This window comes from Virgibacillus sp. Bac330 (assembly GCF_003667845.1).
In the GTDB taxonomy this organism is placed as follows: domain Bacteria; phylum Bacillota; class Bacilli; order Bacillales; family Amphibacillaceae; genus Virgibacillus; species Virgibacillus chiguensis.
Genome location: NZ_CP033048.1, coordinates 865,071 through 1,095,756, shown reverse-complemented (window position 1 = coordinate 1,095,756; position 230,686 = coordinate 865,071). Strand labels below are relative to the sequence as shown.

Sequence of the window (230,686 nt, the reverse complement as noted above, 5' to 3'; positions counted from 1 at the left end):
AAAGGGAGAAAACCAGCAGTCGATCCAGTCATTCTATTTAAGGTCATTACCTACGCATCCTCGCAAAAAATCTACTCTTCCCGAGGGATAGAAAAAGCATGTCGTCGGGATATCAATTTCCGTTGGCTTCTTCAAGGGTATGCAGCTCCTGATCATTCTACTATCAGTCGTTTTAAGCAAAAATATCTGACCGATACGGTGATGGAACAGCTCTTCTTTCAACAAGTCGCGTGGCTTTATCAACAAGAAGCAATTACCGGTGAAACCATCTATATCGATGGCACCAAAATCGAAGCGTATGCCAACCGGTATTCTTTCGTATGGAAAAAGGCAATCACCAAACATGAAGCCAAGATGTATACCAAATGGCAAGCCCTGTTGGAACAGATTAATACAACATACTGTCAGATTTTCACCAGTCCTTACGAGACTTTTTTAGAAGATTTGAAAAAAGTGCTTGTTTTCCTGGAGAAAGTAAACGCGAAAGAAAACATTACGTTCGTTTATGGAAAAGGGAAAAGAAAAACGGTCCTTCAACGTTATCATGAACAAGTAAAGGAAATGCTTCAACGTAAAGAACACTACGATACTTCCAATCAGATTATGGGAGAGAAACGAAACAGTTATTCTAAAACAGACCATAATGCCACGTTTATGCGAATGAAAGATGATCATATGAGGAATGGTCAACTCAAACCAGCTTATAATGTCCAAGCTGCCGTGGATGCGGAATTTAAGAACGGAAACTCCTCGAACTTTGTACGATGTTTGACTGTCGTAGCTTTCCTTGTCCTGTAGGGAAAGCACAGTGGAAAGACCTCACAAAAAATATTCGAGAATAATGCGCCGCGCCATCCTAAGGATAGCGCAGCGCTCTAAACACATTGAGGTTATAACTATGTCGACAAGAACTTGGCACATACCATTACTGGTTCTCAATAGCTTACTATGAAAAAATGTGATATCTTATTAGCATGTTTCCTTTATTTGCATACATATAATTTTCTCAAAGGTAAATTTCACGACTCATTTATCAACTAACAGATATTGAGTTAATCGATGTATAGGAGGTATAAAAATGAAGCGTACAGTTGAAATGATTTTCACTAGTATTGGATTAGTGATTTTCTTGTTAATGACAGTTAGTGTTGGGGTCGTTGCGTTTACGGATAATGATACGATGAAATCAATGGTTGAAGAGTTTATGCAACTCCAAGAAGAAACTTCGCAACCTGGAGTTGAAGAATTAAATGAACAAGAGTTTAAAACCGTGCTTGAAACAGGAACAAACTATCTATTCTTTGTGTTTTTAGTTCAAGTAGCGTTGGGTGCCCTTGCATTTTTCTTCTTAATAGGAGACAAAAAACCGAAAGCTGCAGGAATATTACTCATTGTTACCGCTATTGTAGGTACCGTTGCCAGCCTTTTCTTTGGTATTTTCGGAGGCGCCGCTTACCTAATCGCAGGTATTATTGCCCTCGTTCGTAGACCTAAAAAAATGATCGAATAAATGTTATATGGTCGGTACCCACTTGAAATGGGTACTGGCTATTATTTTTGCAAAAACCCCTATGTCTACAACTTTACATCACTTGTTTAACATATAATTAAAATACTACTCGCTCGCTTTTCAAATTCCCTTAAATTTGTCCTCAACTCGATATCTGCTTGTAGAACATAACGCGTAACCTACGTCTTTAATCCTCTTTTTCATTTAAAAGTCCCCCAAGCATACCTGCCCCTAAAAAAGGGCAATTCATTTACGACCTACTTAACAAAATCTTTTCAACGTAGATATTATATAATGCCTTCTGTACAATCGACATTGCAATACAGTGTTACTTCATTTTTCTGCAAGATGTTTATCTTTCTGCCCTCTGTCGTCAATTTGGCATTTGTATATGTATCTTAATTACAAAGCCATTGAATATGCAATAGCAGGAAAAATTTTGTTATTGCCTTTGATAGGATTGTGCTATAATAAGAAAGGATTTAGGAGGGTAGTACATGAATTTTAAAGAAAAATGTCAAGCTTTATTCGATAAATGGAAATCTAAATTAAGCCAAACAAGTACATCTTCCCGACCATTACTTCAAGAATGGAAGGAATTATGGAGAACAGGCAAAATCCAGCGAACCTCACGCATTTCCTATCATGTTGTTTGGAATGTTATTCTATTTTTTCTTATCATAGGTTTAATTGGTGTGTTTTTTGCTGGTGGCGTAGGTGCTGGGTATTTCGCTTCGCTGGTCAAGGACGAACCTGTCCTACCTTATCAGGTGATGAAGCAAGACATATACAATTACGATGAAACGTCTAAATTGTATTTTGCGAATGAAACTTACTTGGGTGAATTGCAATCGGATCTTTACAGGGAAGAAACAACTCTGAAAAACATATCCCCGCATTTAATTGATGCGGTTATCGCAACAGAAGATGAGTATTTTCAAGAGCATAAAGGTATTGTCCCAAAGGCGATTGTTCGGGCTATTTTTCAAGAAGTAACCAACGCCGAGACAAAAACAGGTGGAAGCACACTAACACAACAGCTTATTAAAAACCAAATTTTAACCAATGAAGTTTCTTTTGAGCGGAAAGCAAAAGAGATGTTACTCGCTTTACGTCTAGAACGGTTCTTTGAGAAAGAAGAAATATTAGAAGCGTATCTCAACGTCGTGCCGTACGGGAGAAACGCGTCAGGCGATAATATTGCAGGAATAGAAACCGCTGCTCAAGGAGTTTTTGGTGTTTCAGCAAAAGAATTAAACCTTGCTCAATCAGCTTATTTAGCTGGGTTACCGCAAAGCCCGTCCATGTATACACCGTTTCAAAATGATGGTACTCTAAAAGACAAAGACATGCTACAATATGGCATTGACCGCATGAAATCTGTCCTAAAAAGGATGTATGAATCTGAGTATATTACGGAGAAAGAATATAAAGAAGCCTCAGCTTATGATGTTGCGAAAGATTTTACAGAAGGTTCGCCTTCTTCAATTGATAAATATCCCTATTTAACTTTTACCATAGAAGATAGAGCGGAAAAAATCTTAGCAAAGCAGTTGGCCAAAAAAGATGGGCATAGCGAGAAAGACTTGGAAACGGACAAAGATTTGCAAGCTGATTATTTAGAGCGTGCTAAACGCGATTTACGGGTTAATGGTTATGAAATCCATACTACAATTGACAAAAAAATGTATGATGCTATGCAAAAAACTGCCAAAGAATTTGCTTACTATGGACCAGACCGTACTTACACGAAAAAAAATCCAAATACTGGTGAAGTAGAAAAAATTACAGAAAAAGTGCAAACAGCTAGTGTTTTAATTGAAAATAGTTCTGGAAAGATTCTCAGCTTCGTTGGTGGTCGTGGCTATGAAGACGATAATTGGAACCATGCATTTCAAGGCAAAAGATCTAATGGAAGTACAATGAAACCCTTATTAGCATACGCTCCCGCTATGGAAGAAGGGGTTATTCAACCAGGTAGCGTTATTGCTGACTACCCAAAACAGATACCAGGTTGGGAGTTTGGTAAGCCAGGAAACTACAGTGGAGGACATTACGGACTTATTTCAGCCAGAGAAGCCTTAGCAAAATCGCATAACTTTCCTGTAGCTGAAATTTACTCAAAAATAATTAACAACGACCCTGCTTCCAAATATTTGGAAAAAATGGGTTTCACATCACTAACCAAAGGAGATCATGTGCATCCTTCCTTATCCATCGGAGGTATGGAGCATGGTGTATCTGTGGAGGAAAATGTGAACGCCTTTACAACGTTTGGTAATAACGGAAAATTTGTTGATGCCTATATGATTGAGAAAATAACGACAAAAAGTGGAGATGTAGTTTATGAGCATAAAGCAGATGCTGTTGATGTTTTCTCTCCACAAACAACTTATTTAACTGTAGATATGATGCGAGATGTACTCACAAATGGTACCGGAGTATACGCTAATTCACAATTGAAACATCGCGGTGTTGACTGGGCAGGTAAAACTGGGACATCTCAAGAGTATAAGGATTCTTGGTTCGTAGCAACAAACCCTAATGTTACATTTGGAACATGGATTGGATATAAAACCGCGTATTCCTTAAATGATGCAGGAATGGGCCTAAGCTATGGACAGCGAAATATTAAGTTATGGGCGGAATTAATTAACAGCGCAACAGATGTAGACCCAAAGTTGTTGGCACCATCTAAAAACTTTCAACGACCTAATGGGATTGTTTCAAGAAGTTATTGTGCTATATCAGGTTTACTACCTTCAGAGCTTTGTGAACAAGCTGGTTTAGTGAAAAGCGATATTTATAACAGTAAATACGTTCCAACTAAAGTAGATGATAGCCTCGTATCTGGTGGAAGTATGGTTGTAGTCAATGGAAAAACAATTGCGGCAGGTCCAAATACGCCTAGTGAATTTACCATTGGAGATGGTTTAGCATTTAACTCGGCATTTTTAAAACGAAAAGGCTACGATAAATTAAGTGACCTCAGTATCTTGTTCCCACGAACAGAGCGGGAAAAATGGGAGAAGATTAGTGGTGTTGGAAGCAGTTCTGGAGGTGCGATTAAAAATGATGGCAAAGCACCAAATACGCCGAGTTCATTAAGAAAAAGCGGCGGAAAACTTACTTGGGGCAAGTCATCAAGCAAAGACGTGGTCGGGTACCGCATTTACCAAGCTACTGGGCCAGGTAACAGCTTCTCCCAAATTGGTCATACAACTTCTACTTCTTACAATATTAACAGCGGGAACGCGCGCTATTATGTGAAGGCAGTCGACTATTTCGGGAAGGAATCTACACCTTCTGCAGAGTTAATCGTTGGCGATACAAAAAAAGAAGAACCAGAAAAACCAGATAAAGGAAACAATAAAGAAAGCCATAAAGAAGCTGAAAAACCATCCAATGCTGTCCAAGAAGAACAGCAAGCTGAAACAACAACGGATGAGACAGATAAGCAACCCGAAAATACAGAAGATGATGATAAAGACAGTACAGAAGAAAATCAAGACGCAGAAGGAGACGATACACCAGAAGCAACAACCGAAGAATAACTTTTCTTGCAGCTGAAAAGATATGATTCTCTATAAAAACCAAAAATCTCGTACCTACGGGATTTTTGGTTTTCTATGTATTATAAGGAAAGGCCAGCATTAATCTAACAGACGTGCCTCTCTCCTCTTCTCAATACATTTATTATAGATTTCACTAAAAATTCTGATCGTACTGTTGTATAATGGTATGTAAGCGGATTATATAATTAGGTGGTGGGCCAATGAAACATGAAAAAAAGCACTATAAGCTAACAAGAGAAACACAAACAGAAACAATCACCATTGAAGGACCATTAGAGAAAGAAGAATTACAGCAATATAAATTCCATGAAGATTTAATTGCATTTCGACCGCCTTCAAAACAATTTGAAGCTATTTTGAATATCTCTACTTTTCCTGAAGGGCGCATTATCGTAGCAAGGACAAATGACACAATTATTGGATATGTTACTTATTTACATCCAGACCCTTTAGAACGTTGGTCAGAATTTAAGATGGATGAATTAATTGAGCTAGGCGCTATTGAAGTTATTCCTGCTTTTCGTGGTGCAAGAATTGCATCTGGGTTACTTGAAGTATCTATGATGGATGCATTCATGGAAAACTATATTATTATTTCGACAGAATACTATTGGCATTGGGACTTAAATGGTACAAAGCTTAGTATCTGGGATTATCGAAAAGTAATGGAGAAAATGATGGCTGCTGGTGGTTTAGTCCCTGCTTCAACAGATGACCCAGAAATCATCTCCCACCCAGCCAATTGTTTGATGGTTCGAATTGGTAAAAATGTTTCCGAGGACTCCATCAAGCGTTTCAATACGTTACGTTTTCTACAAAGGCATAAATACCGAAATATGCAGGGGGGATTATAATGCTAGTCGAAGAAATTATGAAAACAGAGGTTATCACACTGACTCCTACAGCGACTATACAAGAAGCACTGGATCTATTAAATCAACATAAGATACGTCACATTCCAATTATTGGAAATGATAATCACGTCATAGGCATCGTTTCTGACCGAGATGTTCGGGATGCCAGTCCTTCCATTTTTGAATCCGCTACAGATAAACATAATTTACAACACGAAATACAATCCATTATGAGTCAACCAGTAATTACGATCCATCCATTAGATTTCGTGGAGGAAATAGCAAAAATATTTTACGATAAAGAAATAGCATGCTTGCCAGTTGTTAGAGAAGGAAATAGGCTAGTTGGCATTGTTACAGAAAAAGACATGCTATACACGATGATTCAATTAACTGGCACTCATGTACAAAGCTCTCATATTGAAATAAAAGTACCTCATCGGCCTGGTATCTTACCTGAAGTGACGGCTATCCTAGGTAAACGCAAAACAAATATTGTCTCTGTACTCGTTTATCCTTCTAAAGATGATCCAAATTATAAAATTTTGGTCTTTCGTATACAAACTATGAATCCACTCCCTGTTATTGAAGATCTTCGTGAAGCTGGTTACGAACTACTTGCTCCAAACCATATCGCGGGGCCAAACCGATGACGTGTACGGCTAAATTTGTGTTCTCTGATAACTTATTGCAATACCACTTTCACGAAGACCACCCTTTCAACCAAAAACGAGTACTGTTGGCAACGGAATTGCTAAAAGCAGCAGGCACTTTACCGGAAGACCGAATCATCTCACCCAGAATGGCAACGGAAGAAGAATTAAAATTATTTCACGATCATGCATACGTTGAAGCAGTTAAACAAGCAAGTCAACGTATGCTTCCAGAACCAAGAGCTACCGAATATGGTCTTGGAACAGAAGATACACCTATATTTCCAGGAATGCATGAAGCCTCTTCCTATCTTGTAGGAGGTTCCCTAACAGCTGTTGATGAAGTGCTATTAGGTAGAGCGACTCACGCATTGAATCTTGGTGGTGGTCTGCACCATGGATTTAAGCGAAAAGCATCGGGATTTTGCATTTATAATGACGGTGCAATTGCGATTCGTTATATAAGGGAAGTTTATAATTTACGTGTGCTTTATGTCGATACGGATGCGCATCATGGTGACGGTGTGCAATGGGCATTTTATGATGACCCCAATGTGTGCACCTTTTCCATTCATGAAACAGGTAGATATTTATTTCCCGGTACAGGGAATGTTAATGAGCGTGGTATAAAGGAGGGGCATGGGTATAGCTTCAATCTGCCTATTGATGCATTCACAGAAGATGAATCGTTTTTGAATGCGTATACAACAGCGTTAACTCAAATTACAGCCTTTTTTAAACCAGATATAATTATAACGCAAAACGGCGCAGATGCGCACTGTTACGATCCATTAACCCATTTATGTAGTACAATGGCTATTTACGAGCGAATACCTTTATTAGCCCATCAATTAGCACATGAGTATTGTAACGGTAGATGGGTAGCATTAGGCGGAGGGGGTTATGATATGTGGCGAGTTGTTCCCCGTGCTTGGGCACAAGTTTGGAATGTCATGCACAATATGAAGCCTGCGAAAGGGGAACTGCCGACATCCTGGTTAGATAAATGGCAAAAAGAGAGCCCTGTTACACTTCCAACTCATTGGGAAGATGACCCTTCTATTGTTCCTGTCATTCCTAGAAAAGAAGAAATTTCTGAGAAAAACAAGCTTGCTTTACAACAGTTATTGAAATATACTGCTAAACCTTCAGACCAGCTGAAGCTATAAGGACACTCTCATCTAACTTACATACTCTAAAAACGAATATAATATACATCCTAGCTAAGAATACCCATTTTCCAGTTCCTTTCCTATAGGAACAAAGGAGCAAGCACACGGTTAGCAACGTAGTGAGTAGAAAGCAGCAACGAAAGTTTTAGGAATCATGCTCCTGCAACAGGAGTATGCGGCGCCCTCCGGCAAGTCCGTCTTTAGTCGGCCTTCCTATTTAGAACGAACCGATGATGACTTATCGTACAGAGATTCATGAAGTCGTCTAGTTGCTGGGCGCTGGTGCGGGACGTGGCTAAATAACTTAGTTAGTTTATCCACAGCTGCAAAATTTTAATTCCCTTAATTTCCTAGATCATGAAAAAAGAAGGAGAAACTTTAGTCAGTTTCTCCTTCTTGCATTTTTGGCAAATTATTTTCTTCCAGAATAACAATTTCTACCCGACGGTTCTTACTCCAATTAGCTGATGAATTATTTGGCGCTACTGGCTTCGTATCTGCATAGCCAACAGAAGAAAACCGTGATTTGTCAAAATGGTTTTCATTTAGTAGATATCGGATAACACTTCCAGCCCTTGCTCCTGATAATTCCCAATTCGAAGGGTATCTAAAATTAGAGATCGGCCTACTATCTGTATGACCTTCAACAAGTACAGGATTTGGAATATTATGTAGTAAAGAACTCACCTTATTTAAAAATGGCTTTCCTGATTCTAAAATAACTGCTTCTCCTGTATTAAACAGAAGACTGTCCTGCAAAACAAGTTCTACGCCTCGATCTGTTCGTGTGGCAGTTATCACATTATTTAAATCATTTTTATCCAAGTACGTTTCTACTTCTTGCAACAGTTGATCTAAAGAAGACTCTCCATCATCTTGACTAGCGTCTCTGTCTGTTGTGTCAGGTAGCTGTGTTGGTGAGTCAAACTCATTAGACTGCTCGCCATTCTCTTTATTGCTTGATTGTTCAGTTGGGTTTTCCATTGGAACAGCAGAAGGATAAGAATCAAAAATCATGCGATTACGAAATGATTCTGAAATAGCTTCAAACTTAACCAAATCAATTTGTGACATGGAAAAAAGCAACACAAAAAACACTAAAATCAGTGTTACCATATCTGAGTACGTAACCATCCATTTCGGTGCACCCTTGTTGGCTGTTTTCTTGATTTGCCTACGCTTCATGAATACTTTCCTCCATGAAACCAGGTTGTTCATCAAGTTGTTGTTGCTTTTTCCGATCCTCATTAGATAAAAAAGCGCTTAGTTTTTCTTCTAAAATTCGCGGGTTTTGACCAGATTGAACACCAATAACACCTTCGATCGTAATTTGCTTCATAAACACTTCTTCTTCTGTCTTACTCTCTAATTTAGCTGCCATTGGAATAAAGACTAAATTTGCAAGAACCGTTCCGTAAAGTGTTGTAAGTAGTGCTACAGCCATACTTGGTCCAAGTGCAGCTGGATCCTGAAGATTATTAAGCATCAATACAAGACCTACAAGTGTCCCAATCATTCCCCAGGAAGGTGCATATTCACCTGCTTTTTCAATTAAAGCTCTCCCTCGGAAATGCCTATCTTCTACAGCAATAATTTCCGCCTCTAGGATGTCCTTAATAACTTCAGGTTCGATTCCATCCACAGCAAGCAAGATGCCTTTTTTTATAAACGGGTCTTCTACTTCCTCTAGTTCATTTTCTAAAGCTAGAAGCCCTTCTCGTCTAGCCCTCTCAGATAAATGGACAAATAATGTAATTAATTCTGGTAGTCGCTGATCATGTTTATGAAAAGCTTCACTCAATACTTTTTTTGTCAGCTTAATTTGTTCAAATTTAAACGTAATGAGCATCGAAGCAACTAAACCACCAATTACAATGAAAATAGAAGAAATATCCAAAAACAAACCTGCTCCTTCAGACGATCCACTTTTGGAAACAATCGCTAACATAATCATGATGAAACCCATAGTAATGCCAAAAGGAGTTAATATATCGCGTTTTCTCATAGTTCTCTCTCCTCAGAATAGAAGTTGAATCATCTCTCTCTATTCCTTATATCGGCACCCTAGTTAGTTTGTTGAATTTCTTTTTTCAATTCGATGAGGTAAAACTACCCGTTGTTCCTGAACTTCTTCTTTGTTCATATACTTTGTTAGTAAGCGCATTGCAACTGCTCCAATATCATACATAGGCTGTACAATAGTGGATAGTGTTGGGCGAACCATCGTTGCTAATCGAGTATTATCAAAGCCAAACACCTCAATATCTTCTGGAACACGATATCCTTTATCCTGAATTCCATGAATGACGCCTAGAGCCATTTCATCAGAAGCAACAAAAACAGCTGCTGGTTTTTCATTCTCATCTAATAATTGATTTATTGCTTCGATACCTGAATTATAAGAGTAATCTCCTTTTACAATGAGTGACTCATTTACAGATAAACCTGCTTCATTTATAGCACGAGCATACCCCTTATATTTCAGCTGATTGATATGTGTTTCTTCTAACCCTGATACAAACGCAGGCGCTGATTTATTTTGCTCAATAAGAAATTGCGTAGCTTCATACGCCGCTTGTTCATAATCAATGTTTACAGAAGGAATTTCATTATTCTCATCGTATGTTGCCGCCAACACAACAGGTACAGAAGAACTTTTGAATTGCTGTACATGCTGATCAGAAATATTTCCTCCCATAAAAATAATGCCGTCAACTTGTTTTTCCAACATCGTATTTATTAATTGAATTTCTTTTTCTTCATTTTGGTCCGAGTTACTTAAAATCATATTGTACTTATACATCGTAGCGATATCTTCAATTCCTCTTGCGAGTTCCGCAAAGAAAATACTTGATATATCAGGAATAATCGCTCCAACAGTTGTTGTCTTCTTGCTTGCTAAGCCTCTCGCCACAGCATTTGGTCGGTATCCTAAACGCTCAATCGTAGCTAGTACTTTCTTTCTTGTTGTAGGTTTCACATTTGGGTTTCCATTAACGACACGAGAAACCGTAGCCATTGACACATTTGCTTCTCTTGCCACATCATATATAGTAATGTTATTCAATGTTTTTTCCTCCTATACTAATTATCGTTCTCTTTTTTCTATATCATACTCTACTATGAAAAATTTTTCAAAGCAAAAAAGGTTGAAGGCTTCTGATTGTCCTTCAACCTTTTTTATTCAGCATATTCTACTGGTTTTATTATAGAAAGGCAAGTAACTCGAAGCCTCCTAGTTCGCAATATATACTAGGTACGATTAGCTTGTTGAGAAGAGGTGTTATCTATTCTATTATACACATTCTTCACATATTTACCAAGTAATATTCCTTTTTACTTCATTCTTTCTGTCATATCTTTCATTTCTTCCATAAAACGGTGAAATGTCGGAATGTCCATCTGTTGCGCGGAATCTGACAGTGCAACTGCAGGGTCTGGATGTACTTCAGCCATTACACCATCAGCTCCGATAGCAATAGCCGCTTTGGCTGCAGGTAATAGTAAGTCTCTTCGACCAGTAGAATGTGTAACATCAACCATAACTGGTAAATGTGTTTCCTGTTTTAAAATAGGAACAGCAGAAATGTCTAATGTATTTCGAGTTGCTTTCTCATATGTCCGGATTCCCCGCTCACATAAGATAATGTTTTTGTTACCCCGGGATATAATATATTCAGCAGCATTAATAAATTCAGATATCGTTGCTGATAAACCACGTTTCAATAGAACTGGTTTATCGACATCGCCAGCAGCCTTGAGCAATTCAAAGTTCTGCATGTTTCTTGCTCCAATTTGAATCACATCCAAGTAATCAAGTGCCTCTTCAATATGTGCTGGATTTACAATTTCACTAACTACTGCTAAATCATGCTCTTTAGCAGCTTTTTTTAAGATTTCTAACCCTTCGACACCTAAACCTTGAAAATCGTAAGGAGAAGTCCTTGGTTTAAACGCTCCTCCTCGCAAAAGCTTTACGCCATGCTGTTTAATTGCTTTGGCAACTGTCGCAACTTGTTCATACCCTTCGACAGCACAAGGGCCCATAACAAAATGAACATTACCATCTCCAATTGTTGCACCATTTATATCAATAATGGTATTTTCAGGCTTTTTCTTTCGTGATACAAGCAATGCTTTACGATGATCATCTTCTTGCAGTTCTAAACTGGCCTTGAATATTTCTTTAAAAATATGCTCAATCGTCGCATTTTCAAACGGTCCGTCATTACTAGAAGTAATTTGATCTAACATATCTCTTTCCCGCACAGGGTCAAACCGCTTCATACTTTGCTTTGCTTTGATGTCCCCGATTTGCTGAACTAGTTTTGCTCTTTCATTGATTAATTGCAAGATTTCTAGGTTTACGTTATCTAACCTATCTCTTACTTGATCTAATTCGCTCATTTTATATTCCCCCTATGCTTAGGTTTTTTAATAATTAGTGAATATTATAGCTAATTATATACCCTTTGTCGATTAATTTTTAAAATTCATGTATAATGAAGCGCATTCATTGTAATTCACCCCTATTTTTAAAAACAACTTGCCAAAATACTACGTTTTTTCGATAAGAATAATGAGCGAGCCTTTTAGAAACAATGCGATTTAATTTAAAATGCAATGAAATAACCATAAAAAGAGAGGCTTACCACTTTAGACTACATGTGGTAGATGATATGATAGGAATGGATTCATATTCGTTGTATGAAAGGATTATGCTTAATGAAAGAACAGATTTTTGCTTTGGATATTGGTACACGTTCCGTTACTGGAATTATTTTAAATCAAGACAAGGAAGGCTTTGAAGTTATCGACTTCTGCATGATCGAGCACGATCACCGTGCTATGTGTGACGGTCAGATACATGATGTTGTCGCTGTCGCTAAAACAATTAACCAAGTGAAAAAAAGGCTGGAACAATCATATGGGACATTAACTAAAGTCTGCGTTGCAGCTGCAGGACGCTCACTAATTACCATGAATGGCACAGCCACGTTATCCCTGCAAAATCAGCCTATTAAAGATTCTGAAATCATTCAGCATTTAGAACTAAGCGCCGTGCAAGATGCTCTAGAAAAAGTAAGCCAACAAGAACAGGTTGCGAATACCTATCCATATTATTGCGTCGGTTATTCTGTTCTCCACTATTATATCGACGAACAGCAAATTGGTTCCCTCATTGATCAGCGTGGTGAAGTAGCAAGCACTAAAATTATTGCTACATTTTTACCTAAGGTAGTTGTTGAGTCCCTCTTAGCTGCCCTTTCCAGAGCTGAACTAGAAATGGAAGCTTTAACACTTGAACCAATTGCAGCAATGGATGTACTCATACCTGAATCAATGCGAAGATTAAATGTTGCTTTGGTTGATATAGGTGCAGGCACTAGTGACATCGCAATTACAAACCATGGGACGGTTGCGGCTTATGGAATGGTCGCAGTCGCAGGTGATGAAATTACGGAAGCTATCAGTGATACATATTTATTAGACTTCCCCGACGCTGAAACGTTTAAAAGGGCTATTGTGCAACATAAAGAAGCAAAAGCGCAAGATATTCTTGGCTTTGAAACGACCATATCTTATAAGCAATTAACCAAAGATATCACTTCAGCTATTAACTTTTTGGCTGCAAATATCACGGAAGAAATTTTAAAATTAAATAGCAAGCCTCCAAAGGCTGTTATGTTAATTGGTGGAGGAAGCCTCACACCGAAGATAACAAAAATGATTGCCAAACAACTTGAACTCCCCGAAAATAGAGTTGCTGTAAGAGATATTAGTGCCATTAAACAACTTACTCTTAATGAGAATTTACCTATCCAACCTGATTTTGTCACACCTATTGGTATAGCCATTGCTGCAAAACGGAATCCTGTTCATTATATTAGCATCTACCTAAATGAACTTACACTAAGACTATTTGAAATGCGTACATTAACAGTTGGAGATTGCTTTATCCAAGCAGGGATAGATGTTCATAAGTGGTATGGAAGACCAGGTGCTGCTTCGATTATTACTGTAAACGGAAAAAAAATCACTTTACCTGGGGAGTTAGGAGAGCCACCACAAATAATGTTAAACGGAACTGTGACTACCGTCGATAAACCAGTAAAAAATGGTGACTTTATTCAAATTGAAAGAGGGAAAGATGGACAATCTGCTACCATTACCCTCTATGAATTGATTGGTGAAGTAAAACCAATGACCGTTTGGTTTGAAAATCATCAGCATACAATTTCTCCTACGTTTTTCGTTAATCAGCAACCAGCGAAAAAAGATGATGTAATTCAAGATAATGACATGATCGATTGGTTTCAGCCCAAGCGACTTCAAGACGTAATCAAACAATTGTCTAGTATCGAATATGATAGAATCAAGCCTTTTTCCATCTTTGTGAATGGAAAGGAAGTTCAACTTTCTATTGGAGAGACGCAATTTTTCATTAATCAACAAAAAGTAGATCCCTCACAACTTCTTTATGACGGTGATCATATTCAAATTATCCAAGGCAAGCAACCAAACGTGCAGGATTTATTAGATCAAGAAGGAAAAAATTATTGGCGTTCTATAACTATATTCTTTAACGGAAAAAAAATCCAATTAAACCAACCAGCATATATAGTAAAAAGAAACGACGAGCGATTAAAGGGAGATAGTTTACTTGATCGTGGAGATAAGTTGCAAATATCTACTCAGAGTAATGGCTTTATTTATCAAGATGTATTTCAACATGTAGATTTAGACCTATCTTCAGCAAGCGGGAAATTCCAAGTTTACAAAAACAAGCAACCAGCTCAATTTCACGAAAGTATACAACCTGGTGATGAGTTAGAAATTATTTGGTCAGAATAAAAGATGTTTACAAGTTTTACGGCACGAATAGCATACAAGGTACTATTTTGTGAACAAAGGCTCGGGGCGCCCGGTTAGCATCGTAGCGAGTGGAGCGAATCAACGAAAGTTTTAGGAACCATGCTCCTGCAACAGGAGTATGCCGCCCTGCCGCCCTCCAGCAAGCCCGTCTTTAGTCGGCCTTCCTATTTAGGAACGAACCGATGATGGCTTAGCTAAGGGGCAATGGAATGAAGTCGCCTAGTTGCTGGGCGCTGGAGCCGGACAGAGGCCGTGTTCGGTTGTTTGGTTACGTCATAGCATCAAATTTTATACTTTCTTATCTGTTAAGAAAAACGTGGCTTATTCGCAAAAATTTGTGGATTTATACTTTACTATAACGCTTAAAAAAACAAGCACCTACAAATCGAGGTGCTTGTTTTCTTTTACACTATATGTTTTCACATAGCGATGAAGTCACGTTTTTTTATACGAGGAGACAACATGTATTAATTTTTCTTTTCTAATTCTTCGGCTGCTTCCTCCATTGCTTCTGCAACGTCCTCTGCTTTTTCTAATGCTTCATCTTCTTTTTTACGCTTTTCTTTTAGTTTGGATTGTACACCTTGTGTTACATCTTTTGTTTTTTCTGCTGCTGTTTTTGTTACCTGTGATGTAGATTCCATTGCTTTTTTCTTTAAATCAGAACCAGTGGTATAAGCTTTGTCTTTCCAATTAGTTCCTTTTTCTTGAGCTACTTCTTTCCAATCATATGCTTTCTTCTTTACTTGGCTAGCCCCCGTATTAATGTCATCACGGAATTCTTTTCCGGTTTTAGGTGTCATTAATAGAGCAGTCAATGCACCAACAGCTGCACCTATAAATGTACCTAAAATAAAATCTTTACTATTGAACTGATTATCTGCCATTTATTATTCCTCCTACACTGTACTTATTTATTTTTTTTCTTCCATAGTTCCATTAAAGTAGTTCCCCATTTAATTGCTTGTGACGTTTTCTCAGGGTTCTTATTTGCTGCTCTTGAAACACTATTTGTTAACTCTCTTAATGAATGATTAAATTCTGTTATTGTATTACCAACACCTTTAAAACCATCAAATAGACTATTTAATTTACTTGATTTTTGATTCATATCATCTGCTAATTGATTTGTTTTTGTTAATAATTGTGTTGTTTCTTCCGTGACTCCTTGCACTTGTTGTTCAAGGCTGGATAATGTTTCAGATACATTATGTAAAGTTTCCCTTGCTGCTTTTAACGTAATAACCATGTATACAACTAAAACCACAAATGCGATAGCTGCAATAACAGCGGCAATATATGCTAAAATTTCCATATTACTTCTTCACTCCCTAACTACTTTATTATGTTGTCAACATAGCTTTAAATAATTTCCTTATATTATCTAACGTATTAAACAAAGATAGTATATAAATTAAGTTACCCAATTGTGTCACAAATAAAACATGTATGAATAGCTTATCGTTTTTCTTATACTATTCCTATAGTATTATTATTCGACAACAAAAGCCATAATTCCTTTATTTATTCTTAGAAAAACTGGGCTTGTCCCAAAGTCTTATGGCGAAAGCTGTAGTTTTTCTTATACTATAAACCCTAAAAATTTTATACTTTTCCTATAGTGTAAGAACAAAGGCTCAGGGCGCCAGTATAGCAACGTAGCGAGCGCAACGAATCCACGAAAGTTTTAGGACTTAGGTTAGGGCAATGGAGTGAAGTCGCCTAGTCGCTTGCGCTGGAGCCGAACGTAGCTAAATACTTAGTTAGTTTATCGACAGCTGCTAAATTTTTCTGAATTTCATAATTTCCTAGACAATAAAATGAAAGAGTCTGCTTTTTCATCAGACTCTCCTTTATTATTTATGTGGTCAATATTTTTTCATATGCCTCTTGAAATTTTTGAATGTCGCCTGCCCCCATAAAAATAAGTACGCTATCGGCAAATTTCTGTAAACCTTTGGTATCTGTTAATTCTAATAGTGAACTATTATCCACTAGTTTTTGTAAATCATGAATGGTTAATTGACCACTTTCTTCCCTTGCTGAACCAAATATATCACATAAATAAACATGGTCTGCTTGTGATAAGCTATCAGCAAATTCTTGCAAAAATGTTTTTGTTCTTGTAAATGTATGTGGTTGAAAAATCGCTACAATAGATTTATTTGGATATTTCTTTCGAGCCGAATCAATAGTAGCGTTTATTTCCTTCGGATGATGCGCATAGTCATCAATAAGTACCTGATTTCCTATTCGTTTTTCAGTGAATCTCCGCTTAACACCGCCAAAACTAGCCAAATGCTTCATGCACTCAGCGTTTATTCCTTCATAATGGCATATAGCAATTACTGCTAATGCATTCAATACGTTATGATTTCCATACATTGGAATAGAGAAAGTTTCATAAAACGTATTCCTGACAAATACATCAAACGTTGTTCCGTTCTCCGTTTCCATTACATTTTGAGCTTGAAAATCGTTCGTATCAGTAAACCCATAATAAACAACAGGAACTTTTGCTTGTATCCGTTGTAATTGTTCATCATCACCACAAGCAATAATACCTTTTTTTACACGTTCTACCATAGATTGAAAAGCGCTAAAAACGTCATCAATACTTGTAAAATAATCTGGGTGATCAAAATCAATATTTGTCATAATCGCATAATCGGGTTCATAACTTAAAAAATGACGGCGATACTCACAAGCCTCAAACACAAAATACTTGCTATCCACATGCCCCTTACCTGTGCCATCTCCAATTAAATAAGAAATGGGAAAAGAACTGCTCAAGACATGACTGAGCAGACCAGTCGTTGATGTTTTACCATGTGCGCCAGTAACTGCAATGCTTGTATATTGCTTTAGCCATTCTCCAAGAAATTCATGATAACGATAGAAGGTTACGCCTAACCTTCTTGCTTCTTTTATTTCTAGATGGTTATCGGAAAATGCATTCCCAGCGATAACCGTATAATTCTCTTTTATGTTACTTTCTGCAAAAGGAAAAATGGGAATTTTTTTTTCTTCCAATGCTTCTTGCGTAAAAAATCGTTTCTCCACATCTGACCCTTGCACATTCTCTCCAGAATCATGCAGGATCTGAGCAAGAGCACTCATTCCTGTTCCCTTTATACCAATAAAATGGTAAGTTGTCATAAATGAACCTCCAAATTGTTGTAAAAAGATTCAATCATCTTTTAACTATTTTGCACAGTTTTTTATTATAGCAAATTCTTTTCCAGATGAGAAAAGAAAACCTGTTTTTAAAGTATACTTACATAGTCCTTGTATTTTTAACCTTTACCAAATCGGTCAGGAATAATTTACGTTTGTTCAGTATAAGGAACTTTTTCTAACCGTGGATTTGGTCTATATCGTCTTCCTTCTTTTGCTTCTTGTGTACCATTCAAAAGTACATTGTCGCCTGTAAAGCCAATATTCAATTTAAGTAAGCTTCTACCTACACCATACATATCCACAGGAACACCTAGCTTTTCAAACTCTACAATACGAGCTTCTGTAAATCCACCACTAACCATAATTTTTACGTGTGAGAATCCTTCTTCATCCAATGCGTTTCTTAGCGCAAAAATGAGCTCTGGGTTTACTCCCCTTGGATCAAATGTACCCATTAAATGGTGGTTGCGTAAGAAGTATTTATCAACTAATGTACGTGACGTATCTAGACGAACAGACTTTAATTCATCGCCAAATGCATGTGCAACTTTCAGAGAATCTGTGATTACATCATTATTATAGTCAACAAGTGCTGCTAGATCATCTTCAGGGAATAATTCATGATAAGCTTTACAAGCTGCGACAATATCCCCGCGGAACATCTGAATTAACGCATGAGGCATGGTTCCCATCCCTTCTTTGCCCCACCATTCATTCATCGCGTGTGTAGCTTGCGCTGTTGATCCACCAATGAATGCTGCATAACCATCTCCAGCTTGTTGTGTATAATGATCATCACGGTCTCCCATAAAAATGACTGGTTTTTGTTTCCCTGACGTCCGGGCCGCTTTTACCACATTATATACATTGGTTGCGACAGATGTTCTTCTCGATAAAATCCCATCAATAATGCCCTCTAAAAAGCCAAATTGATGATAAGCTCCAGATACAGTTAACACAGATTCATACGGTCTAATCTTGTCTCCATCTTTTAATGAATGGATTTCCAGTGTCTCCGCATTATCCGCAAATTTATGTAATAAAGCTATTGCTTCATCCGACCCACACAATACTGCATCGTTTTTTTGAAAGAACTGCATTGTCACTTGGTTGTTTGGTAATTTTTTTGCAGCTATCTCTCTTGTTTTCAAAAAATATACTGCCGAAAACCAGCCTTCCTTAATGCGCTCATCAAATTTGAAGGTTTTGTTTGTCAAACGTTCTATTTTCCCATTTAGCTTTTGTTCAATTTCCTTCATAGTGTCAGTTTTCTCCCTTTATATGTGATCATTAAACATATCATATAAAAAAATCGTGCCGGAAACAAGAATTAGTGTCCACTATAAAAACATAGCTACCCCCAAAAAAGGCAAATGCGATAGAAAAAGATACTGTTTTATGTAATAGCTTAACGTATTTTTTGCAAATTGTATTATAAAAATCCCATTCAGCAGAAGTCGCTTCTCTTCTTCTACTGAATGTTTCTACAACAAAGGTATTACGTAAAGCTTTTGAATACATAGAAGATGATTTACTTCAAATCGATATAGTAACTAACACGTACTTGGTAGCTTTGATAATACTAGCCAGAGGAAAATGCTAGTGATTAGGCAAGTTGCAACTCATTCCTTTTGGCATGAAGTTGTCTTATATCATGTCCTCCACTTGAGTTGACGTAACTAAAACTTCTCTCGGCTTACTACCATTTTGCCCCGATATAATCCCCCGCTGTTCGAGCGTATCAATTAATCTAGCAGCTCGATTGTAACCTATTTTAAAATGACGTTGCAACAAAGATGTGCTGGCTCCATTTTGCTCTAGTACGAATAAAATAGCATCTTTTAAAAGTTCATCTTCTTCCTCTTCTGTATGGATTTGTTCTAGTAACTGCTCTTGTTCAAATAAATAATTAGCAGGGGCAATACTTCTTGTGTAACTTGCCACTCTGTCGATTTCATCATCAGATACAAATGGTCCTTGTAGACGAACCGTTTTTCCAGAACCATTCTCTATAAATAACATATCCCCTTTTCCTAGTAGCTTCTCTGCCCCGCTTGTATCAAGTATAGTTCTAGAATCAACTTGTGAAGACACGCTAAAAGCAATTCTTGTAGGTATGTTAGCCTTTATTAATCCAGTGATCACGTCCACAGAGGGCCTCTGTGTTGCTAATATTAGGTGAATTCCACAAGCCCTTGCTTTTTGCGCAATTCTACTTATCGCGTCTTCTACATCTTGTGGGGAGACCATCATTAAGTCTGCCAGTTCGTCAATGACAATAACAATAAAAGGAAGCTTATTCTTCATTTGTTGCTGTTTGACCATTTTTTCATTATATCTCTCTATATCACGTACGCCTTCGTGAACGAATTTTTCATAGCGTTCTTCCATTTCTGCAACAGCCCATTTTAAAGCAGCGGTAGCAGCTTTTACATCTGTTATAACCGGTGAAACAAGATGAGGGATTCCGTTATACGGAGCCAATTCCACCATTTTAGGGTCAATAAGTAAAAATTTCACTTCTTCATGATGGGCTTTATACAATAAACTAATTAAAATGGTGTTAATACAGACACTTTTCCCAGACCCCGTGGCACCCGCGATTAAACCATGGGGCATTTTTTGAATATTGGTAATTAAAGGTTCACCTTCTATACTTAGGCCTAAAGCAATGGTTAACGGTGAATTGCTTTTTTTAAAGGCTTCTGTTGCAAACACGCCTTGTAACCCTACCATTTGCGGTTTTCTATTCGGTATTTCTATCCCAATAGTATTCTTACCCGGAATCGGCGCTTCAATTCGAATATCTTTTGCAGCCATATTTAGTTTTAAGTCATCACTTAAGTTTCTCACTTTGCTAACTTTAACCCCAAGCTGCGGTTGAACCTCAAATCTTGTAACGGAAGGGCCTTGGGTAACATTTACTACTTTTGCTTGGACATTAAAATACTTTAGCGTTTGTTCAAGGAGCTGCTGTTGTTCATCCAACCATGCTTTATCATCTGAAGAATGGTCCTCTATATCATTTAATAAATGCAAAGGTATTTCCTGCACAGCGTTGTGCTCCGTTATCATATCAGTCGCCTCATTTGTCCATTGACTAGGCCGTGTTTCTTCAGCATTTTTATTGTGTTTTTGCTTTGTTCGATCCCATAAGTTTTTCTTATCTCTCGGTGTCATCATCACATTAAATGGAACATTATTTTGCCCCATCTGCTGTTGTCTCCGTCTTTGGGATAAACGACTTTCCCGTTTTGGTTCTGTTTTTGTTTGATTCGTTTGTTCATCTTCTTTCTGTTGGTCATCATCGCTCCGTTCTTCTTTCACTACCGTTGCAGCTGATTCTTGCTTCGTTTCTACTTGTTCTTCTGTATCTTTCTGATTAAAAGACTCAGATGGAATATGGTTTTGTTCATTAGCTGTACTTGCATCTGTGTGCTTTTCGTGCTTTTCCATACTTGCACTTTGGTACGTTTCTTCTTCTTTTAGATCATTTATTGTTTCCTTCTGTTCAACGTTTGTTTCTTTTTTGTTTCGCTTGAAATAACCCTCATTTTGTATTTCACTGTTTGCCAATTGCTTTACATCTTCTATTGCTTGTTTACGTTGATAAGCAGGAACTTCAACATCTACAGCATTGATTTCCGTTCTAGATGGCCCTTCCTTCAATACCTCCAAATCTTTAAATGGATCAGTCTCCTGCTTACGCTTATAGGCAGGAACTTCCTCTATTACTTTCGCCTTGTTTTCATTTCGTGGGCGGAAACCATATATAGGTGAAGGAACTTCTGTTGGCCGAAATGGTTGGTCCGGATTTTTTTTATATACTTTATGCTTCGAATGTTCATCTTTATAGCCTTGCATCGTTGTATGTCTTGGTTTAGAATGATTGTGATTCCTTCTTCGAAATGCTGGTGTATCATATTTAGATACGTCATCTTCTGTTGATTTGGAATATGTATGTTCTTGTATGCTTGGTTTTTGAGTTTTTGGATTACTTCTATTTTCGAACACTTCATTTTTGTCAGAATAGCTACGATGCTGATTCGTTTCATTTCCTTTATCCGGAACTACAGGAAAGCGAAATGATTTTTTTGCAGGATATTGATACATCATTTTGGCCTCAGGATGATGTCTATCTGGTTGCTGCATATATTCATCTCGATGGTTTTCTTCATCACTTATAAAAAGGCGCTTTATTTTTTTCTTCCAATTATCCCACATTTCTACTCACTCTTTCTTTATATTAAAACTGTCTTTATCCATTGTAGCAGTTTTTTAGTCCATATTGAAAATTATATTCATAAAAGATAGAAACAGTAAATTCAAACTGGTATTTCAACAATGAACAAGTATTTTGAAAACACTTTCAGAAAAAACATATCACGAAAGGCTCTATGATCAAAGCTTTCGTTTTATGTATAGCCAAAAGCTATACTTTCCTATGCTCAAACGATCTAGACTTGTTCAGACTGCAGCTTTCATTTCTTAAAGTGAAGAGCTTACAACACCGATATTCCAATAAAGCTTTATACTTCCCCCATAGGTGAGAAAAAACAACCTTATGCACAGGTTGTTTTCATTGTTAGATTAAATGTTAAATGCTGATCCAACTTCATAGGAATTATTTAAAACATATATACCTTTTTCCTTTGGTGCATTTGGTAAGCCTAATTCCTTTTGCGAGCAGATCATACCATGAGAAGGCACCCCTCTTAATTCAGTTGGCTTAATTTTTAACCCACTTGGCATCGTTGCCCCTACTTTTGCCACGACAACATGTTGACCAGCTTCTACATTTGGCGCCCCGCAAACAATTTGTAATACTTCCTCACCTACATCCACTTGGCAAACGCTCAACTTATCTGCGTTTTCATGTTGTTTTTTTTCTTGAACATAGCCAACCACAAATTTAGCACTTAAGTCAAAATCAAGGTCATCATTTAATTGGTGCGTTGTAAAAAGCTTTTGTATTTTTCTTAGCATATCTTCTGTTAACGTCATTTTTCCTACTTGTAAAAAGGAAAAATGCTCAGAAGCTTGAAAAATATTATAGCCTATAACTTCATTATGCTCATTCTTTATTCGTACAATATCACCTATTCTATCATGCTGAATCTGGTAGCGATCTCCTTCTTTCAACGGTATAATCAATACATCACCAATACCATCAACGTTATAAAATATGTCCATCCTTCTCATCCTTTTTTTACTTTAATTGTCTTTTTCTGGTCTATTCTTAGCAAGTATAAATATTGGTTCAAGATGTTTATCTTCGTAAATCATTGGCAAAGAAGTAATGGGGATTCTACCTTCAGCAAAAAACTTCATCGTCATTTGCGCTAAAACATCGTACCCCATTTTATTTTGCACATCTGCAATAATAAATACATCTTGGTGTGGGACGGCAACTGCCATTTCCCCCTTACTATTTGCTTTCATTTCCTCCAAAAACGCTTCGTTCAAAATTCTACTGGCGTCATAGCCATCTTGGGAAGCAAGAAAATAAAAATCATTATCTGCTACTTGATCATGCTTATAATCTATTGGCAAGGAACGTAAATTAAATGATGCAATCTCATCAATTCGCTCCTCTGACCAACCTTCTTTTTCAATTAGCGGTTGGTCAATTAAACGGTACGATTTTCCTAGATCAATGGCATAGAAAATACGTGTTTCAGCCGTATGTTCTTTATAAATAAGCTTATTATTGGCATTCGTTTTAATTGGAAATGAGGTAGACCGGATAACTGGAAAGATCTGTTTTTCCATACCTTCCAACTGTTGTTCTTCGTTCATAATTCGCAATGCTTCTTTTACATGATCCTCTAAATCATCAATGACTGATTCGCCTTTTTGATTATATTTCGCTACAACATTAGGTAAAGTAATAGTAATTCCTTGTTTTGATGCTTTCCATTCTACCCGAAAAGTATCTTTATCGCGATTATACGTCGTTTGCCAATTGTCATTTTGAAACCGTTCGTCTAATAGCTTTTTTAATTTGATACTTGTCATTTGCATATTGCTCGCTCCTTACTTTAAGCTAGGATTTTAGCTCGGAAGACCATCCATAAATTGGATAATCTCTTCTTTTGTTTTTCGATCTTTACTTACAAATCTCCCTACTTCTTCTCCGTCTTGAAACGCAAGAAAACTAGGAATGCCAAAAATAGAATAATCTTGACAAATATCCATAAATTCATCTCTATCTACTTTTATAAACGAATAATCAGGATAAGCTACTTCAATTTCTGGCAATATGGGCTCAATTACCGTACAATCTGGGCACCACCCTGCTGTAAAATAAAGCACCACCTTCCCTTGATTTATTACTTCTGTAAATGATTTTTGTTTCGTCAATGTTTTCACGGTTATCTACTCCTTCAATGTATATATTAAGTTACTTTGAAAATACATGTAACTTTGTTTCCGCTCACAGGACGTTTTATCTGTATGCTAACTACAGGAAATACTTGTCCCACATACTCTATCCTCCGTCTCCACCAACGTTCTAGTTTTCCAACATCTATCTTACTATGAATTAGGATAAAATTAAAACGACTTGAACTTGAGTACTTTTTTATCTAGAAAATAAGTTTTGCACCATAGTTTCTTTCAACCATTTTACTTAGACGAAATTAGCTAACACGATCATCCTAACATTAACCTTCTCTATAGCGAGGTAAAGGTATCGCTTGTTATTCACTTAACTTTGTCAACTCGCTTCTTTCAAGCAATTATGTCCGGACTAAAAACGGCGGAACTTCTCAAACGCACTGTTTTCAGTTACGATAGATGTAATGATACAAGGAGGAGATATGATGGAACTTACTGTCTATTTAGCTGGTCAAATACATGATAGCTGGCGCGATGACGTAAAAAAGTTGGCAGAAACAAAAGAACTGCCGTTACAATTCGTTTCCCCGCAAACCAATCATGAAAGATCCGACAATATCGGGGAAGCTATTTTAGGAAAACAACCTGATTCTCTCTACAAAGATGAGGCTGCCTCACGTATTAATAATTTTCGTACGCAAGTATTAATGGAAAAGGCTGATATTGTTATCGCACTCTTTGGGGAAAGCTATAAACAATGGAATACAGCAATGGATGCAAGTCAGGCAATTACGTTAAATAAACCTACAATAATTATTCGACCGAAATCTTTAATTCATCCGCTCAAGGAACTGTCGGAAAAAGCAAATGTGACCGTTGAAACTGTGGAGCAGGCGTTAGACGTTATTGCATACATTTTTGAATAAACGGAACTATAATCAGTGGGATGTTTTTTCTCCCACTGGTTGTCCAATAATCAATTCATTCTTCAACTTACAAGGCTTGGCGTTACGTTTTGAATAAGCTCTAACCTCTATTATTATAAACTTCTTTCCATACATTTACAGTAAATCCATCAGTGCTCTACATATCTTCTAATAAATAATAACGTCGACACGGTTAAATCAGTTTACGAAATAGAATAACAGCATATAAGCCCGTAGATAACTACAGGCTTATTAAGCTCTGTAAGGTTTATTCTTACTACTCTAGAGCTGATTATATTCCCATTGTCCACGCAATAATTCTATCACATGAGAAAACATGTCTATCCTAGATATTCGCTCTGCTGTAAAAATACCAATTGCTCCTTCTTTCTGTCTAACTTGCTTTCGATGTGCGAATGTATCCATAACTTCACCAAGTTCTCTGCCTTTTAGAAGTTCCTTGGTAATTTCTTGCGGCAAAAGAATGCGAGCACCACTAGCTGTATAGAGGTGACCCGGTAACGCTAGCGCTCCCCAATTACAAAGGTATAATTTATTACCAATAAACATGACGCCACCTTCTAGTCCGATCCCAAATGTATTTGTTTCCCCTTGAATACAATTAAGGGCACGATGAATTGCACCCTGCTTCGTCTCTTCATCAGAGAATGGTTGTGCTGACACTCCTGATGAAGCGCCTTTAGATGTAACAGAAGCATTTGGAAAAACTTTTTCGACAGCTTGAATTTTTGCTTTATTTTTTGAACCAATTATAATCCTCATTTGCTTTCTTACCTTTATATCCATTAAACGGAACGGTGGATATGATCCAGCGTTGTTTGATCTGTGGATTTGACAAGCTTGATTAGTAATTCTTTAGCAGCTGCATAATCATCCACATGTATAATAGATGATGATGTATGAATGTAGCGCGAGCATATACCGATGACTGCAGAAGGAACGCCTTTGTTTGCTACATGAACTCTACCTGCATCTGTTCCACCTTGCGAGATAAAATATTGATAAGGTATATCGTTGCTCTCTGCTGTATCGAGAACAAAATTTTTCATGCCTTGATGTGTAATCATTGTTCGGTCAAAAATACGCAATAATGCACCCTTACCTAATTGCCCAAATTCATCTTTTTTCCCTGACATATCATTAGCAGGAGACGCATCCAATGCAAAAAATATGTCCGGTTGAATTTTATTAGCTGCAACTTGTGCACCACGCAAGCCAACTTCCTCTTGTACTGTCGCACCTGCATACAATTCATTCGGTAAGGCATCTTTTTGCACTTCTTTTAACAATTCAATCGCTAATCCACAACCATAACGGTTATCCCATGCCTTAGCTAAAATTTTGTTACTATTTGCCATCGGCGTAAATGGCGTTAAAGGGACAATCTGTTGCCCTGGTTTAACACCTATTTTTTCAACATCCGCTCTATCATCTGCACCAATATCGATGAGCATATGTTTTATTTCCATTGGCTTTTTGCGTTGTTCATCTGTTAAATTATGAGGTGGAATTGAACCAATTACACCAACAACTGGCCCATTATCTGTTATAACTTGCACTCGCTGAGCAAGTAATACTTGATTCCACCAACCACCTAATGGCTGAAAACGCAACATGCCATTATCTGTTATTTGTGTCACCATAAAACCAACTTCATCCATATGACCTGCTACCATAACTTTAGGTCCTGATCCTTTTTTTACACCAAATATGCCACCTAAATTATCTTGCATGATTTCATCGGCATATTTGGATAACTCTTGTTTCATAAATGAACGCACAGCATGTTCATTGCCTGACGCACCTTGAAGCTCTGTCAATTGTTTAAATAAGGACAATGTTTCTTGATTCATTCCTGTATCCCACCTTCAATTTATGTATAGTATTTAGTATACTTGAAGGAATGCTTGGATTTCCAGTATTCTTCTTTACCTAAGAAAATGAGCTCGTATTATTTTCAATATTACATATGCACGTTCCCTCTTTTCATTTCAAGGAATTTGTCCCTGACTTGCTAAAGTGCCTACTACATTTCATCCATATAATTAATTCTTTAAAAACACTACTTAACTCAGCAAACTTTTTTATGAACCTATACCTTAATTTTCCTTGATGACATAGGTATATCTAATGTTTACAAACCAATTCTATTCATATAAAAATAGTTACTGCTAATCAGAGGCTTTAACCAGCAGTCTTTCATATATTAAACCGAGCATTTTTTATTTTCTATTTTATTCTAAATACGTTATACTAGCAGATAAGAAACTGTAAAGCGATTACTTAAATTGATAGTAAGAGGTGAGTAATAATGGGTGTAAAAAAAGCAGTTATTGCTGCAGGGCTTGGCGTTGCTGTAGGCTACCTTGCAAAGCAACAACTGGATCAAATGCAAAAAGTTACTCCTGAGAAAGCATTAAACCATGCAAAAGAAACATTTAAGAAGCAAGGGCCAATTAGCGGTTCTTGGATTTATATGCAACCACAAGAAGTAGAGAAAAACGGGCTTCTCTACGATGCTTACCGTGGTGGAGTTACACGGAATTTAGACGGGGAAAACAAGCAGTATGAATTTTATGTAGATGTTGAAACTGGTGCGGTGATTGACGCCGTACAAACAACATAAACAGCTTTAGTACTTATCAAATAAGTGAAATAGGTTAACCTATTTCACTTATTTTTTGTGGTCTAGGAAATTATCAAATTTAGCAGCTGTGGAGTTATTTATTAGCCACGTCCTGCTCCATCTCCCAGCAACTAGGCGACTTCACTCCATTGCCCTAAGATAAGCCATCATCGATTCGTTCTAAATAAGAAGGCCGACTAAAGACGGGCTTGCCGGAGGGCGCCGGCATACTCCTGTTGCAGGAGCATAATTTATTCGTTCCAGTCACTACGTTGCTATACGGGCGCCCCGAGCCTTTGTTCATACATATTAGAAGTTACGACTTTGCTCCATATACTACTTACGTACTAATTGATCCATACAAATTCCCAATCCATTAAATTTTATAGCTCGATAATACACATCGTGATAAAATGTATACCATGCCTGCCTTTGATATCCATAAGCCATCCATTTTTCCTTTTGGTAAACAGAAGTTACGGGGTAATCATCATAAGCTAGTACCCATAATTTATTTTGATGTGCATGTGTTGGCATAATGTCCGCCATATGTATCCAACACGTATCTCCTTCTTCAAAAACAATAACGCTATGACCATCACTATGACCGCCACTATGAATCATTTTTAACCCATCTGTAATCTCAATTTCGTGTGAAAATGGTTGAACTTGTTTTTTTATTGCTTCCCAATTACTCTTCCAATAAGTATTTTTAGATCGAATATTTGGGTTTCTCATTTCTTTCCATTCTATATCTGTTACATAAATGACGGCATTCTTAAATACAGATTCATATGAATCCGCCGCCACAGGATAGGTTAAACCCGATGCATGATCAAAGTGCATATGCGTCATTAAAATACCATGGATATCATTTGGTGCTAATCCAAGAACGGCCAAATCATAAACAACCTTTGACTGCTCTGTAACCCCAAAGTTTCGCTGTTGCTTCTCTGTCAATTTATTTTGCCCAATTCCGCTATCAATTAAATAATTTCTTCCATCCAGTTGTAATAGTATCGGATCTGTTCGTAACTCAATTTGATTCCACTCGTTTGTCGGGTACTTTGACTGCCATAGCACTTTAGGCACTACTCCAAACATCGCCCCTCCATCTAAATGGATTACTCCTCCTTGAAGCCATGTCAAAGTTGCTCTTCCTACCTTTAACTTCTCCATCCAATCCCCCCTAAGCAGTTAAAAACTTGGCTTATCCACCAAACCTTTATAGTGCAAGCTGTAGTTTTGCTTATGCTATCAACCTTTAAACTTTCCTATAGAGCAACAAGAAAACGCATTCATTTTATTATACATCTTATCAGAACCTTATTGGTTTCGTAAAATACTTTTCACTTGCAGTACCTTTAATGACCAACATGTGAAAGAAATGGTTTATTATTAGAAATAACTTGGCTTATCTCCAAGGCTAAAAGCACCATTTCCTTATACCATAAGCTTTGAATTGTATATTTTTCCAAATGCAAACAGCTTAGCGAGTGTACAACAAACTCGCCAAGCTGTTACAGGTTTACAGACTCCGTATTTTTAACGCGGCAACGATATATGGGTTGTCCTTTTGCTGTAAATTTTTCTTCATATTCCGTCATCCGATTTGTAGGGTCATCTATTCCATGCAAATCTAAGTTCACTTCTTCAATTTGCAGTCCATTTTGCGAAAAACTCTCTAATGAATATTCAAACAATCCCATATTATCGGTTTTTAAAACAATTTCACCGTTTGGTTTTAAAATTTCTCGATATTTTTCTAAGAAAGTATAATAAGTTAACCTTCGTTTTTCGTGCCGATTTTTTGGCCAAGGGTCTGAAAAATTTAAATAAATCAAGGATAATTCCTCTCTTGCAAACAAATCCGTTAAGTTTTCAGCGTTAACATGGATTAAGCGAATATTTGGCATTTCTGCATCAACAACTTTTTGAGCAGCAGTTACAATAATACTTTTTGCTACTTCAATGCCGATAAAATTAACATCTGGGTATTGTCTAGCCATTTCAACGATAAATTGCCCTTTACCTGATCCTATTTCAAGGTGAATAGGAGCATCATGATTCGTAAACACTTCCTGCCATCTACCGCGATAGTTGTAAGGATTGGAAATAACCGTGTCTGCATGCTTTTGTAAAAAATCATCTGCCCACGGCTTATGTCGCTGACGCATATATAAAATCCTCTCTTTCTGTTTTCAAGTATAGAAATAGAAATGTGATTCATACTATATTTAGAGGTGATTTGATATGGAATTAAATACAAATAATCAACTAACTTTGCTTATAGATTTATTAGATGAACATCGAACCGACCTTTGTGGTAGCGTCTCTGAATATCAACAAATAACCAGACTTGTGAACTCCCTTATGCAAAATAGTGCTATTTCCGATCAAGAGATACAGGAGTTACTTCCTGAAATTTACGACTACGGGAAGAACGGTGAATCATCACAAAATATGGAAGCACATATTACGGCCAACAATACACAGTTAGCTACATGGATTGATGCGCTTCACCAAACAAATTTACATTAATTTTCCTATTTGATTATTCAAAACATCTAACTCGTTTAATCGGTCTACAAACTTAGCATCTTCATCACGTTCTTTATGCCAGCATAAGTAATGCAGAGAATCCAGTAATAAATACCAATGCATACGCCCAAATAAATGATAATCTGTTGCAATACCATATTGTCGCAACCACTCATTCCAATTTTCTTGGGGAATATACCAATTAAGTATCATTCCATAATCTACAACTGGATCAGCAATCAAAGCACTGTCCCAATCAATAAGATATAAATGCCCTTCTTCTGTCAGTAGTAAATTATTATGATTCAAATCTCCATGACAGACAACGAGTTTTCGCTTCCTTGTAATAGGAAGCAGTTTTTCTAAGTATTGTAACGCAATATCCACTTGTCCGTGTGTATGATGTAAATTCGTGCGTTGCAAACGTTCCTTTATAATAGCATAGCTTTCGTCTGATGTAATAGGTTTTTTCCCTAAACGCATGAGCATATGCAACAATTCAGAAGACTGGTGGATTTTTCGTAATAAATCAGCAACGCGTAAATGTTGCATTTCAACTGGTTTTAATTCTCTTCCCTCTAGCCACTCCTGAGCTGTAATAACATCGCCATTTTCCATTCTTTTTGTCCAAATTAATTTTGGAACAATTCCCTCCGCCGATAAGACGGCTAAAAACGGAGATGAGTTACGTTTTAAAAATAATCGCTGGTTACCTTTCGTTGCCAGATAAGCGTCTCCTGTAAGCCCACCTGCTGGAGCTATTTCCCATTCACTACCTAGAACTCGCTTCAGCCAGTTCACCATAAATTCCTCACATCTTTCAAATTTAGCGTTCAATAATATATTTTATCTATATTTGTACAAAAATACAAATCTGAATCTATTATTTACTTTTCAACAAATCAACTGCTTTTAGAAATAGCCCCCACTTTACTGTTACCCATTGAGGTGGTCTAACATAATTTCTTTATAATTATAAAGAATGTTACTACATCAAAGATACTGTTATTACACGTTTTTGTTCAAAAATCAGAACTAATTAAACATAAATATTACCAGTAAATGAGGTAAAAAAATATATATGTTCTTTTCAGTATTAGTAAAATTTGGCATATCTAGAAACCTTACTTTCCTATAGTGCCAGCAACTATGTTTTTTAAAATTCTTCATCAACAAACTCAAACGAATCCCGCTCTTCTTCCCATTCTGGCCTTTTAACCGCGGTAGTTTGCACATGCTTTAATAAACATTCTGCTACCTTTAACTGCTCATTTTTTAATGGAGAAGTAATCTTTCTTTTTTGCGCAAACCAATCTTGATATTGGTGACTACCGATAATTTTAGTTTGGAATGGTTCCGTTACAAACTGGACAGGGTTTGATTTAGCTAGAATAACTTTTGTAATTGGAAAGTTTAAATCATAGTGAGAAAGAATTCCTTTTATAATATTTTCCGTCCGCTTTAAAGCGATATGCGGATTTAACAATTTTCCCCTATGACCGCCCTTTTCTACTATCCATGTTCGTGCATCTTGCGCTATAAATGTCGAACCAATTTCTTCTTTTATCTGACTAATTATTTCAATTCCTATTGGTGTTATTAAAATTATCTCACATTCCACCGGCGCTTTTTTAATCTCGAATATTGGATAATACAAAATTAAATAAGTATCAGGGAACCGTTGTAAGAAATACTTGATTTCCATGTCATTGTGCCAGTTTTTATCAACAAAAGAAACCTCTGTTACCGTAGACGTAGCCCATTTCATTTGTAAATGTAATAATTTATTTAAATAATACTGCTTTAAGCCTTGTTCCGTTTCCGGGAGAACCAACTTTGCATCTTCTTCATGAGGAACTTCCTCTTTTTTTTCTTTGCGCTTCCACATTTTCCATCTTGAATGTTGCTCGGCTTGGTCTACTATTTCTGTCTCATGTAATGGTAGCGAATTTTTTTCTTTTTCCCACGCCTCTTTCAAATGAAGCCAGTTCTCTTTCTTTAAGCGAATAAATTGACTTGGGTAACGATAAGGATTCCATTCGTATCTAGAAATATAATCTTGTAATTTAATTAATTGTGCCAGTGTTTCCACCCCCTGCTTTTAGAAAGAATTGGTTTATCGCCAAATCTTCCTGGTAAAGCCATCGTTTGGCTTATAAAATAAGCCTTTCGTATGTTACTTTTTTATAGTGTAAAATAAGCTTTGACTTTATACTTCGGCTGTTGATCTGGAAATATTTGATATAATACGAAATAATCCACATACAATAACTTTTCTGAGTAATCCTTATTTTTCACTTCGGTTAATACCTCATTGCCTATATGAGCAGATCCATCCCATTTTTTAGCTAATGTAATGTGAGGAATATACGGCCTTTTTTCCGCTAAAAACCCTTCTGCCTTTGCTTCAAACTCAATCTGATTTACTAGCTTTGTTAACGTATCATTTAATTGTACTTTCGAATAAATTACCCTTGGTCTTTCAAAAGAGCCAAAAGTATCTACTCCACCTACTTTTAAATAAAAAGGTGAAAAATGAACTCGTTGTAGTCTGTCAATCAGGTGGCATACTTTACTATCGGATACAGGTCCTAAAAACTTTAAGGTAATATGAAAGTCATGCTTAATTGTCCACTCCCTATAAGGTAGCTTCTGTTTTAAAAATGTCTGCGTTTCGCTACACATCACTTGAACTTCTTTAGTTAACGGAATGGCGATAAAATAATGTGGTAACCTTGCCATGATGAGCCTCCTTAACAAAATCCTTCATAGAAGCGTACGTAAAGTTTATGAATCCTGTAATAACTTCACTTCTTCAACGCGCAACTGCCTATACTCTCCTTTTTTAAGAGCCTTATCAAGATGTAATTTCCCCATTGTGGTCCGTTTTAAATATGCTACCTGTTTATCAACAGCTCGAAACATTCGCTTAATCTGATGATATTTCCCTTCAGTAATCATAATTTCAACTTCTGATTGTGCGCCTTGCTTCAAAATACGTAATGTTGCAGGTTTTGTTCTATAGCCATCCTCCAATGTCACACCGTTGGCAAAAGCCATGCAATCAGCTTCTGTTACCTCCCCTTTAATTTTCGCAAAATACGTTTTCGTTACATGCTTTTTGGGAGACAATAACTCGTGTGCTAATTGACCATCATTCGTTAATATAAGCAGGCCTTCTGTATCCTTATCCAGTCGCCCTACTGGAAACGGCTTAAACTTTTGTAGATCGTGAGACAGTAATTCAATAACCGTTTTATCTTGCTTATCTTCTGTAGCAGAAATCACACCAGAAGGTTTATGCAACATAATATATGTGTATTTTTGGTAATAAATCGGATTTCCATTTACTGTAATACTATCATTCATTTCATCAACATGAACGGAACTATCTTTGGCTAGTTGACCATTTACCGTAACGCATCGTTTTTTCAACAGAGCTTTTACTTCTTTCCTACTTCCCACTCCAGCATTGGCCAAAAATTTGTCAAGGCGCATAATAATACCCCCTATCGCTTAAAGATTTTATCTAAAAACCGAACCCGATTTCCAAGCACTCGCTCTAATAATGTAGATGCATAAGCTAACCACAAGTAAACGAGCCCACCCAAACTCACGCAGGCAATTAATGTAATTATCATACCTACTCGATTATTTGGAACGACCATACCTAATAAATATTTTCCTAAAATAATAGCCCCACTCATAATTGCAATAAAAATGATAATTAATGTCGTTTGTTTTAGTAATGATTTATAAGAAAAATGAGTAGCTAAACGAATGCGCCATAGATTGAGGATGGTAGCAATACCTGCTGCTAATGCTGTCCCAAAGATTGCTCCTTTAGCACCAAACATATAAATAAGCTGTATGTTTAATAACACTTTTACGAGTACACCCGCAGATAAGCTAACTACAGCAAATCTCTGTTGGTTAACCCCTTGTAAAATGGAAGAGGTAACGGTGAATAACCCGAAAAACAGACCAACAGGTGCGTACCAAGCTAATAACTCACCAGAAATAGCAATTTTTTCTAATCCAAATAACGCTCCATACGCTTCCGTAGATAATAATGATAGCCCACTAACTGCAGGCAAAATTAAAAACATAACAATTTGTAGCGCTTGGCTTATTTGATTTTTTAGCAATTGCTTATTATTTTGTGTATATGCTTTGGTCATTGCAGGGAGAATAGCTAATGATAAACCTATTGCTATCGTTACAGGGATAATAACTAGCTTATGTCCGTAGAAATTCACGACGGAATAGGAAAAAGACCAAATAGCTCCTTCCCCATTAGCAACCATTGCTCTTTCAAACGTGAACTGATCAATTAATTGATATAACGGCGTAGCTAATCCGACTAACACAAAGGGTCCGGCGTAACGAAATAATTCTTTAAACATATCGCTTGTGCTAATATCGTACATATATATTTGTTGCTTGCGTTGTTTATCAATATACGGCTTTCTTTTTTGCCAGTAAATGTATAGGACAAGACAAGAAGCTACTGCCCCAAGAAACGCCGCGAAAGTAGAAAAACCGACAGCAGCAATAACTGATCCATTTAAGATATTTACAATAACGAATGATCCTGCCAAAATAAAAAAGATCCGTACAATTTGTTCGATGACTTGAGATATAGCTGTAGGTCCCATGGAATTGTACCCTTGGAAAAAGCCTCTCACAATGCTCATAGCAGGAATTAAAATTAAAGCAAAACTTACCATTTTAATAACAAAAGCGACATCAGACCTCGAGAGTTCATCTGCATTTTCATTCGTAATCATTCCCGTTGCTAATAAATCCGCACTAAAAAAGAGTACCAAAAAGGCTATGATTCCAGTTGTAACCATTAACGTCATTCCAGTACGGAACATACGCATTCCTGTTTCATAATCTCCGACTGCATTATATTTGGAAACAAATTTTGATACAGCTAATGGTACTCCAACAGTTGAGAGACTAATAAATATGTTGTAAGGAGTGTAAGCTAGTGAAAACAGCGTACCCCCTGTTGCTCCAACTAAAGCATTAAATGGAATGACATAAATCATTCCTATTAGTTTAGAGATAAATGTCGCTCCCGTTAGCAACATCGTTCCACGTACAATATTCGACATTTTTTCACCTGCATTATCTACATTTAATAAAATCTTTACGAGGTAATTTGTATTTCAAATTACACATATGCACTATTCTATCATATTTTCATTTACTTCTTCCGTATAAATAACAACATTATATTACAAATTAACTGATATTGTGTATTTAAATGTTGTTTTTGCTTATCGGCAGTTTTTTATATAGGTATGGTTGTAATGCATTTTATACTATAAAACCGAGGTTGTAGCCGTTTTTTCCTTTGCGTGGATAGATTTCCTTTATACTTCCTAACATATAATAAAAAATTGTTTCTTTTTCCGGTTCATGGTACGATACCAGCGGAAAGGAATGAATATCGATGACCTATGACGTAACAATTATAGGTGGAGGGCCTTCAGGATTGATGGCAGCAATAGCTGCTGCTGAGCATGGTGCCAACACATTATTGATTGAAAAAGGAAAGAAGTTAGGAAAAAAACTGGCGATTTCTGGTGGCGGGAGATGTAATGTCACAAATCGGCTTCCACAGGAAGAAGTTATAAAAAATATTCCAGGTAATGGAAAATTTCTATATAGTGCTTTTTCTGTTTTCAACAATTACGACATTATTGATTTTTTTACTACATTACAAGTACCTCTAAAAGAAGAGGATCATGGAAGAATGTTTCCAGTATCCAATCAGTCTAAAACCGTTGTGAACGCGTTGTTAAAACGCTTAGACGAGTTAAATGTTAATGTGAAATTGGAAACTGCTGTAGAAGCAATCCATTATGAGGCAAAACACCATACTGTTATCCTTCCACATGGTGAAAAAATACAATCGAAAGCTATTATTGTCGCAGTAGGAGGCAAAGCGGTCCCTTACACTGGGTCTACTGGCGATGGCTATGCATGGGCAAAAAAAGCAGGTCATACAATTACTGAGCTATACCCTACAGAAGTTGCATTAGTATCTGAAGAAGCATTTATTCGAGATAAAGCTTTACAAGGTATTTCATTACGTAATATTTGTTTATCTGTTCTTAACCAAAAAGGAAAAACGATTATTTCCCATCAAATGGATATGATTTTCACTCATTTTGGAATATCAGGACCAGCTGTCTTAAGGTGCTCGCAATTTGTAGTAAAAGAACTAAGAAAAGGGATAAGCGAAGTGCCTATGGTATTAGATATTTTTCCAAACTCTACGGAAAAAGAACTTATGGATAAACTCTTGGATATGATTGACCAAACTCCTAAAAAAACAGTCAAAAACTTATTAAAAGGATTCGCCCCCGAAAAATTTATTATCTTTTTATTGAACCGCCACAACATGTGCGAAGAACAAAAAGCTGGAAATCTATCGAAGCAATGGGTAATGCAATTTATCCATGAATGCAAGCATTTTACATTTTACGTACATGATTCTCTTCCTTTAGAAAAAGCTTTTGTTACTGGAGGTGGTGTTTCCATTAAAGAAATAGTTCCAAACACCATGCAATCAAAAATAACAGAACGATTATATTTCTGTGGAGAGATTTTAGATATTCATGGTTATACTGGTGGTTATAATATTACATCAGCACTTGTTACTGGTAGGTTAGCTGGAATAAACGCAGCTTTGGAACTACAATCTGGCAATTGATCCCTTGTATGAAATATTGTGTTTCGCCGAATCTAATAATGTCTATAATCATTTCTAAGGGCAAAGAAAGGACGGATAATGGTGCAAAAAAATGGAATGTGGATACCAATTATCGCTTCTGTAGGTGTAGGTGCTGCAACATTTTATACAATGACAAAAAACAATCAAAATTTTGGTCAAACCATGCAAAAAATGATTCCTTTTGTATCACAAATGTCTAATTCCAATGCTGGAAACAGTGGAGGATCACAACAAATGGGTCCTTATGGAATGAGCTAAAAATAGGCAGAGCGCGCTAAGGCGCGCTTTTAATTTTGGTCTAGGAAATTATAAAATTTAGCAGCTGTAGATAAACTTACTAAGTTATTTAGCCACGTCTGGCTCCAGCGCCCAGCAACTAGGCGATTTGGCGAAATCGCCCTAAGCTAAGTCATCATCGGTTCGTTCTAAATAGGAAAGCCGACTAAAGACGGGCTTGCCGGAGGGCGCCGGCATACTCCTGTTATAGGAGCATAATTCCTAAAACTTTGGTTGATTCGTTCCAGTCGCTACGTTGCTAACCGGGCGCCCCGAGCCTTTGTTCAGTGTGGAATATTTCGATATCCTCACCATACCTTAATTTTTTGTCTAGTCAGATGTGAACCATCCCAGCTCGATGAACAAGCTTATACAATGGCTTGCCCCAAAAATGACTGTTAACTATAGATATTGACAAACTTAACAAAATATAATACAACAGAATGGTATTTTTTTTCTGATTATATATAATAGACTAATTTATATGTTTTGTGTAAAATAGAGTGTATTACATCAAGGAGGTTAATACAGTTGAAAGGTTTTGGATTACTAATACGTATTGTTATCGCTATTGCGTTAGGTATTACAATTGGCTCATTTGCAAATGACTGGTTTATCCGTATTTTCGCAACATTCAATGATCTATTCGGAAACTTTTTAGGTTTTATTATCCCGTTAATTATTCTCGGTTTCATTATTCCTGGTATAGGATCATTAGGTAAGGGCGCAGGGAAACTATTAAGTCTAACAGCATTTATTGCATATTCTTCTACAGTTATTGCTGGTATTGTTGCTTTTTTCTCTGCAAAAATCATTTACCCTAACTTATTAAGTCAGCAATCATTACAATCATTTTCTGATCCAACTAAAGCTTTAAGTAGTGGATTTATAGAGATTGAAATGCCACCTCCTATGGGAGTTATGACTGCTTTATTGCTAGCTTTTGTTCTTGGTCTAGGAATTGCCGCTATTAAAGGAGACGCGCTTTACCAATTGTCGCTAGATGTTAGAGACATTATTCATTTAGTAATTGAAAAAGTTATTATTCCACTATTACCATTTCATATTTTTGGTATCTTTGCTAATATGACTGCTGCTGGACAGGTGAGTACTATATTATCCGTTTTTGCTAAAGTCTTTGTAATGATCATTATTTTGCACTTACTTTACTTACTAGTACAATATACACTTGCGGGAACTTTAAGCAAGCAAAATCCTGTATCTATGTTAAAAACAATGACTCCAGCCTATTTTACTGCGCTAGGAACTCAATCATCAGCGGCTACCATCCCTGTCACGTTAAAACACTCTAAAAAACTAAAAGTGCGGGAAGGTATTGCGGATTTTACGGTACCTTTGCTAGCTAATATTCATTTATCTGGAAGTACTATTACACTTGTAAGCTGTGCATTAGCTGTATTATTCTTACAAGGTGAAGTTGCTACTTTTGGAAGTATATTTCCGTTTATTTTAATGCTAGGTGTAACAATGATTGCAGCTCCTGGTGTGCCAGGAGGTGCCGTAATGGCAGCAATTGGCCTTTTAGAAAGTATGTTAGGCTTTGATTCCGTAATGGTTTCACTTATGATTGCCCTATATTTAGCTCAGGATAGTTTAGGGACGGCTTGTAATGTTACGGGAGATGGAGCAATAACATCTATAACGGACAGTCTAAGCAAAAATAGTAAGGCATTAAACAATAAAGAAGGCGTAGTTTAATCTTAACGTAATAAAACCAAAATACTTTATACTCCCCTAAGGTGCCGTTTTTCCTTACTTAAGTTACATAGTAATGGCTTTAAGAAAGGAAAAGCAGCACCTTTTACAATTGCTCAAAGAATTTCTTCTAATAATAATTTTTTTGTAACTCCTTTTAAACTTCTCGGAATACTTTATGAAATGCCCAATACTCTTGTCTCAAATATTGAAGTCGATTTGCAACATTCTTTTATACAGATTTTTTAAATATTTCAGACAAGTTAAAGTTTTTTTGGACTTCACTCATATCACGTGTTTGTAAATATTCCTTAATATAAAGCTTACCAAAAATATCATAGTGCTTATTTTATATCCCATATTTCTACTCGTTTATCTTTTATCCCCAATAGACCTACATTTCATTAATTACCACTTTGTCTGCAACTCAAGCTTAATAAAACAGAGAGTACTGTATGTTTATTGGCCTATTTCTGTACATAAAGAGTACTACCACATTTAATATAAACCTTAATTTCCTATCATATAAAAAAACTGACTCATTTTCTTATGAGTCAGTTTTTTTATATGATTTGCCCGGCGGCGTCCTACTCTTGCAGGGACAAAGTCCCAACTACCATCGGCGCTGGAGAGCTTAACTACTGTGTTCGGCATGGGAACAGGTGTGACCTCTCCGCCATTACTACCAGGCAAAGTTGCTATCTGTTATGTTGTGCTTCAAAGAGGCACAAATCTTATTATAATCGTTTTTGTGAAAAAATCAAGATCTTTGTTGAAAAAAGTCATTTTTTCCTTGTTACCTTGAAAACTAAATAAGAGATCATTCAACGTACATCTACCAAAAAGGTTAGTTAAGTCCTCGATCTATTAGTATTCGTCAGCTCCACGTGTCACCACGCTTCCACCTCGAACCTATCAACCTCATCATCTCTGAGGGATCTTACTCACTTATAGTGATGGGAAGTCTCATCTTGAGGGGGGCTTCATGCTTAGATGCTTTCAGCACTTATCCCTGCCACACGTAGCTACCCAGCTATGCTCCTGGCGGAACAACTGGTACACCAGCGGTGTGTCCATCCCGGTCCTCTCGTACTAAGGACAGCTCCTCTCAAACCTCCTGCGCCCACGACGGATAGGGACCGAACTGTCTCACGACGTTCTGAACCCAGCTCGCGTACCGCTTTAATGGGCGAACAGCCCAACCCTTGGGACCGACTACAGCCCCAGGATGCGATGAGCCGACATCGAGGTGCCAAACCTCCCCGTCGATGTGAACTCTTGGGGGAGATAAGCCTGTTATCCCCGGGGTAGCTTTTATCCGTTGAGCGATGGCCCTTCCATGCGGAACCACCGGATCACTAAGCCCGACTTTCGTCCCTGCTCGACTTGTAGGTCTCGCAGTCAAGCTCCCTTCTGCCTTTACACTCTGCGAATGATTTCCAACCATTCTGAGGGAACCTTTGGGCGCCTCCGTTACCTTTTGGGAGGCGACCGCCCCAGTCAAACTGCCCGCCTGACACTGTCTCCGGACCGGATTACGGCCCTGGGTTAGAAGGTTCGTACAGCCAGGGTGGTATCCCACGGTTGCCTCCACGTAAGCTAGCGCTCACGCTTCGATGGCTCCCACCTATCCTGTACAAGCTGTACCAACATTCAATATCAGGCTACAGTAAAGCTCCACGGGGTCTTTCCGTCCTGTCGCGGGTAATGCGCATCTTCACGCATAGTATAATTTCACCGGGTCTCTCGTTGAGACAGTGCCCAAGTCGTTGCACCTTTCGTGCGGGTCGGAACTTACCCGACAAGGAATTTCGCTACCTTAGGACCGTTATAGTTACGGCCGCCGTTTACTGGGGCTTCGGTTCTACGCTTCGCACCGAAGTGCTAACGCTTCCCCTTAACCTTCCAGCACCGGGCAGGTGTCAGCCCCTATACTTCGCCTTTCGGCTTCGCAGAGACCTGTGTTTTTGCTAAACAGTCGCTTGGGCCTATTCACTGCGGCTCCTCCTTAAAGGAGCACCCCTTCTCCCGAAGTTACGGGGTCATTTTGCCGAGTTCCTTAACGAGAGTTCTCCCGCTCACCTTAGGATTCTCTCCTCGCCTACCTGTGTCGGTTTGCGGTACGGGCACCTATGAACTCACTAGAGGCTTTTCTTGGCAGTGTGAAATCCGGAACTTCGGTACTCTATTTCCCTCCCCATCACAGCTTGAAATTGTCGAACGGATTTGCCTATCCGACTTTCTCACTGCTTGGGCGCACACGTCCATCGGTGCGCATTCCTTATCCTACTGCGTCCCCCCATCGCTCAAACGTTCATGAGGTGGTACAGGAATATCTACCTGTTGTCCATCGCCTACGCCTTTCGGCCTCGGCTTAGGTCCCGACTAACCCTGAGAGGACGAGCCTTCCTCAGGAAACCTTAGGCATTCGGTGAAAGAGATTCTCACTCTTTTTTCGCTACTCATACCGGCATTCTCACTTCTAAGCGCTCCACCAGTCCTCACGATCTGACTTCACAGCACTTAGAACGCTCTCCTACCATTGTTCGTAAGAACAATCCGCAGCTTCGGTGATACGTTTAGCCCCGGTACATTTTCGGCGCAGAGTCACTCGACCAGTGAGCTATTACGCACTCTTTAAATGGTGGCTGCTTCTAAGCCAACATCCTGGTTGTCTGGGCAACTCCACATCCTTTTCCACTTAACGTATACTTTGGGACCTTAGCTGGCGGTCTGGGCTGTTTCCCTTTCGACTATGAACCTTATCACCCATAGTCTGACTCCCAAGGATAAGTAGCTGGCATTCGGAGTTTGACTGAATTCGGTAACCCGATGAGGGCCCCTAGTTCAATCAGTGCTCTACCTCCAGTACTCTTTCCTTGAGGCTAGCCCTAAAGCTATTTCGGAGAGAACCAGCTATCTCCGTGTTCGATTGGCATTTCACCCCTACCCACACCTCATCCCCGCATTTTTCAACATACGTGGGTTCGGGCCTCCAGTCAGTGTTACCTGACCTTCACCCTGGACATGGGTAGATCACACGGTTTCGGGTCTACGACCGCATACTATATTCGCCCTATTCAGACTCGCTTTCGCTACGGCTCCGTGTCTTCCACTTAACCTTGCATACGATCGTAACTCGCCGGTCCATTCTACAAAAGGTACGCCGTCACCCATTAACGGGCTTCGACTACTTGTAGGCACACGGTTTCAGGTTCTATTTCACTCCCCTTCCGGGGTGCTTTTCACCTTTCCCTCACGGTACTGGTTCACTATCGGTCACTAGGGAGTATTTAGCCTTGGGAGATGGTCCTCCCGGATTCCGACGGAATTCCTCGTGTTCCGCCGTACTCAGGATCCACTCCGGAGGAGATTCTTTTTCGATTACAGGGCTGTTACCTTCTTTGGCCGACCTTTCCAGATCGCTTCATCTAAAGAATCTCTTGATAACTCCAATGGAGTGTCCTACAACCCCAGAAGGCAAGCCTTCTGGTTTGGGCTAATTCCGTTTCGCTCGCCGCTACTTGGGAAATCGCGTTTGCTTTCTCTTCCTCCGGGTACTGAGATGTTTCAGTTCCCCGGGTATGCCTCTTCTACCCTATGAATTCAGATAGAAGTACTGCTCCATTACGAGCAGCGGGTTCCCCCATTCGGAAATTCCTGGATCGATGTCTACTTACGACTCCCCAGGACATATCGGTGTTAGTCCCGTCCTTCTTCGGCTCCTAGTGCCAAGGCATCCACCGTGCGCCCTTATTCACTTAACTAATCTTACAAATTTATCTATGAATAAGCATATTGCTTTTCAGCTTTTGGTTTTCTAGCTTCAGCTCATAGCGATTAGCATGACTTCCTTCCTCTTCGTACGATAAGTCAACATCGATTCACTTACGTTCATCGTGTTTCCTTTATCTCCTACGAGTCAGTCCAGTCTGTACATCGCTTAACATTCGCTTCCGCTTTTGGTTTGATGTCGTTGTTACTCTTATTTAGTTTTCAAGGTACAAGCTTCCACAGGATGTGATGACTTCTGTGTTCGTCACAGGACGTGACGGGTTTTAACAGAAGATCCTTCTATCTCATCCTTGAGAGACAAGCATTTACTCTCTCAAAACTGAACCAAACAACCGAGTATGTCTTCCGTATAATAGTCTAGCTCCAGCGTTCAGCGACTAGTGCAACTTCCTTCCCCTCCGTACGATAAGTCAACAATCGATTCACTTACGTTCATCGTGTTTCCTTTATCTCCTTTGGGTCAGTCCAGTTCATACGTCGCTAACCAAACGCTTCCGCCTTCTATAATTCCTTAGAAAGGAGGTGATCCAGCCGCACCTTCCGATACGGCTACCTTGTTACGACTTCACCCCAATCATTGGTCCCACCTTCGGCGGCTGGCTCCAAAAGGTTACCTCACCGACTTCGGGTGTTACCAACTCTCGTGGTGTGACGGGCGGTGTGTACAAGACCCGGGAACGTATTCACCGCGGCATGCTGATCCGCGATTACTAGCGATTCCGGCTTCATGCAGGCGAGTTGCAGCCTGCAATCCGAACTGAGAATGGTTTTATGGGATTTGCTTGGCCTCGCGGCTTCGCTGCCCTTTGTTCCATCCATTGTAGCACGTGTGTAGCCCAGGTCATAAGGGGCATGATGATTTGACGTCATCCCCACCTTCCTCCGGTTTGTCACCGGCAGTCACCTTAGAGTGCCCAACTAAATGCTGGCAACTAAGATCAAGGGTTGCGCTCGTTGCGGGACTTAACCCAACATCTCACGACACGAGCTGACGACAACCATGCACCACCTGTCACTCTGTCCCCGAAGGGAATGCCCTATCTCTAGGGGTGTCAGAGGATGTCAAGACCTGGTAAGGTTCTTCGCGTTGCTTCGAATTAAACCACATGCTCCACCGCTTGTGCGGGTCCCCGTCAATTCTTTTGAGTTTCAGCCTTGCGGCCGTACTCCCCAGGCGGAGTGCTTAATGCGTTAACTTCAGCACTAAGGGGCGGAAACCCCCTAACACCTAGCACTCATCGTTTACGGCGTGGACTACCAGGGTATCTAATCCTGTTCGCTACCCACGCTTTCGCACCTCAGCGTCAGTTACAGACCAGAGAGTCGCCTTCGCCACTGGTGTTCCTCCACATCTCTACGCATTTCACCGCTACACGTGGAATTCCACTCTCCTCTTCTGTACTCAAGTCCTCCAGTTTCCAATGGCCCTCCACGGTTAAGCCGTGGGCTTTCACATCAGACTTAAAGGACCGCCTGCGCGCGCTTTACGCCCAATAATTCCGGACAACGCTTGCCCCCTACGTATTACCGCGGCTGCTGGCACGTAGTTAGCCGGGGCTTTCTGGTTAGGTACCGTCAAGGTGCCAACCTATTCGAATGGCACTTGTTCTTCCCTAACAACAGAGTTTTACGATCCGAAAACCTTCATCACTCACGCGGCGTTGCTCCGTCAGACTTTCGTCCATTGCGGAAGATTCCCTACTGCTGCCTCCCGTAGGAGTCTGGGCCGTGTCTCAGTCCCAGTGTGGCCGATCACCCTCTCAGGTCGGCTACGCATCGTTGCCTTGGTGAGCCTTTACCTCACCAACTAGCTAATGCGCCGCGGGCCCATCTGTAAGTGACAGCATATGCCGCCTTTTAACATTGCGTCATGCGACGCTTTGTTTCATCCGGTATTAGCCCCGGTTTCCCGGAGTTATCCCAGTCTTACAGGTAGGTTGCCCACGTGTTACTCACCCGTCCGCCGCTCGTTCCACAAGCGTCACTCCCGAAGGAGATCTGCTTGCTTCCCGCGCTCGACTTGCATGTATTAGGCACGCCGCCAGCGTTCGTCCTGAGCCAAGATCAAACTCTCCATAAAAGTTTGTGATGATGAACACCGTTCTTCATCATTCTTAGCTGCTGAGATTTCTCTCAGTTTATTTCTTAAGAAAAAACAGGGTTTGTTTTTCCTTGACATACTGGTTGTTTTGTTCAGTTTTCAAAGAGCAAATAATGTAATGTTTTTTAGCAACTTAACAATCATAACCTGTTATGTTATATTTGTCAAGCACATAGCCAAAATAACTTTTGCACCAAACCACAATGTGATTAATGCGGATAACAAGTATATCATGTAAAACAATCATAGTCAACTCAATGCTGTCTAATAATGAAATAGAACTGCTTATTTTTGACAGCAAAATCAATAATAAAGGATTATAGGAGAAAAGTCAAGCCCTCTCCTATATTTTTTTAATTTATGATTTCTCCACGCCATTCTAACATGCCACCAACCATATTTGCTACATCAAATCCTTGTTTATGTAAATAGGAGGCAGCTCTTTCACTCCTTCTCCCCGATCTACAGACCATAATATATTGCTTAGACTTATCTAGTTTTTCTGCTTCCTCTGGTATTTGCGCTAAAGGAATATGCGTTATGTGAGGGATTTTGCCTTGGGCTACCTCTTCTACTTCACGTACATCAATAAGTTCCAACGTACCATCGTTATTTTCTAACTTCTTCTCCACTTGCTCTGGGGTTAACTCTTTCACTTTATCACCTCAAACCTTTCCTATTTTAATAATAATTTTTTAATGGATAACTTTCAAGTTTGCAACACAATCTAAAGCTAACATCATAGAAGGGTAGTGTAATCATGAAAGGTAAGCATACTTGTTTTATTCTATGTAGTGTGTTGCTTCTTGTTTTTATTTCTAGTTCAGCTATTGCAGAAGAAACAAAGCCGAATTTAATTAAGACATATCGTGCTGATGTAACTGGCGATAATCATCCAGAGACAATTAAATTAATGGGTACGCTTTTTTCAGCGGATTCAACATACTATCGTGAAATATGGGCAGAGATTTCTAATAATGATAATCAATGGAAGATCTCTTACAATGGCGGTTATGACCCTTTTTTACAGTTTGTCGATTTGAATCACGATGGAATAAAAGATATATTTTATCAAAGTGCCACTGGAGGAAGTGGCGGGCTTTATAATTACCAGCTAAATACCATCATTCACACCCAAATGGAAAAAATACCATTACCTAAACAAATGTATTTAAGCGGTTATTTCCAACCTAATTTTAAAATTAATATAACATTAACAGCTACGAGTAAGCCAATTACAATAGATATTAAAAATCGTGCTCAAGATTATATTCGACTTGGTATTTATAATAAAGACGGTAGCTTACATTCGCAAAACCAATCTGTTTTGATTGACCCAATCGCTTTTTTTGAAGTCTTTAAAATAAGCGATAGTAAAGGATATGGCCTAAAAAGTTATCAACAAATTAGCGGCGCATACCACGCCGACCGATTAGGAACCGTAGAGACTATATGGTATTTCGAAAACGATAATTGGATTATTTTAAAAACTAAATGGGTTCCATCTAAATAAAGACCCATTAATTTAAATAAATTAGTTCAACATATAAGTGCCATGCAGTTCGCTCTTTTCACTCCTTGCAAACGACTGTGAAAGCTAGCGTTCTGCGGCACTTTATTTTTAAGCAAAGGAGGGTGTTACACAATCAATTATCTGATTGCGCAACAGCCCCGCTGCTCTTAGAAGTATCCTTGTTAAGAACAGCAACATGTGGATTAATTGGCAACGATATTAACTAGTTTCCCTGGTACAACAACGACTTTCCGAATTGTTTTATCTGTAATTAAATCTTTAATCTTTTCATTTTCTAAAGCTATTTTTTCTAATTCTTCTTTTGAAACATCTTTGGAAACATTTACTTTAGCACGAACTTTCCCCATCACTTGCAAGACAATTTCTACTTCATTTTCTATCAGCTTTTCTTCATCATATACAGGCCAAGGTTCATAAGTGATCGTTTCGGAATGACCTAACTTTATCCATATTTCCTCAGCAATATGTGGCGCAATTGGGGATAGCATTTTTATAAATCCTTCCACATATTTTTTAGGAATATATTCCGCTTTATTACATTCATTCACAAACACCATCATTTGAGAGATAGCTGTATTAAAATGCAAATTTTCAAAGTCCTCCGTCACTTTCTTTACCGTTTCATGGTAAGTTTTATCTAAAGTGCCATCATTTTCTTCAATAATCTTTCTAGAAAGTTGCCCATCATCCTCAATAGTTAAGCGCCAAACGCGATCGAGGAAGCGACGTGAGCCATCCAGCCCATTTTCTGACCACGCAACAGAAGCATCTAGCGGACCCATGAACATTTCATAAAGTCGTAAAGTATCTGCACCATGAGATTCTATAACGTCGTCAGGATTAACGACATTACCTTTAGATTTACTCATTTTCTCATTGCCTTCTCCCAAGATCATCCCTTGATTAAACAGCTTTGTAAACGGCTCTTTCGTAGGGACAACCCCAATATCATATAAAAACTTATGCCAAAAACGCGCATATAGCAGGTGAAGAACAGCATGCTCAGCACCACCAATATATAGATCAACAGGCAACCATTGCTGGAGTGCATCAGGAGCAGCTAATTGCTTAGAATTTTCCGGATCAATATAGCGTAAGAAATACCAGCAACTTCCTGCCCACTGCGGCATAGTGTTCGTTTCTCTCCTTCCTTTCATACCCGTTTTAGGATCAATGACATTTACCCATTCCTCGGCATTTGCTAGTGGCGATTCTCCCGTCCCTGATGGTTGAATATTATTCATAGACGGTAATTCTAATGGCAATTCTTCTTCTGGGACAGTTGTCATCGTTCCGTCTTCCCAATGAATTATAGGAATAGGCTCACCCCAATAACGTTGTCTAGCGAACAACCAATCGCGAAGACGGTAGGTGATTTTTTTTGCACCTTTTCCGTGTTCCTCTAACCACGCAATCATTTTCCTAATCGCTTCGTCTTTACCTAAACCATTTAAAAACCCAGAATTAATATGCTCGCCTTCCCCACTATAAGCTCCTTTTGTAATGTCTCCGCCTGCAACAACCTCAACAATAGGGAGTTCAAATTTAGTAGCAAATTCGTAGTCTCTTTCATCATGTGCTGGAACAGCCATAATTGCACCTGAACCGTAACTCATTAATACATAATCCGCAATCCATATTGGCATTTTCTCCCCATTCACAGGATTAATAGCATATGCCCCTGTAAAAACACCTGTTTTTTCTTTCGACAATTCTGTTCGTTCTAGGTCTGACTTCGTTTCGATCTCATGAATATACTTTTCAACATCATCTTTTTGTTTATCTGTTACAATTTTCTTTACCAAAGGGTGCTCAGGTGCTAAAACAGCATAGGTTGCGCCAAATAGTGTATCTGGTCTAGTTGTAAAAACAGTAAACGCTTCATTCAATGACTCAATTTCAAAGCTAACCTCAGCACCTTCTGATTTGCCAATCCAATTTCGTTGCATATCCTTTAAACTCTCTGGCCAATCCAATTCTTCCAAATCTTCTAAAAGACGATCTGCGTAAGCAGTGATCCGTAGCATCCATTGTTTCATTGGTTTACGAATAACAGGATGCCCTCCCCGCTCGCTTTTCCCATCAATTACTTCTTCATTCGCTAATACCGTACCTAAAGCAGGGCACCAATTGACAGGGACTTCATCCATATATGCTAGCCCGTGTTCATACATTTTTATAAATATCCATTGTGTCCACTTATAATAGTTAGGATCTGTTGTATTAACTTCGCGATCCCAATCATAAGAAAAGCCGAGAGCCTGAATTTGTCGCTTAAATATATTTATATTTTTATCTGTAAAAGCTGCCGGGCTATTCCCCGTATCAATTGCATACTGTTCAGCAGGGAGTCCAAAAGCATCCCACCCCATTGGATGCAATACCTCATAACCTTGCATTCGCTTCATTCTCGATATAATATCTGTAGCTGTATACCCTTCTGGATGCCCCACATGCAAGCCAGCTCCAGATGGATACGGGAACATATCCAACGCGTAAAACTTTTCCTTTTCAGAAAACGTATTTGTTTTAAATGTTTTATTTTCTAACCAATACGTTTGCCATTTTTTCTCTATTTGCTGATGATGATAACTCATGTTTTTCCTCCTATTAATTTAAATTTTCTAGATACATTAGGTTTCAGGTTCAACTGAACATAGCCATTTCAAAAATGATACTGTTTATATAGAAAGAACAAAGGCTCGGGGCGCCCGTTTAGCAACGAGCGAGTGGAACGAATCAACGAAAGTTTTAGGAATCATGCTCCTGCAACACGAGTATGCCGGCGCCCTCCGGCAAGCCCGTCTTTAGTCAACCTTCCTATTTAGAACGAACCGATGATAACTTAGCTTAGGGCAATGGATTGAAGTCGCCTACTTGCTAGGCGCTGGACGCGGCTAAATAACTTAGTAAGTTTATCCACAGCTGCTAAATTTGATAATTTCTTTGACCATAAAAAAAGCATCACGGTCCCTTCTAATTTCATAGAAGGGACGAGATGCTTTCACCCGCGGTACCACCCATTTTAATGCTCATCAGCATTCACTTGAAATCCGTAACGAGGACATACGTCAGAAACTACTCTGCAATTTTCGCTCCTGCAACAGCTCAAGGCGAGTTCATAAATAAACAGGGACAATTTCCACCTACCATTGCCTCTCTATTCCTGAAATAATTTATTACTATTCCTTGGCATTGTCATTATCTTATTATATCGAATTGTAATGAATTATTTTATCTTTGTCAAGACAACATGTGACTTCATCTGCTAAAATAAGTAGTAATAATTTTGGCAAAGGAGATAATCATGTTACACGGAATTTTGCACTATGCGCATTATTTATTAGAATCCACTATTGAAAAAAACGAAACTGTCATTGACGCAACTTGCGGAAACGGCCAAGATACGCTGTTTTTAAGTAATGTTGTTGGTAAAAATGGCCACGTTTTAGCATTCGATATTCAAGAACAAGCAATTCAAACAACTAGACAGTTAATGCAAGAAAATCAAAAACAGAATGTATCTATTATTCATGATAGCCATGAACATTTAGAAAAATACTTACCTACAAAAGAAATGTTAGTTGGAGGAGCAGTATTTAACCTTGGTTACCTGCCTAGAAGCGATAAAACCATAATCACCAATGCTAATTCCACCATTATGGCCATCAACAAAATATTACATTTCCTAAAACCAAACGGCTTGATTGTCATCGTTGTTTATTATGGTCATGAAGGAGGACACGAAGAAAAAGAAGCTGTTTTAAAACATGTAATGCAGCTGAGCCAACGCTCCTATCATGTGTTACAATATCGGTTTATTAATCAAAGAAATAACCCGCCATTTATTATCGCTATCGAAAAAAAGGGGAATGGCTTTACTAAAAGAAAATTGTCATTTTAGTTCGCTTTTTCTAAAAGAAAATTCAGAAAAACTTAGCTTGCCAAGTCTTATGGCGAATAGCATAGTTTTTCTTATACTATAAACCTTTAAACATTTATACTTTCCTATAGTGTAATAAAAGCTCGGGACGCCCGTATATACTAACGTTTTCTCTTGTTTTCTTTGTTTTTCTTAAAATTTCATTTTGTTTTTACGCATCAACAATATTTAAGACCGTATTAGGAAGCTTTTTTAATGTAGAAGGGGGCACTTAATAAGCCATCCTTCTCTTTTTAGAAAACTTGGCTTATTGTCAAATCATTATGAAGACTCAAACCTTCATTTTGCCTATTTTAAACTTTAAATCTCTATGCTTTCCTATATAAAAATACACCTGTAGACCCCGTTTAGATTTGAAATGTATCAATGGCTGAGACACCCACTTCAATTTTGAAAAGGTTTGAAACGGGAGGAAAACAGCCCACTCTAACTCGCAAGAGCTTTTAAGAACAAACAAATCGAAATAAAAAAACTCGCTACTAATAAGATTTACTTTAGTTTAAATGAGATCTCCTCTTATTGGTAATATCACCACTTTCAATTGTACAATTAAAAGCCCACTGTTCACAAAAAATACATAATACTAACAAATCAACCTTGTAATCGTTTACTTGTTATAGTACAACGCTTCCAATTAAAATTGTTTGCTCATTATTTCACAAAACGTGTGGAAATTTATAAAAAACCATTATATAATGAGGGTGTAAAAAGATTGCTCAGTGTTTCACAAACTAAGGAGGGGCCTATTATGACTGAGAAAACAAAAGGAACTGAAGAGCTAGTTTCCACTAAAATTAACCAACTAATCTCCCAAGCAGAAGAGTCATTGGAAGGTTTAAAACAGCTAGATCAAGAAGCTATTAATACAATTGTCAAAGAAATGGCATTAGCAGGTCTTGATCAGCATATGCCTTTAGCTAAATTAGCCATTGAAGAAACAGGTCGTGGCGTCTTTGAAGATAAAGCTATTAAAAACATCTTTGCAACAGAATATATTTATCATAACATTAAATATGATAAAACGGTTGGAATTATTCATGAGGATGAGCAAGAAGGAATGGTTGAAATTGCTGAACCAGCTGGTGTGATCTGTGGTATAACACCAGTTACAAACCCAACATCAACAACCATGTTTAAATCACTTATTTCCATTAAAACGAGAAACCCAATTATTTTCGCTTTCCACCCTTCTGCTCAAAAATGTAGCAGTCAGGCAGCAAAAGTATTACTTGATGCCGCGGTAAAAGCAGGTGCGCCTAAAAATTGTATTCAGTGGATAGAAACACCTTCTGTTGAAGCAACGAAAACATTAATGAATCATGACGGCGTATCACTTATACTTGCTACTGGTGGTTCAGGAATGGTGAAATCAGCATATAGTTCTGGAAAGCCAGCCCTCGGTGTTGGCCCAGGAAATGTACCATGTTATATAGAAAAAACCGCACAAATAAAGCGCGCTGTCAATGACCTCATTTTATCCAAAACATTTGACAACGGAATGATCTGTGCATCTGAACAAGCAGTTATTATTGATAAAGAAATATATGACACGGTAAAACATGAAATGGCAGCTAATAATTGTCATTTTCTAACAGAAGCAGAAAGACAGAAAGTAGAAAAACTGGTTATTAACCCTACATCTTGTGCAGTAAATGCGGATATTGTTGGTAAACCAGCATATGAAATTGCTAAGATGGCAGGAGTAAATGTGGCCAAGAACACTAAAATTTTACTTGCTGAAATTGAAGGTGTTGGACCAGAATATCCGTTATCTAGAGAAAAATTAAGCCCTGTATTAGCTTGTTATAAAGTAAATAGCACAGAAGAAGGATTCAAGCGCGCCGATGAAATGCTACACTTTGGAGGACTAGGACATTCAGCAGTCATTCATTCTACTGACCAAGAGGTTATCGAAGCATTTTCTCTAAAGATGAAAGCAGGTAGACTGATTGTAAACTCACCATCTTCTCAAGGAGGAATCGGCGATATTTATAACAACCATATGCCTTCCCTTACATTAGGATGTGGAACTTATGGCGGAAACTCCGTATCAACAAACGTCGGAACAATCAATTTAATGAATATTAAAAAAGTCGCTCGGAGGAGAAATAATATGCAATGGTTTAAACTACCTCCTAAAATCTATTTTGAAAAAAATGCAATTCAATATTTAGAAAAAATGCCTGACATCTCTAAAGCATTTATTGTAACTGATCCGATGATGGTAGAATTAGGTTATGTAGATAAAGCTCTCTACTATTTACGTAAACGTGCTGATTATGTCCATTGTGAAATTTTTTCAGATGTCGAAGCTGATCCATCTATTGAAACCATCCGCAAAGGTACTGCGTTAATGCAAAAGTTTGAACCAGATGTTATTATCGCTATTGGCGGTGGATCTCCAATGGATGCTGCTAAAGCCATGTGGTTATTCTACGAGCATCCAGATGCTGATTTTAACGCTCTAAAACAGAAATTCATGGACATTCGTAAACGTATCGTCAAATACCCGAAATTAGGAAGACTAGCTCAATTGGTATGTGTGCCAACAACGTCAGGAACAGGTTCTGAAGTAACATCATTTACAGTGGTTACTGATAAAAAATCAGATACAAAATACCCGCTAGCAGATTATGAAATGACACCAAATGTTGCTATAGTTGATCCACAATTTGTCATGTCTGTGCCAAAACAAGTAACAGCTGATACTGGTATGGACGTATTAACACACGCCATTGAAGCTTATGTGTCCAATTTGGCAAACGATTATACTGACGCGCTTGCAATTAAAGCAGTTCAATTAGTTTTTGAATACTTGCCAAAAGCATATCATAACGGAAATGATGAGTTAGCTAGAGAAAAAATGCATAATGCTTCAACAATTGCTGGAATGGCATTCTCCAATGCGTTCTTAGGCATTAATCACTCTTTAGCTCATAAACTAGGTGCAGCGTTCAACATTGCACATGGTAGAGCTAATACGATATTACTACCACATGTTATCCGTTACAATGCTAAAAAACCAGAAAAATTTGCTACGTTCCCTAAATACGCATACTTTATAGCAGATGAGCGTTATGCAGAAATCGCAAAAGCGCTAGGGCTTCCAGCAAGAACGGTGGAAGAAGGAGTAGAAAGTTTAGTACAAGCTATTATTAAACTTGCTAAAGAACTAAATATCCCAATGAGCATTAAAGACACAGGTGTAAACAAACAAGCATTTGAAGCAAAAGTAGATAAACTAGCTGAATTAGCTTTTGAAGACCAATGTACAACAGCAAACCCAAAACTGCCTTTAATTACTGAACTGGCAACTATATACCGTGACGCATATAAAGGAATATAAAAACCTTATAACATGCTTTCCGTTTATATTGATTTACTGTTCTACCCTACCCAAGATCAGTAAAACTGTACAGGACCGTTGTTACTTATTTGTAACAGCGGTCCTTTGTAGTTTAAAAAATTTAAGAAAATAATACATTCTTGTGTTTCGATGAAAAAAAATAGCAGGATATCCGGCCGTTTGAAAAAGAAGTCGCTTTAAACGTTTGGAATTAGAGATTTGTCCCACTTTATTGTCCCCTAAATATAATCCGATTAATCCTTGTACGACCATTACATGGAATTTCGAGTTAGGTATGGTAACTGCATATAATTTTGCTTGCTCACAAAAGTACTTGAATCGTTCATGCATGACTGACTCGTTTTTGTAATATGAGCAAAAATTTAAATCAGCTTCCTCTTTATCTTCCTGCTGATCAATATAATAATCCAATAAAATATGTAATCCTTGAATATAAGGAAAGTAAGCTGTTACAATTTCATCAGCTAACTTTCGATACAACCTGCCTGCTAAACTGTAGGCCATTAAACAAAAAACACCCAAAGTGGATCCAGCTGCAGCGGAAAATTCATACCAAGCTAGCGAATAGGCATTTTTCTCATTAGACCATTTTGTTAAACGTGGTACTCTTTCCTCATGAATAACGTGTTTATGCACTTGTAACTCACTATATAAGCCTGCCAACTTTATTGCTTGTTCTTGATATGTTGGAATATCATCCAACTTTCTAACGATATCATTACAGGTTTTTACGAGCTGTTGCAAATAACCATTGTCTTGCTTATGCTCAAATAACGCATAATAATCTTTTGGTAAAGACTTAGGACAATGCGCATCAATCATGGAGGTATGTAACAACGCGAAAGATTTAGCGTCTAGCGATGTACTTCGATCACATAAATTATCTAAATAATCACTTATTGTTTGATAAGCTACAATAAAACGTACACAATCTCTCCATCTTTTCCCTGCTAATAGCGCATACACTGCCCCACCTTGGCAATGAAATTGTTTTTCAGACATACTTGCCAGTGCTTGATAACGCAATTCTTGATCAGGGATTTCATTCGCTCGCTGTTTCCAAAAAGCAAGTTCCTCTCTTACTGCTGGAAAGATCTTACGATAAACTGTTATCATTAAAGGGATAGGTGTACTTGGGACTTCCATACTCAACGTCTTGCCTCCGTTCCAATTTCAAACACTTTTACCTTATTTGTTTCTATTACTATTATCAGCATATTTTTTAGGAGGATTCAAATGATACATCCTTATAAAGGAATATTTCCAACTATTCATGACTCTGTATTTATAGCAAATGATGCAAGCATCATCGGTGATGTCACAATCGGTGCGCAATCAAGTACCTGGTTTAAAACAGTTATACGCGGTGATGTTGCACCTGTCAATATTGGAGAACGAACTAGTATTCAAGACTTATCCGTTCTACATCAAAGCCCAGGTATGCCATTAACGATCGAAAGTGATGTTACTGTCGGTCATCAAACTACGCTACACTCTACAACGATACAAAAACATGCTCTAATTGGTATGGGTTCTATTTTACTGGATGGCTCAGAAATAGGAGAATACGCATTTATCGGAGCAGGAAGTCTTGTCCCACCTAATAAAAAGATTCCGCCTTTTACATTAGCACTAGGTAGACCAGCAAAAATCGTCCGAGAGCTAACAGAATCTGATTATGCAGAAATGCAACGCATTTGCCAATCCTATGTTGAAAAGGGAGTTATTTACAAACAACAAAACAGGTAATATATACATTTTTAGTTTAACTTTCATTACAATCAACCGATATATAGGGAGAATACGCTTTGCCAATCTAGCTCTTATTTAAATAAGGAGAGATAACACCATTCCATTTTCCAATCTTTAGAAAAACTCAGCTTGTGGCGGAAGCTGTATTTTTTTCTTATACTATAAACCAAAAAATTTTATACTTTCCTATAGTACAAAAAACATTACTGTAGTTAGTATATGCGATGAAAGAAAAGAAATCAAAACCAACCATTAATCATTCACCTTATTACAATAGTTCTTTCGTCATTGGGTAAGCTTGAAAAGAAATGTAATTTAATCAAACTTTCTTTTAGCATAAAAGTGGCAACATCCTCTCATTTTGACGAGTGCTTTTCTGCAATTAACTATTCAACTAAGGTGAGATTTTTATAGCATAGCATTTAGGACTTATTCTACGGGGAGATTGTAAAAATGAACATTATTTTATTTAGTGTTTGTTGTATTCTAGCTACCTTCTTATTTTATGTTAGTTCTAAGCAAAAAATTACATGGGTGAAAAAATCGTTTATCCTGTACGGTTTTATTTTTTCTATCACGGCCATTTCTCTTTTATCTATGTTTTTCATGCAACATAAAATAACTTTTAAACAATTAATAGAAAGTGCTATCCCAGTACATGAAGACAATCACTATTCTCCTGAGGTCAGCAAATTATCAAAACACACGATAAAGAAAGCAGTCAATATTAAAGCTCCAATGATAGAGCAACTTCCTGAGCTACCAAGAGGTTGTGAAGTCACAACCTTATCCATGCTGCTAAACCATTATGATATACGTGTTGATAAAATGAAATTAGCTGAACAAGTGAAAAAAGACCCTACGCCATACAGAAAAAAAGACGGCAAAATCCACTTTGGTAACCCTTATAATGGGTTTGTTGGCGATATGTACTCTTTTGAAACCCCAGGGATGGGCGTATACCATAAACCAATTGCTGAATTGGCAAAAAAATACGTAGGTGATGTCGTAAATGATTTAACAGGAAGTGACTTCCAAGCAGTTATTGAAGAATTGAATCATAAACGGCCAGTATGGGTCATTATAAACACAACTTATGATAAACTACCAAAAGATAAATTTACTACATGGCACACAAAAGACGGGCAGATTGACATTACGATGAAGCAACACTCTGTTTTAATTACTGGATATGATGAAAACTATATTTACTTTAACGACCCATTAAACAAAGCAGATAAGGCTCCTATTGAAGAGTTCAAAGCTGCTTGGATACAAATGGGAAAACAGGCGATCACCATTGCAAAATAAATGGAAGATCGCCTGTTTATTAAGTCATATAATTTTAATCACACATTAGAATAACCTCAGATAATGTTTGGAAGACTTGGTTTATCTCTTTAGGGCGAAAGCCGCCCCTTCTACTACACCACTTAAAATATTACATAATTAGAAAAACTCGGCTTGATGCCAATCTTTATAGAGGAAGCCAAGTTTTACTCAACTATAAACCTTTAAACTTTTAAATTTCTTATAGTACTAAGAAAAGATTAATTCTCCTGTGTTTTCATTCAATGTTGATACATCAAACTTTTTCTCAACAAAGTTTTTATGCCAGAGCATAAACATAAGCACAGTCCAAATTTTTCTACTGTAATCCCCTTTTCCTTGACAATGATCGTCTAGAAGTTGAAGGATATAGTTTTTGTGTAATAAATGGTCGGTTTCACTTTCATGAATGAGTTGTTTTGCCCAACCATTTAACTCATTTTTCAACCAATGACGAATAGGAACAGGAAACCCTAATTTTTTACGATCTAATACATGATCAGGCACAATACCTCTGGAAGCTTCACGCAACAAGCTTTTCGTAGTACCATTGGCGATTTTTAAATCAACTGGAATCTCATTTGCTATGCGAAATACTTCTTTATCTAAAAATGGAACTCGTAATTCAAGAGAGTGCGCCATTGTTACTCGGTCTGCTTTTAATAAAATATCTCCACGCATCCAAGTATGGATGTCCACATACTGCATCTGATTTACATATGGATAATCTTTTACTTGATCAAATAACTTACCAGTTACTTGTTGATAAGATAACTGTTCATTATATGTTTTTAATAGCTCCCTCTTCTCTTCTTCTTCAAACATTTTTGCGTTTCCAATATAACGTTCACGCAATGGGGTTGTTCCACGGTCGAGAAAGCTTTTACCTTTCACTCCTTCAGGTAGTACAGCAGAAACTCGTTTCAGCAACCCTTTCATGAAAGAAGGTATTTTATCAAAATACTTTAATGAATCCGGTTCACGATAAATATTGTATCCGCCAAAAAGTTCATCGGAGCCTTCTCCAGATAAAACCACTGTTACATGCTTTCTAGCTTCTCTAGAAACAAAATATAACGGTACACAAGATGGATCAGCCAATGGATCATCCATATGCCACATAATCTTTGGTAAATGATCTACATATTCTTGAGGAGAAATCATGTAGGAAATGTTCTCTACATTTAATTTATCTGCTGTTTCTTTGGCCACATCAACTTCAGAATATCCATCGCGTTCAAAACCGACAGAAAATGTTTTTATTGCTGGATTAATATCCTTCGCAATGGAAACAATTAACGTTGAATCGATTCCTCCAGATAAAAATGAACCTACTGGAACATCACTGCGCATATGCACATTTACTGAATCATACATGACGTCTTGAATTTTTTTAATCCAGTCCTGCTTTTCACGAAGTACAGGATGGAAAGTTGCATGCCAATAACGCGTAAATTGAATAGGCTGTCCAGGTTTTTTAATAAAATAATGCCCTGGTTCTACTTTTTTTATGCCAGCAGTCATCGTCATTGGCTCAGGTACGTATTGAAAGCTCAAATAATGCTGCAGCGCATCTTGATCTACTTTTTCTTGTTCCATCATTAGTGTGATGCTTTTTTTCTCAGAAGCAAATGTGGTCCCGAAGGAATTTTCATAATAAAAGAGCGGTTTAATTCCAAAAGGATCACGAGCTCCATACAATTGCTCCGTCTCTTTATCCCACACAAGAATGGAGAACATGCCTCTTAAATACTGAAAAGCATCCTCTTTATGTTTTGCAAATAAAGCTGCAATTACTTCTGTATCTGAATCCGTTTGAAATGCATAACCTTCTGCAAGTAATTGTTTACGCAATTCAATATAATTATAAATTTCACCATTAAAAACTAACCATATTTGTTCATCATTATAACTTAATGGTTGGGAGCCACTTTCAATATCTATAATACTCAAACGTCGGAACCCAAAGGAAATATAAGAATCGAAATAGTATCCTTCATCATCTGGTCCTCGATGAGTGATCAAATTATTTTGCTGTTTAAATAATTCTACTTCTTGTTCTGTTCGTTCTACAGGATTATCAAATATCATTCCAATAAAACCACACATAGCTGTCTACCTTCTCTCATTAAATATAGTAACGTATGGTACGCATCATTTTTTCATTACTATCATACCACACCGAACGTTCGTTAAAAACTTTTAGAAAAACTTGGTATGTGTCAAGTTTTTCTCGACATAGTTATAACCTCTATATTTCCAGCACTCTATTTATGTACATTTTTAGTGACCGCTACGGAAAAACACTACACTTCCCTTGGTCTGGCGCTTAGCTCCTCGAATAAAGAAGTCGCTTTTTTTCTGCGGCGTCTTCCCGCTACGCTTTCCTACAGGACAAGGAAAGTTACGTAAGTGAAACACCTCCATCATTTTCGAAGAGTCTCCGTGTTTTTCCTCCGTTAGCTTAACCGTATCAACTATAACACTCCTCAAACTTCCACTTAACGGGATGGAAAATCTTACAACTACCGAGTTATCGCTTGTTGGTCTGCTTATCACATTTCACAAACCAAAAACCTGAGAAAAAAGCATGATAGAAACCTCTTTCTTCCCCTTCCTTACAGTAAAACAAAAACATGACCTCTCCAGCGACCGAAAAGTCATGCTATTGCTCACTCTACTGCTGTTCTTTTACTAATGCAATTAATTCTTCTACTTTATCCGTTTTTTCCCAAGGAAATACAACATCTGTACGCCCAAAGTGACCATATGCAGCTGTATTTCTAAATATTGGCTGTTGTAAATCAAGCATACGAATAATCCCAGCAGGACGAAGGTCGAACAACTTCCTCACAGCTTGAACCAATACATCTTCACGAACGATTCCTGTTCCAAACGTATCAATAGCAATTGACACCGGTTCTGCTACACCAATTGCATAAGCTAGTTGAACTTCACAACTTTTAGCTAATTTTGCAGCGACAATGTTTTTTGCAACATATCTTGCTGCATAAGCGGCAGAACGATCTACTTTCGTTGCATCTTTACCACTAAATGCTCCACCGCCATGTCGTGCATAACCACCATACGTATCCACAATAATTTTTCTTCCAGTTAAACCTGCATCACCTTGTGGACCACCTATCACAAATCGCCCAGTTGGATTGATAAAGTATTTTGTTGTTTTATCTAACAAATGTGCTGGGACTACTGGAGAAATAACATGCTTCAGTAAATCTTGTTCAATTTGCTCCACAGTTACATCTTGATGGTGCTGCGTGGAAATGACGATGGTATCAACTCGAATAGGTTGCCCATCTTCTCCATATTCGATGGTTACTTGTGTTTTTCCATCTGGTCTCAAGTAATCTAAGATATGCCTTTTACGAACATCTGCCAAACGTTTAGCTAACTTATGTGCTAAAGAAATCGGTAGTGGCATTAATTCTTCCGTTTCATCGCAAGCGAATCCAAACATTAAACCTTGGTCACCAGCTCCAATAGCATCGATTTCTTGCTCGCTCATTCGTCCCTGTCTTGCTTCCAATGCCTTATTTACGCCTCCAGCAATGTCTGGAGATTGCTCATCTATTGCCGTTAATACAGCACAAGTTTTGGCATCAAAACCAAATTTTGCTCGCGTATAACCTATCTCTTCAACTGTTTTCCGTACGACTGCTGGGATATCAACATAAGTAGTCGTAGATATTTCACCTGCCACTAATACAAGACCTGTCGTAACGGTTGTCTCGCATGCAACACGTGCATAAGGGTCCGATTGTAATATTTCATCTAAGATAGCATCAGAAATTTGATCTGATATTTTATCAGGGTGACCTTCTGTTACAGATTCAGAAGTAAATAAACGTCGATTCGTAGCCATTTTGCTACTTCCTCCTTTAAAATCAGATACGGAACTCTATATAACGTGAAAATTTACTTAATTGGTGTTTTCTCTGACACACGATAAACAAAAGAAATCTAAAATGACATTATTATAAGATATGCATATATAATGACAAGAACAAATACTTCTAGTTATCCTGCGCTAGATTGCCTGTATCCATTCAACAATAGAAAAACTTGACTTAAACGCCAAGTTCCTATGGCGAAAGCGGTAGTCTTCCTTATACTATGAGCTTAAAATTTATACTTTTCTACAGTATAAAAAATCCCTTCCTGCTTATCATGAGGAAAGGGAATAGCGATCCTTTCGCTCTTATTGTTCAAGGTTTCGTATGACCTTGCATCAGGTTAGCACCTTTTCACAAATGCGTGATGGTTGCTGGGTTTCTTCGGGGCTGTCCCTCCACCAACTCTGAATAAGAGATCCGTTCGCAATTCAGCTTACCGAAATAGTAGGTTTCTGTCAATTAATTTGGGTGTATTTTCAATCACTTTACCAACATACTAGTAGAAAACTTAGCTTGTCACCAAGTCTTATGAGAAAGCCTTGTTTTTCTCTTAAATCTACAAAACCTAAAATTTGTACTTTTCTATAATGTAAGAAAAACCAGAGATGCATATAAATTCTTCTTTAATTTTTTATATTTCATCACATTTAGTATGGACTATTTGAATAAATGTGTTATACTATTTACAGATTAAACACATGAAATACGTTCTTCTTCCATGAACATGAATAAATTTGAGTTAAAAGGCAGGTATTTTTAATGAAAACGGTAGAAAAATCATTTGTAACCGAATTATATGCACATCCTCATTTGTTGTCGAATTTATCTGTACCACAACTTGTAGAAAAAATTTTAGCTAGAAATGAAGGAAAGTTATCAGCAACTGGTGCTGTTCAAGCTGAAACAGGAGCTTATACTGGTCGCTCTCCTAAAGATAAATTTATTGTAGAAGATGAAATGAGCGAAAAGTATGTTGATTGGGGAACGGTAAATCGGTCCGTTAACGAAGAGACTTTCAATAAGCTTTATCAAAAAGTCGTTGCCTATTTAAAAAACAAGTCGGAAATCTTTCATTTTAAAGGATATGCTGGAGCAGACCATGAATACCGTCTCCCTTTGCAAGTGATTAATGAATATGCATGGCACAATCTCTTTGCCAGACAATTATTTATCACACCTACGAAGGAAGAACTAGAAAAGCATCAGCCAGAATTTACTGTTATATCTGCACCAACATTTAAAGCTGACCCAAAAGTAGACGGTACAAATTCAGAAGCATTTATTCTGGTATCCTTTAAACAACGTATTGTATTAATAGGTGGAACGGAGTATGCTGGCGAAATTAAAAAATCTATTTTTTCCGTTATGAACTATTTATTACCACAACGTAATGTATTATCGATGCATTGCTCTGCTAACGTAGGTAATGAAGGTGACGTTGCCTTATTTTTTGGTTTGTCAGGAACAGGAAAAACTACGCTATCCGCTGACCCATATCGTCGTCTAATTGGTGATGATGAGCACGGTTGGGGTCCTAATGGTGTATTTAATATCGAGGGCGGATGTTACGCTAAATGTATCAATCTATCTCAGGAAAAGGAACCACAAATTTATGATGCCATTAAATTTGGTACAGTATTAGAAAACGTCGTTTTAGATGAACAATCTAGAATTCCTGATTATGATAACACAAGCTTAACAGAAAACACGCGCGCAGCATATCCGTTAGAGAACATGGATAATATTGCAATTCCTAGTATGGCAGGACACCCGAATACAATTATTTTTCTAACTGCAGATGCGTCCGGAACATTACCTCCAATTAGTAAATTAACAAAAGAACAGGCTATGTATCACTTTCTAAGTGGCTATACGAGTAAATTAGCAGGTACAGAAAGAGGCGTAACAGAACCACAGGCGACCTTTTCAGCTTGTTTCGGTTCTCCGTTCCTCCCGTTAGCACCATCTAAATATGCCGCTATGCTAGGGGAGAAAATTGATGCCTATCAATCAAATGTCTTCCTCGTTAATACTGGTTGGACAGGAGGATCCTACGGTGTAGGAAAGCGTATGAAGCTATCTTATACACGTGCTATGATTCATTCCGCTCTAGAAGGAGAATTACATGGCGTAGAAACAACAAAAGATCAAGTTTTCGGATTGGAGATTCCAATGCATGTGCCTGGAGTCCCAGATGAAGTATTAATTCCGAAAAACACGTGGCAAGATAAAGCCGCTTATGACCAAACAGCAAAACAGCTTGCAATGAAATTTCATGAGAATTTCAAACAATTTACGGAAGCTCGTGAAGATATTGCTAATGCTGGCCCTAGTTTTAAGGGTTAACTTATGTTTCCTCATCCCAAAAGGAATTTTATATAAAGTATTACCATAGCAGTTACTGCTGCATATCGACCTCAAAAAGAGGTCGATTTTTTTATTATCTAGGAAATTAAGAAAATTATAAAATTTAGCAGCTGTGGATAAACTTACTAAGTTATTTAGCCACGTCCAGCTCCAGCGCCCTAAGCTAAGTTATCATCGGTCGATCCGATCCCTGAGAGGAAGGTCGACTAAAAACGAGCTTACAGCCCAACATCGGCATACCCCTGTTTTAGTGGCATGATTCCTTGATCTTTTTTGATTCGTTACATTGTGAACGGGCGCTTGCTCCTTTGTCCCACTAAAGAAAAGGATATTTTTAGGGTTTAAATATAGGAAAACAAAGGCTTTCGCCATAAAACTTGACGACAAGCCAAATTTTTCTAATTAACTAGGCATTCACACATTTTTCTATCCAATCATAAACTGTTTTGACGAATGAAATTATAGAAAGGAGCAAATAGGATGAAAAAAATTCTATTTTTCCTGCTCTTCAGTAGCATACTCTTGTTTTTAACAAGTTGTAATAATGAAAACACCAATAAGAAAATTCAATTAGCTGAAGTTACTCGTTCCATTTTTTATGCACCGCAATATGTCGCTTTAGAAAAAGGATTTTTTAAAGATGAGGGGTTAGATGTAGAATTACAAACCACATGGGGTGGTGATAAAACGATGACTTCCCTATTATCAGATGGATCGGATATCGCTTTAGTAGGAGCGGAAACGTCTATTTACGTCTATGCTCAAGATTCAAAAGATATTGCTATTAACTTTGCTCAACTAACGCAAACAGACGGAACTTTTTTAGTAGCAAAAGAAGAAAAATCAAATTTCAGTTGGGATGAATTAAAGGGAACAACATTTTTAGGGCAACGTAAAGGGGGTATGCCACAAATGGTTGGTGAATATGTACTTAAACAGCAAGGAATTGATCCACATGAGGACTTAAACTTACAACAAAATATTGAGTTTGCTCATATTCCTAGTGCATTTGTGTCTGGAGATGTTGAATATGTACAATTGTTTGAACCAACTGCGAGTGCATTTGAAAAGGAAGGAAAAGGCCATATTATTGCTTCTTTCGGAGAAGAATCAGGAATTGTTCCATATACCGTTTATATGGCAAAACAAACCTATATGGATGAACACGAAGCAGAGATGAAGGATTTCACGAAGGCTATTTACCGTGCACAACAATGGGTTGCAGAGCAGCCTGCAAAAGAAATTGCTCAAACGATTCAACCTTATTTTGAAGATACAGAGTTAGAAATGCTAACCTCATCTATAGAACGCTATAAAAGTCAAGGTTCCTTTGCCACGGAGCCATTATTACAAAAAGATGCATGGAATAACTTGAAAAACATTATGGAAGAAGCGGGAGAATTACCAGAAGATGTAGCTTATGAAGAACTTGTCAATACTACATTTGCAAAGGATGTATTACAAGATTAAGGGGAGTGTGTGATGACACTTTTAACATTAGAAAATATTACTCATTACTACTTTTCTAAGCAAGGAGCTACAAAGTCATTAAAGGATATATCTATATCTATTCAAGAAGGGGAATTTATTTCATTATTAGGACCAAGTGGTTGTGGAAAATCGACAATTCTTTCTATTATGGCAGGTATTATTCAGCCTACAGAAGGAAATGTTAGCTTAAAAGAAAAAGCAATCCAATCCCCTTCTTCAGAAATAGGCTATATGTTGCAACAAGACTATTTATTTCCATGGAAAAACATATTAGATAATATCCTTTTAGGGCCGAAAATAAACCAGACGGCTACGAATAAAATAAAAGAAAAAGGTATGGAACTCTTACAAGAAGTGGGAATAGAACATGTAGCTACTGCGTATCCTGATGCATTATCAGGAGGGATGCGGCAACGAGCAGCCCTCGTACGAACTTTGATTAATGACCCGATGATTTTACTGTTTGATGAGCCTTTTTCTGCTTTAGACTACCAAACAAAATTAAAGTTAGAGGATTTAGTCGCAATACTGTTAAAAACATACCGTAAAACAACCGTACTTGTTACGCATGATATTGGCGAGGCCATTGCTATGAGTGATCGTATCTTTGTCATGAATACAAACCCTGGAACCATATCGAAAGTATTTGACGTGCCTATCGAGCTACGTAATGAACAACCATTTCTAGCAAGAAGGCATCCTAAATATCAGCTATTATTTGATAAAGTATGGGATGAATTGGATAATCGCAAAAATGTCGCATCCTTAGGGGGAGGTAAATAAGGATGGCTCAAAGCAATGCCGAAGAACAATTATTTCAACAATATTTATCCTCTGTCCAAAAAGAAAAAAAGCATGTGCTTATTTGGCAACTTTTAATCCTAATCAGTTTTGTATTCTTTTGGGAGATCGCTAGTCGATTTTACTGGATCGACCCATTATTATTTAGCTCTCCTTCTACGATATATCAAGTCATTGTAGATAAGATGCAAGATGGGTCACTTCTCGCACATATGCAAGTCACTTTATTAGAAACAGTCGCTGGATTTTTGATTGGAACTATTGTAGGTGTTTTCCTCGCCATCTCCCTATGGTTTTCCAAGCGTTTATCTAACATATTAGATCCTTATCTTGTTATCTTAAATGCCATGCCTAAAGTAGCATTAGGCCCGATAATCATCGTTGCCTTAGGACCCGGATATGTATCCATTATTGCAATGGGAGCCATTATATCCGTAATCATTACAACACTTGTCGTCTATTCAGCATTTAATGAAGTAGACCCTAATTACGCAAAAGTACTGCAAAGTTTTGGAGCAACTAAACGGCAAGTATTTCAGCACGCCGTTTTCCCTGCCACATTACCAACAATGATTTCTACACTAAAAGTAAATGTTGGGCTTTCCTGGGTTGGCGTCATTGTGGGAGAATTTCTTGTTTCAAAACAAGGGTTAGGTTATTTAATTATTTATGGCTTTCAAGTGTTTGACTTCTCGCTTGTTATGATGAGTTTAGTTTTAATAGCTATTTTTGCAGCTATTATGTATAAGCTTGTGGAAAAAATAGAAAGCTGGTTAATCAAATAAAACAGGCTTGAAATGAAGCATTGACTTATAACCCAAAAGCTGTCATTTCTCGTACACTATATACTATTAAAGATCTATACGGCAGTAATTACTGCCGTATAGATCTTTAATAATAAAGCAATTACATGCTCAGAAAAATCCACCAAAAACAACGATAGACTATGACGCGAGCTCCTAGTAGGTTTAAAAAACTTATTTCATAACTGCAAGTTCAAATGTGATAAGCAATACGTTAACACACTGTCTTTCATCATAAAACTGTACTCTTCACGTTGCTTCACATCTACAGGGATGTGTTCTAGTAGAACAGGCCCACATGTCTCATAATATGTCTTTTGTTCCTCCAATGAACAAATTGTTGCGAAATAAACATTTTTAACGACATTTTCAAACTTACCAGAAACAAAATATTGACCAACATAGCTTATTTTTTCAACAATGCCTCCAGTTTCTTCCTTAATTTCTCTAATAGCTGCTTCTTTTGCACTTTCCCCTCTTTCTACCTTCCCTCCTGGAAATTCCAATCCCCTTTCTTTATGCTTCGTCAACAGCCATTTATCTTTATATACGCATATGACCCAAACATGAAGCGGAGAATTAGAAAAGGGTTGATCTGCAAAGGATAATTTTACTTCATTATGGTAATAATCTTTAAATATATACATTTTTTCAACGCCTTCTCTAGTACTTCATTTCCTTAGAATAAATTTGCATTTTCGTGCTTCCTCACAAATACTGTATATCTAGCACCCATTTCGGTAAAATCCCTAACATTTCTATAAATACTGTAAGAATGTAGCAGACAAGTTTCTGTTCCTAGTCTTATATGGATGAAATGCCCCGATATGAAAATGTGCCTACACGGGTTACTACAATATGGACTTATTGGCATAAAATTCATTTAGGATATTCAATATTTGTTATTTTCCATTGTTTATCAAAGGAAAATGCGAATTTTATTGTGTAATCGCCATAAAAAGTTGTTTCGTTTGTTTGTGTTATAATAACTTGATTATCACTTTGCTCAGTGATTTCATAAGGCTCCCCTTTTAAAAACCATGCTGGCTTACTCGTTGGGCGAAGGTACAGACCATCGCTCTTTTCCCTATAATAATACTCTACAAAAGGTTTAGCAACTGAATATGTAGCAATGGAGCTAAACTTTTCATACAAATCTTGTTTAGAACCTAATTTCTTCACACGATAATCTCTATGAATAGGTTGCACTAGTATATCCATAAATTGTTCTGTTATAATCGTTATTTTTTCTTCCGTTAACTGGGTGGCTTCAGCATTAACTGTAGCTTGCGCTGTATCTTTTAGTACATCCCCTGAAGCAGTTGGCGTTTGTATATGCAATACTACAAGCGATAATAACATGGTAACGATAAGCACGGTTGTGCTATAAACGATGCGTCGTTTATTCATCTCCAATATACCTCCTTGTGTGAGCAGGATCCTTTCCTTACTAGTCTATTCCTGTCCATACCAATAGATAAACCTTTACTCACACAAATGGCATAATAAATTAGTTTTTTAACGCTTCATTTTTGGTCTTATAAATACGTGTTTAAAATGCCCATTTTTTGAATATGCGCTTTCGTTTTTTCATCTCCTAAATCATGTACAAGTTTGAACGCTCTTGCCATATCACTGTCATACTCATCATTTGCTGCATCGTTATGGTAAGGAACTGCTGGAATATGCGCACGAAAGAATGAACGTATCCCAGAAGCATTTGCTTCATCGAAGGCTTCACGTAATTGCACAATTTCTTGTTCCGTTGCGTAAATAACAAATTCATCATTATTGTGATACTTCACCCGCGATATTTCTCCTGACCCCATTTGGACGTAATATTTTTGTTTTTCCATTTCAAACACCTCCTATCGTATAGTATTTCTTTTTCATGAAAAAGCATGTATGGGAAACCAATACGATACGTACATATCTTTTTGCCGATCTTAACCGTTAATAGCGCCTTTATGGTTTATAGAAGTTTAGAAAAACTTGACTTATCGCCAAGTCTTATGGCGAATGGCATAGTTTTTTTATACTATAACCCTTAAAACTTTTATACTTTCCTATAGTAGAACAAAGGCTCAGGGCGCGCCCGTTCACATGTAACGAATCAACGAAAGATCAAAGATTCATGCCAGTAAAACAGGGGTATGCCGACGTCAGGCTGCAAGCTCGTTTTTAGCCGACCTCCCGCTTAGGGACGAACCGATGATGACTTAGCTTAGGGCAATGGAGTGAAGTCGCCTAGTTGCTGGGCGCTGGAGCCGGATGGGGCCCATTCCGTTATTTGGTTACGCCATAGCACCAAATTTTAATCTTATCTTTAAAAAAACGTGATTGATCGATAAAATACCTCTGTTTAAAGCTGTTATTTACACCAAAAACACCCTTTCCTAGACCATAAAAAAACTCGCTATAATTAGCGAGTAAATCATGTTTATCAATCTTTATCGATTAAGAGCCCCTTGTCTCTAATTGATTATGCATAACTCCTTTTCTGGCTACCAATAAAAGCACAAGAGCAACGATCGTCTCCGATACTGGTAGCGCAAGCCATACACCTGTAGTTCCTAATAACAATGGTAAGATGAGAAGCATAACAATTAATAAAATAAATCCTCGGAACAGCGTTATGCCCACTGATGGACGAACGTAGCCGATAGATTGATAGTATGTCATATAAATAAAATTTACTCCCATAAACAAGTAACCTAAGAAAAACAATTTAATTCCTCTTACAGCCAGGTTTTTAATTTCATTGGATTCGATCCCGAAAATAGATACAAGCAAATCCGCACCTAAGTAACCAATAACTAGAAATAAACCACCAAGCAGAAAACCGGTTAATTCTGCAATTTTCACCGTTTCTTTTATAGAAGTAAATTTTTTGGCTCCATAATAATAACTAATCATTGGTTGTATCGATGAACCTATACCGATAAATGCGAGTAACATAAAAGTATGCAAATAGTTAATGACTGAAAAAGCTGCCAGCCCATTTGTACCAGCATAATAAGCAATGGCAATATTATATCCCATTACAAAAATACCAATACCCGCTTCTGATAAAAAGCTAGGTAGACCAATGGCGCTTATTTGTTTCAAATCCGCCTTTTTCCAGACTATTTTTGTCAATTTTAGACCAGAGCCTTTTTTAAAAAAATGCAACGAATAAATGATTAAACCAATAAGTGTTGCCACTGAAGTAGCAATCGCAGCTCCAGTAACTTCCCATTCAAGGATAAATATCATTACGTAGTTTAAAATAACATTAACAACGGCTGCCACAATTAAACCGATCATCGCTAATTGTGGGTCACCATCATTTCGCACGAAAATACTTAAACATACTTCCAAAGCTAAGACTAATGAAAACAGAAACAAAATACGCATATAGTCTAAAGCATAGGGCAATGTTTCTGCATTTGCTCCAAAGAGCCTTGCTAAAGGCTCCATAAATAGGAGGCCAAAAACACTAATGCATAGGCTTATTATCGTTACAAGCACGATAGAAATGGTATATAAACGCTTTGCTTTCTCTTTATCTCCAGACCCAACTGCAATGGAGTATAACGTTCCCCCACCAACACCAATTAATAATGAAATGGAAATGATAATTGAAAAAACAGGAACTGCTATATTTACACTTGCTAAAGCAAGGGAGCCTACACCATTGCCAACAAATATACCATCAATGACGATATTCACGGACATAAGCATCATACCTAAAATAGTAGGGAGAAAATACTGAAAAAAGCTCTTTTTAACAGGCTGACTCCCTAATTTTTGTTCAACTATGCTCATTACATCACCCCAATTCAAAGCTACTACTCTTATTCTAATTTCGTATTCATAAAAAGTCCATTTTAAATGACTAATTAAAAAATAGCACATGTGAGAGAACGATTGACCAGAATGCCGGTTTAACAACGTGACGACTGGGAAGCATCAACGAAAGATTTAGGAATCCCGCCACTAAAACAGGGGTATGCCGATGTCAGGCGGTAAATCCTTGTATAGTCGACCATCCTCTTAGGCACGGATTGATGAAGACTTAGCTTAAGGCGATGGAATGAGATCGCCTAATTGTTGCAGCGTACGTAGCTAATCAGTTGTTTTCTTATCTTGAAGCATCTATTATCTCCTATAATACAAAAAAGCGACATTTAATATGCCACTTTTTAATGGTCTAGGAAATTAGGAAATTATAAAATTTAGCAGCTGTGGATAAACTTACTAAGTTATTTAGCCACGTCCGGTTCCAGCGCCCAGCAACTAAGCAACTTCACTCCATTGCCCCTAAGCTAAGTCATCATCCGTTCGTTCTAAATAGGAAGGTCGACTAAAGACGGGCTTGCCGGGGGGCACCGGCATACTCCTGTTGCAGGGCATAATTCCTAAAACTTTCGTTGATTCGTTCCACTCTCTACGTTGCTAACCGGGGCTCCAGCGCCTTTATTCTTAAGTCATTCTATTCACTAATTTTTTACACATATACATTGGATTAATCCAATAAATCTTTATTTTTCTTGTATGATTTTTTTAATGAAATTCGATCAAAAATAAAATAAAAACATGTAGCAAGTATCGATGGACCTACTATATCTAAAGCATCTATCCAATCATTTGGAATACCTTTTGAAACAAACATTATTATAATGAAAACAATTCCAAAACGTATCGATTGACTATACACCTTCCTTTTAGCTTTAATGTAATTAGCCTCTCCTGCAATTTCGGCATATTCCATTCCAGACAGAATATAACGTAAAAAAGTATAAAATAGAATAAAAGTAAAGATAAAAAATGCGGTCAAATATCCTTCCATATGCCAATTGAACCAACTACCGGCGAATAAACATAGCATCAACAGGGTTGAGACAATAACAGCTGCCTCAGCTAAAATGGTTATTATTCGCATCTGCTTATATTCATCTTCCGGTAAAAAAACATATATAAAAGAACGTTTCACTTACGATTCCTCCCAAAATAAATCATCTAATGACTTTCCTAATTCCTTAGCTATCGCAATACATAAGTTTAAACTTGGATTATATTTACTTTTTTCAATTAGGCCTATCGTTTGTCTTGTCGCATTAACTCTTTGGGCAAGTTGAGCTTGTGTTAACCCTTTCTCAACACGCGCTAATTTTATTTTATTTGCCATAATCCACCACCAAAAGTAATATATAAATAACAAAATGTTAATTATATATTACATTATAAACTTAAGTTAGTCAACTGCTTTTAAAATTATTAGTCCTTAGTTAGGCGTTTTTTCGATTAAGACTTACTATTGTATGTAGTTACTAAAATTAAATGTAAATGAGCAAGAATACAAAAGTATTTACATCCTGCTTTGCTTCCTGTTGTTATACACGTTATAAAATAGCTTATCTTCTTTGCCAGTGTGTATGGATCCCATGCTACATGTAAACCATAAAATTTAAATAAAAAAATAAGGATAGAGAATCCCCCATCCTTAAAATTATTAAGCGCTTTCTTCTATCTAATAAATTTTAGTAGTTTTAGTAGATCTTAGATGATCGAAAACACTATCCTTTTCTTTTGTGATAAACGACAGTATTTGATCTGTGTAAGAGTGTATAACTAAAACCCTCTTATAAAGAGAGTATTTAAATGCTATTGACTTATCTAGCCACAACTACTCACTCTTGAAGTGGTAGTTCTTACACACTTCTATTCGTAATAACCTACACTATTCAATAATAATATTGTTTAACTTCGTATTAACTGGGTTTGCCAATGTATCACCTACTGGGCAAGTATCTTCAATAAAAGCAACAAATTCTTCTACTTTTTCTTGAGGCGCATCCGTTTTTATATGAATATTGTAACGAATTTCGGAATAACCTTTTCGTACATCTGCTTTATGCATAAAACCGTCTGGGTCTAAGTCGCCTTCTAATTCAATCCATAAGTCACTAAATTCAATATTAAATTTTTTGGCAAAAACTCGTGCAACGATTGCTTGGCAAGCGCCAAGAGCACCAAGCACTAATTCTACTGGGTTCATTCCCGTATCTGTACCACCTAAGTTCTTAGGTTCATCGACTGTAATTTCAAAATTTCTTGATTTAACTTTAACTTGAACACCATCCTGCAGTTGAGCAGTGGCTCGAAATGTAGATTTAGCCATAATAATAACCACCTTTTCTAAATATTATTTATTAGGATAAATTAATTATACAACGTTAGCTTCAAATATTCTATAGATGAATTGTGAATCACTGAACATAACTGTAGATAAACTCAGTGCTTTTTGAGCTAAAAAATTGACAATGCAATCTTTGTCAAAAATTTATTAAGGTCCTTTGAATTAAAGCTTCATTAGGTATAAAGAGAAAGTCTACACGATTTTCTAACTGATAGAAAAACCGCCACTCTTATTAAATTTTAAAATAGGAGCTGACCTAATTTATCTACTAGATCGCTCCCGTCTATTTAAACAGAGTAATAATTACAATTCACTTGATTAATTTTTTCAACTCTAAACGAACTAGCTTATTAGAAGCATTACGTGGTAAGTAATCTACCTCATGTATTTCTTTGGGGCGTTTATATGCAGCTAAATGTTCGGTTAAAAAACATTGTAGTTTCCCATGGTTGTACGTTTGATCCGTTACAATAAAAGCAACTGGAACCTCTCCCCATTTCGGGTCAGCTTTACCTGTCACACCAACTTCTTTAATACCCGGAAATCGTGCCAGTGTGCTTTCTACTTCGGAAGGATATACATTTTCACCGCCAGAAATAATTAAATCACTCCGCCTGTCAACCACATATAAGTAACCTTCCTTATCCAAATAACCTAAATCCCCTGTAGCTAGCCAACCATTGTGAAAAGCGTTTATTGTTGCAGATTCATTATTATAATAGCCGTTTGTAACCATCGGCCCTTTAACAAATATTTCACCAACTCCGTTTTCATCCGGTGTATTAATTTTTAATTGCGCCGGAAATAAAGGTTTTCCCGCAGAACCAATTTTCTTTAAAGCATCTTTAGCACTTAATGTAATAATTTGTGAAGCCGTTTCAGTCATCCCAAAAGATTGGAAAACTGGTACGTTTTTTTCTTTCGCTTGTTCCAACAAAGACTTTGGAGCTGGCCCTCCTCCTAATAGCATGCAACGTAAATATGCAGGATATGAATCATCCCCTAATTCTTCTAATAATTGCTGCAGCATAACGGTTACTACGGAAATCATTGTTATTTTTTTCGTTAAAATCGCATCATGTACTATTTTTTTGTTGAATTTTTCTAATAAATAGACAGTCATCCCATAGATAACACTACGTATCAGAATGGACAGACCACTAACATGGAATAAAGGCAATACAGCTAACCACTTATCTTCTTTTTGAATTCCAAGATTTAGTGCACTCCCTATCGCACTCCACCAATGATTTCCATATGTATGTATCACTCCTTTAGGAAAACCTGTTGTGCCAGATGTATACATCATCGTAAACGGCGTCTGCAAATTTATTTCTGTTGCTAATTTCACATCTTTTGGCTGTAAATGATTAACAGCAGTAAAAGATAGGCTTTGTGAGAAAGATATTTGTTCGGACAGAGGAGCTAATGATTCATCATAAAATAAGAATGACACTTCAGCGTCTTTCAATTGATAAGTCAATTCCTCACTTGTTAATCTACTATTTAGTAAAACAACTACTGCCTGCAAATAACTTAATGCATGAATGGCAACTACCATCTCCTGTTTATTCGTTGAAAGCACCGCAACATGAGTTTCGCTTGACACGCCTAAAGCAGCCAATTTTCTAGCATAATTCTGACTGCTTTCCTTTAGCTGTTGAAATGTAAGTGTACTTCCATTACCATTTTGAATTGCTATTTGCTTAGGTGATATCTCCGCCTGCTTAGTAAGCCAATGCGGTATTACTGTTTGCATATTAACACCTCTTTTCATTTTGCATTAGAGAAACGGCTACACAATTATTATTCAAATAGATAGTTACTTTCATAGAACGGGTTCATATCTGTAAGCCATAACCGGTTTCCTGATAGTGCAAAAAGCCCTTGCTTAGGATTGGAGCAAAGGCTTTTTGTATAGAAGTAGAGTAGAAAGCGAACCTACCTTCTTAATAAGTAATTCCGTCCATTAATTCATGCTGTTGAATACCGCAAACGTTCATTAAAAACTTTTTGTGCACTCTGTTAGCTCCTACTTAAAGTGTTATATATATCTTGTTATCTATTCTAAAAGTAGAGCCTTCCAGCACATCTTACATGGCGAACATATGTAAGAAGCTTAGAATTATACATGTACTTCGGCTACTCCCTTTAAAACAGTTTTTAAATTAAGGGAAGCGAGGAAACTTTTTAAAGTTTGGCTGCCTTTTTTCTTTAAAAGCATCTCTTCCTTCTTTTGCTTCTTCTGTTGTGTAGTAAAGCAACGTTGCATCGCCGCCCATTTGTTGGAGTCCAGCTAGCCCATCTGTATCTGCATTAAAGGAAGCTTTTAGGAAACGCAAAGCGGTTGGAGATTTGGATAACATTTCCTCACACCATTGAATTGTCTCTTCTTCTAATTTTTCCAATGGTACAACTGTATTAACTAAGCCCATCTCATACGCTTCCTCAGCATTGTATTGACGGCATAAGTACCAGATTTCTCTTGCACGCTTATGACCGACCATTCTAGCAAGCAAGCCAGCGCCATAACCAGCGTCAAAACTACCTACTTTCGGACCAGTTTGTCCAAAAACAGCATTGTCAGCAGCAATTGTTAAATCACACACGACGTGCAAGACATGCCCACCGCCAATAGCATACCCAGACACCATAGCAACTACCGGTTTTGGAATTGTACGAATTAAGCGTTGCAAGTCTAATACATTCAATCTTGGCACTTGGTCACTACCTACATAACCGCCATGCCCACGTACTGATTGGTCACCACCTGAACAAAACGCCTTGTCCCCTTCTCCTGCTAAAATAATTGCACCAATGTCAGAATCATCTCTCGCATCCGCAAATGCATCAATCATTTCATTTACAGTTAATGGAGTAAACGCATTTCGCTTTTCAGGGCGATTGATCGTTACCTTGGCGATGCCATTATATTTTTCATAAAAAATTTCTTCATAATCTCTTACTTTTTCCCATTGTACTGCCACGATACTTCCTCCTTTAAAATGTATGTAAGCAGACATTTTATGATAAACTTTCTAAATGTCTACTTACTATTTTACCAAAAATATTTGGTTTCTCCACGTGAATTGCATGTCCAGCATCAGGAACCATATGATGCACTGCATTTGGCAAGATGCGAGACATTTTCTCCATAATAACACAATACTTTTGATCTAACTCACCAGTTATTAGAAGAGCAGGCTTATCCATAGAAGCTAATTCATTCCAATAGGACCGCTGTGTACCTGTACCCATAAAACGGAGGGAATCAGCAAGACCAACAGCAGATTGACGCATGCGTTCTTTTCGAATTCTGGTTTGATTATTGATCGGCATTTTTTGTTGCGTAGAAAATAGGGGGATGTTTTCCCAATAGGAAACAAACCATGCTAGACCTTTTTGTTCTATTTTCTTTGCTAATTCATCATCTGCTTGTTTTCGTTTTTGCCGCTCTATTGAATCTTTAAGACCTGGAGAAGTACTTTCTAATATTATACCGTTTACCCATTCAGGGTAACTTATTGCAAATGCAATGGCTGTTCTTCCACCCATAGAATAACCAAGCAGATGAACAGGTTCAAGCTGTAAATATTGCAATAGTGAAGCAATATCTCTGCAGCATGCTTCCATGGATTTATGTTTCGCGTTCGTCTTTCCATGTCCTGGAAGGTCAATCGTGATAACTTGCCATTCTTGCTTCCATTTCGTTATAAATGGTTGCCACGTTTGACTACTACCCGTAAATCCATGTAATAAAACAAGGGGATATCCTTCGCCATCTATTTCATACCAATACGTAGCATCATTTGTGGAAAAGTACACTATCTATTCCTCTCCTCCAAAATTTCCTGTTCAATGGCCTGCCATTTCGTTTTGTGCCAGTTGGCATTTATGTCTCTATTTGTTTTCACTTCAATTACGGACAGACCTTCTCTGTTGTAACTTTCAATGAGTTTCTGCTTCACATCCGCTTCTGTTTTTGCATGCACATAATAACCTCCATACATATGAACAACATACTTGAAATCGATATGTAAAGGTGTACCGAATAAAGCTTCAAAATGTTTTTTATCATCAGCCTGCGATAAAAAGGAAAATATTCCACCACCATTATTATTAATTAATAAAATAGTCAATGGCAATTGGTAATGCATCGCCGCATGCAGCCCATTCATATCATGAAAAAAAGATAAATCCCCTAATACAAGCGTAACTCTTACCCCAGCCGCACAAGCGCCTAAACCAGAAGATACAACACCATCAATACCATTTGCCCCTCGATTGGCAAGCACTTCTATCTGTTTATCTGTTTTCCAAAAGAACGAATCTAAATCACGAACTGCCATACTGTTGCCTACAAAAATTGTGCTCTGGTTTGGAGTTGAATCCATGACAGCACGAATCGCTTCCCCTTCTCTAATTTCACTATCTGATTGGTCATTTAAATGCTTCTTCGCAATGTCGTTAAATTGCTTCCACAATTGCAACCATTCTTTTGATGTGGTTTCAACCCCTGCATCTGCTAAAGCCTCACAATAAGTAGTTGGTTCTGCAAAAATAAACGTCGTCGGGTTATTGGTTGGTTCGCGGAAACCTTTATCATTTTCAACGACCATTTGAAGTGCATCCTGGTGTTGCTTCACATAGAAAGAATAGGCTTTCGAAACAGGCATGGCCCCAAAACGAATAATAAAATCAGGCTTTAGTTTTTCCCGAACGATTTGATTACGCAGTAGCGCATCATATCCTTCAATAATTACATCAGAAACATGAGCTCCAGATCGAACTTGCGATAAAGGGTCAGCTAAAATAGGAAGTCCCCACTTCTCAGCAAGCTTCGTAACCGCAACTGGAAAATGCAAATCTGTTTGCGGTCCGCATACAATAACCCCTCTTTGTTTACCTGCTAATTGACGCAAAATTTCTTCCACTTGCTGTTTAGGCAAATGCTTTTCCCCTTCAAACGTCGGTAATATGGGACTTGTACAGGAAATATCATTTATTTCCCATACATCATTAAGACTAAAATCCACCATTAATGGTTCACGAAAAGGAAAATTCAAGTGAACAACTCCTTGATTTCCTTCCTTCGCGATATGGTAAGCGCTTGCCGCTTTATTTCGCACATAATGTAGCATGGCAGTTCCTGCTTCTGGAAGTGCCATTTCATGAAACCATTTCACAAAATCTCCATACATTTTTATTTGATCAATTGCTTGAGGCGCGCCTATTCCTCTTAATTCATGTGGCCTGTCAGCAGTTAACACGATGAGTGGAACTCGACTATGATAGGCTTCCACAATTGCAGGATAATAATTGGCTGTCGCTGTTCCAGAAGTACAAACAAGCACAACAGGACGTTTCGATTTTTTCGCAAGTCCTAACGCAAAAAAAGCAGCCGACCTTTCATCAATAATAACCCAATCCTTTATTTCTTTATGCTCAGCCAATGTTAACGCTAATGGCGTTGACCTAGATCCTGGAGAAATAACAGCGTCTGTTAAACCATTAGCAACTAATTCATCGACAAAATTCGTCACATATCGTGTCAAAACTTCTGTATGGTTCATGGTTGTCCTCCTAAAACAGTCAGCATTGGTGAAAATTTTATTTCGGTTTCCGCAAATTCTTCTTCTGGATCTGAGTCCTTCACGATTCCACAGCCAGCAAATAAAGAAGCTTCATCTTCTTGGATTAATGCTGAACGAATAGCTACAGCAAATTCCCCATAGTTATTACTGTCTAACCAACCGACTGGCGCGCCATACCAACCACGATCTAACTGCTCATTATTTCGGATAAAAGTCATAGACAAATCTCTGGGAACTCCTCCTAATGCAGGAGTGGGATGCAATTCTTTAATGACATTAAAAATGGTATAACCATCTTTAAGTACTCCCGTAACAGGTGTATATAAGTGCTGTAAATTTTTTAATGGATAAACTACTGGTGTATCTGGTATTTGCACATCTGTACAATATTTATTAATGCCTTGCTTTATCATCTGCACAACAAAGTCATGTTCTTCTCTATTTTTAGGATCTTGGAAAAGCATAGCAGCAATACGTTGATCTTCCTCCTCCGTAGCGCCTCTTGGAGCAGTTCCTGCCAAACAGGTTGATAACAACTTCTTATTCTCTACCCTTACTAGTCGTTCAGGAGTAGCGCCTACAAAGCAACTATCACTTTGTTCAAAAGCAAAAATATAACTATTTGATTGTTTATCAATTAAATCACTTAGCACTTGACTAATATCAACTTGCTTACTAAACGTAAGTCGCATTTCTCTTGCAAGTACAATTTTATCCATTTGCTTTTGCTGAATCTCTTGCTTCGCTCTTTGAACCGTATTTTTCCATTGTTCTGGAGCAATCATCTTTTTATGAATGATTTTGGGTAAGTCAAGCTGCTCTTTTGCAGTTTGAAACAACTTTGTTTCCACAGTTTCTATCGCTTTCAATAGCTGAATCGGATGGTCATCTTTGCATACTTTTATGTTTATCGTTAAATAAAAATCACTATTATTTTTTGTCAATATATATTCTGGAATTTTAAATTGAAGTCTTGGAAAATCATTCCACAGGTCCGTTCTAGGTTTCTTTGGGTCAAAGTCTAGCCCACCTAAAGTCACTAACCCTGTTCCTGGAGCTTTAAACGGATTATAGACCCATACATCATCTATTAATTTTTTCCATGTTTCTTCTATATATTGAAAACGATCTTCATTCGCATTTATTTCAAACACATTGCCAACACCGACAACGGAAAATGCATCCTTTGTACTCATCCAAAAACAACGCTCTTTATTTAGCTTTGCAGCAGATGCAAAGAAGAGAACGGGATCTTGTGCTTCTACTCGTTTCGTAATACTTACAAGTTGTGCGCTTTGCTTTAATCCCATCTGGTTAATAGCCTCACGCAAAAGTTCTTCAACTTGCTGACCCTGTACTTCTATCATTTCAATTAACCTCCGTTACACTCACAATGACAAACTTTCTACTTCATTTTATTCTCTTTTACGGTTATTCTCAAGGAAATCAATCGCAAGCGTTGACACTATATCGTAATTTCCATAGAATTAATATGATTCATGTCCCATGCGCCTTAACAAAACGATTGTTAGGTCTTTGATACTACCAATATATTGCATTCAAATAAAGGGAGGGGGAAAATATATGCATTCATCTAATAAAGTAACCGTAAAACAAGCGCTCAATGAAAGGGATGGTTTACAAATATGGTGGAGGCTATTACGTCCTCACACATTAACTGCTTCATTCGTACCAGTATTTGTTGGCTCAATGCTTGCTTTTCATGAAGGACATATGAATCTACTACTTTTCTTAGCCATGCTAATTGCTTCTATGCTTATTCAAGCGGCGACAAACATGTTTAATGAGTATTATGACTTTGTAAAAGGTCTTGATAATGAAGGTTCTGTTGGTATTGGGGGTACAATCGTACGAGATGGTATTAAACCGAAAACAGTACTAAACTTGGCATTAACCTTTTTTGGAATAGCAATGCTACTTGGTCTTTATATTAGTGCAACTTCTAGCTGGTGGATTGCAGTTATAGGTTTAATATGTATGCTTTTCGGATATTTATATACAGGAGGCCCTTTACCTATCGCCTATACTCCATTAGGCGAATTATCTTCAGGATTCTTGATGGGAACTGTGATTATCGGCATTAGTTATTATATTCAAACAAAAACCATTACTGCAGAAGTGTTGTTTGCTTCCATTCCAATTGCAATTTTTATCGGCGCTATCTTACTTTCTAATAACATTAGAGACCTAGAAAATGATAAGGAAAACGGACGCAAAACATTAGCAATTTTATTAGGGAGAAAGAATGCTATCGGGTTTCTAGGACTAATGTTTATAATTGCCTTCGTAATTACCGCATGGCTTATTATCGAAAACATCTTTCCAATTTGGTCATTAATTACCTTTATAGGGGCAATTAAAGCTGTAGATGTTATTCTAAAATTTAAAGGTAAAACACAACCACTTGAAATGATGCCAGCAATGGCTGCAACAGGTAAAACCAATTCTATTTATGGGATATTATTAGGAATTTCATTATTTATCAGTACGTTTGTGAATTAGGGGGGTACTAAAATACATGGCTTACCCGAATACATTAATGGAAGCACTTGGAATTGAGACAGTAACCATGACGAAGGAAAAAGTGCAGCTTACCATGCCAGTCGATAAGCGAACACGCCAACCATTTGGATATTTACACGGAGGTGCCTCCGTTGCATTAGCAGAATCGGCCGCTAGTATTGGGGCGAGTCTGTATGTTGACTTCCAAACGCAAGCCGTTTTCGGAATAGAAATTAACGCCAACCATATTCGAAGCATTAAAAATGGAGTGGTTACAGCTACAGCACTTCCGATACACATTGGCAAGTCAACGATGGTCTGGGAAATAAAAATTACCGATGCAGATCATAGGCTCGTATGCGTTTCTCGATGCACTATTGGTATTATTACCAAAGAAAAATAATCCAAAGCTTGAAAGGGGTTCGTCAATGAAAACACATCTTAGTGAAGACAAGTTATTTGAATTTAAAGAACGACTCTTAAAGTTGAAAAAAGAAACAGAAGAAGCAATAGAAGCCAAGATTATGGAAGCACCAAATGAATCTTTGGAGGAGCTGGCAGATTACGATAATCACCCAGCAGATATGGGTTCGGAACAATTTGAACAGGAAAAACAAGCAGGGATACAACAAATGTTAGAAAAACAATTACAAGATATTGATGATGCGCTACAGAAAATTGAAATGGGTACATTTGGTTTAAGTGAAAAGTCTGGAAAGCCAATCTCAATTGAACGTCTAGAAGCACAACCGACAGCACGTTTTTTAGTAGGAGAAAATTAAAAGTTAACGCTCATTTTACTAGTGTGTAATACCAATCCGTGTGGCTACTTTTAGCCCAACTAATTGTGGGCACCCTAACACTATGATTCTAGAAAATTTTAAAACATAAAGAATAAAAGCGAACATTCAATCAGTGGGGTTTTTTATCCCCCCCCTGATTGTTAGTAGCCTAAGTTATTGGGGGGATCCTACCTATTTTTTAGCTTATATGTTTGAGAAGCAGGGATACCTCCAACTGACTCTGCTGCTAGAATTGCTTGGACAATGGATTGTTCTAATGTCTCTACAGCCATAGTTCCTATTAAATCAATGGATTGTTTTCTTTTCCCTGTACTTAAAGCAAAGATCGTATCACCGTCCATCAGCGTATGTGCAGGATAGATTGTCTTTGCCAAAGCATTATGAGCTATTTGTGAAATCTTGGTAGCCTCTGCTTTCGTAAGCGAAGCATTCGTAGCTATCACACCAATTGTCGTGTTCATACCGGCCGACATTTGACTTTGGTGTTTTTGCATATAAGTAATACTGTCCATCATTTCTCGGGTGTCCAAATCTATTGGTCCTGCTAATATTTCTCCTGTGTCTGGGTGTCTAATATCTCCAACTGCATTTACAGCTACTAACGCTCCCACAACTATGCCATTATCAAGTTCTACTGAAGCACTTCCTAACCCTCCCTTCATACAATGTTTGAAGCCCGCTACTTTCCCGACCGTTGCACCACATCCTGCACCAACATTCCCAAAAGAAAAAAATCCTTTTTTAGCTTGTTTTGCTGCTTGGTACCCCATTTCTTTATCCGGACGAACCTTGCTATCTCCAATTGCTAAATCAAATAAAATTGCTGCAGGAACGATTGGAACCCTAGCAACACGAACATCTAAACCTATTCCTTGCTCTTCTAAATAGTGCATCACTCCATCAGCTGCGGCTAAGCCAAACGCGCTCCCACCAGAAAGCGTAATTGCATGTACTTGATTCACAGTATTTACAGGATCTAATAATGCTGTTTCTCTTGTTCCTGGCGCTGAACCTCGAACATCTACACCACAAACCGCACCATTTTCTGCCACAACGACAGAGCACCCTGTTATCGCTTCCATATTTTCGACATTTCCTACTTTTATCCCTGGTACATCCGTTATGTTCCCGTAAGCCATCTAAAACACCTCTGTTTCTATTATTTTTATTAGAAAAACCTGGCTTCTTGTCGCCAAGTCTATTGGGAAAGCTGTTTTTTTCTTATACCATAAACCTTTTAACTTTTATACTTTTCTATAGAACAAAAACATTATTTACTAAATAAGGTATACGAAGCAAAAAATTCACTTCATTTTTGTGAGCTGTAGAACATTTTTAAAACAGGCTATTTGATACGAGGCAAGACTTGCGATAGCATATGAAGGAAATAAAAAGCAGTGCGAGCCATTCTAAAATAAAAGACTGCACTGCTCTTGTTAATATAATTGCGATTAGAATTAGATTACGAGGAAGCAAATTTAGCTTGCTTCTCTTCTATCCATACGCGTAACTTTAAAAACAATGGGACAAATAACAAGCCAACGATTATTCCTTTTATAATATTAAATGGTAGTATTCCAGCAGAGACTATTCCCCATTTAATTGCAGTATTTGACATGTCTTCCCATCCCATAAACCATGCATATGCTGGTAAGAAAACAAAATAATTTAAAACACTCATTCCAACTGCCATTACGATTGTTCCCGTAACTAAACCAGAAACTATACTTTTCACACCTTTAAATTTGTGATAGAGCATAGACACTGGTACAACAAACATTATTCCAGCTATAAAATTAGCAAGTACACCAATTGGGTCAGAGGCACCAGATACAGCTAAATATAAGAGATTTTTAATGGCGACCACAAGGACCCCAGCAACTGGTGAAAAGATGAATGATGCCATTAAAGCCGGAACATCACTGAAGTCAATTTTCAAGAAAGCTGGTAATAATGGCAGTGGGAAGTTTAAGAAAAATAATAATAATGAAATGGTACCTAGTAAAGCTAAGACGATGACTTTCATCAGTTTGGATGATTGTTTATTCATTGGTTGCATTTTCTATTTCTCCCTTCATCATGTATCGATTCCAATTTCGTGATGAAGGTTTAGAGCCAGTTTTCTTTCTACAGAAAAACCCTAAAGCGCCTAATTGGGGCTTTAGGGTAAACGTAAACAAACCATAGGAAAAATCGAGGCACATATATGTACCTGAAATTTGGCTCGACATCTTCTCCCATCCAGACTGTAACTGTCGGTTCTGGACTTGCACCAGATCAACCACAATAAAAAATTGCGGGTCACGGACTTAAGCACTCATGCTTTTTACCGTCGGTCGGGAATTTCACCCTGCCCCGAAGATGGAATCGATATTCTATTGTTATGGTTATTTTACATGAGATTTTTTAGTTTTGCAAGAAAATAATATTTCAAATCAAAACCTCGCATTCCAATAAAATGCGAGGTTTTGCAATGGCAATTACTTCTCAGCGTTAATCCATAACTTTCCTTCTGCTTGCTTACGTGTCTCATTGCCATAATTATCTTCTACTTTTACCTCAATAACAGCACCTTCTGCAACGACACTGCTTGTTGCTGTCCAATAGCCGACATAATGACCTTCTGATGTTTCCATCATTGGTAATTCTGTAGCATTCGTAGCTGTATTCGTTAATGGCATATGAATAGCATAGGTTGGATTTAGCCCTGGTTCACTATCAAACTCAATTTTGATGGACTCACCAGCGGCTAGTGTAGTATCTTCTTTTGGGGTTAAATTCTCAACCTCAGGCGCTGTGAAATTAACATCCACTGTAATTTTTTCCTTCGTTTTATTACCAGCTGCATCTTGAGCTACGACTTTAATTTCATTTTCACCATTGTCTAACAAAATTCGTTTGGAATATTTGCCATCTTGTACTTTTGCTTTCTTACCGTTCACTTTTACGGCGTCTAAATTATTATCAGAGACAGAACCTTCTACAGTAACAGTCTCTCGATTCAGTTTTTCCTCATTTTTTGGTGAATCGATGGTTAGCTCAGGCTTTTCGGTATCTAGTGTTATATTAACCGGCTCTGATTCGCCTGTTGGATTTCCATCTAGCTGAGAAACTGCTGTAAGTTCATTTTCCCCTTCTGCTAGTTCCGCTGGAATAGCAAACGCACCGTCATCTCCTATTTCAGCCGAGCCAATTTCTTCTCCATTATTCATTAATTGAATCGTAGTCGTTGGTGAAGCATTTCCTTCTACAGTAACCTGTTGCTTATTCGTAATAGAGCCATCTTTTGGCGAGGTAATTTCAGGTTCCTCTACTTCGTAATTAACGTGAGCGCGAATCATATAATTTCCTTCTTCTGCTGGTGATTTAGACCAAGATTCACCAACTAGTTGATAACTTCTTTCTGCATTTGGACTACTTTCATCTGTAGCAAGTCCAGGTGCTTCTGTATTTGGTGCTGTTTGCACATACACCACATAAAATTCTTCTTCTACCACAATGCCATGCTCTTCTAAATCGACAACTGTCCATTCATTTTCATCGCGAATGGCTTCAGCATCAACTGGGCCTGCTATCTTTTCACCTGGTGTACCATCTGGTCCATTTGCGTCCCAAACCTCCACTTGAAATGCAGTACCGCCTGGTTGTGGAAACTCTTCATTCCAAAATTTAAAGACAGCAGCATCAACAACGCCAGTTTCCTTTCCTTCTGGTAATGTCATCTTTACTCCCCAACCATTTCCAGCATCATAGAAGGCGCGAGCATTTTCTGGTGTTCCATCATCATAAGCAATTTCTCCACCAGGCACCGTGTAGAATGGCTCTAATTCCACATTTTGAGTATGATCGCTATCCTCTAGATTAATTTCCATTTCTGCACCATGATAACCGCTTGCAAGAACTTTTAACGTATATGTCCCCTGATAAGCGGTGAGTGAATAATTACCTTCCTCATCTGTTGTTACTGGTTCAATATTGGCATCCTCCACTACTAAAATCGTTGCATCTGGTATAGGTTTGCCTGTTTGTTTATCCGTAATAGTTCCGCTTATCGTGTATTGGTCCATTTCTTCTAACGTAAAATCAGCCTCCGAAGTACCATCCGGATCAATTGTTACAGACTGTTCTTGGGATTCAAAGCCATATGCTTCTGCTTTTACCGTAAAATCTCCCGCTGCATGTAATAATGAGTAGCTACCTGTAGCTGGGTCTGTAGTTACCGTACGCCCACTTTCTATGACACTTACTTGCGCTTGCATTGGTAATAATGTTGGATTCACGGTATCCTGTTTTGGTTTTGCTTTTTTCTTTGGCTGAATAGGTTTTATTTTTTCCGGGTCTACTTTTTCCTTTTTGGCTGATTGTTTATCTTGTTTGTCTTTGGAAGCTACACGTACCGTATCTATAAATCCTAACAAACCAGGATTTGACGCTTCTGCTGTTAAAGATGCATTTTTTGTACCTGCTGTATCTGTTAAAGCAACGTCATCAATATACCAGCCATCACGTGTAACACTACCGTCTGTATCTAAATTAAAGCCTATATAAACTCGTTGACCGAGATAGTCGGATAAATCAACTGTGATATTTTCCCATCCTTCAGAAACATTGGAAATTTCCTCAAGCTGTGTCCAATCCTCCTGATCCGTGGAAATAAATACATGACCATAGTCGTAGTTGTTTTCTAAGTTATACCATTGATTAAATTGTAAAAAAGCGTTCCCTTCTTCTGGAAGATCAATTGGCGGCATCACAAGTGTCGTATTTGAATCACTTTCATACGCGCCAGCCAAATTAGTGGCATATACATTCTTTCCAGAAGCAGCAGTTTCAGGTCCGGAAGTTGGCACTCCACGCTCCCAACTATTGTTTTCTCCAAATACCGTCCAGCCAGCCGATGCAGCTTCAAAATCTTCCTCATAACCGATCGTAATTCCCGGTCGTAAAGCTACCTCATACGTTTCACTGCTCGTTTCATTGTTGCCAAAATCGTTCATATGCCATGTGTAAGATAAACTTTCTCCAGTTAATTGTTCTCCAGGGATGGAAGCTATATAGCTTCCATCCTTATAATCACCAGAAACACGTTCTGCTTCAATTGTTTCTTCTTCCCCAGCTGCGTTTGTATACTGTAAATCAACTGAACTTACACTAATATTGTCGGACACCTGAATATTTAAATCTAAATCCATCCCCATATACGCTTCTGTTAATGGCTCATGCTCGAAAACAGGTGCCTCTGTGTCTTCACCAGCTTTTGTTACTTGCCCTTCTAACGTTCCTAAACCAGATACTAAAGAAGAAACAGCGTCATAAGCGTTAACTAATCCATGTCCATATCCGTTATTCGGTGATTCAGGGTAGTCACTGTCTGTGAGCGGATTAGCGGTTGACATAACAATTTCTTCCATTTCATTCACAGTAAGACTTCCATCTGCCTGCTTCATTAATGCTAAAACTCCAGAGAGCGCTGGGCTTGCCATGGATGTACCGTTCCATCCTCCTTCATAACCGCTTCCTGGCACACTTGAACGAATATTAACACCAGGTGCTGTTATTTCTGGTTTTATTTCGTCATATGGCGAAGGCCCCAGTAAAGAGAAACTTCCTAACACATCGTTAACATCCGTTGCACCAATGGCAAAAGACTCTGGATAATTAGCTGGCACCGCTACTGAACCTGGCCCACCTGGATTAGTTAAGGAAGTATTCCCAGCGGAAAATGCTGGGAAAATCCCCGCTTCTCTCCATGCAGTTACTACATCTCGATACCATTCATCAAGCCCTGAGCCACCACCCCAAGAGTTATTTACAATATCCGGAGCCATGGAAGCGTCTCCATTTGGAGCCAACATCCATTCTGCAGCTGATAATAACCAATTGTCATAGCCAACACCTGCGGCATTTAATCCTTTTGCTGCAATCCATTTTGCCCCTGGTGCTACCCCGATTTGATTGGAACCGTCAGCCTCTGCTCCAACCATTGTCCCCGTAACATGTGTACCGTGTGAGTGATCATCATAAGCTTCTTCTTCACCAGCTGTCGCATCGAAGAAACTTGCAGCGTGATCTACTTCTCCCGTTTCAGAATTATACCCACGATACTGCTCCTGCAAAGCTGGATGATCCCATTGCGCTCCGCTATCAATACTTGCTACTACAATACCCGAGCCGTCAAATCCCATATCCCATACAGACGGAGCACCAACACGCTCCACATTCCATTCTACATTTTCGTTCTCAGCTTTTATTTGCTTTTCTTCTTTATCGACAGTTACTTCAAATAGTTTACGTTCCTCATTGGGTAATATCTTTTCTACTTCAGGATAAGAAGCAATTTTTTCAGCTATCTTTTTGGTAGCTGTTACTGACATTCCATTCACAATATGAAAAGATTGGAATGTCTCTACATTGCCTTTCTCTTTTTGCTTTTGAATATAATCTTTTACATTCGTTTGCGATTCTAAAGCTGTAGACTTCAACTCTGAAATAACTGCTGAACGTTGAACATGTTCTACCTTTTGAGCTGTCAAGCTAGCTTTTTTTGCTGTTTTTTTTGCATTATTAGCCGCCTTTTTCACATCTGCCTTTTCAGCAAATTTAACAAGAAAAGTTACCTTATCATTATCTTTAAATTGCTTTGTTAATTTGCTACTTAGTTTATTTTCTACCTTAGTAGAATCACTAACAGATTGATGCAGATTCTGCGTTTCTTGCGCACCAGCTACCCCAGGCGTAAATAAAGAAAATGCAATAAAACATGTTGCGGCAATGCTTAGCATTTTGGTTTGTCGCCTTCTTCTTTTCAAAACTATTCCTCCCTCCAATTTTTCAAAGCTGCTACAAATGAAAGAACAGCAGATGCATCTTGCCCCCTTTCATTTTCTGCGTTCTTTTGTAGCTACTAGGTCACTCTCTGTTGTTAGACTAAGTATAGTAGAGTACCCATGAAGAAAGGTGTCGATATAAGTCGTTTTATATCTCAATATTCTAAATTAATAAAATAGTCTTATTTTTTCTCGCTTTTATTCATCCTCTTTGTAACCTATACATGCTTATTCTCTTAGTAACACTTGGCTTGTACCCAAGCGATTTTATGACGAAAGCTTATACTGTAAACCAAAAAATCTTATATTTTCCTATAGCGCAAAAAAAATAAGCTAGTTTCCTCCTACTTAGGAAAACTAGCTTCAAATATAGCTTTGTTTTTTGTTCTAAAAACGATTAACATTTCTCTTTTTTCTAGTATAAAAATGATTAAGTTTACCTACAAATCCAAGATTTAGTTTAAGCAATTTGCTTATATAAAGAAAACAAACGACCTTCTACCTAATTTTTCACTTGAAATTTAGGATAAAAACCTACTCACCTTTGCTCATAGCTTCTATTTACCTAGAAAAGGCTAAACGTGCTGTCGTTAAAATCCAAAGATTCATGTAAAAATGTTGTCTATTTAGAAAGCCTTCGCTTCTACTATAAAAAACCAAAGAAATCCTATACTTTTCCTACAGTGTAAAAAATAATTTTACACTGTTATAAATCAAGTGGGTTTAAGCTTTCTTCTCCTGTTAACGCAGAGATCATTGCCACTAACAAATCAATTTCTTCGGCTATATCTTTGATACTTGCTGTTTCAACAGGAGAATGCATATATCTAAGCGGAAGCGATACAAGCGATACAGGAACCCCTTTTCCTGTCAGCCGCATTTTATCAGCATCTGTTCCAGTCATACGTGGCGTAAGCTCATACTGAATAGCAATATCTAAAGATTTTGCCGCCTTTTCAAGTAGTTGATTGATCTTGATATTGATAGGGGCACCTTTTGCTAATACAGGGCCTTTTTCTAATCGAACATCACCATATTTATTTGTATTAACTCCAGGATAATCTGTCGCAAATGTAACGTCGCAAGCAATCGCCATATCCGGTGCTACACCTGCCGCTGCAAAATAAGCGCCGCCCATATTCGTTTCTTCATTTACTGTACTAGCTGCATAGACACCTACTTGGCAGCCCGCCTCTTTCAATTTTCTTAGCACCTCTGCTACAATAAAAGCGCCTGTTCGATTGTCTAGACCGCGACCAGCAACATAACGATCCGACAGACATTCCGGTTCCGTCTTATATACCGCTAGATCACCAATATGTATTTGTTCCTCTGCCTCTTCTTTCGTTTTAAAACCGCAATCGATAAACAAATCTTCTAAACTAAAGTCATTCTTCAAACCACCATGATGTTGAGCGTTGACGCCAATAACACCTGTTAAACAATCATTTGCACCTAGCACCGTCACCTTCATTCCAACCGCAGCTTTAGGATTAATCCCACCCATTTTATCAAAATGTAAGAAACCACGCTCGTCAATTCGATTAATAACTAGTGCTATTTCGTCACAATGACCGGCTAATAACACTTTAAATGGTGCCTCAGGGTTTAAAACACCAATGACATTCCCAGCATGATCTGTTCTTATTTCGTCTGCAAAAGGTTTGACATATTCCAACCACTTCTTTTGAATTTCCATTTCTAAGCTGGATGGAGAAGGGGTTTGTAATAATTCTAACAAAAATTCTTGGTTTGCTAATTGCATCTTATTTCCTCCTAACGTTGTTAAGTTCTATTGCTATCATAGCAAACATCTCGATCCATTCCTATTTTTATTGATACAAATGGAAATGAAAAAGCTACATGGGAACCACGAGCAAAGAGCATACAAGATGCAAGCGAAATTACCAAATAAAAAGGAAGCCGATTATCAAGATAAATTTAAAGAAATGATATTATTTATGAATAAGAGCTTCCGGGATAACTCCCAGTTTTGGGAGCATGTACACAAAAGTTTAGAACACACGTTAAAGCAAATTAGTTAGAGAAATTGCCTTGTTAAAGCCTCTATGGAATAGCAAACGACAACCTGTTAGGACGCTAACTCTCCCCTAAATTCATACTGGTATATGAATAGCTACGGAGATCATCTTTCGTATAATCAAAAAGCCCTGTGATTATAAAGACCATAACTTGTCTATACTATATGAAAAACATGTAGCGTTTTGAGCATACAGCAGCGTTAGTTGCTTATGCTCAAAATGGTGAATCTCTTATTTCTTCGTTATACATAGAAAAGCCCGATTTCACAATGGAATAGCTATTGTTTTTTATACTATAATTAAAAGAACATGTAAAAGGTGAGCAATTTGAGTATTCGACTAATTAAACAAATTTATTTTAAACTGCCTTTATTATTTAAACTACTAATGAGCATTTTTTTATTTATGCTCGTTTTTGGATTTTTCATTCATTTAGCAGAACCTAGCCAATTTCCTTCCATTTTTGATGGTATTTGGTGGGCATTCATTACTGGAGCAACTGTCGGTTATGGAGATTTTGTTCCTTTAACTCCAATTGGTAAATTAATAACCATATTGTTAATCTTAACAGGTGGCAGTTTAATTGCTTTCTACATAACCTCATTAGCAGCCTCTACTTTTAGACAAGAACAAGCTATAGAGGAAGGAAGAGTAGCGTTTAAAGGAAGCAATCACCTTGTACTGATTGGGTGGAATGAAAGAAGCCGACAGCTAATCGAATCTATTGCTCAGTCTAATTCACATACTCGAATGGTACTTATCGATACAACGTTAGAGCACGTCTCGTTTTCCGATTATCCTGTCCACTTTATTCAAGGTGACCCTACAGAGGACATGGTTTTAAAAAAAGCAAATATACATTTAGCCGAACGTGTATTAATAACTACAGATACAGCCAAAAATGAACGAGATGCTGACAATGTAACCATTCTCTCGGCCGTAGCTATTCGAGGAAATAATGCAAACGTACCCATTATTGCCGAGATTGTTTCCGTCACACAAATCGAAAACGCACGTCGTGCAGGAGCTACCACTATCATTCGCTCTAACGACTTTACAAGTATATTATTTTTTCATGAACTATTTCGTCATAGAGCATCGCAACCATTTGAAGATATCCTTCACTTATTAACAAAGCAACAATTTTACCATAAAGAAGTAGAAGAAGAGTTGGGAGATTTAACCTTTCAGGAAACGATTATTTTATTAAGCAATAAACAGCAAATCCCTCTTGGTATTATTCGTAATGAGCGCTATTATGTGAACCCTTCACCCCAATTTCGTTTACAAGCAGGAGACCAATTAATCCTACTCTTTCCTTGGAATAAGTAACGCTTCCACTTCCTGTATATAATCTTTTCCCATATCAATATATTCTTTTGGGATATCCGTATCTGGATCTGTCGGCGTCTGGAATTGATTAACTAGACCTTGAATAGCACCATTTCGACTATCGATATCATTTCCAGACTCATATTGATGTCCCAATACGAATGGTTGTTGTAGACGAACGATAACACCCGGGGAATCTAACTCTCCTGCAATAGCTTTAAACGGAATTCGTAAAAAATAATACGTACCTCGATCATCCAACTTAATATCTAAGTATCCATGATCATACTCCCAACTCGAACCTATAACAAATCCTATTGGTTTTAACACTTCCTCTAATTTAAACAAAGCATATGTTTCATCTTCCAAACTTGTTTGTATTGGTACCATTTACCTGTCTCCTCACATAATAATAATAGTGTTAAAAATACATATTCGTACTTTCTATCTGAACCCGTTAAAAATATTCCTTTCATTTAAAATACTACCCGTATGTTTTGCTACCTAGAGATTATTATGCTAAAATATTTTATTGTGTAAAAAGAAACGAAAAGAAATAGGAGTTGTTCAGCATGACAAGCAATTTTGAGATTGGGCAAATTTTAGATGGTAAGGTTACTGGAATTCAACCATACGGTGCATTTGTTGCACTAGATGAAGAAACACAAGGACTCGTTCATATTTCCGAAGTTACTCATGGCTACGTTAAAGATATTAATGATCATTTAACAATTGGTGATGACGTAAAAGTAAAAGTATTGCAAATTGATGAAGAAAAAAACAAAGTTTCTTTATCCATTCGGGCTACACAAGACACACCACAAGCTAAACCAAAACAAGTTAAGCCAAAGCAAGTAGAAGTAGAACCTTCTGGATTTAATACGCTAAAAGATAAACTAGAAGAGTGGATGAAACAATCTAACTACAATAAGAAATAATGATAAGGCAAACTCGCATTCGGAGTTTGCCTTATGTTTTATTGATCTACACCTTCTGGTTCGTGCTGATCTGCAAAAGCTTCATCGGTTTTAAACAACAGTGGGATTAATACTAGCCCACTAATCCCTACTACTGTATAGATAATTCGAGCAAAAGTTGCACTCTGCTCACCGCCAAATATTGCAGCCACTAAGTCAAACTGAAATAAACCAATTAAGCCCCAATTCACTGCGCCAATAATTGTTAATGCTAAAGCTGTCCGTTGTATTCCATTCATTTTTACAACCTCCTTCCTTTCGTATCTAACATAGTTTTTGTAAAATGATAGAGATTATGCAGTTTCTTTCTTGATTTCCCTCCGTCTCTTGGGTAAAGTGAATAATGTAACAAACTTATTTCTAACTCTTTAAAGGAGGATACACATGACTCACGTAACATTCACGTATAAAAAAGCTCTTCCCTTTATGAATGAACAAGAATTAGATCATCTTGAAAATGCAGTAGAAACTGCCCATCACGCACTACACAATCGAACAGGCGCTGGTAGTGATTTTCTTGATTGGATTGACTTACCCGAAAATTATGATAAAGAGGAATTTAATCGCATAAAAAAAGCAGCAGAAAAAATTCGCGATCATTCGGATGTGCTATTAGTTATCGGTATAGGGGGTTCTTATTTAGGTGCTAGAGCTGCTTTGGAAATGCTTAACCATTCCTTCCAAGCTTATATAACAAAAGAAGAACGAAAAGCACCACATATTATTTTTGTTGGACACCATATGAGTTCAACCTATATGCATGATTTAATGGACGTGTTAAAGGATAAAGATTTTTCCATTAACGTGATTTCTAAAAGCGGTACAACAACTGAGCCAGCAATTGCGTTTCGTATTTTCAAGCAAATGTTAGAAGACAGATATGGAGTAGAAGGCGCAAAAGAACGTATTTTTGCAACAACTGATAAAGAAAAAGGAGCATTAAAATCTTCTGCCGATCAAGCTGGTTATGAAACATTTGTAATTCCTGACGGCGTTGGAGGACGTTATTCTGTTTTGACAGCTGTAGGGTTGCTCCCAATTGCAGTAAGTGGCGCTTCCATCGATGAAATGATGCAAGGTGCACGTGATGCTATGAACGATTTTTCTGAACCTAGCTTAAAAAACAACATAAGTTATCAATACGCTGCAGTTCGTAACATTCTTTACAATAAAGGGAAAACAACTGAACTGCTTATTAATTATGAACCAAGTTTACAGTATTTTGCAGAATGGTGGAAACAGTTATTTGGCGAAAGCGAAGGAAAAGATCATAAAGGCCTTTACCCATCTTCAGCTAATTTTTCGACTGATTTACACTCATTAGGGCAATATATTCAAGAAGGGCGCCGTAATATTTTCGAAACCGTGCTTCGCGTTCAAGAGCCAAAGCGTCAATTAACTGTAGAAAAAGACCCTGTTGATGCAGACGGGTTAAATTATTTGGCTGGCAAAACGATTCACGAAATAAACGATAAAGCCTTCCAAGGAACACTTTTAGCTCATACAGATGGTGGCGTACCAAATCTTGTAGTAGAAGTACCTAAACTGGATGCTTATACTTTTGGCTACCTTGTTTACTTTTTTGAGAAAGCTTGTGCGGTGAGCGGTTATTTATTAGGTGTTAACCCATTTGACCAACCAGGTGTGGAAGCATATAAAAAGAACATGTTTGCGCTTTTAGGTAAACCAGGCTTTGAAGATGCGAAAAAAGAATTAGAAGACAGGTTGTAATTTTTAGGGGAATCATAACCTTAATCCCCTTCATCCAGCGCAGCGATGAGCGTATATTAAAAATAGAATGAGCATGTTTAAAAAAAATCTCATTGGGTATACTAAGAAATGTAAGACTTTCTCGTATTCCCCCTGTAGGCAAAGCGTTAAATCGCTTTGCTTTTTTCTTTTCCATACACATCGTTCTCTCGAATTCACAGTGAGGATTTTTATCATCCCCTAGCTCAAAGATTTGACCAAAAGGATACTACAAAATAAAAGTTAGTACAGTATTCACCACTTAGACTTGTTCAGCTCCACATCTGCCATTTTTTAGTGGTAATCTCACTATTTTATATCTAGAGTAAAAATTAAGAAACTCATATAACGTAAAGCCTCTAAGCACAAGAACAAAAATTCTGCGCTTTCATTTCATATCATGTTATACTAAACATATGCGTTTGAGCACTGGTCTAGATAGACAGTTTCAATAACAAAGCTGGATGACGAACTATGTCTCCAACAATATATGCCAGAATGTTATGATTAAGGAGGCTATAAATGAGTATATTTGAAGAGCAACATAGCAGAAAAAATACGCGATCTGTAAAATGGGATATGTTAAAGCCTGTATTCCAAACAGACGATGTTTTACCAATGTGGGTAGCAGATATGGACTTTAGAGCTCCTGAACAGGTAAACGAAGCACTTATCGAGCGCAGTAAACACGGTATTTACGGCTACACAATAGTGGATGATGCAGTTAAAGATTCGGTTGTAAAGTGGATTCATCGTAGGCATTATTGGCACATTGATCCTAATTGGTTATCATTTAGTCCTGGTGTTGTCACTAGTTTACATATGGCAGTGCAAGCTTTAACAGAGCCTAATGATAAAATACTTATTCAAACACCCGTATATACCCCTTTTTACAATGTGATCGAAAGCCACGATCGACAAATTGTAAAAAATCCATTGCGCTATGAAGATAACTACTATCAAATTGATTTTGACGATTTTGAAGCTAAATTAAAGCAAGGCGTAAAGGCGTTCATTCTTTGCTCTCCGCATAATCCAGTAGGACGTGTGTGGAAAAGGGAAGAACTAGAAAAAATGACCAAATTATGTTTGGATTATAATGTAACTATTATATCGGATGAAATTCATTGTGATTTAACGTTTCCCAATGAGCGACATATCCCTATCGCTTCTCTTTCTAAAGAAATAAATGACCAAACAGTAACATGTATGGCTCCATCAAAAACATTTAATTTAGCTGGTTTACAGGCTTCCTATATCATTACTCCTAACCAAGAACGAAGAAAAAAAATTGAAGCGCAATTATCAAAACAAGGCGTACATGGTTTAAACATAATGGGGAACACCGCTTTAGAGGCAGCTTATTTGTATGGAGATAGTTGGCTTGACGAACTTCGCGAAGTTTTGCTAAGTCATAAACAGTATGTTGAAGAAATGTTAAAAACGCATATTCCAGAAATAACTGTAACACATTCAGAGGGGACTTACTTACTTTGGATTGACTGCAGTGCTTTAAATATGGATCCAAAAGAATTACGTGAATTTATGATTCACAAGGCAAAAGTAGGGTTAAATACAGGGAAAGATTACGGAAAAGAAGGATCAACCTTTATGCGGATGAATATAGCTTGTCCAAGAGCAACATTGGAAGAGGGCGTTAGAAGAATCATCCAAGCAATTCAAAACAGATAATTTCATTCATAAAAGCAGGATGGCATAATCGTGTTTCGTTTAGCCAGACCTGCTTTTTTTGCTTTAAGCTACTTTATCAAGCGAACATTTCTAATACATTCGTTCTACTCTTCCTCTTCATTATTTTGTGTTGGGTCTGATGGTCGTTTTTCATTATCACCATTTGTTTTTGTTAACGTACCACAAATTATTCTCTCTCCTGAATCTCCTCCAGGTTGGCTTACTCCGTCATCTTTATTCTTAGTAACAATAATGGATGTTCCTTTACCTTCAGTTAGCGAATTTTTTCCATCTAATAACGTCGTCTCCGGCATCATTAATTCAGCGTTAATAACTCCGTTAGCATCTGCTTCTATGTTTGGCATGTCCCCTAAATGGTTTCCTTCTGGATGCATGAGACCATGTTCTGCACCAGTCGGGTTAAAATGATTGCCAGCAGATGTGAAATCAGGCGCTTCACATTTGGCGTATTCGTGTACATGTATTCCATGAAACCCTGGTTCCAGCCCTTCTAATTCCACTTTCACCTTTACCCCATCAGATTGTTCATGAAAACTAGCTGTACCAACCATATCACCAGATGAATTGTACATTTCAACTTCTTTTGTTTTCTCATCTTTTGGCTGGCAAGCTACAGCTATTAATAATAGAGAAATGACCATCACCATTCTCATAATTTTACATCCACCCTTTTTTAAAACTTAGCTTGCCCATTAACTATACGGCTACTCGTTTATTTATAGATCCAATTATTATACAGAGAAAGAAACAAAAAATATTAAAAACCCCTTCACCTTGGAAGGGGCCGTTATATAACATACAATACAATTGTGTTTTAACGTAGATGCAAAGTGTAGCATTCGGCTGTTGCCTTCTCCCACTGAAATTTTATTACTTGGACTTCGCCTCTCACATAAAAACTTGGCTAGAAGCCAAGTTTTCCTAATCATGAGGTTCATGCAATTCCTTGTGGTATTGTTGCTTAAATTTTCGCTCATCCTTCTTCGATTTCTTATAAATAAAGTACATGGCCACCCCTGCAGCAATCATAAAAATAAGTAATGTTATAATGGCAGGGATATATTCCGATTTATCCTCTGGAAAATAAAGAAAAGGCATCATTTTTCCTCACATCCTCCCATGTTATTATAACAAACTTATCATTATTTGCTACAAGCATAAAGGAATTTGTTTATTTTCAGAAAGAGCTGATCTTGAGGCAAAAATCTTTATGACGATAGAACGCCGTCGTTTTCTTTATACTATACACCCTGAAAGATTTATGCTTTCCATAGTATAAATAGGCAAAATACAGCTTCGCAAGATATAAATTAACCCCCAAAAATACCCATTATCGCAAGTAACATATCGTATTCTTTGGGTTCTTTATTACTTTTAAGAAAAGTATCACAAAGCTACAACTATTTGCAGTTTCTTTTTTTCTTTGGCAAAATGGAACTACGTGCATTTGTTTGACAGAAGGGAGACTTATATTATGGCGGACGTAGCTATAGGGCAAATTGTAAAAGCGCATTATCGATCAGGTACCTATATTGGAAAAGTGGTCGGTGATAAGGGAGATCGTTACGTAGTTGAAGTGCTTGCAGTAAAAAAACACCCAATGCAAGGTGATTTACACAACCCACAGCAGACAGAAGGCGTTTTCTTTCATGAACGAAAAGCTTTAGCCTTTGGTGAAAAAACTAACGTTAAAAAAGCAGCTGTACACCCCTTTAATGAAACGGTTCCAAATTACAATAATTCATTAAAAGAAGCCGTAGAATTATACCGTAATAAACTGTTACAAAAACATTCAGATTACAACCAAGCTGCACTTCAATGCTTAGCTAATTTGGAAAAAAATTATTATTAATGTGTACTATTTTCCCTCTTTCTGAGCAATGATACAATAAGGCGTACCCACAACATTAGTATAGAGTCTAAAAATAAACAAGCTACCAGCATCACAGACTGACAGCTTGTTTATTTATTTACTCACCAAGATGTTCTTTAATAACTTCTTCAATACCATTAATAGCTTCTACCTCATCTGAGCCATTAGCAGTAATTTTAATTTGTGCTCCTTTAGGAATACCTAACGACATAACACCCATAATGGATTTCAAGTTTACTGTTTTGTCATTGTAAGCAATTTCCACTTCAGATTCAAACTGACCTGCTTTGTTTACTAAAAGTGTAGCAGGACGAGCGTGTACTCCAGTTTCTGCAGTAATTGTAAAAGTTTTTTCTGTCATTTTCCTTCATCCTTCCAAAGAAATAATCATGTAATGTAATTATAAAATGGCTCAGCAAGCATAGGATTTTCTTATCTTTTTGAATCGATTACATTCTCCTCATCTTCCAAACAAATCTCAATGAAGATAGCCCCTGCTCCCTTAACCTTGTTTTTTCCAACAGGACAAGCACAAGCTTTTTGCATAGGTATACATTTCATCCAAGTGAAAAACTGAGCTAAACCTATTATATACAAAAAAACGATATTTTGAAACAAAAAAGTGTTTTTTAATAAAATGTTTTATTTTTCTATTTAAAAACTAACTACCACACCTACGAAACCCCAATAGATAAATTGCTGTTTTATTGAGTAGTATCTGATTTTCTCTCTACTAGCACTAGCCATCATACTTATCTAAGCCCTTTTATATAACTTGCATTTTTTGACCACATAATATTCATATTTATTATTTCTTTGTAGTTGTTTTTCATTTTAGCCTGTGATAACGTTATCTTGAAAGCTACTCAATATTATTATAGGAGGCTAACATGATGAGTGTACATATTGGTGCAAAATATGGAGAAATTGCTGATAAAATCTTATTGCCTGGTGACCCTCTCCGCGCTAAATTTATCGCAGAAACATTTCTTGAAAATCCAAAACAGTATAATAAGGTAAGAGGCATGCTAGGATATACTGGAACATATAAAGGGGAAAAGATTTCTGTTCAAGGAACAGGTATGGGAGTCCCTTCTATTTCTATTTATATAAATGAGTTAATGCAAAGCTATGATGTTCAAAAATTAATTCGTGTAGGTACATGTGGTGCAATTCAAAAAGATGTTCAGGTAAGAGACGTTATTCTCGCTCAAGGATCAACTACGGATTCACAGATGAATCGAATGGTTTTCGGTGGTATTGATTATGCACCAATTGCAGACTTTGATTTATTAAAGAACGCATACGATGCCGGTGTTGCAAAAGGGCTAAACCTAAAAGTCGGTAATGTCTTTACAAGCGACACCTTCTACAGAGATAATGCAAAGGAAGTAAATGAAAAATTAGCTGCCTACAAAGTGCTAGCTGTAGAAATGGAAACAACTGCTCTTTATACATTAGCTGCAAAATTTGATCGTCAAGCATTATCCGTACTAACCGTATCCGACCACATCTTAACTGGAGAAGAAACATCAGCTGAAGAAAGACAAACCACTTTCCACGAAATGATGGAAGTGGCGCTAGAAGCGGCTATTAAGTAAACTTTTACATTGAGGGTTTTCCATTCTCCCTACTAGATAATAGCTAAACCTTTTTTAGAACTTTCATTTAGTTGAAACAGCGCATTCGCGTACCTATATTTGGTGCGCGAATTTTATTTTTGCTTCCTTTGTTTTTAACATTAACACTATAAGCCAAGGAAATGAATTACACCTTAAACCTTAAAAAACCGGTTTACCATCGAGTCTTTATGGTGATGTAACGCCGTCGTTTTGCTTATTCTATAAATCATTGAAATTTTATGCTAGGCTATAGAAACAATATAATGCTATTTAAATCTTAAACATGGCATCCCTATCCCCCATGCTATACCACTTAACAGACGTATCTTCCCTAACCGCCACAAACGTTAACTAACAAATACACAGGTTGACAAACAGTGTTTTAATCGATACTATATTTCTAGCATCATAAATAGTCAACACGTATAAACCATTATACACAGGGGGGAAAAACATGAATCAAATGAGAACAATAGACCTTACATATGGAGCGGTTTTTGTTGTACTAATGGCAATTGGAGCTAATATTACCGTATGGTTCCCGATGCTAACGATACCCATTGGCGGAGCTGATGTTCCACTTTCCTTGCAAACATTTTTTGCAGTTCTAGCAGGATTAATGTTAGGTCGTAAACTTGGAAGTTTTTCGATGCTCGCATATATGCTTGTAGGGATAGCTGGTGTTCCTGTATTTGCTGGACTATCAGCCGGGCCTCGAATGTTCATCAGTCCAACTGGCGGATTTATTATATCATTTATTTTTGTAGCTCTAGTTACTGGTTGGATTGTAAATAAACCTAAACAAAATTATTCCTTTGTTCGTTATTGTTCAGCAGCGCTCTTAGGAACGGCAATAAATTATATAATTGGCGTGACATATATGTATGCTGCTTCCAATATGTGGTTAGACGTCCCACTTAGCTACACACTAGCCTGGAGCGGAATGATACCGTTTCTAATTAAAGATATTGCTTTTGCCGGGTTAGCGGCTTTATTTATGGTCCGTGTCATTAAAAGAATTCCCGTCTTAAGTCGCGCTAAACTAAGCGGATAAATATTAATTCAATTCCAATATAACTTTAGTGTGTCCTTTTATAACACATGTATTGTTCTAGAGACGAAATTATAGGTAAGAACAACGCCTCACCTAGTACATCCTGCTTGGAATATGGGAATAGAAAGCAACGGCTAATCCAATCATCATTTAGTTGAAATATTTCATGCGTATCCTTCTCTCTTATGGTAAGATAACAGTATGTAATTTAACGCATATCTTCTTACAACACAGGATACACTTGTTTTAGAGAGGGTGTTTTAACAGCATGGAACTATTTTTAAATTATCCCTTGTGGGCAGCATTAACAGCTATTTTTTTCGCACAGATAATTAAAATACCAATTGGGCTAGTTGTTACAAAACAGCTGAACCTTAGTTTAGCATTTAGTACTGGGGGGATGCCAAGTAGCCATTCGGCGGCGGTGGCGGCATTAACTACTAGCGTAGGTATTATAGAAGGTGTAACGTCTACCATGTTCGCTATCTCTTGTGTATTCAGTGTCATCATTATGTTTGATGCTACTGGCGTTAGAAGACAAGCAGGGGAGCAAGCAATTGTGTTGAACAAACTAATTCGCGATTTTCAGCTTTTTATAGATGGAGCAAAAGGCTGGCAAAAAAAAGAAGAAGATGAAAAAAGACAGGAATTAAAAGAGTTGCTAGGTCACCAACCAATTGAAGTGTTTTTTGGCGGTTTAGCTGGAATTATCATTGCTATTACAGTGTACCATTTATTTTACTGAAAAATGTTATTTGAAAACAAACTTGACTCACCCCGAAAGTCTCACGTCTTATTAGCAAAACTTAGCTTGCCACTCAAGTCTTATGGCGAAAGCTTTTTTCTTATCCTATAAACGAAAAAATCTCATGTTGTCCTATAGAACAAAAAAGCAATATACATGTTAAAATGACAGGTACCTACATCGTACCTGTCATTTTAACTTCCACTGCATTAACCTGTTATGTCCTGCCTGAACACTTGTAATGCCTCATTCTCATTTAATTGTTGTAATTGTTTTTCTGTTAATTCTCCATTTCCCTTTTCAATCATATACACATCGACTTGCTGTTTACCCCATTTATCGTAAACATCTTCTACTGTCTCATAATACAAGTCAATTTTATTTCCTGTAATAGCACTACCTTTATCAGCAACGACACCAAATCCATAATTTGGTATAAACAAAATGGTTCCTATTGGATAAACAGATAGATCTGCAGCAATAGTAGAATACAAGTCTCTTTTCACTTGGACTCCCGAATAGGTAATTCCATATTGTGGGTGATCTGGAGTTTTACCGGTAGATTCTACACCTGCCGTGTACCCAGTAGCAATCACTTTTTTGCTTGGATATTGTTCATAATTCACAGCTTCTTCCAACGTTTTCACACGTCCCATTTGATTGCTTGATATTTGACGGTCTACTTCTTTCACATGATTAAGCTCTTTTTGTTTCAAATTTGTTTGTCTCGTATAAACATCTTTGCCATTCATTGTATCACTATTGTCCGCTAATCTGTCTATAGAAGAAGGCGTATATGGCCAGAGTTTAGCAGAAACTCCTTCCTTTAAACCCACTATCCCTAGGAGCATGATAGTCACAAACATAAAACTTAAAACCGTTTTTTCAATGATTTTTTTGATTTTCATGAATAACACCTCTTTGGATGTCATCATGTCCAATCAAAAAAATTTTATACATTATTCTATTAAATTACTAGTTTGTTTTCTATGTTGACTACGGATGATTCTAGCTAACCTTAAAACATTTGGTATCCACTCTTCCTAAGTAAACGTATCACAAGACCGGATACAATTGTCCCTACAAAACCAGCAGCCAAAATAGAGATATCAACTGCAGTAAGTTCTGTAAGTCGAGTAGTTAACTTGGTAAACGTCTCACTCGTATTTGTGAAATAATTCCATGTCGCAGTATTATCCACAATAATAATAACGACAAATGGATAAATAAAAGCCATTAACCAAGTCGTTCGAAGAAGCATATTTAAAATAAAAGCGATACCAAAGAATATAACGAAATATAATAAGATAGACACTACTAATTGAATCAAACTTTGTTGCTCCCTTCCAATCCCCTTTTTAATCTTTACTTAATCATATCTTCCCCATCATTTTAAAGGATATAGAAAAAAAAGCAAAGCTAACATTCTTAAATGAAGGCAAAAGAATCTATACCGTTTATCACTTTCATTTTTTTCTAGCACAAAAAAGTAATTAAAATAAGGCAATACTATTTTGAATATTAGGAAAACGATATCGATACTATTATACTATAAACCTGAAAATGTCATACTTCCTTTTTATGCAAGGGACGACCTAAAGGCGGTCTTACAATAGGTGTTGTTGTTACCCCCCACTTCGCCTAGTAAAGCAATAAACCTTCTAATTTGAAGCGGGAGCCTAACACCTTCTTATACTAAACCTTTAAGCTTTCCTATAGTATAAAAGATATAATAAATATAGTGTCAACATTTATTATTTAGCACGCGGAAATATAGTGAATTTCCCTTTTTTCACCAATAAACGGAGCCCACCAAGCTTAAACAAATAACGGTTATCAATTATTTTTTTCAATATGGTCGCTTTCCAACCTAAAATCTTCTTGTTCTTAAATATAATTCCAATTGCATCTCGACTTCCTAAAGAAGCAACGGTACCGAGAATATTCGGTTTAAAGCCTTCCATTTCTTCATTTCGTATATATGCTCTTATATTATAAGCTACAGCTTCTGATTCTTGAATAGCGATTTGAGCAGTAGGTGGATATGGCTTGCCTTTTTCAAAATCCATAATTAATGCACAATCTCCGATGACAAATACATTATCATATTCTGGTGATCGCATATCATTATTCACTTCTATTTTACCTTTATTTGTTGTGAAATCTGATTCTTTTATAATTGAATTCGCCTTTACTCCAGCAGCCCATACTATCGTATGCGTAGATATCTTTGTTTGCATACCATATTTCTCAAATAACACACTCGTTGGGGTACATTCTTTAAAGGTTGCCCCAGTAATAAATTCAACACCACGTGCTTCCAGAGAGTTCATAGCATATTCTACTAACTGTTCATCAAATTCAGGCAAAATGGTCGGAGTAGCTTCAATATTAATGATCCGCACCAATTGCTTGTCAACGTTATATTTTTTACAAAGTTCGGATACACGATCTGCAAGCTCACCTAAAAACTCTACGCCTGTAAAACCGCCGCCACCAATAACAAAGGTTAATCGTGAAAAATTTTTCTTTTCTTCCTTTACAAACAAGGAAAAATTATCTTCAATGTGCTGCCGAAGTTCACGAGCTTTCTCTATATTATTTATCGTATAAGCATATGTTTCTAAGCCAGGTACATCAAAAGTTTCTACTTCAAATCCAAGAGCAATAACTAGTACATCGTAATGAAGTATTCTGTTTTCTAGAATCACTTTTTTATCTTTTGGTTGAATCGATAAAACCTTATCTTGAATAAACATTACCTTTTGAGGATTAATAACATCTTTAATAGGTATTTTCGTTCGATCATCACTCACTGTTCCTACAGCATTCTGGTGAAGCCATGTTGTTTGATAATGGTATTCATTTATGTTTACTAAAGTTATTTCTGCCTCTTCAGTGCGTAAAGATTTTTGTATTTTGGTCACAGTCATCATTCCACCATAACCAGCACCTAGAATAACTATGCTTTTTTTTTCCATATTCATCACTTCCATTTACTCCCTAGCTGAAAATTGTGACCTGTTTCACTTGAGAACGAATAACTTAACTAATTATTCCACAATACTATCGGTAATGTATCCATATAGTACACAGCCCTAAGCAATCATAAAGCTTTATTCTTAGTCTATCATATTCTTTGCTGTTGTAGATAAATTGCTTAGTAAAACTTAGCTTATCAGTAAATCTTTATAGCTAAACTCATTTTACTTATTTTATAAACGAAAACTTACTCTCATTTAGAATAGATTTCTGAAGCTCGATGAGCCTTTATGAGCTGTGATGGTATACTAGTGTAAACAAATTTTCATTTCATTGTCACACAATCGTAAAATAGTCCCTTTGTTATAGTAGCCTGTTTATGTATCCTTTTCAACCTCACACTAAAAATACATAATAATTAGATTATTAAAAATAAAATAATGGGAATAATGGAGTTATTCGGTTTGAGTACATTTGTATTCTATTATAATAAAGATATGGTACTATAAAAGATGTCGTCAAGTTTATTTTGAACGGAGGGATTATAATGACAAATGAGGTATACGATGTAACCATCATTGGTGCAGGGCCTGTCGGATTATTTACCGCTTTTTACGGCGGAATGCGCCAAGCAACTGTAAAAATCATTGAAAGTTTACCACATACTGGAGGACAGTTAACTGCTCTTTATCCAGAAAAATATATATATGATATTGCTGGTTTCCCCAAAATAAGAGCTCAGGAGCTTATTGATAACTTAGAAGAACAAGCTAACTTATTTCATCCTGAAATTGTATTGGAGCAAGCAATTGAACAAGTGGAAAGACTTGATGATGGGACATTAAAATTAACTTCACATAAAAATGATATTCATTACACAAAGACAATGATTATCACTGCTGGTAATGGTGCATTTCAACCGCGTAAACTTAATATAGATCATTGTGAACAATATGAGGGAATTAACTTACATTATCATGTCAAGGATATGAACCAATATAAAGACCAGCATGTGCTATTACTTGGCGGGGGAGATTCTGCTGTTGACTGGGCGTTAATGCTCGAACCGATCGCTAAGAAAGTCACCCTCGCTCATCGCCGTGAAAAATTTCGCGCCCATGAACATAGTGTTGAAAAATTACACGCTTCTAACGTTGATATTCTGACCCCTTTTGTTCCAAGTAGCATTGTTGCAGACGATCGAATTAACCAAGTTATTTTGGAAGAGGTTAAAGGAGAACGCAAGGTGGAATTAGAAGTGGATGCAGTGTTATGTAATTATGGCTTTATTTCTTCTCTTGGCCCCATTAAAAACTGGGGGCTTGAGATAGAGAAAAATAGTATTGTAGTAAATTCGAAAATGGAGACGAATATCCCTGGCATTTATGCAGCGGGAGATATTTGCACTTACGATGGGAAAGTGAACTTAATTGCCACTGGATTTGGAGAAGGACCAACTGCTATTAATAATGCTAAACACTACATTGATCCTAAAGCTAGAATTCAGCCAAAACATTCAACAAGCATGTTTTAATGAGGGTAAAACAAATTCTCCCTAATTAGAGTTAAAAGCTGAAACCTTCTTTCACGGTTTCAGCTTTTATACTAACAATCACCAGGCGTACCAACCTTATCTTTTGTTCTAAATGAAGAACCGCAACCACAAGATACGATAGCATTTGGGTTATCTATACTGAATCCCCCACCCATCATATTCTGTTTAAAATCTATCGTTGTACCTTCTATGATCGGTATATCTTGACTATTGATTACCACGGAAATACCATTTATTTCTTCTGTTGTATCTAACTCATCATTAATATCATATTCAAAACCAAGGGCATAAGATAGACCGCTACAGCCACCGCCTTGCACACCAAAGCGAAGATAGACTCCTTCTGATTCTTCTTTCATCATCTCTACAATTTGCTGTTTAGCATTGTCTGTAATCGTCAATGTCATTGCACAGTTCACTCCTTTTTTCACTATAGGATAGTATAAAATTTTTTGGTTTATAGGATAAGAAAAACGAAGGCTTTCTAAGCATACTGCGTATTTTCATTATACATCTATATTATTAACCATTCAATATTACTGATCGCTCTGATGGAAAATCCACATTATAATGATGGGAACGCTTCTCCAACAAATAAGAGGCAGGCTTTAAAGCTATACTTTGAATAAATGTGCCGCTTCATAAAAGCCTGTAGCAATTAACTCTGCGCCTCCTGTCATCCAAACATCACCATCATTATCCCACGTAATATCCAAATCTCCTCCTGGCAAATGCACTTTCACAGATTCATTTCGTTCTAAACGATCATTTAATATCCCTGCCACAACAGCAGCACAAGCTCCTGTGCCACAAGCTTGTGTTATACCAGAGCCTCTTTCCCAGACACTGAAATTTATTTCGTTTGGAGAAAGGATTTCAATAAATTCTACATTGACTCCTTGCGGAAAGCGTGGATCCTTTTCTACTAACGGGCCAAGTTGAGACACTTGCTTCTTAGAGACTTGCTCTACTATAAATACCGCATGTGGGTTCCCCATAGAAAGTGCGGTTAACTCTAACACTTCTCCTTGAATTTCAAACCGCTCCGCAATGACTTTTGTTTTTGGTTCCCCTTGCATCGGAATAAGTTCACGCTTAAGATATGGCTTCCCCATATTTATCGTAACGTGGTCGACTTTTCCATTTATCACTTGCACTTCAGCTACAACCTTATTTGCTTTCGTTTCAATTTGAAATTGCTTTTCTGCTACTATTCCTTGTTCATACGCATACTTCGCTGTACATCTCAAACCATTTCCACAGCTTTGCCCTTCAGAACCATCCTTATTAAATATACGCATACCAACATCAGCTACTTCACTTGGATGAATAATAATTAGCCCATCCGAACCAATTCCTGTATGCACATCGGAGATAGTTTTTGCTAATTCTGATAATTTCTCTTCCGCTATAGTATGTTGAAAAAAATCAAGGTATATATAATTATTTCCTAAGCCATGCATTTTAATAAATGGTATCTGCATCATCTGTCCTCATTTCTTTGCTGGTTGTAAAGGCAATTCATATTGGTCCAACGCTCGGTAAATTGTTTTTAACCTTGGAATTCCTTCAGCTACCAATTCATCATTAATAAAAACGACAGGATAAAATAAATCTTTCTCTATAATACGTTCCGCAAATTGTTGATGTTTCTCTACAGGCGGCGGGTTTTTGATATCTACATACTCATATATGATAACCTCTGTATCATATTTACGCCCTAACGCTGCTTGTAGCCATTCATACGTATCTTTCGAGCTGGGAGCACCAACACAACTAGCACAAACCTGCTCTGCTCCGTAAACCGTAATATGGATTTTACTCATCCCTTCCCTCCGTTCTATACATTGATATCTTTTATTTTACAAAAAGTCGAATCAAAGTTAAAATAATATTGATTATCGCTTCGTTAAATGTTCATAGATTTTTTACCATAATCGTTTTATAATAAATAGTAAGAAAGGAGAAGATGGATAATGCATGAACAAGTACAGGAAGTATTAAATAAATTACGTCCATTCTTGCTGCGTGATGGTGGCGATGTGGAACTAATTGATGTTGATGAAAATGGCATTGTGCTTCTTCGTCTCATGGGTGCTTGCGGAAATTGCCCTAGTTCAACCATTACTTTAAAAGCAGGAATTGAACGGGCACTTATGGCTGAAGTTCCCGGCGTCACTGAAATCGAACAAGTATTTTAAACACTTCAATAACGTACAAAAAGAAACTTTGGTTTCTTATTTCTTAAATTGTAACAAGTGGCAAAATGCTAATTGTAAACTTTTAGAAAAACGCGACTTTCGTCAAAACTTTATGGTCTTATACTATAACGTGCATCGCTTTATACTTTTGTATAGTAAACCTAGCGCTTGGATATGAAGGTCCAAGCGCTAAGTTTAATGTCCATCGTTTATTACTGAGATACAGGCGTTTTTGGTGCACTCCCACGCAGTACAGCAGCAACATTTTCTAAGCTAAGGTTCCACATGCTTGTTCTCGTTTCCATACTTGCTGAACCGATATGTGGCAATGCAACAACATTTGGTAATTGTAACAGAGGATGATCTTTTGAAATTGGTTCCTCTTTAAAAACGTCTAAGCCAGCCGCTTGAATCTCTCCATTTTGCAGGGCTTGCAATAGTGCTTCTTCATTCACTACTCCCCCTCTAGAAACATTAATAAACAGAGCATCTTTTTTCATTAATTGAAAAGCTTGACTGTCGAACATATTTTCAGTTTCACTTGACAATGGTACAACAGACACAACAAAATCGGCCGTTTTTAATAAATCAGAAAAGCTAGCATATGTGGTCCCTAACTCGCTTTCTGCTACTAAATTTCTAGAACGGTTGTGATACATAATTTTCATTCCAAAACCTTGCGCTCTTCTGGCTAACGCTCTGCCAATTCTCCCCATTCCGACAATACCAATTGTTTTTTGATGTACATCAGCACCAGCTAATAAATAAGGGGACCATTCTTTCCATTTACCTTGCCTAATATAGTCATTAGCCTCCATTAACCGTCTTGCGGTAGCTAAAAGTAAAGCAAACCCTAAATCGGCAGTTGTCTCCGTTAAAACATCTGGTGTATTGGTCACAACGATGTCTTTTGACTTAGCCGCTTCTAAATCAATGTTATCATACCCTACAGCCAAATTAGCAATAATTTTTAGTTGGTTCGCTTCTTCTAATATAGATTTATCAATAGCATCGCCCACCATACAAATAAGAGCATCAGCTTTCTTTATTTGTTTAGTTAATTCTTCTCTAGGCACGGAAGTTTCTTCTCTTTCCCAATAGTTAAAAGTAAAATCATCCTTATATGGCGCTAACAATGCAGCCGGAATTTTTCTGGTTACGTATACATATGGCTTTTTCACTCTTTCTCCTCCAATACATCTGGAACATCTTCTCTCTAGAACCTCTCGACTAAAAGCTACTGGATATTTGGTGGCATACACCAAATACACCAGTTTCTCTGATGTACAAGCTATTCCGGTAACCCTAACCAAGCCAATAGTATTCTCGGCTAGTAGATAAAATCAAACAATCAATGGGGATAGTTTCATCCCCACCCCTCGTTTTGTGAACACATAGAGGAAGTCTTAGAGTACCTATATACAGGATGCATTTATCATGAATCTGTCACAACCAGTGTAACATAGGTACCTGTAAAAAATCACAGTCAAGTTCTGCCCACTCAAAAAACCGACTAACATTTGCTTCATACCTATCTTGAAGCTGTACTAAATCTTTTAATTGTTCGTACCCTTTATCCTGAACTGTGGATAAATTTTGCTCTAAACAATCGTATAAATGAATTGGAAACAACAGCCTTGCATACACTAACCTCCAGAAAAAGATAGAAACAGGCCGGTTTTTTTGATAATCTTGCAAAAAGTGGATAACAGCTTCATCTGGATGAGGTTGAAGAAATAGTTGTCGTAAAAACTCAGCAATATCCCGTGCTGGATGGTCATATACTAACTCCATCGGCCACATTAGAGGTTGTTGCAATTGATTTATATACCGACGAAAGGATATCGTGCCTTGATCTGATTCATGATAGCGTAATTCTTGCTCACTTTCACCAATGTATTGAATTGCATTTTCACTAAGGCCAATAAGATATGGGAGGATATCCATAACTAAACGATAATAATTCGTTGCTCCTGCTTGAGCTGCTTTTTCAACATTGCTTTCTATCCAGCTTAATTTATCTATCCATAATTGCTTCCACTGTCCATAACTGGAAATTGCTTGTGGTTCATAATGATATAGGCTACCAATTTGATGAAATTGCGCTAATAAGGAACCGTTAGTAGCTTGGGTTTCAGTTCTTGAAGCAAGCCCTTTAACTACCATATAGCTTACATCTTCGTAAGACGTTAGCCAACCCCCTTGGTGATTAGGGATTGGAATAGCCATATGTGAATAGCCGTTTTCTGCTAAATAGTAAGCAACTACCGCTTGTTCCATATGTATAATTTCATTGTTATCGATAGAAGTGATAAAATATACATATTGACTCGCTTGATAACATTCCTTACCCGCAATCCATCGTTTCGTTTCTGGATGAATTTTATAGTTTTCATAAAGCCAATCACTAACCTGCACATGTATACCTCCTTCACTGGGCTTTCTATAAAGCAATTTGTTCATTCAGAAAGACACAGTTGATATGATTAATGTGTTATTTTTTCTATAGTAGAACAAAGGCTCGGGGCACCCGGTTAGCAACGCAGCGACTGGAACGAATCAACGAAAGTTTTAGGAATCCTGCTCCTGCAACAGGAGTATGCCGGCGCCCTCCGGCAAGCCCGTATTTAGTCGGCCTTCCTATTTAGAACGAACCGATGATGACTTATCGTAGGGCAATGGAGGGAAGTCGCCTAGTTGATGGGCGCTGAACCCGGACGGGGCCCATTCGGTTATTTGGTTACGCCATAGCATCAAATTTTATACTTTCTTATCTCTTAAGAAAGGCATATGCTTTTTATAACAGTTTATGATCTAGGTTAGCTAATTTTAACTAAAATTAGAAAGGATGATTTAAAAATGGATGCAAAAACAGATCGAAGTGAGTTAGAAGAGAAAGCCAGACAGTGGTTAACGGAACGAGGCGTATCTTTAGATGACATTGCAGAACTGGTATATTACTTGCAATCTAAATATCACGAGAATTTAACACTTGATGTATGCAGGCATAATGTTGACCGTGTACTTAAAAAACGAGAAGTGCAAAATGCCATTTTAACTGGAATTCAATTAGATGTTCTAGCAGAAAAAAAACAATTGGAGCAGCCTTTACAAAGAACAATTGATACAGATGAAAGTTTATATGGTGTTGACGAAGTAATTGCATTATCTATTGTCAATGTTTATGGTTCCATTGGCTTTACTAATTATGGATATATTGACAAACAAAAGCCAGGTATCTTAAAAAAATTAAATGATAAATCTACTGGAGAATGCCATACTTTTTTAGATGATATTGTTGGGGCTATTGCAGCAGCGGCCTCCAGCCGTTTGGCGCATGGAACGGGTGAAGATATACTGCTTGATGATTAAATCATAATCACATTGCAGTAATAAATATAGTAAGCGTAGTATTTTTACCAACGTAAACCAAGATTGATAGGTCTACATGGAAATTAGCGAGCCTACAAGCTAACAGCGTTTCGAAGGCTCGCCATATTTCTATCTAAGAATAGCTAGGATTTATTAAACGAGCTTTTTCTACGATTATAGCTTTTCCAACCATTCTTTGAGATTGTGTACATAATGAGTAGGTTTAACAGGTAGTTGTTCATACTCTAAAAATGGCGTCACCCCTGTAAAAACCATTAAGGTATCTATACCTGCTTGGATGCCCGCCTGAATGTCTGTTGCATAATTATCTCCAACCATTAATGCCTCATCTGCTTTTAAACCGAGCACGTGCAATGCTTCTTTCATAATAACTGCCTCAGGCTTGCCGATGAACACAGGATCAACACCAGTACAAATAGAAATAACAGCCGTTAAAGACCCATTTCCTGGTAATAAACCACGTTCGTTAGGAATAGCCTTGTCGCCATTTGTCGAAATGAATGTTGCACCGTTACGAACGGCTATGCTAGCTTTAGCCAGCTTTTCGTACGTAATATTACGGTCAATTCCTATAACAACGACGTCGCAATTTTCCGTTTCTGTAATGGTATGCCCTTCTTCCTGTAATGCTTTATGTATCCCTTCTTCACCAATAACGTAACAACGAGATTGTCCGTAATTTTCTGTAATATAAGAAGCAGTGGCTAAACTTGTAGTAACAATTTGCTTAGGTTCTGCTGGAATATCTAACTTTTTAAGTTTCATCGCTACATCTTGCTGTGTTTTGGAAGAATTATTCGTTACAAAAACATAAGGGAGTTGTTTTTCCTGTAATGCTTTTACAAAATCAGACGCAAACGGAATAGCTTCATCTCCTTGATACATTGTTCCGTCTAAATCGATTAAATAGCCTTGATATGCTTTAGTCATGGTGGTTAGTACTCTCCTCATTATTAAATAGACGCTTTCTTTATACTAATGTTTTTACTTTTCCATCGTGCTAATAAACAACACACTAGCTGTTTATTAATTCGTTTATTGTTTTGAAGTATCATTTGAAAACGCGTGAGTAACTTGCTGATGTTCTTCATTAATATATTTGCGAATATATGTTGCAAACTGTTTGTAATCTTTAAGATAGGTTTGCATTACTTGAACCATTTTTTTATGATCCACTTGCGCATAGTCGGAAATCAACATTCTCCTTAGCGTAATTAATTCTTTATATGCACGCTCCTGTTCAGTTGGCAGTACCTTTTCGTCCAATAAAATGTCAATAATATCGTGGTAACTACCTGGATCACGCATAATAAATCCGTCAATCATCATATTTCCTACATCAAGTACAGACTCAATGTAAACATGTACTGCTCGTTCCAAGCTTAACTTTTCTTCTAAAGAGTGTAGACGGTCCATTTCCAATATACCATTTAACTGATCCATATACTGTAAAATCGACTCCAGCTTCTCTCGATCAACAAAATACATTGGTCACCCCTCCATCAAGAATTACAATTTTATCATACCATATTCTGTAGGAATATGAAGTAAAACATGATATAGTTGGGAAAATATTATTTTTAAAATGGGGGGATATGATGGGCAAAAATTATGAAGTAATTAAGGATGAGACAGTAGGAAAAGATGTGCGGTATGTCAGCTTTATGGGGCAGTTACAACGTTATGATTTAGCTATTTTAGATGATCATGAAGACGTAAACAAAAAGCTGATTATAAACATGAGAAAAAACCGATGCTTATCGATTGATAAACAAGATTTGCACAATAAAGGTGTGATCGAACATACATTTAACGAAGCCAACATGGAGGCGGATGAGATTCGCCACTTTTTACAAGATATTCTGTGAAGCAAAAGTATAAATAACTACAACTACAATATATTTTTACCTTAAATTGTTAAGCGTAGAAGCTATACACATAGGGTAACACTAATAATAACTTGCGTTTACAATGAAGAAGGTGAAAAAACATGGTTAAGAAAAAAGACTATAGTGACTTTTCAAATGTAAAGCATTCCCATGATCGTTTAATACCCGAAGAATTTCCAGAAGGGGCTTTTGGCTCTCCTATCCATAGCGATACAGCTGTGGAAGGGAAATCAACTTCATGGGAAGAAGGACAGCATAGAGATAGCGCCTTTGTTTATCCAGATCGCAAACAGCATGAAAACGTCCCCAGAAAGGCGCCAGGCTCTCATATTATTCATGATGAAAAAGAGCAGTAGAGAGGCTTTTACTACTGCTCCATTTTTTTTAATACAAAATAAGCGCAACCAAAATTACAATACTCATATAGGTAATCATCCAATGTATCAATTTTAGTATCTACTGGAACTTTCACGTGCCTATTATCATAAAAACCTTTTAGCCGTAATTGATCATATCCCCAATCACCAACAATATAATCATATTTAGCTAAAATATCAGAATACCTCTCCTTTACAACACTTTCCTGAAACCCAGCTTTATGATCTTCAATCAACTCATATGTTTTTCCAAATAGTTCAACCATACTCGATTCCCCTTTAACATCGGTATCTTCTCAGTTTAACACCTTTTACCTAAACGCTCCAGAAAAAAACAGTTATGATTTCCGTTAGAATAAACAAACTAATAATGATCTTTTAAAAGAATGGAGGGTAAACAATGAAAAGGATAATTCCCATTGGTCTATCCGTTCTCTTTTTAGCCACTGGTTGTATGGATAATGATACTGCTACAAATGAAAGAGAACGTATACAAAACCAACTTGACCCAAATAAAGAAGCTCCTGCGGATAATGATTCAAATAACAGACTGGGCTATGTTCGTTATTCAAAAGAACAAATTGATAATGATAAAGAAAAGCAGCACTCCATACGTATAGACCGTACAAAGATGGCTGATATGATTACTCGTAGTATGTTAAGATCAGATGCTTTTAAGGAAGCTGCTACGTTAGTAACAGATGAAGAAGTACTCATTGCTTATGAAAAGGCAGATGATTTTGATAAAGAAAAAGCATCTCAAATGGCAGAGAAAACTGCTGCTTCCATATTGCCAAGATACTTTAATATCTATTCAACTGATAACACGAACTTAATTAATGACATTCAAAGTTTGCATAATTCAACGACTACTGAAGACGACTACGACAACACCATTAATAACATCATTAAAGAAATGAAAAATTCAAAATAAACTTTTGTAGAATGAGGCAAACGTCCAACCGTTTGTCCTTATTTTACACTATAGAAAGCCACATCATTGCTTGCTAGACGATGGCTAGCCTTTAAATAACCATCCATCAAACTTTCTCCGCTAAAACGCTTGGAAGGATAAAAATATTCTTTCAGCTAATTTTGTATATAAAAGAGGATTGTAGGAAAAGTTAAAGCCAATAACAAGTTTAAAATGCAAAAAGATAAGTCTTGAAACACTACTACAATCCATAAAATTTTTATACTTCCTATCGTGGATCAAAAGGGTGAAAAAATTGTCTATCAACCGTATTGTTATAACGTTTTTATTATGTACACTTTCCATTATACTTATGCCTACACTTACAAAAGCAGATAGTAATTCTATTTATAAAAAAAGAATGGCATTATTTAAAAAAACAGAAGCAGTAACACAAATTCCATGGTATTATTTTGCTGCCATTGATAACTATGAACGAAACGCAAAAAAAGATGCTGATGATGAACAAGCGGTTTCTATTGAATTTCCTACAGAAGCTTGGTTTGGCCTTGGTAATGCAGCAATGATTAATGATGAACGACTCATACATTTTTTTAATGGTTATGGAAAAGATGGCAACGGCGATCAAATAGCAGACCCAACCAATCCTGAAGATGTTCTTTATACAATGGGAAACTATATTTTGCAGTACGGACAAACAAAAGATGATATTAAGATTGCTCTTTGGAATTACTATAACCGAGATTTAACTGTCCAAACCATTATGAATACAGCTAAAGTCTTTAAAAAATTTCAAGACATTCAGTTAATTGAACGAGATTTTCCCGTGTCTACATCTTATAATTATAGCTATCGCAGTACATGGGGAGATAAAAGAGGCTTTGGTGGCTTAAGAATTCATGAAGGAACAGATATTTTTGCAGATTATGGTACTCCTGTGAAGTCAACCACTTATGGAGTCGTTGAAATGATGGGGTGGAACTTATACGGTGGTTGGCGCATTGGAATAAGAGATATATATAATATTTACCATTATTATGCTCACATGAGTGGTTATGAAGATGACATTAAAGTAGGGAAAGTTGTGAAGCCAGGTGATGTGCTTGGAGGAGTCGGTTCCACTGGTTATGGGCCACCTGGAACTTCAGGAAAATTCCCACCGCATTTACACTATGGTATGTATAAAGATAATGGATATAGTGAATGGTCTTTTGATCCATATCCGTACTTAAAAAAATGGGAACGCATGACAAAATAAAAAGATAAATGATATACGTTTAAAATGCCAGCAATACAAAGCTACATCGCTTTGTATTGCTGGCATTTTCCATATAACGTCTGTTTTTTTATATTTACATGATTAATCTTCTCGAATAGAGGGTTTGATAAGGCCCTTGTTTCAAAACAAGTTTTTATTAATTGCAAACTCTTATTTTATCCGCTTTTATTTTTGTTTTGATTTTCTTACAGCATAAGTAATACTTGCTGCAAGCCCTCCCCAAATAATTACCATTCCTAAGATCATGACAAAGATAGCACTAGTACTCATATTATTTAGCCTCCCTTTGATCCGAATAACCTTTAGCCTCTTTTGAACGCCATTTTGTAGCAGCCATAAAGACACCTATAATTAGTGCAACGGCAGCAACCGACCAACCTCCAAATAAAATAAATGTATCAGAATAACCCTCATAATTACCTGTTTGTGTATCAAATAACTTCAATATATTTAACCGTAATAGATCGAACATCATATATCCTAATACAATTGGTGTAATAACATTTAAACTAACTGGGAACCACCAACCTAACTTAATATCAGATAATTCATCGGCATGGTTTTTCAAATTTTTCACCTGGCGAAGTATCCAAGCAATTAATACAACTTCTACTAAACCAAGCATTGCTACACCGAATTGATTAATAAAATAGTCTGCCGTATCAAGGAAAAACAAGCCACCTTGTGTTGCATAAACTAGTGAAATAAGAGCAGCTATTCCCCCTCCAAACAGGACTGCTTTTCCACGGGATATATTAAACTTATCAGATATGCCAGCAATGTATGTTTCCGAAATGGACATTAACGATGTTAACCCAGCTAATACCAAAGATGCAAAAAACAAGAAACCGAACAACCCATTTAAGCCTGGGAACTCATTAATAATGGCTGGAAAAACAACAAACGCAAGACCGACACCACTAGAAACAACTTCATCTACAGCTACCCCCGATTGACTTGCCATAAATCCAAGTACCGAAAAGACGCCTATTCCTGCAAGTAATTCAAAACTAGAGTTTCCAAACCCAGTAATAAATGCATTGTTTGTTATATCTGATTTGTTAGGCAAATAACTTGAGTACGTAATCATAATTGCAAATGCGATTGATAAACTAAAGAATATTTGCCCGTAGGCAGCGACCCATACTTCACCTGAAAAAATACTAGTAAAATCTGGTTCGAAAAAGGCTTGCAAACCTTGGAGTGCTCCATCCAATGTCACCGCGCGAATAACAATAATTAAAAATATAATAGCTAATGTTGGAATAAAAATCCGATTCGCAATTTCAATTCCTTTTTTCACACCGCGGAACAAGATAAATAAAACAACAATCCAGACTAAAATTAATGGAATAAATACCCCTGGAACTAAATTCCCCATTTGACCCGGATCAACCGTTTTTAAATAATCATTAAATAAAAACCCTTCTGTATCCGTCCCCCAGGACAAATTAATAGAAAAATAGGCATATGATATTGCCCAGGCAATAATAACAGAATAATAAGTAGAAATTACAAACGCCACCAACACTGCCCACCAGCCAATAAATTCGGTTTTCTTATTCATTTTCCGAAACGTTAATGGAGCAGAACCGCGGTATTTATGCCCCATCGTAAATTCCATGATTAAGATAGGGATACCAGCAGTTAATAATGCAAATAAATATGGAATAAAGAAGGCTCCTCCACCATTGCCATAAGCTTCAGCAGGAAAACGCCAAATGTTTCCTAATCCCACAGCTGATCCAATTGCCGCCATAATAAACCCTGCTCTTGTTCCCCACTGCGAACGTGTTTCCATATCTTTTCTCCCTCCTTTCTTCTGTCTAAAAAATTAGAAAGAAGAAATATTTTAAAAGTTTGGTTTTTTCAGATATTTATGTTTGTATTATAACGGCACTTCATGCATATGTCAAAAAATATTTATGATCATTATATGGAGTACTTAAGAGATACACTAAAAATAACCAGTCGATATGTTGAGAAATAATACTAACCATAAATCTTTAAAATTTATGCTTTCCTATAATGCAAAAAACCTCCTTCGGCTTTATACTAAGAAGCTTTTGATTTCTTAGCAGCAAAACCTTAGAGGCTTTTCACTTTCATACACTTATTGTATGGTTTTTGTTTTTCTCACAAAATGAATAATGGTGGCAAAGGCAATAATAATGGATAGTGTCACTACTAGTGGCAGTAACACTTGATTTGTAAGTCCGACTAAAATGTAACCAATAGATGCAGCTAAAGCAGAAATGAAAGCGTAGGGGAGTTGCGTCATCACATGGTCAATATGATTCGCTCCTGCCCCCGTAGCTGACAGAATAGTTGTATCCGATATCGGTGTACAATGATCTCCAAAGACAGCACCAGCTAATACCGCGGCCATAGATGGTAATAGCATTTCCATATTTGTAATACTTGTTACTTCCGCAGCAATCGGTAACATGATTCCAAACGTTCCCCAAGATGTTCCTGTTGCAAGTGCCATAAAACCAGCAATTATGAAAAACAAAAATGGTAATAAAGCAGGGTTTATCGAGGCATCATTTACGATACCAGCTAAATATTCACCCGTTTCCAAAACACCAATAATAGAGCCAATCATCCAAGCCAAGAGTAGGATATAAATTGCCGGCATCATTGTTTTGGCACCTTCTAAAACAATCTTTAAACTTGAATTTCTCGGTTTTTGCTGGCTAAGATGAAACAAAAAGGATGTTAATACTGCGATTACGCCACCAGTAAACAAGGATAAGTTTACGTTAGTGTTTGCAAATATAGTCAGTAAATTAATGTTATCTTCTGTAGCCATTGCACCAGTAATAATCATGGAAGACACTGTTGCTATAATAAGTACACCGATAGGTAATAAAAGATGATAAATTCTCCCATTTTGATGCGCTGTAAACGTGTCACTTAAATCTCCCGGTACATTATCCTGTTTCGGATCAATTAATTCACCTGTTTCTATCGCACGTTTTTCATGCTTTCGCATTGGCCCAATATCTACTTTTAAATAAGCAACTAAAAAAACCGCTAAAACTGCTGCGATTGCATATAAATTATAGGGAATCATTTTAACAAAAGCTTCCAAAGGCTCCAATGATGTAATTCCATTGGCAGCAAATAAACCACCCATAATTCCAATGATATATGCTCCCCAGCTAGAAATAGGAGATATGACTGTGACAGGCGCAGATGTCGAGTCAATAATATAGGCCAATTTAGCTCGAGAAACTTTATGTCGATCTGTAAGCGGGCGGGCAATTTGACCAACGGCCAAACTGTTAAAATAATCATCTATAAATATAATTAACCCTAAGAATGCACTCATTCCCTGAGCTCCAGAGCGAGTTTTTACTTTTTTTATCATCCAATCACCAAAGGCTTTGCTTCCTCCAGACGCTTGTAAAAAAGCAGTCATAATGCCTAATAATATTAAAAATGATAGCAATAGGATATTCCCAGTATTTAACCCTCCATCAGAGACAAATATGGTATAAAACTGTGTCCAAATCTCGTGGAATGAATCTAAAACAGAAAAATTATGGATAAGTAGAGCGCCTACTACAATTCCAGTTCCTAAAGATAATAAAACATTTCTCGTCAAGAGAACTAGTACCAGCATCAAGACTGCTGGAATAAGTGAAAAAATTGTTCCTTCCATTTCGGTTACCTCCATAAAAATTGGTTGCAATCGAGCAAGGAAACATACTGTTCAAGGAGAGAGGGGATAAGTGAATTGAAGTTTTTAAGTTAAAACATAGAAAAAGACAATGATAGAAAATAACCTACCATTGTCTTTACAATATACGTTATCCTCCATTTCGATCAGTAGTTCTCCATGCATGTTGCTTACTGCATGACAGTATACCTCTTATTCAAAAGCATACCAGCAATACGAAGTGCGACCCTTACATACTGCTTCGGCAATATATCCTTTCATCTATCTTCATCGTTATCATCCTCCAATAGACTACTCTTATACACTGCACCTCTACCTCACCGATCTGATAAGGTTTCATATTCTATTTATAAAAGTAATTATAACATTTTAATTGTCTCGATTCAAGTCATCTTTGGGAACGGAAATGTTAGGTGCGTTTTCACCATCACCTCCGTAAAATTGTGGAACATCGCCCATAATTACGCGAGAATCTACATATACCTTCGTACGAATTTCTGCTGACTCCGTACTAAACGGTACAACAATTTGTGCATTTACTGTCACTGGTATATATATTTCTATTAATGCAGCATTGATCCCAAAGTCTTTCATAATATATTCCACATCTGATTGAATACTACCAACAATTTCAAAATGAACCGGTATTTTAGGCCCTAGATTTGCTAAGATCGTGCTACCAGTAGCTTGACCTATTGGAATCTCAACAACTGTAGGGTCTTTATCAGCTAACTCATTTGCTGTATCTCCATAATCTTGTGGAGGCATGTCAGGATCTTCTGTATCCAATGTTTGCCCTTTATTCATACCGTACAAAAAGTATTCTGCTCGTTTGGTAGCCGCTCGAAGCGCACGATTTACAGCAGCAGATTTCCATCCGACAATAGAGACATCGTTTTCTGAATTAACTTCCATTAAATCATCAAAGCTAATATTTTCCGTCGACTTGACTGCTTCATTGATCGTCCTCGTAGCAAATTCTCTCGTTTTTTGATTTGCAATCTCCATCAGAGGAGGAGTTATCCCCTTATCAACAATTAAAATACTAAGGGAGGTCAAAATAACAAAAGCAATTGTCGTCAACAATAATATTATTTTCAAAGGGGAGTCTGTTCGTAATTTCCTTCTTGGTCGCTTTTTCATCAAAAAACCTCCTCAAAGCAAGTCTATGTATGCTGAAGGAGGTTTAGAATGAATAATTCTATCATTCCATGTTTCATATAAAGTATATCTTGCATTCGAGAGCGTTTCTTTTCTTCCCCACGAATTATTAAAGAAGGAATAAAACTTAAATAGTGTTACCTCCTACTATACAGGCTTTCTTCAAGCAGGAGCTTCACAGACTGGCGGAATGCTAAAAAACATCACCCATACATACGTCTTAAAGTTTGCGCCAATATATCCCGCAAAAATGCTGGCAAATAGTATTTTTTCATTTTCGAACGTGCAATTTCCGGTATTAACCTTCCAAACGTAAACGTATCAGCGGTAGCCAATGTATACATTTGATTCGGCTGTAATGGAACGTCCCTTGTTTGACATACTTGTTTAACAAATACAGCTCCATCCTTTAATTTTTCTAATTGTGGTGTTAAACCTGAAAAAGCCATTCTTCCTATCATTTTCCCGCGAAAACCAAACCCTTTTAACTGAAATTCCATAAATTCTTCTGTTAAAGAAGAACGGATAGCTTCTACTATTTCACTTCCAGTTAATTCAACGACACATGTATTTATCGGATGTGGACAAATACGGTGAACGTCGCCGTATGTGACAACTCCTTTAGGCAAGCTTTCTAGTAATACACCCGCATTCAGCATAGCAAAATCAGCATTTGTCTGCTCCTTTAGTGCTTCTGTTAAAGCTTGTAAAACGGGAGTCACTTTGCGCCAGTTTACTTCTAAACGGCTGGATAGTTCAATAACTGGTTTAGCTAAAATATTTTCTGCTTTTTCTTCATAAGCTGCTAACAATTTTTCAGTGTCTATATCTTTAGGGAAATGGCTAATACTAGACGTATATGCCTGCTTACTTTTTAATTTTCCTCGCTTATGATCCCATGTTAAAATTACTTCTCCAACATAATAACAGTTTTTTCCGGCAGCAGTGATAAGGCTATTATTAACGTACTCCCCACTTTTCAACAAATGATGCGTATGTCCACCTATAATTACATCAATATTTGGAAACCGACGTGCTATTTCACAATCCTCACTATATCCTAAGTGAGATAAAACGATAATGATGTCCGCTTCACGGTTCACAGTATCTAATAAGTGCTCCAACTGTTCTAAAGGCGGGGAAACATGCCACCCCAACAACTCATAATACGCATTAAAAGGGGCAGTAAGTCCTAACACAGCAATTTTGACTCCTTGTTTTGAAGTTACTATTGTATAAGACTGTAGCCAGCTTGGTGATTTTCCAATCGTATCATGCAAATTACCACAAACCACTGTGAATTTCGCCTCATCATATAATGCATGGAGCTCATCATGAGAAATAGTAATCCCCTCATTGTTACCAAGTGTAACGATATCGTAACCAGCTTCATTTAATAAAGCAGTATTTGCTTGCCCCTTAAATGCTTCTGCTATTGGATGTACTCTGTCCATATGATCACCAATATCTACCGTCCAGCACGATTCCCCTGTAACTTCACAACGCCGTTTCGACTGCTTTAAAAAATACGATACTTGGGACCAATGATCAAACTTACTATGTAAATCGTTCGTATAATAAAAATAGATTTGTTCTTCCATTTTACAAATACTCCTTATGACAGCCCTTGAAAAATCATTCGAATTCCAATTATAATTAATAAAATGCGCAAAATCCATTCAAGCGCTTTTCCAGTCAAGCGTTGATTGATCATGGCTCCTAATTTTCCACCAATCCATGCTCCTGGAATGAAGAATAGCGCATATTGCCATTCCAAATTACCAAGCGTAATATGTGTGCTAGCTCCAATTAGACTAATAAATAAAATCATAAACATAGATGTCGCTGTAGCTACATGCGCAGGTATACCAAATAAAAGAATCATAGCGGGAACTATGATTGATCCACCACCAATACCAAACAAGCCGGAAAGAATCCCTACAACTAGCGACAACACAAACGCTATCCAAGCCGAAAAATGATAATAATACGTTTTACCGTCTATATAAAAGCTCCGTAAACCTTTATTTTGGGGTTCAACTTGCGAGGTTATCTTTCGTTTCATAAAAAATAACATGGACACTGCGATCATAACGATTCCAAAGTAAAATAAAAACGGCTCTGTATCCATAAACTTGTTGAGCCAAGAGCCAAAAACACTTCCAGGAATACTCCCTGAAATAAGCCACAAGCCTGCTTTATAATCAATTCGTTTTGTTTTTACATAAGCAACTGTTGAAGATAATGCTGTGAATACCATTGCTACAAGCGAGATTCCAACTACAGCTTGAGGCGTTACCCACGCGAATGCATCTACAAATTGATGTAACCCCAGTAAGCTTGGAATAAGAATAAGTCCTCCACCTAATCCCATCAAAGCACCAACCAGCGCTGTTACTATCCCTATTGCTAAACAAAGAATGAATACCATTTTTGATCCCTTCTTCTACATACCGCCATTTTCTTCTGACGATAGCCAATGTAAAAAGCTTTTCCTTTCTCTATCCTAGCACTGATTTTTAGAAAGAGAAACTTTCATCTTGTATAATTAGCTCGGGTATGCCCTTCTTATAATGGGAGTACAGCCTATAATAGCCTATCTTGCATAAATATAAACGCATTTAAAAGAGCTGTATTTATCTTTGGGATAAAGTAAATACAGCTCTCATGCATTATTTAGCAGGAATAACATTTTCAATATGAGCCCAATTAAATGTGCCTTCACGAATTTTTTCTCTGCGTTCTTTATTTATAATATCAGAAGGTCTACCTCCATTTGGCCAATCTGAGTCATGTCCTTTCCACTCCGGTCGTTCTTTTGATAACAAAAAAGCTGCAATATCCGCTGCTTCTTGATCTGTTAACGTGTCGTCTTTATTTGGAGGCATATTATTTTTTAAATATCCAGACATTTTACTCAGTCTACTCATACCCGCTCCATCATTAAATGAATTATCTCCCCACAAGGCTGGTCCAGTTGTTGCTCCGGTTCCAGAACCATCAGTGGCATGACAACTCAAACAATTTTTTTGCTCGTATAATTCTTCTCCCCTGGTTACATTAGGCTCAGGAATTTCCTCCATCGTATTTTGCATCCGCCACGGGATTTCTTCACCGGTTTCAATCCCTTCTGAAATATACGTTAAGTAAGCTGTAAGCGCACGCATTTCTTCACTATCATAATCCATTTTCTGCCCATTCATACTTCTTACCATACATCCATTAATTCTGTCTTCAATTGTAAACGCTACGCCTTCTCTTGGTCTATACTGCGGAAATTGTGTCGTCACACCTACCATACTAGAGGAAGGGGCTACCCCACCATCCGCGTGACAGCTTGCACAGGATAATTCATTCCCTACTCTTTCCGATAATACAGTGTTCGTCTCGTTAAATATTTTTTCGCCTTTTTGAATGTAAGAAGTCATCGGATCATCCGCATCTAACTCCTCCATAGAAGGAGGATTATACGCTAACTCTCCCTCTTGTTCTCCTGTTTTCTTATTGTTTTCTGCCTCGCTATTACTACACGCTGTAAATAAAATTAAAAACATTCCAAGTGACATGAACAATAGCCATTTTATTCTACTTCTCATCATTATGCATCCCCCCTGTTCATCTAGTCACTTTAAGCGTAACATATATGCAGGATACATAATGCTATTTAAGAAAACGTTTTCACAAAGTTAACATTTCCCTTATTTTGTGAGCAAAAATATTGACATTGCAAATATAAAAAGCAAGGGATTATTCCCTTGCTCCACCATTTACTCTATTTTACAATAAGTACTTTACACGCTGCATGTTGAACAATTTGACTACTGACACTTCCTAACAGAAGTCGACCTACTCCACCCAGTCCTCTACTACCTAAAATAATCAATTCTATATTATTTTCTTTTGCATACTCTACAATTTGAGAGCTTGGATTACGAAAAGAATAATCTAACAACACTTCCGATTTACAATGAATGCCTTCTTCTTCAAATTCTTCTCGTATCCTTTCCATTGATGGACGAATTTCTTCTGCCATATCACCCATAAAACTGCGAGCAAGTGCCGCATTAGCTGTTGGCCCAGCGTGAGTAATGACAGTTACTGCATGCACTGTTGCATCATCAACAAGCTTAGCCTGCTTTTTTGCTTCCTCTACTGCTTTTCTACTTAATTCTGAACCGTCATAAGCTACTAGAATATTTGCACTCATACTATGCTACTCCCCCTTAGCTAACATTTTCTACCTAGTTTCATCATAACATATATAATGGTTAACTTTAACAAAATCATTGTCGAAACCTATAAGTATCCAAAAGTAAACACTAAAACGGCTTATGAATTATGGCGATTGTGTACAATATAAAAAAGCTCGCAGAATACTATATAAGCAATCTACAAGCTGTAAAATAACATACCAATACCCATTTTATTTATCGAATATACTTTAGTTCGTTGAGATAGTTTTCAATATGCTCCATTGTAGAAGTTGCTACCAAGTTCACAAAATAAGAACCAATAATTGCTCCATCTGCACCGTTTGCAAACACACTAGCTACGTCTCTTTGATCTTTGATGCCAAATCCAATATAAACAGGAATCGAGCTAAACGTCTTTATACGCTTCATTGTATCCATATAATTATTTGGCACATGATGAAAGCTACCCGTTTTACCAATGCCACTCATACAATAAGCGAATAAACGATTATGTTCCAACTGTTCTTTTAGTACTTCGTCAGTCATTTCCTCATTATAAATCTGTATAGGTGAATGAAAATCTTCAATAGTAACAGTTCTATCAACGCATAGTAAACCGTCCATTGTATTTTTACAGGAAGTTAATAAATCGTACTCCATAAGACCTTCCGCATAAGTCATAACCACTACTTTAAAAGAATATTGCTCCTTTATTCTAGCTAGTATTTGTTTAAAATCGGCTTTATTAAACCCTTGATTTAACACTTGTTGATGGCTTTCCTTAATAACCGCCCCATCCATGTGAGGATTGGTGACTGGAACACCCAATTCTAAAATGTCGACCTTATATTTCTCCATAAGATCTAAAACATCAAAAAATTTTGTTTCATTTGGAAAACAGCACGGCAGATACAATGCAAGTTGTTTCATGATTTATTAGCCTCCAATCAACTTAAGTAACAAACCTAGTAATGGCCCATACAAAGCATAGTCAGTTTCACTAAGTATGCGCATAATAGAAGCATAGGACCCTACTTGCGGAAGAAGAAATGCTTGACCAAGAATTAAAATTAAACCATTGGCAAACGAACCAATCAATGCACCTCTAACTCCCCCTGTTGAATTCCCAAATATTGCTGTAGCAGCACCAGTAAAGAATGTTGGTATTAGTGCTGGAAAAACAGCAATTGGATAATCAATGAAAGCCAAGATGATCATCCCAACAAATCCCGCAACTAAGCTCGTTAAAAAGCCTACAATAACTGAGGTCGGGTAATTTGGGAATAAAAGCGGTACATCTAAGCCAGGTTTTGCATTTGGGATAACTTTATCAGCAATTCCGTGAAATGCAGGGATGATTTCAGCTAATAACATCCTTACACCAGCTAAAATAACAGTAATCCACAATCCAAATTGCAAGCCATTTAATAAAGAGAAAGAAAAAACATCTCTTCCCTCACTTATATTTTTCATAACCCAAGTTGGACCAGAGATAATGGATACAACAAGGAATAATAAAAACATAATAACTGTTAGCGCTATCGTCATTTCACGCAAGAAATTTAACATTTTCGGAATCTTAATATCTTCTAAATCGCGTTTTTTATTACCAAACACCCCGCCTAGCTTTGCTGCAATCCAAACACCACTAGAACTAGAGTGTCCTAACGTGAAGCCTTCTCCACCTTTAATATTTTTCATAAGCGGCGCTACATAAGAACAAGTAAACGTTAAATAAAATCCGAGTATAAGTGAACCAGATAATACAAGTGGGACAAATCCCATATTCGTACCGAACTTTAACAATGCTGCGATTAAACCAGCATAGAAAAAAGACACATGAGCAGACAAGTGTACATATTTAAATGGGGTCATTCTTGCAAATAAAATATGAATAATGAAGCCTAAAGCAAAAATAAGTGCCATTTCAGTACCAATTGCAACAAAGCTTTCCATCTGAGCTTCAGCAAGTGTTGGTACTTCTGCATTCAAATGAAATACTTTACTAAGCATTGGCTGTAAAGGTAATAAAGATATTCCTAGAGATTGTGCTCCGGTGTTAATAAGCAAAAAGCCGATCATTGTTTTAGCTGTGCTGGAAACAATGTTATCAAAGCTTTTCTTTTGTACCAATAAGCCGATTAAAACAACAATTCCAATTACAAACACTGCTTGACTGAATATATTGTCAATTAGATACATAATGAAATCCATTAGCTGAACTCTCCTTCGTTTATATTTGTGAAATTATTAACTTAAAAGTGCTGGGGATTATGATTTATAGTTACATTGGCATATTGCCTAAAGATTAATTGTTCTATGCTACAACTACTGGATAACTACAAGTCCTTTTACCAAGGTTATTATTCGGTTATTCATGTCACCTTGATGGTTCATAATGATGCTCTAATTATATTTCTAGGTTGCTCAATAACTTATTGAATCTAACTGAGCAACCTTTAAAAGAAATAACACTATCGCTAAATTACTTTCATTAATTCTGTTCTGAGCAACTCTTTATCCATCATGTTATCAATTCTTACAACCTTCGCTTTTGAATTGCGTAAAATATCTGCAAAATCAGACGTTGTTATAACAATATCATATTCATCCGCACTTACTGAGCTGATATCTGATGCCTCCACAGTAGCTTGAATTCCTTCTTCAGACAGCACTTGCTGTGCATATACCCGTAACATCATACTACTCCCTACACCAGCACCACAAACTGTAACAATTTTAATCATTGTTTTTCCTCCTTTTGAAAAATATCCATAATTTCTTTTGATGATTCAGCGTTTAAAATCGCCGTTAGCTTTTCTTCTTGGTTTAAAACACCCACTAATTCTGACAATGCAGTCAAATGTGTTTCGTGATCTATTGCACAAAAACCAATAACAATTCTCACAGGATCATTCGTTCTATGCCCAAAAGCAATTGGATCTTTCAATGTAACAATGCTAAAACCAATTTCTTTTGCTCCATACTCTGGTCTTGCATGGGGCATGGCTATCCCAGGTGCAATGACGATATAAGTACCATTTTCATGAACATTGTTAACCATTGCTTCAATGTAATCTCGTTTAATTAAGTCATTTTTCAAGAGCAATTCACCACTTAGTTTTACAGCACTATCTCTATCTTGTACATCTGATTGTGTAATAATCAGATTTTCATTCAATACTTCAATTAACACAGGATTTGCTCTCCTCTCTAGTTGACGCGTTTTTGTTGCATCATGCTGAAAATACTGCTGTAGCTTATTTCTAAGCTCCAATGAATTAAGAACAGTACAGTAAGGCTCTATAATTTGCAAAATATCCAACACAAGCAACTCTTGTCCCTCAAACTTTTCTAATAACAAAGCTAATTTCTGAATATCTTCTTTTGATAATACAGGATTCACATTAATAACTTCTGTCCCTTTAATCTCTATTGAAACAGTCGTTATGACTAAATCAATGAACTCTTGTTGAACAATTTCAGCAGCCTGTCTGGCTGGAAATGCACCTAGTACACGGATATGAAACAAATTTTTTAATTGTGTTGCTAACATTTGTGATGTGCTCATTCCTGTATCGCAAACAATAATGACAACAGGCTTTCTACGGATTTTTTTCTTTTGTCTTTCTATAGCTGCAGTAACATACATCGTAATAAAAGAAGCTTCATGTTCATTAAAGTTAACGTCCAACTGCGTTTCAACAACAGGGATTGTCTGCATTACTTGATGATGCACATATTGGTAGTTTTCCTTTATAGCATTTAAAACAGGATTTTCAATGTGCGTATCATTTTTAAGCCGGTAAATGGCTGGCCGTAAATGAGCCATTAAACCGTTAAATAGTTGCGCATCCTCCATAAACGACATATGAAATACCGTTTCTAGCTTTTCAACAAAAGTACGAGTTACCATTTGTAATGGAAGCCATTGGTCGTTCGTATTTCCGTATTGTTTCGCCCCCTGCAGACTACTACTAACAAGTTGTGAAGCAAAATACATTACTTCGTTTTCTGGAAACACGATGCTAAAAGCTCGTTCTATTTCTTTTTGGATGATACAAGCTACTTCATACTCACGAGTTTCTAGAATACTTGCAGAAATCGCTTCATCGTTAAGTGTACGTCGCATCTTTACGCGAGTAATAGCCAATCCAAGGTGAAGAATAACTCTAAAGTAGGAATGATCTGAAATAATTATTTGCAGATCATCTTCAGCCTTTCTAACCATACGAGTAAGGTGGTTGATCTCTTCAACAGAAAGAAACTCATTTAGAATAGACTGTTCTACACTTGTAATTTGTACACGCTCTCTTTTTTCATTTTTATAAATTGTTAAGAGTGCTTTTCTCATTGCTAATTCTGTACCCTCTATTTTCAAGCCTTTATAAGGATAGGATGTTAACGATAATGATTGATCCTGTAACCAAAACTTCCATTGCTTCATATCGTTAATTACCGTATTTCTCGATACCTTTAAAAAGTTAGAAACTTGATCAATAGTTACATATTCATGGCGAGTTAACATATAATGTAAAGCAGCATTTTTTCGTTCTTCAGGTGAATAGACCCCTAGTTCTTCTTGATCCAATAGATCTTTTAGTTTTTTTTGATCCGATTTCCGAAGCTGTAATTTTATGCCGTTTCTTTTTTGACGTAGTAAAGAGGGAAGATCATATGCTGCCAAAAATGCATCAATGTCCATTAAGTCATTGTAAATGTACGTTGACTTACAGAAAAGTGTTGCGTAAGTGCATGGACCGTAAAAAAATGATCATTTTCAATAAATAATAAAACAATATCTCGCGCGCGATTATTCATCTATCTTCACCTCATTTATATTATACAAAGTCCCTAGTTTAGCTACCAAGACCAAATCATTGCAGTTTAAATTGCAATCTTTGGTTTAGCAATTGCAATTTAAACTGCAATTGATTGCGAAAGACTTGGCAATAAGCCAAGTCTTTCGCAATCGAGCACCCATAAACATCTATGTGCCATTTTTAATGCAAATCGCCATTAGCTGTGCTATCTTTTAGAAATACTTGGCTTGTCGCCAAGTATTATGGAGAAAGCCTTTGTTTTCCTTATCCTATAAACCCCAAAATTTTATACTCCCTCTATATATCCTATAGTACAAGTATTAGGTGAAATATTCTATTCGAAAATAGTAGAACACTAATATTAACCATGTTAATATTTGCTATTAATTCTATTACTATCCCCTCTTTCGGAAATTTTTTCATATTTTCCTTACAAATGAAATAAAACAGGTAAGAATTATAAACTTTACATTTATGCTTTCCTATAGAAACTAAAAAACCTCTAGCAACTTTTCAGTCTAAGCTACTAGAGGTTCTTCACTCCATATCTTTTAAACAACTTATTCTTCATCACGTACATTTGTTTTCCAAGCTTTATCTTCATCGATCATTTTTTTAATAGCATATATCGTTAGAAATTGAACAACAATTATTGGGAGCCCCAATAATCCTGAAACAACTTCTAACGGCGGCAAACCACCTATTCGCATTAAAATTAACGCCAGCACTGTAATAACAGCAGCGACAATGATGCGTAAATATTTGGACGGTTCCACTTTGCTCATATTTTCGGTACTCGTATAAGACGCGATAGTATACGTAGTAGAATCTAATGTAGTCGTTAAGAAAATCATTGCAATCGTAATAAACATGATAAGCACGATCGTTGAAAATGGTAACGACGATAATATATCTGGAATAGCTTGCATAGCGTCATTATTTGCTACCGTATCTAAGACGGAAACATCACCTGACAAATAACTGTTTACACCTAAACCACCAAGTACACCTGTTGCTACCCAAGAAATAAAAGTTGGAGCCATTAAATACGTTAATATCATTTCTTTAATCGTACGACCATAAGAAATCTTCGCCGCAAATACGCTGTGCAACATGGCCCAAGTAGCATTATAAGCAAACCAAAATATAGTCTGACTTTCTATATGCGAAGTCCCACCGATACTTAAAGCATTTGTATGAAAAGACATATCGACATAATTAGACACTAAAAATCCAACACTGTCCGTAAAGTAATTAAGGATAAAAACACCAGGTCCTATTAGCATAATAATTAAAGCAAATGCACCAGCAAGATACATATTAAATGTACTTAACTTTTTTATTCCTCTCTCTATCCCTAAATAAGCACTCACTGAAAATAAAAGCACCCATACAACTGTAACAATAAACGTTAGGGTAAAGTTTATTTCTATGTTTAATAGTTCAGCAAGATTATACGTAACAATCGGCGCGCCCAGTCCTAATGTTACAGCGGCTCCTGCTAGAATGCTTATTAGAAAGATAACATCTAAAATTTTGCCCCCGACACCATCTGTAAATTGGTCCCCGAAAATAACACGACAAGCTTCAGATATCCGCATGACTGGACTCTTTCTCACATGTAAAATATACCCCATTGCTGGAGCAGCCATCACAAAGATAGCAAATGTTTGAAAGCTCCATAAAAACATACTATATGAATTCCCCCACAGTATAGCTTCCGCTGACTGAGGAGCGACTCCAAATGGTGGGTTAACCGCAACATTCGCCCACTCCGTCATGCCTGTACGCATAATCGTTGAGCCTAAACCCATAGCAATTAAAATAGACGCATATTCAAATAATGTAAACCGTGGCTTATCAGCAGGATTTCCTAACACCACTTTACCGTATTTTGAAAAAGATAAATAAAACGCTACGCCTACTAAGATAATTGCATACCAAAGATAGCCCCAACTAAACACATCTACTAATTTATTAAATATCATATTTAAAATTTTCAGCGATTCATCTTCATACAATGATAAGGGAATGCTAATAGCAATAATGATGAACAGTGCCGGTAAGAAAATTTGATAATCAATTAATTTTTTTTGCTGCCTTCTTTTACGCTTTGTACTCAAACAAACAACCTCCAAGTATGATTAAGTTTACTTTTTGTAATACCACTTGGAAGAAGTTTGTAAACGTTAGTACGGTTTTTCACATATTAAAAATTCATCTTACTATTTTGCTTTTCTCATCATATCGAATGGCTTCACAGGTGCATCCATTTGCACACGGACTTTCATCATTGGGTGAGCAGCTCGCTCTATAGGCTCACCCTCATCGTTCCACATCTGATTAATTGTTTGATAAACATGTGTAAAGCCAGGGCCGTAAAACTCTACTTTATCTCCGACAGAAAAACTATTTCGTTGTTGTACAGTAGCTATTTTGGAAGCATCATTATATTCCAATACTTGACCAACAAATTTATATACCGGAATTTTTCTACGACGTCCAAATAATTGCTGCTGTTCATTCGGCGTTCCGTAATAAAAACCAGTTGATAATTCACGTTGTGCCACTTTCCAAAGTTCATCTTCCCAAGCTTGCTGGAATGTAAAATGAGCAGGATCTTCACAATAACTGTCAACAGCTTTGCGGTACACATTTGCTACCGTAGAAACATAATGGATTGATTTCATTCTTCCTTCAATTTTCAAACTATCTACGCCATTTTCAATAAAGTCGGGAATGTGGTGAATCATAGACATATCTACCGCACTCATGGAGAATGGTTCATCCGTTTCCTCATCTGTATAAGCTTGGCAAACGCCTTGATGCTCCAACTCGAACAAATCATATTTCCAACGACAGGATTGGGAACAACCGCCTCGATTTGCATCTCTAGCAGACATATGGTTAGATAACGTACAACGCCCAGAATATGAAATACACATTGCACCGTGGATAAATGCTTCAATCTCTACATCTGTATGATTTCGTATTTCTTTAATCTCATCCATTCCAACTTCTCTTGCTAATACAACACGCTCCAAACCCTCTTGTTTCCAAAAGTTCAACGTCTCATAGTTCGTTGCAGAAGATTGTGTCGATAAGTGAATCGGAAGCCCCGGCGCTTCTATCATACACGTTTCAATTAAAGCTGGATCTGAGACAATAACTGCACGGACCCCAATATCCCTTATCGTTCGAAAGAAATCCCCAGCTCCTTTCATATCTCCTTCATGAGCTACCATATTTGCAGCAACATACACATTCGCTTCATGTCTTTTGGCAAAGGCAACCCCTTCCTGCATTTCTTCATACGAAAAATTACCTGCACGGCTTCGTAATCCGTATGCATTTCCACCAATGTAAACAGCATCTGCACCGTAGTATATAGCTGTTTTTAATTTTTCTAATGTTCCAGCTGGCGCTAAAACTTCTGGCTTTTTCTTTAAAACTTGCATGATTCACAAACCTTCCTTCACTCATTCATCAAGTTAATTTCAATTAAAATAAAGAGCCTTTGAAATAAACTCAAAGCTACGTACCTATTTTGGGAGTCAAATACATTCGGTTAACAAAATCTATGCCTTGGCTTATATCCTAGCCCCATGGCAAAAGATTTTGTTTTATAAGTTAACACTAAAATGTTAACTCCTCCTATAATGCAAACAACACATTACTGCACATCTTCTGGATTTTTTAAAAAGAATCCAGCATCCAGCGTTCGTTCATATGGATGATTTTCTATTAATTTTGTTGTTAAATTTTCCTGCAACTGATCGCTCCAACCATTATCTACAAACGCCTGTTTTGCTTGAACAAAAAGCTTTGCAATCTCTACAAATGCTTGTCCTCGTGTGTAGATCCCATCTAGTTTCCATTTTAAAATCCGTGCATGCGCTAATTTTTCTAAATAAGGTAATAAGTTAATATCATTTGTGTCAAATATATGTGTACCATTGATGTCTTCATAAATTGAATAATGTGTTGTTGGTTTTTTCGCTTCTGCCATAAATAAATTTTTGTTATTCACGTTTTGCTGTTTTGTATAACTAAAATAATTCGTAAGGAGGGGCCGCTTTGAATGGTGAATACAAGTTGCTCCATAAACAAGTACTTCCACAGGAATTATCGCATTGGTAGCTATAGAATGTAATTCTTGATACGTTAACTCCCTTGCAAGTACTGCACCTTTGGCTCCACGCTGCGCCCAGAAATTCACTTGTTTTGCACTCGTAACCATCGTATGAGGGTCATACACATATGGTAATTGCACTTGATACTTGCGTAGTAAATGGATAACTCCCGGATCACCAATAGTTACCGAATCAACCATTAGTTCTTGTAAAAACTCAAAATAGCCAGGAATTAACTTAATTCGATCGTTATGAATAATAGCATTCATTGCTACACATACTTTTTTATTATTTTCATGGGCTATATAACATATTTCCTTCACTTCTTCTCGCGATAGACTTGCTGGTAAACGGAGACCAAATGTATCCTCTCCAACATATAATGTATCAACACCAGCATTTAATAATGACTTTGCTTGGTTCACTGATTCTGCTGTCGCTATAAGTTCGATCATTCACAATCATCCTTAAATATATATTTATTCATGTAAATCTTTTCATTACTAACTGTGTAAGAGCTTGATTGTACTTTAATTTATGTGTTTCACAATCAATACCCCTCCGTTATAATACCATAAAAAGTGTTGAGGCGACGTTCAGAAACAAACATGTAATAAATCCGTCAATTCCTTTGTTAATATATGTAAAAAAACCCCTCACATAGTAGTAGCACGTGTCTCATTAAGAATTTACCATCCACCACTTATACTTATTAGCCAACAGCAAAAAAACCTACACTGTAACCAACAGCGTAGGAATTGACAAAGCCAGTTTGTTTCACACCAATACAATGAAAGTTAAATCTTATTTACCTAACCATTGTTGCGCTTGAGCCTTATTGTCTGGTGTAAAATGCTCAACTTTTGTTTCTGGAAGCAGGTTCTCCAGTTTAACTCCTATTTCTATCCACTTCTTATCACTCACAATTGCCAATTTTTGTATATATTTTAAATGTTGTATCATTTTCAAATCTTCCAAAACACCTTTCAAAGTCATTCCTTCCATTTTATCAAGTAGAAGAAGTATATTAACTTTATTATATTCTTGTCTTTTCAGCATAAAAAATTCTTCAAAATGATTCAAATCCTCTTCTTCTACTTTTCCTTGCACCTCAATTTCAATTGCATTATCCACCTTTGCTGGGGTTATTTTAATCATTTTTCCCACTCCTTTACTGCGATCTTAGTTATGTTTTCCCAAGAGAGTTTTCCATCAAACATAGTTCACTAGTAAATTTTAGGTCAGCATCAAATGTCTTATGGGCAAAATGGGGAAATTTAAGGCGTATTATACTTCATACTGTCTTGTGAAAATTTCGTTATCACTGTCGGTGAAATTTTATGCTATACTTTCCTTAACATAAAATGGGGAGAGAACTTCGGAATGAATAATTGGAAAAATCCGATATTATTATTGTTATCCATTAGCATTTCAAGCATTGGTAATTTTATCCATTTAGTATCTATTAACATCATTGTTTATCAGCTTACTGGTTCAGCAGCCGCAGTTGCAGGCCTTTGGATTATTGGACCATTAACAAATATACTCACAAAGTTCTGGACAGGAAGTTTTATTGATTATCGGAGTAAGCGTTATGTAATGAGCGTAACATATATAATCCGAGCTGTTTTTATCAGCCTCATCCCCTTTGCACCAAACATGATTGTCATTTATATTATCCTTGTCGTTCTGAGTATAGCGAACGCTTTTTTCCATCCTGCATCAACTACTTACATTACGATTCTCGTTCCAAACGAAAAAAGAAAACGCTTCAACTCTTTTCATTCATTTGCTAGTTCTGGCGCCTTTATCATTGGCCCAGCCATCGGTGGTACACTTATTTTATCAACAAGTGTAGAGATAACGCTCTGGATCAACGCCATATCCTTTTTATTAGCATCCATTTTATTGTTATTTATCTCCCAGACAGAATACATTGTAAAAGAAGCAATCCCTAATTTGACCTTTTCGCAAATTATAAAAGATTTTACTGTGGTACAACGCTTTCTAAAAGAAAACAAATATGTAAGCTATATCTATCTGGGCTTTATTTTTATTATGCTGTTTACCTTTGCTATGGATGCACAAGAAGTCGTTTTCACACAGCAAATTATAGGTCTATCTGAAATTGAATATAGTCTGTTAATTAGCTTAACGGGGCTTGGTTCTGTTTTAGGTGCTATTTTATTATCTGTATTTTCAAATCAATTCTCCATAAGAAACATGATAAGCATTGGCATTATTATGACTGCAGTTGGGTATGTCATTTACGCTTTCTCTTGGTCTTTCACATCCATTGTTATTGGTTTTTTAATCTTAGGATTTTTTTTAGTATTTCTAAATGCAGGCATCATGACATTTTATCAAAATAATGTACCGGTAGATATTATGGGGAGGGTAACTAGTATATTCCAGTTCATACAAAGTACGCTGCAAGTTTTATTTATCTTAGCAATAGGTATTACAGCTGATATCCTATCACTGCGGATTACAATCGTTATCCTCGCTCTTGTTATGTTCCTTTCATCCTGCCTTTTTGTCATTGCTGTTTTAAAAAAGAACAAAAAAGTTTACTATTAGCATCATAGTACTGAAATCAGCAGATTTTTCAAAGTATGTATTAGTATCTATATATCCAAAATTTGATTGTTTTCTCAGAAAGAGTGCAATTTCGAACGTTTTATAGGATAAACAAGCCGAACGTTTGATTGTTCGGCTTGTTCTATGTTGCATTTGCTTATAGCTGGTAATTTCCTCAAACGACTCCCTTCTTCCATCAAGTAACAAGCTCAGAAAATGAATCGATCATGAAATGCCTTTACTTAGCAATACTTTACTTTATTGTAAATTAACCCAAACGCTTTTTACTTCTGTATAATTGTCGAGTGCATACTTTCCCATCTCACGGCCTATACCTGATTGCTTATATCCCCCAAATGCAGCAGCAGGATTTTCCTGATTACAATCATTCATCCATACGGTACCCGCTTTTAACCTTCTTGCAATTTGATGTCCTGTTCGGATATTTTCAGTCCAAACGGCAGCTGCTAGCCCATATTGACTATCATTTGCTCTTTTAACTGCTTCTTCTGTCGTATCAAATGGGAAAACAGCAACAACAGGACCAAATATTTCTTCTCTTGCTATCTGCATATCATCTTCTACTTCTGCAAAAACAGTCGGTTTAACAAAGTAAAATTGCTACAATTTTGTTACCAGTTTTTTAAGCGTGTAGGATGAGTTGTTTTCTCTAGACATTCAATCACTTTTATGAAAGAATATGTCTTTGTTGAATTACTTTAGAAAAAACTTGGCTTGTCGCCAAGTTTTTATGACAAAGCTGTCGTTTTTAATAAATTCACTAATTTGGAGATGACAACTATGAGTAACCGTAATAAAGGTATTATTTTATTACTATTGTCCGCGTTTGGCTTTTCTATGATGGGAGCTTTTATTAAGCTTTCAGGCGATGTTCCAACAGTCCAAAAAACACTTTTTCGAAATGCAATATCTATGGTCATTGCATTTGGATTCGTAAAATATTATGGTGCAAGCTTATTTGGAAAAAAAGACAGCCAAAAATTTTTACTGCTTCGGTCAAGTTTAGGAGCTGTAGGGATTTTGCTTAACTTTTACGCCATTGACCATTTAGTTCTGTCGGATGCAGATATGCTTAATAAAATGAGTCCTTTTCTCACCATCATCTTTGCAGCTCTCTTTTTAAAAGAGAAAACACGATTATTTCAAGTAATATCGATTATCATTGCTTTTGCTGGAACACTGTTCATTATTAAACCGACATTTTCATCAGAAATTATCCCCTATATTGCAGGTTTTCTCTCAGCAGTATTTGCAGCAGGAGCTTATACCGTTTTACGTGTGTTAGGTAGAAAAGAACAATTTTACACTGTTGTTTTTTACTTTTCATTTTTTACAACTGTGATTTTATTACCGTTTGTCATCGCATTTTATGAACCTATGTCTTGGCAACAATGGGTTTACCTTTTATTAGCGGGTATTTTTGCTACTGTAGGGCAATTCGGCATAACAATTGCTTACAAATACGCACCAGCGAAGGAAATATCTATCTTTTTCTATTCCACAGTTGTCTATTCTGCATTAATCAGTATAGCCCTCTTTGGACAAATACCAGATGTACTAAGTATCATCGGTTATCTCACCATTTTCAGCGCTTCTTTGTATATGTTTATGAAGAACAATCAACAAAGTCGACTAGAATAAAACAGACAAACTTCTTTTGAGAAGTTTGTCTATTTTATTCTTTCATTTTTTCGTGTATAATGGATGTCAAATATGCTTTAACTTTATGACGATGATTTATTTGTAATTTTTTATACACCTTGCTCACATAGTCTCGAACTGTTTTTTCTGACAAATTCAATTCATTAGCTATTTCTAAATTTTTATACCCTTTATAAATTAAAAATAATATATCAATATCTCTATCATTCATATCCATATTTTGCGAAGAAAAAAAACGGCTAAGTTTTTCTTTTTTGTTCATACACTCTGTTCCTAAAAAGTCAATCATTTCCGTAACAATTTCATCCGCAAACACATATTGATGCTGCCACACGCTTCGAATGGAATGAATAAGCCCCTCTCCACTACTGTGACTTAGTAAAAAGCCTTTTACCCCTAAAGTTAAAGCTTCCTTGATCAACTTCTTATCATAGGATACAAAAATACATATAACCCTGATTTGTTTATACTTTTCTCTTATTTCATTTATTTGTTTTTTTAATGTATCACTTACTCCATGAACTAAATGAACTAGCAATATATCTGGTTCAAAATCACTTATCTGTTCAATAAAATTGGATTCTCGATCGGAGACTTCTAAAACTTCCAGATCGTCTTCGCCTTCTAATAAAATTTTTAATCCCTGTGTAAAAATGTCGCTTGTATTCATCATAAGTACATTTATCATTTTCTTCTTCACCTCCAATAGAACTTTTATGGTAAAATCTTATAGAACTATGTTTCTACAGATGTTGGGCTAGAGGTTTTATATAAGCACACTAAAAATGACATAGCTATATTCCTTGTTTGCTCGTTTTTTATCATGATCATAAATCATTTTTTCCTACTAGCGTTCCTTTAATTGCAATTCGCTCCTTACCATCGAGGGTGCATGTGATAAGAGTAAGCTCATCTTCACCTGCACGATCATCCAAAACTTCCACAGCTGTTGGTTCAATTACTTCTGATGTTTTAATTTCATAAATAAAAGTTTGTTTCGCTGTTTGTAAAAAAGCTTTAGAGCCTGGCTTTACATTAGGTAGTTGTCTAAAATGTCGATCTCCTCGATACCCTCTATGACCAGCAACGGTAAAATTACCCTCTCCCGGTGTTTGATTTGATTTAATTTGTGTTAAAGCAATGCTTAAATTTTCTTCCGTAGTTTGGGTTAGGATTTTTTGTTTGAGGTCAATGGAAGGGATCTCTAATTCAATTACGCCCTTTAGCTCTTCTTCTGAAAAGGGGAGATCTTCTATCGACGATAAATCAACAGCATTCTCATCCGATTCCGTCACCATCGCTAAAGCTTCTTCTAATGCTGCAACTTGTTTTGCTTGTTTCCATTCATAATAAAACGGGATTGACACGAATATTACTCCAGCAATCATGAAGCAAATACCTATGCTACGTTTAGTAATTTTCATTGCTTTCTTCTTCCTCCATATTAGAAAACTTGTCTGCAGCATTCTGTTTTAATGTTTTTCCCCAACAGATAGCCGCTCCATAGAAGTCATGAGAGCCCCTTAGCGTATAAAAAGAGTTATAACCTCTATGATAGATTGGTTTCATGACAAATTTCACGTTTTGAGCCAACTAAAATTTAACTTATTTTAAACAAACATACCAATAACCTAGTAATTTATACCAAAATACATTATACCTTTCCTTCCTTTACAAATTCTTTACAGTTTATAATGAGTAATTAATTACAATTATTTAAGATATACAAATGTCTATACATTCACTTTTACATATGATATTTTTTCCACTGACGGTACCAACTTGTAATTTCTATATTTGGGCTAGTCCCTAATTCCGTTTGTAGTAATGTTTTTAAATAAGCATATTGCCTTTCCACTTTTTCTGTTTCGTTCCTAAAAGAATACAGCTTCATTATTGCAAAATGTACTTCTTCTTGTTCTGGGTAGCGTTCATAAATGCGTTTATACCATTCTATTGCTCTATCATAGGACGAAATAGATGTAAAAACTTTAGCTATCTGCATCGCTGTTCTATACCATACTCTTTCGAATCTAATCTTTTCATTTTCTGCCCACCAATAATCATAGTCATCAAAATAAGGCGCTGTGTAATATTCCATTGCTTTAACATAATGGTCAATATTATTCTTTTCAACAGATGCATAACCTGCCAGTTTTTTTTGCCATAATTCAATATCGATATCGATGGCTTGAGTAGATAAAATATATCCTTCTGTCATATTTTCCAGTTGAAAATTATCTGGGTATTGCTTTAATGTTTTTCTAACATGATAGATAGCTGTATAAAGTTGTGCATAAGCTTTTTCTGGATCCAACTCCCCCCATAACAATTCAATTAATAATGATTTCCTTACTAGTTTCCCTCTGTTATGAAGCAAATAATGAAACAACTCTCTAACTTTTGAAGTTCGCCAAGAGATCAAGTCCACTTCTCTATTTGCTTTTGTGATGGAAAAACTACCACAAACATTCAGGCGTAAACGATCCTGCTGCAACATACTCTTTTCATTATGAAATAAAATATCCCCCTCCAAGCGTTGAATCGTTTTCTTTAAACGGTCTTTTTGAATAGGCTTTAACAAATAATCTAATGCATTAATTTCAAATGCTTTAATAGCAAATTCGTCATACGCCGTCACAAATACAATATGGATGCTAGAATCTAGTTCCAAAATTTGCTCAGCTAATTCCAGTCCATTTACTTGTGGCATATTAATATCTAAAAATACAACCTCTGGATTATTTTTACTTATACTCGTTTTTACAAAAAAAGGATTCGTAAGTTTATCGACAATTTCTATTCCATCAAGTTCCTTTAATAAATGTTCTAAAAAATCCAATGCCATTTGTTCATCATCTACAAGAATGGCTTTCAATTCGGTAGCCTCCCTTTCAAACCTACCTACGTTTTATAGTAAAAACATACTTAAAACGAATTGGGCTTTTAGGTCATTTTATCTACTGTGTATACTTATTGTAGTATAAGATCATACATTATTTATCCTTGTTCCTTACAACAACCTATATGTAGATAAAAAATCAGTGTGCTTTAGATCTAATATACGATGCTTTCAAGACATAAAGACGATTTTATATGCATCTTGTTGCATTGTATTCAACCTTTTTCATATACTTTTAGCATAGCATAGGATGGAAAAAATCTACATTATCTTTTATTAGTAAATTACGGAATATGTCTAGAGTGTAAGATATTCTCTTTAGAATATGACAAAACGTGTCAAAGTACCTCGTTGTTCATATTTTTTGTACGTGTATGTTGCAAAAATCCAGGTTGGTGTATTACCGTTGCGATCGAAAAATAGTCTTGACAACTTACATGAAGAACGACAATACAATTAGATGTGAATGAAATATACTATAAATATACTTTTTTTACCATTTAAACGAATAGTTTAACCTTGCAATCTATACTTTTTAGTACTATATTCATAGAAGCAACAATTGCAATTGGTGCTTTTAACACGCTATTGCTTTCTATAAAACAGCACAAAAATAAACAAAACAATCCATACTAACTTAACCTAAATGAAATGGTATTATTAAAAGCAAATTTCTTACATTTAGATAAAGGAATGAACAGCTTTGTTACAAAAGACAGAACAAATATCCAAAACCCGATTATTTTTAATCATGAGTTTATTCGCTTTACTATTAATGTTATTTCGTATTAGTTGGATATATGTCCATCAAGCGCCCAAAGAACCAGTTGCAAAAAATGGCGTCATTAATTTTCAAGATGTTAACTTAACAGCTGAGGAAACATATCTATTAGATGGTACATGGAATTTTTCTCCTCATTTATTCATCCAAGCGCCTTCCATAAATAGTGAAACAACAAAAGCCGTTCAACTCCCTCATAACTGGATCAATGATGTAAATAGTGACGAACAAAGCGGAGCATACGGTTTCGGTACATACCAATTAAAAATATTGTTACCTAAAAATCGGCCAGAGCTCCTTTCCTTTCGTTTTTCAGAAGTTCTTTCATCAGTTGCTGTATATATAGATGGAAAACTTGTTTCTCAAATGAATCAGCCACACGTGAAAAATAGTATGACAGAAAAGTACGGAACTTTTTCTGTACCTTTTTCCCCAGATCAAGATGAAGTAGAGTTGACGCTACATGTATCCAACCACGAATTACCTTTTATAGGAGGTATAACTGATTCTGTATGGTTTGGTTCAACAAACGCTATACAAAAAGAAACTTCTTTGTTTTCAGTATTACAAATGATAGTAAGTGTCATCTACTTTTTACATGTCATATATGTATTTAGTCTTGTTTATTTCGGTAAAGGGCAGCATAAAAAAACGCTTTTATATTTTGGTTTTATGCTTGCTACCGTAGGATTTACAAATCTGATTGACGATAATGTCATCATACACTTACCTATCCCAATTGAATGGTATTATCGCTTACTCTATTTATTTTTTCTAACTACATTAATTTCTATGTTGTATTTTATCAAGTCTCTGTATATTTTACGTGATCGTTTCTTTGCTTATTTCTTACTTATATACGGTCTTTTTAGTATAGCTTTTATCATTGTTCCAATCTCCCTATTTCATACTTTAGCTTGGTTAGCAAATATTTTTGTGATTATAGCTGTTATTTTTATGTTAAAACTAATGGCTCCTATTACACAAAGAAGAGATCAGGGTTCTATCATTATCCTTCTTTTCATTGTTAGTTATGGAATTAATGTAGTATGGGGAATGTTATTAAATGACAACCTTATAGAAATGCCCTATTACCCATTTGATTTTCTATTAATGAATATTCTAATTGCCTTCGTTTTATTGCAACGTTATGCTCATTTGCTAAATTTAAATAAACAACAAACGAAAGCTTTACAAACAGCAAATAAACAAAAAGATGTCTTTTTAATGAATACATCTCATGAATTACGAAACCCATTGCACGCAATGATGAATATCGGTCAATCTATCCTTGATAAAGACAGTGCAACTTTATCTTCAAATAATAAATATCACCTAAAACTACTTGTACGTGTTGGACAACAAATGTCTTATATGCTTCATGACCTTGTTGACTTAACAAGATTAAAAGATGAACGGATCACATTAAAACGAAAAGAAATCGATTTACATGCAATTATTTCTGGTTTAATTGACATGATTGCATTCCTAATAGAAGGGAAAAAAATACAGATTAACGTTTATATTTCTCCTTCTTTTCCAAAGCTTTATGCCGATGAAAATCGTCTTTTGCAAATATTGTTTAATCTCCTGCATAATGCTGTTAAATTTACTAATGAAGGAGAAATAACAATTGAAGCTAAACAAAAAGGAAAAATGGCGATGATCCAAGTAAAAGACACTGGCATAGGTATGAGTGAACAAACAACGGAAAAGGTTTTTCAACCCTATGTACAAGAAAATAGACCTGAAACTAATAACGGTGGAATTGGCATTGGATTAAGCATATGTAAGAAATTAATAGAATTACACGGAGGAACCATTCGTGTAACTTCCAAACTTTATAAAGGATCTACTTTCTTTTTCACCATCCCCATTGCCCACACATTTGATAAAGATGATCATGAGACTGTTGGAGAAACCTTATATCCTGCTCCGTCCGTGATCCAAAGCGATTGTGGATCAGCTATAGCAAGCTCCATTGATAATGAACGTCAAAGAATTCTTCTTATTGACGATGACTCTGTAAACCTTAAAGTATTATATAATATCTTATCTACCGATTACGAAGTGGCGACAGCTTATAGTGGAGAAACAGCATTACAATGCATCGAAATTGGCAAGTTTGATCTTATCATTTGTGATGTGATGATGCCGAACATGTCTGGGTATGAATTAACGCAAACAGTAAGACAACGATACAGCCTATCAGAACTACCTATCCTGTTATTAACTGCACGGCAACAGTTTGAGGATATTTATGCAGGATTTTTAGCAGGAGCAAATGATTATATAGCTAAACCGGCACAGATTTTAGAGTTACGTGCTAGAGTTCGCGCTTTAACTGAATTAAAAAAATCAATTAATGACCAATTAAAAACGGAAGCTGCTTGGCTTCAAGCTCAAATACAACCACATTTTTTGTTTAATACTTTAAATACGATTGCTTCCTTAGGTTCCATTGATACATCAAGAATGGTTACTTTGCTTCATGAATTTGGAAACTATTTACGTCTAAGCTTTGGCATTCATAATACTCAGACACTTATTCATGTTGAAGATGAGCTAAAACTTACCCGTTCTTATCTTTATATCGAACAAGAGCGATTCGGTGATAGGTTAAAAATTGAATGGGAAATTACAGAAGATAGCAATTTTCAAATTTTACCTCTTTCGATTCAACCAATTGTTGAGAACGCTGTAAAACATGGCGTTTTACAACGAATGGATGGTGGGAAGGTTACTATTCGAATCACCAAACTTGAAACCTATTATGAAATAGCTATTATTGATGACGGTGTGGGCATGAAAGAGGATAAGGTCGAAAGCTTGCTAGAAGATTCAAGTAGTAAAAGTAAAGGGATTGGGTTAGCAAATACAAATCGCCGTTTCAAACAAATGTTTGGAAAAGGATTAATCATCATTAGCGAGCCAGACGAAGGCACTACAGTCATCATGGAAATACCTTTTTCCTAACTTACTGTAACAGGACTCAAACCTATGTTTTGAGTCCTTTTCATTTATTAATGACGTTGTATAACCTTAGAGAGTAACTACTACATAGACTATAGAAAGCTTTCTCTACTTACTATTTTCATAGATCAATATTATAAGCTTTTCTGTCCCATTATCTGCATTCGTTTACATCAATAGCTGTAAACTTTTAAAATAGCTCTCGTTGTTTATGCGCGCTTTTCTAAATCCCTCGCTGTATCACTTTTTTCTACTTTTTTATGGTCACGGTATGTTCCCATCGTTTTATCTACCGCACGATGTGTCACACCAAACCAGTAATTTTCGTTTTTATAATGGTGCCAAAGATGTGATTTTTTAATTTGCTTCCCCATTTTTGTTACCGGTTGAATTGGCTTGTGAGCTACAAAATGCTTCCATTCGTAAAACAAGAAATATCCGATGACACCTGTTGCAAAGCCCATTGTCAAATTCAAATTGCTAGTAATAGCATAGCAAATCACTACTAAAATGATAAAGTTAGGTAAACTAAACCAGAGTGGCAAGAAAAGCAATTTCACATCATCAGGATCAACGTGGTGATCATAATGTAAGCGCTTAATTATCTTTAATAAGAATGGCTTCTTCGGTTTTTTAATATGAAATAAAAACCGGTGTATCATGTATTCACTAATTGCATATGTCATCATACCTACACCAATCGCAGCCCAAATCCTCCAATCGTATAAATTCGGAATAGTAAACCCTAACATGACCGCAAAAATAATAACCATTACTGTCACGTCTGGAAACGTAATAAATTGCCTCCCATATTTCTTCATCATTTCCCCCCCTTAAAGCATCATTAAACAACCTTTTATTCTGACTTTTCTATATTTTATCATCTCCTTTTTTGTTTGTCGATTCTCATATACATTCTCGTTTCTTAAAAGATCAATACTTTTCATCCTCTACATTGTTAGATGAAGATTAAAAGTTAGGGTGAATTACCTTCTTTCTAAATTATATAGCTCCACCTGTTTTTATAATCTCTTACCTCTCGGAGTTTTCATTAAACATTTTAATAGTTCCGCAATTTGCGATTAGAATAAATTAATTATATAATCAAACTTAATCATCATTTCCATTAAATAACTATACTTTCCTGTTTATAGAATGCATTTACTGAAGCATTATTTTTAGTGACATAATTATTTCTTAACTGTGGCAATAACTTTCTTTATTAAAAAGCTATTTACTTGCTAACGCGAATAGAACAAAGGCGCAAGTGTCCGTTTAGCAACGTAGCGAATGGAAAGAATCAAAGGAAATAAAGAAATCATGCCACTCAAACAAGGGCAGGCCTGTTTTTAGTCGGCCTTTCTCTTAGGGCGAATCGATGATGGAGTAATGGAGTAAAGTCGCCTAGTTGCTGGGCCATAGCTGTAAATGGCTATTCGGTTATTTCATTACCACAAGCACCTAATTTTATTTTTTCCTATACATTAAAAAGCATTGTGCTGATGAAATAGGAATTAAATTATAGGAGATGATCTGATGAACAAACTACTGCGTAAAGTTGCTATTTTAGGAACTGGCTTTGTCGGTTCAAGTACGGCATATGCCCTTATAAACCAAGGGATTTGCGACGAATTGCTATTGATCGATATGAAACAAGAAAAAGCGGTTGGTGAATCACTAGACCTCATTCATTGTATGGATTTTCTTCCTTCACGGACGAAAGTTTATACAGGTTCTATTCAAGATACAGCTGATGTGGACATTATTATTGTTAGTGCTGGTCCTCCACCAAATGAGAACCAAACTCGACTCGATACATTGGAAACCGGAGCGCAAATAATGAATGATACCATCCCCAGGATAATGAAGTCTGGGTTTAATGGCATTTTTTTAATTGCTACAAACCCTGTGGATATTATTACATATCACATCTGGAAGTTATCTGGCCTACCACGTCATCAAGTGATTGGAACAGGTACATCGATCGACTCTTCCCGCCTCAAAACATATTTAGCACAGGTACTTGATATTGATGTTCGAAGTATACAAGCTTATACAATGGGCGAACATGGTGATTCCCAATTTGCTGTTTGGTCACATTGCACAATTGGTGGTAAACCGTTATTAGAAATATTGGATGAGAAGCCACATCTAGCTACCAAACTTGATTTAGATGATACGGTAGAAAAAGTGAAACGCGTTGGCTTTGAAATTTTAAAACGAAAAGGGACAACATATTATGGAATAGGCAATGCGTTAGCGTACTTTACAACCCAAATATTAAATGATAGCCAACAAATTTTACCTGCTTCTTGCATATTAGACGGTGAGTATGGAGAAAAAAGTATAGCTACTGGCGTGCCTGGAAAAATTAGTCGAAGCGGTATCCAAGACATTGTTGAGCTAAATTTATCAGAACAAGAAAAGCAATTATTTAGGCACTCTAACACCGTTTTAAGAAATTATATGCGAAGAATAGGTTATTAATTACCTACAACAATGGACAAATCAAGACTAAGAAGTAGCAAGACAGCATGTTTCATGTAAAACCAAAATGGGAAAGCTTGTGCTATAATGAACGAAATAAACCATTAACGACAAAAGGTGTGTTCCCATTGAATGAAGAAAAGTATGCAATTATTGATATTGGTTCGAATACCATTCGTCTCGTAATCTATCTTAAAGAAAAGAGCGGTCGCTTTCAGGAAATTGAGAATGTAAAGGCAGTCGCCAGACTTAGAAATTACTTAGAAGAAAATCATTATCTTAACCAAGAAGGAATGGGAATACTAGCTAACATTTTACGTAGCTTTAAAGAAGTAACGGATACATATGAATTAAATGAAATAATATGTGTCGCTACTGCAACAATTAGGCAAGCTGAAAATAAGGCAGAAATCATACAAAAAATTGTACAAGAAAGCGGTTATGATACACGAATTCTCTCAGAAGAAGAAGAAGCTTATTACGGATATTTAGCCGTTGTCAATTCAACAACCGTCTCTGAAGGTATCACCATTGATATTGGTGGCGGAAGTACAGAACTTACTTATTTTAAAGATAGACAATTAGTTTACTCTAAAAGCATGCCTTTTGGTGCTTTGACTCTGAAACAAAAGTTTGTACAACACGACGTACCAACAGAAAGAGAAATGGAACAAATTAAAACCTATCTACAGCAGCAATTCACCTCCATTTCATGGTTATACAATAAACAAGTCCATTTAATCGGTATTGGCGGTAGTGCCCGAAATATGATTCAAATTGACCAAGCATTAAAAAAATATCCATTAGCTGGCGTACATCAGTATCGGATTCAAGAAAATGACATAGGCTATGTTAAAAATCACCTACGTAAGTTCCCTTACAAAGAATTACAGAAAGTAGAAGGGTTAAGTAAAGATAGAGCAGACATTATTTTGCCTGCTATTGAAGTATTTCATACTTTATACGAGCATATAGAGGCTACAAGTTTCATGCTAAGTAGAAAAGGGTTACGTGATGGAATATTTTATGAGCAAATTATGCGTGATTTTGGCATCACCAAATTTCCAAATGTACGTGAAGAGAGTTTTAATGAATTAATTGTTGATTTTAATATAAATTATAAGCAAGTTCACCAAGTTATTACCATTGCAACAAAAATTTTTGACGCCTTACGCAATAGCGGGCTTGGTTATATAGGAAAGATCGATTATGAATTATTAAAGCGTGGTGCCTATGTATTCAACCTTGGCAAGTACATTGATTCAGAGTCTTCTTCCCAGCACACCTTTTACCTTCTAGCAAATCGCACCGTAGATGGACTTATGCATATAGAACGATTAAAAATTGCACTTGTCGCATCTTTTAAAAGCAAGCATAAATTTAAACAATATTTAGAACCGTTTAAAGAATGGTTTGTCAAGAAAGAAAAGAAAAAATTACAGACCATAGGTGCTCTATTAAAACTGGCGTACTGCTTTGACTCGACGAAGAGAAATATTGTAAAAGACATAGATATCCTTGTTGATGAAGAAGTGATTACTTTTCATGTTTACTGTGACAAAGATTGGATGCCAGAAGCATATCAAGTTGAAAAGCAAAAAAAACACTTGGAAAAAGCACTTCACAGAAATATTAACGTTTGCTTTTGCTATCAGCAATAATAAATGAAATGAAAGAAAACGATTGTTTTAACTACAGTATTAGAAAAACTCAGTTTTGCCCACGCAAAAACACCTCCGATTTGTATTGATTTAATTATATCATTTCGAAGGTGTTTTTTATTGTCCCATTTTATTGTGTTAGTCTATTGTCGCCAAGTTTTTATTACGATGGAACGCGTCATTATGCTTAAACTATACCCTAAAAACTATGCTTACCCTATAATACAGCAAAGAACTTCACCCACATTAACACAGATTTTAACTTCTGTTGCTCCAAATACAACGACTACTATTCGAAACTTTTCCAATATCGTACGTCGCAAAACGAAAAACGAAAATCTTTAAAGAAACTTGAATATAAATTTACAATTCCTTAATACTTATAATGTAGGATGGAAAATGAAGAAATCGTATAGGGGTAAGGAGAGAATGCAATTGAACGAAAACAGAAAACGCCTAGGAGATCCTAAATATTATAACAACCGCGAACTTAGTTGGCTAGCATTTAATGAACGTGTGTTACAAGAAGCGTTGGATCAGCGTAACCCCTTGCTAGAACGATGTAAATTTTTAGCTATATTCAGTTCCAATTTAGATGAGTTTTTTATGGTTCGTGTTGCAGGACTTAAAGATCAAGTAGAGGCTGGATTTAACAAACCTGAAAATAAAGCAGGCTTAACACCAAAAGAACAGCTTGCAGCTATTTCCAAGAAGAACCACCAGCTAATTGACATGCAATCCTCTACTTTCAAGCATGTGCTAGTGCCAATGTTAGCCCAAGAAAACATTACATTCCTAACTATGGATGACCTCGATCAACAAATGAAGTTAAACATGGAACGATACTTTGATGATCAAGTCTTCCCTGTGTTAACCCCTATGGCAGTGGATGCCTATCGCCCATTCCCTATGTTGGCAAATAAAAGCATTAATCTTGCCGTATTATTAGAAGATGAACGTGTTAAAAATGATATTGTGGAACTTGAAGAAGTTGTTAAAACTGCTATTGTTCAAGTGCCTTCCGTATTAAAACGTTTTATTAAGGTAGATATTCCATATTCTAACATCACCTATTTTATTATGCTTGAAGACATTATTAGCCATTTCATTTACAAATTATTTGCCGGTTATAAAGTTATCTCTGTAACAGAATTTCGAATTACCCGGAACGCTGATATGACAATTCATGAAGAAGGAGCTCGAGATTTATTAAAAGAAATTGAAAAAGAATTGAAAAAGCGAAAATGGGGAGCCGCTGTTCGACTTGAAGTGAAACGAAAACAATATGACCCTAACATGTTAAATTTTCTGTTGTCCGTATTGGAGATTCATTATAAAGATGTGTACGAAATAGATGGTCCCATCGATTTGACCTTTTTGTTCAGTTTTCACAAGTCCCTTGAACCTACGCATGAGCATTTAGTGTATGAAACATTAATCCCCCAACCACCGCAGGATATGGGAGATTCTGAAGATTTGTTTGAGTTAGCAAAAGAACGGGATTTATTTTTTCACCATCCTTATGAATCCTTCGAACCAATCGTTGATTTTGTATCCGATGCAGCTGATGACCCTGACGTATTAGCAATTAAACAAACATTGTATAGAGTAAGCGGAGATTCACCTGTTATAGAAGGTTTAAAAAGAGCTGCAGAACAAGGAAAGCAAGTTACCGTGCTCGTTGAATTAAAAGCGCGCTTTGATGAAGAAAATAACGTCCAGTGGGCAAAGGAATTGGAAAAAGCCGGATGTCATGTTATTTACGGTATGACTTATTTAAAAACACATAGTAAAATTACACTCGTGGTGAGAAGAAGAAATAATCAAATTGAACAATTTGTTCATTTGGGCACAGGAAATTATAATGATCAAACCGCTAAAATTTATACAGATATGGGGATTATTACGTCCAAGCGCGAATTTGGTATTGATGCAACTAACTTCTTCAATTACTTAAGTGGCTATGCAGAAAAACCATTGTTTCATCAATTATCCATGGCCCCATTTGATATGAAAACAGATTTTTTGTCCGATATAGATATAGAAATGGAGAACCATAAGAAATACGGGGATGGATATATTATTTTTAAAATGAATTCTTTAACGGATAAAGATTTGATTATGAAAATGTATGAAGCTTCCTGTGCTGGAGTTAACATTGATCTAATCGTTCGTGGTATTTGTTGCTTACGCCCACAAATACCAGGTGTCAGCGAAAATATACGCGTCATTAGTATTGTAGGTCGTTTCCTGGAACATACTCGCATATATTATTTTCATCATCATCAAAATAGCAAAATGTATCTTTCTTCTGCCGATTTGATGACGAGAAATATGGAGAAACGTGTGGAGCTGCTTTTTCCAATTATTGATGGCAACATAAAACAGAGATTATACGAAATATTGCAAATTATAAGTAATGACAATGTAAAAGCTCGCATGCAAGATCAAAATGGCATATATCATTATGTAGAAAAGGCAGACGAAGACCCGAAAATAGATAGTCAAATGGAGCTATTCAAAAGAGCTTACATGGTTAAAGAAGACGAGGAATAATGAACAATTCAATTAGAGGGAATACATATTCTATCCCCTCTGATTGCTATTTGTGTCTAAGTAGTAGTGTTTTATATTTGTTTACGTTGCTTGTCGCGGTCATTCCGCTAAATTTTTTCTAAGATAGAATACGTGACGAAGCAGTTTAATGTACTAACATTTAAGAGAAATACAAATCTGTTAGTCTTGCAATATCCACTGCTTTTGTAACATCAATAAAATATTTCATTTGCCATTTTTGAGATTTTTCCGCAGCGTTATTTAGCTCCTGCTCCCAAGAGGGGTAAACTCGCATTGCCATTTTTCCTTTGGACGTTTCACTACGCAACACACCTTGTTGAAGTAATACTAATTTTGGAAAAATGAATTGACCCTTCCGTTCACCATCTATTACCGAAATAACGATCTTGTTAGGACTTTCATCATAAGAATAAGCTTGATTGTAATTATTTATATCTTTTTCCCAAAACGCTACAAAATACCCCTTTTTCTTTGCGGTTAATTTAGCCAAACGACTCCGATATGTATGTTCAAACACACTAAAACTAAACCCTTTATATTCAGAATTCTGTTTTTCCTCCGTTATGGATGTAATTTCATGCTCTCCCATACACGACAGTAAAGTATTAGTTAATTTTATTGATTTCTCCATCACTTACCTCCATTATTTCATATTTGAAATCTTTTCCGATGTTCATTTCACCTAATCATGCCATTTAGTTAAAACTTACAAAGTGATAAGATCAAGGCAGATTAATATTTAATTCTATGGAAAAAAGATAAACTATAGCATACAAAAAACGCTCGATACCTTCGTACCAAGCGTTCTGAGGTATGATTCCGATTGGGCTCGAACCAACGACCTCCACCCTGTCAAGGTGAAATATTAGGATACATCAACCAACTTCAACCTACAAACATCCCCATTTAACAACATTTTCGAGCAAACATATAATCTTAAAAGATAACGTAAACCAATAAGTTGGTCGGCAAGATGTCGGCAGAAGAATAATACATGTCTCTGCATATTGAACGTTCATCAAGTTATTTTTATTTCACTATTTTAAACTGTTCCAACTTACTGTCAAAGGAAAAAACCTCACTAGCTATATGATTTATTCATTTTATGACATATTGAAATCTCTTCATATATTAAAAAAAGCACTTGTTATCCTTTTGACAGTCAAATGCTCTATTCCTCTAACATACGATCCAATTCTAAAAATGGATGGAGAACTACCTTTAAAGCCTATTGTTCTTTTCTTATTTACAAGTATATATTATGGCAGAATATTCTTTCCATTTAAAAAGACGGCGAATTAAAAGACTTTACTTTCGAGAATTATTTTCATGCAACGCTAGTGAGTTAGCTATATAAAATAATTCATTAGATTAAAATACCACCTCGCATAATTATATGGCAATCTTTCATAAACAAAATACCATTATAAAAACTCTTGATGGTCCAACCATCAAGAGTTTCAAAACAATCTCATTTATTAATTTCTTTCTATTTATCCACCTTAAAAATCTTCTTCCAATGCTTCTTTTGCATCCAGTAACCTTTGTGATAAAAACTCATAAAAATTTTCCGCCGTATTGTAGGCATCAAGCCCTCCTTGCCTATTCCACGCTATTACTGGACACTCATCATTCTCCATATTGCTTGTATCTAAACAGTAGGCATACTCATCTATATCCTCAATAACTACTAAATTCTCACTCATTCCTAATTCCCTATAACTCTCCGTTTCAATAATAACAGTAGAAATATTAGACTTAGCCACTCCTAAAATATCTACACCATATAAACCACCAGACCCATAATTACTTAAAAACCACTTATAACTTTTTGGTAATTCCACCCCTAGCTCATTTTGGATAGAATTAATTTGACTTTCATCTACTCCCCCTGTAAAGTCATCTGATTCCTTATGCTCATTAATAAAATTGATCAATTCCTCTTTATTCATTCAGATTTCTCCTTTTATAAATCACCTTTATCTATTTGTTTAGCTCTCCATCTCCAATATTTCGATCTAAAGTTTTCATATTGTTTTTTCAAAACAGGGTCATTTCTAAAGCTTCCTCCATTCTCCACTAAACCATGTAATATCCTATCATATTCTTTATGCATACTATTCGGGAGCTCCACCATTGACCCAGGTTCTCTTTGAATTAAATGATGAAGTTCTATTTTAGTTCCATCTTTCCAAATTGGAGGTCTTCCTTTTTTCATTAATTGATAATTTGTCTTCCCAGTTTTTGGATCTCTTCTCTTGTAATCAATATCTATCCTTTGATAGATGCGTCTACTAGTATCTCTAACTTTTCCATTAATTGTAGTAATCCCATTATACTCTACAGCCTTATAGTTTTTATATTCTTTGCCCGTACCTTTAGTTTCTACCCTTTTCCCTCTGCTATTCTCCATATTAACCATCTGCGGATTGACGTGGTTCTCAAGAGCTTTATCTCTTAGTATAAAGTTTGCCCCACCAGTTGAAAAGGCATAGTCTTTACCAAAAGAGAACTTCTCTGTCACTTTAACCATTTCAGCTTTAGCTGCCTCTATCTTTTTCCGATAATAATTACTACTAAAAGGCTTACTATCCAATAACTTCGGAGCTCTTCTTGCTGCGCCTGCGCCTAGTTTTCCAACGCCTGATGCTCCTTTGACAGCCAAACTACTTGGTATCAAGGCAGGCAGTGCAGCACCAGTAACGTACATAACTCCTTCACTTTCCACAGTATCTGTGAAGGCTTGGGCAGTTGATTCAACTGCACGTATAGGGTCTTGTAAAAATTGTATCGCAGCTTGTGTATAGGCATCAACTGTTTCATCTGCACTATCTTTTAACCAAGATGGCTCCACAGGATCAGGAACAACGCCAGATACGGCGACAACACCTGCATCTTTAACAACGGTTAGCAGTCCCGTGACCATGCCCGCAATGCTGTTGACAATTCCTTTTTCAAAATCATCGACAGCTTTATTAACACTACTGACAACATCCGTGACACCTTCAAAGAAATTCGTATATTTCCTTTTTACGTTTCCGGCCAAGTTATTGTATTCATCATCCGCATTTTCAAATCTTTTCACTTTGGAATTATATAAATCCCATAACTCGTCCATATTACGTTCCAGCTTTTTTCTTGTTGCTTCAATACTCGTTTGGATACGCTCCATATGGCGTCGGTTGATCTCACTTGCTTCTTTTTCCGCATCCGTTGGGTCATCAAACATACCGAAAAAAGAAGCAGGTTGCTGATAGCTTTTGTTTAATGCCTTAAACACATTATTCGTTATACCGCCCTCTATTTGCTTTAAATTCGCCCAAATATCATTACGATCCACACGCATCATCGTATTTCTTGAAATCGGTGAGATATATCTCGTCGTGTCTGTTACATAATTTTCAAACAGGGATAAAAGGTCATTGATCTGTGTTTCATAATTAGCAATTTTTTCTTTCGAGCTGCTAATGTTCTGATCCCATGCTTCAACACTTTTTCCCTCATTTGTTTGCACAAAGGTACTCACTTTATCAAGTGAATCGTCCATTTTTCCTAAAGCACTTTTATATTTCCGAAGTTCTCCAATAATATCATCTAAAACCCCATAATTAATTTGTAAGTCACGCTTCACAAACTATCCCCCTTCTCCCTCTCTCTCGTTATTAAGACATTTCAGTTTTCTTCCTCTATTTAAATTCTAATGGTAAAATAACCCACACACCATGCATCTTTTTTCCTTGTTTTTATATAGGTTATTTTTACTATTTAAACTTTGTTGGTCTATATTTGAGTAAATAAAAACACCATCTCTTGTAACTAATTTCATTTATAGTTACAGAAGATGGTACCGTTAATAAAAAGATGATGTCCTCACTTCATTTTATCCACACATCCATAATGCATTCAAAAGGCAAACGTTGCCCAACAATGTTTATGTATTTATTTTGCTTATTGATACTGGTTATCTTACCTTTTACTTTATAAAAATCATGTTTATCAAAATACTTTAATTCGACAGTTAAATCATTTGCTACAGCCATCAGTAATTTTGTGTTTATTTCCTCTTGCTGCTGTTCATCCAAAATCGGTTTTTCCTTGTGTTTTTGTTCTTTCCACATTTCCTGTAGCATTTCAATATGTTCTGGCATCATGATAGATGTCCATTTTATTGTACCTCGATCATTAACCATTATGAAACAACCTTCTTTCTTACTTTTCCAGCAGATAAAATATTTTCAATGTTAAATGTTCGCACTTGTTTACGATAAAAGCAATAGGCTAAAATACTTTTTTCCTTAATTTCGATTACTCGAATATAGCGCTCAGTCACTTGGTTATTGTTATCCATATAAAAGATGATGATCTTTTGCTTGTTATCTAATGAATTTTTGAATAATCTTAACATAATTACACCACCACGGAACATTTGTTCTTATTATATCACAAAACAGAACTAACGTGCGTGTTATTTTATGGAAAATAAAAAAATACCACCTCCCCGTAACTTATTTCGATTATGATTACAGGAGGTGGTTTGTTGTGGAAAGAATAATATCTGGACATTTGGTTGGCTTTGGATCTGTTAAAGATATGGAAAGATTGGAGCAATACTACGACGAAGGTTTTACTGATGCTGGGATGACTGAAATTAGAGATAGTAAGGTACCCAGTGCTGCTGATTGTGATGAGTTATGTGCGGAGTTATCAGGAGAGGTACTTGTTTGAAAAGAAAAAGCCCTCGGTCTATGAGGGCTATTTTACAAAATGATGATATTGTAATATAAGATCATCAGTAATTATGTTGTTTTGGCTTGGTTCATAAACCCTTTGCCAAGGACCACCTACCCTGTGAGTTTTATCAACTAAATTAAATGGTTTTTCATCACCATATCTCTGTAAAGTATCCATTACACAATCAATCACAGTTGAACCATGCTCTGAGGAAATAACCTTGATGAATGAAGGTGTAGTTGCTACATCATCAGCGACTATTACAAAGTTTTCATCTTCTTCGTAATCAATAATTAATGCACCGTGCTCAGTGAACTCTCTAAAAACGCTCTCTACAACCGGTCCATATTTATAAGAAACGATTGGTTCTTTAAATAATTTTTCCCCGGTTCTTTTTAGGAATTCTGCATACGTGTAATATAGAATCTTTTGTAATTTTATGTGTGACATTGGCAACATAGTTAAAACAAATTTGGAAATATCTAGAGCTGATAATTTCTGATCACTCGCTACAAGGGAAATGAACTGATCCATATCACTGGTAAAAACAACGTCCTCAAAGAACATATCCTTTTCTTTAACTGAGGAAATGGATAAAGAATTAGTAGTAATTTTATGGATGCCGAATTGAACATCCCCGCATCTTTTTTTCATCTTTGTTAAAAATCTTTTAATCACTGCCTTATCTAATGTATCCTCAGAAGAATAATTCCAACCAATTCTATAGCCTTTAGAGTACGAGCTTGTTATCGCTAAAAAGTGATAAGCCATTATTAGCACCTCCTTCAAGGTCGTTTAACTATTGTAAATCCATTTTTATGTATTTCAGCAGACTTTTTATACATCTGTTTATGCATTTTATGTGATTCATAATTTACTTCTCTATCGTCTAAATTCCATACTTGCAGTTCCCATGGAAAGAACTTATTACTTGGCCCTTTAATATATATGTGTGTAGCTTTATAATCACCTTTTGATGAGTCTATACATTTTATATTATAATCCTCTTCTTTAATATAGTCACATAAAGTATAAAATATACTGCACTTATGGTCAAAGTTTTTTATACATATTCGAAACCCAAGTAAATCATTTAGACATTTATTAATTGAATAGGTACCTTTTCCAGCTTTCGCAAAATAATGCCCTATTTTATAAAAAACACTTTCAGGATCTTTTGTTCTCGGTCTAAAATCCAAATGTTTGTATCTTTCCTCTAAGTCTATATCTACTATTAACATTTTTAGCTCTTCTAAATAATTATAGACAATTGAAAGGAAGTTATTGTTTATAAGATAACTATTGTTATCCATTATGCTAACTACATCCCTTATCTTATTTCGTTTAAGGTTTAAACTACACAGATTCCCATACATATATGAAAATTTCTGGTGTAGATTTATTATTTCATGAATTATCTCTTCGATTATCTCGATATCATATTCAACAATGCTGTTATTTGCTATTATTTTATCTTTAGCAGTATTCATATGCATCCACTTATCACCATTTAAATTCGTCTGATTCAATTAACCCTTTAAATATATTATTCTACAAATTAAACCAAAAGTCCTGCTACTCTAATAGAAGTATTTTCCTATTATACATTATGCTTCATTTTTTCAGAAAAGTAAACGTCGGTGTTTATAAATGAAAAAACAATGATATAATTTGGTCCCGAAATACACAAAAACAAAGGCCGGGTACTGTGAATGGTTACAATGAGAAGATATCAGAAGTTCTATTTTCTAACGACAGCGAACCACCAAAAGAAAAAATTGCGAAAAGCGATAATTTTTATAGCCACGAAAGAAATTTAGATAAATTTTATTCAACCCCATCCTACAAAGGACGGGGTTTTTTAACATCAATATACATCTTTTTTACGAACCCAAGACATAATACCATCGAGTAGCACACGATCTGACTTAACCTGTTTAACCGTGTATGAGTTACCCTTAACAAAGCTTGCAATTGACTCTCCTGTGGCAAATTTGCTAGCTGATTTTTTAACCGTTACTTTTTGGCCAACGGAAAGTGATTTTGATTTTTGTTTGCTGGACTTACCAGATCCACCTACATCTGATTTGTATACCCACGAATAAATTTCTTTGAGTAGCACCTTATTCCCCTTTATTTGCTGTACGGTGTAGTTTTTACCCTTAATGCTAGACGGTATATTTTCACCAGTAGCATATTTAGATGCTAATTTGCTTAGGTACACCTTACTACCAACTTTTATGGATTTAGATGGTTTGGATACAGGCTTACCTTTTTTAAGTTTATTTAGTAACTCAGTATTTTGGCTAGCCGTACCTTTATACCCTTTAATCCCATATTGCTTGGCTAATTTCTCGCGGTTGCTGAAACTAGCATCTTCATCAATACTAATAAGGTAGTCAACAATGGATCCATTTGTAACTGTTTCGGAATCCACTTGTTGACTAGGTGCGTCTAAAGTTCCGCTAGCTCCTTTAATACCCTCTATAAATTCATCCCAATTACCGAGCATAAGGCGTGGGCAATTTTTCCCTGACCAATGTTTATGAGGAACCACATTGTTAATGCTAATGTTATGCTCTTTCATAAGTTTCTTAACAAGCCATTGAGCGTTTTTAACAGCTTTATCAAAATCACCATCGCTATTTTCACAAATCTCTATACCAATAGAACGCATATTTCCATCGCCATTGCCATCACCAGCGTGCCATCCATTTTCGTCGGTCGGCAAATGCTGATAGATTTCTTTATCATCTACTGTTAAATGCCAACCTACCACTCTGCCACCTGCACCATTATGCAAGTAACGGCTATGCATTTCAGCGTCTGCTCCTTTGCTAGAGTTGGCCGTGTTGTGGACTGTGATGTATTTAGGTGTCATTGGATTCCCTGGACGTTGGTTTTTAAGTGATCGTGGTAAAAAATCTTTTATAATTTCTGGCATTATTAAACCTCTCCTTTATTTTTTTGTAATATAAAAAAGGCACCCAAATGAGCGCCTTAATCAACGTTTTTCTCTTTTAAAGTGTCGTCATCATAATCACTGAAACGACCTTGGAAAATATTAATTGCTTTACGGATCGGACTTGGAATAGGCAAGCTTAATCTACCTGCGTTTTCCAATATTGAAACCAATTCGTTAACGATATAAAAATAAATAGTGGCAGTCATTACAAAAGCGTCAATTTCCGTTGCATCAATTAGCACTAAATCAATTACATGTGCTGTGGCAACCATTGCAAAGATAAATACCTTTTTGCCAATGCCCCAAAATCCAACTCTGCTTGATAACTTACCCTCATATGCACTTGCTGCTATACCTGTTATATAATCCAATACGACAAACACTACTAAAGCTGTTAGCGACACTGTCCAACCTCCATATAAAAATGCAAAAACGACAGATGCGACTGCCGTTGTTGTTTTTGCCATATTAATAATCATGTCTATCATCATGTACCTCCTGTTTTTGATATTAAAAAAGCACCTCATTTGAGATGCTTTGAGATTTTATAAAATTATTCACTTAACTTGTTTAACATAAATTCATCCGATTCAATATCCATCTTTAAATTATTTATTTCGCTATCGATTTCTCCTAGCAAATTTAAGTCTTGTGATAGTATTCGTATAGGCATTAACTTATTTTGAGCCATGTTTACACCCCCTCATCATTTATTATTCCTGCGGTGCTACTGGTAAATCTTTATTTAATGGTTTTACGAATCCACATATCGTTTTATCCTGTCTCGTGTCTGTGATTTTGTATGCCATATATGGATCCGGATCCGGCTCAACAGTAGCTATTGACAATTCATATACCTCCGTATTCCTAATTAGGGGCGGGTATTTGCCGTGTTCTTCTTTTTTCACTACCTTAATATTGCCTGTCTTCAAATCTAACTGGACAACATATCTATACATTTTGCCATCTCTTACTCCTGATACATCGTGACTAGTATTATTTTCTTCGTAATAATAAGGGAGACCACCTATAATCGCATTTCCACTTGATAAACCTATATAATTAGCTGTTGAAAAAGATGGCTCAAGCCCACCTTCAAAAATCCCATCGGATAGTTTCAAGCCACCATTTATGATCGTATTTGCTTCTTCTAATTCATACTCAATTTCTTGTAGTCCTTCTTTTGTAACAATCTCATGCCATTGTTGCCATTTTCCTAGATTTTTAGTTCTAAAAAACGCTTTATCTGTTCCACCACGCATTACAAATTGAGCTGCCCAATCAATGCTTCTTTCTAAATGATAACCATAATATGCGCCATCTGAAGTAGGGGTATTTTCTGTAAACACATAAAAACCTGTTTTATTAACTACATTTGGGTCGATGTGCTGAAGAAACGTTCCAATACTATAATCCTTAACCCAATTTTTAACTTCATTTGCTTTTTTTTGCGCACCTGAAGGCGTTTCCTGTTTAACGTTATCAACGTTACCAAGTCCAATTTGTGATTTCGTAACATTGTGAGGGTTATTTTGGCTTCCAATATGGCTATTTAAATTATTTGCAATTTCTTCTAACTGCTCTTTTGTAACAATCTCTTTCCATTCTCTCCAACCACTAGTTGTTTTCCCTCTATAGAAAGCCCTATATCCATCACTAGTTATTGCAAATTGTGAAGCATACTCACTAGTTCTTTCTAGATGATAACCATAAAATGCCATGCCTGTGCTAAATGGCTTTTTTCCATCTGTAAAACCATAAAATCCTGTTTTATTAACAGTATCAAAATTTGCAGATAGAGCATTAGCACCTATACCATAGTCTTTTATCCAATCCATTATATTGTTCACTTTATCTAATGAACCTTCAATTGTTTCAACATCTTTTCCACCAATAGTAAAAACTCCATTATTATAGCGATGCCCAAGAACAGCTCTTTGTTCCCATGTTCCATCAGCATTAGCCCATATTTCTAAATCTCCATTCGTATTATAGACAAACTTAAATCTAGGATCATCTTCATTATTAGGATGGTTTATAACTAGCTCTTTTGTTCTTACATTTCCATCTACACCTAAATCGCCATCCATAGTATCTCCGGACTTTTTAACTTGTTTTACATTATCAACATTGCTTAAACCTACTTGTTCTTTGGTTACATCGTGAGGATTACTGGTATTGTTGACATGAGAATCAAATTCAACTTTCGATGCTTGTTTTATATTATCAACATCTCCAAGTCCTATATCTGCTTTTGAAGGAGTAGGAGCTAGCTTGTCAATAGCTTGTTTTGTACGTAATGGTGTCATGAAACTGTGATTATGGCTACCAGTTTCTGCTTGTGACTGAGTAGATGTTCCATAATTATCAACATTCCCAAGTCCTATTTGTGATTTCGTAACATTATGTGGATTACCTTTGTGTCTAGCATGGCTAGCTACTAATTCTAATTGCTCTTTTGTAGCAATTTCTTCCCAATTAGTCCAAGTGCCACTCCACTGGCTTCTAAAAAAAAATCTACTTTCTGCTCTTGAATATCTACATATTGCCAATTGTGAGCCAGCACTGTTATTTCTCATTGAAGAAAATACTTGTGTAAAAGTATTTTCAGGAACATTTGCAGTATTTTCATCAGCAGTATAAAAACCAGATTTATTAATATTATTTAAGTCTGATACATAAAGACCTTCATCATCTTTTATTCCAAAGCTTGATAACCAATCTTTTTGCACAACTTCATGCCATTCTTGCCATTTTCCTAGATTTTTAGTTCTAAAAAACGCTTTATCTGTTCCACCACGCATTACAAATTGAGCTGCCCAATCAATGCTTCTTTCTAAATGATAACCATAATATGCGCCATCTGAAGTAGGGGTATTTTCTGTAAACACATAAAAACCTGTTTTATTAACTACATTTGGGTCGATGTGCTGAAGAAACGTTCCAATACTATAATCCTTAACCCAATTTTTAACTTCATTTGCTTTTTCTTGTGCACCTGAAGGCGTTTCCTGTTTAACGTTATCAACATTCCCAAGCCCTACTTGATTCTTCGTTACTCCATGTGGGTTTTCTTTATTTCCAGCATGCTCCCCTATTGTTTTATGTGCTTCATCAATGCCAATTTCCCATCGATTTGCATCATCCTCAGTAACAACGTCATCAAATTCCCATGACTTTTTGTCAAAAACCAATTCTACCCCTCCCTTACTTCAAATGATTGTAGTATGACGGTATCTGAAGTAATCGGTACAACTACGTCATTTGTACTTATTACTTCACCATCTTCATCCAATAAATCAATTACCGTAATCGTGTCAATACTTCCATGTTTCACTAATATTTCCATGGATACACAACAGCCCTGTACTTCTTTAACAACAAAACCATTGATTACATACGAGTTATTTAGTCTGACACTTGTTATTTGTTGTTCAATATATCTTGCTAAATCGTTTATAAAAGATTGCTTAATCAAAAATGACCACCTCATTTTCCCTATCAGCCCATGGAGTATTGCCTAAATTCCATTTTGTTCCAAGCCTTGTATTTCGAGTTAAGACCTGTTTTTTACCTGTTTCTTTTAATAATAATGGTTCTATAATTGACGTTTCTTGTTGATAGATTATATTGGCTGGTTTAACTGTATTTATCGTATACTCCATTTCTCGGAACAGAAAAGCATTGTCAATGCTGGTTGTTACAGTTAAAATAAATTCCTCTGGATTAACGGTTACATCCGACCTTCCGACACCAAGTAAAGTATCTAACTGTTGCTGTAAATAACGTTTTGTGAATGGTGGCTTTGTTTGATAGCGATTTAATATTCTTATTCGTCGATTCTCTAATGATTCGGTAGATGGATCTGCAATAATGTTAAGCATTTTCTCCCGACGCTCAATTGCTTTTAATGTAGCTGTCTCAATAAACTGATCATCTAGTGTTTTATCTATGCTCTCAGCTAGTTGATTAAACTCAAGTTTTTCTGTTTCGGTTAATGCCTTAAATTCTCGGATACCATGTAATAAATCAGGAAGACGGCTAAGAAGTCGATTCATATAGAAACACCCCTTCTAGCATTGGAATATTCGTAGATTCAATCTCAATATTGGCACCCTGTCCATTTAAAAGTGTATTTGAAACATCTAGCACACCTGATACATTTAATATCCTTGCTTCAATTTGACTTGTCCTGACTACCAAATTCATATCATTCTCCCATGTTTTTCGTAAATCCATCATATATTTCTCGCAAATTTCTTTGATGTTATCTTCTACGCTTCGGACTGACACCCCACGTTCTAGCGCCAAAGATGTTTGAATTTCTATTGGAGTCTCTTCTACTGCCTCAATGGTCACTACATGCCCAATTGGAGCTACACCTATTCCTTGTCCTTTATTTACTTCTGGATCCATAGTTTCCTGAATAGAAGAGACCAGTTCTTTTGATGGCTTTAAGTAGTCTGCACCAATAAACACGCATTTTACTGTACCACCACCATTCCAAGTAGGGAAAACTTTCGTTCCACCGACTCCTGTTATTGAATTAATTTTGTGACGGTAATCAGCTATATTCCCACCAAATGCAGGTTCATTAACCATTTGATAATGACGCGTTCTTAATGATTCATCTGATTCTTCATCTTCACCAGCTGCAATGATATCTGTCATGATGGCACGCTCTAACCCAGGAATAGTGTTTAATGATAAAAGAGCACCACTCGGTAGGTTTCCTTTCACTCCCAATTCTTCACAAGTTAATGAAAATTGCCCTGCAGATATCCTTTCTGTTGCCATATAGTGCAAATCATCAATAAAAAAACGACTTCCTATTGGTATATCAAAAGGCGTGTCGTCTTCTCCATAGAATAATCCTCTTTTTACTGCTGCTGTTGCTCGCTTTCTATTAATCCCAAATTCCGCTGTACGTTTTTCCAGGTATTCTCCTTCTGCAGTATCTAAAAATGCTAAAGTTGGTATTTGATTCATCCAAATATAACTCATCGCAAGTTCAGCTGCTGCAGGAGCAAGAGCGTTCCATATTATACTATTTTCACGCTTATCTATATTAGCAGGAACACGTTCAAGCATGCGCTCTAGTATAGCTTCATAGCTTTGTTCTTCTTCCAAACTAAAGCACCTCCTCTACTTCTATTTCTCCATCGATGGAGGTAACTGTAAATTTAACATGTATTTCTTCTCCAATTCTTTTTAGTTCAAAATCACCAACACTACTTATTCGTTCATCATAGATAAGCGCTTCTTCTACAAGTCTTGGAATCTCCATTTCAATGAAATCTACGCTGACTTCTTTATCTGATAGCAATTCATCTATTTCTGAACCAATCTCACCTGAATAGATAGAGTGTGCAAATCTAGGAGTACGTAAGGCCATATAAATGTATTGTTGTATAGCTTCTAATCCATATATTATTTCATTCGTTACTTCCCCTTTTTCAAAATCAATACGATAAGTACGTGATGTCTCCTCTTTCAATTCATCTTCTGTAAAATCTTCAAAATCAAGTTCTGGTGACAGCATTTTTTCACCACCTAGAATTTATCAATAATAAAAAATGATTGCCCTCCTTGAATAACAGCAACCATTACCTTATCACCTGTTTGCAAAGCATTTGAGAACTGAATCGTTGCATTTTTAAGTGTAATTGAATGAATGTTGTGCGCATGTTCAGGATCCCCCGCTAAGGTCATTTTTTCTCCTACACTTCCTGTTGATATTGTTGCAGTTCTTGTATGCTGTGTTAGATGTCGAGCGACATGAATAAAATCGCTAGGAATAATTAATTTATCATTTTGTTTCAAACGTAATTGAACTGGTGATGTAGAATGAATAACACCTTCAACGAATTGCAATGGTTTACTTGCATCTACAGCTTCTTTTGCCATCTTTTTAATTGTTTGCCCTATACTCATCACAATACCGCCCTTGTATTTCTTTGAATTAATTTCAATTTCATATCGTGATAATCACCTTTAAAATAATGTGTGTCAGTATCAACAAAACGAGTACCCTTCACACCTATTTCATTTTCTACTACATAAATTGGCTGTCCACTGATTATTTCAGGTATTCCTATTGCAGTAACTTCTAAATTCTTTTGAATACCCTTTTTCTCATTAAGAAGGCTATTGGCTCGTGTATTTAACTGCGCTTGATTAATTTTATCCGTAACTCTTTCAAAATGTTGCAGCACCCCAAATTTTTTACGACCACTTTTATCTGATACAGTCACGGAAATTGTTCTATTATCATCTCCACTAACCAATTTAACTTGGGTAGCTGTTTCCTCAATAGAAGTAGCATAATTATAATCAATTAAGTTTACCCCTGTTTCCAATACCCATTGATTACTAGAAATTTTTTGTTCACTTAGTACAAGTTTTCCTTTCTCGGAATAGAGATTATACCGTTTTCCGCTTTGCTTTTCAGTATTAACTAAAGCTCTTAAAGCAATATCATACAATGTCGTTTCATTTGTATGAACCTCGTTTAAAACTACCCCTGTATTTGAAACCACACGGTATGGTATTTGAAAGTCACGACAAATACGGCTAATAATTTGATCTGCTCGTCGATTATTGAATACATACACATCTTTATTAACCAGTAAATACTGCAACATATCATATGCCACTAAATTTAATAGTCCACTTTTGGATTTGTTCTTGCTAAAAACAGTTCCTCGAAATAATTCTTTTCCTTTCCATTTAAAAAGAACCGTATTTCCTTCTTCAATTTTTGTATATTGTAAACCGCCTTTATCTGTATAAAGAATGTTGGCCATTATTTTTCTTGCTGCTTTATATCTTTGACCAGACCACGTAATGGACTGAGTAGGTATTTCTACCATTTCACCGGTTTTCACTAAAAATAGTTCAATCACAACATAAACACCTTCTTTACAAGGATTTATCAAGGAATGCGTAGCCGTTGGCCTGGATAAATCCAGTGGCCTGGTTGTCTAAGGTTCCTTTTATCCCGTTTCACCATCATGGATTTATTAGCATTCCATATCTTTCTCCACTTTAGGCTGTTACCATAATATTTTCTAGATAAATCCCATAAGGTATCTCCACGCCTTACAGTATGGGTTCTTGGTTTCGGCCTTGGATTCGGTCTTTTTGGCTTCTTCGGTATTTTGACTTTGATTTTTCGAACAGATACAAACTTGTATTCTTTTAAAGTAAGATCATAATAGATGTCCTCGACTGATCCGCCTTCTTCTCGGTAATTAAAGTTTTCAATAGATACCGGAACGTTAATTTTCGTCTTGGTCACTACTAAACGAAGTGGTTTCTTTGACTTTTGCCATCTATCAATTTTTTGAACGTTTTCCCAAGGAGTAGGAAAGGTTTTATAATCTACTATTGGTGTTTGATGCTTAGGAAAAAATGATGACAATTGAATCTTTTTAGGCGCAGGATCCTGAATGACAGTTACCTCACCTAAATTAGATATATCAATGGCTTCATTTTTATTTCCAATAGATAAAGAAAGAGATGAAGGAAGTACTGGTAATCTTAACCTATCCTTATTATCAGCTGTTGATATCCATATTTCATAAATACTTTTAGTCATAAACTACCAGTTCTCCCCCCTCATTGTATTCTTCATCAAGTAATTCCTCGATGACTCGTTTAACTTTGTTTGTTAATTTATTCATGTCAGAATCACCATTAAAGTGATTGTCACCAGTAATTTGAATAATGATATCCCGTATTCTCCCAGCTGACTTAGAGCTTTTACTTCCTGTTCCGATAGCAGCTGATACTTGATTAGATGTCACTCGTTTGCTTTCTCTATGTGACAGAACTTCTGAACCTCTTGGTAAATTAACAAGCTCAGGACCACGTTCACCTACCCAAGCTGTTTCTGCACTTCTCAAAGGTCCTTTTGTTCCTTTCCAATAACCACGATAAGCACCACCGGAAGCCATAGATTTTATCCCAGGAACATTAAATACATTACCGTATCTGCTTTTAATGTAGTTTATTGCAGCTACAGCGTTATGAACAGGGTTAAAAATATCGTTTAATCCTTTCCCCTTAAATGCGTTGAAAGTTGGTCCTATTGTTTGCATAAGACCCTTTGATGGTATACCGCGCTTTGCGTTAATATCCCAGTTATTTTGCGCCTTTGGATTACCACCAGATTCCTTTTGCGCAATTACACTCAGCGGCCCTAACCATGACGATGGAACACCTGTAATCATCATAGCTGCTTGAATCCACTCACTAATGTTTCCGCCAATAGACCCCATCCCAGCAAATGCCGAAGCCAGAGATCCTGCCTGTTTTTCGGCAAACTTCTTAATATCCACATCACCAAGCCCTTTAACAATACCAAGTGAAGCAAACTTTCCTAATTGAGCCATAACCCTTGAAGGTGAATGAATACCTAACTCTTGTTTAAATGTTCTTTCTACTTGTTTGGCTAAATACTTTGAAGCTTCTCTAACTTGGTCACCTTTTGACCTCAATCCAGATATGAATTCGGATGCAGTACCTGAGCCCCAACTACTTCCTTTTGCTTTTGTTTCATTAAAAGGAGTATGAACATTAGTGTATAGATAAGGTTTTGTTCCAGTATGTGTTGCATTTTGACCAGATCTAAATCCAGAGACTGTACCTGATCCCCACTGCGGACCTCCACCTTCTATTACTTTAAAAGGAGTTTTCACCTGTCTGTTTAGATAAGCTGTTGTATTGGTTGGTGTTGCATTTTGACCAGCAGAAAACGACGTGACAGTGTTAGCACCATAGCCAACAGCTTGTTTAATCACACCTTGCATTGGGGTCTCTATATTATTTTTCTTCCAAGTGCTGATAGGAACAACGTTGCCGTTTATTCCTGTAGCAACTGCATTGGTGAATGATTCACCGTACAATTTAGCTTCTTTATCTATTCCTTGAACAGAAACAGCGCCAACATTAACAGAAGCATGAAGCTTTTTAGGGTTAACTGTTTTAACCGAACCTCCAACTTGACCTCCATTTGCATATGGACGAACACCCAGCATTTTTCCCGTTTGATTGTACAAATCCATTGCTCGACCTCGACGATTGGCAGACAACGGGATAATCATTTCTGGACCAGCTTCCCCGACTAAACCAATATGGGGTTTATTAATGTAACCACCGTTTGCATATTTTTTAGCTGCTTTATTTCCTTTTTCACGACCAGAACTAAATCGTTCTTTCACATCCTCAACTAACCCTGATACCCAACTACCTACACCACTTAATTTTTCTTGTGCCCAATCTTTGACTTGACCCCATTTTCCTTTCCACCATTCTCCATCAAATAGCGTATCTCCAAGAGAGGTTTTTACCGAATCCCAAACACTCTGTGCTGAATCCCATTTTTCTTGTGTCCAACCTTTTACATCTTCCCACTTTCCAAGCCACCAATCTCCGCTAAATATAGTGTCTTTCATTTTTGTTTTAACGGAACTCCAAACTACTTGCGCTGAATCCCATTTAGTTTGGGTCCACCCTTTCACGGATTCCCATTTGCTATGCCACCAGTCGCTACTGAATACTGTTTCAGAAAACTTATTCTTGACGGAATTCCAAATAGAAACAGCTGAATCCCATTTTTCAGCAGTCCAAGTTTTAACCAATTCCCATTTTTCTTTCCACCATTCACTACTAAACATTGTTCCAGCAGTCAATTCTTTAACTTCCTGCCATTTTTGCGACCACCATTCACCACTAAATATGGTACTTTCAAGGAAACCGTAAACCTTTCCTCCTTGTTCTGCCCACCATCCAGCACTAAATATAGTAGAAGTGGCAGTCTCTTTTACACCATTCCATTTTTCAGACCACCATTCACCATTAAATATAGTACTTGAAATGGTTTCTTTAACTGTATTCCATGTTTCATTAGCATTGGTCCATTTTTCCGCTGTCCAGCCCTTAACACCTTCCCATTTCTCGCTCCACCAATCTCCACTAAACAAAGTGCTAGCTATTTTTTCTTTTGTTTTATTAAATGAACTTCCAACAGATTCCGCTGCTTCTCCAGCTTTTGTTTTAATAGTATCCCAGTTATCGCCGAGCCAACCACCTAGTGCTTCTCCACCAAATGAACCAGCAACACCACCGAGAACTCCTCCAATTGCCGTACCGACTCCTGGAACAACAGACCCGATTGCAGCACCTGTAGCCGCACCGCCAAGTCCACCACCTAATCCACCAGCAGCTTCCGCTTTCTTTCCTTTAGGAGCCGTTAAAATGGATAGACCTCCTAAAACCGCCCCTAGTACAGGAATTTTCTTTCCAAATCTAGCTATATTAGAAGCACCTTTTCCAAACCCTTTAGGTATTTTGGAGAATACAGAAGGTTTCTTATTAGGTCTATTTAATTCAGGCTTCTTCCCTTTCTCAAACCATGGTTGAGTATAAACAGGCTTCTTCCTTGACGTTGCTGCTTTTTTCAATCTTCCACTACTTGATGGAGGTTTTGGTCCTTTACCTTTCTTAAACCACCCAGATACTTTTTTACCAGTTTTCCAAATGCCGCCTGCTACCTTTCCAACACCTTTAATACCAGTCATTAATGGCGCAAGGACCAAAGAAGCAATTGATGCCGCAATCACTGTTGCTATACCTGCGCCAGCAAAACCTTCCAAACTTGGGTTTTTAAACGCATCCGCCCACATGGAACCAATGCCTTTAATTCCTTCTTTAACACCCCAGACAATACCATCAAAAATAGCAGCTCCAACATCTTTGCTAACATCTGCTAGCCATGGACGCCCTGTTTTATCCCACCATTCACCCAAATCATCCATGATGAATTTAACTTTTCCTTCAAAGTCGAGCTTTTTAAAATCGTCATTTTCAAGATAATTTTTACGAAGGTATGAAAATGCCCCTTCAAGTTTAGAAAACACCCACTCCGCCGCATCTTCTCCTGCCTTTTGAACAGTGTTTTTCCATTCACCCCAAGTATCCTGATTGTTACCTAACCATGTAGTAATTTCGTCTAGTCGAGGTTTCATAGAGGCTAATATACCAGTACCAGCTTCACGAAAAATAGTAGAAGCATAACCTTTAATTGTGGATATTTGACCGGAAGCTGTTTGTGAGAATTTTTTAGCCCCATCTTTAAACGTGCGGTCAATATCTTTTACAACTCCAGCCCACCCTGCATTTTTAAAATCTTCTTGGGTAATCTTCATGTTAAATTCTTTCATTCTTTCAAATTCACCCATTCGAGCATCTGCGAGAGCTTCCATTGCGTCTTGAACAGTCTTACCAGGTGATAAGGCTGCCATATTAGAAGAGATTTCTAATAATTTTTGTGCTTGTTTCACATCTCCACTTGCTACACCAATACCTCTAGATAATGCTGGAAATAATTCTGATGAACCAAATGGGGTTGTATCAGCAAATCGCCCCATCCATGATGTAAGTTTTTCTGCTTGCTTAGCATTTCCGTCTAGCCAGTGGGTCATTGCTGTTTCATAACCTTCGAAATCCATAGCAGAACCTACGGTAGCTTTCCCTAAATTCCCTACACCAACAACTGCTAATCCTACTGTAATGATGGAAGGGATTGAAAATAATGCATTTTTAATGCCGCCAATTATCGCTGTAGCTTTGTCTATTGCCCTAATGGTGAAATTTCGGTATGCAGGCAAAGCTGTCCGTGTATATGCAGCGATACGTCCGACCGTTTTGCTCGCAATGTCAATTGCACGGACAGAATAGTTATAGCCTTTTCCCAAAGAACGACGTGCATAGTTTGAAATACGATGAATTACACTAGTAGCCCTGTCTCTCGCTTCAACAAGAAGATATCTTGGCTTAGCTAAATGTCGGTTTAAATACCGCTTCACATTCTCCATAACAGTCTTTGTTTTGTTTTTCGCTTCGATTGCAATTGCCCAACTTTTAGGCATTCTACGTTCCAAATATCTATTTATACCTTTCGCAGGTTTAGTAAATTTATCTGCCATTTCAATAGTAATGGACCGCTTTTTCACCATATGCTTATCAGCATAAGAGGTTATGCTTTTCATCTTCTTTGTTGCTTCATCTCTCGCTTTTAGAATCATTGGCTTTTCTAAACTTCGCCTATACTTTTCAATGCCTTCCAAATTTCCTTGTAATGCTCTCAACTTTTTGGATATCTTATCTTGCATATCAAAACGAGCCGTTAACTTCGCCATTCCATAGTCACCCCTTTCTTATTGTTTATTCTTTCCGGCTTCTTTCGCTCGCTCTTCCAAGTGCAAAGAAATGGATCCGTACATAAATGCCTTGAACTCCCTTGGCAACTCGTACATTTCAACTAATTCAGACGGAGAGTAATGCAATTCATGTAAAGCATAATGCAAGAACACTGCATCTTTATCCCCATCTTTTATAAGTTTTTTGCTGTTTCTTCCAAATCTTCAACAGACTGGTCAAAACCATTTACATCTGACACTTTTGAAATCCATTCCGAATATTCTCCAGCAACATGAAGAACCTTTTTGGCAACCTCTACTGGGTCTTCCGTTTTATATGCCTTACGTAGTTCTTCAGCTTTAAAATTTGGATACACAGTTGTTTCTACTGCAATCCTAGCCATAAATCTAGATTGGTCTACTTCTTTACCAACAACGCGATTTTTCCGTACAATGTTCCTCATACTCATTTTTTCAATTTCATCTACTCTTTCAGTAGAAATGGGTTTAAAAACAAATGGAATTAAATTTCCTGCCTTATCCTTAAATCGTGTAGAAATCGGTGCCTTTACCTCCTCTACAACTTCTGCTTTACCCGGCATAAAGAATGATAAATCTAATGCTTGTTCTTGATTTTCAGCCAATTTATATCTCTCCCTTATAGTTTTATTAAGTAAGAATAAAGAGCGAAATGCATCGCTCTTTGATTAATCAAATGTAGACTTCAGTTCCTCTGGTAAATCAACATCCTCAAAAGTAAATGGGACTTCTTCTTCCAATGCAGCTGCCTCCACGTCAAGTCCAGCAACCTTAGCACTATCAAAGTTTACTTCATACAGAGTAACTCGTTCAGTACCTCTTCCAGATGTTTTATCATCAAGTACTGCTTGCAACGTAAAATACGGATCCACACCTGTTTTCACATAATTAATCATGATTTTAACCATTTGAGATGTAACTTTATGCAAAGTCATTGTTCCTGATCCACTAGCGCCATTTGTTTTATGTCCCATCATACGGCGTCCCATAATTGGCACTTCTTCTTTATTCTTTTCAACATTTGCTTCAAATGATTTGATATGAGCCATTTCTTCTCCTTCTAAGAATAAGCGACCTTCTTTTCCGCTTATAACGTCTCTAGATCGTAATCCCATGCGATTCACTCCTTTTTAAAAAATTGACTATTCTGCTACGACTGTAAAATAAAACTTCTCTGCGCTATCGACAGGTTGTACTCCAATTTGGGTAGCAATTCCATCCCCTGCAGAAGTCAACTTGATTATAATGTCCTCACTAGGGTCGAAATTCTGAATAATATTGTTTTCTTGTAATTCATTCAAATAAATAGAAATTGCTGCTTGTACAATTTGTACTCCATCGCCGTTAGCCGGAATATCTTGTCCAATATTTTTTCGATTTTTAATAGCTTCTTTTAAACTGCGAGTAATATCGTTATTAATCGCATCGAGAATACGTACAATTTTGTTTTTCCGCATCTTGCTTGTGCCTGTAATCGAGTTAATATCTTGCTCAACTGTTACGCTCTTATCTCGCGGATTAAAAGTGAACAAGAATTCTCCCCTTTGAAGTCGCTGCTCTATTTGATCGTTATCAAAGCGTGGTTTAACATCAACTGCTCCCTCGTACTCCATAAAAGTAAGCGACTGTTGCAGAGTAGCTCCAGCACTTGCTCCTGCAACCCATGCTACTGTTTCCGGAACAGTCAATTCGCGATCTGTTAATACTACCGCATTGGTAACATTAATAATTCCTTCATAGTTCCCTGGATAATTTGGCAAGATACCTTGCACCTTAACACCTTGCTCGTCGCGCAGACGGCGAATGAAAGATACAAAAGTAGTCTTTATTGCTTCATCATCTACTGGTAACCCAATAGTATCGAAATACTCTGATTCAGCAGCACTGATAAAGTCAATGTAATCTTCACTCGTAATCGTTCCATTTGATCCACCTGTTAGATTTGTACCTGCAGTACCTTCTAAGACACCAGAACCCTCAAATACAACAAAGTCATTAGATTGCAATTCGTCGAATGAAGAAACTACCTGCTTATCAACTTCACGTAGACCAAAGAATGTTTTTACATCCTTTTTAGTCTCATCGAGCACGTTAGGTTCCACAACAACATGCAACTCATTACCTTTTATACCACCATAAGCAGCAGTAACCTTTTGCGATTCACCCAATGTAGCGGTTGCTTTTTCTCCTTCATTCACACGATAAACAAGCACTGTAGCGCTTTTCTTTTTGGCCTCACGAAGCAAGCCCATGGTAGGGTCTGATATATCCACCCCTAAGCGGTCTCTTGCATCATTTTCACCGCTAATTTCAATCATTTCTTTTGATTTTCCCCACCCAAGGACTAAAGGGAGGGCTACTCTACCACGATCACCTGTAGAGATTCGTTCATTTGCTTTCATCTGAAAATTAAAATAAATACCAGGGCGTACTTTTTCAACGCCGGGCGTAAATGTTCCACCATTCATATTACTTTACCTCCCTTTTAAGATAGCTTTGAATCAACTTCTCCGCTTCTCGTTTTGTTGATGTGTGTTTTTTTGTATTAAAAAAAGCACCATCGAAAACCTCTGGCTTTACGCCAAATAGTTTGCGACTGTGCTTTCTTAATTCAGTCAAAGAAAATTCTGGTTCCTTGTAAGCTGTTGAAGTGACAGAGGCGGATGTTTCTTTTTTCACTTCTGCCTGCTTATTCTGTTGCTGTTTTGCAGCACTCATTACTTCACCCCACTTTCAAATTCTAGATATTGGATAGCTGGGATCTCTGGTTGATGATAATAATAGCGACTATCCCAATGCAGAATGATGTTGGCCACCCCTCTATCTCCGATTCTTACCTCTACCCTTGTAAAACGGATATAATCGCCCGTTTCTAATCCTTTAATGTCTAAAAGAGGTATAACATTTCGATTACCATTTATCTTCTCAGCAATGTTCTCTGCTTCTCTGTAAGCTTGTTTTGAATCATGATGAAATAACTTAATAGATAAGTTATAAGTTTTCATGTATGTTTGATTACTATCATTGCCATCAAAAACACGTGGGGATGGGAAATACATGGATGGTACCACAAAATCTGTCGGTACTGCCAATTCGTAAATCTTCACCGGAAACACCTTATAAAAGAATCCCATAATAGAACCTATTTCTGGATTCAACCAATCACCCCCTTAAAAATGTGAATCAAGCCACTTCTGAAGCAATCTGTCTAAACTTTTTTCAAACATCTTGTCAAAAATAGCCAATGCACTATCCCAATAACCAGATCCATCTACCCATTGAATTTTTAATAGCATACCTGTTTCTCTTTCACTCTGGTCATATTCGAATCTGTCACCCTTCCAGCGACCAGGAACCCAACGCCTATCCTTACCAGAGTTCGGGTCAACAGTAAAATGGCCATCATTAGCAAAGCTTGCATAATTAACATTGGTACCAACTTCAAGCGATAATCTATTACTTGATATGGACCACATATTTTCCTCATCGCTTCTGCTAAATGAGTTTAATAACCTTCGAGTATCGACCGTTTCTGTACGGATAATCTCATCTTGAATAAGATCCAGAAACTGCATCCCCATTCCTTCAAGCCATAACCCTAATTGGTCTGCAAAACCACCATCAGCCGCTTCTTTGACTGCTGAAATGAATTCCTGTAAGCCTTCAATTTCAAAACTCATAGATTGTCTCTCCTAATCAACACGACTTCTTGATGATGGTTTCTTATTTTACGTGGTTTTTGGGTCTTATAAGCAACTCCATCCCATATAACCTTGCTATTCGTCCTAATATCTTCGGTTAACAAAAAATGAACAAGCCATGCTTCTACAACTTCTGCGTTCGGATCACCTTGAACAATCGATTGGCTTTTAGAAACAAAATAACACTTAGTCGCTTTAACATCTGGAACTTCTTCGTAATAATATTCTTCTTGCCTATCTTCTGCAGGGATACCAAAACCGCTATCATCATTAAACTTGGTTTTTAAATGGTAAATATCACATTCATGCGTTAATAGTTTTTCATAACTCATATACCTCTCATCCTCAAAAACACACCATTAGTCTTTTTTTCATCTGCAGACATGAAAGCATTAAGCAAACGAGAAACATCTGGCATAGACAAGCTACTTCCATCGGAAAGAGTATAAGAATAGTCCCCAATCTTTTCGGACTTATAACCTTTCACAATGGATTCATCGCCGTTAACCAATGCATAAAATTGAGCCACTTTTAATAAGGCAATCTCCAATTCGTCTGGAAGTTTTTCATATTCCTTTATTGGCTTTTCAATTTTTGAGTTAACATAAGTTACCGCTTCTAAAATATCCATTTTGAGCTGCGTTTCAGGACGATTTTTCACTGATTCAAAGGTGCTGTAATTCTTTACATCTTCAGGAGTGATAGACATTAGTTATCGCTCTCTTCTGGTTTTTCTTCCTGCAACTGCAGAATTAGAGCGATTCGCTCATCTTCATTGTTTGTTTCTTCAACATTACCACCCAAATTCTCGATAATAGCCTTTTGCTCTACAGCATTAAACTTTTTCAAGGAAGATGTGGTGAATGTTTCAGGTTCGTTTTCTGGATCCTTATTTTCTTCTGGTTCTTGCAATCCTCCTCCGCCGCCGTCATCTGGATCAGCAGGGGCGTTATCATCTTCCGCAAGCTCTAAATCTTGAAATTTCAATAATAACTCATCAGAATCATGAACCTCGACTGGTTTCTGGCCATAAAAAAATCGACCTCCACCGATGTGCAGAACGCCTTTCTCTTGTTTATATTGAATTTTAGCCATAAAACGCGCCTCCTCTCTTATAGTTTGCTACCAGTCATCCACGCAACAGCATCAATTTCGCGTACAATCGCATCTAGGTAAGCATAAAGAACATGGTAAGTTGCATCTTTAGCTGCAGCTGTAGCACCATCAGCAGTTCTGATGTATCGTAATTGACGAGTGAATACTGGTTTTAAGTTAGATTTAGGAGTTAGTGCAGCAAAACCTCCTTGCATTTCTGCAACAATCTCCGTAGGATATCCAGCTAATCTAGTAATCTTCCCGTCCTGAAGAACCGCATCACCGAATCCAGTTTGTCGTTCAGAAACCAATGAAACAAGTCTGTCATTCGTACCTTGAGTGATAAACCAAGTAATATCTGTATGGCTCTTGTAACGCTCTGGGAGTACTTGAATGTGATTTATAAAATCCAAAATGGTTAGGTCTCTGTCAGCTAAGTCAGTTTTATTTGTAGATTTTTTCATTTTCTTTACGAAACCATCAATAATATTTAAAAACTCATCTGGTGTCTCTCCGTCTTCTAATGTTGCATTTACGTCACCGTTGAAGATTAAATCCTGCAGATCTACAGCAAATTGCTTTTGAATCATATTAATCACTTTTTCCTCGGCATTATCACCACGTGCCGCTTGAGAATAGAACACATCATCATTTTGTAACCATTCGTCCCATTTGACTTTACGTACAGCATAAGGGATTTTTCGGCTCGAGACTGAACCTGTTCCTGTTGGTGTGTCATCCTTACCCGCTTGACGAAGGCGACGACGGCCCACGCTAAGAGCATCGATGTTACCTGCGGCTACGTCACGATAGATTGGCACTAAAGCATTCAATGTTTTAGCGTTATTAATCGTATCGACCAAAAACGCTTCTGCGTCTTTAACAGCCATTGGAATATCAATATTTTTCTTAATGGAAGCAATGGCTCTTTCTTTGTTAATAATTTCTTGATTAGTTTTCATTATTTTTTCCTCCTCTTAATTAAAGTGGCGCATATAAGTTGGGCCTTCATTTTTATGAATATTGGTTGGCTCTGTGTCCACTTGATTAGAAACCCCTCGCGCCTTTTCTACAGTCTCAAGGCGCTTAGTAATCGGGTCTAACTTTTGGTCAAGCACTTCCGAAAATTGTTTCATTACATCATCTTCCAGATTATCGTCGTTCCCTCCACCGTCCTCTTTTTCAATATCATCTAATCGCTTGGTAATCGGATTTAGCTTTTCGTCAAGCATTTTTTCAATATCCTCTTTTTTCACTTCATCTTCCTCCTCATCTTGATTTATTAAGTCATCTAGCATGGCATGCGCATCTTTAATTTTGTTCATGTTAGCAGTTGAGATTTTCTTACCGGCTTTGGCAATGGTTTCCGGTTTATTTTCAAGCGCCTTTTTTATGTCTCCTGATTCTTTAATTTCTTGAAGAATATCTAAAAACTCTTTCACGCCTTCTTCAAGCCTTTCAAAATCAGTTATGCCAACCGTGGGATTATCCCACAAAGAACCAAAGAAAACCTCTTCTAAACCATCCCATGCAGACCAAAGATTACGCCGGTTTTGATTACGTTCATAATTATCTCTAAGTTCACCTTTCTGAACCTTATCACCAGTAAAAAAGCTTTTCAGAACATCAAAAAAGCCTTTCATTTCCACGTCTTGTCCTTCATCAGACTTAGAAACAGGCTTCTTATTTTGTCTTTTATTCTGTTTTTCAATTGTTTCAGCAGTGCCGGCCATCGAATAACCAGTGATTTCTCCCTTTTTTATCTCTTCCCAAATCTCATCACTAGCTTTAGTAACAAGCACCCATGAACCTTTTTTTATAGTTTCATCTCCAAGTTCAAAGTCTGCAGGAGCGATATATGATTCCACAACTTCACCAACACCAGATTCAAAATTATGTTGTGTATCAATGTTTCGAGCATCTTTCATAAAACCGTGAGCTGCTTTTTCGATGGAATCGGCTGTCATAAAGTCACCGTGTGAATCTTCAACATCAGGCTCATAGACAACACCATAAACCAATTGTTGTTCCTCATCTTCTTTATTAATAAATAGCTTCACTTCTTTTTGAAAGTCGGGCTGCTTATCCGATTTAGTGAAGAAGAACTGCTTTTGATTTGCGCCTTTGTCTACATATGACACATGAGTGATATTTGCATTAATTAATTCTCTAGGCATTATGTTTCACCTCCTCTCAATCAATAAGTTTAAATATTTTTGTAAGTATACTTTTCATATAAGTAAACTCCTTCCATCCATAAAAAATAGCCCTCTCTGTTATATCCTTAAACAGAAAGAGCTACTCTTGATTCAACTGTAATAATTCAATGCGATCTTTTTCCTTGTTGGCTTCGAAATCTTCTTCGGACTCATAATCTTTAGTGATCGGAGGTGTTCCATCACTTTTAAAGAAATAACCTGTGAATGTACCATCCTCATTTTCTTTGAGTCCAACAGGAGATAAATTATCATTTTTCCACTTCTCAAGCACCGTTTATCACCTCTACAATCATTTTGATTATCCCATCTTCTTCAAATGCATCTATAACTTTATATTTGGTACCTTTATTCAATAAAAATTCATGTTCATGATCAAATTCGCTAATACTATTAACATAAGCACCGACTGTTCCCATGGGGATTCTCCATTCCATTTGAACCTTCCCTTTAAAACTACCATCAAAAGAAACTGCTTTATTTATGGATGTACTTACAAATGACTGTTCTTCTAGTTTCATACCAACTAGTATTTCAGGAGGTAAATTCCAAATGTTATCTTCTAAACCTCTATAAGTTATAATGTTATCTTCTAGATCAAACTTAGAAATACCGCTGCTAATGTCCTCGATGATTTGCTTAATTTCTTCTTCAGAATAACCGTCTAATTTGTTTTCTCGTAAGTATTTATTAATGGGCCTGTATACATCGTCAGTATAATTACGAATAGCTGTTGCTTCTGCAACTGTTAATTTATTTCTCCAAGGTTCTGATACCTTTTCATCCCATTCTTCAATATTTTCAATAGGACGATAAGATACCTCATCTTCTATTTTACCATTATTCCTTCTGCTAGTCGATGGACCACCCATCTCATCAAGTGCCTCTTGTCTTAACTTTTCTTTTTCATCTTTAGATAACCCCAATATATCTTCATCAACCACAGGTCCCAACACACACCCACAATGAACACGATTTTTAGCAGTGAAAGATGGATCTCGTGGATACAATCCTGATTCTCCGTCAACATAAAAAAAGTCATCGACAGGAATAGTTACTCCGTCCATGGCCATATGTGTCGCTCTTGGATTTATTTTCTTCGCCCCACTATGCTTCCATTTCTTTTCTTGTACAGCTGGGCTTTGCTTAAATGATTCGTAGTGTGCTCTACTCGATGCCGTTAATATTTCTGTTCTTGCCGTTGCTCTAGCTCGATTGCGATTAAATTGTGGCATTTCTTTCATCCGTAATTCTGCTTCCGCTATGGAATCGCCATCCTCAATAGCTTGTAGCAATTCGTTTTCTAATGCTTTATGCGTATTCAATTGCATTAGCTCCGCTAAATCTTTTGACCAATTTTGGATCCAATCAGTTGTTCGTTTTGATAGGATTCCAAACGGAACATCCTTATCAATGGATTCCATCATGAGTTTTGCTAATTCCTCGACGGTCAGTTGCAAAAACTCAGCCGTTTCCTCTCCGAACTCCTCTGCAAATTCATCCACTGCAAAAAGATCACTTTTGAGAAACACAAGGAAGGCTTCTAGCGTTTGTTTATCATCTTTTGATACAAATATATTAAAGGCATTTAAAAAACGCTTGCGTTGTGCCCTTAGCAATCTAGCAACGGTTTTCTCGTAATCCTCTATGATTGCAGGCAATTTATCGAGTCCAGGGAAATCAGGAACAACGTCCTCAATGTTCTCTTCATCATCTACCTTGGCAATGAAATCATTTAGACTCTTAATCAATTTATCTATCTTATGCATTTTTGTGCAACCCCTCGAGCACATCACGCATATCTTTTAATAGGTCGATAAGGTCCATTTGTTTTTCGTTTGATTTTTGGATATCAATTACACCAGCTAACGGATTATTAGCACTTTGCAACAATACTTGCAGCGGAAAGTTATATTCATCTGGGAATGCTTCAACTCTCTGACCAAGCACTTGGCCAAGAAGTTCACGTAAGTCATTAGGAGCAACTCCTCCAGCTTGAATAAATGGATCCAGCACCTTTGCAATTTCTACAGGGTCGTGAAAATCCGCTGCTTTAACGGATAACCTTACGTATTTAAATCGTAACGGCTCAAGGAATAACGTATTAAGCGCTCTTGCCAGGGCTTTTCTTTCAGGTTGAAACACTTGCTCTTCCGTAACCTTTCTAGCTGTGTCAGCTGTCGCTCTGTTAAAATCCTGAGATTCCCCTGTATAAAGTGGGGGTAATCGGAAGGACGACCTTATTTTTTGTCTTGTTTTCTCGTCATATTCTAGAAAGAGAGCATCCTGCTGCAAGATTTCTGCTAACGATTTGATTTCAACCTTTGCAGGCGTTATTTTTTCATCACCATTAATAATTTTTTCCTCTGTAATCCCTTCCGCTTCTAACAGAAGAAATTTATGAGCGTTTTCAGTACCTGTTAAGTCGTTCATGTAATCTTGCAAGGCTTCATAGGACGTATCATCAAGCTTTCCATTCGATACAGTTATTGCAGCTGGAATATGTCGGCCATTCGTAAAATACGTTAAGTTTAATTCTTCGGCTTTCCTAGCACCGTACAAACTAATGAGGTTACCGATCCATCTCGGCTTTCCATAGGTACCAGAACCAATCTTCATGTGATATATCTCGGTAGCTCTTAAATTTTCTGGTGTACTATCATCGAATTTGCCTGTTGCTGAATTCATTATTCTTGGATCTCCATATTCTTTAAAGTAAACTTTTTTATTATCGACCATCTGAACATACTTCCTGAATCTTTTCCAGCGTGTTACTTTCTTCTCTTGGCCATTTTCCAACATAATGTATTCAACTTCTTCGGGAACAGTCTTTTTACATACCCTCATGTATTGTGTGTCGGCATATTCAATGCCAACAGGTCGCCCTATTCCATCTCGAATGATTTCAAGATAACCATTGCCTGTCTTTTCACGATCATCAAGAGCGTAACCGATAATAACTTCTGGTGATTCGTCCATATTCAAGTAACGAATAAATTCATCAAGCCTCGTCCACTCCGATTGCGCTTGCTCTTTGATTTCCTTTTGAATTTCATCCGAGTTAATATCAATCTTGTAATCCGCTTCAATGCCAAATTCAACAATATTCGTTTTGTAAGCATCCACACATTGCTGAAGAATGGATGAATACTCACCAATCATCTTTAACTCTTTTAAATTAAATGGCGGCGGTAATATTTCACCGTATAAATTAAAAAAGTCGTCTTTATAAAGCTGTTGAGTGTTCGGCGAAACGGAAGCCTTGAACACTTTCGCTCTTACAGTTGTTTCTGACAAGCTTATCTCCTCCTTCCTCTAGGTCTTTGTCTAGTTGATCTCGATTGGTTTTGTGCTTCATCTTTTAGATCAGTTACTTCATAACCATCAAGCCCGTACCATGCGGCACTAAATGTATGAGGATCAATCGCGTATTCATCCGGGATGATATTTCCGTTTTTATCCTTGGCATAAACAAGGTTTTCCAACTCGTGTATGGTATTCTCGCAAGCATCAGAACAAATGATTTTCTTAAACCGCTTCATCTTCTTAGTGTTTGCAAGGCGTGAACCTTGGTACTTGGTAGCTCCATACATATTGAATCCTTGTTGCCTGTAATATTGAATTGCTTTTGCTTCAGCAGAATCAGCAATTATCCGCTCTCCGCTTTCCTTGAATTCCTTCAACTCTTGAGCAGTTTTATCGTCCGTCATTCCCTTTTTATAATACTCCCAATATACATACAGGTATTGTTTTTCCATATCCACAACCATTCTTAGGACGGCGTTATAGGAATCAACGAAACCAAAGTCCATACCTACTCGAAATAATGGTTTCTTAATAAGGTTAATTGCCTTCATAACTTTCCTGTGTTCCATCGTTTCAAACTGAGGAAGTACTCGGACACCATTAATACCAAATCGACCTTTTCTTGCAATACGATAAAGGTCTGGATCGTATTCTTTCATCTCTTCCAACTGTTCAATATAGCTATTTGGAAGGAACAAGTTGTCATCAGCTACGGAATGATGATAATAAGTATCTCCAATAACCATAGTTCGTTTTTGGTACAGTTCTCTATCATCCAGTACAAAGCGTTTATTCAATTTGTCTTGGAAGAAGTGCAAATAAACCCAGTTATCTTCTCCTACTGGATTAGTCGATAAAATCATATGAAGTTTTAGTTTAGGGTGACGTAATCGACCTAGTAACTCTTTAAAGCCTGCATACTTGATCTCTGAGCATTCCTCTAACCAAATAAGCGAAATGTTATTAATAGACTTTAATTTTGCAGGTTTATCCATCCCTTTAAAGATGATTTTACTGCCATTCAGAAAGCGTATTTGCATAGGGGAACTGACACAACGTATTTTATCAGCTAAACCCATATCCTCAATAATTTCTTCAAATAGAGAAAATGTAGAATCTCTGTGTGTATCATATACTTCCCGTACCACAAGCGCTGTTCTTTTTTCCTGCAATAGCTTTAATATAATCTTTAAAGCGACATGGTAACTTTTACTCGAACCATAACCGCCGACAAGAACTTGGAACTTCTGTTTCCAATCAAAGAGAAAGTTTTCGAAGTGAGGATTCACTTCTTTTTCTATTCGAATTGCCGGTGCAATACTCATAAGTTATCACCTTTTCTTGTGATAACAATTTCAACTAGACCATCACCTTGAGAGTCAGACAGCTTCTCTACTTCTGCCTCGGCTTTTTTAATATCCATTTTCAACTTTTCTTCTTTTAGGCGCCTCTGATTATTTTCGGATAAGAGGTCAAAGTATTTCGTTAGCATATCTAGTGCTTTCATCTTATCTGCTAACTTAACAGATATGCCTTCTCGACCTTGCTTTACTTCTGTAAGTATCGTTCCATCTACTTTTTCCGAGTCAACAAGGTCAACATAAGAAACGTAGTCCATCAATGGCTCACCATTCTGGTTAGTTAGAGGCTTGCCAGTATCAGAATCTTTTTGGGCTATCTCTCTCCTGCCAAATGTCACGTAATCAGTTATATCTGCAAAAGCTATGTCGATGTACTTCTGTAGCACGTCTCGAACATTGAGCTTTAGCTCATTAGTTTGTTCCGCCTTCAATTGGTCTATATGTGCTGAAATCTTAGTATTTCTTAGTAGCCCATGACCATTTACCATTGCTGTTGAATAAGCACATTCATACGCCTTCTGATAAGCTTTGGTAGCATTGAAGTATTTAATGTAATAAATACAAAAAAGCCTTTGTTTATCAGTGAGTTCTTCACCTTCAACAATAGGCTCATATCGTTCTTTCTTTTTGGTTTCATTCAATTGTTTTTGGGTTGCAACCTTATCCGTTTTGGTTGCATCCTTTTGCGTCGGATCTCTACTCCACTTTTCTCGGCTCTTTCTGCTTTTCAAAGTACCTATCTTTACGTCATGTTTAGCAGCAAGATCTTTCAGTGTAATCTTCGTTGTTTCCCATTCGTTTCTAATCTGCTCCCAATCCATTACATATTCACCAACTCCCACTACTAATATTTAAAGTGCTTAATCTATACAGACCTCACGGTCTTTAATTATTAATTACTCATATAATTAAGTGCTCTACATAACAGCCTTTTCATCCCCAGTACGGGTTCGTACGACATTCGTATGACAAGATAATTTTCTATTAATTTTATTCTTTGCTCGTTCAATAAATTTCTGTACAGACGCCTTAGATATTTTAAGTTCTTCTGCAACCTCACGCATACTATATCCTTGAGCCATATGAAGCAAATAACACTGCCTTTCTCTATGTGATAATTCTACAAGAATATTTACTAATAAACGCTTTTGTTCCTCTGAAATTTCTTTTTCTTCAGGTTGAATATCCAAAGAGGGGAATAAATCCATATCTATTAAAGCTCTGCGCTGATATGCTGACCGTTTATCAATACCTCGTAAGTTACCTGGTCTACGTCCTGTTTTCATCCATTCAATGGATTCAGACATATCATTAATCATGCTGTTAATATGCTTTTTATCCTCTCTATCACAAATAAATTCAATATTTAGTTTACCTTTCTTTCTAATCAATTCTTTTCGACCTGCTTCGTATTCACTAACTAATCTATCTACCCACATAGTCATATTCGAGCCCCCACTCGTATTTTTAAATAAAAAAAGACACCAAACAACGCTTATTGCGTCATTCAGTGTCCTCCAGATGGCTGGTAGAACTATAAAGAGTTAAACTCCTTTTGCTTTTCCTCATATTTTTGTTCAAGAGCAACTTTAAGAGCATTTAATTCATTAGTAGCATCCTCTAAAATATCTCCAACTCCATTAACGTTCTTTTCTAGGCTTCGTTGCCAGAAATACTCTATTTGTCCTTCTGCTATACTTAAAATATCCAAATATATATCAAACGTATTTCCTGTGAAAGCGTTTCTATTTACATTTTTTATTTTACGTAAAAAATCAACAATATCTGTTTCATTTAACCCTTTTGCGTGTCGAATTTTCGACAGTTCGGAATTAGGTTCAGGACCCGTATCCGTTCTTTTTATCATTTCTTCCTCTTTTTGATATTTAGCATAGACATCTACATGTCTAATTAGATTCTCGACTGAATATAGTAAAAAGCGCGATTCATTTAGAAATTCATTTATCACTTTCTTTTTTTCCTGTATTCTATTGTTTATATTAGTTCTATTCATAATATAAATCGCAATCGAAGCGGTTATAATAGCTCCTAATAATGCACCCATAAAACTTGGATCAGAAAATAATTCACGTAAATATTCCTTCAAAATTCTTCCCCCTCATCATACTTCACACGCTTCACCTTACCCTGGTGAGTAATTATTTTGGTTTCCCCATGATTGGGTAGACCTGTTAATTTAGCTTTCCCATCACAAACCACTATAGCAAAGCTACCATTATGTTCCATTATATCAATTTCTAGTTTCATTGTACTAGGGTCTATTTGAATATCTTTTAATCTCACAAGGATTCCTCCTATGTTATAATAGATGTGTGTCGGACAGGAGGAATCCTGTCTTTTTTTATTACATCAATTCACCCTGCTGCTCTTTAACTTTTGCCATCCGGTGTTTTTCGTTAATGTAGACCTGTTCTAGCGTGAATAACCTACAATCCTCTACTTTTCTTCCATCTCGTGTATAAAAGACACCCATACGATACAGATCGTTAATAATCTTAGTCCTACGATCATTTACAGCACGTTGGCGCTGTTTTTCTGATATATCCACTAATTATCCCCCTCCTAGCTACTTGCAGCAGCTTTATACTCATATTTTTTAACGCACAACTCTGGTAGATTCGCCCTAACAATCGCCTCAGCGAAAGGTGGCGGAACTGAATTTCCAACTCTGGCCACTTGTTGTGTTTTTGGGTACCGTTTACCTTCATGATCTTTGTCAATTACGTATGATTTTGGGAACCCTTGTGCCAAGAAAAGTTCGTGCGGCTGCAGCATACGCATTCCGATATCGACAATTTTATAATCCTGCCCTTTAACCGTTACAAGACCAAATCTGTCTCTGGTCGAAATCGTATGCAATGGTTCGTCCAACGACTGGCCAACGCCATGTCCGTAGTATTTCATCAAAAAAGCTGTTACTAGCGCATGATGATCCTTGACCGTAATTGTGTGTAATGGATTATCCAAGCTGATTCCAGGACCCTTATAATTACCGCCGTAATGCTTGGCGAGAAACGCTGTTACGAGTCCGAATCTATTCGCTGTAGGTATCGTTGCAATCGGCTCATCAAGCCCGCTTGCCCTCGTCTCGTTTCCTTGGTGAGTATAGTAGTGCTGCAGAAATACCGCTTTATCATCCACAATATAAGGCTTATCTGCTTCAATCACATATTTCTGTATACCTCTGAATATCCGTAACATGCTATTTTCTACTAAGGGCTTTTTTCTGTAAAATATGCTCGGTGCTGGAATAGACCAATCAATTATTTCGCCAGCTGTTCGAAACGGCTTTTTTAATCCTAATTGCACATTTACTTCGTTGGAATCACCATGAGTTGGCTCTGGCCACTTTATCGGTTGTTTGTCACGCCTAGCGATCATGAACAATCTCTGTCTAGTTGTTGGAGCTCCATAATCACAGGCTTTTAGTGTTTTCCACTCAATCTCATACCCTTGTTTTCTAAGTTGCCTATTAAATGATTTGAATGTATATCCTGACTTTTCAGGGTCTGGTCTGCCGTCTTTAATTGGACCCCATGTTTTGAATTCTTCAACATTTTCTAGTACGATAACTCTCGGTTTTACCGTAGCGGCCCAGCGCAAGGCTACCCATGCAAGCCCCCTGACTTCTTTCTTTACAGGTTTTCCACCTTTAGCCTTGGAAAAATGAGTGCAATCTGGAGAAAACCATGCTAGTCCTACTTTTCTTCCTTTGACAACTTCGATTGGATCGATATCCCAGACACTTTCCAGATAGTGCTCTGTATCAGGGTGGTTCACTTTATGCATTGCTATGGCTGCTGGATCATGATTTATGGCGATGTCAACATTTAAACCAGTAGCTAACTCTATCCCTGTGCTAGCTCCACCGCCCCCTGCAAAGTTATCTACTATAATCTCTCTAAATAAATCTAGTTGTTTTTTCAACTGATTTCACCATCTTTTGGCTAAACATTCTGTTTCTCCTTTCAACGCTCGCTTGCCTTATAAACCGAGTCCTTTCATAAGCTAAACAATGACTCTTGAAAATATCCATGTTGTGCAGCTACTGGGTTAATCCAAAGCACTTCTTGTCTTTTAGCTCCAGCTTCTGCGAGAACGTTCATACTCTCTTTTCGCCAATTAGTTAAAAGATCGTTATATAATTCATGATCATACCCCGATAGCAATACAGGACCAGGATGTCTATCTAGTTGTTTTAATAATTGCTCATGATCATCGATTGTCATTTCGTACTTATAATGCCTTTTCGTACGAGTTTCTAAGATATAAGGTGGATCGGCATATATTAAAACATCTTCTCTCTTGTACCGATCAATTAACTTTTCAGCTGGTTGATTTTCTATTTGAGCCTGCTTAAGCCTCTCTGCAACTTTTAGGATTTTATCTGGAAGCTTTCCCCACTCTTTAGCAGTATCAGGGCCATTTGAAGCTATTAGGCTACGCCAACCTGTTCTATCACTCGTTTTCGCCCCAATCGCCTGCCAGCAACGTACTAAGAAACGCCTTGCTTGCTCTATTTCATTACCTTGCTCAAAATCATAAGAAAGATAATATTCTTCCCTAGATAGAGGAGTGAAATTTATAGAATGGGCTAATTCATCCGGATTATCTCTAATGACTTTAAATAGATTAACTACACTGCTATCTAAATCATTTATCGTTTCAATTGGCGACTTTGTTTTATTGAAAAACACTGCCCCGGATCCAAAGTACGGCTCGAGATATGTTTTATGTTCAGGCATATGATTTATAATCCAACTGGCCATACTCCACTTACTACCCGGATAGTGCAATATTCTTGGTATTTTATTCATTGGAGACAACGCCTTTTTCTATTTGCTCGCTAATCATCTGCAATCCCAACCAGTAAGCAATAAAGCTATATGGCAACCTTTGTCCACAATCAGAAATGCAACTTGCTGCTTCGCCGTCAAACCAATCCACACTAGTATGCTCATAGATGGAAAAGACAGCTTTCTCGAAATGATCATGGAGATCCCAATTCCTAGTTGCACTCATAAGCTCTTCATGCAACTCGGCTTCTTCCTCCTTCAACTCATCAACATGAGACACATCGCACCAGTCGAAGATGAATTCTTTTATTTCTTCGGCAGCCAGTTGACTGTCAAAATCCCACCTTCTCCGTTCGTGGGCAGATAATTTTCCAGTAAAGTACGATAGATTAAAATCTTTAATATTATCGATGGTAGCTAGGCAAGTTAAGTTATATGCAGCGTCTCCTAGATCGCCTGTTACAAAAACCATGTTGTCAGATAGCACGTAATCTATTTGATACATTCGAGTTCCTGGTTCACCCCAATGAATACATTGAAATCCTTCGACACCTTCGATTAACTTGATTTCATGATTCTCAAACCATTGTTCACGGATCTCTTTTTCGGCATTTTTCAAGTATTCATTTTGACTAAGCATTTTGCTTCCCCCTCAAGGCTTTATCAGCTACTTCAAAATACTTCCTATCTATCAAACCAGCCATTTCTTTTATTTGTTCTAAAGCCATCTCTAATTCTTTAATCCTTTTGCCCTGTTTTTCAATGCCTTGCTGAAACTCATTTTTAATCGTTCGCTCACTAAACAGCTCATTGTTTAGGTAGCGACAACGTTTTTCCAGCTCTTGCACAAGTTCGGCTTGTTGGATAAGCCATAAATAATCGTCGTAGATTAATTCAGTTATAAAGTCATGGAGCTTATAGGTATTAGCATTTTTCTTTATTTCTTCCAACCGTGCTCTAAACGTCATTATTAGTAACCTCCAATCTCTATATTTATCAGGCTCCTGAAAAGGAGCCCCTATATTAAGCAATAATAGTCACACGACCAGCTTCAACTTCTTCTTTAAGCGAGCGCCTAAGGTAATCTTTAATATTGTCTACAGCTTCGTTTTTCCAAGCTCCTCCATCTGCCTCATAGAGAGCACAACTTGGTCCCGATTGCATACGAAATATAAAATCACTCTCAGGTTGTACTACTTCAACAAAGGTTCTGTATGGTATTAACGAAACTGGATTCGGTACTTCAACATTTCCAACTGATGCTACTCCCACTTTCGCAACTACTGCCTGTGATATTCCATCATCACTAACCGTCTTAACTTGATCCTCTGTAATGTTACCAACCACTTTAAGCATTACATCGCGATCTTCGTTTTGTATAAAGCAAGATTGTAAGCTAATGTTGAATTTCTCTGTGCTATACCAATCGTTAAAAATAAAAGTCGGGAGAAGTGCTTCTGCTTTTAGAAAATAGTCTCTTTCTTGATCAGAGTTTAATGCTGACTTAACTGTTACAGACGTAGGACTAACCACATGTAAAATAACAGGCTCATCACCATCGAATTCAGATTTTATATAGCTTACTAAACCTGATAAAGTATGAACCGTAAATGGTGTTGCAGTCGGTTCCTCAATCAAGTGCAATTTCTTATCTGAATATGTCTGTCCATTCTCACCATGAATTTCTGCTTTTCCTAATCCAACAATGTATTGCAATGCTTCTTTAATCATTTTTCATTCCTCCAAATTTAGTTTTTTATTTTGTTTGTTGATCTCTAAAGCTAACTACTTTTTCACCTGTATCTTGAGCTACATCTCCATCAGTATCGAAAAACATTTGCCCTTTTGCACCCGATCGCAACTCTTTTCCGATGATATTTCCGTTGTCATCAGCACCCATCATTAGTTTGGTCTCAACCTCTTTCATTGGTTGTAAGCTTACTTTTGTAGAAACAGTTGTATTAAGAACGTCACGTTTTTCATCGCCATGAATCTTAATTGATACTGTGATTGTTCTGTTTTTCTTTGGATCCGTATTAGGATCTGCTATATTCTCCAACACCTTTTCTAATTCTGCGTTTACCTTTGCTGCTAAAGCTCCTTCTGCAAACTCGTTTAAATCAATCATGTACTCCATTTCTTTAACCTCCAAATACTAGATTTTTATTATTATTAAGCAATCTCAGTCGCTATCAATCTATCTACAACACTCAAATAATCCAACGGCACACCATTTTCACTTTTAACGAGCTGGGCGTATACTTCCAAATCACGAATTGAAATGGACTTTCTACCACCTTGCTTGGCTTCTTTCATGTATTTCTGAAGCATATTACTCGGAACAAGGAAAACCTCTCCTAACGCCCTCATATCCACGATAAGAAATGATATAGCCCCTAACTTTTCAGCGACCGCTAGATATTTAAGTTGGTGATCCGATATGATGGACAAGGGAAACCGTTTCTCTTTAGTTGACTTCGCTTCAAAAACCACTGATTTCCCTTGATATATGCCGTCGTAATCGACTGTGCTCTTTTCTTCGTAGAAGCCTTTAAGTACCCTTGTACCCTTTGACTGAAGCACTTTTACTGGCGTAGGCCGTTTATTGATGATGGCTCGTCCTTGGTTAAGATATATCTGATTCGTGTAATTTAGTGTGTTTTCAAACGCCATACCTCGTTTTCCTGTGTAAACCACTTGTATCGTCTCCCTCGTTGTTACCCACTAGAATATTGTTTAAGCAATTGCTCAAGCTCCTTTTGCTCCTTTGCATCACCGGAATTATTTGCTCCACTCTCTTTCTGGGCTTTCTGCTGTTGCTTTTGCTGTTTAAACCATTCTGGAACAGGAGCGCCTACCGCCTGAATACGTGGTTTCGAGAATGATTGCTGTTTTGCTTTTTGTTGATTTCGAAACTCAATATCCTCTGCTTTTGCTTGCTCCATAGTTTTAATGCCTTTATTTGACCAAGACTGCAAAATACTTCTCGCATATCCCCAATTAGGTTTGTTTCGATCTAACGCCCTTGTCATAGCTTCAATGACCATCTTGTCTCCAAAATCATTTATCCAATCAATTATCTCTTCTGAAATTGCTGGACGAATCATCCCAAAATTGTTTTGATAAAAAACAATCGCGTCCTCGCTATTAGCAGTAGTAGTATATAATTCTTTAATTCTTAAATTCTTTAATTCTTGATCTTGTTCGGACTTCGTTCGGACATCGTTCGGCGTTAGTTCGGCATTAGTTCGGACTTTCTCATTTAATGTGTTCTTACTTTCTTTTCCTGTGTCCTCTAACTCTTGATATTTCGCATAGTTTACAATGGTGAATAGTGTTCCTAGTTCCGTTTCTTTAACGTTCACCCTTTCAGCCTTAATTAGTTTATTAACACAAGCTTTAACTGTACTAAGTGAGTATTTTTTATACCCTCTTCCTTCTTTATAAGCTAGTGCATCTCTTAGCTTTCTGTAGGAACTTACATACTGACCCTCGTTTAAAATCATGCCTTTATACTTAAAACCGTCTTTATGACTTGCCTTACCAATCAAAAATATAAATAGCCGAAATGTAGTGACGTCGTGCCATATATCAGAGTCAAATACTTCCCTGTATAGCTTTATCCATCCGTCGCTCATCGTGTCACCTCCTGTCTCTTCTACACAAGATAAATCCTTTACTAGCTTTAATTGGTGTGTATTCTGGATAACCTTTTTCAATGTAATCTTTTACAGCTTCCTTGAAGGCTTCAACATCCACATGTTGCAGATCCCACAACTCTTTCTTGATCAAAACACGGTGCAAATCTTTTTCATTCATCACTTAATCCCAACTCATTAATGAAACGGCTCCTCTGTTTCATTTCCTCGTTACCTCCATAGTTTTTAGTGAATATAGGTCTAGAAATAATTAATTCACTTTTTGCCCTGGTAGAAGCTACATACATCAATCTTCTTTCCTCTTCAATGTCTCCCCTTAGATTAGGGAAAACTTCTTCATTTACACCGATTACAAAAACTTTTTCAAACTCCAATCCTTTTGAACCATGGATAGTCATAAGCTTTACAGCATCAATATCTTCCATCATTTTTTCTTGTATATCTTTTGTAACGAGATATCTCAAGAACGCATCTGGCCGATCACTATCACCTAGACTTCTTTGAATCTGACACCAGCGTTCTATAGTGTCTCTCGCAATCGCTAATGCTTGCACCCTGTTATCTAACCCTAGGCGTTGATACAAAGGAATGAGACCTAATGTATGGACAGTTGCTCTGAACGCTGTGTGGGCGTCTAAATTACCTATTTGACTTCGTAATTTTGATAAAACATTAAAAAATGACTTTAGTTTTGGTTCTTTTTCCTGATACTCTTCCAACGCTTCTAAATACGTTTGATCACGCATAACGGTATTGAGTTCAATTTCTTCTAACTGCATTGCTCTTAATCTGTTTTCAGGGAAATTAACGAGTTTTTTAATTCTCCATGAATCTTTTTCATTTACTGCCAATTCGATAAATCCTATAACCGTTTGAACCACGCTCTCTTTCAAAGGGTCGTTATTGGTTGATAGAACTACACATGGTATGCCGTTCTCTTTTAAATGGTTGGCCATGTTATTTATCAGTCTGTTCGTTCTGGCTAATATGGCTATATCTGAATAACTTTCAACATCACTATCTTTTATTTGTAGAAATGTTTCCATAGCCTCGTCTTCCTCGGAATCATATTCATAAAAACTTATTGAAGTACCACTCACATCCGTTACCAATTCCTTATTAGTCTGATTATTATTGTGCTTAATCAAACTATTGGAAGCTTCCACTATGGGTACTGTAGATCTATAATTACGGGTTAGTTTAATCGTTTCACATGTCGGAAAGTGATTTGGAAATTCAACTATATTTTTAACTTCTGCTCCGCGCCATCCATAAATAGCCTGAAAGTCATCACCAACAACGAATAAGTGGTCTGGATCCATAAGCTTTATAATGTTTAATTGCACTTCTGATGTATCTTGGAACTCATCAACAAACACATATTTGTATTGATCCTTGTAATAGTCACGAACATCTATAAATTCATTCAACAGTTGCTCGGTTCTGTTTAATAAGCCATCTAAATCAACGGCATTATTTTCCCTCATTCGATAGCTGAGTTCTTCTAAAACATCTTTTTCGACATTATCTGTTTCTGAAGGACGCTGCGCTTCTTTCAATACTTTATTTACAGACGTGTCATAATGAAATTCTGATATTATTCGCTTTATAATGCTGTCTCTATCTGATTGGTCATAGATCATAAAGTTTGAATCAAGTCCAATCCGATGACCGTATTCTTTTAAAACTTGTACACAGAATGCATGGAAGGTATTGCAGAAGAGCTTCTTCCCCTCTGCTTCACCAATCAGACCCATGATCCGTTCTTTCATTTCTTTTCCTGCAAGTCTTGTGAAAGTTAATGCCAGCATATTACTGGTGCCAACACGATGCTCATGGTGTAGGTGGGCAATTCTACTCGTTAGCACCCTGGTTTTTCCGGTTCCCGCTCCAGCTAGGCATAAAATCACATCTGAATCTGACACAACCGCCTTATATTGAGATTCATTCAAGCCTTTAAGCAATTGCATGTTCTTTTTCACCGCCTGCAGCAAGATTCCATACTTTCCAACCGTCAACATCTGGTACATCAACAACACCTGCTAAAATGATGTTATCCAGCTTGTTTGATAGTTTTTCCAACCCTTCAAGCGCATTTTTGAAGTTTCTTTTGTCGAGATTTTCAATATTATCAAGTGCCAATACTTTTAATGGTGGATTGGCACGTTCTAAGATAGTTACCATAAAAGCAATTAGATATATTAGCTTTTCACCTGTAGATAGGGAATCAAAATTAGTTGACTGCCCTTCCTTTATCCATCCAAATTGGAATACTTCTTGACCACTAGCACTGGTAGTCTCAAAAAACACTTCATGATTAATACCCATTTCTTTTAAATTAGCTTCAATATCTTTTTTAATAGGATTTAATTGTTCTTTAACAATTAAGCCGCGCACTCCCTTGGAACCTAACTTTTCTTTGATGTCCTTGTAAGAGTCGGCTTTCAGGGTTGCTTTCTTGCTCTCAAACATCGTTTGTCTTAATGTTTGAATCTTATTCTTTACCTTTTCTTGTTCCTGGACTTTCTCCTCAAGTTCATTTATCTGTTCCAAAATACTAGCTTGTTGTTTTTCTAATACGTCTAAAGGAGCAATAGCATCTACTGGTTCACTTTCTAATTTATTTAATTCGGTTTCTAGCTGATCAATGTTGTTTTGCAAGTTTTCATTTTTACGTTCATTAGCTGCGATTTCTTCTTTTAAAGCGTTTATCTGATCAGTAATTTGCTTATTAAAATTGACCACATCGCGAAAATCATTGTTATCTTTTTGAGCTTCTAATCTCCACTTTTGAGCTTCATCTTGTAGCTTTTTGGCCTCTTCCTGCTTTTGAATCCCCTGCGATTCAAGTTCATTCATGTGCCTCTCTAATTCAGTAATTTGTTTAGTCGCATGTTCTACATATGGTGTAAAATCTTTATGACAGGATATCTGTTTTTGAATAACACAAACGCCTTTATTTTCGTTAATTGTGTCTACAGTGGACTGTATCTGGTCACGACGCGATTCTAACTTTTGGTACTCTGATTTTAAGTTCCACGATTCCTGCTTGGCCTGCTCACTCTGCTTAGATAGTTCATCGGCCTTTTGCATGTAATCCGCAGACTTACTTTCAGGAACATATTTAATTTGCTCCTGAAGCTTGCTTATTTGTTTCTCAAACTCTTCATTTGAATGCTTTGGAGTACCTTTCAAATTGTCGATACCTGTTTTTAACTCTTCGATTCGAGCCATTTTTTTATCATGAGCTTGTTTTTTCACCTTGTCTCTAGCGAGTTGCTCTTTTAATTCCAAATATTTTTCTCGAAACTTAGCTAAATCTTCTTTGTTTTGACGTGCATTGCGGTCTGTTTCTCTTTCTTGGTTTTTCAAATCAGCCAGCGAACGAACAGCGCCCTCTGTATCTTTTTTGTTTTTGTTCCAATATTTAACCTGATCATCCACGTAATCACTTAAAGCTGTTAGTCCATCTTCAAATGAAAAGCTATCTGGAAACTGCTCTAATGATTCATCTATAATTTCTTGCAATGTTTCATAATGATCGGGGGCATTTATTTCTGTTTCCGTTGTAAGAAGTTCATCCTCAAGAAACTGCCGTAACCGCTCTTTATCCCATGAACTATCACTACTGGATAATGAATAAATAAAATCACGCCGTTTACTATCGCTTAGATTTATAAATTGACCAAAGTCCAACATAACTGGAAACGATCCTACTTCTTGTTCAATTCTTGCTTTCTTTTTGGTATTAGTTCGCTCTCCCTTAGACGGAGAGATATTGACTGACTCTGAATATCCAATCTCTGTTTCTCCGGTGCTTTTTTTCTTTCTCTCGTTTCTGCTAAACGTTCTAATAAAGTTAAAATCGTCTAATTCTAAACCAACCTTCATTTCATTACTGTCTGATGATAATTTGAATGTTTCTGATGGAGTTTTACCAGCCCCAGGAACATAACCCAAAAGGGCTGTTCCTAGTGCTTCAATTCGTGTACTTTTTCCGATTCCGTTTGGACCAACAAATATATCTGCACCAATAAGGTCTTGTTGAACAGAAGTGCCTTTTACGTTTTCAATGATTATCTTGTTAATGGCCATTAAAATTTCACCTCATTATCAAATAGGGTGCTTTCGTCAAATTTTCCTTGCGATATGTTTTCGCCCGGTTGAGAATAGGTTATTTCTTCTTCATCAGCAGAAACCGCAATATCTTCTTCGGAAACCTCATCCATTTGATCAATTACTTGCACGTTTTGATCTCTAACCTTAATTTCTTCACCACGTTCAGCCTGTTCTGCAACATGCATTAATTCCTCTTTTGATAAGTCTGTAGTAAAACCTATAACGGTAACTTGACCATACTTTTGCCCTTTACCACCATTCGGCTCTACATAAGTAGTCGATAGAGCTGGATGTTTCTTGAGTACGTTTCTTTCACAAATAGTTTGTGCTTTTCGTTCGGCAAACAACTTATTATTAATATAGGTATCAAATGCCTTGATGACATCCTTATGACTAAGATCTACCCACACACCCATGGAGCCTTCTATTTTGAAAAATGCACCTATCTTTCGATCTTCTTCTGTAAGCATTTGTTCCATACATAATCGACCTACATCTTTGTTATATTGTGCTTTTTTGGCTAAGTCTTGAACCAAATACATCTTAATGTCGTAAAGTAGTGTAGATGACGTGATAACCATGTTTCCAATAGGTGAATAACCAACTCCGATTTTCTTCACCCATACCTTCGAGATAGTACCAGATTCCGGATCAACAATTGGATAAGGGTTTACAACTACTTTTCCATCTGGAAGGGTCAATGTTTCAGGTGTAATGATGGATATGCCTGCAATTTTATTCATTTCACGATAGCCAGCTTCTGTGATCATTACCTTGTTTTGTATTTCAGCAAGATGACCTTTTGATTCCAAAAGATTTACCTTTCCTTTTACAGCCTTGATGTTCCCTTTAGCGCTTTTGCGAATAAAAACTTCATTTTCCCCTAAGATTGCTACCTGGTTTTGATTACTCATTAACTTTTCCTCCTGTTGATCAATTACATTCAAAACGATATAATGAATGTATTAGATTGTTATTTATAAACTGATCGCATGGCGGTGCGATCTTTTTCTTTGCTTTTTTATAGTTTCAGATAGCGTTACTTCAAAAAAACGTTGTGGAATATAGCTCATTCCCCATTGTTCCGCTATCTGAAATTCTATGAATATAGAAGTAAGCAACATTTCCTTATCATAATTTGATAACTGTACTATCTCTTTGTAGATTTCATCGTAATTTCTCATTCTCTCACCCTCTCAATATGCCCGATCATATCTACCACCTAGAACTTCTAAGACTTCCTTTGCTTGATCTTCTAGTTCTCCTACTAAAAAGAAAGCCTCTTCAATAACCAAAATTTCTTCACCGCTAAACACTTCATTACCTAACGCATCTATACCGTATTGATTGGTATATACATTCATTTTTGGATAACCATATTGCCTAATTTGAGTAATTTCAGGATGCTCCATCTTTTACCCCTCCTAACCTAGTTCTTCAACACGTTCAATGATTAATTCGTGCGTTTTTTTAAACGCCATCCATTTTCCTTCAGCTATTCCAGATTCATAGGTACGATTATCTGGATAATGAACAAGATCTGCTTCCGCAAGAACCTCCTTGCTCAGTTTCAACAACTCTGTAGCAACAGCTTTATCTATTTCATTCATGATTTCCCTCCTAACTAGTAATCACAATTGATACATAAAGAAACACCATCATGACTATAAAAGCGACCCATATCTTAATTACATGTGCTTTATCGCTCATTTGTATTGCCTCTGTATCGCTTCGACGTTAATTTTTCGGTTAGCCAAATCTTGTACAGTTGCATAAAACTTATCTTGGTTGTATTTATGGCTGCTCATTTCATTGAGCACTCCAACTGACTTTAATAAATCCCTGGCTAGCATTTCTGCATCATCGTATTTTGCGTTACACATTGCATTTACAGTTCTTTCGGCAAGGTCAATTGTACACATACATTCTTTGCTTGCATGGCTAATGTCCTTTGGCAGAAAGTGTTCTTCTAAGTTCATGTGATCTCCCTCCTATATTTGCTCTAATATAATTAACGCCCATAGTAAAATTCCATATACAGCAACGTAATTATCGTTTGCTTTCATATGAGACCTCCGAATCTTAATATAGTGCCGGTTATTAATTGGGATAATTGCTGTACTGCACTTACTGCATCCGTGTTATAAATAAACGCTATTAATAAATCATGAGCCTGCGTTTGTTTACACCAATTAATTAAATCTGCGGCTTTTAACTCAAGTTTGTTGCTTTCTAGCCTAGACACATTACTGCGAGACATGTGCAGTCTTTCAGCCATATCTTCTTGACTAAAACCAGCACCTTTCCGCATCTTTTTTAAAACAGCTCCAAATTGCAATTGTTTCACCCCCTTTTTTGTGCAGGTAATGCACATGTGCGTGGGTTGCACAGTAATATGAATTTGTATGTTTTATAATGAAATTACCGACCCCCACTCGATGTCTAAGGTCTCATAACTCTCAGTTGTCCATATTGGCTACTTTGTTGTTTGTTTTCTTCATAGTTCATGATTTGGGGAATTGATCTTTTTTCTACCCAATCATCCACAAGGTCCTTCCTGAAAACCCATTTTCTCCTTCCTGGAAAGCGAAGGACCGGTAAATTCTCCTCATGAACATATTTTCTGAGAGTATTAACAGAAACCCCGATATACGCTGCCGTTTCCTTTGAATCCATATGACCTTGCACTTAAATCACCTCGTTAAAAGTTTGTTGATTGTTATATTCATCTATTTCTATTTTCAAGCTTGTAGATGGTTGCCACATACCGATGAATCGAAGCCCTTCTTCAAATTGCTTTTTTGGTAAATCTCCATAGCGCGGAATAGTGAAATGATCTTTAAAGTCACGCCAGAAGTTCGAAAATACTTTTCTGTTTAGCTCTTTATATGCTGGCGACTCTTTACCGCCTAAGACTTTCATTATTTTTCTGTTAGCATTTTTTCTAATTCGAAATTCTTCCGAACCATCGATGCGCATTGTTTCTTCTAAGCTTGTTATTCTTTCATTGTGTTGTTCTAGAGCTTCTGAAGCTTCAAGTGTTAATTTCAACGAAGCCATTAATTGTTCTTTATCTGATAAAACTCTTGGTTGTTGCAACTTTTCTTTCATAGCTTTGAACTCGCTTAAAAACTTAACTTTCATTTTCATAGCTTCCGGTGTTATATAAGACATTGCTATAATTGCGAAAGCATCTTCACTTAAATCAAATTTTGTGTACCACTGTTTATTTTGCGAGTGCTGATATTGGGTCTCGCCAAAGTTGGCGGCACTCCATTTTTGCTCGCCAGCTTCATGCAACTTAATGATTTGCACTTTGACATCCCTAACAACTTTGTCGTGAGGTTTAGCAAAAACTTCTGCTACCGTTAAGGTGTCAGTCAATACTTTATCGTTTTGAATAAAAACTAATTGTTTCATTTGATTGCCTCCTATATGGCTTGTTTTCCATTGGACGATTCGTCCAGATTATTATTAAAAAAAAGTTCATCTACAGTGTAATTTAATTTGTCGGCAATTCTTTTTGCTAGGTATATTCCCGGGGTTCTTTTACCTTGCTCGATTTTGTAATAGTAAGATGCTGATATCCCAACTTGTTCAGCTAATTTTTCAACATCCTTATATCCTTTTTCTATTCGTACATTCCGTAGCTTAGTTCTCATGTAATCACCACCTTTATATGGACGAAATGTCTTATATATTCATATTAATGGACGATTCGTCCAAAGTCAATACTTTTCTACCCTTTTCGTCCAAAAATATTTTTAAGTTGGACAAATGGGGTAAAATGAAGAGTAATGGAGGAATAAATTATGAATTTTAATGATAGATTAAGTAACCTTAGAAAAATGCATAAGCTAAGTAGAGAAGAACTAGCAAAGAAGTTAGGTGTATCATACTCAACTGTCGCTAAATATGAATCCGGGACAAGAGAACCAGACTTCAATACGCTAGATAACATTTCCCTTCTATTCGATGTAACTACTGATTATTTACTAGGTAGATCTGATCAACCGCATCTGTCTAAAGAAGAGGATATAACATATTTTAAGAATAAAATTGCTGAAGAATTTCCAGACATAGACCTCATGTTTAAAGATATGAAATCTTTAACCGCTGAGGACATGAAGGAAGTTTATGAGTATATAAAGTTTAAAAAGAGTCAGAAAGAAAAGTAATATAAACGGGGGTTAAATGCGTAGCAAAATTATGTTTTTTATTATTTTTGCTGTACTTATTTTTAGAAGCAAAACCCCTATTTCTTTTGATAATTTGAACAAGGAGCAAACAGTTTTCCTGTTGAACTCCTTCTACTCGACAAAGATTTATATGATCTTTCTTTGAGATATCAATCTATGATGAGTAGCCATGTACGGTGTCCCAAAAGAAATTTTTCTTTTGAAAAAAATTTAATCATTTAATAGGATTATAGAACTACAGACTATATAACTAGGAGGGGGTAAAATGGGGGTTATATTCGATGTATTGTTTTTCCTAAGCATGATTTTTATTGCATTAGGAATAATTTTACTATTAATAAAAGCATTATTTAAGAAAGGACCGTCTTTTAAAAAAGCGTCAATATTAGTTGCTTCTTCACTAACTGTATTTATAATCTCTGGAATATTCATGCCAGAATTAACACCTGAACAAAAGGCTAAAGTGGAAGAAAGGAAGGAAGAAAAAGAACTTGCTGCAGCTAAGCTAAAATCCGAAAAGGAAGAGCAAGAGAAACAAGAACGACAAGAGCTAGAACAAAAAGAAAAAGCAGATCAAGAACGCAAAGAAGAAGATAAAAAGAAAGAAAAGAAAATAGCTGAACAAGAAAATATGAAAAAAGAACAACAAGAAACAAAAGAAGAGGAAGAAAAATTAACAACACCTAAAAATGCGGTAAAAGAAAACATTAAAAACGAAAAATCTAAAGCCAAAATAAATTTATCTAACGCTAAAGATGCTAAATCTATTAATGAACTTTTAAAGAAAGATCATGATCGAATTGACAATGTCTTGCTTGAGAATAATATCGCAATTGTTATTTATGCTGAAGGATCATTTTGGTCGGAAACATCAGCATTCAAGGATTTTGCTATCGACTCTACCTCAATCATGAGAGAACTAAAAAACAATAAGAATCTAAAAGGAATTGGCTTTGTTCAAATGATGTCTATGACTGACCAAAAGGGCAATGAATCTATAGAAAGAACGATTATCACTCATTTTAATAAAGAAAATTATGATGAAATCAATTTTAAAAACTTTGTAAATCAAATTTATGCAGACTCAAGTAATTTTTATAAAGTTTCTAATGGATACTGGATGCATCCATCAATTTATCAAAATATAGAAGAAAAGACACTAAATGGATTACCTTTTGTTCCTGCTGAAAGCTTAAAAGGATTTAAAACGGTGTCAGATATCACAACTTAAGGTGCATTAACTACTGTACCTATTTTTATCCAATGAAGAATTGATTTAAAATACAAAGAGAAAAGAACTGTTAGGGCTATCAAAGGTGTGCTTAAAGCGCGCCTACTACTTTACTCTTTAAACGAACATACTTTCTATTAACTGGGGGGTTATGGGTTGTACACGCACCTTGAAGATTACATATATGAACTATATACATCAATTGGAATTGAAATTCCTGCTAACTTAGACAAACAAATAATAGCTAAAAAATTAGGTGTAGAAATAATTTACGAAGAAGATAAGCTATTTAGATTTGACAACGAAATAAGTTTAATCAGAAGCGATATGAGGCAAGAGTGGATGGATTTTGGTCATGAAATTGGTCACTATCTAAGACATTGTGGATGTCAGCTGAATATGCATCGTTTGTTTATAGATCTACAGGAATGGCAAGCGAACAACTTTGCTTATCATTTTTGCGTACCGACATTTATGCTGGGTAAGTTATATAACTATACAATATATGACGTTATGCAACTATTTAATGTTGATTATGATTTTGCTTACACAAGATTAGAAATGCACAAAAATAAAATGTTAACTGGAGGTTATTTTAATGAAGCTTATCTCACTAGAGCATAAACGAAGGAGGAAAAATAATGGCAAAAGGACATGCAAGGCCTAGAGCGAATGGTAAATGGCAGTTGGAAGTGGATCTCGGCAGCTATGTAGACCCGGCAACTGGAAAGACGAAGCGCAATCGAAAGTACAAGACGATTACAGCCAAGGGCTCCAGAGAAGCAGAAACAGAGCTGGCCCGATTTGTGGCTGAAGTAACAGGAAAAGGTTTTTATGAGCCTGAAAAGATGATGTTTATTGATTTTGTCAATCATGAATGGTTACCTAAACATGCTGAAAAGCATTTATCACATACAACCCTTGAAAATTATATCGGCTGCCTTGAAAAAAGGATACTCCCTGCTTTCCAATTTTTACGCTTGGACCAAATTAAACCAGTACATATATTAGATTTTCTGCACAACATCCAAGAAGTTGGAATGCGGCTTGACGGCAAAGAAGGCAAGTTGTCCAGTTCACAGGTTTTTTATCATTATAGAGTTTTAAACAATATTTTTAACTTTGCACAGAAACTTAAATTGATTAAGGATAACCCGGTAAAGAATGTGGATAAGCCAAAGGTAGAATATAAAGAGTCTAAAGTTTACACATTAGAAGAAGCGAGTAAACTGCTTGAGTGCCTCGAATTAGAAAGTGACGTTCCGCATTGGCAAATCATAATTAAACTGGCTATCACGACCGGCATGAGACGTTCTGAGTTATTTGGCTTGGAGTTTAAGCATTTTGACTATGATAATCGTATTGTGCATGTTAAACAAGCTCTAACATACACAAAGGAAAAAGGATACCAAGTGCATGAAATTAAAAAAGGAAACCGTACTTCCAATCAGAGGGATATAGTCTTATCCGAATCTCTCATTGCTCCCATAAAAAAGCTTGAACACCATCGAAAAAAAGAGAGACTTGCTGCTGAAAAATTATGGATGGATGGGAAGTATAATTTTATTCTAGCAGATATTACCGGGAAGCCCTTTAACCCAGAAGCGTTGAAAAACTGGTGGTCACGATTTATTAACCGGCACAAGTTAAAATATATAAATATTCATGCATTGCGACATACATCCGCTACTCTTTTGATAAACGAAGGTGTGCATGCAAAAGTCATTTCAGAACGTCTGGGCCATGCTGATATAAAAACAACAATGAATATTTATGGGCATGCCCTAAAACAAGCTGATGAACTGGCTACGAAAAAATTAGACGATGCCCTTTTCGGAACAACCAAAAAAGCATAATATAAACTATCTAAAATCAACAAGAAACAAGGTTTCGCCGTCAAAATGTCGGCGAAACCTTGTTTCTTGGTCAAGTCTATGAAACAGAAAAAACGCTCAATCCCTTGCAGGACAAGCGTTCTGAGGTATGATTCCGATTGGGCTCGAACCAACGACCTCCACCCTGTCAAGGTGGCGCTCTCCCAGCTGAGCTACGGAATCATAGAATCAATTAAAAGCGACAATTATTATTATACATAAGAACGTGTGATATTGCAAGTATTCGTAGGAAATCGTAATCGATATAATACTTGTCAATTTCTCCATATTTCTTTGGTCATGACAATATACACAGTTTCTGTATCACCATTTCTATGAACGAATATCGCTACGTAGTTAAAACCAACATTTTTATACATATCACACCATAGTATCTTCTTTTAGATTAAGTTTTGCATCAATTAAACAACAAGCAATGGGATCTGATCTTCAACCAAGTCCAATAATCTGTATAACACACTCCTTAGTCTCAACTATCTTTATGATTTAACCACTTATGATCAGGTGCATGAACTAGATGAAAAGCATATTCCCTTCCCTTTTTATATGGAGCACTTGTTTACTAATTTCCTTACAGAGACTAACAAATGTTACCAACTCTCTCATTATTGTTCATGTCACCAACTCTTAACGAACCACATTTGTACTAATACTTAATTTGTGCAAAAAATTCTTAAGTACTTTTCAGGCTCATTTTCTCACATACTATTGGAAGTGAGGATGCAATCCTGCTACAATAAAGAACAGAAAAAACAGAAGGGATCTGGACAACATTAAAGATAAATGGCTGGCAAAACTTTCATTGAAGAAAATGACTACCTTGCTCGTTTTAATCTCTGTCATAGCCTCGCTTATTGCTTCTGCCATTCTTTTAGATGACTATGTATTGGAGAGAGAACATCGAGCAGTGCAAAATAAAATTAAAAATGTTGCTAGAATGGTCGCTAAAGATACACGTGTGATAGACAAAGTGGAAGGTTCTCCGTCAGATGCTACTATTCAAAACTATGCAAATAAAGTGATGAATGCAACTGGCGTCAGCTTTGTTGTTGTTTTAGATAATGAACTTACTCGAAAGTCGCATCCAGATGAAAGTGTAATTGGTGGCACATTTTCTAATATTGAAGATGCAAGTAGATCATTGAATGGTACAGAGCATTATTCTAGACATATAGGAATCCTTGGAGAAGGAACACGCTTTTTTACACCGATTTGGAATGACGAAGGGGAACAGATTGGAATTGTTTGCGTAGGGTATGTGCAACAAACTATTAATGATGAATTATGGAATGCGCGGAAAAATTTATATGTCGGCCTCGGTGTTGGTCTATTAGTAGGTATCATAGGCGCGCTTTACTTAGCAAGATATTTGAAAAAAGTGCTATTAGGACTTGAACCTAAACAAATTGTTGCTCATATGAAAGAGAAAGAAATTATTATTGACTCTGTTAGTGAAGCAATTATTGCTGTTTCTCCTAAGCGCAAGGTATTATTACAAAATGTTAATTTTAATAAGCTACTCAATAAAACAGAAGTTGCAAAAAAAGCAATTTCCAATGGATACCTTAATGATACGCTTTTTTCCTTAATATTTGACGATGTATTTAAAACAGAGAAACCGATCGCTAACCGAGTAACAGTTATTAACCATTATGAATTTATCGTCAATGTGCAACTCATTTACATTGATAAGAGCATCTATGGAGCGGTAGCAACTTTATATGATCAATCTGAGCTACAACATCTAATTCGAGAGTTAAGCGGGACGGAACAATACATTGATTCTTTACGTGCGCAAAACCATAAGTTTATGAATCAACTCCACACTATTTTAGGTTTAATTGAACTAGAAAAGTATGAAGATGTGCACCATTTTGTTCGTGTCCTTAATCATAATTATCATCGTGAAATGGGCTTTGTGACGGATAAAATTAAAAGCTCAGCAATAGCAGGTTTTTTACTTGGGAAAACAAGTGAGCTCGACGAACAAGGTGTTACATTAATCATTGATGAAGACTCCTATTTTCCAGCGATAAAAATCGGCGATATGCTTCATGACTTACTACTCTCTATGGGTATTCTTATTGACAATGCAAAAGAAGCTGTCATAAATAGCTCTAAAAAGCAAGTAATCCTTTTTCTGAAATATGATGAGGCTGAAGAAGTAATCATGTTTGAAGTACAAGACACAGGACCGGGTATTGAAAAACATGTATTACCTAAAATATTCGAACGCGGTTATTCTACAAAAGGAGAGAACAGAGGCTATGGATTGGACGCCATTCAATCCATTGTAAAGCAGTATCATGGACTTGTCGATGTCCAAGCAAAAACTGGACGAGGAAGTACTTTTCGTATCGAATTTCCGTTCAAATGGAGGAACAAAAATGATGAAAGTAATGATCGTTGAAGACGATCCAATGGTAGCTACCATTAACCAACAATATATCGAACGATCAGAAGGATTTCATACCATTGCCGCAGTAGGAACAATTACGGAAGTTTGGGAAGCCTTAACAATGGACATACCCAATTTAATCTTGCTTGATGTTTATTTACCCGGCCAAACAGGCTTAGAATTTTTGCAAGAATTAAGACAAAAACAGTATTCGATCCCCGTCATCATGATTACAGCTGCGGATGATATTGGAACAATTAAAACGTCCTTAGAGTACGGAGTCATTGACTTTCTAATTAAACCTTTTACCTACCAACGATTTAAAGTAGCCATCGATAACTTTATGCAATATCATAAATTGACAACGAGCATGGAAAAAACGGATCAAGAAACGTTAGATCAACTGCTTATTAAAGAAAAAACACCAATATCATCCAGAAATAATAATGTCTTAACACCTCTCCCTAAAGGTTTATCCAAACTAACCTTAAAAAAGGTGCTTCAAGCTATTGAAAAACAGACTCATGCCTTCTCTACCGAGGATATTGCTTCAAGTATAGACTTATCACGAATTTCTACAAGAAAATACTTGCAGCATTTAAATGACATTGGTTTTTTAGAATCAGAATTAAAATATTTATCCGTTGGTCGTCCTATTATGATTTACCATGTCGTGCCAAACAAAGAGCATTTAATTGTAGATTATAAGTGAATTTACCCTTTAGATAAAAGAAAGTCTGTTGCAAAACCCACCATTTTTCTTGCTTTCAAACATGATAGGTAATCACTCACCTGCAAAAAATAACTCGACTCAAGATGCCCTTGTATCTTACTGTAAAAAAGAGGAAGCACCTTCAAAGATGCTTCCTCTTTTTTTACGATCGTAAAGTATAAAAACTTTTAGGGGTAATTATACTTTTTTAACAAATCTAGGATACAGCTTGACTCTTTTCAGGAAGTTCTACGACATTTGTCGTGCTCCCTTTTGTAATCGTATCATGTAAGTTTTCAAAGCTTGTCTCAATCATATTTGTTAAAGCTTCGTCTGTATTTGATCCGATGTGGGGTGTAATCAACACACGTGGATATAAATCAACAAGTGCTTGTACAGTTGAATCTAGCTTTTTACCATCATTAAACTGTTGGAAGAAAATCTCCTTTTCATTTGCAAATACATCCGTGGCAAATCCAGCTAATTTATGTGTACGAAGTGCTTTAAGGATCGCCTCATTATCTTGAAGTTCTCCTCTAGCAGTATTAATTAAAATGGCTCCCTCCTTCATTTTGGCAATAAAATCATCGTTGACCATATTATCATTTTTCCCTGGGAAATAAGGAACATGTAAACTCACAATGTCACTTTCTTTTAATAGATCATCTAATTCCATAAAAGTAACTGTTTGCTTCGCTTCTTCACTTTGGTAAACATCATAACCGAGCACTTCTGCACCAAGTCCCTTAAAAAGCTTTGCTTCTGTTAAACCTATTTTCCCTGTCCCGATAATCCCTACCTTACAGTTACGAATTTCTTTACTAAACATAACGGAATCAACAGTAAAATCTTTGTTCGCCGTTTTAGCGGTTGTGTAAGCAGTATGGCGTAATAACGACATAGCAAGCGTTAAAGCTAATTCAGCAATAGCATTGGGTGAATAAGATGGTACACGTGCTACATACATGTCGTAATCTGCTGCTGCTTGTAAATCAATATGATTATAGCCGACGGTTCTAGTAAATACATATTTAACCCCAAAGCTATGCATTTTTCCAATATTTATTCTATCGGCAACACAATTTCCTCGTAGTAACACAGCATCCATTCCTTTTGCTGTATCTATATTATCATGTGTTAGTAAATCCTCCACTAAAGTTAAATCAAAACCGTATTTATTTAATTGGTTAAAAAATGGCTCTTCATTCTCTCTTACGCCGTAACAAACTACTTTAATCGTCATTCTTACCCTCTCCTTATTGAATATTATTAATCATCAGATATCAAGTCTCGCATTTCATTTGTACGAAGCTCTAAAATCCTTTTTTTTAAAATAAATTTGTTGAAGTAATCATATTAATGACAATAATCCAGATTGGAACCATGACAACTGCACTAATCGTTGATAGTAAAGAAGCATTCGATGCAAGTAACGCATCCTTATCAAAGCTAATAGCATATGCAGCTGCTACTGTTGCAGTAGGTGCCGCCATCATAATAACGATGGTTCCTACAGATACTGCACTCATCGTCAAGATGCCCGTTAATGAAAGAATCGCCAAAATAACAATGTTAATAATTGGAACTAGTACAACTTTGTTCGCACTGTATATTAAGGATGTCCGATCCGAAATAGCTGTTTTAAAATCAACAGAGCCTAATGTTGCTCCAATTGCTAACCATGCTAAAGGTGAAGCTAAGCTGGCTAAGTATGTCATTGGCTTAAATAACCATGGAGCAGTTTGATCAATTCTTAAAAATGCTACAGTTGAAGCAGTACCATCTGCTGCTACAACGCTCATTTGTGGTAAGGAATCTTGAAATACCCAGATAAACAATCCTACAAAGGTAGCAATAACTATCGGATTTAAAAACATTTCTTTAATATTTTTTGCTTCCATTTTCAACCCGCTCATTTTTATATAGCCGTAAGAGTAAAGAAAGATCCGATAACCAATATTAAAGATGGAAGCGTATAGAACACCTTCAGCACCATAAATTGCTCCAACAATTGGAATACCAAAGAACGTAGTGGAACCAAAAATAGTTAGTACACGTAAAGTATCTTCTTTATCCCCTTTAAACTTCGCATACATTGGTTTAGAGACAATAATTAAAATAATATAAATAGCAATTCCCCAAATTAAAATACCCATTCCCTCAGCTAACGATTGTTGGTCAATGTCTTTCATAAAAGCTTTTAGTGCTAAAGCTGGTAACGCTACAGACAATACCACTCTGGATAACATTTTTCCTACTTGATCACTAAAGATATTTTTCTTTCTACAATAATAACCTAATAAAATAATGAACATCGTTGACGTAATCGCACTGATAATATTCATATCTGTAAAAGTGGTTTTAAAAATTTCTAGTATTTCCATCGTCTTTTCCTCCAAAATTTAATTGTGAATTTTTTCACATAATAATTTATAGATAATTTAGCGCGCTATCTCTTACAGCCTTATAATAGTGCAATCGCTTCGCTTTTAAAATATAATCTAACTAAACTAACTTTTGTAATTAAAGTAAGTGAAATACTGAGCATAACGGCTATACAATTACTCCTTGAAGAGTAAATTGTAATAATAACGGAAGTTTTTTATACTCAAAAAGCGGGAATATAATTAGTGGTTATCTTCGCCCCGCTATTTGAAATTAAACTTAGCTATTTTTTGTTACTGATACAGCATTCGGCGTGCTTCCATTTGTTAGTACATCATAAAAATTTTGGAAGCTAGTTTCAATCATGTTTTTAAGTGCCTCATCTGTATTGGAACCGATATGAGGAGTAATTAACACTCTTGGGTACAGTTCAATTAAACCCTTGACTGTTGGATCAAGCTCATCGTTGTTTGTAAACTTTTGGAAAAATATCTCTTTTTCATTAGCGAATACATCCGTAGCAAATCCTTCTATTTTTTTCGTTAATAAAGCCTCAAGTATTGCCTCATTATCTTGCAGTTCTCCACGAGCGGTATTAATTAGAATAGCCCCATCTTTCATCTTAGAAATAAAGGATTCATTAATCATCTTTTCGTTTTCACCTGGTAAATAAGGAACATGGATGCTGACAATATCACTGTCTTTTAACAATTCGTCCAGTTCTTTAAAAGTAACCACTTGTCTCGCTGCTGCACTTTGGTAAATATCATAACCTAACACCGTTGCACCTAAACCTTTGAACAATTTTGCTTCTGTAAGCCCAATTTTTCCTGTACCTATAATCCCTACTTTACAATTTCTCACTTCTTTACTAAACATGACTGGGTCAACGGTAAAATCTTTTTCTGCTGTTTTTGCTGTCGTATAAGCTGTATGCCTTAACAAAGACATCGCCAAAGTTAAGGCTAATTCTGCAATTGCATTTGGAGAATAAGAAGGAACCCTTGCTACATATATGTTATAATCTTTAGCGGCCTCTAAATCAATATGATTGTAGCCTACTGTGCGAGTGAAAACATACTTCACACCATACTCCTGCAATTTCTTCAAATTTTTCCTATCTGCCGTACAGTTAGCCCGTAATAAGACACCATCTGCCCCCTCTGCTGTCTCTATGTTTTCATGGGTTAACAAAGGTTTGATTAGCTTTAATTGAAATTGATATAGATTAAGTTTATGAAAGAAGGCAGTTTCATTTTCACGAACGCCATAACATACTATTTTAAAATTCATGCTGTCATTCTCCTTTTATACTTCATTATCCAAATATAGGTAGTCCAGCTATTATATTAATTACAATAATCCATATTGGAATAAATATGACTGCTGTAATGGTCGATAGGAGCGATGCGTTTGAAGCTAACAAAGCATCTCGATCGAAACTGATTGCATACGCTGCTGCCACTGTAGCTGTTGGGGTTGCCATCATAATTACTATTGTTCCTAAAGAAACATCACTTACAACAAGCACATTCGTTACTGCAAGCAAAGAAAGGAAAGCAATATTTAAAAGAGGAACAATAATTACTTTATTAAAGCTATAGAACAAGGATGTACGATCCGTTAAAGCTGCTCTAAACTTAATAGCCCCTAAGGTCGCCCCAATTGCTAACCACGCAAGTGGAGAAGCTAATCGCGCAAGATATTCCATCGGCTGAAACAACCAAGGTGCTGTTTGGTCAATGCGCAAAAATGCCACATCTGCCTTTGTTCCATCTTCTGCCACGACACTAACTTGAGGCAAATACCCTTGGAATATCCAGATAAATAATCCTAAAAAAGTGGCAATGATGATAGGATTAAGAAACATTTCTTTTATATTTCCAACTTCCATTTTCAATCCACTCATTTTGATATACCCATAAGAGTATAGAAAAATACGGTACCCAATGTTGAAAATAGAGGCATATAAAATTCCCTCTGCTCCATAAATTGCTCCAACAATCGGTATTCCAAAAAATGTGGTAGATCCAAATATAGTTAATACACGCAATGTATCCTGACGATCTCCTTTATATTTTAAATACATTGGTTTGGATATCAGGATCAAAATAATATAGATAGCTATCCCCCAGATAAGCACCTCTATTCCTTCTGCTAATGATTCAGCATCAATATCTTGCATAAATGCTTTAAATGCTAACGCTGGTAATGCAACAATAAGAACTACTTTTGATAGTACCTTTCCAACTTGATCATTAAATAATTCTTTTTTACGTAGAAAAAACCCCAACAATATAATGAACAACGTAGAAGAAATGGCACTAACTATTTTCATATCTGTAAATGTCTGTTGAATCTCTTGAAGTATCGTCATGATTTCCCTCCAAATTTTTAATATATCCTTTACATTTGAATAAAGGCTCGGGGCGCCCGTTTAGCAACGTAGTGACTGGAACGAATCAACGAAAGTTTTAGGGATCATGCTCCTGCAACAGGAGTATGCCGGCACCCTCCGGCAAGTCCGTCTTTAATCGACCTTCCTATTTAGAACGAACCGATGATGACTTATCTTAGGGCAATGGAGTGAAGTCGCCTAGTTGTTGGGCGCTTGTGCCGGACGGGGCCTATTCAGTTATTTGGTTACGCCGCAATGCTTTTCTTATTTTTTAAAAAAAGCTTGAATTGACTCAAACAAATTTTTCCCTATAGTCTGCTTTTTATACAAAGCGCATTTATAAGGAATACATTATTTTAAAAATAAAATGGAAATGATAGCTTAAGAGCCTTTCTCTATCTTTTACTTGAAGTGGTCTGTCGGTTTTTGCAAATCTTATTTGTGAATTATTGATCATTAATCTATTTACGGTTTGGATATTGGATAAATCCATAAAATGCATTTATAATAGGTAGAAATTGTGTAGCATCATGGGGAGGAGTCATCCTTGAAGACTGTTTTATCATTTATGAAACCATATAAGCTACCGGCTGCCGTTGCATTTGCACTTATGCTTGTTGAACTGGCTGTGGAGCTTGCACTTCCCTTCTTATTAGGGAAAATGATTAACGAAGGAGTGGTGAATCAAGATTTATCAACCATCTTGAAATGGGGAAGCATTATGATTACGCTTGCTTTCATCGCTTTCATAGCTGGTCTGATTAACTCATTTTACGCTTCACATGTAAGCTGGGGGTTTGCTTACGACCTACGTGAAAAGCTATTTGCTAAAATACAAGCTTTTTCATTTTCACATTTGAATCAATATCCAACATCTGCTTTAATGACTCGATTTTCCAATGATATTCGACAAATGCAAAATACCATTTATATGCTCCTTCGAATTATGTCAAAAGCACCACTAATCGTTATTGGTGGTGTTGTAATGGCCTTTATCGTAAACGCTAAGCTTGCTATTATTTTTCTCATTACCGTTCCCCTATTAGTTGGTTTTGTTCTTTGGGTGCTTCAAATTGCTAGCAAGTTATTTCAAAACGTACAAAAAAGCGTCGATACATTAAATCAGGTGATGCAAGAAAATTTGAGTGGTATGCGCTTAATCAAAGCTTTTTCTCGTAGAAAACACGAAGAAGTACGATTTAAAAAAGCTAACCAATCGTTAGCCGAAAGAACGAGGTCGACCTTTCGTTTCGTTGAAGCTTCGATGCCCATTTTGTTATTTGTTATGAATATGAGCCTATTATTTATTATTTGGTTAGGCAATGCACAGGTAGTAGCTGGAACGACGAATGTTGGTGATGTTGTTGCAATTATTAATTATGCATTAAGAGTTTCCATGTCTATTTCTATGTTTACATTTATTATTATGGCGTTTTCACGAATGCAAGCATCTACCAAGCGTGTGAACGACATTTTGCATATCCATACAGAGGGGGCGCAAAACGTAGATTGGAATGACACTACCGTCAATCATGTTCAACGTGGGACAATATCTTTCCAACACGTATATTTTTCCTACCCTGCTCATAAAGAATCGGTCTTGCACGATATCACCTTTAACGTGAAAAGCGGAGAAAAAATTGCTGTAATGGGTGCTACTGGTGCAGGGAAGACATCTTTATTTCAATTAATCCCTCGATTGTATAAGGCTAATCATGGGATCATTACCATTGATGATCAAGACGTTACGTCGTATCCTTTGAACCAGCTTCGCGATAGTATAGGCTACGTACCTCAATCTCCTTTACTATTTACTGGCATGATAAAGGAAAATATCGCTTGGGGAAAACCTCGGGCTACCATGGAAGAAATTATACAAGCGGCAAAAGATGCTCAAATTCATGAAACAATTATGCAGTTAAATGAGCGTTATGAAACTAAAGTCGGGCAAAAAGGAGTGAATCTTTCTGGAGGACAAAAACAACGAATTTCTATCGCTAGAGCACTTATTCGAAAACCAAAAATCCTAATGTTGGATGATAGTACGAGCGCACTGGATTTAGCTACAGAATCTCAATTGTTAGAAGCTATTGAAACCTATCATTGCACTACATTAATTATTACGCAGAAGATAAGTACAGCAATGCGTGCCGACCGTATTCTTCTTTTGGATAAAGGAGAGATACTAGCACTTGGCACACATCAATTCCTTCTTAAGTCTTCTGAGCTATATCAACGTATTGTAGAATCTCAATTTGGAAAGGAAGTTTCCCATGCTAAGTAAACAATTGAAACAGCCTTTTCAATATAAAAAAATACCCATATCATCAAATTCAAGCCATAATCAAAAACGTGCTCAAGATACGAAAGGAACCATCAAACGCATTTGGTCTTATTTAGCTAATGAAAAAATAAAGTTAACACTCGTTATTTTCATGGTAGTCGCTAGTTCTGCGCTTGGTCTTTTAGGACCGTTTATGATTGGTATGGCAATTGATGATTTCATTGTTACTAAACAAACAACCGGATTAGTTACGTTATTGATTTGGCTTGTAGTCATCTATCTCTTACATGCTTTATCCATTTTTCTGCAAAATTTTTGGATGATTGGCATCGCCCAAACTACCGTTTTCACGCTAAGAAAACACTTGTTTTATCAATTTCATCGGTTGCCAATTGCTTATTTTGATAAGCGGCAACACGGGGAATTAATGAGTCGGATTACAAACGATATTGACAATGTGAATAACACGTTGAATCAATCCGTTATCCAAATATTCTCGAGTATTCTAACTCTAACAGGAACGATAGGTGTTATGCTCTATCTTAGCCCGATACTAACAGCTATAACTATGGTAATAGTACCCATTATGTTTCTTGCCATTCGCTGGATAACAAAGCGAACGGGCCCTTTATATAAATTACAGCAGAAAAATTTAGGCGAAATTAATGGGTATGTTGAAGAAATTTTATCTGGTCAGCATATTGTCAAAGCTTTTTCTCAAGAACAGCGTGTTATAAAAGAATTTGAAACACGTAATAAGCAATTAAACCATGCAGGTTTTTGGGCCCTGACCATTTCTGGATTTATCCCCAAAGTAATGAATATGCTCAATTTTTTAAGCTTTGGACTCATCGCATTAGCGGGAGGCATTTTAGCTATAAATAATATCGTAACAGTAGGCGTTATTGTCATATTCACAGAATATGCTAGACAATTTACACGACCGTTAAATGAATTGTCCAATCAGTTTAATATATTATTATCTGCTGTAGCAGGCGCCGAACGAGTATTTCGTGTATTGGATGAAGAACAGGAAGAATCAGATGAGAAGACGGCTCGAAAGCTTACCACTACAAATGGACATTTCGTTTTTAATAAAGTTTTTTTTGGGTATGGAAATAGCTATATTTTAAAGAATATTAGCTTTGAGGCAAAACCAGGTGAAACAATTGCTTTTGTAGGGCACACAGGTGCAGGAAAAACAACCATCATTAATTTAATCTCTAGATTTTATCATTACGATGCAGGAGAAATATATCTGGATGGCATACCATTAAACACCATTCAACGTTCTAGTTTAAGACAACATATGGCATTTGTTTTACAAGATGCCTTTTTATTCAGAGCAACTATTCGTGAAAACATTAGATATGGACGTCTAGATGCAACGGATGATGAAGTCATTCAAGCGGCAAAAGATGCGAATGCGCATGCATTTATTCAACGCTTACCGAATGCATATGACACAATGCTTGACCAAGAAGGAAGCGGCATTAGTCAAGGACAAAAGCAATTACTGACGATTGCACGCGCACTGTTAGCGAAACCGAAAATCTTGATTCTTGATGAAGCGACAAGTAATATTGACACTATAACAGAGCTTAAGATCCAAGATGCTTTAAAACGTTTAATGAAGGGGAGAACGAGTTTCGTCATTGCTCATCGACTGAACACAATTCAAGAAGCCGATAAGATTATTATGCTAGAAAATGGGGAAATCAAAGAACAAGGTAGCCATGAGGAACTGTTTGCCTTGCAAGGTGAGTATTATCATTTAAATAAAGGACAGGTAAGGGAACAATAAGGAAACTCCTGTAATTCATACCCATGTCCTTTATCGCTACAAACTTTACACATGTGAAATCAGGACCTTGCACTTGTCAGGTTTTTTAAATCTAATGTGAAAGGATAAGACACATTTATATTCAGGTAAAAGGAGTGAAAAACTTGGGAAGAAAAGGTTCTATGATTGAGAAACAAATCAATAGCAAGTACTTACAAGAAAATATGACATTAACGATTTATCAACCGGAAGATTTCTCCCCACTATACAAATATCAACTTTGCATTATGCAAGATGGCAATGATTATTATCAGCTTGGAAGAGTAGCTACTTTAAGTGATCGGCTACATGATAATCAAGAAATTACCAATACGATATTTGTTGGCATTCATTACAAAGATAAGTTTGACCGTCGTGAAAAGTATCATCCAGACGGTAAACAAAATGAAGCATATATAAAATTTTTAGGACATGAGGTTGTACCTTTTTTAGATCATTTATTTCCCACTTATTACATGGGGCAATCTAGAGCCTTATTAGGCGACTCTTTAGCAGGAACGCTTGCCCTTATGACAGCCATTCGCTACCCAAATACGTTTGGAAAAGTCATCATGCAATCTCCTTATGTAAACGAAACCGTTTTAAATGCAATAAAAACAGCCAAAAACTTGGATCGAGTTGCCATTTACCATACAATCGGAAAAGCTGAAACAAACGTACAGATGACCAATGGCGAAAGGATGGACTTTCTTACACCTAATCGAAAGCTTCATGACATCTTACAAAGTACCACCTCCAGCTATGATTATTACGAATTAGAGGCTGGAGAACATACATGGAAATATTGGCAACAGGATATGAAGCGCACCCTTATCTCCATGTTTCCATAATTTTTTTCAGATAGTACAAAATACTCTCTTACTTTATCCACATATTTGATATAATGAAGGTTAAGGTAAAATCATTGCAAAGAGTTGAATAAATTAGGCATAAATCATTGATTCTACTAGGAGGTTTTATGAGATGAAATATGGTATTGTTATTTTTCCAACAAAGGAAATTCAAGATGAAGCAAACTCTTATCGAAAAAGGTATGATCCACACTATGCTTTAATTCCTCCGCACATTACGTTAAAGGAATCTTTTGAAGCAGATGATCAACTGATTAATGATTTAATTATTGAATTAAAACATATTGCTAATGAAATGGATCCTTTTACCATTCATATGAACAAAGTTAGTACTTTCGCTCCGATAACGAACACCATCTATTTTAAAGTCGAACCAAGGCAAGAGCTCGTTGACTTATACGAGAGAATGCATGCAGGTAAATTTCCTGATAATCAAGAATATGCTTTTGTACCACATATAACGATTGCTCAAAAGCTTCCAGATGATGAATACTCTGATGTATATAGCAGCTTAAGCATGAAGAAAACCCAACTAGAAGATCAAATTGATCGTTTCCAATTAATGTATCAGCTAGAAAATGGATCTTGGACCGTTTACGAAACATTTGTGTTTGGAAAGGAATACGTATGATTATAAAAGAAGTCACAACAAATAAAGAACAGGACGACGCCTATCGTATCCGTACTGTCGTCTTTATTCAGGAACAAAATGTATCACCTGAAGAAGAAATGGATAAATATGATGACGAAGCAATCCACTTCATAGTTTACGATGGCGAAACTCCTATCGCTACTAGCCGTCTCCGTTTTGTAGCGCCTTACGGGAAGCTTGAAAGAATTTGTGTATTAAAAGAATATCGTGGGAAATCTATTGGAAAACAGTTAATTCACCGTATGGAACAGGCCATTCTTGAAAATGACTTTCAAAAAGCAAAGTTAAATGGGCAAACACACGCAGAGAAATTTTACCAAAAATTAGGGTATGAGACTATATCTAATGAGTTTCTAGATGCTGGTATCCCTCATGTTACAATGGTAAAACAATTACCTTGAACACTCATTAGTAATTTAGACTTGCATAAAGTAATAGTTATTGTTTTTTCAACAGGAGCTGGTCTTTGCACCTACTCCTGTTTTATATTATTTTAGTGAATGATTTCCGTACATCAGGTAAACCTAAAACTGATTTGCTCAAGGAGGTCATTCATTTGAATCACTATTGGCTAATGCTCATAGATACCATTTTCGGATTTTTCGCCTTGTTCTTGCTCACAAAATTATTAGGGAAAACGCAAATTACTCAATTAACGCCGTTTGACTTCATATCTGCTTTAATTCTCGGAGAATTAGTAGGAAATGCTTTATTCGATAAAGAAGCAGGTGTCATTGAAATAGCCTTTATGATTATTCTTTGGGGAAGTTTGCTATATATAACAGAGATAACTACACAAAAATTCAAACGTACGCGTAGCTTGTTAGAAGGAGCACCCGATTTTATTATTTATCGTGGCAAGTTAATTAGAGATGTAATGAAGAAAAATAATTTGGATATTAATCAATTACAAAGCCTTTTACGGGCCAAAGATGTTTTTTCCATTCAAGAAGTAGAATTTGCTTTTATGGAGACAAACGGAACCGTATCTGTTATTCTAAAGCCCGCCTATCAAACACCGAATAAGCAAGAGCTTCAAATTTCAACTGAGAAAACGTATTTAGCCACTACGCTAATCAATGATGGAGAAATTATCTATGACAATTTAAAAGAGAAAAATTTGACGGAAGAATGGTTAATCGACCAATTAGAAGCACAACAATATAAACATATAAGCGATGTTTTTTATGCGGAATATAAAAAAGGCGAAGCGTTATTTATTCTTCCTTATGTGAATAGAGAGCATAAAAAATATGATAAGAAGTAATTAGGATTACTTCTCATCATATTCAATAGTCAGTCAAAAAACTTATCATACCTCTACGCTGAACCGATCTCCTTTTTTATAGATTCCACGAAACTTCGATGACACCAAAGCTTCCTGGCGCGTTAACACATACCGATCGTACCCAGCTACATGGAGTCGTTCATATTTTTTGGATAATTGTTGATGCCTACGATCAAGTACGCTTTTAAATGGGCGTTGAACTGGCATTGTATCCTGTTTCTTTACGCTTACTCTTTGGTGATATTGCTGATATTGGTATTGCTTTATTGGCAATATATATCCCATGTACCACCACTCCTTTATAGATATGGAAAGCCTTTTTTTATCTTTCTACTATTATATACCCTATTTCAAAATAATCCATACATTTTACTCTTCTAATTTAGCTCCCATTTCTAATAAAGCATTTTCGATTTGAGCCATTTGCTTTAAAAAAACTTCATTCCAATTAACTATCTCCATTTCCCACTGTTCCGCTTTTTTATCTGGATATTGTAGCCAATTTTCATTTTTCTGCAAATGCTTATTAATAACATCCATATTATGCAACCATTTAGGTTCAATGAAGCGCATACTTTTTACCTCCGACCATGCCAACCGTATCGTTCATATTGCCGTATTACGTGCATCTATACTAGTAACCAAAATTATCTAATGAAGAATTTATTTAATCAAAGCCAAGAAAATGGCGATCTACGCCCATCTTCTCTATGTTCATCATCTTCTCTGTCATAAGAATCTTCTTTTTCGTGATCCTCTTTTTCATTTTCATCGAAAGGACGTCTGCTTGAAGAAAATGGGTCTCTTCTGTGCGGTGGACGGGGCGGTCGCTGAGGTTCAATAAAAACATTATCTGCTTTAATGACGAGATCCTTCACATGAATTACTTGCTTTTTTCTTTCCGACATGTTGTTCACTCCTCTTCAATATAATCGTTATTAGTCTATGTTTCATTTTGAAATCAGTATAGACATTCGCCCGCTTTCTTAGAAAAACTTGGCTTGTCGCCAAGTCTTGGAGAAAGCCTTTGTTGTTCTTATACTATAAATCAAAAAACCTTATACTTTCCTATAGTGATAAAAAACAATTCATTAGAAACCTCCCCTTCTCAAAAGATGTCATTTTGCTTTGCAGGATAAACCGTCATGTGTAACTTTGATTTAATTGCTGTTATCTCCGACTTTGACTTGTTCAGTTTAGGATTTGTCATTCTTAAAGTAGGAGTCTTTCAACATCTTATATCTGAGATAAACGAAGCGATTAATTTCTCTACGCATAATTGGTGGTAATGCCCACACAATCTATACATCCGTACATATCCTAGTAAGGACAAATGAGTCAATCAAAAGTCGAAAGGAGAAATCATTCATGGGCTGTGGAAAAGATTTTGATACAGGAAATTGTGTATGCGATATTTTAAAAGAAATCGCTGATGCGCAAAATGACGTTATAGAAAATTGCTGTGATTCCAGCTGTGAACAATCAATTAACGATCTTCTGGGGGAGACAGATCAAGGCAACGGACTTGATACAGTTCCAGTGATTTTGTACTGCAAAGGAACTTGTAAGCCATTTAAAGGTTATGGAGCTCATCCAAGTAATATCGGTGATATTGTTGCAAGTTTTTATTTTAGGGTGAAGAAAGTAACCAATGATTGCTGTGCAGTAATTGAACTTTTAAGAGATCCTCGTGATGATAAAGAAAATCCTGACAACCCGGTAGAACAAGACACAAAACCTTTACGTGCTACAGGCATTTGTATCACAGTAGACCTAAACTGCTTCTGCCATGTAACATGTCTTCCAGCAATTAATGCTTTAAACTAACTTCCAAATGAACACTGAGACGAAAAAGGTCTCAGTGTTCAAACTTACATCCATTTTATGTAATACATGGCAAGTGGGACTATGCAGTAGCCCCACTCGTATTTTTAAAACCCTAAAAGCTTAATATGCTTAATATCATCCAAACTTACTTTTGCGCTGGCGGAACGATTACCGACTCGAATGTATACATCGTTCCCTTCAGCTCCAGTAATAACACCGCGATATGTTCGTTGATCCGTTTTAATTTCACATTTTAGCTTTGGAGCGTAGCTAGGAGAATTAATAAAATAATCTACTTTTTCTTCAATCGACATGTCTTTAAATTTTTGCTTTTCCTCCGTTTGATTTTGCTTTAACTTTTCTTCCTGCTCATATTCTTCTTTACTATTATAATTTTTGTTAAAAGATGGATGCCTCATCCCCTTTTTTTCCTCCCCGCCATTTGTTGATGTTTCATTTTGCTCCTTTTTCGGAGTTACATACATATGCTGCATTGGGACGTGCATTTGCCCTTCATTCGGTTGATGGATGAAAAGTAATGGTTTTTTTGCATACTTCTTCCCCATTCTTACTTCCCCCCTTCCTTTCTCTTCATTATATGAAAATGCCCAGAAAAATGTGTTGTTCATTTTCTGCATCCGAGAAAAGGTTTATGATCTGAAGATATTTGGATATCGTCAAGTATTTCTGTAGAAAAAAGCCGTTGTTTTGCTTATACTAGAACAAAGGCGCAACCGCCCGATTAGCAACATAGCGACTGGAACGAATCAATGAAGATATAATTTCTTAGACAGTAAAAAAGCTTGTAGAAAAACAATGTGTTTTCTCTACAAGCTGGTAAGAGTTTTTGCATACACAATAACTCCTAAATATTATGCTATATTATTAACCACATAGAACAGAGGCCCGGAGGCGCCAGATTAGCAACGTAGCGAGTGGAGCGAATCAAAGAAAGTTTTAGGAATCTTGCTCCTGCAACAGGAGTATGCCGGCGCCCTCCGGCAAGCCCGTCTTTAGTCGGCCTTCCTATATAAAACGGACCGATGATGACTTACCTTAGGACAATGGAGTGAAGTCGCCTAGTTGCTGGGCGCCTGTGCCGGACGTGGTTAAATAACTTAGTTAGTTTTTCCACAGTTGCTACATTTTATAATTTCCAATAATTTCCTAGACCAGTACAAAAAGCATTTTATGCTCTAGATTAAATACTTCATAAATAGTGTTGCCATACTAAAATAAATGAGAATAGAAATGATATCATTAATTGTTGTAATAAATGGCCCTGAAGCAACAGCAGGGTCAATTTTTATTCGATCCATAAAAATAGGTACTAATGCACCTGCAATTGTAGCTACAAATAAAGTTGCAGCTATGGAAATTCCTACAAGCACTCCTAAATAAATATCATGTTTCCATACATAAATCACAAGGGTAATAAGCAGGCCACAAATAACCCCATTAATAAAGCCTGTACTTGCTTCCCGTAAAACTAACTTCATTTTCCCTTGCTTACCATAATCTCCGTTTGCCAAACCTCGAACTGCAACAGCTAATGCTTGTGTGCCAGAATTACCTGCCATTCCAGCAATTAAAGGTATAAAAATAGCCAAGACTGCTACTTGATTTAACGTCTCTTCAAATCGACCAATAAGGCTTGCAGTAAACATTCCTAAAAACAATAAAATGACTAGCCAAGGTAAACGTTTTTTTACGGAAATTAATGCTGTATCATTAGGTTTATCCATATCTGACACCCCTGCAAGCTTCGAATAATCATCGCTTGCTTCTTCTTCCATAACATCCATAATGTCATCAACGGTAATAATTCCTAATAAATGGTCTTGAAAATCAACAACCGGTAATGCCAAGAAATCATAGTCTCGCATCATTTGAGCAATTTCTTCTTGGTCTTTTCCAGCTGATACAGCAACGACTTTTTCCATCATGATACGTTCTATTTTTGTGTCTTCTGGTGCTACAATTAAATCTCTTAAAGATAACACGCCGACTAAGCGCTTATCTTCATCTAATACATATAAATAATAAATTGTTTCTGCATCAGGCGCTTGCTCCTTTAATTGTTGCATCGTCTGCTTGGCGGTGTTTGTTTTATAAGTAGCGATAAATTCTGTTGTCATGATACTTCCGGCAGTTTTTTCTTCGTAATGTAATAAGTGCTTTATTTCATCTGCTGCGGATGTATCCATAATGGTTAAAAAGCTAGCAATATGATCTTTATCCATTTCGTTCAAAATATCGACAGCGTTATCTGCGGACATCTCCGCTAGCACCATAGACGCAAAGCGAGGATCCATTTCACTAATTAATTCGCGAGTCTGTTCCTCTTCATCGATACTCTCCATGATATCTGCAATCTCTTCTGGAGATAAATAAGTATAGATTTGTAAACGAATTGATTTTTTCTGTTCAATGAAAAACATAGCTTGGTCATAGGAATGCATATCAAGGAATTCGTTACGAAACCCTTCCATATTTTCTCGTTTTAATTGCTGTTGTAATTTTTTCCAATGCTGTTCATACTGCTTTTCATAATCTTTGTCATAACGATGGTTGGTTTCCATACAATCACTTCCTTCTATCCTATTCCATGAAGCTTTTTAAAGCTGGTGAACCCTTTTACTTGGATGGGTGGCAAGGGTTGTTTATAATAAAGAGCAACTTGCACCATCCATATTGTTTAATCACGCACATATCATATCCAAAAACAGCCGACAAATCAAGGAGTGTTTCTATGAAAATAGATGTAATTGGTGATGTTCACGGTTGCTTCGAAGAGTTAGAGCAATTATTTTCCAAATTAGGCTACAAAAAAGAACAGACTATTTATATTCACCCACAACAGCGTGTGCCAGTATTTGTAGGTGATATAACCGACCGGGGGCCACATTCGCTAAACGTAATTACACTCGTATACCATATGGTTGCCCATCAAAAAGCACGATACGTTCCCGGGAACCACTGTAATAAATTATATCGTTATTTTTTAGGTAATAAAGTACAGGTACGACATGGTTTAGAAACAACCGTTGCCGAGTATAAGCGTTGTTCTAAAGAAGAGCAAGCTATTATTCGCCAGCGATTCATGACGTTATATGAGCAAGCGCCATTATATTTACAAATTCCAACATGTAATGCGATTATTTCGCATGCAGGTATCAAAGAAAGCTATGTCGGAAGAACGGATAAAAAAGTAACATCATTTGTTTTATATGGAGATACAACTGGTGAATTTCATGCTGATGGAAGACCGGTACGTCGTGATTGGGCGGCATATTATCGAGGAGATAAATGGATCATTTATGGGCATACACCCGTGTTGCAGCCAAGATTTTTAAATAAAACAGTAAACATTGACACTGGCTGTGTATTCGGAAATCAATTGACTGCATTTTCTCTCCCTGAAGAAAGGATAACGGCTGTTCCTTCCAAACAGCCATTTGTCAAAGAGAAGTTTTCAACTTACGAAGCGCATTAACCATATCGAATGGCAAATCTACTGAAAAGCACAATGTTTGTTTTGTAATGGGATGTGGAAATGTTAACGCATAGCAGTGCAAAGCTTGACGCTGTATGACGCTAACATCACCTCCGTATAATGAATCACCATATAGCGGGTGTCCTATACTAGAGAAATGAACACGAATTTGATGCGTTCTTCCTGTTTCTAAATGAACGGTGACAAAAGAGCAGTCTGTTAAATTACATTCTACATGATAATGAGTAATGGCTCGTTTTCCATCTTCTCGTATTTCCCGTTCAATAATGGAATCTTCTTTTCTCCCGATTGGCGCATCGATTGTACCCGAAGTCTTGCTTAAAGCCCCAGCTATAATCGCTTGGTATTTTCGTTTTAATTCACCTGCTTGCTGAGATGTGGATAAAACGGAGTGACTGTATCGATGCTTAGCAACTAACATTAGTCCAGAAGTATCCTTATCTAACCTTGTCACGATATGAACCGTAGAAGCACTATTTTGCTGCTCATAATGGGCTAGTAACCCATTAGCTATCGTACCTGTAGGATATTGGTAAGATGGAAGAACTGCTACGCCTGCCTGTTTATCGAGTACAATGATATCTTTGTCTTCATAAATAATCGAAAGGGGGACTTCTCCTGGAACCATAAAATTCCCCTTTTTTTCTATCGGCAATGTAATCTCCACTTCGTCTCCTTCTTTTAATACATAACGAACAGATTGTTCCACATTATTTACTAAAATGAGGCCGCCCTCAAATTTAATTGCTTTTAAAATTCGTCTAGATACTCCTTGAACTTGGCGAATGTAATCACGAAGAAGCATTCCTTCATGCTGTTGCTTAATAATCCATTTCATAATATTCACTTTCCTGTTATCTATTATTTTCATCTGCAATAAATGATTCACGTACTCTTTTCCAAAAAGGAAATTGGCGAAAGCGAGCAAAGCGAATACGTTCTTCAGCAACACGACATTGAATTGATTTCACATTCGCATAGTTTGTAGTAAAATGATCAATCGCTATAAGAAAACTTCGATCAACAACAGGCTTCAATAAACATGTGTGGTGCTTAGGTAAGATGAGTGGTGATCCAATGGTCCGAAAAACTCGATTATTAATGGATGCCATCTCGGTTAATTGAATGGCATCAATAGAAGGGTGAATAATGCCACCGCCTAGTGCTTTATTATATGCCGTACTACCCGACGGCGTGGAGATACATAAACCATCACCACGAAATGTTTCAAAGTGTTCACCTTTAATTTCAACATCAAACACAACAGAACCATCAGCTGTTTTAATTGTAGCTTCGTTTAAAGCTAAAAAACGATCTTCAATTCCTCCTGACTTCCCTCGAATAATCACTTCTAATAACGGATATTCAACAATTTGAAATGGCGTTTTCGCAATTTCTATGATTAGCTTCTCTACTTCATCCGGAACCCAGTCAGCATAAAATCCCAGATGGCCAGTATGTATCCCAATAAACGCTGTTTCATTTAACCGCTGTAAATAAGTGTGAAAAGCTTCTAGAAATGTACCATCCCCACCAACAGATATGACTAAATCAGGCTCATTTTGATTATATTCTAATTGAAAATCCGTTAAATATTGCTTTATTGTTGCCTTTATTTGTTCGGAACGCTCATCGCCTTTAGATACGATTGCAAATTTCATGATTGCCTCCTCCTTTCATTTCTCTATGTCAGAAAATTATTGTGCTAGATGCGTAAGCTATGAAGTTCTATCACACGAAAGCGTTTTGTATGAAGAACTTATCTATAAAAAATCTTGTTGGGTTAAAACATTTTCATATTAGAAGATGAAAAGATTAAATGCAGTTCTACTAAGAGGTTGTTCAAAACGTTACATGAACTAGACTATTTTCGATGAAACATCTTTTGTGCTTCTTGAACTTCATATTTGATTTTTGACATTTCCTCATCTAGCTTAAAAGCAGCTTCTGCAGCGTTTTGTAATCGTACTTTTATGTTTGCTGGTATACGACCTCTATATTTATAGTTTAGAGAATGCTCATTTGTAGCCCAAAAGTTCATCGCTAACGTTCGAATTTGAATTTCTGCTAGCAGTTTTTTCATCCCAGACACTGTTTCTACTGGGTATTCAATAATGAGGTGATAGGAACGGTAGCCACTTTCTTTTTTCTGAGAAACATAATCTTTTTCTTCAACAATTGTTAAATCATTTCTTGCACGGATCATTTCTACTACAGTGTAAATGTCATCCACAAATTGACAAACAACCCTTACTCCAGCAATATCTTGAATTTCACTTTCTATATGCTCTAATGAGATTTTTCGGCTTTCAGCTTTTTCTATAATGCTTGGAACTGGCTTCACACGACCAGTTATAAATTCTATTGGTGAATGTTCAGACTCATATTCAAATTGCTTACGTATTCCTTTTAATTTAACTTTTAATTCTTCTACAACTTGGGCATATGGCGCAAGTATAGATTGCCATTTCACATTAAACACCACCTGATAAGTTAAAATCAAGTTATATAGTTAGTTCGTCAAGACTCTACTATTGTACCATAAAATAGAAGAACAATAATCTTTGCAAATTCATTTCAGATTAGCGATAATCAATGATAGCAGAACTTGGTTATTACAAGAGGGGGGCAGGCATGACACAAGAAATAGAAATTGAATTTAAAAATTTATTAACTTCCGATGAGTATCATACACTGTTAGACGAACTTCCATTCCCTAAAAAAGCTGTGACTCAAACCAATTTTTATTTTGAAACAAAGGATCATACTTTGCAAGGATTAGGAAGTGCATTACGAATCAGACAAAAAGACAACCAATATCAACTAACGTTAAAACAGCCGCATCCTAATGGTTTATTAGAGACACACGATAAGCTAACAAAAAAAGAAGCGGAAGCGTGTATGCAGGGAAAAATGGTTGTAAAAGAAGCAACTGCAAAACAGTTAAATGAACTAGGTGTAGACATTGGTTCCCTCATGTGCCTTGGTAGTTTAACTACTGAACGAAGAGAATTACAATATCAAAATGTTCTTCTTGTTTTAGATTTCAGTACGTATAACGGAATGTCAGACTACGAACTGGAACTAGAAGCAACATCTTATGAATCAGGACATATTTTTTTCAACCATGTATTAAATAAGTTTTCAATCCCAAAACGCCATACACCAAATAAAATTGAGCGGTTTTTTAAAAGTAACTAAATACAATCAACTTCTCTATTATTATTGTTTTTACTATTTTTAGAGCTTGGATAATCAGATTATTTGCCCAACAAGCCTTCCGTTGCTACAATATATAGAAACTGGTAAGGGGAGTACACATGAGGAACCAGACAAATTCTATCTTTGAAGCAATTGGCGGATTACCTGTTGTAGAAAAGCTTGTCGAAGCTTTCTATACAAGAGTGAGCAAGCATCCCGATTTAATTCCTATATTTCCAGAAGATTTAACAGAAACGATTCATAAACAGAAATTGTTCCTCACGCAATTTTTTGGCGGACCGCCTTTGTACGCAGAAGAAAGAGGCCATCCAATGTTACGCAGAAGACATTTACCTTTTGCAATTACACCAACACGAAAGGATGCTTGGCTTACATGTATGGCAAATGCGCTTATCGAAGCAGAAATCGAAGAACCATATCGTACAGCTATATTTGAAAAACTAACCTTAACTGCAAACCACATGATGAACACGCCAGATTAGGAGAAAGGAGAATCGGTGTGAGTTGGGAATATTCTGGAGCAGATTCCTTGTATCAAAACACATCGGAAAAATATAGCTATTTTGATTTTGTTCAGAAACCTATAGAAATCTACGTCTTTATCGACCCATTATGTCCTGAATGTTGGGCGCTTGAACCTTTTTTAAAGAAACTTTCTACAGAATATGGACGTTTTTTCACTATTCGTCCAATCATTAGTGGTTATTTAAATTTATTAAACCAAGAATCTTTTGAACGTCCACGTAACATAAAGGAATTGTGGGAAAAAACAGCAAAACGGACTGGCATGTGCTGTGATGGAGATCTATGGGAAGAGAATCCTGTCTCCAGTCCATGGATTGCTTCTTTAGCTATTAAAGCGGCAGAATTACAAGGAAAAAAAGCTGGAAAAATGTTTTTACGTAAAATTCGTGAAAATGCATTCTTATATAAACAAGATATTTCGAAAGAGTCTGCTCTTTTAACCTGTGCAGAGGAAGCTAATTTAGATGTGAATGAGTTTATATCTGATCTTTATTCCAAGTCAGCAAAAAAAGCACTTCAATCAGACGTAAAGCTAACACAAGAAATGCAAGTTGAATATATTCCAACGATTGTTTTTTTTAATCAATTTACAGAAGAACAAGGAATTAAAATTTCTGGACTTTATCCATATGATATTTATTTACGTGTTCTAAGAGAAATATTGCAAAAACAAGCAATTCCTTCTGAAAAACCGATGTTGGAAGATTTCCTTTCTTACTACAAAACCGTAAGCACCACAGAAATTGCAGTCGTTTATGACTGGTCACAGGCTAAAACAGAGCGAGAAATGAAAAAATTGCAATTAAGACAAAAGGTCAAATGTATACCAGTGAAACATGGGAATTTTTGGGTCTACCAAGAATAGTCCTTTTTCCGCATTGCATGTCACACTTATTGCATGACTATTTAGCAAAAATTGGCTATCACAAAATCTTTATGACGAAAACTGTAGTTTCTCTTATACTATAAACCAAAAAAATCTTATACTCCCTCTATATACTAACGTTTTCTCTTGTTTTCTTTGTTTTTCTTAGAATTTCATTTTATTTTTTACTCATTAACGATATTTAAGACCGTGTAAGCATAATTTTTAATGTAGAAGGGTGCACTTAATAAGCCATCCTTCTCTTTTTGAAAAAAATGGGAATTTTCACTGCTATGATCGCACCTTCTCATCCCACAATACTCATGGTGACAAACCCTCCCACATCTCACAGCGTCTTCGCGCATACATTCCTTCGTTCGGTCTATCCATGAAGTGGGGCCGGCGTTGCTTTCCTACAGGGTCATTGCCCGATTGTATAAAAATTGCCGGCTGCTCCGTGCTTCCATTGTTATCTCGTATTTGTATAAAATGAACTTCTTAAAAAACGTCTAAACGGAGGTTTCGTTATTACTTAGTTAAGCTGCATTCTGTAAGCGAAAATGCGGAATATCACGTAACATTTTTTCTGGACTAAAGGCTACTTGTTGTTTACCTACTTTAAATAATATTCGAATTAATTTACAACACAGTGCTATTAATGATTGTTTCTTCTTCAGCGGGTTTTCTTTCCTTGTTGTAAAATACGCATGCATTGCTTTAAATGCAGGATTGTGATTTACCAATGGCAGGATCACTTTAAACAACAGAGCGCGTAGCTTTGGTCGGCCCCTCTTGGTAATGACCGTTTTTCCTTGCCACTTTCCTGATGTTGCTAGTTTGAGATTTAAACCTGCTAATTTAATAATTTGCTCCGGATGGCTATAATTATGGAGATCGCCGACTTCTGCCAGAAATGCAGCGATTGTGACGTCACCTACGCCTTTTATAGCTGCCATTTCCTGTACACCAGGAATCCTACTCGTAAGCCCCTCTATCATTTCCCACAATTCATTTATCTTTTCATGAAGGAGCGTATACTGATCCATTAATGTTTGAATCTTTAGTTTCGCCATGGTTTTTCCTTCTTGGATACCAATGGAATGGCGAGCAGCTTCTTTCAATTGTCTTACTTTTTTTAAGCCAACTCCTCTTTTTACCTCTTTTCGAATTTCTGACAGGATTTCCATTTCATCTTTTTGAGAGATTTCATCTGGAAACAAACCCATTTTTAAAACCTGTAAAGAAGATTGCCCTTCCCAGTTCGTAAAGACAGTCGTGTATTCTGGAAAATACCTGTCTATCCATTGGTGGACGCGTCCTTGTACTGCCTGCAGGTCTTTTCGTAATTGGTCATACATATTCATGCCTTCTCGGAGATCTGCATAGATCCCTTCTGGTAGATGCGGTTCAGAATAACGTCCATCTTGAATTAAGCGTGAAATGACTCTGGCATCTTTTACATCATTTTTTGTTGGGGAATTGTCATCCAGCTCTTTTGATTTTTTTACATGTGCTGGATTTACTACGACTACTTTCAGTTGCTTTTCCATTAGCCAATAGGCCAAAGGAAGCCAATAGTGCCCCGTTGGCTCCATACCAATAATAAAATCGGATTTCTCTTGTTGTATGGCTAATTCATCCATCCAATGAATGAACGTTTGGAAGCCTTCCAACGCGTTTTCAAAGTATAGCGGCTTTCCAAATTGAACCCCGCGGAAATCTTGTGCGCGAGCAACATGTTTATTCTTGGCGATGTCGACCCCAATAATTAAAGATTTGTCTGTCAGTTGTAATATCTTCTCATTTTGTTTATAATTCATGTTAGTCCTCCTTGGTTCATTTTAAGGGTCCAGTTTTGCTCAACAGCATTGGACACCTCGTATCATACCAAGGGGGCTTTTTTAGTTCAATCCTCATTTTGCTTTATTACAGGAATGCTTTTCTATAGTGCAAAAAAGCCTTATTATAGGGCTTTTATTTTTTTACTCTGAGAACGGTCGTCCTTCCCCCTATAGTATAAACCAAATACTTTCCCTATCATGTAAAAAATTTTATAGATAAACTTCGCTTACCACCAATCTTGCACCTAATTTTATAAATTTTTATACAAAGAAAGAAGGATATGCGGGGCAGCGCATATCCTTCTTTTCTCTTTGTAATAACAAAGGGGGATGGGAGAAAGTTTCATGATCAAACAAAGGGGTTTTGTTTGTATCTAACTTACATTCTAAATATACCAAGTAATACGCTTAGATGCAATAGTTATGTGCATTGATTCACAAAAATGTCAATAATAAAAGCGTTTTCTTAAATCGTTTCCCGTGCAAGCCCTACAAAGACAAGTGCGTTGCAAATATCTTCCTCACATTTTTTAGAAAAACTTCCTTTTTGCGAGATCTTATGGCGAAAGCCTTTGTTGTTCTTATACTATGAACCAAAAAAATCTTTATACTTTCCTATAGTGTAAAATAAAAGTTTAACAAAATAGGAATAATGCAAACAAATAGTTAATATTTTGTAGAGAGAGGTGATTATATGAAAACATTCGTTCAACCCATTCTTTTTTTAATTTTAACTGCTGTTGCTTTTATTTTAAATATTTTAGGGCTCATGCAAGTTATGCCTCTTTATATAACATTACCATTATTGTTTATTTCCATTTATCTAACCATTTATTCCTTCGTTTATAAACGAACGTATCGCGGACGAGGTATACGCTAGAATGCCCTATGTTTTAATAAATCGAGTAGGAGGGGGCGACTAACCCCCGACCTCTCACACCACCGTACGTACGGTTCCGTATACGGCGGTTTCATTTAAGTCCAACGCATCGTTTGATATCGTTTATGTAGACTCTTTAAGCCTAGGTTTGACCAGTATCG

The 230,686-nt window shown here is 36.7% G+C and carries 218 protein-coding genes, 1 tRNA gene, 3 rRNA genes, 2 pseudogenes, 3 riboswitches and 1 other annotated feature (2 of these 228 only partly in view); of the genes and pseudogenes, 66 read left to right on the top strand and 158 right to left on the bottom strand.

Features of this window, described 5'->3' with window-relative positions; translation table 11 throughout:
- From D9780_RS04875 to D9780_RS04850, 6 genes are all read left to right on the top strand, one after another.
- Window positions 1-798, top strand: the 3' portion of a protein-coding gene (locus D9780_RS04875) for a transposase (protein ID WP_121639458.1). Its footprint begins 171 nt before the window's first position; only the last 798 of its 969 coding nucleotides appear in the window; the start codon falls outside the window, past its left edge; its stop codon occupies window positions 796-798.
- 280 nt (window positions 799-1,078) lie between these two features.
- Window positions 1,079-1,510, top strand: a complete 432-nt coding sequence (locus D9780_RS04870) for a DUF4064 domain-containing protein (protein ID WP_073010008.1) — start codon at window positions 1,079-1,081, stop codon at window positions 1,508-1,510.
- A gap of 497 nt (window positions 1,511-2,007) precedes the next feature.
- Window positions 2,008-5,064 carry a transglycosylase domain-containing protein gene (locus tag D9780_RS04865; RefSeq protein ID WP_121639457.1) on the top strand — a complete coding sequence of 1,019 codons (3,057 nt, stop codon included), beginning with the start codon at window positions 2,008-2,010 and terminating at the stop codon, window positions 5,062-5,064.
- 221 nt (window positions 5,065-5,285) lie between these two features.
- Window positions 5,286-5,939 carry a GNAT family N-acetyltransferase gene (locus tag D9780_RS04860; RefSeq protein ID WP_073010001.1) on the top strand — a complete coding sequence of 218 codons (654 nt, stop codon included), beginning with the start codon at window positions 5,286-5,288 and terminating at the stop codon, window positions 5,937-5,939.
- On the top strand, window positions 5,939-6,592 hold the full coding sequence (locus tag D9780_RS04855) for an acetoin utilization AcuB family protein (protein ID WP_073009998.1): 654 nt from the start codon (window positions 5,939-5,941) through the stop codon (window positions 6,590-6,592). The genes D9780_RS04860 and D9780_RS04855 overlap by 1 nt, the downstream gene beginning before the upstream one ends.
- Complete coding sequence (locus tag D9780_RS04850) at window positions 6,589-7,761, top strand: acetoin utilization protein AcuC (protein WP_121639456.1); 1,173 nt, start codon at window positions 6,589-6,591, stop codon at window positions 7,759-7,761. Before D9780_RS04855 ends, D9780_RS04850 begins: the two co-directional genes overlap by 4 nt.
- Window positions 7,762-8,142: 381 nt before the next feature.
- On the opposite strand, the gene motS is transcribed toward D9780_RS04850, so the two are convergent.
- From motS to D9780_RS04830, 4 genes are all read right to left on the bottom strand, one after another.
- Window positions 8,143-8,949, bottom strand: coding sequence for a flagellar motor protein MotS (gene motS, locus D9780_RS04845; RefSeq protein ID WP_116278861.1), 807 nt, complete (start codon window positions 8,947-8,949; stop codon window positions 8,143-8,145).
- Window positions 8,939-9,769 carry a flagellar motor protein MotP gene (gene motP, locus D9780_RS04840; protein WP_073009989.1) on the bottom strand — a complete coding sequence of 277 codons (831 nt, stop codon included), beginning with the start codon at window positions 9,767-9,769 and terminating at the stop codon, window positions 8,939-8,941. Before motP ends, motS begins: the two co-directional genes overlap by 11 nt.
- A gap of 63 nt (window positions 9,770-9,832) precedes the next feature.
- Window positions 9,833-10,783, bottom strand: a complete 951-nt coding sequence (gene ccpA / locus D9780_RS04835; protein ID WP_240458817.1) for a catabolite control protein A — start codon at window positions 10,781-10,783, stop codon at window positions 9,833-9,835.
- 317 nt (window positions 10,784-11,100) lie between these two features.
- Entirely contained in the window at window positions 11,101-12,171 is a 1,071-nt protein-coding gene (locus tag D9780_RS04830) for a bifunctional 3-deoxy-7-phosphoheptulonate synthase/chorismate mutase (RefSeq protein WP_073009983.1), read from the bottom strand.
- 318 nt (window positions 12,172-12,489) lie between these two features.
- Here D9780_RS04830 and pilM point away from each other — a divergent pair, with 318 nt between their 5' ends.
- The gene (gene pilM, locus D9780_RS04825) at window positions 12,490-14,619 is read left to right on the top strand and encodes a pilus assembly protein PilM (RefSeq protein WP_121639455.1); all 2,130 of its coding nucleotides are present in this window, start codon (window positions 12,490-12,492) and stop codon (window positions 14,617-14,619) included.
- Between the two features lie 488 nt (window positions 14,620-15,107).
- Here pilM and D9780_RS04820 read toward each other — a convergent pair whose 3' ends face one another.
- The 8 genes from D9780_RS04820 to D9780_RS04785 all read right to left on the bottom strand — a co-directional run bounded on the left by D9780_RS04820 (window position 15,108) and on the right by D9780_RS04785 (window position 24,192).
- A complete protein-coding gene (locus D9780_RS04820) occupies window positions 15,108-15,527 on the bottom strand; it encodes a YtxH domain-containing protein (RefSeq protein WP_116278865.1) in 420 nt (139 codons plus the stop codon).
- A 23-nt stretch (window positions 15,528-15,550) separates the two neighbouring features.
- Window positions 15,551-15,955: a DUF948 domain-containing protein gene (locus tag D9780_RS04815; RefSeq protein ID WP_073009974.1), complete on the bottom strand. Its 405-nt coding sequence runs from the start codon at window positions 15,953-15,955 to the stop codon at window positions 15,551-15,553.
- Window positions 15,956-16,500: 545 nt separating this feature from the next.
- Entirely contained in the window at window positions 16,501-17,799 is a 1,299-nt protein-coding gene (murC, locus tag D9780_RS04810; protein ID WP_121639454.1) for a UDP-N-acetylmuramate--L-alanine ligase, read from the bottom strand.
- A 167-nt stretch (window positions 17,800-17,966) separates the two neighbouring features.
- A complete protein-coding gene (locus D9780_RS04805; protein WP_073009968.1) occupies window positions 17,967-19,079 on the bottom strand; it encodes a nicotinate phosphoribosyltransferase in 1,113 nt (370 codons plus the stop codon).
- A 388-nt stretch (window positions 19,080-19,467) separates the two neighbouring features.
- Window positions 19,468-22,044, bottom strand: a complete 2,577-nt coding sequence (locus D9780_RS04800) for a DNA translocase FtsK (RefSeq protein ID WP_121639453.1) — start codon at window positions 22,042-22,044, stop codon at window positions 19,468-19,470.
- Between the two features lie 366 nt (window positions 22,045-22,410).
- Window positions 22,411-23,013 (bottom strand): YtpR family tRNA-binding protein, encoded by a 603-nt coding sequence (gene ytpR, locus D9780_RS04795; RefSeq protein WP_121639452.1) that lies wholly within the window; start codon window positions 23,011-23,013, stop codon window positions 22,411-22,413.
- Window positions 23,014-23,034: 21 nt separating this feature from the next.
- On the bottom strand, window positions 23,035-23,844 hold the full coding sequence (locus D9780_RS04790) for a DUF1444 domain-containing protein (protein ID WP_073009959.1): 810 nt from the start codon (window positions 23,842-23,844) through the stop codon (window positions 23,035-23,037).
- A 30-nt stretch (window positions 23,845-23,874) separates the two neighbouring features.
- Window positions 23,875-24,192, bottom strand: a complete 318-nt coding sequence (locus tag D9780_RS04785) for a thioredoxin family protein (protein WP_073009956.1) — start codon at window positions 24,190-24,192, stop codon at window positions 23,875-23,877.
- 452 nt (window positions 24,193-24,644) lie between these two features.
- On the opposite strand from D9780_RS04785, the gene D9780_RS04780 reads away from it, so the two are divergent.
- Complete coding sequence (locus tag D9780_RS04780) at window positions 24,645-25,085, top strand: YtoQ family protein (protein WP_116278870.1); 441 nt, start codon at window positions 24,645-24,647, stop codon at window positions 25,083-25,085.
- 282 nt (window positions 25,086-25,367) lie between these two features.
- Here the strand turns inward: D9780_RS04780 and D9780_RS04775 are convergent, their stop codons facing one another.
- Entirely contained in the window at window positions 25,368-25,868 is a 501-nt protein-coding gene (locus tag D9780_RS04775; protein ID WP_073009897.1) for a DUF84 family protein, read from the bottom strand.
- 23 nt (window positions 25,869-25,891) lie between these two features.
- Window positions 25,892-26,959 carry a M42 family metallopeptidase gene (locus D9780_RS04770; RefSeq protein WP_073009895.1) on the bottom strand — a complete coding sequence of 356 codons (1,068 nt, stop codon included), beginning with the start codon at window positions 26,957-26,959 and terminating at the stop codon, window positions 25,892-25,894.
- Window positions 26,960-27,417: 458 nt separating this feature from the next.
- Here D9780_RS04770 and D9780_RS04765 point away from each other — a divergent pair, with 458 nt between their 5' ends.
- Complete coding sequence (locus D9780_RS04765) at window positions 27,418-27,732, top strand: PepSY domain-containing protein (RefSeq protein WP_073009893.1); 315 nt, start codon at window positions 27,418-27,420, stop codon at window positions 27,730-27,732.
- A 336-nt stretch (window positions 27,733-28,068) separates the two neighbouring features.
- Here the strand turns inward: D9780_RS04765 and D9780_RS04760 are convergent, their stop codons facing one another.
- A complete protein-coding gene (locus tag D9780_RS04760; RefSeq protein WP_121639451.1) occupies window positions 28,069-28,911 on the bottom strand; it encodes a YtnP family quorum-quenching lactonase in 843 nt (280 codons plus the stop codon).
- 341 nt (window positions 28,912-29,252) lie between these two features.
- Entirely contained in the window at window positions 29,253-29,909 is a 657-nt protein-coding gene (gene trmB / locus D9780_RS04755) for a tRNA (guanosine(46)-N7)-methyltransferase TrmB (RefSeq protein WP_073009888.1), read from the bottom strand.
- Window positions 29,910-29,985: 76 nt separating this feature from the next.
- On the opposite strand from trmB, the gene D9780_RS04750 reads away from it, so the two are divergent.
- Window positions 29,986-30,273, top strand: coding sequence for a YtzH-like family protein (locus tag D9780_RS04750; RefSeq protein WP_073009886.1), 288 nt, complete (start codon window positions 29,986-29,988; stop codon window positions 30,271-30,273).
- Here the strand turns inward: D9780_RS04750 and D9780_RS04745 are convergent.
- From D9780_RS04745 to D9780_RS04725, 5 genes are all read right to left on the bottom strand, one after another.
- Window positions 30,265-31,077 (bottom strand): phosphotransferase family protein, encoded by an 813-nt coding sequence (locus D9780_RS04745; protein WP_121639450.1) that lies wholly within the window; start codon window positions 31,075-31,077, stop codon window positions 30,265-30,267. The two genes, D9780_RS04750 and D9780_RS04745, sit on opposite strands and share 9 nt — an antisense overlap.
- A gap of 352 nt (window positions 31,078-31,429) precedes the next feature.
- Window positions 31,430-32,365, bottom strand: coding sequence for an NERD domain-containing protein (locus tag D9780_RS04740; RefSeq protein WP_121639449.1), 936 nt, complete (start codon window positions 32,363-32,365; stop codon window positions 31,430-31,432).
- Window positions 32,366-32,457: 92 nt separating this feature from the next.
- On the bottom strand, window positions 32,458-33,015 hold the full coding sequence (gene thpR, locus D9780_RS04735; RefSeq protein ID WP_121639448.1) for an RNA 2',3'-cyclic phosphodiesterase: 558 nt from the start codon (window positions 33,013-33,015) through the stop codon (window positions 32,458-32,460).
- Window positions 33,016-33,060: 45 nt separating this feature from the next.
- Window positions 33,061-33,771 (bottom strand): pseudouridine synthase, encoded by a 711-nt coding sequence (locus D9780_RS04730; RefSeq protein WP_121639447.1) that lies wholly within the window; start codon window positions 33,769-33,771, stop codon window positions 33,061-33,063.
- Window positions 33,772-33,782: 11 nt separating this feature from the next.
- Window positions 33,783-35,396, bottom strand: coding sequence for a putative polysaccharide biosynthesis protein (locus tag D9780_RS04725; RefSeq protein WP_073009872.1), 1,614 nt, complete (start codon window positions 35,394-35,396; stop codon window positions 33,783-33,785).
- A gap of 341 nt (window positions 35,397-35,737) precedes the next feature.
- Between D9780_RS04725 and D9780_RS04720 the strand changes: the two genes are divergently transcribed.
- The 3 genes from D9780_RS04720 (at window position 35,738) to D9780_RS04710 (ending at window position 39,019) form a co-directional block, all read left to right on the top strand.
- Window positions 35,738-37,003: a BaiN/RdsA family NAD(P)/FAD-dependent oxidoreductase gene (locus tag D9780_RS04720; RefSeq protein ID WP_121639446.1), complete on the top strand. Its 1,266-nt coding sequence runs from the start codon at window positions 35,738-35,740 to the stop codon at window positions 37,001-37,003.
- A 78-nt stretch (window positions 37,004-37,081) separates the two neighbouring features.
- Window positions 37,082-37,282, top strand: coding sequence for a hypothetical protein (locus D9780_RS04715; RefSeq protein WP_084723667.1), 201 nt, complete (start codon window positions 37,082-37,084; stop codon window positions 37,280-37,282).
- A gap of 549 nt (window positions 37,283-37,831) precedes the next feature.
- Window positions 37,832-39,019 carry a dicarboxylate/amino acid:cation symporter gene (locus D9780_RS04710; RefSeq protein ID WP_121639445.1) on the top strand — a complete coding sequence of 396 codons (1,188 nt, stop codon included), beginning with the start codon at window positions 37,832-37,834 and terminating at the stop codon, window positions 39,017-39,019.
- Between the two features lie 571 nt (window positions 39,020-39,590).
- Here D9780_RS04710 and rrf read toward each other — a convergent pair.
- The 4 genes from rrf to D9780_RS04690 all read right to left on the bottom strand — a co-directional run bounded on the left by rrf (window position 39,591) and on the right by D9780_RS04690 (window position 45,568).
- Window positions 39,591-39,706 (bottom strand): 5S ribosomal RNA (rrf, locus tag D9780_RS04705).
- Between the two features lie 157 nt (window positions 39,707-39,863).
- A 23S ribosomal RNA gene (locus D9780_RS04700) occupies window positions 39,864-42,783 on the bottom strand.
- 543 nt (window positions 42,784-43,326) lie between these two features.
- Window positions 43,327-44,891: ribosomal RNA gene (locus D9780_RS04695) — 16S ribosomal RNA — on the bottom strand.
- Together the 16S, 23S and 5S rRNA genes form the textbook arrangement of a ribosomal RNA operon.
- A gap of 374 nt (window positions 44,892-45,265) precedes the next feature.
- Entirely contained in the window at window positions 45,266-45,568 is a 303-nt protein-coding gene (locus tag D9780_RS04690) for a rhodanese-like domain-containing protein (RefSeq protein ID WP_121639444.1), read from the bottom strand.
- 104 nt (window positions 45,569-45,672) lie between these two features.
- Between D9780_RS04690 and D9780_RS04685 the strand changes: the two genes are divergently transcribed.
- Window positions 45,673-46,425 carry a hypothetical protein gene (locus D9780_RS04685; protein ID WP_240458781.1) on the top strand — a complete coding sequence of 251 codons (753 nt, stop codon included), beginning with the start codon at window positions 45,673-45,675 and terminating at the stop codon, window positions 46,423-46,425.
- Between the two features lie 203 nt (window positions 46,426-46,628).
- Here the strand turns inward: D9780_RS04685 and leuS are convergent, their stop codons facing one another.
- Entirely contained in the window at window positions 46,629-49,043 is a 2,415-nt protein-coding gene (leuS, locus tag D9780_RS04680) for a leucine--tRNA ligase (RefSeq protein ID WP_121639443.1), read from the bottom strand.
- Between the two features lie 389 nt (window positions 49,044-49,432).
- Window positions 49,433-49,651: a binding site (T-box leader), on the bottom strand.
- A gap of 102 nt (window positions 49,652-49,753) precedes the next feature.
- Between leuS and D9780_RS04675 the strand changes: the two genes are divergently transcribed.
- Window positions 49,754-50,350 (top strand): tRNA 5-(aminomethyl)-2-thiouridylate-methyltransferase MnmM, encoded by a 597-nt coding sequence (locus tag D9780_RS04675; protein WP_073013390.1) that lies wholly within the window; start codon window positions 49,754-49,756, stop codon window positions 50,348-50,350.
- 787 nt (window positions 50,351-51,137) lie between these two features.
- Window positions 51,138-53,735, top strand: a complete 2,598-nt coding sequence (gene adhE / locus D9780_RS04670; RefSeq protein ID WP_121639442.1) for a bifunctional acetaldehyde-CoA/alcohol dehydrogenase — start codon at window positions 51,138-51,140, stop codon at window positions 53,733-53,735.
- A gap of 81 nt (window positions 53,736-53,816) precedes the next feature.
- On the opposite strand, the gene D9780_RS04665 is transcribed toward adhE, so the two are convergent.
- Complete coding sequence (locus D9780_RS04665) at window positions 53,817-54,902, bottom strand: tetraprenyl-beta-curcumene synthase family protein (RefSeq protein ID WP_073013397.1); 1,086 nt, start codon at window positions 54,900-54,902, stop codon at window positions 53,817-53,819.
- A gap of 90 nt (window positions 54,903-54,992) precedes the next feature.
- On the opposite strand from D9780_RS04665, the gene D9780_RS04660 reads away from it, so the two are divergent.
- Window positions 54,993-55,505 (top strand): gamma carbonic anhydrase, encoded by a 513-nt coding sequence (locus D9780_RS04660; protein WP_121639441.1) that lies wholly within the window; start codon window positions 54,993-54,995, stop codon window positions 55,503-55,505.
- 456 nt (window positions 55,506-55,961) lie between these two features.
- Window positions 55,962-56,819 (top strand): C39 family peptidase, encoded by an 858-nt coding sequence (locus tag D9780_RS04655; protein ID WP_073013384.1) that lies wholly within the window; start codon window positions 55,962-55,964, stop codon window positions 56,817-56,819.
- Window positions 56,820-57,047: 228 nt separating this feature from the next.
- Here D9780_RS04655 and asnB read toward each other — a convergent pair whose 3' ends face one another.
- Window positions 57,048-58,946 carry an asparagine synthase (glutamine-hydrolyzing) gene (gene asnB, locus D9780_RS04650; protein WP_121639440.1) on the bottom strand — a complete coding sequence of 633 codons (1,899 nt, stop codon included), beginning with the start codon at window positions 58,944-58,946 and terminating at the stop codon, window positions 57,048-57,050.
- Between the two features lie 568 nt (window positions 58,947-59,514).
- Window positions 59,515-60,720 (bottom strand): methionine adenosyltransferase, encoded by a 1,206-nt coding sequence (gene metK, locus D9780_RS04645; RefSeq protein ID WP_121639439.1) that lies wholly within the window; start codon window positions 60,718-60,720, stop codon window positions 59,515-59,517.
- A gap of 333 nt (window positions 60,721-61,053) precedes the next feature.
- Window positions 61,054-61,166: riboswitch (SAM riboswitch) on the bottom strand.
- A 344-nt stretch (window positions 61,167-61,510) separates the two neighbouring features.
- On the opposite strand from metK, the gene pckA reads away from it, so the two are divergent.
- The 4 genes from pckA (at window position 61,511) to D9780_RS04625 (ending at window position 66,195) form a co-directional block, all read left to right on the top strand.
- Complete coding sequence (gene pckA, locus D9780_RS04640) at window positions 61,511-63,097, top strand: phosphoenolpyruvate carboxykinase (ATP) (protein WP_121639438.1); 1,587 nt, start codon at window positions 61,511-61,513, stop codon at window positions 63,095-63,097.
- A 501-nt stretch (window positions 63,098-63,598) separates the two neighbouring features.
- Window positions 63,599-64,588 (top strand): ABC transporter substrate-binding protein, encoded by a 990-nt coding sequence (locus tag D9780_RS04635; RefSeq protein WP_073013374.1) that lies wholly within the window; start codon window positions 63,599-63,601, stop codon window positions 64,586-64,588.
- A gap of 12 nt (window positions 64,589-64,600) precedes the next feature.
- Entirely contained in the window at window positions 64,601-65,392 is a 792-nt protein-coding gene (locus D9780_RS04630) for an ABC transporter ATP-binding protein (RefSeq protein ID WP_121639437.1), read from the top strand.
- Window positions 65,393-65,394: 2 nt separating this feature from the next.
- Window positions 65,395-66,195: an ABC transporter permease gene (locus D9780_RS04625; RefSeq protein ID WP_121639436.1), complete on the top strand. Its 801-nt coding sequence runs from the start codon at window positions 65,395-65,397 to the stop codon at window positions 66,193-66,195.
- A gap of 197 nt (window positions 66,196-66,392) precedes the next feature.
- On the opposite strand, the gene ytkD is transcribed toward D9780_RS04625, so the two are convergent.
- The 12 genes from ytkD to D9780_RS04565 all read right to left on the bottom strand — a co-directional run bounded on the left by ytkD (window position 66,393) and on the right by D9780_RS04565 (window position 79,355).
- Complete coding sequence (ytkD, locus tag D9780_RS04620) at window positions 66,393-66,860, bottom strand: RNA deprotection pyrophosphohydrolase (protein ID WP_121639435.1); 468 nt, start codon at window positions 66,858-66,860, stop codon at window positions 66,393-66,395.
- Between the two features lie 232 nt (window positions 66,861-67,092).
- Window positions 67,093-67,623, bottom strand: coding sequence for a hypothetical protein (locus D9780_RS04615; RefSeq protein WP_121639434.1), 531 nt, complete (start codon window positions 67,621-67,623; stop codon window positions 67,093-67,095).
- Window positions 67,624-67,751: 128 nt separating this feature from the next.
- Complete coding sequence (locus D9780_RS04610; RefSeq protein ID WP_073013365.1) at window positions 67,752-68,069, bottom strand: hydrolase; 318 nt, start codon at window positions 68,067-68,069, stop codon at window positions 67,752-67,754.
- A 601-nt stretch (window positions 68,070-68,670) separates the two neighbouring features.
- Window positions 68,671-70,020, bottom strand: a complete 1,350-nt coding sequence (locus D9780_RS04605) for an MATE family efflux transporter (RefSeq protein WP_121639433.1) — start codon at window positions 70,018-70,020, stop codon at window positions 68,671-68,673.
- Window positions 70,021-70,720: 700 nt separating this feature from the next.
- On the bottom strand, window positions 70,721-71,188 hold the full coding sequence (locus tag D9780_RS04600; protein WP_121639432.1) for a hypothetical protein: 468 nt from the start codon (window positions 71,186-71,188) through the stop codon (window positions 70,721-70,723).
- Window positions 71,189-71,383 carry a helix-turn-helix transcriptional regulator gene (locus D9780_RS04595; RefSeq protein WP_116277141.1) on the bottom strand — a complete coding sequence of 65 codons (195 nt, stop codon included), beginning with the start codon at window positions 71,381-71,383 and terminating at the stop codon, window positions 71,189-71,191. It abuts the gene before it with no gap.
- A 552-nt stretch (window positions 71,384-71,935) separates the two neighbouring features.
- The gene (locus tag D9780_RS04590; RefSeq protein WP_073011065.1) at window positions 71,936-72,376 is read right to left on the bottom strand and encodes an OsmC family protein; all 441 of its coding nucleotides are present in this window, start codon (window positions 72,374-72,376) and stop codon (window positions 71,936-71,938) included.
- A 328-nt stretch (window positions 72,377-72,704) separates the two neighbouring features.
- Window positions 72,705-74,153: an o-succinylbenzoate--CoA ligase gene (locus D9780_RS04585; RefSeq protein ID WP_121639431.1), complete on the bottom strand. Its 1,449-nt coding sequence runs from the start codon at window positions 74,151-74,153 to the stop codon at window positions 72,705-72,707.
- Window positions 74,154-74,562: 409 nt separating this feature from the next.
- Complete coding sequence (gene menB / locus D9780_RS04580) at window positions 74,563-75,417, bottom strand: 1,4-dihydroxy-2-naphthoyl-CoA synthase (protein ID WP_170861763.1); 855 nt, start codon at window positions 75,415-75,417, stop codon at window positions 74,563-74,565.
- A gap of 1 nt (window position 75,418) precedes the next feature.
- Window positions 75,419-76,219 (bottom strand): 2-succinyl-6-hydroxy-2,4-cyclohexadiene-1-carboxylate synthase, encoded by an 801-nt coding sequence (menH, locus tag D9780_RS04575; RefSeq protein WP_121639430.1) that lies wholly within the window; start codon window positions 76,217-76,219, stop codon window positions 75,419-75,421.
- Window positions 76,219-77,967, bottom strand: a complete 1,749-nt coding sequence (gene menD / locus D9780_RS04570) for a 2-succinyl-5-enolpyruvyl-6-hydroxy-3-cyclohexene-1-carboxylic-acid synthase (RefSeq protein ID WP_121639429.1) — start codon at window positions 77,965-77,967, stop codon at window positions 76,219-76,221. Before menD ends, menH begins: the two co-directional genes overlap by 1 nt.
- Window positions 77,964-79,355, bottom strand: a complete 1,392-nt coding sequence (locus D9780_RS04565; protein WP_121639428.1) for an isochorismate synthase — start codon at window positions 79,353-79,355, stop codon at window positions 77,964-77,966. Before D9780_RS04565 ends, menD begins: the two co-directional genes overlap by 4 nt.
- Window positions 79,356-79,572: 217 nt before the next feature.
- On the opposite strand from D9780_RS04565, the gene D9780_RS04560 reads away from it, so the two are divergent.
- From D9780_RS04560 to D9780_RS04550, 3 genes are read left to right on the top strand one after another with little or no spacing between them, the layout of a single operon-like run.
- Window positions 79,573-80,511, top strand: a complete 939-nt coding sequence (locus D9780_RS04560) for a 1,4-dihydroxy-2-naphthoate polyprenyltransferase (protein ID WP_121639427.1) — start codon at window positions 79,573-79,575, stop codon at window positions 80,509-80,511.
- Between the two features lie 16 nt (window positions 80,512-80,527).
- Complete coding sequence (locus D9780_RS04555; protein ID WP_116277146.1) at window positions 80,528-80,914, top strand: hotdog fold thioesterase; 387 nt, start codon at window positions 80,528-80,530, stop codon at window positions 80,912-80,914.
- Window positions 80,915-80,939: 25 nt separating this feature from the next.
- Window positions 80,940-81,293 (top strand): TraR/DksA C4-type zinc finger protein, encoded by a 354-nt coding sequence (locus D9780_RS04550; RefSeq protein WP_073011046.1) that lies wholly within the window; start codon window positions 80,940-80,942, stop codon window positions 81,291-81,293.
- Window positions 81,294-81,481: 188 nt separating this feature from the next.
- Here D9780_RS04550 and D9780_RS04545 read toward each other — a convergent pair whose 3' ends face one another.
- From D9780_RS04545 to D9780_RS04530, 4 genes are all read right to left on the bottom strand, one after another.
- Window positions 81,482-82,453: a P1 family peptidase gene (locus D9780_RS04545; RefSeq protein ID WP_121639426.1), complete on the bottom strand. Its 972-nt coding sequence runs from the start codon at window positions 82,451-82,453 to the stop codon at window positions 81,482-81,484.
- Between the two features lie 323 nt (window positions 82,454-82,776).
- Complete coding sequence (locus D9780_RS04540) at window positions 82,777-83,373, bottom strand: ECF transporter S component (RefSeq protein WP_371413704.1); 597 nt, start codon at window positions 83,371-83,373, stop codon at window positions 82,777-82,779.
- 166 nt (window positions 83,374-83,539) lie between these two features.
- Window positions 83,540-83,681, bottom strand: a riboswitch (FMN riboswitch).
- Between the two features lie 113 nt (window positions 83,682-83,794).
- Window positions 83,795-88,096 (bottom strand): S8 family peptidase, encoded by a 4,302-nt coding sequence (locus D9780_RS04535; RefSeq protein ID WP_121641429.1) that lies wholly within the window; start codon window positions 88,094-88,096, stop codon window positions 83,795-83,797.
- A gap of 751 nt (window positions 88,097-88,847) precedes the next feature.
- Window positions 88,848-89,906, bottom strand: coding sequence for a M20/M25/M40 family metallo-hydrolase (locus D9780_RS04530; protein ID WP_073011037.1), 1,059 nt, complete (start codon window positions 89,904-89,906; stop codon window positions 88,848-88,850).
- 604 nt (window positions 89,907-90,510) lie between these two features.
- On the opposite strand from D9780_RS04530, the gene D9780_RS04525 reads away from it, so the two are divergent.
- The gene (locus D9780_RS04525; protein WP_116277148.1) at window positions 90,511-91,515 is read left to right on the top strand and encodes a potassium channel family protein; all 1,005 of its coding nucleotides are present in this window, start codon (window positions 90,511-90,513) and stop codon (window positions 91,513-91,515) included.
- Here D9780_RS04525 and D9780_RS04520 read toward each other — a convergent pair.
- Window positions 91,492-91,905, bottom strand: coding sequence for a YugN family protein (locus D9780_RS04520; RefSeq protein ID WP_073011026.1), 414 nt, complete (start codon window positions 91,903-91,905; stop codon window positions 91,492-91,494). The genes D9780_RS04525 and D9780_RS04520 overlap by 24 nt on opposite strands.
- Window positions 91,906-92,087: 182 nt before the next feature.
- Between D9780_RS04520 and yugI the strand changes: the two genes are divergently transcribed.
- Window positions 92,088-92,453, top strand: coding sequence for a S1 domain-containing post-transcriptional regulator GSP13 (yugI, locus tag D9780_RS04515; RefSeq protein ID WP_116277149.1), 366 nt, complete (start codon window positions 92,088-92,090; stop codon window positions 92,451-92,453).
- 38 nt (window positions 92,454-92,491) lie between these two features.
- Here yugI and D9780_RS04510 read toward each other — a convergent pair whose 3' ends face one another.
- Complete coding sequence (locus D9780_RS04510) at window positions 92,492-92,731, bottom strand: DUF378 domain-containing protein (RefSeq protein WP_073011021.1); 240 nt, start codon at window positions 92,729-92,731, stop codon at window positions 92,492-92,494.
- Window positions 92,732-92,876: 145 nt separating this feature from the next.
- Here D9780_RS04510 and D9780_RS04505 point away from each other — a divergent pair, with 145 nt between their 5' ends.
- On the top strand, window positions 92,877-94,223 hold the full coding sequence (locus tag D9780_RS04505) for a glucose-6-phosphate isomerase (RefSeq protein ID WP_073011019.1): 1,347 nt from the start codon (window positions 92,877-92,879) through the stop codon (window positions 94,221-94,223).
- 540 nt (window positions 94,224-94,763) lie between these two features.
- A complete protein-coding gene (locus tag D9780_RS04500; protein ID WP_121639425.1) occupies window positions 94,764-95,933 on the top strand; it encodes a MalY/PatB family protein in 1,170 nt (389 codons plus the stop codon).
- Window positions 95,934-96,037: 104 nt separating this feature from the next.
- On the opposite strand, the gene D9780_RS04495 is transcribed toward D9780_RS04500, so the two are convergent.
- Window positions 96,038-96,607 carry a superoxide dismutase family protein gene (locus tag D9780_RS04495; RefSeq protein ID WP_116277152.1) on the bottom strand — a complete coding sequence of 190 codons (570 nt, stop codon included), beginning with the start codon at window positions 96,605-96,607 and terminating at the stop codon, window positions 96,038-96,040.
- 268 nt (window positions 96,608-96,875) lie between these two features.
- On the bottom strand, window positions 96,876-97,055 hold the full coding sequence (locus D9780_RS04490) for a hypothetical protein (RefSeq protein ID WP_073011010.1): 180 nt from the start codon (window positions 97,053-97,055) through the stop codon (window positions 96,876-96,878).
- A gap of 373 nt (window positions 97,056-97,428) precedes the next feature.
- Between D9780_RS04490 and D9780_RS04485 the strand changes: the two genes are divergently transcribed.
- On the top strand, window positions 97,429-97,806 hold the full coding sequence (locus D9780_RS04485; RefSeq protein ID WP_073011007.1) for a kinase-associated lipoprotein KapB: 378 nt from the start codon (window positions 97,429-97,431) through the stop codon (window positions 97,804-97,806).
- A 118-nt stretch (window positions 97,807-97,924) separates the two neighbouring features.
- On the opposite strand, the gene D9780_RS04480 is transcribed toward D9780_RS04485, so the two are convergent.
- Window positions 97,925-98,188 (bottom strand): phosphocarrier protein HPr, encoded by a 264-nt coding sequence (locus D9780_RS04480; RefSeq protein WP_073011004.1) that lies wholly within the window; start codon window positions 98,186-98,188, stop codon window positions 97,925-97,927.
- Between the two features lie 532 nt (window positions 98,189-98,720).
- On the opposite strand from D9780_RS04480, the gene deoD reads away from it, so the two are divergent.
- From deoD to D9780_RS04465, 3 genes are all read left to right on the top strand, one after another.
- Window positions 98,721-99,428 (top strand): purine-nucleoside phosphorylase, encoded by a 708-nt coding sequence (gene deoD / locus D9780_RS04475; protein WP_073011001.1) that lies wholly within the window; start codon window positions 98,721-98,723, stop codon window positions 99,426-99,428.
- A 475-nt stretch (window positions 99,429-99,903) separates the two neighbouring features.
- Window positions 99,904-100,503, top strand: a complete 600-nt coding sequence (locus D9780_RS04470; RefSeq protein ID WP_073010998.1) for a biotin transporter BioY — start codon at window positions 99,904-99,906, stop codon at window positions 100,501-100,503.
- A 268-nt stretch (window positions 100,504-100,771) separates the two neighbouring features.
- Window positions 100,772-101,248 (top strand): divergent PAP2 family protein, encoded by a 477-nt coding sequence (locus D9780_RS04465; protein ID WP_121639424.1) that lies wholly within the window; start codon window positions 100,772-100,774, stop codon window positions 101,246-101,248.
- Window positions 101,249-101,457: 209 nt separating this feature from the next.
- On the opposite strand, the gene D9780_RS21535 is transcribed toward D9780_RS04465, so the two are convergent.
- The 3 genes from D9780_RS21535 to D9780_RS04450 form a co-directional block, all read right to left on the bottom strand.
- Window positions 101,458-102,156, bottom strand: a complete 699-nt coding sequence (locus tag D9780_RS21535) for a 3D domain-containing protein (protein WP_121639423.1) — start codon at window positions 102,154-102,156, stop codon at window positions 101,458-101,460.
- Window positions 102,157-102,266: 110 nt separating this feature from the next.
- Window positions 102,267-102,578: a YuiB family protein gene (locus D9780_RS04455; RefSeq protein WP_073010990.1), complete on the bottom strand. Its 312-nt coding sequence runs from the start codon at window positions 102,576-102,578 to the stop codon at window positions 102,267-102,269.
- Between the two features lie 424 nt (window positions 102,579-103,002).
- Complete coding sequence (locus tag D9780_RS04450) at window positions 103,003-104,235, bottom strand: NAD(P)/FAD-dependent oxidoreductase (RefSeq protein WP_371413731.1); 1,233 nt, start codon at window positions 104,233-104,235, stop codon at window positions 103,003-103,005.
- Between the two features lie 542 nt (window positions 104,236-104,777).
- Between D9780_RS04450 and D9780_RS04445 the strand changes: the two genes are divergently transcribed.
- Complete coding sequence (locus D9780_RS04445) at window positions 104,778-105,764, top strand: NAD(P)/FAD-dependent oxidoreductase (protein ID WP_121639421.1); 987 nt, start codon at window positions 104,778-104,780, stop codon at window positions 105,762-105,764.
- A 71-nt stretch (window positions 105,765-105,835) separates the two neighbouring features.
- On the opposite strand, the gene D9780_RS04440 is transcribed toward D9780_RS04445, so the two are convergent.
- From D9780_RS04440 to D9780_RS04430, 3 genes are all read right to left on the bottom strand, one after another.
- Complete coding sequence (locus D9780_RS04440) at window positions 105,836-106,192, bottom strand: HesB/IscA family protein (protein ID WP_116277156.1); 357 nt, start codon at window positions 106,190-106,192, stop codon at window positions 105,836-105,838.
- 207 nt (window positions 106,193-106,399) lie between these two features.
- Window positions 106,400-107,272, bottom strand: coding sequence for a diaminopimelate epimerase (gene dapF / locus D9780_RS04435; RefSeq protein WP_162985786.1), 873 nt, complete (start codon window positions 107,270-107,272; stop codon window positions 106,400-106,402).
- A gap of 6 nt (window positions 107,273-107,278) precedes the next feature.
- Complete coding sequence (locus D9780_RS04430; protein WP_121639419.1) at window positions 107,279-107,611, bottom strand: YuzD family protein; 333 nt, start codon at window positions 107,609-107,611, stop codon at window positions 107,279-107,281.
- Window positions 107,612-107,761: 150 nt separating this feature from the next.
- Between D9780_RS04430 and D9780_RS04425 the strand changes: the two genes are divergently transcribed.
- The gene (locus tag D9780_RS04425) at window positions 107,762-107,986 is read left to right on the top strand and encodes a NifU family protein (RefSeq protein ID WP_073010972.1); all 225 of its coding nucleotides are present in this window, start codon (window positions 107,762-107,764) and stop codon (window positions 107,984-107,986) included.
- Between the two features lie 212 nt (window positions 107,987-108,198).
- Here D9780_RS04425 and D9780_RS04420 read toward each other — a convergent pair whose 3' ends face one another.
- Both D9780_RS04420 and D9780_RS04415 read right to left on the bottom strand, forming a co-directional pair.
- Window positions 108,199-109,167 (bottom strand): 2-hydroxyacid dehydrogenase, encoded by a 969-nt coding sequence (locus D9780_RS04420; protein WP_121639418.1) that lies wholly within the window; start codon window positions 109,165-109,167, stop codon window positions 108,199-108,201.
- Between the two features lie 265 nt (window positions 109,168-109,432).
- Window positions 109,433-110,404, bottom strand: coding sequence for a protein kinase family protein (locus D9780_RS04415; protein WP_240458780.1), 972 nt, complete (start codon window positions 110,402-110,404; stop codon window positions 109,433-109,435).
- Window positions 110,405-110,845: 441 nt separating this feature from the next.
- Here D9780_RS04415 and D9780_RS04410 point away from each other — a divergent pair, with 441 nt between their 5' ends.
- Window positions 110,846-111,358, top strand: a complete 513-nt coding sequence (locus tag D9780_RS04410) for a phosphatidylglycerophosphatase A family protein (RefSeq protein ID WP_116277159.1) — start codon at window positions 110,846-110,848, stop codon at window positions 111,356-111,358.
- 174 nt (window positions 111,359-111,532) lie between these two features.
- On the opposite strand, the gene D9780_RS04405 is transcribed toward D9780_RS04410, so the two are convergent.
- On the bottom strand, window positions 111,533-112,309 hold the full coding sequence (locus tag D9780_RS04405) for a TIGR01457 family HAD-type hydrolase (RefSeq protein WP_073010960.1): 777 nt from the start codon (window positions 112,307-112,309) through the stop codon (window positions 111,533-111,535).
- A gap of 105 nt (window positions 112,310-112,414) precedes the next feature.
- Window positions 112,415-112,867, bottom strand: a complete 453-nt coding sequence (locus D9780_RS04400; RefSeq protein WP_073010958.1) for a DUF86 domain-containing protein — start codon at window positions 112,865-112,867, stop codon at window positions 112,415-112,417.
- Between the two features lie 107 nt (window positions 112,868-112,974).
- Here D9780_RS04400 and D9780_RS04395 point away from each other — a divergent pair, with 107 nt between their 5' ends.
- The gene (locus D9780_RS04395; protein WP_240458779.1) at window positions 112,975-113,247 is read left to right on the top strand and encodes an SAV0927 family protein; all 273 of its coding nucleotides are present in this window, start codon (window positions 112,975-112,977) and stop codon (window positions 113,245-113,247) included.
- A 122-nt stretch (window positions 113,248-113,369) separates the two neighbouring features.
- A complete protein-coding gene (locus D9780_RS04390) occupies window positions 113,370-113,624 on the top strand; it encodes a hypothetical protein (protein WP_121639417.1) in 255 nt (84 codons plus the stop codon).
- Between the two features lie 11 nt (window positions 113,625-113,635).
- On the opposite strand, the gene D9780_RS04385 is transcribed toward D9780_RS04390, so the two are convergent.
- The gene (locus tag D9780_RS04385; protein WP_073010949.1) at window positions 113,636-113,911 is read right to left on the bottom strand and encodes a YutD family protein; all 276 of its coding nucleotides are present in this window, start codon (window positions 113,909-113,911) and stop codon (window positions 113,636-113,638) included.
- Between the two features lie 134 nt (window positions 113,912-114,045).
- On the opposite strand from D9780_RS04385, the gene D9780_RS04380 reads away from it, so the two are divergent.
- Window positions 114,046-114,579 (top strand): YhcN/YlaJ family sporulation lipoprotein, encoded by a 534-nt coding sequence (locus tag D9780_RS04380; protein WP_121639416.1) that lies wholly within the window; start codon window positions 114,046-114,048, stop codon window positions 114,577-114,579.
- 352 nt (window positions 114,580-114,931) lie between these two features.
- Window positions 114,932-115,837, top strand: coding sequence for a M23 family metallopeptidase (locus tag D9780_RS04375; protein ID WP_116277282.1), 906 nt, complete (start codon window positions 114,932-114,934; stop codon window positions 115,835-115,837).
- Between the two features lie 186 nt (window positions 115,838-116,023).
- On the opposite strand, the gene D9780_RS04370 is transcribed toward D9780_RS04375, so the two are convergent.
- The 16 genes from D9780_RS04370 to D9780_RS04295 form a co-directional block, all read right to left on the bottom strand.
- Window positions 116,024-116,128 (bottom strand): methionine/alanine import family NSS transporter small subunit, encoded by a 105-nt coding sequence (locus D9780_RS04370; RefSeq protein WP_073010943.1) that lies wholly within the window; start codon window positions 116,126-116,128, stop codon window positions 116,024-116,026.
- A gap of 1 nt (window position 116,129) precedes the next feature.
- Complete coding sequence (locus D9780_RS04365; protein ID WP_121639415.1) at window positions 116,130-117,659, bottom strand: sodium-dependent transporter; 1,530 nt, start codon at window positions 117,657-117,659, stop codon at window positions 116,130-116,132.
- Window positions 117,660-117,971: 312 nt separating this feature from the next.
- Complete coding sequence (locus tag D9780_RS04360; protein ID WP_121639414.1) at window positions 117,972-119,528, bottom strand: Na+/H+ antiporter NhaC family protein; 1,557 nt, start codon at window positions 119,526-119,528, stop codon at window positions 117,972-117,974.
- A 160-nt stretch (window positions 119,529-119,688) separates the two neighbouring features.
- Window positions 119,689-119,869: riboswitch (Lysine riboswitch) on the bottom strand.
- Window positions 119,870-119,915: 46 nt separating this feature from the next.
- Window positions 119,916-120,689: a sporulation protein YunB gene (yunB, locus tag D9780_RS04355; protein WP_073010935.1), complete on the bottom strand. Its 774-nt coding sequence runs from the start codon at window positions 120,687-120,689 to the stop codon at window positions 119,916-119,918.
- 221 nt (window positions 120,690-120,910) lie between these two features.
- Window positions 120,911-122,308 carry a bifunctional metallophosphatase/5'-nucleotidase gene (locus D9780_RS04350; protein ID WP_121639413.1) on the bottom strand — a complete coding sequence of 466 codons (1,398 nt, stop codon included), beginning with the start codon at window positions 122,306-122,308 and terminating at the stop codon, window positions 120,911-120,913.
- 14 nt (window positions 122,309-122,322) lie between these two features.
- Complete coding sequence (locus tag D9780_RS04345) at window positions 122,323-123,138, bottom strand: sulfite exporter TauE/SafE family protein (RefSeq protein WP_121639412.1); 816 nt, start codon at window positions 123,136-123,138, stop codon at window positions 122,323-122,325.
- Window positions 123,139-123,379: 241 nt separating this feature from the next.
- Window positions 123,380-124,306, bottom strand: coding sequence for a c-type cytochrome (locus D9780_RS04340; RefSeq protein WP_121639411.1), 927 nt, complete (start codon window positions 124,304-124,306; stop codon window positions 123,380-123,382).
- A gap of 173 nt (window positions 124,307-124,479) precedes the next feature.
- Window positions 124,480-124,914: a universal stress protein gene (locus D9780_RS04335; RefSeq protein ID WP_073010920.1), complete on the bottom strand. Its 435-nt coding sequence runs from the start codon at window positions 124,912-124,914 to the stop codon at window positions 124,480-124,482.
- A gap of 220 nt (window positions 124,915-125,134) precedes the next feature.
- Entirely contained in the window at window positions 125,135-125,830 is a 696-nt protein-coding gene (locus D9780_RS04330; RefSeq protein WP_121639410.1) for a tryptophan synthase subunit alpha, read from the bottom strand.
- Window positions 125,831-125,836: 6 nt separating this feature from the next.
- Window positions 125,837-127,114: a PTS ascorbate transporter subunit IIC gene (locus D9780_RS04325; RefSeq protein WP_121639409.1), complete on the bottom strand. Its 1,278-nt coding sequence runs from the start codon at window positions 127,112-127,114 to the stop codon at window positions 125,837-125,839.
- Window positions 127,115-127,380: 266 nt separating this feature from the next.
- A complete protein-coding gene (locus D9780_RS04320; RefSeq protein ID WP_077703161.1) occupies window positions 127,381-127,647 on the bottom strand; it encodes a PTS sugar transporter subunit IIB in 267 nt (88 codons plus the stop codon).
- Window positions 127,644-129,605, bottom strand: a complete 1,962-nt coding sequence (locus D9780_RS04315; protein ID WP_121639408.1) for a BglG family transcription antiterminator — start codon at window positions 129,603-129,605, stop codon at window positions 127,644-127,646. The genes D9780_RS04320 and D9780_RS04315 overlap by 4 nt, the downstream gene beginning before the upstream one ends.
- Before the next feature lie 678 nt (window positions 129,606-130,283).
- Window positions 130,284-131,846, bottom strand: a complete 1,563-nt coding sequence (locus D9780_RS04310) for a BCCT family transporter (RefSeq protein ID WP_121639407.1) — start codon at window positions 131,844-131,846, stop codon at window positions 130,284-130,286.
- 102 nt (window positions 131,847-131,948) lie between these two features.
- The gene (locus D9780_RS04305; protein WP_073010911.1) at window positions 131,949-133,181 is read right to left on the bottom strand and encodes a peptidase U32 family protein; all 1,233 of its coding nucleotides are present in this window, start codon (window positions 133,179-133,181) and stop codon (window positions 131,949-131,951) included.
- Between the two features lie 215 nt (window positions 133,182-133,396).
- Window positions 133,397-134,308: a peptidase U32 family protein gene (locus D9780_RS04300; RefSeq protein WP_371413730.1), complete on the bottom strand. Its 912-nt coding sequence runs from the start codon at window positions 134,306-134,308 to the stop codon at window positions 133,397-133,399.
- 352 nt (window positions 134,309-134,660) lie between these two features.
- Entirely contained in the window at window positions 134,661-135,014 is a 354-nt protein-coding gene (locus D9780_RS04295; RefSeq protein WP_121639405.1) for a SpoIIAA family protein, read from the bottom strand.
- A 225-nt stretch (window positions 135,015-135,239) separates the two neighbouring features.
- Between D9780_RS04295 and D9780_RS04290 the strand changes: the two genes are divergently transcribed.
- A complete protein-coding gene (locus D9780_RS04290; RefSeq protein WP_121639404.1) occupies window positions 135,240-136,436 on the top strand; it encodes an MFS transporter in 1,197 nt (398 codons plus the stop codon).
- A 258-nt stretch (window positions 136,437-136,694) separates the two neighbouring features.
- Here D9780_RS04290 and D9780_RS04285 read toward each other — a convergent pair.
- Window positions 136,695-137,051 (bottom strand): annotated as a pseudogene (locus D9780_RS04285) (aldehyde dehydrogenase family protein); the annotation flags it as partial.
- A gap of 186 nt (window positions 137,052-137,237) precedes the next feature.
- Here D9780_RS04285 and D9780_RS04280 point away from each other — a divergent pair.
- The gene (locus D9780_RS04280) at window positions 137,238-138,098 is read left to right on the top strand and encodes a DMT family transporter (RefSeq protein WP_073010895.1); all 861 of its coding nucleotides are present in this window, start codon (window positions 137,238-137,240) and stop codon (window positions 138,096-138,098) included.
- Window positions 138,099-138,132: 34 nt separating this feature from the next.
- Here the strand turns inward: D9780_RS04280 and D9780_RS04275 are convergent, their stop codons facing one another.
- The 4 genes from D9780_RS04275 to D9780_RS04265 form a co-directional block, all read right to left on the bottom strand.
- Window positions 138,133-138,807: a LuxR C-terminal-related transcriptional regulator gene (locus tag D9780_RS04275; RefSeq protein WP_073010892.1), complete on the bottom strand. Its 675-nt coding sequence runs from the start codon at window positions 138,805-138,807 to the stop codon at window positions 138,133-138,135.
- A 139-nt stretch (window positions 138,808-138,946) separates the two neighbouring features.
- Entirely contained in the window at window positions 138,947-139,537 is a 591-nt protein-coding gene (locus D9780_RS04270; protein ID WP_121641427.1) for a class D sortase, read from the bottom strand.
- On the bottom strand, window positions 139,530-139,700 hold the full coding sequence (locus D9780_RS20975; protein WP_162985785.1) for a hypothetical protein: 171 nt from the start codon (window positions 139,698-139,700) through the stop codon (window positions 139,530-139,532). Before D9780_RS20975 ends, D9780_RS04270 begins: the two co-directional genes overlap by 8 nt.
- A gap of 166 nt (window positions 139,701-139,866) precedes the next feature.
- Complete coding sequence (locus D9780_RS04265) at window positions 139,867-140,997, bottom strand: response regulator (RefSeq protein ID WP_121639403.1); 1,131 nt, start codon at window positions 140,995-140,997, stop codon at window positions 139,867-139,869.
- Window positions 140,998-141,724: 727 nt separating this feature from the next.
- Here D9780_RS04265 and D9780_RS04260 point away from each other — a divergent pair.
- A complete protein-coding gene (locus tag D9780_RS04260; protein ID WP_121639402.1) occupies window positions 141,725-144,778 on the top strand; it encodes a hybrid sensor histidine kinase/response regulator in 3,054 nt (1,017 codons plus the stop codon).
- A 206-nt stretch (window positions 144,779-144,984) separates the two neighbouring features.
- Here the strand turns inward: D9780_RS04260 and D9780_RS04255 are convergent, their stop codons facing one another.
- Window positions 144,985-145,599 carry a sterol desaturase family protein gene (locus tag D9780_RS04255; protein ID WP_121639401.1) on the bottom strand — a complete coding sequence of 205 codons (615 nt, stop codon included), beginning with the start codon at window positions 145,597-145,599 and terminating at the stop codon, window positions 144,985-144,987.
- A 712-nt stretch (window positions 145,600-146,311) separates the two neighbouring features.
- Between D9780_RS04255 and D9780_RS04250 the strand changes: the two genes are divergently transcribed.
- The 3 genes from D9780_RS04250 (at window position 146,312) to D9780_RS04235 (ending at window position 151,479) form a co-directional block, all read left to right on the top strand.
- Window positions 146,312-147,262 carry an L-lactate dehydrogenase gene (locus D9780_RS04250; protein WP_121639400.1) on the top strand — a complete coding sequence of 317 codons (951 nt, stop codon included), beginning with the start codon at window positions 146,312-146,314 and terminating at the stop codon, window positions 147,260-147,262.
- A gap of 47 nt (window positions 147,263-147,309) precedes the next feature.
- Complete coding sequence (locus D9780_RS04245; protein ID WP_121639399.1) at window positions 147,310-148,923, top strand: Ppx/GppA family phosphatase; 1,614 nt, start codon at window positions 147,310-147,312, stop codon at window positions 148,921-148,923.
- A gap of 429 nt (window positions 148,924-149,352) precedes the next feature.
- Window positions 149,353-151,479 (top strand): RNA degradosome polyphosphate kinase, encoded by a 2,127-nt coding sequence (locus D9780_RS04235; RefSeq protein WP_121639397.1) that lies wholly within the window; start codon window positions 149,353-149,355, stop codon window positions 151,477-151,479.
- A gap of 160 nt (window positions 151,480-151,639) precedes the next feature.
- Here D9780_RS04235 and D9780_RS04230 read toward each other — a convergent pair whose 3' ends face one another.
- From D9780_RS04230 to D9780_RS04210, 5 genes are all read right to left on the bottom strand, one after another.
- Window positions 151,640-152,131 carry a MepB family protein gene (locus D9780_RS04230; RefSeq protein ID WP_121639396.1) on the bottom strand — a complete coding sequence of 164 codons (492 nt, stop codon included), beginning with the start codon at window positions 152,129-152,131 and terminating at the stop codon, window positions 151,640-151,642.
- 871 nt (window positions 152,132-153,002) lie between these two features.
- Window positions 153,003-153,452 (bottom strand): SMI1/KNR4 family protein, encoded by a 450-nt coding sequence (locus D9780_RS04225; RefSeq protein WP_121639395.1) that lies wholly within the window; start codon window positions 153,450-153,452, stop codon window positions 153,003-153,005.
- Between the two features lie 14 nt (window positions 153,453-153,466).
- Window positions 153,467-155,131, bottom strand: a complete 1,665-nt coding sequence (locus tag D9780_RS21360) for an HNH/ENDO VII family nuclease (protein WP_240458778.1) — start codon at window positions 155,129-155,131, stop codon at window positions 153,467-153,469.
- A 244-nt stretch (window positions 155,132-155,375) separates the two neighbouring features.
- Window positions 155,376-155,690 carry a YolD-like family protein gene (locus D9780_RS04215; RefSeq protein WP_121639394.1) on the bottom strand — a complete coding sequence of 105 codons (315 nt, stop codon included), beginning with the start codon at window positions 155,688-155,690 and terminating at the stop codon, window positions 155,376-155,378.
- On the bottom strand, window positions 155,690-155,905 hold the full coding sequence (locus D9780_RS04210; protein WP_121639393.1) for a hypothetical protein: 216 nt from the start codon (window positions 155,903-155,905) through the stop codon (window positions 155,690-155,692). The genes D9780_RS04215 and D9780_RS04210 overlap by 1 nt, the downstream gene beginning before the upstream one ends.
- Before the next feature lie 134 nt (window positions 155,906-156,039).
- On the opposite strand from D9780_RS04210, the gene D9780_RS04205 reads away from it, so the two are divergent.
- Complete coding sequence (locus tag D9780_RS04205) at window positions 156,040-156,225, top strand: hypothetical protein (RefSeq protein WP_121639392.1); 186 nt, start codon at window positions 156,040-156,042, stop codon at window positions 156,223-156,225.
- Between the two features lie 27 nt (window positions 156,226-156,252).
- On the opposite strand, the gene D9780_RS04200 is transcribed toward D9780_RS04205, so the two are convergent.
- From D9780_RS04200 to D9780_RS03945, 55 genes and pseudogenes are all read right to left on the bottom strand, one after another.
- Window positions 156,253-157,002, bottom strand: a complete 750-nt coding sequence (locus tag D9780_RS04200; protein ID WP_121639391.1) for a Panacea domain-containing protein — start codon at window positions 157,000-157,002, stop codon at window positions 156,253-156,255.
- A gap of 14 nt (window positions 157,003-157,016) precedes the next feature.
- Window positions 157,017-157,721: a nucleotidyltransferase family protein gene (locus D9780_RS04195; RefSeq protein ID WP_162985784.1), complete on the bottom strand. Its 705-nt coding sequence runs from the start codon at window positions 157,719-157,721 to the stop codon at window positions 157,017-157,019.
- 980 nt (window positions 157,722-158,701) lie between these two features.
- Window positions 158,702-159,175, bottom strand: a pseudogene (locus D9780_RS21595) (N-acetylmuramoyl-L-alanine amidase family protein); the annotation flags it as partial.
- 56 nt (window positions 159,176-159,231) lie between these two features.
- Entirely contained in the window at window positions 159,232-159,687 is a 456-nt protein-coding gene (locus D9780_RS04185) for a phage holin family protein (RefSeq protein WP_371413703.1), read from the bottom strand.
- 62 nt (window positions 159,688-159,749) lie between these two features.
- A complete protein-coding gene (locus tag D9780_RS20970; RefSeq protein WP_162985783.1) occupies window positions 159,750-159,887 on the bottom strand; it encodes a hypothetical protein in 138 nt (45 codons plus the stop codon).
- Between the two features lie 22 nt (window positions 159,888-159,909).
- Window positions 159,910-162,390, bottom strand: a complete 2,481-nt coding sequence (locus tag D9780_RS21355; RefSeq protein ID WP_240458777.1) for a pyocin knob domain-containing protein — start codon at window positions 162,388-162,390, stop codon at window positions 159,910-159,912.
- Between the two features lie 2 nt (window positions 162,391-162,392).
- Window positions 162,393-162,674 (bottom strand): ketopantoate hydroxymethyltransferase, encoded by a 282-nt coding sequence (locus D9780_RS04175; protein ID WP_121639388.1) that lies wholly within the window; start codon window positions 162,672-162,674, stop codon window positions 162,393-162,395.
- Window positions 162,667-163,254 carry a putative phage tail protein gene (locus tag D9780_RS04170; RefSeq protein WP_121639387.1) on the bottom strand — a complete coding sequence of 196 codons (588 nt, stop codon included), beginning with the start codon at window positions 163,252-163,254 and terminating at the stop codon, window positions 162,667-162,669. Before D9780_RS04170 ends, D9780_RS04175 begins: the two co-directional genes overlap by 8 nt.
- Window positions 163,238-164,326 carry a baseplate J/gp47 family protein gene (locus D9780_RS04165; protein WP_121639386.1) on the bottom strand — a complete coding sequence of 363 codons (1,089 nt, stop codon included), beginning with the start codon at window positions 164,324-164,326 and terminating at the stop codon, window positions 163,238-163,240. The genes D9780_RS04170 and D9780_RS04165 overlap by 17 nt, the downstream gene beginning before the upstream one ends.
- 1 nt (window position 164,327) lies before the next feature.
- Window positions 164,328-164,738 carry a DUF2634 domain-containing protein gene (locus tag D9780_RS04160; protein WP_121639385.1) on the bottom strand — a complete coding sequence of 137 codons (411 nt, stop codon included), beginning with the start codon at window positions 164,736-164,738 and terminating at the stop codon, window positions 164,328-164,330.
- An 11-nt stretch (window positions 164,739-164,749) separates the two neighbouring features.
- Entirely contained in the window at window positions 164,750-165,130 is a 381-nt protein-coding gene (locus D9780_RS04155) for a DUF2577 domain-containing protein (protein ID WP_121639384.1), read from the bottom strand.
- Window positions 165,130-166,101, bottom strand: a complete 972-nt coding sequence (locus D9780_RS04150) for an XkdQ/YqbQ family protein (protein WP_116277196.1) — start codon at window positions 166,099-166,101, stop codon at window positions 165,130-165,132. Before D9780_RS04150 ends, D9780_RS04155 begins: the two co-directional genes overlap by 1 nt.
- A gap of 29 nt (window positions 166,102-166,130) precedes the next feature.
- Window positions 166,131-166,796, bottom strand: coding sequence for a LysM peptidoglycan-binding domain-containing protein (locus D9780_RS04145; RefSeq protein ID WP_101933421.1), 666 nt, complete (start codon window positions 166,794-166,796; stop codon window positions 166,131-166,133).
- Complete coding sequence (locus tag D9780_RS04140; RefSeq protein ID WP_121639383.1) at window positions 166,789-171,399, bottom strand: transglycosylase SLT domain-containing protein; 4,611 nt, start codon at window positions 171,397-171,399, stop codon at window positions 166,789-166,791. Before D9780_RS04140 ends, D9780_RS04145 begins: the two co-directional genes overlap by 8 nt.
- Before the next feature lie 18 nt (window positions 171,400-171,417).
- Window positions 171,418-171,573: a hypothetical protein gene (locus D9780_RS20960; RefSeq protein WP_162985782.1), complete on the bottom strand. Its 156-nt coding sequence runs from the start codon at window positions 171,571-171,573 to the stop codon at window positions 171,418-171,420.
- 20 nt (window positions 171,574-171,593) lie between these two features.
- The gene (locus tag D9780_RS04135; protein ID WP_371413702.1) at window positions 171,594-172,043 is read right to left on the bottom strand and encodes a phage tail assembly chaperone; all 450 of its coding nucleotides are present in this window, start codon (window positions 172,041-172,043) and stop codon (window positions 171,594-171,596) included.
- A gap of 63 nt (window positions 172,044-172,106) precedes the next feature.
- On the bottom strand, window positions 172,107-172,553 hold the full coding sequence (locus D9780_RS04130) for a phage tail tube protein (RefSeq protein ID WP_116277198.1): 447 nt from the start codon (window positions 172,551-172,553) through the stop codon (window positions 172,107-172,109).
- Between the two features lie 27 nt (window positions 172,554-172,580).
- Window positions 172,581-173,906 (bottom strand): phage tail sheath family protein, encoded by a 1,326-nt coding sequence (locus D9780_RS04125; protein WP_121639382.1) that lies wholly within the window; start codon window positions 173,904-173,906, stop codon window positions 172,581-172,583.
- A gap of 1 nt (window position 173,907) precedes the next feature.
- Window positions 173,908-174,156 carry a YqzN/YkzM domain-containing protein gene (locus tag D9780_RS04120; RefSeq protein ID WP_199689976.1) on the bottom strand — a complete coding sequence of 83 codons (249 nt, stop codon included), beginning with the start codon at window positions 174,154-174,156 and terminating at the stop codon, window positions 173,908-173,910.
- On the bottom strand, window positions 174,156-174,596 hold the full coding sequence (locus D9780_RS04115; protein WP_121639381.1) for a phage portal protein: 441 nt from the start codon (window positions 174,594-174,596) through the stop codon (window positions 174,156-174,158). The genes D9780_RS04120 and D9780_RS04115 overlap by 1 nt, the downstream gene beginning before the upstream one ends.
- Before the next feature lie 12 nt (window positions 174,597-174,608).
- Window positions 174,609-175,118 (bottom strand): HK97 gp10 family phage protein, encoded by a 510-nt coding sequence (locus D9780_RS04110; RefSeq protein WP_121639380.1) that lies wholly within the window; start codon window positions 175,116-175,118, stop codon window positions 174,609-174,611.
- Window positions 175,115-175,471 carry a DUF3599 family protein gene (locus tag D9780_RS04105; protein ID WP_121639379.1) on the bottom strand — a complete coding sequence of 119 codons (357 nt, stop codon included), beginning with the start codon at window positions 175,469-175,471 and terminating at the stop codon, window positions 175,115-175,117. Before D9780_RS04105 ends, D9780_RS04110 begins: the two co-directional genes overlap by 4 nt.
- On the bottom strand, window positions 175,468-175,848 hold the full coding sequence (locus D9780_RS04100) for a protein YqbG (RefSeq protein WP_121639378.1): 381 nt from the start codon (window positions 175,846-175,848) through the stop codon (window positions 175,468-175,470). Before D9780_RS04100 ends, D9780_RS04105 begins: the two co-directional genes overlap by 4 nt.
- A complete protein-coding gene (locus D9780_RS04095) occupies window positions 175,848-176,234 on the bottom strand; it encodes a hypothetical protein (protein ID WP_121639377.1) in 387 nt (128 codons plus the stop codon). Before D9780_RS04095 ends, D9780_RS04100 begins: the two co-directional genes overlap by 1 nt.
- A 17-nt stretch (window positions 176,235-176,251) precedes the next feature.
- The gene (locus D9780_RS04090; RefSeq protein WP_121639376.1) at window positions 176,252-177,196 is read right to left on the bottom strand and encodes a phage major capsid protein; all 945 of its coding nucleotides are present in this window, start codon (window positions 177,194-177,196) and stop codon (window positions 176,252-176,254) included.
- A gap of 15 nt (window positions 177,197-177,211) precedes the next feature.
- Window positions 177,212-178,411 (bottom strand): XkdF-like putative serine protease domain-containing protein, encoded by a 1,200-nt coding sequence (locus tag D9780_RS04085; RefSeq protein WP_121639375.1) that lies wholly within the window; start codon window positions 178,409-178,411, stop codon window positions 177,212-177,214.
- A gap of 121 nt (window positions 178,412-178,532) precedes the next feature.
- Window positions 178,533-178,724: a hypothetical protein gene (locus tag D9780_RS04080; RefSeq protein WP_116277206.1), complete on the bottom strand. Its 192-nt coding sequence runs from the start codon at window positions 178,722-178,724 to the stop codon at window positions 178,533-178,535.
- Window positions 178,717-180,219: an ADP-ribosyltransferase gene (locus D9780_RS21590; RefSeq protein WP_121639374.1), complete on the bottom strand. Its 1,503-nt coding sequence runs from the start codon at window positions 180,217-180,219 to the stop codon at window positions 178,717-178,719. Before D9780_RS21590 ends, D9780_RS04080 begins: the two co-directional genes overlap by 8 nt.
- The gene (locus D9780_RS04070; protein ID WP_116277208.1) at window positions 180,212-181,747 is read right to left on the bottom strand and encodes a phage portal protein; all 1,536 of its coding nucleotides are present in this window, start codon (window positions 181,745-181,747) and stop codon (window positions 180,212-180,214) included. Before D9780_RS04070 ends, D9780_RS21590 begins: the two co-directional genes overlap by 8 nt.
- Before the next feature lie 2 nt (window positions 181,748-181,749).
- On the bottom strand, window positions 181,750-183,057 hold the full coding sequence (locus D9780_RS04065; RefSeq protein ID WP_121641423.1) for a PBSX family phage terminase large subunit: 1,308 nt from the start codon (window positions 183,055-183,057) through the stop codon (window positions 181,750-181,752).
- A 20-nt stretch (window positions 183,058-183,077) separates the two neighbouring features.
- Window positions 183,078-183,938 (bottom strand): terminase small subunit, encoded by an 861-nt coding sequence (locus D9780_RS04060; RefSeq protein WP_121639373.1) that lies wholly within the window; start codon window positions 183,936-183,938, stop codon window positions 183,078-183,080.
- Window positions 183,939-184,034: 96 nt separating this feature from the next.
- On the bottom strand, window positions 184,035-184,562 hold the full coding sequence (locus tag D9780_RS04055) for a sigma-70 family RNA polymerase sigma factor (protein ID WP_121639372.1): 528 nt from the start codon (window positions 184,560-184,562) through the stop codon (window positions 184,035-184,037).
- Window positions 184,563-184,651: 89 nt separating this feature from the next.
- Complete coding sequence (locus D9780_RS04050; protein ID WP_121639371.1) at window positions 184,652-185,224, bottom strand: hypothetical protein; 573 nt, start codon at window positions 185,222-185,224, stop codon at window positions 184,652-184,654.
- The gene (locus D9780_RS04045; protein ID WP_121639370.1) at window positions 185,221-185,421 is read right to left on the bottom strand and encodes an XtrA/YqaO family protein; all 201 of its coding nucleotides are present in this window, start codon (window positions 185,419-185,421) and stop codon (window positions 185,221-185,223) included. Before D9780_RS04045 ends, D9780_RS04050 begins: the two co-directional genes overlap by 4 nt.
- A 61-nt stretch (window positions 185,422-185,482) precedes the next feature.
- Window positions 185,483-185,686, bottom strand: coding sequence for a hypothetical protein (locus tag D9780_RS04040; RefSeq protein ID WP_121639369.1), 204 nt, complete (start codon window positions 185,684-185,686; stop codon window positions 185,483-185,485).
- Window positions 185,687-185,700: 14 nt separating this feature from the next.
- On the bottom strand, window positions 185,701-187,065 hold the full coding sequence (locus D9780_RS04035) for a DNA cytosine methyltransferase (RefSeq protein WP_121639368.1): 1,365 nt from the start codon (window positions 187,063-187,065) through the stop codon (window positions 185,701-185,703).
- 74 nt (window positions 187,066-187,139) lie between these two features.
- Window positions 187,140-187,955 (bottom strand): DNA adenine methylase, encoded by an 816-nt coding sequence (locus D9780_RS04030; RefSeq protein ID WP_121639367.1) that lies wholly within the window; start codon window positions 187,953-187,955, stop codon window positions 187,140-187,142.
- Entirely contained in the window at window positions 187,948-188,574 is a 627-nt protein-coding gene (locus tag D9780_RS04025) for a hypothetical protein (RefSeq protein ID WP_121639366.1), read from the bottom strand. The genes D9780_RS04030 and D9780_RS04025 overlap by 8 nt, the downstream gene beginning before the upstream one ends.
- Window positions 188,567-188,902, bottom strand: coding sequence for a hypothetical protein (locus D9780_RS04020; protein WP_121639365.1), 336 nt, complete (start codon window positions 188,900-188,902; stop codon window positions 188,567-188,569). Before D9780_RS04020 ends, D9780_RS04025 begins: the two co-directional genes overlap by 8 nt.
- A gap of 55 nt (window positions 188,903-188,957) precedes the next feature.
- Window positions 188,958-189,665 carry a hypothetical protein gene (locus tag D9780_RS04015; RefSeq protein WP_121639364.1) on the bottom strand — a complete coding sequence of 236 codons (708 nt, stop codon included), beginning with the start codon at window positions 189,663-189,665 and terminating at the stop codon, window positions 188,958-188,960.
- A gap of 25 nt (window positions 189,666-189,690) precedes the next feature.
- On the bottom strand, window positions 189,691-190,071 hold the full coding sequence (locus D9780_RS04010) for a replication terminator protein (RefSeq protein ID WP_240458776.1): 381 nt from the start codon (window positions 190,069-190,071) through the stop codon (window positions 189,691-189,693).
- Between the two features lie 35 nt (window positions 190,072-190,106).
- Window positions 190,107-190,631 (bottom strand): Holliday junction resolvase RecU, encoded by a 525-nt coding sequence (locus D9780_RS04005; RefSeq protein ID WP_240458775.1) that lies wholly within the window; start codon window positions 190,629-190,631, stop codon window positions 190,107-190,109.
- A gap of 20 nt (window positions 190,632-190,651) precedes the next feature.
- Window positions 190,652-191,572, bottom strand: a complete 921-nt coding sequence (locus D9780_RS04000; RefSeq protein WP_121639363.1) for a DnaD domain-containing protein — start codon at window positions 191,570-191,572, stop codon at window positions 190,652-190,654.
- A gap of 4 nt (window positions 191,573-191,576) precedes the next feature.
- Window positions 191,577-191,753, bottom strand: coding sequence for a hypothetical protein (locus D9780_RS20955; RefSeq protein WP_162985781.1), 177 nt, complete (start codon window positions 191,751-191,753; stop codon window positions 191,577-191,579).
- Window positions 191,746-193,623 (bottom strand): ATP-dependent helicase, encoded by a 1,878-nt coding sequence (locus D9780_RS03995; protein ID WP_121639362.1) that lies wholly within the window; start codon window positions 193,621-193,623, stop codon window positions 191,746-191,748. Before D9780_RS03995 ends, D9780_RS20955 begins: the two co-directional genes overlap by 8 nt.
- Window positions 193,550-195,688, bottom strand: coding sequence for an SMC family protein (locus D9780_RS03990; RefSeq protein WP_121639361.1), 2,139 nt, complete (start codon window positions 195,686-195,688; stop codon window positions 193,550-193,552). Before D9780_RS03990 ends, D9780_RS03995 begins: the two co-directional genes overlap by 74 nt.
- Window positions 195,688-196,626 (bottom strand): hypothetical protein, encoded by a 939-nt coding sequence (locus D9780_RS03985; protein WP_205601118.1) that lies wholly within the window; start codon window positions 196,624-196,626, stop codon window positions 195,688-195,690. Before D9780_RS03985 ends, D9780_RS03990 begins: the two co-directional genes overlap by 1 nt.
- Window positions 196,627-196,689: 63 nt before the next feature.
- Window positions 196,690-196,896, bottom strand: coding sequence for a hypothetical protein (locus tag D9780_RS03980; protein WP_121639360.1), 207 nt, complete (start codon window positions 196,894-196,896; stop codon window positions 196,690-196,692).
- Window positions 196,897-196,908: 12 nt separating this feature from the next.
- On the bottom strand, window positions 196,909-197,124 hold the full coding sequence (locus D9780_RS03975; protein WP_121639359.1) for a hypothetical protein: 216 nt from the start codon (window positions 197,122-197,124) through the stop codon (window positions 196,909-196,911).
- A gap of 12 nt (window positions 197,125-197,136) precedes the next feature.
- On the bottom strand, window positions 197,137-197,322 hold the full coding sequence (locus tag D9780_RS03970) for a hypothetical protein (RefSeq protein ID WP_121639358.1): 186 nt from the start codon (window positions 197,320-197,322) through the stop codon (window positions 197,137-197,139).
- Between the two features lie 96 nt (window positions 197,323-197,418).
- Window positions 197,419-197,691 (bottom strand): hypothetical protein, encoded by a 273-nt coding sequence (locus tag D9780_RS03965; RefSeq protein ID WP_121639357.1) that lies wholly within the window; start codon window positions 197,689-197,691, stop codon window positions 197,419-197,421.
- A gap of 83 nt (window positions 197,692-197,774) precedes the next feature.
- A complete protein-coding gene (locus D9780_RS03960; protein ID WP_121639356.1) occupies window positions 197,775-198,050 on the bottom strand; it encodes a helix-turn-helix domain-containing protein in 276 nt (91 codons plus the stop codon).
- A gap of 104 nt (window positions 198,051-198,154) precedes the next feature.
- Window positions 198,155-198,388 (bottom strand): helix-turn-helix transcriptional regulator, encoded by a 234-nt coding sequence (locus D9780_RS21585; RefSeq protein WP_371413729.1) that lies wholly within the window; start codon window positions 198,386-198,388, stop codon window positions 198,155-198,157.
- A 12-nt stretch (window positions 198,389-198,400) separates the two neighbouring features.
- Window positions 198,401-199,132 (bottom strand): ORF6C domain-containing protein, encoded by a 732-nt coding sequence (locus D9780_RS03950; RefSeq protein WP_121639355.1) that lies wholly within the window; start codon window positions 199,130-199,132, stop codon window positions 198,401-198,403.
- An 11-nt stretch (window positions 199,133-199,143) separates the two neighbouring features.
- A complete protein-coding gene (locus D9780_RS03945; RefSeq protein WP_116277231.1) occupies window positions 199,144-199,374 on the bottom strand; it encodes a helix-turn-helix transcriptional regulator in 231 nt (76 codons plus the stop codon).
- Window positions 199,375-199,524: 150 nt separating this feature from the next.
- Here D9780_RS03945 and D9780_RS03940 point away from each other — a divergent pair, with 150 nt between their 5' ends.
- The 4 genes from D9780_RS03940 (at window position 199,525) to xerC (ending at window position 202,998) form a co-directional block, all read left to right on the top strand.
- Entirely contained in the window at window positions 199,525-199,890 is a 366-nt protein-coding gene (locus D9780_RS03940; RefSeq protein ID WP_116277232.1) for a helix-turn-helix domain-containing protein, read from the top strand.
- A 286-nt stretch (window positions 199,891-200,176) separates the two neighbouring features.
- A complete protein-coding gene (locus D9780_RS20950; protein ID WP_162985780.1) occupies window positions 200,177-201,142 on the top strand; it encodes a hypothetical protein in 966 nt (321 codons plus the stop codon).
- A gap of 156 nt (window positions 201,143-201,298) precedes the next feature.
- Window positions 201,299-201,766 (top strand): ImmA/IrrE family metallo-endopeptidase, encoded by a 468-nt coding sequence (locus tag D9780_RS03925; protein WP_240458774.1) that lies wholly within the window; start codon window positions 201,299-201,301, stop codon window positions 201,764-201,766.
- Window positions 201,767-201,783: 17 nt separating this feature from the next.
- On the top strand, window positions 201,784-202,998 hold the full coding sequence (gene xerC / locus D9780_RS03920; RefSeq protein ID WP_121639352.1) for a site-specific integrase: 1,215 nt from the start codon (window positions 201,784-201,786) through the stop codon (window positions 202,996-202,998).
- A 128-nt stretch (window positions 202,999-203,126) separates the two neighbouring features.
- On the opposite strand, the gene D9780_RS03915 is transcribed toward xerC, so the two are convergent.
- Window positions 203,127-203,199, bottom strand: a tRNA-Val gene (locus tag D9780_RS03915).
- Between the two features lie 649 nt (window positions 203,200-203,848).
- On the opposite strand from D9780_RS03915, the gene D9780_RS03910 reads away from it, so the two are divergent.
- Both D9780_RS03910 and D9780_RS03905 read left to right on the top strand, forming a co-directional pair.
- Window positions 203,849-205,447 (top strand): ATP-binding protein, encoded by a 1,599-nt coding sequence (locus tag D9780_RS03910; protein WP_121639351.1) that lies wholly within the window; start codon window positions 203,849-203,851, stop codon window positions 205,445-205,447.
- Window positions 205,425-206,147, top strand: coding sequence for a response regulator (locus D9780_RS03905; protein ID WP_077703127.1), 723 nt, complete (start codon window positions 205,425-205,427; stop codon window positions 206,145-206,147). Before D9780_RS03910 ends, D9780_RS03905 begins: the two co-directional genes overlap by 23 nt.
- Before the next feature lie 217 nt (window positions 206,148-206,364).
- Here the strand turns inward: D9780_RS03905 and D9780_RS03900 are convergent, their stop codons facing one another.
- The 4 genes from D9780_RS03900 to D9780_RS03885 form a co-directional block, all read right to left on the bottom strand.
- The gene (locus D9780_RS03900; RefSeq protein ID WP_073010850.1) at window positions 206,365-207,390 is read right to left on the bottom strand and encodes a 2-hydroxyacid dehydrogenase; all 1,026 of its coding nucleotides are present in this window, start codon (window positions 207,388-207,390) and stop codon (window positions 206,365-206,367) included.
- An 85-nt stretch (window positions 207,391-207,475) separates the two neighbouring features.
- Entirely contained in the window at window positions 207,476-208,531 is a 1,056-nt protein-coding gene (locus tag D9780_RS03895; RefSeq protein WP_073010847.1) for an AEC family transporter, read from the bottom strand.
- Between the two features lie 280 nt (window positions 208,532-208,811).
- On the bottom strand, window positions 208,812-209,825 hold the full coding sequence (locus tag D9780_RS03890) for a 2-hydroxyacid dehydrogenase (protein ID WP_121639350.1): 1,014 nt from the start codon (window positions 209,823-209,825) through the stop codon (window positions 208,812-208,814).
- Window positions 209,826-209,850: 25 nt separating this feature from the next.
- Window positions 209,851-210,909, bottom strand: coding sequence for an AEC family transporter (locus D9780_RS03885; protein WP_073010841.1), 1,059 nt, complete (start codon window positions 210,907-210,909; stop codon window positions 209,851-209,853).
- Between the two features lie 568 nt (window positions 210,910-211,477).
- Here D9780_RS03885 and D9780_RS03880 point away from each other — a divergent pair.
- The 6 genes from D9780_RS03880 to D9780_RS03855 all read left to right on the top strand — a co-directional run bounded on the left by D9780_RS03880 (window position 211,478) and on the right by D9780_RS03855 (window position 217,827).
- Window positions 211,478-213,214 carry an ABC transporter ATP-binding protein gene (locus D9780_RS03880; RefSeq protein ID WP_121639349.1) on the top strand — a complete coding sequence of 579 codons (1,737 nt, stop codon included), beginning with the start codon at window positions 211,478-211,480 and terminating at the stop codon, window positions 213,212-213,214.
- Complete coding sequence (locus tag D9780_RS03875; protein ID WP_121639348.1) at window positions 213,204-215,018, top strand: ABC transporter ATP-binding protein; 1,815 nt, start codon at window positions 213,204-213,206, stop codon at window positions 215,016-215,018. Before D9780_RS03880 ends, D9780_RS03875 begins: the two co-directional genes overlap by 11 nt.
- 143 nt (window positions 215,019-215,161) lie before the next feature.
- The gene (locus D9780_RS03870; protein WP_073010832.1) at window positions 215,162-215,887 is read left to right on the top strand and encodes an alpha/beta hydrolase; all 726 of its coding nucleotides are present in this window, start codon (window positions 215,162-215,164) and stop codon (window positions 215,885-215,887) included.
- 133 nt (window positions 215,888-216,020) lie between these two features.
- Window positions 216,021-216,539, top strand: coding sequence for a YjcG family protein (locus tag D9780_RS03865; protein ID WP_073010829.1), 519 nt, complete (start codon window positions 216,021-216,023; stop codon window positions 216,537-216,539).
- Complete coding sequence (locus D9780_RS03860) at window positions 216,536-216,961, top strand: GNAT family N-acetyltransferase (RefSeq protein WP_121639347.1); 426 nt, start codon at window positions 216,536-216,538, stop codon at window positions 216,959-216,961. Before D9780_RS03865 ends, D9780_RS03860 begins: the two co-directional genes overlap by 4 nt.
- 155 nt (window positions 216,962-217,116) lie before the next feature.
- Complete coding sequence (locus D9780_RS03855) at window positions 217,117-217,827, top strand: DUF421 domain-containing protein (protein ID WP_240458773.1); 711 nt, start codon at window positions 217,117-217,119, stop codon at window positions 217,825-217,827.
- Window positions 217,828-217,872: 45 nt separating this feature from the next.
- Here D9780_RS03855 and D9780_RS03850 read toward each other — a convergent pair whose 3' ends face one another.
- From D9780_RS03850 to D9780_RS03840, 3 genes are all read right to left on the bottom strand, one after another.
- Window positions 217,873-218,133, bottom strand: a complete 261-nt coding sequence (locus tag D9780_RS03850) for a hypothetical protein (protein ID WP_121639346.1) — start codon at window positions 218,131-218,133, stop codon at window positions 217,873-217,875.
- Window positions 218,134-218,217: 84 nt separating this feature from the next.
- Complete coding sequence (locus D9780_RS03845; protein ID WP_121639345.1) at window positions 218,218-218,421, bottom strand: hypothetical protein; 204 nt, start codon at window positions 218,419-218,421, stop codon at window positions 218,218-218,220.
- Between the two features lie 98 nt (window positions 218,422-218,519).
- Window positions 218,520-218,756 carry a hypothetical protein gene (locus tag D9780_RS03840; protein WP_121639344.1) on the bottom strand — a complete coding sequence of 79 codons (237 nt, stop codon included), beginning with the start codon at window positions 218,754-218,756 and terminating at the stop codon, window positions 218,520-218,522.
- A gap of 237 nt (window positions 218,757-218,993) precedes the next feature.
- On the opposite strand from D9780_RS03840, the gene D9780_RS20945 reads away from it, so the two are divergent.
- A complete protein-coding gene (locus D9780_RS20945; RefSeq protein ID WP_162985779.1) occupies window positions 218,994-219,137 on the top strand; it encodes a hypothetical protein in 144 nt (47 codons plus the stop codon).
- Between the two features lie 79 nt (window positions 219,138-219,216).
- On the top strand, window positions 219,217-219,675 hold the full coding sequence (locus D9780_RS03835; RefSeq protein WP_073010817.1) for a CotY/CotZ family spore coat protein: 459 nt from the start codon (window positions 219,217-219,219) through the stop codon (window positions 219,673-219,675).
- 104 nt (window positions 219,676-219,779) lie between these two features.
- Here D9780_RS03835 and D9780_RS03830 read toward each other — a convergent pair whose 3' ends face one another.
- Window positions 219,780-220,241, bottom strand: a complete 462-nt coding sequence (locus D9780_RS03830; RefSeq protein ID WP_073010814.1) for a CotO family spore coat protein — start codon at window positions 220,239-220,241, stop codon at window positions 219,780-219,782.
- A gap of 630 nt (window positions 220,242-220,871) precedes the next feature.
- Window positions 220,872-222,257 (bottom strand): magnesium transporter, encoded by a 1,386-nt coding sequence (gene mgtE / locus D9780_RS03825; RefSeq protein WP_121639343.1) that lies wholly within the window; start codon window positions 222,255-222,257, stop codon window positions 220,872-220,874.
- A 170-nt stretch (window positions 222,258-222,427) separates the two neighbouring features.
- Between mgtE and prpE the strand changes: the two genes are divergently transcribed.
- Window positions 222,428-223,171: a bis(5'-nucleosyl)-tetraphosphatase PrpE gene (gene prpE / locus D9780_RS03820; protein WP_121639342.1), complete on the top strand. Its 744-nt coding sequence runs from the start codon at window positions 222,428-222,430 to the stop codon at window positions 223,169-223,171.
- On the opposite strand, the gene D9780_RS03815 is transcribed toward prpE, so the two are convergent.
- The 3 genes from D9780_RS03815 to D9780_RS03805 all read right to left on the bottom strand — a co-directional run bounded on the left by D9780_RS03815 (window position 223,137) and on the right by D9780_RS03805 (window position 225,665).
- Complete coding sequence (locus D9780_RS03815) at window positions 223,137-224,030, bottom strand: RluA family pseudouridine synthase (RefSeq protein ID WP_121639341.1); 894 nt, start codon at window positions 224,028-224,030, stop codon at window positions 223,137-223,139. The two genes, prpE and D9780_RS03815, sit on opposite strands and share 35 nt — an antisense overlap.
- Before the next feature lie 16 nt (window positions 224,031-224,046).
- Window positions 224,047-224,853 (bottom strand): NAD kinase, encoded by an 807-nt coding sequence (locus D9780_RS03810; protein WP_116277254.1) that lies wholly within the window; start codon window positions 224,851-224,853, stop codon window positions 224,047-224,049.
- A 203-nt stretch (window positions 224,854-225,056) separates the two neighbouring features.
- Complete coding sequence (locus D9780_RS03805) at window positions 225,057-225,665, bottom strand: GTP diphosphokinase (RefSeq protein WP_121639340.1); 609 nt, start codon at window positions 225,663-225,665, stop codon at window positions 225,057-225,059.
- Window positions 225,666-225,826: 161 nt separating this feature from the next.
- Between D9780_RS03805 and D9780_RS03800 the strand changes: the two genes are divergently transcribed.
- From D9780_RS03800 to D9780_RS03790, 3 genes are all read left to right on the top strand, one after another.
- Window positions 225,827-226,393 carry a CYTH domain-containing protein gene (locus tag D9780_RS03800; RefSeq protein WP_121639339.1) on the top strand — a complete coding sequence of 189 codons (567 nt, stop codon included), beginning with the start codon at window positions 225,827-225,829 and terminating at the stop codon, window positions 226,391-226,393.
- 119 nt (window positions 226,394-226,512) lie between these two features.
- Window positions 226,513-226,896, top strand: a complete 384-nt coding sequence (locus D9780_RS03795; RefSeq protein ID WP_073010782.1) for a globin domain-containing protein — start codon at window positions 226,513-226,515, stop codon at window positions 226,894-226,896.
- A gap of 17 nt (window positions 226,897-226,913) precedes the next feature.
- Window positions 226,914-227,804 (top strand): ClpXP adapter SpxH family protein, encoded by an 891-nt coding sequence (locus D9780_RS03790; protein WP_077703105.1) that lies wholly within the window; start codon window positions 226,914-226,916, stop codon window positions 227,802-227,804.
- Window positions 227,805-228,340: 536 nt separating this feature from the next.
- Here the strand turns inward: D9780_RS03790 and D9780_RS03785 are convergent.
- Window positions 228,341-229,624: an IS110 family RNA-guided transposase gene (locus D9780_RS03785; RefSeq protein ID WP_121639338.1), complete on the bottom strand. Its 1,284-nt coding sequence runs from the start codon at window positions 229,622-229,624 to the stop codon at window positions 228,341-228,343.
- A gap of 715 nt (window positions 229,625-230,339) precedes the next feature.
- Between D9780_RS03785 and D9780_RS03780 the strand changes: the two genes are divergently transcribed.
- Window positions 230,340-230,525 (top strand): hypothetical protein, encoded by a 186-nt coding sequence (locus D9780_RS03780; protein ID WP_077703104.1) that lies wholly within the window; start codon window positions 230,340-230,342, stop codon window positions 230,523-230,525.
- 95 nt (window positions 230,526-230,620) lie between these two features.
- Here D9780_RS03780 and ltrA read toward each other — a convergent pair whose 3' ends face one another.
- Window positions 230,621-230,686, bottom strand: the 3' end of a protein-coding gene (gene ltrA / locus D9780_RS03775) for a group II intron reverse transcriptase/maturase (RefSeq protein WP_121638889.1). The gene runs 1,197 nt beyond the window's last position; only the last 66 of its 1,263 coding nucleotides appear in the window; its start codon lies beyond the right edge, outside the window; it ends in the stop codon at window positions 230,621-230,623.

Coding starts and splice junctions, on each gene's coding strand:
- D9780_RS03885 (WP_073010841.1), bottom strand. CDS start 210,909: ATGACGATACTTCAAGAGATTCAACAGACATTTACAGATATGAAAATA.
- D9780_RS04815 (WP_073009974.1), bottom strand. CDS start 15,955: ATGGAAATTTTAGCATATATTGCCGCTGTTATTGCAGCTATCGCATTT.
- D9780_RS04520 (WP_073011026.1), bottom strand. CDS start 91,905: ATGGTACCAATACAAACAAGTTTGGAAGATGAAACATATGCTTTGTTT.
- D9780_RS04790 (WP_073009959.1), bottom strand. CDS start 23,844: ATGCAAATGACAAGTATCAAATTAAAAAAGCTATTAGACGAACGGTTT.
- D9780_RS04590 (WP_073011065.1), bottom strand. CDS start 72,376: ATGGCTAAATCTACATTTCGAGCCACTGCTCAACTGCAGGATGGTGTT.
- D9780_RS04555 (WP_116277146.1), top strand. CDS start 80,528: ATGGCTTACCCGAATACATTAATGGAAGCACTTGGAATTGAGACAGTA.
- D9780_RS03895 (WP_073010847.1), bottom strand. CDS start 208,531: ATGGAAATACTAGAAATTTTTAAAACCACTTTTACAGATATGAATATT.
- D9780_RS03875 (WP_121639348.1), top strand. CDS start 213,204: ATGCTAAGTAAACAATTGAAACAGCCTTTTCAATATAAAAAAATACCC.
- D9780_RS04325 (WP_121639409.1), bottom strand. CDS start 127,114: ATGGATTTCATTATGTATCTAATTGACAATATATTCAGTCAAGCAGTG.
- D9780_RS03845 (WP_121639345.1), bottom strand. CDS start 218,421: ATGCGCTTCATTGAACCTAAATGGTTGCATAATATGGATGTTATTAAT.
- D9780_RS04155 (WP_121639384.1), bottom strand. CDS start 165,130: ATGAGTATAGGGCAAACAATTAAAAAGATGGCAAAAGAAGCTGTAGAT.
- D9780_RS04510 (WP_073011021.1), bottom strand. CDS start 92,731: ATGAATGGAATACAACGGACAGCTTTAGCATTAACAATTATTGGCGCA.
- D9780_RS03835 (WP_073010817.1), top strand. CDS start 219,217: ATGGGCTGTGGAAAAGATTTTGATACAGGAAATTGTGTATGCGATATT.
- dapF (WP_162985786.1), bottom strand. CDS start 107,272: ATGATGCAGATACCATTTATTAAAATGCATGGCTTAGGAAATAATTAT.
- D9780_RS04635 (WP_073013374.1), top strand. CDS start 63,599: ATGAAAAAAATTCTATTTTTCCTGCTCTTCAGTAGCATACTCTTGTTT.
- D9780_RS04560 (WP_121639427.1), top strand. CDS start 79,573: ATGCATTCATCTAATAAAGTAACCGTAAAACAAGCGCTCAATGAAAGG.
- D9780_RS03850 (WP_121639346.1), bottom strand. CDS start 218,133: ATGGGATATATATTGCCAATAAAGCAATACCAATATCAGCAATATCAC.
- D9780_RS04430 (WP_121639419.1), bottom strand. CDS start 107,611: ATGAGTAAAATCCATATTACGGTTTACGGAGCAGAGCAGGTTTGTGCT.
- D9780_RS04275 (WP_073010892.1), bottom strand. CDS start 138,807: ATGATAAATGTACTTATGATGAATACAAGCGACATTTTTACACAGGGA.
- thpR (WP_121639448.1), bottom strand. CDS start 33,015: ATGGCAAGGTTACCACATTATTTTATCGCCATTCCGTTAACTAAAGAA.
- D9780_RS03810 (WP_116277254.1), bottom strand. CDS start 224,853: ATGAAATTTGCAATCGTATCTAAAGGCGATGAGCGTTCCGAACAAATA.
- D9780_RS04305 (WP_073010911.1), bottom strand. CDS start 133,181: ATGCAAGTTTTAAAGAAAAAGCCAGAAGTTTTAGCGCCAGCTGGAACA.
- D9780_RS03980 (WP_121639360.1), bottom strand. CDS start 196,896: ATGAGAAATTACGATGAAATCTACAAAGAGATAGTACAGTTATCAAAT.
- D9780_RS04870 (WP_073010008.1), top strand. CDS start 1,079: ATGAAGCGTACAGTTGAAATGATTTTCACTAGTATTGGATTAGTGATT.
- D9780_RS04490 (WP_073011010.1), bottom strand. CDS start 97,055: ATGATGCCTTTTCTTTATTTTCCAGAGGATAAATCGGAATATATCCCT.
- D9780_RS04495 (WP_116277152.1), bottom strand. CDS start 96,607: ATGAGAATGGTGATGGTCATTTCTCTATTATTAATAGCTGTAGCTTGC.
- D9780_RS04465 (WP_121639424.1), top strand. CDS start 100,772: ATGGAACTATTTTTAAATTATCCCTTGTGGGCAGCATTAACAGCTATT.
- D9780_RS04185 (WP_371413703.1), bottom strand. CDS start 159,687: ATGATGATAGACATGATTATTAATATGGCAAAAACAACAACGGCAGTC.
- pckA (WP_121639438.1), top strand. CDS start 61,511: ATGAAAACGGTAGAAAAATCATTTGTAACCGAATTATATGCACATCCT.
- D9780_RS04725 (WP_073009872.1), bottom strand. CDS start 35,396: ATGTCGAATATTGTACGTGGAACGATGTTGCTAACGGGAGCGACATTT.
- D9780_RS04395 (WP_240458779.1), top strand. CDS start 112,975: ATGATGGGCAAAAATTATGAAGTAATTAAGGATGAGACAGTAGGAAAA.
- D9780_RS04095 (WP_121639377.1), bottom strand. CDS start 176,234: ATGGCTAAAATTCAATATAAACAAGAGAAAGGCGTTCTGCACATCGGT.
- D9780_RS04020 (WP_121639365.1), bottom strand. CDS start 188,902: ATGACGTTTAGAGCACGGTTGGAAGAAATAAAGAAAAATGCTAATACC.
- D9780_RS04625 (WP_121639436.1), top strand. CDS start 65,395: ATGGCTCAAAGCAATGCCGAAGAACAATTATTTCAACAATATTTATCC.
- trmB (WP_073009888.1), bottom strand. CDS start 29,909: ATGCGTCAGCGACATAAGCCGTGGGCAGATGATTTTTTACAAAAGCAT.
- D9780_RS04485 (WP_073011007.1), top strand. CDS start 97,429: ATGGCGGACGTAGCTATAGGGCAAATTGTAAAAGCGCATTATCGATCA.
- D9780_RS04230 (WP_121639396.1), bottom strand. CDS start 152,131: ATGGAGAAATCAATAAAATTAACTAATACTTTACTGTCGTGTATGGGA.
- D9780_RS04540 (WP_371413704.1), bottom strand. CDS start 83,373: ATGCAACCAATGAATAAACAATCATCCAAACTGATGAAAGTCATCGTC.
- D9780_RS04060 (WP_121639373.1), bottom strand. CDS start 183,938: ATGGATTGGGAGCAGATTAGAAACGAATGGGAAACAACGAAGATTACA.
- D9780_RS04655 (WP_073013384.1), top strand. CDS start 55,962: ATGAACATTATTTTATTTAGTGTTTGTTGTATTCTAGCTACCTTCTTA.
- D9780_RS04775 (WP_073009897.1), bottom strand. CDS start 25,868: ATGAGGATTATAATTGGTTCAAAAAATAAAGCAAAAATTCAAGCTGTC.
- D9780_RS04405 (WP_073010960.1), bottom strand. CDS start 112,309: ATGACTAAAGCATATCAAGGCTATTTAATCGATTTAGACGGAACAATG.
- D9780_RS21585 (WP_371413729.1), bottom strand. CDS start 198,388: ATGGATTCAAAGGAAACGGCAGCGTATATCGGGGTTTCTGTTAATACT.
- D9780_RS04685 (WP_240458781.1), top strand. CDS start 45,673: ATGAAAGGTAAGCATACTTGTTTTATTCTATGTAGTGTGTTGCTTCTT.
- D9780_RS03795 (WP_073010782.1), top strand. CDS start 226,513: ATGAGGAACCAGACAAATTCTATCTTTGAAGCAATTGGCGGATTACCT.
- D9780_RS04765 (WP_073009893.1), top strand. CDS start 27,418: ATGGGTGTAAAAAAAGCAGTTATTGCTGCAGGGCTTGGCGTTGCTGTA.
- ytpR (WP_121639452.1), bottom strand. CDS start 23,013: ATGGACATATTTTATAACGTTGATGGTATTGGTGATGTATTGATTATA.
- D9780_RS04855 (WP_073009998.1), top strand. CDS start 5,939: ATGCTAGTCGAAGAAATTATGAAAACAGAGGTTATCACACTGACTCCT.
- D9780_RS04545 (WP_121639426.1), bottom strand. CDS start 82,453: ATGGCTTACGGGAACATAACGGATGTACCAGGGATAAAAGTAGGAAAT.
- D9780_RS04120 (WP_199689976.1), bottom strand. CDS start 174,156: ATGAGTGCTGCAAAACAGCAACAGAATAAGCAGGCAGAAGTGAAAAAA.
- D9780_RS04425 (WP_073010972.1), top strand. CDS start 107,762: ATGCATGAACAAGTACAGGAAGTATTAAATAAATTACGTCCATTCTTG.
- D9780_RS04090 (WP_121639376.1), bottom strand. CDS start 177,196: ATGAAAACTAATCAAGAAATTATTAACAAAGAAAGAGCCATTGCTTCC.
- motP (WP_073009989.1), bottom strand. CDS start 9,769: ATGAGAAAACGCGATATATTAACTCCTTTTGGCATTACTATGGGTTTC.
- D9780_RS04505 (WP_073011019.1), top strand. CDS start 92,877: ATGACTCACGTAACATTCACGTATAAAAAAGCTCTTCCCTTTATGAAT.
- D9780_RS04830 (WP_073009983.1), bottom strand. CDS start 12,171: ATGAGCGAATTAGATCAAGTAAGAGATAGGTTAGATAACGTAAACCTA.
- D9780_RS04805 (WP_073009968.1), bottom strand. CDS start 19,079: ATGAAGGAAATTGAACAAAAGCTAAATGGGAAAATAGAACGTTTGACA.
- D9780_RS04360 (WP_121639414.1), bottom strand. CDS start 119,528: ATGGAAGGAACAATTTTTTCACTTATTCCAGCAGTCTTGATGCTGGTA.
- D9780_RS04450 (WP_371413731.1), bottom strand. CDS start 104,235: ATGAATATGGAAAAAAAAAGCATAGTTATTCTAGGTGCTGGTTATGGT.
- xerC (WP_121639352.1), top strand. CDS start 201,784: ATGGCAAAAGGACATGCAAGGCCTAGAGCGAATGGTAAATGGCAGTTG.
- D9780_RS04015 (WP_121639364.1), bottom strand. CDS start 189,665: ATGATTAAAGAAGCATTGCAATACATTGTTGGATTAGGAAAAGCAGAA.
- D9780_RS20950 (WP_162985780.1), top strand. CDS start 200,177: ATGGGGGTTATATTCGATGTATTGTTTTTCCTAAGCATGATTTTTATT.
- D9780_RS04055 (WP_121639372.1), bottom strand. CDS start 184,562: ATGACTATGTGGGTAGATAGATTAGTTAGTGAATACGAAGCAGGTCGA.
- D9780_RS04030 (WP_121639367.1), bottom strand. CDS start 187,955: ATGAATAAAATACCAAGAATATTGCACTATCCGGGTAGTAAGTGGAGT.
- mgtE (WP_121639343.1), bottom strand. CDS start 222,257: ATGGAAACCAACCATCGTTATGACAAAGATTATGAAAAGCAGTATGAA.
- D9780_RS03890 (WP_121639350.1), bottom strand. CDS start 209,825: ATGAATTTTAAAATAGTATGTTATGGCGTTCGTGAAAATGAAACTGCC.
- ccpA (WP_240458817.1), bottom strand. CDS start 10,783: ATGGCTACGGTTTCTCGTGTCGTTAATGGAAACCCAAATGTGAAACCT.
- D9780_RS03975 (WP_121639359.1), bottom strand. CDS start 197,124: ATGGAGCATCCTGAAATTACTCAAATTAGGCAATATGGTTATCCAAAA.
- D9780_RS04200 (WP_121639391.1), bottom strand. CDS start 157,002: ATGGCTTATCACTTTTTAGCGATAACAAGCTCGTACTCTAAAGGCTAT.
- pilM (WP_121639455.1), top strand. CDS start 12,490: ATGAAAGAACAGATTTTTGCTTTGGATATTGGTACACGTTCCGTTACT.
- D9780_RS04865 (WP_121639457.1), top strand. CDS start 2,008: ATGAATTTTAAAGAAAAATGTCAAGCTTTATTCGATAAATGGAAATCT.
- D9780_RS04675 (WP_073013390.1), top strand. CDS start 49,754: ATGTTACACGGAATTTTGCACTATGCGCATTATTTATTAGAATCCACT.
- D9780_RS03970 (WP_121639358.1), bottom strand. CDS start 197,322: ATGAATGAAATAGATAAAGCTGTTGCTACAGAGTTGTTGAAACTGAGC.
- ytkD (WP_121639435.1), bottom strand. CDS start 66,860: ATGTATATATTTAAAGATTATTACCATAATGAAGTAAAATTATCCTTT.
- D9780_RS04145 (WP_101933421.1), bottom strand. CDS start 166,796: ATGACTAAAAGTATTTATGAAATATGGATATCAACAGCTGATAATAAG.
- D9780_RS04085 (WP_121639375.1), bottom strand. CDS start 178,411: ATGCCTAGAGAATTAATTAATGCAAATATCACTCATGTGTCATATGTA.
- D9780_RS03985 (WP_205601118.1), bottom strand. CDS start 196,626: ATGAGTAATCAAAACCAGGTAGCAATCTTAGGGGAAAATGAAGTTTTT.
- D9780_RS04800 (WP_121639453.1), bottom strand. CDS start 22,044: ATGTGGGATAATTGGAAGAAAAAAATAAAGCGCCTTTTTATAAGTGAT.
- D9780_RS03785 (WP_121639338.1), bottom strand. CDS start 229,624: ATGAATTATAAACAAAATGAGAAGATATTACAACTGACAGACAAATCT.
- asnB (WP_121639440.1), bottom strand. CDS start 58,946: ATGTGTGGTTTTATTGGAATGATATTTGATAATCCTGTAGAACGAACA.
- D9780_RS04105 (WP_121639379.1), bottom strand. CDS start 175,471: ATGAGTTATGAAAAACTATTAACGCATGAATGTGATATTTACCATTTA.
- D9780_RS03800 (WP_121639339.1), top strand. CDS start 225,827: ATGACACAAGAAATAGAAATTGAATTTAAAAATTTATTAACTTCCGAT.
- D9780_RS04215 (WP_121639394.1), bottom strand. CDS start 155,690: ATGGTTAATGATCGAGGTACAATAAAATGGACATCTATCATGATGCCA.
- D9780_RS04315 (WP_121639408.1), bottom strand. CDS start 129,605: ATGGACATTGATGCATTTTTGGCAGCATATGATCTTCCCTCTTTACTA.
- D9780_RS20955 (WP_162985781.1), bottom strand. CDS start 191,753: ATGAATGAAAAAGATTTGCACCGTGTTTTGATCAAGAAAGAGTTGTGG.
- D9780_RS04170 (WP_121639387.1), bottom strand. CDS start 163,254: ATGAATCGACTTCTTAGCCGTCTTCCTGATTTATTACATGGTATCCGA.
- D9780_RS04780 (WP_116278870.1), top strand. CDS start 24,645: ATGGAACTTACTGTCTATTTAGCTGGTCAAATACATGATAGCTGGCGC.
- prpE (WP_121639342.1), top strand. CDS start 222,428: ATGAAAATAGATGTAATTGGTGATGTTCACGGTTGCTTCGAAGAGTTA.
- D9780_RS03940 (WP_116277232.1), top strand. CDS start 199,525: ATGAATTTTAATGATAGATTAAGTAACCTTAGAAAAATGCATAAGCTA.
- D9780_RS04850 (WP_121639456.1), top strand. CDS start 6,589: ATGACGTGTACGGCTAAATTTGTGTTCTCTGATAACTTATTGCAATAC.
- murC (WP_121639454.1), bottom strand. CDS start 17,799: ATGACAACTTACCATTTTATTGGTATAAAGGGAACAGGAATGAGTGCT.
- D9780_RS04610 (WP_073013365.1), bottom strand. CDS start 68,069: ATGGAAAAACAAAAATATTACGTCCAAATGGGGTCAGGAGAAATATCG.
- D9780_RS04445 (WP_121639421.1), top strand. CDS start 104,778: ATGACAAATGAGGTATACGATGTAACCATCATTGGTGCAGGGCCTGTC.
- D9780_RS04745 (WP_121639450.1), bottom strand. CDS start 31,077: ATGGTGAACTGGCTGAAGCGAGTTCTAGGTAGTGAATGGGAAATAGCT.
- D9780_RS04550 (WP_073011046.1), top strand. CDS start 80,940: ATGAAAACACATCTTAGTGAAGACAAGTTATTTGAATTTAAAGAACGA.
- D9780_RS04250 (WP_121639400.1), top strand. CDS start 146,312: ATGAACAAACTACTGCGTAAAGTTGCTATTTTAGGAACTGGCTTTGTC.
- D9780_RS04615 (WP_121639434.1), bottom strand. CDS start 67,623: ATGAATAAACGACGCATCGTTTATAGCACAACCGTGCTTATCGTTACC.
- D9780_RS03905 (WP_077703127.1), top strand. CDS start 205,425: ATGATGAAAGTAATGATCGTTGAAGACGATCCAATGGTAGCTACCATT.
- D9780_RS04530 (WP_073011037.1), bottom strand. CDS start 89,906: ATGCAATTAGCAAACCAAGAATTTTTGTTAGAATTATTACAAACCCCT.
- D9780_RS04000 (WP_121639363.1), bottom strand. CDS start 191,572: ATGAGCGACGGATGGATAAAGCTATACAGGGAAGTATTTGACTCTGAT.
- yugI (WP_116277149.1), top strand. CDS start 92,088: ATGACAAGCAATTTTGAGATTGGGCAAATTTTAGATGGTAAGGTTACT.
- D9780_RS03945 (WP_116277231.1), bottom strand. CDS start 199,374: ATGAGAACTAAGCTACGGAATGTACGAATAGAAAAAGGATATAAGGAT.
- D9780_RS04380 (WP_121639416.1), top strand. CDS start 114,046: ATGAAAAGGATAATTCCCATTGGTCTATCCGTTCTCTTTTTAGCCACT.
- D9780_RS04770 (WP_073009895.1), bottom strand. CDS start 26,959: ATGAATCAAGAAACATTGTCCTTATTTAAACAATTGACAGAGCTTCAA.
- D9780_RS04025 (WP_121639366.1), bottom strand. CDS start 188,574: ATGCTTAGTCAAAATGAATACTTGAAAAATGCCGAAAAAGAGATCCGT.
- D9780_RS04160 (WP_121639385.1), bottom strand. CDS start 164,738: ATGCTGTCACCAGAACTTGATTTTGAAGATTTTACAGAAGATGAATTG.
- D9780_RS04280 (WP_073010895.1), top strand. CDS start 137,238: ATGAGTAACCGTAATAAAGGTATTATTTTATTACTATTGTCCGCGTTT.
- D9780_RS03840 (WP_121639344.1), bottom strand. CDS start 218,756: ATGTCGGAAAGAAAAAAGCAAGTAATTCATGTGAAGGATCTCGTCATT.
- D9780_RS04290 (WP_121639404.1), top strand. CDS start 135,240: ATGAATAATTGGAAAAATCCGATATTATTATTGTTATCCATTAGCATT.
- D9780_RS04585 (WP_121639431.1), bottom strand. CDS start 74,153: ATGCAAACAGTAATACCGCATTGGCTTACTAAGCAGGCGGAGATATCA.
- yunB (WP_073010935.1), bottom strand. CDS start 120,689: ATGAAAAAGCGACCAAGAAGGAAATTACGAACAGACTCCCCTTTGAAA.
- D9780_RS04860 (WP_073010001.1), top strand. CDS start 5,286: ATGAAACATGAAAAAAAGCACTATAAGCTAACAAGAGAAACACAAACA.
- D9780_RS04500 (WP_121639425.1), top strand. CDS start 94,764: ATGAGTATATTTGAAGAGCAACATAGCAGAAAAAATACGCGATCTGTA.
- menB (WP_170861763.1), bottom strand. CDS start 75,417: ATGTCTGCTTACATACATTTTAAAGGAGGAAGTATCGTGGCAGTACAA.
- D9780_RS03865 (WP_073010829.1), top strand. CDS start 216,021: ATGAAATATGGTATTGTTATTTTTCCAACAAAGGAAATTCAAGATGAA.
- D9780_RS04130 (WP_116277198.1), bottom strand. CDS start 172,553: ATGGGATTACGATCTAGAGACGTTATAAGCGGAAAAGAAGGTCGCTTA.
- D9780_RS03950 (WP_121639355.1), bottom strand. CDS start 199,132: ATGAAACAATTAGTTTTTATTCAAAACGATAAAGTATTGACTGACACC.
- D9780_RS04660 (WP_121639441.1), top strand. CDS start 54,993: ATGATACATCCTTATAAAGGAATATTTCCAACTATTCATGACTCTGTA.
- D9780_RS04375 (WP_116277282.1), top strand. CDS start 114,932: ATGCCTACACTTACAAAAGCAGATAGTAATTCTATTTATAAAAAAAGA.
- D9780_RS04410 (WP_116277159.1), top strand. CDS start 110,846: ATGGATGCAAAAACAGATCGAAGTGAGTTAGAAGAGAAAGCCAGACAG.
- D9780_RS04665 (WP_073013397.1), bottom strand. CDS start 54,902: ATGGAAGTCCCAAGTACACCTATCCCTTTAATGATAACAGTTTATCGT.
- D9780_RS03990 (WP_121639361.1), bottom strand. CDS start 195,688: ATGGCCATTAACAAGATAATCATTGAAAACGTAAAAGGCACTTCTGTT.
- D9780_RS20970 (WP_162985783.1), bottom strand. CDS start 159,887: ATGGCTCAAAATAAGTTAATGCCTATACGAATACTATCACAAGACTTA.
- D9780_RS04140 (WP_121639383.1), bottom strand. CDS start 171,399: ATGGCGAAGTTAACGGCTCGTTTTGATATGCAAGATAAGATATCCAAA.
- D9780_RS04235 (WP_121639397.1), top strand. CDS start 149,353: ATGCAATTGAACGAAAACAGAAAACGCCTAGGAGATCCTAAATATTAT.
- D9780_RS04370 (WP_073010943.1), bottom strand. CDS start 116,128: ATGAGTACTAGTGCTATCTTTGTCATGATCTTAGGAATGGTAATTATT.
- D9780_RS03815 (WP_121639341.1), bottom strand. CDS start 224,030: ATGAAATGGATTATTAAGCAACAGCATGAAGGAATGCTTCTTCGTGAT.
- D9780_RS21535 (WP_121639423.1), bottom strand. CDS start 102,156: ATGAAAATCAAAAAAATCATTGAAAAAACGGTTTTAAGTTTTATGTTT.
- D9780_RS04365 (WP_121639415.1), bottom strand. CDS start 117,659: ATGGAAACACGTTCGCAGTGGGGAACAAGAGCAGGGTTTATTATGGCG.
- D9780_RS04760 (WP_121639451.1), bottom strand. CDS start 28,911: ATGGAGAAGTTAAAGGTAGGAAGAGCAACTTTGACATGGCTTCAAGGA.
- D9780_RS03910 (WP_121639351.1), top strand. CDS start 203,849: ATGACTACCTTGCTCGTTTTAATCTCTGTCATAGCCTCGCTTATTGCT.
- D9780_RS03860 (WP_121639347.1), top strand. CDS start 216,536: ATGATTATAAAAGAAGTCACAACAAATAAAGAACAGGACGACGCCTAT.
- D9780_RS03780 (WP_077703104.1), top strand. CDS start 230,340: ATGAAAACATTCGTTCAACCCATTCTTTTTTTAATTTTAACTGCTGTT.
- D9780_RS04330 (WP_121639410.1), bottom strand. CDS start 125,830: ATGAAACAACTTGCATTGTATCTGCCGTGCTGTTTTCCAAATGAAACA.
- D9780_RS03995 (WP_121639362.1), bottom strand. CDS start 193,623: ATGTACCAGATGTTGACGGTTGGAAAGTATGGAATCTTGCTGCAGGCG.
- D9780_RS04335 (WP_073010920.1), bottom strand. CDS start 124,914: ATGAGTGCAAATATTCTAGTAGCTTATGACGGTTCAGAATTAAGTAGA.
- D9780_RS04480 (WP_073011004.1), bottom strand. CDS start 98,188: ATGACAGAAAAAACTTTTACAATTACTGCAGAAACTGGAGTACACGCT.
- D9780_RS04605 (WP_121639433.1), bottom strand. CDS start 70,020: ATGAGCATAGTTGAACAAAAATTAGGGAGTCAGCCTGTTAAAAAGAGC.
- D9780_RS20945 (WP_162985779.1), top strand. CDS start 218,994: ATGTGTAACTTTGATTTAATTGCTGTTATCTCCGACTTTGACTTGTTC.
- metK (WP_121639439.1), bottom strand. CDS start 60,720: ATGGCTACGAATCGACGTTTATTTACTTCTGAATCTGTAACAGAAGGT.
- D9780_RS04110 (WP_121639380.1), bottom strand. CDS start 175,118: ATGAGTTTTGAAATTGAAGGCTTACAGGAATTCATTTCAGCAGTCAAA.
- D9780_RS04210 (WP_121639393.1), bottom strand. CDS start 155,905: ATGTTAAGATTATTCAAAAATTCATTAGATAACAAGCAAAAGATCATC.
- D9780_RS04565 (WP_121639428.1), bottom strand. CDS start 79,355: ATGATAGAAGTACAGGGTCAGCAAGTTGAAGAACTTTTGCGTGAGGCT.
- D9780_RS04470 (WP_073010998.1), top strand. CDS start 99,904: ATGAATCAAATGAGAACAATAGACCTTACATATGGAGCGGTTTTTGTT.
- D9780_RS21590 (WP_121639374.1), bottom strand. CDS start 180,219: ATGCATAAGATAGATAAATTGATTAAGAGTCTAAATGATTTCATTGCC.
- D9780_RS04195 (WP_162985784.1), bottom strand. CDS start 157,721: ATGAATACTGCTAAAGATAAAATAATAGCAAATAACAGCATTGTTGAA.
- D9780_RS04255 (WP_121639401.1), bottom strand. CDS start 145,599: ATGATGAAGAAATATGGGAGGCAATTTATTACGTTTCCAGACGTGACA.
- D9780_RS04125 (WP_121639382.1), bottom strand. CDS start 173,906: ATGAATGGTGGAACATTTACGCCCGGCGTTGAAAAAGTACGCCCTGGT.
- D9780_RS04385 (WP_073010949.1), bottom strand. CDS start 113,911: ATGGTTGAACTATTTGGAAAAACATATGAGTTGATTGAAGATCATAAA.
- D9780_RS04820 (WP_116278865.1), bottom strand. CDS start 15,527: ATGGCAGATAATCAGTTCAATAGTAAAGATTTTATTTTAGGTACATTT.
- D9780_RS04440 (WP_116277156.1), bottom strand. CDS start 106,192: ATGACATTGACGATTACAGACAATGCTAAACAGCAAATTGTAGAGATG.
- menD (WP_121639429.1), bottom strand. CDS start 77,967: ATGAACCATACAGAAGTTTTGACACGATATGTGACGAATTTTGTCGAT.
- D9780_RS04715 (WP_084723667.1), top strand. CDS start 37,082: ATGGTGCAAAAAAATGGAATGTGGATACCAATTATCGCTTCTGTAGGT.
- D9780_RS04295 (WP_121639405.1), bottom strand. CDS start 135,014: ATGATTAAAATAACCCCAGCAAAGGTGGATAATGCAATTGAAATTGAG.
- D9780_RS04390 (WP_121639417.1), top strand. CDS start 113,370: ATGGTTAAGAAAAAAGACTATAGTGACTTTTCAAATGTAAAGCATTCC.
- D9780_RS04345 (WP_121639412.1), bottom strand. CDS start 123,138: ATGGTATTCATTCTTTGTTTAGCAATAGGGATAGTAACAGCGCTGGTT.
- D9780_RS04595 (WP_116277141.1), bottom strand. CDS start 71,383: ATGGCAAATAAAATAAAATTAGCGCGTGTTGAGAAAGGGTTAACACAA.
- D9780_RS04100 (WP_121639378.1), bottom strand. CDS start 175,848: ATGTCTATCACTCCTGAAGATGTAAAGAATTACAGCACCTTTGAATCA.
- D9780_RS04245 (WP_121639399.1), top strand. CDS start 147,310: ATGTTTCATGTAAAACCAAAATGGGAAAGCTTGTGCTATAATGAACGA.
- D9780_RS04010 (WP_240458776.1), bottom strand. CDS start 190,071: ATGGAGTACATGATTGATTTAAACGAGTTTGCAGAAGGAGCTTTAGCA.
- D9780_RS04730 (WP_121639447.1), bottom strand. CDS start 33,771: ATGCGCCTTGACAAATTTTTGGCCAATGCTGGAGTGGGAAGTAGGAAA.
- D9780_RS04225 (WP_121639395.1), bottom strand. CDS start 153,452: ATGAATAAAGAGGAATTGATCAATTTTATTAATGAGCATAAGGAATCA.
- D9780_RS03900 (WP_073010850.1), bottom strand. CDS start 207,390: ATGACGATTAAAGTAGTTTGTTACGGCGTAAGAGAGAATGAAGAGCCA.
- D9780_RS04750 (WP_073009886.1), top strand. CDS start 29,986: ATGGAATTAAATACAAATAATCAACTAACTTTGCTTATAGATTTATTA.
- D9780_RS04535 (WP_121641429.1), bottom strand. CDS start 88,096: ATGCTAAGCATTGCCGCAACATGTTTTATTGCATTTTCTTTATTTACG.
- adhE (WP_121639442.1), top strand. CDS start 51,138: ATGACTGAGAAAACAAAAGGAACTGAAGAGCTAGTTTCCACTAAAATT.
- D9780_RS04320 (WP_077703161.1), bottom strand. CDS start 127,647: ATGATTAAAATTGTTACAGTTTGTGGTGCTGGTGTAGGGAGTAGTATG.
- D9780_RS04340 (WP_121639411.1), bottom strand. CDS start 124,306: ATGATGAGAAGTAGAATAAAATGGCTATTGTTCATGTCACTTGGAATG.
- motS (WP_116278861.1), bottom strand. CDS start 8,949: ATGAAGCGTAGGCAAATCAAGAAAACAGCCAACAAGGGTGCACCGAAA.
- D9780_RS03830 (WP_073010814.1), bottom strand. CDS start 220,241: ATGGGGAAGAAGTATGCAAAAAAACCATTACTTTTCATCCATCAACCG.
- D9780_RS04400 (WP_073010958.1), bottom strand. CDS start 112,867: ATGTATTTTGTTGATCGAGAGAAGCTGGAGTCGATTTTACAGTATATG.
- D9780_RS04350 (WP_121639413.1), bottom strand. CDS start 122,308: ATGGAAGAACAAATCTATTTTTATTATACGAACGATTTACATAGTAAG.
- leuS (WP_121639443.1), bottom strand. CDS start 49,043: ATGAGTTATCATCATCAGCAAATAGAGAAAAAATGGCAAACGTATTGG.
- D9780_RS04630 (WP_121639437.1), top strand. CDS start 64,601: ATGACACTTTTAACATTAGAAAATATTACTCATTACTACTTTTCTAAG.
- D9780_RS04720 (WP_121639446.1), top strand. CDS start 35,738: ATGACCTATGACGTAACAATTATAGGTGGAGGGCCTTCAGGATTGATG.
- deoD (WP_073011001.1), top strand. CDS start 98,721: ATGAGTGTACATATTGGTGCAAAATATGGAGAAATTGCTGATAAAATC.
- D9780_RS03965 (WP_121639357.1), bottom strand. CDS start 197,691: ATGAACTTAGAAGAACACTTTCTGCCAAAGGACATTAGCCATGCAAGC.